A 228,019-nucleotide genomic window follows, 5' to 3' on the forward strand; every position below is an offset into this window, starting at 1 on the left:
TCGCGAAACCCTCATGACATCCCGGCCCTCCCGTCGACAAATACCTCGACATCGGTCGCGGTGATCGGGGACGCTTCGCGCGATGAGCAAAATCGACGACACACCGCCTGCGTGGGACGAGCGCACCCAGCTCACCACGTTTCTCGACTACACACGCGCCACCGCCCGCGCCAAGTGCGACGGCGTCTCCGCGGAGAACGCCGGCAAGGCGCTCCTGCCGGGCTCACCCCTGATGACGATGAGCGGAGTGCTCAACCACCTCCGCTGGGTCGAGTACTACTGGTTCCAGGTGGTCTTCCTCGGCGAGGAGGACCAGGGCCCCTGGACCGACGAGGACCCCGACCGCGAGATGCGCATCGCCGTCGACTTCCCGCTCCCGCAGTTGCTCGACGAATACGCCGAACAGAGCGCCCGCTACCGCGAACTGGTCGCCGGGACCAGCCTGGACCAACAGGCCCAGCGAGCCATCCGCAGCGGCCTCCACGTCGACCTGCGCTGGATCCTGCTCCACCTCACCGAGGAGACGGCCCGCCACAACGGCCACCTGGACCTCCTGCGCGAAATGCTCGACGGCACGACCGGCGACTAGATCCGGCGAAGAGCACGGGCGGAGACTACGGCGACCACCTCAAGAGGCTGCCGCAGTCACTCCCCTGCCGTCACGACACACGACAGAGGCCCCCAGGATTTCTCCTGGGGGCCTCTGGCCTGCTGTGCACTCGGCAGGATTCGAACCTGCAACCTTCTGATCCGTAGCTCTAGCCGGATCGGTCAGCGGTGGTCATACCAGCCGCTACGAGGCCGTGGGGAAGTGGTGGCGGACGGGGGCGGTTGCCGTGGTTGCGGTACGCCTCTGCTGTACATCAGCTCCAGCCTAAGAAGGACCCTTCGGATCACGTCACCATCGTCAGCGCTCGGCCTCCCCCGTCAAGCCCCGGCTGCGCGCGGCTCCGTCGGGCGCGCTCCCGGCTCCGCTGCGGGCGCCGCTCCTGCCTTCAGCCCGCTTCCCCTGCACTGCGCCGACGCGCGTCCACGAACGGGAAGAGGCGAATCCGTCGTGTACTGAGCACACCGAGGTCGTGGTGGAGGAAGCTCGACCGAGGGCTACCGGAAGGCAAGTCATGTTTCCTGACTATTCGCTCACGTCGACGGCAAATCAGACGCTACGCTCACTGGCAAACACCGCAATGATGATCAGCGCTCGCGCTGGCTAGGGGGATGACGTGCACACGCTCACGGGAAAGCGAGTGACCAAGTTTGCGCGGGACTTTGGCTTCGAGGGCGGCGAGGCGAAGCAATTCGAGCTGTACGTCGCAGCCAACTATCTCTTCCCCTACGTGCGGGACGATGTCGAGCAGATTGAGCGCACCGTTCTCGGCGGTGGGACTGACGAGGGCATCGACATCGCTGTCGTCGTAGTCAACGGGCAGATCGTCTTCGAACCCTCAGAAATTGACGATCTTATATCAGACCAGACGTCTAATTCAGCGAGGGTACTCTTCATCCAGGCTAAGACAAGCGAGTCCTACGACTCTAAGCTCATCGCAAAGTTCCTCCACGGCGTCGAAGCCGTGACGAAGTACGCGATTAAGGCGAAGAGCGTCAAGCTTCCTCCGGCCTTGGTCGACCTGGCTTCTTTGATCGATCGGATCGCAGAGAGCGGCGACAAGTTTCAAGACACGCGAATCCCATGCGAACTCTTCTACGTCACCACCAGCGGAAATGACGGGAAGAGCGCACAGCAGGAGCTTCAGGTCACAGAAGCGATCGAACGTATTCAATCTCTCGGCATTTATTCAGAATCTTTGCACCTCAACACTCATGGTCACGATGCACTAGCCGCAAAGCTGAAAGAGCGTCACGGGCCACAGAACATTCGGTTCAACTTTGAGAAGCGGCAGACCATTCCTGCAACTGAGCGTGTAAGTGAGGCTTACATCGGGCTCATGTCCGGCACGGAGCTGATGAAGCTGCTCACGGATGAAACTGGTTCCGTACGACCAGGGATCTTCGACGACAACGTACGTCTCGATCTCGGTAGCCACAACCCAGTTAATACCCGGATCACGAGAACCCTTCGGAGCGACGACCGCGAGCATTTTCCCTTCCTCAACAACGGACTCACGATTATTGCGACATCTCTCCGAGGGTCGGGTGACAGGTTCTTCATCTCTGGGTATCAGATCGTAAATGGCGGCCAGACGAGTCACCAGCTCGTTAGGTGGGCGGCAAGTGAAGCGGTTAAGACCACGCCGACCCTACTCTCTGACCTTTGGATCCCAGTGAAGATCGTCAGTTCAGACGACGTTGGGGTGCGAACGAGCGTGGCGATCGCTACTAACCTGCAAACTCCCATCGGCTCAACTGACATTCAGGCGAGTTCCCAGATGGCGAAAGATGTGGAAGAGTATTTCGACCAGTCGGGCGTAAACGGCCTGCGTTATCTGCGGCAAAACCAGCATGCGTCCCTTGATTTCCCTCGGACTCGCGTTGTCACGACTCCCGAACTCAACCGAGCGGTCGCTGCTACACTTTTCGGCGATTCTTTCCGAGCGATCGGCGCTCCGAAGGAGCTAGAGGCTGAGGGCTCGTTCGTTTGGGGTGAATACTCTGTTGAGGCTTACTACTACGCGGCCTGGATCTTGTATCGGGTAGACAGATTCTTCGCCCGAACACCCGACTCGACCACTCTCAAAGCCGCGAAGTATCATATTGCAATGATGGTGTCCGCTCTGATCACGCCGGAACTTGTTCCTATCTTCGAAACTCCTGAGACAGACACAGCAAGACGGCTGCTGAGGGGTGCTAAGAGGCTGAAGTTTAAGATTTCGGACTCGGAGAAGATTGAAGTAGCGATCACTGCCGCATTCGAGCTTGCCGCCGACGAGTTTCAGTTTGTCTTGGACGAGGGCAGGAGTTTGCGCAAGGATGATGTGCGCAACCGTCGCAACCAGGAGGCTCTGCTGCAAAAGGCCAAGGAGTCGAGTGCCGGGGTCTGATGCTCTGCGCGATACGGGCAGTATCGCGATGCACGACCACGACCAACCGTGGACGCCAGCGGACCATAAGCGCGGGCGCAGCAGCCCAGGGACAGCGCGCTTGTCGAGTTGCTTTGGGGCGAAGAGGTCGCCATGGCCATACACGGGTCGGGCGAGGTGTATGAGGGCTTGCGCAGGCCATAGGCGCAATTCAGTGTGGTTTCGTTAGGCAGGTGGCACGGTCTCGAAAACCGTCGTCGCAGCGATGTGACCGTGGGTTCAAATCCCACACCCACCGCCAGGTGAACGGCCCCTGACCAGGTGAATCGGTCGGGGGCCGCTCGCTTGCCCGGCCCCCTTGGCTTCCCGGTGTTCCTCATGGTTTCCCGCTCGATCGGGCACGGCTGGGGCACAGCCTCAGCAGATGGTATCGGTGGTCCTCGATACGCTCACCGAGACCCTTCGAACGGGGGAGTTGAGATGGCGAGCTGGTTGGCAACGTTGGTAGCGGCTCTTATCGGTGGCATGAGCGGCGGCTTCCTGGCGCCTTGGGCTAAGGCCCGGTTTGATCGGCGCCACGAGCGGCACCAGGCGTTCGATCGGGCCATCGCTGCGGTCAAAGCTGTCTTGTACGCATACGCGGCCCCCACGCACGTTGATCGCAGCCAGATCGGTGACAGCACCTATGCGCAGGAGTTCGCTGATCAGCTCCTGACGCGACGCATGGAACGATTCTTCGAGGCAACTTACGGGATGCGCCAGGCGATCGCCGAGCTTGAGCCTCACTACAAGGTGGCTTGGAATCCTGACCAGTTCCAGCTCACGGAGGAAGAGCTAAAAAGCCTGACTGAACAGCTCAAGAGGGCAAGGTAGCTGGACGTCATCCCACATCCACCCACCACTACTCACCCCAGCTCCCATCCCGTCCCCCTTCGACCCACACACCGTGGAGCGGTCGTGGTTCAGGGCGTCAAGGTGGAGCGCGCCACTGTACGAACGACCTTGACGCCCTGGGCCGCGACTGCTCGGCTCTGCCTGGGTCGAAGGTGGTCGGGATGGGAGCCCCACGACGCTCGCCACGCTCCGGCCGGCACTCGCGAACGGCGCCCCGTCCATCCCGGAGTCTGAGCGCCCCCGCCGGAGGCATCCTCTTGAAGCCGCGGGCTCTGGTCTCGACTCATGCCCCCGGGCCTATCCAGTTGTGGGCGCGCGTCGGCGGCGGCAGCGCCGAGCGGGCCGAAGGCAGGAGCGCGGGCGCAGCCAGAGCCGGGAAGCGCGCCCGGCGGAGCGGAGCGCAGCCGGGTGCCTTGATGAGGTTTCGCCCGGTGAGCTCTTTGAGCGCCCCGCTCAATGGTGCGTGCCGCCTCTGCCAACACCAGCCGGTGCGCTAAAGATCGGCCAGAGGTGGGGACTGCACTCCCCAGACGTACACCTCCTGCCCTTTCCGCACCGCGTACATCTCCCGTATGCGTCAATGTGACGCGAACTCGCCTGATTCACGGTCCCCCGCCCCCATCTCTGCGATGCTGAAGTCCGATCGAGAGGGGCCGCAGCGATGCAGTGGAAGATCCACGGGGAACGTCCGATCTACGAGAACAGCTGGGTGAACCTGTGGCTCACCGACGTCGAGACGCCGGACGGGCACCGCTGGGAGCACCACGTCGTCAAGCTCCGGCACTTGGCCGTGGCCGCCGTTGTCAACGAGCGGCGCGAGGTGTTGATGATGTGGCGGCACCGCTTCATCACGAACGCATGGGCGTGGGAGCTGCCCATGGGGTTGGTCGAGGAGGGCGAGACGCCTGCCGAAGCGGCGGTACGGGAAGTGTTGGAGGAGACCGGCTGGCGGCCCGGTCCGATCAAGCCGCTCATCTACGCCGAGCCGGCCAACGGCATCACCGACTCCCAGCACCACATCTTCCGGGCTGACGAAGCGACGTACGAGGGTCCGCCGACCGAGAAGAACGAGTCGGACCGGATCGAGTGGATCCCGCTTGCCGACGTGCGGGGCATGATCGACCGGCGCGAGATCGTCAGCAGCGGCTCCCTCGTCGGGCTGCTCTACGTGCTCATGGACGAGGCGATCCGCTGATCTGGCGGGGCAGCGCTTGACGGAGTCGTGACTCAAACGCCACCGCGGCCGGTTCACGTCGGAACGGCTCCAACTGCTCGTGAAACTCGCGTAGATGGCCGGCGACTCGTTGCGAGCTGACTGCAGCCGCCGGGGCCAGAGCCTCCATGGCCGTGTGGCATGCCTCGTCGAGCTTGCCACGCTGGAGCTGGGTACGGGCGAGCCAGAAGGCGTGAAAGGCGCGACCTCGGTGATTGGTCTGGTGTTCTCGGCGGAGGGCGTCCGCGATAAGAGGTTCGGCAAGAGCGGCTTCGCCCAGCCGGGCGTGCGCGATGCCGGTATCCACGATCAGCTTCGGCTCATCGAAGTAGGCGACCCAGGCCGGGTCCGGATCACCGGTACCGATCCGGCCGAACTCGGCGTGGGCATCCGAAATCGCGTTCTGAGTCGCGCCACGGTTGCCCAGGGTCGCGTGAGCGAAAGCTTCGCGCATCGCGAGCATGGCCAGCACGCGCGGTGTCGTCCCCGCAGCCTCTCGGGCCTGATCCTGAGCTGCCGTGACGAGCGCGAGGGCGTCGCCAGGCTTGTCCTGGTAGGTGGCCTGGAGGCTCATGCAGGCAAGGACGTTGGCCATGAACTGGTGGTCGTCGATGGCCTTGGCCAGACCGAGGGATTCGGTGAAATAGGCGCGTGCCTGGTTGTACTGGCGGGCGTCGAAGTAGGTCCATCCGGTGAGCCGGGCCAGCTCGGCCGCGATGCTGTGCAGGCCGTCCCGTAGGGGAGCCGGACGCTGCTCCTTGAGAAGGTCGACGACGTAGCGGAGCTGGCCGACGACCGCAGGCCGTAAGGTCTCGCCGCCGTGCTCGTCGTCCCGGCGCCAGTAGTCCGCGATCGACGAGTGCAGAGCGTCCAGCGTCGACGCGCTGAGGTCCCGATCTGCCGCCATGGCGAGGATGCTGTCGACGTCCGCCCCCGGCAGCCCGGCGACCAGCGGTTCGGCGGTTGAGGCCGGCACCTCGGCCGGTTCGCGGGGCGTCACCGTCAGGCTGGGCGGCGTCTCCCAGGAACGTCGGGCAAGTCCGAGCATGTGACCAGGGATGCGTAGCCCGTCCGAGATCCGTTCGATCACATCCATGTGCAACAACTGCCGCCGTCCGGCGATCACCTCGCCCACCCGGCTCGGGGTCAGGTCGCAGCGGCGCGCGATCATCGACGGATAGATGCCTGCTCGTGCCTTGACCAGCCGAAAGATGCGGCCGAAGTCCCTGGCCTGGCATGCCTCGATCATCACTGGGTCCGTGAGCAGGCCGACCGGGAGTTCCTTCGAGCGAGATGGCTCGGGCATCGGGCACGCTCCGGCATGAGGACTACGGATCGCTGCACTTGGTCAACCGAGGGTGATGTTACCCATGTTGGGTAATCCGCTTGGCCTTTCTGGCCGGGCCCGCGCATCGCGATGCTCCTGGCCATGACGAACGGACATGATGACGTACGGATGACGTTGCGAGTCTCCCGCGACTCCGGCCAGACGTGGGGGCCTCTCACGGAGGTACGCGTGGGAGAGGACCGGGTGGTTCCGGAGAATCCGGGCCGCTACCCGCCGTGCGTCTGCCCCCGGTGCTCGCAGCTGGAACGGAATGCCGTCGCGTCGTTCCGGATGGTGTCGTGATGCGGTGCGTGCACTGGTGCCGGGTGCCGGTCGACCTGGCACGGGAGGCACGGGAGAAGTCGGCCGCCACGTACATCGACAGGGCGGCACAGTGCCAGCTGTCCGCGCACGATGAGGGTGAGCACTTCGGTCTCCTCACCGACGCCTGCGCGTACGGGACCGCACTCTGGCTTCGCTGGCACGAGCTGACCGAGACGGAACTTGTCGTACTGCCGGACTGCCCGGTGGCCGCCCCGGGGCCCGACGGGGACGGCTGCTGTCTGTTCACCGACCACGCCCAGCAGCACACCTGGGAAGACGCCCGGGAGGCGGTCTCGTGCACCAACTGATCGCGAGCCCGCACAAGACCCGGCACCCTCGCTCGCCTCGCAACGAACAGTGCGGGGACTGCGGCGGCAGCGGCGGCAACCCGTCCGGAAAGACCTGCGGTACCTGTAGCGGCCTGGGCGAGATCCACTGCCGCGCCGGCCACCAGGAGTCCCGTGTGCTGTACCGCTCCGTGATCCGGAAGGAGGGCCGCTGATGGCCCACGCTCTGATCGCCTCCCCGTTCCTCGACGGACACCTTCTCCTCAAGCAGGGAGCGAGGGCCGGCGCCCGCATCTCCGCCGACCACTTCGAGGGCTTGCGCCTGGCCGCCACCGACGGTGAGTCGCTTCCCGCCTGGGCGGTGCAGACCGCCGCCGACGTATGGGGCCTGGACCTGGGTGGCCAGACCGCGCAGGGCACCGTGCTCGTGCGCGAGCCATCCCCGTACGGCTACTGCCGGGCGTCCTGGGAGATCAACCTCGGCTGCAACTTCGGCTGCAAGCACTGCTACCTCGGCGAGCGCCCCTTCTCCGGGCTCGGCTGGGAGAACAAGGTGCGCCTGCTGGACATCATGCGCGAGGCCGGTGTCCTCTGGCTCCAGATCACCGGCGGCGAGCCAACCATGGACCCCCACTTCCAGGACGCCTACCGGTACGCCTGGCAGGCCGGGATGATGCTCACCATCTCCACCAACGGCTCGCTGCTCTGGCGGCCGGACCTCCTCCAGCTCTTCCGTGACTGCCCGCCCTACCGGCTGGTGGTCAGCATGTACGGGGCGAGCGAGGAGTCCTTCGACACGCTCACCCAGCGCCGTGGGGCATGGAAGGCGTTCCGGCGCGGCATGGACGCCGCACGTGAGGCTGGCCTGCCGCTGCGCATCAACGTCGTGGTGACCGAGGACAACGCCTCCGAGGCCGAAGCGATGGCCGCCCTCGCCGACGAGTGGAACGTCGAGAACCACGCGTACACGAACATGACGCCCACGATCTACGGCGGTGGTGAGCCGCTGCTCGCCCAGTCCGCCGCTCACCTGCGGCAGCGCAAGCCGTTCGCCGGCTGCAACGCGGGACACACCTTCTTCCACGCCGACCCGCACGCCAAGGTGTCGATCTGCAAGGTCGGCCGCGACGACCAGATCGACCTGATGGCCGAGGGCATCGACGGCCTCACCCGACTCGGCGCCATCGCCGACCGCCTCATGCTTCGCACCGGTGGGTGCGAGGGCTGCGCCCTGTCCGGCACCTGCCGGGTCTGCCGCCCCCTGGCCAAGCACTACCAGGAGGCCAAGGCGCCGCTGCACAGCTACTGCCAGCACGGAGACAACCAGCACGGAGACAAGGAGACCGCCTCATGACCCCGCCCGTACCGGTGACCATCCTCCCCGGCCCGCCCGCCTCAGCCCGCCGCGCCGCGCCACCCGTCGCGACCGCGTCGATCACCACCGTCCAGGACCTCGACGTGATCGTGGAGAGCGCGGAATGCTCCTGCGACGCCGGGGACGACAACCCCCACTGACCGACACGATCCGGTCAACTCCGTTCAGGCCCCGGCGTACTCGCGGCGGGGCCTGAGCCCTGCCCGTCCCAGCGCTAGGGTGCCGCTCATGTTCTTCCGCTGGGACTGGCTCCGGCCCCAACTGTCCGCACCGATCGTGCCGACCCTCGGTCCCGTCCATCCCGACACCCTGACCGTCGGCATCTTCGAGGACATCCTGAGAGCAGCCGAAACCGGGGACTTCCTGCGCTACGACAAGGACCGGCGCTGGGGCGGCGAGAAGGACGAGAGAGTCCTCCGCGAGGACGTCGTCCACCAGCGCGAGCACACCCTCATCCCCACCCTGACCCGGCGCGGACGCGGCACTGTGAAGGTCTTCGCCTACGGGCTCCGCGACACCGTCGTGGACCAGGCCGGCGAGCTGGCTGCCAAGGTCGCCGCCCGGCACGGCGTGGTCGACGCCAGGGTCGTTCGTCCTCTCGGTCCCGAGACCGCACAGCCTCGCGGCACCCGCATCCAGCTGAAGGACTTCTCCGCCGGATCCTGCCCCGCTCCCGACGGTCCGGTCGGCCCTGTCACCGACTGGCCGACCGGGGTACAGGAGACGTTCGCGCCCTTCGCCAAGGCCATGGCTGCGGAGGGCCTGGCCTTCCTCCACTCCCGAATGCAGGCCGGCCGCTGCGGTCCCGTTCTCGCCGCCACGGTCGCCGACCGCGTCGTGGGCGTGATCGGCCCCATGGAAGTCCGCCCCGACGCGATCAGGCGTCCTCAGCTCATGCCCCAGTACTTCGCCGTCCTGCCCCATGCCCGCGGCCAAGGCCTGGGCAGGCTCCTGTGGAGGGCCGCGATGCACTGGGGTCAACGCCACGGTGCCGCCTACCAACTGCTCCAGACCGAGGTCGGCGGCCCCTCCGACAAGCTGTGCCTGTCCGAGGGGCTGATCTCCCTCGGCTTCAGCCGTACGACTCACGTGTAGCCGCTGACGCTGTTGCTGTATTCCGCAGCAGTACGCCTCAACGCGAGAGGCCCCCGGATGTTCTCCGGGGGCCTCTGGCCTGCTGTGCACTCGGCAGGATTCGAACCTGCAACCTTCTGATCCGTAGTCAGATGCTCTATCCGTTAAGCTACGAGTGCTTGGCGTTCCGGGCTTTTTCTCCCCGGTCGGCGTTGCGAGAACAACATTACATGACCTGCGCCGTGACGCGAAATCCATTAGCCGCACCGCTGCTGAGCTGCGAAAACAGCCTCATGAGGCACCTCCCAGCCACCCCCTGGAACCGGCCCCTGCGCGCCCTTCCCCGCCCGGAACGCCCGAAGCCCCGTGCCAGGGGCACGGGGCTTCGGGACGGAGCGGAGGCGGAGGGATTTGAACCCTCGATGGGCTTTAAGACCCAAACCGCATTAGCAGTGCGGCGCCATAGACCGGACTAGGCGACGCCTCCACACACTTCGCGCGAACGCGAGTGGTGCGTGCAGATGATGACACAGACGAGCGTCCCGTCACCAATCGCTGCCAACGTTACTAGGCCCCCGGGGGCCTAGGCAAAGCAGTTCGGCGTGGTGGCGCAACGTCCGGGCGTGGCGCGCGTTAGAGAGGGGTGGGGACCGCGGTCTCCGTCAGTCGTCGTCGCCAGTCAGCCGTCCGTCAGCCGTCGTGCCGGGGCGGGCCAGTGTTCGTCCGTGGCCGCCCGTGGCCGATCGTGCTGCAGAGATCCTGGAGCTTCCGCATGCTGCGCCGTCTCGCCCTCACCGCCGTCGTCTCGCTCGCCGCGCTCGCCACCGCCGTGCCGGCCTCGACCGCCTCCGGACCCGTGTCCTCGGGGCCCGTGCCCGCCGCCCAGCCCACCTCCGGGCCGTTCGCCGCCGCCCGGCCCTCCCTCGGCCCGCTGCCCCTGCCCCTCCCGCTGCCCGGATTCCTCGACGGCGGGGACGGTACGGGGACGGGTGAGGCCGACGCCGTGCCGACCCGGCTCACCGTGAGCGTGGAGAACACCGGGGTCGCCGGGGCCGACGGCACGTTCGAGCTCGAGTGCGGGCCCACCGGGGGCAGCCACCCGCAGGGGCAGGCCGCCTGTGACCGGCTGGCAGAGGCCGGAGCCACCCGGGCCGGGCGGCAGGAGCTGTTCCGGCCGACCCCCGAGGGCACGATGTGCACGATGATCCACGGCGGCGACGCCACCGCTCGCATCGTGGGCACCTGGGAGGGCCGGGCCGTGGACACCACCGCGAGCCGCCGCGACGGATGCGAGATCGCGCGCTGGAACAGCCTCGTGCCGGTGCTCCCGGATGTCCGATAGCCCCATCGGCAGCGGCGTAAAGACGTTCGCCTCCGGCGGGACTCCCAGCGCGCCGAGGGACCTCGGGAGGCCCTGAGGGCACGGGCCGCACCCTGCGTCCGCGCACGTCACAGGGTGCGCGGACGCTCACGTCATAGGCCCGCGGCGTACACCGCGCGCACAGAACCTTGGTGAGAGCTCCCCCTCATCCGCCGCCCCCGGGGCCTCCCCTGCCCTTAGACTCCTCCAGTGACAGTCTGCGGCCCGAGGGGCAAGATGGGGCCCGCTGTCGGCAAGGTGCGGTAATCAGGGAGGAAGCGTCGTCGTGAGCAGCAGGCCATCCCGAGGCACTGCTCGCCTCGCAGCCATACTCGATGCCCTTCCTGACGGGCTTCTGCTCGTCAATTGCAACGGCACGGTCGTCAACGCCAACGCGATCGCCCTGGAGATGTTCGAGACCCCGGGCACCGCGCTCGTCGGTCGCGGGCTGCTCGATCTGCTGCCGGAGTTCGACTCCAAGCTGATCCCGGGATCGATGCGCCGGCCCGAGGCTGCGGACGAGCAGGGCAGGACCAAGCCGACGCGGATGATCGCGCGGCGCACCGACCGCAACGAGTACCCGGTCGAGGTCACCAGCGCGAGCCTCGACAGCGGGCAGGCCGCGTACAACGACATCCACTCCAGTTACACCGGCGACGAGCTCCTCATGATCGTCGTACGGGATCTCTCCGGCACCGTCGACACCGAGGCCGAGCTGGCCCGTTCGCAGCGCCAGACCGAGATGATCCTGCGGGCCGCATCCGAAGGCGTCGTCGGCACGGACACCGACGGGCGCGTCGTCCTCGTCAACCCCGCCGCCGCACAGATCCTCGGCTTCCGGGCCAGCGACCTCGGCGGCCAGGAGCTGCACCCGCTGATCCTGCACTCGCGGGCGGAGGGCGAGCCGTTCCCGTACGAGGACTCCCCGCTCGCCGACACCCTCAAGTCGGGGCGCAAGCACCGGGTGCGCGGGCAGGTGCTGTGGTCCAAGAGCGGCGCGCAGGTGCCGGTGGACCTGACGACCGCACCGGTACGGGACGGGGACCAGCTCGTCGGCGCGGTGATGACGTTCACCGACCGCCGCCCGTACGAGGAGCTGTCCGCCCAGCACACGAGCGTCGTCGCCGAACTGACCACGAGCCACTCCGCCGAGGTCACCGCGCTCAAGGAAGCGCACGCCGCCGAACTGGCCGCGCTGAAGGAGGCGCAGGCCGCCGAGCTCGCCGACCGGACCGAGCGGTACGCCGCCGAGGTCGAGGGGCAGGCCGAGCTGCTCGCTTCCCTGGGCGCCCAGCACTCCCAGCTCACCGCCGTCCTCGGCGGTTCGCTGCGCGGGCCCCTGGAGCAGCTGCGCGGCGAGCTGTCCACGCTCGCCGCCGACCCGGCCGGGCAGCTGTGGCCGGAGGCCAACCAGATCCTGCACCATCTCGCCGCCGGGTACGCCCGGATGACCACGCTCGTCGACAACGTGCTGGGCTACCAGCGCCTCGACGCGGGGGTGGAGGGGCTGCAGAAGGCCCCGGCACTGGTGGACGGCATCGTGACGAGCGGGATCGACGGGGCGGTCGAGCTGATCGGCCCCGGGCGCGCCCAGTTCGCGGTGCACGCCCCGCCGATCGAGGCCGAGGTCGACGCGCGCCGTCTGGCGACCGCCCTCGCCCATCTCGTCGCGGACGTCGCCGGCGTCGACTCGACCGGCAAGACCCGGGCCGTTCCCGGGGGCGGCTATGTCGACTCCACCGTCGTCGTGGCCGCCGCCCAGCGCGGTGACGTCGTACGGATCGAGGTGCGCGGCCCGTTCGCCGGGGGCGACCCCGTGCACGAGCCGATCGTGCGCGGCATCGTCCAGGCTCACGGCGGGGTCCTCCAGACGCACGAGATGCCGGGGATGAGCGGCAGCGCGTACGTGCTCGACGTGCCCATCGGCGCGGCTGCGGGCACGATCACGCCCCCGGAGGCGGGCGGCGACGCCCTGCTGCCCGAGCCTGCTCCCTCCGCGTCCTCGTCGCCCGAGGGCCTCGGAGCGCCGGGCGTCACCAGCGGTGGGCGGCGACGGGCGCGCAGGTCCTCCACCGACGCGTTCCTGGACAGCCCCGGGGCGGCGTCGGAGAGCGCGGTCGACCGTCCGGCCGGGGCCCCGGCTCCCGACGACCGTCCGGCGGGCGAGCCGACCGGGCGGCGGCGGGCTCGCCGTGGAGCGGCCGCGCCCGAGGAGCAGCAGGCCGCCGAGCTGGTCCCCGCCCAGCAGGGCGAGGGTTCCGGGCGTCGGCGCGGCCGTCCCAGTCCCACCGAGGCGGCCCAGGACGCGGTTCCGAGAGACACCGGGAACAGCGTGCGGCAGCAGCAGCAGCCGCAACCACAGCGACAGGCTCTGGCCCTGACCTCCGCGCCTTCCGCGCCGTCCGAGGGGTCGGTCGTCACCGCGGCCGAGAATGCCCAGGGCGCCGGCGGTCGTCCGCAGCTCGGGCAGACCGTGCCGCCCCAGGGCGTCCCGGTGGACCCGCAGCAGACCGTTCCGCCGACCGGGCGGCGGGCCCGGCGGGAGGGCGGGAACCCCGCCATCGCCGCCCTCCCCGCCCTCCCGTCCGGCAACGGCGGCGATGGCGGGACCTCGGACCAGGACCCGTCCCAGCAGCCCGGGGGGCGGCGGGCCCGGCGTGCGCTGGCCGCCGCCCAGGAGCGCACCGCCGCCGAGGCCGGGCCGCGGACCGCCTTCGCCCTGCCGCCGGCCGACGCCGACCGGGCGCCGGTCGCCCCCGACGCCCCGGCGGGCCCCGGCGACGGGTCGAGCGCGCACCACGCGCGTACCGCACCGGAGGCCGGTCACACGCCTCCGCAGGCGCACCCCGTCGCCCCGGCGCAGGACGGCCCGCAGCGGGACGGGACCTCCGGGCAGGGAATCCCCGGGGGAACGTCCGGACAGGGCCTCCCCATCGGGCCCGAAGCACCGCACGCGCCCGGCCCGTACGACAACGGCGGCCTCCCGCAGGCCCCGGATCCGGCGAACGCCTCCTGGGGCGACGCCGGGCAGACCGCCCACACCACCGGCGTCGCGGCCGTCGCCGAACCGGCGGCGCACCCGGCCGACGGTGAAGCGGGCAGCCCGGCCCCCGACGCACGGCGGCAGCCGCTGCCCGCCGAGGAGCCGATGGCGGACGGCAATCCCGACTCGACGCAGGGGAGGGCCTTCAGCGTGCGGACGCTGGGCCAGGGCGTGCCCTTCGCCCAGCACCTCGCGCATCAGCAGAACCAGCCGCATCAGAGCCTCGGCGGGGCCGGCCGGCGTCGCAAGCTCGCCGCCCCGCCGGAGGGCGACCGCGCCCCGGCCCGGACCGCCGGCGGCCCGCAGGCCACGCCCCAGCAGGACCGGCCGGCCCGGCCCGCACAGGGGACGAGCCCCGTGCCGGCGCCGACTCCCGCTTCCGCTTCCGCGCCCGGAGCACCGCACCACCAGACCCCGTCGCAGCCCCTGTCGCACGGTCCGGCGCAGGACCTCGGCCAGCCTGGTCAGCCGAGCCAACCGGGCCAGCCGGGTCAGAGCGGCCCCGGCCCCGGTGCCGCCTACGGCGAGGGGCAACTGCTCGCGCCGCCCGTCGCGGAGGGGCGCGCTTATGCCATAGGCGCGCCCGACGAGGGGGCCGAGGGTCCCGAGCCGCTGGACGGCCCCGGCGGCGCGGTCGAGGTCGCCAACCGGCCGCACCCGCACCCGGTCGACGACGAGCTGCCGCCCGAGCCGCTGGACAACCCGCGCCGGCTGCTGGTCTGGCCCGCTCCCGACATGCCGACCCAGCAGGCGCTCAGCGACCGCGGCTACCGTCCGGTGATCGTGAACTCCCGCGAGGAGGTCGACGCCCAGATCGCCGCGTTCCCCGCCGCGCTCTTCGTCGATCCGCTGACCGGGCCCATCACCCGTACCGCGTTGCAGTCGCTGCGCCAGGCGGCCGTGGCGGCCGAGGTCCCGGTGCTGGTCACCGCCGGTCTGGGGCAGGCGACCCGGGAAGCGGCGTACGGGGCGGACCCGGCCGTCCTGCTCAAGGCGCTGGCCCCGCGCGACAGCGAACAGCATCCCTCGCGGGTACTCCTCATCGAGGAGCACGAGGAGATCGCGGTGGCGCTGACGCAGACCCTGGAGCGGCGCGGGATGCAGGTGGCGCGCGCCGCGACGGACAGCGAGGCCGTCGACCTGGCGGGCCGGATGCGGCCGAACCTGGTGGTGATGGACCTGATGCAGGTACGCCGCCGGCGCGCCGGGATCATCGACTGGCTGCGGGCGAACGGGCAGCTGAACCGCACTCCGCTGGTCGTCTACACCTCGGCCGGGCTGGACCAGGCGGAACTGCCGCGCCTTGGATCGGGTGAAACCGTTCTCTTCCTGGCGGAACGGTCGACCAGCGACGAGGTCCAGTCGCGGATCGTCGACCTGCTGGCGAAGATCGGCACCAACTGACCTCACACAGCAGGGCGGGGGCGGTACGGGATTCCCGTACCGCCCCCGCCCTGTTTCACGTGAAACCAGAGAAGGAACCAGAGGAAGAAGCGGAGGAAGAGGCGGAGGAAGAGGCGGAGGAGGCCCCGGAGGAGGAACCGGGGAAGAAACCGGGCCTCAGAGCTGGGTGACGTCCAGCTCGCCTTCCGCGTACTGCTTCCGGATCACCTTCTTGTCGAACTTGCCGACGCTCGTCTTCGGCACCGCGGGGATCACCGACCAGCGCTCCGGCAGCTGCCACTTGGCGATGCCCGACTCGGCGAGGAACGCCTTCAGCGCCTCGTAGTCGGTCCCGGTGACGCCCTCCTTGAGGACCACCGTCGCCAGCGGCCGCTCGCCCCACTTCTCGTCCGGTACGGCGACGACGGCCGCCTCCGCGACATCCGGGTGGGCCATGAGCGCGTTCTCCAGCTCGACGCTGGAGATCCACTCGCCGCCCGACTTGATGACGTCCTTGGCCCGGTCGGTGAGGGTGAGATAGCCGTCGGTGCTGATCACGCCGACGTCGCCGGTCTTCAACCAGCCGTCCGCGCTGAACTTGTCCTCGGGCCGCAGGTGCTCGCCGTCGGCCCCGCCGTAGTAGGCGGCGGCGATCCAGGCGCCCCGGACCTCCAGCTCACCGGCCGACTCGCCGTCCCACGGAAGGTGCTCGCCGGCGGGGCCGACCAGCCGCGCCTCGACCCCGGCCGGGAAGCGGCCCTGGGTGATGCGGTAGGGCCACTGCTCCTCGGCGCTCAGGCCGGCCGGCGGGTGGGCCATGGTGCCCAGCGGTGAGGTCTCCGTCATGCCCCAGGCGTGGCAGAGCCGGACGCCGAGCTTGTCGTACGCCTCCATCAGGGAGGGCGGACAGGCCGCGCCGCCGATGGTCACGTTCGCCATGGAGGTGAGGTCGCGCGGGTTGGCGGTGACCTCGGCGAGGAGGCCCTGCCAGATGGTGGGGACCGCGGCCGCGTGGGTCGGGCGCTCGCGTTCGATCATCTCGGCGAGCGGCGCGGGCTGCAGGAAGCGGTCCGGCATGAGCATGTTGACGCCGCTCATGAACGTGGCGTGCGGCAGGCCCCAGGCGTTCACATGGAACTGGGGCACGACGACGAGCGTGGTGTCCTTGTCGGTCAGCCCCATCGACTCGGACATGTTGACCTGCATGGAGTGCAGGTAGATCGAGCGGTGGGAGTAGACGACGCCCTTGGGGTCCCCGGTGGTGCCGGAGGTGTAACACATGGCGGCGGCCTGGCGTTCGTCCAGCTCCGGCCAGTCGAAGGTGGTGGGGCGGCCCGCGATCAGCTCCTCGTACTCGTGCACGCGCGGCGTGACCCCGGCGAGCGCCGAGCGGTCGCCGGGACCGGAGACGACCACGTGCTCGATGCCCGGCAGGTGGGGCAGGAGCGGCACGAGGAGCGGCAGCAGCGTGCCGTCCGCGATCACCACCTTGTCGTCCGCGTGGTTGACGATCCAGGCGAGCTGTTCGGGCGGCAGCCGGAGGTTGAGGGTGTGGAGCACCGCCCCCATGGAGGGAATGGCGAGGTAGGCCTCCACATGCGCCGCGTTGTTCCACATGAGCGTCGCGACCCGCTGGTCGCCGACGACGCCCAGCTCGTCGCGGAGCGCATGGGCCAGCCGGGTCGCGCGTTCGCCGATCTCGGCGAAGGTGCGTCGGTGCGGCTCGGGTTCGCCGGTCCAGGTCGTGACCTGCGACTTCCCATGGATCGTCATCCCGTGGTGCAGGATGCGGGTAACAGTCAGCGGTACGTCCTGCATGGTGCTCAGCACGGGCGTCCTCCCGGGGTGGCTACGCGGCAGTAAAGGTCCGCTGATTCTGCGCACATACCACGCGGTATGTCACTACTCGCGGGAAAAAATTCCGCTCCGGGGCCCCTGTGCCGGAGCGTGCCCAGTGATCCCGGTCAGCGGACCGGCGTCAGTTCCGGGTCCTCACGGAGCTTGCCGAGGGCGCGGGAGACGGCGCTCTTGACCGTACCGATGGACACTCCGAGCACCTCCGCCGTCTGGGCCTCGCTCAGGTCCTCGTAGTAGCGCAGCACGACCATGGCGCGCTGGCGGTCCGGAAGCTTGAGCACCGCGCGCCACATCGCGTCGTGCAGCGACTGCTGCTCGGCCGGGTCGGGCGCCGGGACGGTCTCGCGCTCGGGCAGCTCCTCGCAGGCGAACTCGTCGACCTTGCGCTTGCGCCACTGCGAGGTACGGGTGTTCAGCAGGGCCCGGCGGACGTAGCCGTCCAGCGCCCGGTGGTCCTCGATCCGCTCCCACGCCACGTACGTCTTGGCGAGCGCGGTCTGCAGCAGGTCCTCCGCGTCGCACGGGTTCGCGGTGAGCGAGCGCGCGGTACGCAGCAGGACCGGTCCACGGGCCCGAACGTACGAGGAGAACGACGCGTAGGGCGTGTGGGGGTGGCCGGCGGCGGTGGCAGAGGCCGCCCTGGAGGCGCCTGTGCAGACTGGCGTGGTCATGTACTCAACGCTAGGAGCGGGGGCCGCCGAGGGGATCGGCCCCAGGTCCCGAAGCGCCGTCCGCCTCAGGTTGTAGGGGGCCCGCACCGTGCACCTCCTGAAGGTGGACGGTCCTCCGCGCGGCCGTCAGGGTCCGCCCCCGGGTACCCCCGGGGCCCGGCCGTCGCCGCTCAGCCGTCCGCACCGAGGACCAGGCCCGACGTCGGGACGCCTGTACCGGCCGTGACCAGGGACCTTGCCGCTCCCGCCACCTGGTTCACCGAGGTGCCCCGGATCTGCCGGACGGCCTCCGCGATGCCGTTCATCCCATGGAGGTACGCCTCCCCCAGCTGACCCCCATGCGTGTTCAGGGGCAGCGCGTCCGCCGCGACGAACGCCCCGGCCTCACCAGGACCGCAGAAACCGAACTCCTCCAGCTGCATCAGGACGAAGGGGGTGAAGTGGTCGTACAGGATGCCCACGTCGATATCGGCCGGGGACAGTCCGGAGCTGCGCCAGAGCTGCCGGGCGACCACGGCCGTCTCCGGCAGGCCCGTCAGCCCGTCCCGGTAGAAGCTCGTCATCTGCTCCTGCGACCGGCCCGCGCCCTGGGCCGCCGCGACGACGACCGCGGGCGGCCGGGGCAGGTCGCGGGCGCGCTCCACACTGGTGACGACGAGGGCCTGACCGCCGTCCGTCTCCTGGCAGCAGTCCAGCAGCCGCAGCGGCTCCACGATCCAGCGGGAGGCGGCGTGGTCGGCGAGTGTGATCGGCTTCCCGTGGAAGTACGCCGCCGGGTTCCGCGCCGCGTGCCGCCGGTCGACGACCGCCACCTGCCCGAAGACCTCCGGGTCGAGGCCGTACGCGTGCAGATAGCGCTGGGCCGCCATCGCCACCCAGGAGGCCGGGGTGAGCAGCCCGAACGGCAGGTTCCAGCCGAGCGCAGCGCCCTCGGCGGTGGGCTCGCGCTGCTGGACACCGGAGCCGAAGCGGCGGCCGGAGCGCTCGTTGAAGGCCCGGTAGCAGACGACGACGTCCGCGATCCCGCTCGCCACCGCGAGAGCGGCCTGCTGCACAGTGGCGCAGGCCGCGCCGCCGCCGTAGTGGATCCGGGAGAAGAACGACAGCTCGCCGATCCCTGCCGCCTGGGCCACGGTGATCTCGGGGCTGGTGTCCATGGTGAAGGTGACGAGACCGTCCACGTCAGCGGGCGTGAGGCCCGCGTCGTCGAGCGCGGCGCGGACGGCCTCGACGGCCAGCTTCAGCTCGCTGCGGCCGGAGTTCTTGGAGAACTCGGTGGCCCCGATGCCGACGATCGCCGCTTTCCCGCCGAGCGAGTCGGCTCTGCGGATGCTCATGTTCCGGCCCCTTGCGTGTCCGTGGCCGTGCCTGTGCCTGTGCCGATGTCCGTCTCCGTGTCCGTCTCCGTGTCCGTGTCCGTGTCCGTCTCCGTCTCCGTGTCCGGAAGGGCCACGGTGACCGTGCCGGTGACGTGCCGCCCGATGCCGTTGTCGCCGGTGACCGAGACCTCCGCGAGAACGGGCGCCTCGCCGGTGAGCCCCATGACACGGCCGGTCAACCGCATGACGTCACCGGGGTAGTTGGGAGCGCCGAGGCGGATCGCGACCTTGCGGAGGACCGCGGTGGGGCCGAAGTGGTCGGTGATGTAGCGGCCGACGAGCCCGTTGGTGGTGAGGATGTTCATGAAGATGTCGGGGGAGCCCTTCTCCCGGGCCAGGTCCGCGTCGTGGTGCACGTCCTGGTAGTCGCGCGACGCGATGGCCCCGGCGACGATGAGGGTCCGGGTCAGTGGGATCTCCAGCGGCGGCAGCTCGTCGCCGACGCGGTGGGTCCTGCCGTGCTCGCCGCTCATGCCTTCCCCTCCCCCGGGCCGTCCGCGAGCAACAGCCCCAGCTCCTCCAGGACTTCGCTGCCGCAGCCGAGATACGCGTCGAGCTGACGGCCCCAGAGGAAGTGCCGGTGGACCGGGTGGTCGAGGTCGGCGCCGGTGCCGCCGTGCAGATGCTGGCCCGCGTGGACGACCCGCTTGCCCGCCTCCGAGGCCCACCAGGCGGCGGTCAGCGCCGCCGCCCCGTGGTCCCGCCCGTCGTCCCGCCGCCAGGCCGCTTCGTACGCGGTGACCCGGATCGCCTCGGTGTCCATGTGGGCGTCGGCGGCGCGGAGGAGGACGCCCTGGTTGGTGGAGAGCGGACGCCCGAACTGCTCACGGGTGACGGTGTGGTGGACGGCCCGCGCGAGCGAGCCGGCGCACACCCCGGCCTGGAGCCCCGCGAACGCGGTACGGGCCGTGGCGAGGACGGCCGCGTACGCCCCCGGCCCGTCACCGAGACGCTCCCCGCGTACGCCGTCCAGGACGAGCCGCCCCGCCGACCAGGGCGCGGTCGTCTCCACCGGCACCACGTCGACGCCGGGCGCGCCCGCCTCGACGATCCACAGGCCGCGCCCGGCGTCCGCCACCAGCACCTGGGTGGCGTCGCGCAGCCAGGGCGCCCAGGGCACGGCCCCGTACAGCGCACCGCCCGAAGCGTGTACGCCACCCCGCGCGGGGAACGCGCCCGTCGCCACCGCCGTACCGTCGCGCAGACCGGGCAGCAGGCGTTGGCGCTGCTCCGCCGTGCCGTGGTCGGCGACCGCGAGCAGCCCGTACACACAGGTCGCCGCGAACGGGACCTGGGCGGTGGTGCGGCCCTGTTCCTCCAGGAGCAGGACCAGGCCGAGCAGCCCGACCTCCTCGACCGCGCCGGGCAGCCCCGCCGCGCACAGCTCCTTCCACAGCTCCGCGTCCGTACCCGTACCGGCCGCCGCCAGCCGCTCGTGCGTGGACAGGTCGCCGAAGATCCGCGCGGCCAGACCCTGCGCCGCGGACTGCTCCTCGCTCGGGGTGAAGTCCATCTCAACCGCCCTCCTCGACCGTCCCGGCCCACCCGTTCCCGTCCGCCCGGAAGACCGGTAGTTCCAGGTCGGGGTCCGTACGCAGGAACTCCAGCCGTACGGGCATGCCGACGCGGACCTTGTCGTGCGGCACACCGATCACATTGCTGACGATGCGGACGCCCTCGGCCAGTTCGACCAGCGCGACGGCGTACGGTCCGCCGTCGCCGGAGGCGCTGAAGGCGGGGAACGGCGGGTGGTGCATCACGACATGACTGAAGACCGTGCCCACCCCGCCCGCCTCGACCGTGTCCCATTCCGCGCAACCGCAGGCGTTGCAGCCGGGCAGCCAGGGCAGGCGCAGGGCCGAACAGTCCGTGCAGCGCTGGATCAGGAGCCGGTGCTCGGCGACGCCGGCCCAGAAACCGGCGTTGTCCCGGTTGATCACGGGCCGGGGGCGGCGGGGCGGTTCCTGCGCCGCTGCCCGTCTCCGCGGCGCGGGGCGGTACTTGAGGATCCGGAAGCGGTGCGTCCCGGCCGGTTCGCCGCCGGCGCGGACGTCCGTGCGGGTCGTGACGAAGTAGCCGGTGCCGAGTTTGGTCGTCTTGCGCGGAGAGACTGACTCGATGACCGTGTCGAAGGTGATCCGGTCGCCGGGGCGCAGTGGCCGCAGATACTCCTGCTCGCAGTCGGTCGCGACGACGGAGGTGTACCCGGCGCCGTCGAGCAGGGCGAACATCGCGTCGTACGCCGCGGAGCGACCCGTGGCGACGGTGGTGTCGGTGCGGTCCGTGCTGGCCCCGGCGTCGGTGCGGTCCCTGCCGGTCGTACGGCCCGTGGCGTCCGTGGTGCCCGGCGCGTCCGTGGTCGCCGGCGCATCCGTGTGGCCGGACAGTCCGCCCATCGTCCACGCCTGGAGCATCGTCGGCGGAGCGACGGCGTCCGGGCCCCGGTAGGCGGCCGAGGTGTCGCCCATCGCCTCGCACCAGTGCCGGATCATCGGCGCGTTGACCGGATCCTTGCCCCTGCCGGCGGTGGCGGCGTACCGGCCCTCGTACGCGGTGAGCTGCGCGTACAACTGATCCGGGCCGCCGCCTTCCTGCCCACCATGTCCCTGCCCTTCGCGTTCCTGTCCGGTCATCGCTTGCTCCGGGTCATCCCGAGCCGCGCCGTCGCGACGATCTCGCGCTGCACCTCGCCGACGCCGCCCCCGAAGGTGTTGATCTGGGCCGCCCGGTTCATCCGCTCCAGCTCGCCGCCGGGCCCGAAGCAGCCGGGAGAACCGGCGCGGAGCAGAGCGGTGTCGCCGATGGCCTCCTGGCACATCCGGTAGACCTCGACGGCGCTCTCGGTGCCCGCGAACTTCACACCGCTGGCCTCTCCGGGGGCCGGTGCGCCGGCCCCGACGGCATCGATCAGCCGCCAGTTCAGCAGGCGCGTCGCCGCGAGCCGGGCGTACGCCTCCGCGAGCCGGGCGCGCACCCATGGCTCGTCGATCCGGCGGCGCCCGGTGAGGGGGTCGGGGGTGCGGGCATGGGCGAGGGCCTCCTCGTAGAAGTCCTCGGCCTGCATGCCGATCGCGGCCAGGGCGACGCGTTCGTGGTTGAGCTGGCTGGTGATCAGCTTCCAGCCCTGGTTCTCCGCGCCGACGAGGTTCGTGGCGGGGACGCGTACGCCGTCGTAGTAGGTGGCGGTCGTGGTCAGCCCGCCCACCGTGTCGATCGGCGTCCAGGAGAATCCGGGGGAGTCCGTGGGCACCAGGATGATCGAGATGCCGCGATGCTTGGGGGCCTCGGGATCCGTACGGCAGGCGAGCCAGATCCAGTCCGCCTGCTGGGCGTTGCTGGTGAAGATCTTCTGGCCGTCGATGACCCAGTCGTCGCCGTCCCGCACGGCGCGGGTCCGCAGCGCCGCCAGGTCCGTACCGGCTTCGGGCTCGCTGTAGCCGATCGCGAAGACGAGGTCGCCGCGGAGGATGCGGGGCAGGAAGTACGCCTTCTGCTCCTCGGTCCCGTACGCCATCAGGGTCGGGCCAACGGTGTTGAGCGTGACCATGGAGACCGGAGCGCCCGCCCGGTAGGCCTCGTCGAAGAAGACGAACTGCTCGTCGGGGCCCCGGCCCCGGCCGCCGTACTCCTCGGGCCAGCCGAGACCGAGCAGACCGTCGGCGCCGATCCGGCGGAGCAGCCGCCGCTGCTCGCCCGCGTCCTGCCCGGCGTCCCCGCCGCTGCGGCCGTCCGCCGCATCGGGCGTCAGCGCACGGAAGTACGAACGGAGTTCGGCACGGAGCCGCTGCTGGCGTTCCGTCGGAGCGAGATGCACGGGAGGGGCCTCCAGAGCTGTGGACGCGGAACGCCGAAGCGCTCCCGGCCGGCCTTCCGTCGACCGACGACCCACGCTCCAACATTTCTGACTGTCCGTCAGATACAGGGCTCCTGTCAAGACGACGACAGCCCGCACGAGGACACCGAAGTGCCGTCGCGCGGGCTGCCGTTCAGTACGTCGGGACCCACCCCCGGGAGGTCCCGACGACCGCGTCACCTGGGGGTGATCACCAGAAGAAGGGCGTGAAGTTCACCGCGACGCTGTGGTCCGACTGGTCGATCGGCACGAAGGCCGAGTTGCTCACCTGGGCGGACGTGTTCTGGTTCGACGCGCCGGTACCGACGGCCTGCTGCTGGGTCGTGGACGAATTGCCGGAGTTGTTGCCGCCGACACCGCTGCCGCCGACCGTCGCCACAGCCGCGTTCGATCCGTCGTTCGCGAAGGAGCCGTTGTCCGCCATGGCCACCCCTCCGCAGAGCGCGATGGTCAGGGGCAGCGCGGCGACAGCGGCGAGGGCGCGAGCGGTACGGATACTTGCCATGTCATTTCCTCCAGGAAACGGAATTGCGGCTTCATATTCGGCTGGTTCCGGGGGAGTTGGCCGACCGCCCCGGTGCTGTTCACAACGTCGCGAGACCAGAATTGCCCAGCACATCCCCGGCGAACCCCTCATCACCTCCCGATTCCCTCTCACGTATGACGAAGAGCGGATAAACCTCCCATGCCAGAGGAAAGCCCAGATCTGCGGGACCAACCCGACAATCCGTTGGCACGCCCGGGAAGAAGCGTTCCGCCACGCACCCCCTCCCGGACGCCCCACCCCCGCCCTCCACCTCTCCCTCTTCCTTTATTCGAACGAGTGTACGAACATAGCTGTATGGCCACCATCGACCGGCAGACCCCCACCCTGGCCCTCGCCCATGCCCTCGCCGCCGCCGGACGCGGGCTCCCCGTCTTCCCTCTCTCCGCCACCAAGCTCCCCGCGCTGCGCTCGCCGCACCGTGGCGAGCAGCCACCGACGCACTGCCGGGGAGCGTGCGGGCTGCCGGGCCACGGGGTGCACGACGCCACCACCGACCCCGCGGCCGTCCGGGCCCTCTTCGCCGCCGCACCCCGGGCCACCGGCTACGGCATCGCCTGCGGACGCGCCCCGCACCGCCTCATCGGCATCGACCTGGACGTCGACCCCGCGTACGGCAGCGATGCGGCGGGCGCGCTCCGGCAGCTGGCCCTCCAGCACCTGTTCACCATCCCGCCGACGGTCACGGTGCTCACCCCGAGCGGCGGCCGCCACCTCTGGCTGACCGGCCCCGCCGATGCGACGGTCCCCAACTCCGCCGGCCGCCTCGCCCCGGGCATCGACATCCGCGGCAGCGGCGGCTATCTGGTCGGCCCCGGCTCGGTCACCGCCCACGGCCGCTACCGCCTGGCCCCCGGCACCGCCCATCTCACCCCGGCCCCCTGCCCCCGCGCCCTGCTCCGCCTGCTGTCACCGCAACCCGGCCGGGGCATCGGGGCACCGTTCACCGCCTCCGGCACGGGCACGGGCACGGGCACGGGCACGACCAACGGACCCGGCACGGCTTCCGCCTCCGGTACGGGTTCCGGCTCCGCCCCCTCCCCCGGCACGGGAACCGCCTCCTCCTCCCCCTCCTCCGTCACGGGCTCCGGCGCACCGGCCCGTCGCGGGGAGGGCCTGATCCAGTTCGTCCTGGCCGCGCACGAGGGCCAGCGCAACACCCGCCTGTTCTGGGCGGCCTGCCGCGCGTACGAACACGGCTTCGGCGACGCCCTGGCGGACGCGCTCACCGCCGCCGCCGTCCGCACCGGACTGCCCGAACACGAAGCCCGCGCCGCCATCGCCTCGGCGGCCCGGCTGACCTCGGGGCGGGGCGAGGAGACGGGCGGCGCGGCCTGACGGAGCTCTCGCCGCGAGAGGGCCCAGCGGTTCCCGCCCACTGCCGACTCCAGGCAGGAAGCAGCGCTCGTCCAGGGCGTTCCCCTGACAGGGTCGGCCTCACGATCAGCGGCGGCACGTTCCTGACCCTGTTCGGCACGATGGCTGCCGGGAACGCGACGACATCGGCGGTGCGTTGCACCTCCCGGCCCCGGCATGATCATGAGCGGGTCCCGAACGGTACGCGGGCGACGCCGGCTACCGGGGCCCTACCTGACGGACCCCGAGGGCGGCCGCCCCGCCTCCACGTCCACACGGGCCAGCTCGGCGTCGTAGAGAACGGCATCGAAGTGGAACTCCGGCGGAGCGGTCTCCCCGTACGGAGCCTGCCAGTCGGCCCACCGCACGATGCCCCCAAGACGCTGAACGACCACGGACAGGAACCCGCAACAGTCCCCCGCACACTCCGGCTCGCCCAGGTCGACCCGCCGCGGCTCCCCCGTGGCCCGCAGCGGACCGAGGCCCCCGGCCGGCAGCGCATCGGCGGTGAACAGCCCCCGTCCCTCCACGCCGGCCGCCGCCTCCACCACGTCCTCGCCATTGACCCGGAACCGCAGATGGGCCCCGAACCGGGGCCCCGACGGCTGCACGCTGATCTCCAGACGATCGACCATGCCGGCCACGATACGGCGGACTGCCGAGGGACGACCTCCCCCTCGGCGCGTGACCGCCGGCGCCATGACCCGACGGTCCGCGCACCCGAAAAAGGGGTGCGGCCGACGCGCGGCCTGCGGCGATACTCCGGCATGAGCAGAATCGCGCAGGTCATCGTCCTGGCGACGTACGCGGACGAGGTCATGGAACCCCTGACCCGCCCCGACGAGTCGCGCAGCTGGCAGGGTCACTTCGAACCCCTCAACCTGTTCGTCGGCGGATGGGTCATCGAGTTCAACCGGGTGGCACCGCGCTCCGGACTCCTCGGACACCTCGCATCGCTGCCCTGGCCGAACCCGGAACAGGTACAGGTCCTGATCCATGACGAGGAGGACGACTGCTTCGGGCTGTGGATGATCCACGACGGCCGCCTGACCGAGGTGCCCCTCCCGCACACCCAGCGCTTCCACTCACCGGCTCCCCCCACCGAGGAGTTCGCACCGAACCCGGGCTACCTCTGGCGAACGGACACGGGCAGCAGTGTGCCCGCGGGCCTCTCCCCGGAGCGCCAGGATCCGCGCCCGGCCTGGTAACCCCGGGGCCCGCGACCACCGACGGATGGAGCCCACGCGAACGGCCCCCGACCGATTCACCTGGTCAGGGGCCGTTCATCTGCGGTGGGTGTGGGATTTGAACCCACGGTGACATCGCTGCCACGACGGTTTTCAAGACCGTTCAGCAGGAGCCGCCACCATGATGTTGACCTGCAACGACTCTTGAGGCACCACTCAGCACGTCTGCTCTGGCCCGCATATGGCCCATGCCGTACCCCCTACTGCCTCTACACCACACTCTCCAGCCGTGCGCTCAGAAGTTGCCCAGCGGTTCAATGGCCAGCAGGGAGGAATCACGAGTAGCAGCGGCCTGTGGCAGTGGCCAGCGCACACGCTTGACACCAGCACAACAGGCGCTCACCAACAGTTTTGGCATCTGGTACGCCACCCAAGGAGAATGTTCTATCCGATTCTGTTGGCAGACTTACATCCTCATCACCACGGAGATACCATAGCCCTCCAGAGATAGGAGCAATTAATGTCAGCCCCAAGTTCCAGTTCATTCACGCACGGGTACGAAGAATTCTGGAGAAAGCCGCAAAAGTTCGTAGATTCGGCTATCAAAACCAGCACGATCGTGCTAGACACCAATGCAATCCTAAATCTTTATCGAATGAAAAAGTCAGCACGTAATGAATACCTTCAAGTATTGCAGAAGATCGAAGCCAGAGTCTGGATCCCGAGGCAAGTGGCCGACGAGTTCCACAAGAACAGGCTTTCTACGGTAGATTCGCACGTAAACTCACTTAAGGGGAAGTCCGAAACAGTTTCCGAATCTGCCGAATCCTTTAGATCGGCATTGCGCGACTTTTTTAAATTGCACTCGCTGGCAGACGGCAGATCGTCGGACTATCTGAAGCCGCTGAACGACTCTATCTCCGATATCGTAGGTTCCGTCAAAAGAGAAGTGGAAGAGTACGACCTGAAGGCGTCGGACCTACTTTCTGGCGATCCGGTCCTGGCGCGCCTTTCTTCTCTATTCGACGGAAAGGTTGGATTGGGCATCCCCGCAGAAGATCTCAAGGGCGCAGCAGCGGAGGCGCTGCGACGAGCGGAGGAGGAAATTCCCCCGGGATACAAGGACGCACAGAGCAAGGGCGAAAAGGGGGTAGGAGATTACTTCATTTGGCGGGAAGTTATTGATCACGCAAAAACAACCAAACGAGACATTCTTTTCGTTTCTACGGACATGAAAGACGATTGGGTTCGCAAGCAGTGCGGATTCTCCATTGGCCCCCGTCCCGAGCTTGTGCAAGAGATGCGCAATTTGGCCGGGGTCGCATACCATCACCTCCCCCTGGCAGTATTCCTCTCTCGGGCTGCCGATGTGCTCGAAGTGCAGGTAAGCCAGGACACAATTAACCAAGTAAAAGATAGATCAATCTCGACCGAGAAAAAAGACTTGAAAAAAGAGATCCGGAGATGGCAGGAAGTTTTTGATTCCAGCGAGAAGAAAATGATGGAGTTCCATTATGCAACCATCTCCCTTCGCGAAAAGATTTCTATGGCCGAGCGCGAGGCAGCCACAGCACGGCACAGAGTGAACCATATGCGGACTTCCCATCCGGACTCGAAAAATTTCATTGCCGAACTGGCAGCCGCAGAGGACAACCTGCGGCGAACCGTATCCGAATTTGAAGCAGCAAGGGATTCCCTAACCGCTGCCGAGCGAGAGAATGTCTTGATTGGGGAGCGCTTGAGAATGACACAGGAAAGGCTGGAATTCGGGTAAGCGCGAAGCTGAGATGCCACCCCATATCGACTCAAGTGAAGGTGCCTTTTGCTCTAAATTCGGTCGATTCGAGTCATACTCGCCTTCAAGCCCATCGGCATAGCCGTGTCCCGGCAGGTACGGGCGTACGTCGGAAGGAGCAGATGGCAGGCTTGAGGCACCTACGAAGAGAAGAGGGAAGACGCGTGTCGCAGCAGGCCAGCCCTCGCGGGACCTTCCTGAAGATCGCTCAAGTCGTGAAGGCTCGGATCGATGCCGACCCGACGATGACCGAGCTGCCAACGGCTGCGGACCTGATGGGCGAGTTCGGCGTTTCCCGAGGCGTAGCTCTTCGGGTCTTCGACGTCCTCCACGAGCAGGGCGTTGCTGAACGCGTCGCTGGCAGTCGCTTGCGAGTGGTGCGGCGCGGGGAAGCCGTCGACCGTCGGCCGTTGGCTGATCAGCTCATCGACGTGATCACGAATGACCAGCTCCCTGTGGGGGCACCCTTCCCAAGTGCGACCAACCTGTGTGCACGGTTCGGCGTCTCCCGACCCACCCTGGCCAAGGCGCTCAACAAGTTGGAAGCTTCTGGGCTTCTGTCGGCAGGCAAGCAGGGCAAGCCTCGCACCGTGCTGTCCCTGCCGAAGCGAGAGGAGAGTGCCAGCCCGTGAGCACCAAGGCAATGACCGACTGGGCATACCCCCTTGCCGCGTCGCTGCTCTCCGAGTCCTTGCCGCGTCGATGGGCGCACTCGCAGGGTGTGGCAGAGAGGGCCCGTGTGCTTGGTCCGATTCTCGGTTCAGACGCCGATCTCCTGGAAGCTGCAGCCGTGTTGCACGACATCGGTTATGCGCCCAGCCTCGCCAAGACCGGCTTTCACCCGCTCGACGGGGCCCGGTATCTACGGGATGTAGCTCGCGCTGACGAAAGGCTGGTGCGCCTAGTGGCTCATCACTCCTGCGCGTGGATGGAGGCGGAAGCCCGAGGTGTCCGGGACGAGTTGGAGGAGGAGTTCCCCCGGGAGGCGCCCCACCTGAGCGATGCTCTCTGCTTCTGCGACATGAACACCACGCCGGACGGCACCCCGACGAATCCGGTGGACCGGATCAACGAGATTGCTGGTCGCTACGGTCCGGAGAGCTTGATCGGGACGTTCATCCGGCGCGCCGAACCGGAGATCCTCGGCTGCACGGTGCGCGTCCTTGAGCGACTCGCCACCGCCAAGCGTCAGCCTACGTAGGGCGCAGCCCGCTCCCGATCCAAGGCATGCTCGATCCTGAGCCGCATGGTGGGGTGAATATCGAACTCCCGCAGGTCCGATGGGCTGACCCATCGGACCTGCGTCGTCTCGTCGCTCGTACGAACGTCGCCACCGACCGGGCGGGCGCGAAAGCAGATGCTGAACTGCTGACGTGCCTCACCGTCGTCGTACAGCATCACGTGCCCGGGGTCGGTGTAGATCCCAGACATGTCGACGACTTCGGCTTTGATGCCGGTCTCTTCCCGCACCTCGCGCACCACGGTGTCGCTGATGGACTCACCCACGTCGTGCCCTCCGCCGGGCAGCGCCCAACGGCCGTTATCCGAACGCTGGATCAGCAGTACGTCGCCTGCGTCGTTCTGGACGAAGGCGACGACGGACGGCACGACCGAGTTGGCCGGCGGGGCGTCGGGGTCGTGAAGGTAGTCGATGCGTCCCATGTTCAAGCTCCCGTGATGTCGTGGTCCGAGACCGGGCGGGCACTGCCCCATGCCTGTTCGATGCTATTCGCGTAGGTGTCGAAGAGTCCGCCGCCGGGCAGCCGCCTCAGGTGCAGGACGGGCGCCATGTAGGCCCCGATTCCGTAGACGTGGGTGTTCACCAACATCTCGTCATCAGATCGGAAGAGGGAGTTGTAGAGCGTCCCGTCATGTAGGCGGAAGCCGATGTCCGGATGGCTGGCGAAGAGCGGACGGTAGTTCACCAGGGCGTTGCGGATCTTGCCGTCCATGATGCGGTGCCCTTCGTCTATTCCGCGCTGTCGCACCGCCTCACAGTCCGGATCCCCCAGCAGGATCCGCACCTGCGTGGCTCCTTCCGCCTTCCTCTTCAAGAGGTCATGAAACAAAGGGTCTTCCGAAAGCCAGAGCCCGGAGTACACGAGGACATCGACCCGGGACTCGGCTCGCTCGTAGATCTCGCGCCACAAGGTGTTCGGCACCTGGTGGCGGTGCGGGTAGATGGTGACGATCTCAGCCTTGCTCAGATCGGTTGAAGTAGCGACAGCGCGCGAGTCATCCCACAGTGTCGTCACATCGACGTTGAGCTTCGCGGCCGTGGCGTACTGATGCCGCCTGTACGGGATCTTTCCCTGCGTAATCCAGCGTTCGACCGTCTTCGGGTTGACCTCGATCGAGTCGGCAAGTTCCTGGATGGTCATGCCCTGTGCCAGCAGGGCCGACCGTAAACGCTCGTTGGACATCTCAACCCCCGTGGGACGTCTTGGGACCTCTCGAAGGTAGCCAGATGAACTTCAGCTGTCCACGGGAGGGGTAAACAACGCCCCTGGCCTGGGCAGATGCTGATGGTGCGCCAGGAGGTCGAGGCGCGAATCAAGAAGTCACCACCGCTTCGCTTGACAGAACCTCCATGCAGAACCTGTAATACAGGTACCGCATCAGCCGTCAGGCGGAAGCGCAGAAGGGGCCCTTCTTTGGGCTGCTTCGACCTGCACGAGTGCAGAGGGCGGGGACGCTGCAATCCCGCTAAAGGCCAGGTAGGACGCAATGGGCTTCGGCCCGACTGGCGAGGTGGCCCGGCGACCGCGAGCAACGGCCGGAGAGTGGGGACGTGGTCCCCCTTGCAGTGCGTATCCCCTGTTCAGCGGCGTGAAGGAGTCATCAAGTGAGGCAGTTACATACCCGGGCGCTCCCGTGACAGACCGGTAGGGCAGCGCCGCTTCACCTCTCGCTCGTCAGAGCTTCCGGGCTCTGTGGGCGGCCGGTCATCTTCCACCGATTCGCGGCGGCTATCGCCGCGCCGGTTGCCTCCTCTGCCCGTCCGGCCCGCCTTCGTGGCGGCGACCGTACGGGCGGGGTTGAGGGGAGCCGGAGAGTCTGGCCCCGAGAGGGGGAGTTCGATGGAGATCGCTGTCGCCGCTATCGCGGTCGTCGGCACCGTGCTGGGCGCCGGCGTCGTCGGCATCCAGCAGTTTCTGGTGGTCCGGGCGCAGCGTCGGCAGGCGCTGCGGGATAGGGCCATGGCCGCCTTGGCGCAGTTGAGTATCGCGCTGGCGGATCACCGCAGGGCGACGTGGGTCCGTGAGGATCTGCGCCTGTCCAATGCGGCTGCGGAGAAGGTGGCGGAGGCTCGTGAGGCGAGCCACGTGACCCGCTCCGCCCTCACCGCTCCGCAGGTCGCCCTGACCATGCTGCTTCCCGCGCTGCGTCTCGACATCGAGGCGGCTGTTCGTGCCGTCTACGCGATGCGGGGTGCGCGGTCCGCCGAGGCGCTGGCCTCGTACCGCGAGACGGCCGTATCCGCAGCCGACGCCCTGACCGCCATGGCGGCCAGCGTCCTGTCCCGCCCCTGAACCACCCACCCCGTGAACGGCCGCACCCCCGGAGAGGCAACTCCGGGGGTGCTTCGGGCCGCCCAACCGTCTAAGGAGTGCACGACCCATGAAGAACATCGTTGCTGGTCGCGAGCCCGTTACCGCGACCGAGTTCGTCGAGCTGGCTCTGGGGATCGACCTGGAGCTGTTCACCGGTCCGGCCGTCGAGTCGCCGCTGGAGCGGGCGGCGCGCCTGGACGTGGCGTCCGAGGTCCTGGCGGACCTGGAGGACACGGACCCGGAGGCCGCCGCTTACGCCCGGTCCCTGATGCGGACCCTGCCCCTCAAGCCCCTGACCGCGGCCGGCCGTCCGCGCCGTGCGGTTCGCCCGGTCGTGTCGGTGACGGGTTCGGGGGTGGCCGCGTGAGCGAGCACACCGCGCAGATGTCCGTCCGTGACGGCAGGTGGACCCTGTACGTCGCACTGATGGGTGTTCCGGTCTCGCAGTGGCCGGAGCACGACTTCGGCACCGGGGTGGTGCCGACTCCGGCGGAGCGTTCACGTGCGCTCACCGGGCTCGGGTTCGTGTTCACGGACGAGGCCGCGTGGGTGTGGGAGGAGTACCCGGAGAGGCCGGACGACGACACGTCGCCGGTCCTGCTGCTGGCTTCGGTCCGGGTGCGTTCACGGGACGGGGGCCTGTCGTGAACAGTGTTCAGATCCGTTCAGCGGAACGCGCCCTGTCGGTCGGGACGTGGCTGATCGTCGGTGGGGCGATGCTGTTCTCCATCCTCACGGTCACCCCGCTGATGGAGCGCCACAGCCCCAAGGGGTGGGAGTGGACGGCCCCGATCCTGCCGCTCGTGGTGGACGCGGCCGTGGTGATCGTGGTCCGTCTCGACTCGGTTCTGGCCGCGTTGGGCGGGGACGGTGGCCGGTGGCCCATTGCGCTGCGGTGGATGACCGGCGGCATGACCCTGGCCCTGAACATCGCTGACAGCGCGCTGAAGAAGGACCTGGTGGGTGTGGCGGTCCACTCTGTGGCACCGCTGCTGCTGATCGTCACGGCAGAGACCGGTCTCGCCTACCGGCGGGCCATCACCGCCGCCCGTACCGCCCGCGAAACCCAGCAGATCGCTGCGCGTGCGGAGCGGGAGCGGGCCGCCGAGGAACGCCGGGAAGCCGCTGAGCGTCGGCGCCGTGAGGAGCGCGAGCACGCGGCCTTGTTGGCGCGTGAACAGCGTGAACACGAAGCAGTGCTGGACCGGGAGCAGACCGCCCGGGAAGAGGCCGCACGGCGGGAGGAGCGCGAGCGGGCCGAGGCGAAGGAGCGGGCCGAGCGTGAAGCCCGTGAGCGCCGTGAGGCCGAGCGTGAACAGCGTGAGCAGGAGCGTGAACGCACTGAGCGCGAGGCGGCCCAGCGCCGGGAGCTGGAGGCCCGGGAGCGGGAGGCCCGTGAACGCCGTGAACACGAGCGTGAACAGCAGCGGGCCGAGCGTGCACGCCAAGCTCTGCTGTCCGGCGGTCCTGCCGAGGAGCGGCAGGAGGAGCCGTTGGCGCGGGCCACGGTCCGGGCCGCGTTCGACGCCGGTCTGCCGATCCGGCAGGCGGCCGAGCTGTGTGGCTGGTCGGTCGGGTGGGTGACCGCCCGCTACCAGGAACACCGCGACACCACCGCCGCCGACGCCGGCGCTTCTGCTCCGGACCTTGAGGAGGTCACCGCATGATCACCCTGATCCGCACCCGCACCCTGAACACCCTGCGCACCGACCTCGCCACGGCCGAGACGGAAGCCCAGGCGGCCCGCGTTGAGGCGAACGCGTGCCTGGAGCAGAGCGGCGACCTGCTCGACCACCTGACCCATGCCGACGACGTCGCGGAGGAACTGCGGGCCGAGCTGGACCAGTCCCGGCTGAATGCGGCGCGGCTCGAAGGCGAGCTGGAGGCCCTGCGGGCCCAGGTGCTGCTGGACACCGAGGACCGCCAGGCCCTACGGACCCTGCTGCGGGCGACCCGCAAGCAGAACCAGCGGGCCGACCGGGTCTACGTCCTCTTCCGCTTCGGTGAGCTCCACAGCGTCCACGCCACGTCCACCGCCGCTGAGCTCGCCGCCGAGGCCGAGGGCGCCGCACGCGTCGGATGGACTCCGCACACCACCTGCTGCGACGGCACCACCGCCCCGGCCTCCGAGGTCCGGTGGCGTATCCAGCCCGTTCTCCTCGGGGCAACCCGGTGAGCGCCCTGCCCACCTACCGGTGGCGCCTCGCACCGGACGGTTTGGCTACCCGCCGTCAGCTGCGCGCGCTGGGGTTGCGGCCGGGTGGTCAGGACGTCGTCGCGGAGGTCCACCGGCCTCGCCGCCGGCGGGCCCCGCTGGTGGCCTACCTCTACCGCATCGACCGCGCCCACCCGGTCCGGCCCATGACCCCGGCCCGCCGCGCGGCGCTCGCCGCGGCGATGCGGGCCCGCCGCACCTGCCCCAACTGCCTTGTGGACGTGGGGTATTGCATCCCGCGGTCGCTCGGCATGTGCGTGACCTGCCATGACACCCCCGAGGGTGCCCGGCCTGCTTTCCAGGGCCCGGCCGGGCACCCGCCTTCCACTCCTGAAGGAGCGTGACCAGTGTCCACCACCGAGACGAGTACGAAAGCACCGCCCGACACCCCGCCCGTGCCCGAGGTGCTGACGTCGGTCGACGGGCCGAATGGACAGCCGGTGCCGATCGAGATCACTCTCAACCAGCAGCCCGCCGACAGCACCGGGCCTGTGCCTGCTCAGGAGAGTGCGGGGCGGTTGCGGGCGTGGCCGGTGGCCCTGTTCGGCACCGAGGCTGCCACCACCGGGGCATCCGCCGCCTACGCGGCGGCCGGCACGGCGGGTGTGCTGGCGGCTGCGGGGGTTGCTGCCGGGGGCGGTCTGATCGCCGCCGGTGTGGCCGCCTACCGCTCCCGCACCACCAAGCCGAAGGGTCCCGGCGGGCGGGTACTGCGCCCCTCCGGCCCCCGCACCACCCCCAACGCCTCCTCGGGCCGGGGCCGTTCGGGTGGCCGTGGCAGCGGAGCCGGGCTGGGAGCGGGTGGCGGTCGTGGTCTCCGTACGGGTGGCCGGGGGCGTTCCTCCGGGCTCGGTGCGGTCAGCTCCCGAGCCTCCTCCCCCCGCAGCGGCTCCCGCCCGTCCTCCACCTCTTCTGCCTCGCCCACCAGGACAAGCCCCGTCCTGAACAGGATGAACAAGCGCACGGGCGGTAGCGGGGCCGGTGTGGGCGGGTTCGCCGGCCGTTCGCCATCCGGCCCCGGTGCGGGGTCGGGGTCGGGAGGGAAGGGCGGTCTGCTGCGGCGGCTTTCCCCGCACCGCAACGGCGCTGGTGGGGCCGGTTCCGGGTCGCTCTCCAAGGAGCGGGGATCGGGTGCTGGCCGTGGTGGCGGGCCAGGGCGGTCGACGGTCGGTGCGTGGACGCGTCGTGCCGCCCGGTCCGGGATGCGAACCCTCGCCAAGACCTTGGGTGCGGGCCGTGCGACTCGTGATTCCGCCGCTGGTCGTGCCCTGTCGGACCGTATCCGTACCGGGCGGCGGAGCCTGATGAAGAAGGGAAAGGCCGGGGTGCGGTACGTGCTGCGCAGTGCGGCGGCGAAGGTCGCGGCCGGTGCGGTCGGCACCCTGGCCCTGGTCCCGGGGTTGTTGCTGCGGACCGGGGCCGCCGCGATGGGCGGTCTCCTGCGGCTGCTGCGCCTGGCCCCGCGCACCGGGGCCAAGTGGGGCGTCCACTTCACCCGCTGGTCCATCCACCTGGCCAAGACGGTGCACACCCGGCTGATGGCCAAGGCGAAGAAGCAGCTGGTGGCCGAGACCCGGCCCGACGTCATGACCGACTTCGACGAGCCCGGCCACACCCGCCCCCTCACCACCGTCGACCCGTTCGGTACCGACTACTTCGGAGGAAACCTCGTGTCCGTGTTCCAGACCGAGACCGAGGCCGTGCGCGAGGCATACTCGGCCTACGACCCGCCGATGATGCTCGCCGTGGCCGCCGAGTACTGGGGCTTGCCCGAGGGCGTCACCTCGGTGGCCGAGGCGGTACGGCAGCTCGCGGTCAACACCGCCGACAAGTACCCCGCCGACGCGAAGATGGCCGACCAGGTCGCCGCGGTCTACGCCCTGCTCCACCAGGCCGCCCAGAAGGCCGCCGAGGTCGGCCCCCTCTTCGCGAAGGTCCACGAGAACGACCTCCGCCGCTTCGAGGAGCCCCGCCCGGGTGAGCACATGTGGAACATCCTGGAGCGCCGCCAGGACGGCGGGTTCGACCAACGTGAGCCCTCCCGGTTCGTCGCGGTCGCCCAGGACGTCGCGCACGTCTACTCCCGCTACGAGCCCGGCCACATGAACCAGGTCGCCGCCGAGTACGAGGGCATCCCGGCCGGCATCGAGAACATCGCCGCCGCGATCAACCTGCTCCAGGTCCGCTCCAACGACCGCTACCCCGTCGACAAGGCCGTTGTCGACGCGATCACAGACGTCCACCAGCTCCTCATGCAGGCCGCGTCTGCCGCGCAGGAGCTGATGCCGTCCTTCCGTCGTCTCCACGCCCCCGACATCGCCCGCCACGAAGCCCCCCGCAACGGCGAAGAGTCCGAAGCCATGTGGGACGTCTGACCACCTGAACCACCACCTCACCCCGCTCAATCGTCTGTGGGCCGTGCACCGGCTGGTGTACGGCCCACAGGCACATCCCCTGTCCTGATCCGTGTTCGTCGAAGGAGCCTTGATGGCTGCCAAGCCCGCCGCTGCTCCGGTCCTGGACTGGAGCTGGAACCACACCCCCGCCACGTCCGCCGCCCTGGTCGCCGGAGGCGCCTACGCGCTGGCCGCGACCGGGTCCGTCACCGGCCTTCCTCCCTCCCACGCCCTCATGGTCGCCGGGGCCGGGGCCGCCGCCCAGAGCCTGGCCGACCTGGTCCAGCACCGGCCCGCCGGCCACATCGTCGCCCGCTGCGCTGCCTGGCTCACCGCCGGAGGCTGGACCGCCTCCGCGCTGGCCGACCACACCCCTCTCACCTGGGGCATGACCGGCTGGTGGGCCGCCGGAACCGTGGCCGGCATGACCCTGGCCCGGGGCCTGGTCCGCGCCGAGGAAACCGCCCGCACCGAACGCCACGAACGTAAGCTCCAGAAGTGGGCCAACAAGCAGGCCGGTGAATGGCACGAGCGCCTGCACCGCCTCTTCCGCCTGGAAGGCCACCAGGTCGACGGCGTCCGCCCCTGGAAAGGCGACGTCGGCTACACCGTCCTGGTCACCATGCCCTCCAACACCCCCGAACTCCCCGCCGACGCCGTGCGCAAGCTCGCCGTCGACCTCCGCCTCCCCAAGGGCGGCGGCATCCAGATCCTCGACGGCGAAACCTACGGGCAGACCCTGATCCGGGTCACCGCCGTCGACGTCCTCGCCCAGCAGATCGACCTCCCCGACACCCCGCCGGACACCACCGTCACCAGCATCTACGACGGCATCCCGCTCGGTCTCAAGCCCGACGCCGAAGAGGCCCGCATCGCGGTCGTCGACGACTGCGTCCTGGTCGTCGGCCAGGTCGGGTCCGGCAAGACGAACCTGCTCAACGCAGCGAACGCCGGGCTCCTGCGCACCGACAACACCGTCGTCATGCACATCGACGTCACCGGCGCCGGCATCAGCCTGCCCTGGCTCCACACATGGGCCGCCGAGGGAACCGCAGGGGTGCCGGTGATCGACTGGACCGCCGACACCGTCGAAGAAGCCCACATCCTCTGCGACACCGTCATCGCCGGAATCGCCGCCCGCAAGACCGGCCACCAGGACAAGCTCACCGAGGACGACAAGCTCACCGTCACCCACGACCTGCCCGAAGTCGTGGTCGCCGTCGACGAGATCGCCGAACTCACCCCGGCACTGCTCCGCAAGCTCGACACCATCGTCAACACCGGCCGCGCCGTCCGCGTACGCGTGCTGATCTGCGGACTCAGGGCCACCCAGGACGTCATCACCGCCGCGATGAAGAAGCAGTCCCGGGGCCGGGTCGGGATGCGCGTCTCCGACCCCGAGGAGCTGTCCCACCTGTTCCCGACCGGCGGGGCACGTATCAACCCCAAGTCGGCCCCGTACAAGGGCTGCGGGTTCTACTCCTCACCGGACGCCGACGACGTCGTGTCCGACCCGGCCGCGTTCAAGGCGTACCGGATCACCCCGAAGCAGATCCGGGTGCTGTCCGTCACCTACGCGGAGCGCCGGCCGAAGCTCGAAGACGTCTTCCTCGACACCGAGCCGGGCGAGTACTACGCCAGCCGGTGGGGCCGCATCCTCCCCCGCCTCTACAAGGCCGGACAGCTCGCCCCCACCACCGCCCCCTTCACCAGCGGCGACACCCTCTACCCGCCGATCAACCAGCTCACCGGCATCCCCATCACCACCGCCACCGACCCCGAGGACGAGAACGCGCCCGCGCCCCGCACCGTCGCCGCGGCCTCCCCGGCACCGGCCCGGAGCGGACCGCAAGTAAGCGGCGATCTGCTGTCGATCATCCTCAACACGGCTCGCACCACCCCCGCCCAGGCCCCGGCCACCACCAGCGGCGGGGACGATGCCACGGTCATCCGGGCCGACTTCGGCCGCGTCATCCAGCAGGCCGGAACCCCCGAGGACCGGCCCAGCCCCGTCCCCCAGCTCCTGGCCGAGGCACACCAGCACGTCGTCGCCGCCGGCGGGCGGATGTGGAGCAGCGACCTCGCCGCCGCCCACGGCCTGGACCCCCGCGCCTTCGGCACCGAGCTGAACCGTCTGCTGCGCGACGTCGGTGTCGAACGCCCCGGAGTCGGCACGGTCCGTATCGGAGACGAGTCCAAGAGCGGCTACCTCGCCGAAACCCTGGCCGAAGCCATCCAGTGCTACCGCAACACACAGTGACCCGGCCCGGCACCTGACCCACACAGCCACCCCACACAGACCCACACACCCCGACCCACACAGCCCGTGTGCGTCACACAGACGCGTGTAGGTCCCTGACCTGCCCGTGTGGGGCATGTGCGTCACACACAACCCCCTCCCGGAAGAACCCCGGAACCCCCTCCCGGGAGGGGGTTCCGGGCCCTCCTGGCGGTGTGTGTGGCCCCACACCCCACACATCACTCCCGGTAACCGAAACTCACGTGAGGTCGTCGCCCCATGGCTCTGACCGTCTCCGCCGTCGTCCTGTTCCTGATCATCGTCCTGATCATGCTGCGCACCGGCTACCTCCGCTTCGGCGCCGCCATCGCCGCCGCCTTGCTCGGCTTCTTCACCGCCTCCACCGGCATCGCCCCCGCCATCAACCAGACGCTCAACAGCATCGTCACCGCCCTCGCCCAGCTCACCGCCTGACCAACCGAGGAGCCCCGCGTGAATACCGACACCACCTTCGCCCCCGCCAACTGGACCCCCGCCGCCCCGGCCGACTCCGGGCACGCGCCCATCGACCCGGCCGAAGCACGCGAACTGCTCTCCGACGAGCTGTACATGGCCCGCGTCTGGTCCCTCATCCGCCGCGAAGAGGAAACCCGCACCGGACAGACGACCCCGGCCCACGACCAGGCCACACCCCCGGTGCCCGCCGCCCTGACCAACCCCGCCCGCCCGCAGGCCCCCGCCCACACCGGGGTGCCCGGGTGGGTGTGGCAGTACAGCGCGCTCGCCCTGTCCACCGGAGGCTTCGTCGCCCTCGCCGGATACGGGATCGGGGCCGCCGCCCCGGGCCTCGCTCACATTGACGACATCCTCGCCGCGCTCGGTCAGGCCGTCATGTCCATCGCCGTCCTCGCCGTCCTCGCGGCCCTCTTCCTCACCAGCCGCCGTACCCGCTCGACCGGCCGCACCGGCACCACGGTCAACATCCGCAAGGCCGTCATCAAGCGCAGCCACTTCCACGGCTGAACCCCACCAAACGCCGAGGGCGGCCCCCTCACGCCAATGACCGGGGCCGCCCTCGTTCCACCCAACTCAACAGTGGAGGCCACCAGCATGACCCACCCCGTCCCCATCCGACGAGAGGGCGCACACCTCTCAGCCGCCCTGGCCGCCGCCGAGTACGACTGGCACGTCTTCCCGCTCCGCCCCGCGGACAAGCGCCCCGCCCTCCACGGTGAGGCCGCGTGCCCGCTGACCGGGGACTGCGCGGGCGGTCACCGCAAGTGGGAGGACCGGGCCACCATCGACCCCGACCGCATCCGCCGCGCTTGGGCCGACCGCCCCTTCAACATCGGCATCGCAACCGGACCCTCCGGGCTGCTGGTCGTGGACCTGGACGTGCCCAAGAGGAACAGCAGCACGGACACGCCTTCCGGCGTGACGACCTTCAAAGCGCTCTGCGAGCGCGCCGGGCAGCCCGTCCCCACCACCTACCGCACCCGGACCGCGTCCGGCGGACACCACCTGTACTTCACCACCCCGTCCGGGGCCCGGTTGGGCAACACCGCGGGCACCCTGGCACCCCTGGTGGACACCCGGGCATGGGGCGGATACGTCGTCGCTGCCGGTAGCACGACGCCGGGCGGCCGGTACGAGGTCACCGACCTGGCTCCCGTCGCACCGCTGCCCGGCTGGCTGCTCACCCTGCTCCAGCCCGCACTCCGTCAGCCGGTCGGGCCGTTGACCGTGCCGGTTGTCAGTGGCAGCCGCGCCGGGCGAGCCGCTCTGGAGCGGGAGTGCCGGAAGGTCGTCGCGGCGCCGGGGAAGCAGGGCAACAACACGCTAAACCGCAGCGCTTTCAAGGTGGGGCGCTTCGTCGCGTGGGGCGACCTGGCCCGGCACGAGGTTGAGGAGGCCTTCCAAGGGGCGGGAGAGGCGCGGGGGCTCACCGCTGCCGAGTGCCGCGCCACGATCCGCAGCGCCCTGGACAGCTCCATCCGCACCGCCCGGCCCCGGGAGACGGCATGAGCACACCGCCCCGTCCCCGCTTGGAAGGCCGTCCCGCACCGCCCACCGGCCCCGGCCTCGCCGAACCGGCCCCGGCCGCATCCGGCAGTAGCACGCCGAAGGTCGTCGGCCGGCAGGCCGTCCCTCCATCCCTTCGTCCGGACCCGCGCATGGTCACCGTGACCGGCATCGTCCCCGGACTTCACATCCGCGGCCTCGACCGGAACGAGATCCCCGTCGCCGACTGGCTGTGCACCTGCGGCCACCACGAACGCGCCCGAGGCCGCAAGGCCGTCACCGAACTCACCACCCGCGCCCGCGTGGGGCACTGCCCCCACGCCACCAAGCAGCACCGGAGGACCGCCGCATGACCGCAGAGAAGACCACCGGCCCCATCGACGGCGCGGCCCTGCTCAATGAAGTTGAAGCCTTCCACCGTCGGTTCAACGCCTTCCCGACTGAAGCGGCTTACGTGGCCGTCGCGTTGTGGGACGCGCACACGCACCTGCTCGACTGCTTCGACTCCACCCCGCGACTCGCCTTCCTCTCCCCGGAACCGGGCAGCGGAAAGACCCGCGCCCTCGAAGTCATCAGCACCCTGGTCCCCCACCCCATGCACGCCGTGAATGCCTCACCTGCTGCGCTGTTCAGGGCGGTGGCCGATGAGGCCGGACGGCCCACGATCCTCTTCGACGAGATCGACACCGTCTTTGGCCCCAAAGCCAAGGACAACGAGGACTTGCGCGGGCTGCTGAACGCCGGACACCGCAAGAGCGGCGTCTCCTACCGGTGCGTCGGAGACGGAGGCACACAGACAGTTGTGGCCTTCCCGTCTTACTGTGCCGTTGCCCTGGGCGGTCTCGGTTCCATGCCCGACACGATTTTGGCGCGCTCCGTCATCATCCGGATGCGCCGCCGGGCCCGTAACGAGCACGTAGAACCGTTCCGGGCCCGTATCCACGAACCGCAGGGCCACGCCCTGCGCGACCAGCTCACCACCTGGGCCGAGCAGGTCCGGCCACGCATCGACGGCGCTTTCCCCGACATGCCCGAGGGCATCACCGACCGACCTGCCGACGTATGGGAACCGCTGCTCGCTGTGGCCGATGCCGCCGGCGGAACCTGGCCCGACCGGGCCCGCCAAGCCTGCGTCGATCTCGTCACTGCGGTGAACGAGGACGACCGCGCCTCACTCGGAGTCAAGCTCCTCACCGACCTGCGCGACCACGTCTTCCCCGGCGAGGACAGCGTCTCCACCATCGAGATCCTGCACCTGCTCAACGCCATGGAGGAATCACCCTGGGGCGACCTCGACGGTCGCCCGCTCAACGCCCGCGCTCTTTCCAAGACCCTCAAGGAATACGTCACCGCCAAGGGCAAGCCCATTTCCCCCCGGGCCCTGCGCATCGGCGGACAGATCGTCAAGGGCTACCACCGCGACGACCTGACGGACGCCTGGAACCGCTACTGCCCGCCGCCTCCCGAATCCTCGGTTACATCGGTTACACCTCTCGCATTGGACGTCTGACCTGCGAAGCACCTGTAACCGATGTGGGCGGTGTAACCGGAACACCTCCGGTTACACCGCCCACCCGGCCGCCACCTGTAACCGCAAGCTATCGGTTACGCCCCACCCATCGGTTACAAGAAACAGGACCCTGACCTGCGGCGTAACCGATGTAACCGATGTAACCGCACCTGTGAGACCGAACCGAGCCAAGGAGTCGGACCATGGCACGCCCGCAGATGCTCAAGCTCCCCGAAGTCCTCGACGAACTCAACATGAGCCGCGCCGCTTTCTACCGCCTGCGCGCCCGGGGTCTCGCCCCGAAGCTCATCAAGCTCCCCAACCACCAGGTGCGCGTACGCCGCGCCGACCTTGACGCCTGGCTCACCAGGTACGAGGAAGCCGCCTGAGTCCGCACCGACCAGACCTGAGAGGGCCCGCCACGGCGGGCCCTCTCAGCATGGAGAGACATGCTCACCTTCGACGTCGTCTTCTGGTCCATCCGGCAGCGCAAAGGCCGGCCGAAGCCCTGGGAACTCCGCTGGCGCGTTGGAGCCGAGGGACACTCCAAGAGCTTCACCCTCAAACCGCAAGCAGACGGCCGCCGCTCCCAGCTCATGGCCGCGCTGAAAGCGGGGCAGCAGTTCGACGAGGAGACCGGACTCCCCGAGAAGGAGCTTGCCGCTCTCGCGATGCCGACGTGGTACGAGCACGCGAAGGCGTACGCCCTGATGAAGTGGCCCGGGGCGGCAGCAAAACATCGAGCGAGCATCGCGGAATCCCTCGCTGTCGTGACGCCCGTCTTCACGGCCAGAGGCGGCACCGGTCCTGATGCTCGCGTACTCCGTGCGGCCCTGTATCAGTGGGCGTTCCGAGCCGTGGACGGACCGAAGGGCCAGCCCGTCGCGCGAGCCGACGCCCAAGAGCCTCCAGACACCGTCCGGAAGGCGTTGGAGTGGGTTGCGCAGCACTCGATGCGGGTGGATGAAGCAGCGAAACCGGAGCATGTCCGCGCGGCGCTGACGGCCCTATCCCGGCTCCTGAACGGGAAGCCTGCGGCCGAGAACACCGCGAACCGGAAGCGCATGGTGCTGAGCAACGCCTTCCGCTACGCCGTTGAGGAGCGCGCTCTCCTCTCCCGTCATCCGTTCCTGTCGGTGGACTGGGCGGCTCCGAAGACCTCCGATGAAGTCGATTTCCGTTGGGTGCCCGGCCCGCGGCTCACTCGGGAGCTACTGGCCGCCGTGGCAAAGCAGGGAGACCGCGGCGGACATCTGGAGGCGTTCTACGGAGCCGTCTACTACTTGGCGACACGTCCCGGTGAGGCCGTGGCGCTGCGCGAGTCGGATTTCGTCCTGCCCCCGAAGAGCGAGCCGGAGGCATGGGGGGAAGTACTGGTGTCGGAGAGTCATCCCGAGGTCGGGAGCGGCTGGACCGACAGCGGGAAGTCCCACGACGAGCGCGGCCTGAAGCACCGGGCGCGGAAGGCCATCCGAGCCGTCCCCGTCCCGCCGGTCTACGTCCGCATGGTCCGATCCCACATCGAGCGCTTCGGTGTGGGATCGGACGGGAGGCTCTTCCGGGCAGCGCGCACCGGTCGCCTCACGTCGAATGAGTACTCCGAGGTCTGGAGCGAGGCTCGCAAAGCCGTGCTCAGCGAGCAGGAGCTACGCACTCCGCTGGCGGATGTCCCGTACGCGCTGCGGCACGCCGCGATCTCGCTGTGGATCAAGTCCGGCATGGACCCGGTGGAAGCCGCCTACCGCGCCGGCCACAGCCTCGCGGTGCTCTACCGGTTCTACGCCAAGCTCCTCAAGGGAGGGTCAGCGGCGGCCAACCGGCTCGTTGAGCTGGGACTTAGTGCCGAAGATTAGGGCCGATCCTGGCCCGCGCGTGGCCCACGCGCCTTGGTCGGCACCGGGAAACATGGGCACGGAGTGAGACAAGGTGAGCGCAGAGGGCGGGCCCCCGTTCCGGAGACCCGCCCTCTGACCTGCTACTTCTCTCACCTGGCGGTGGGTGTGGGATTTGAACCCACGGTGACATCGCTGCCACGACGGTTTTCAAGACCGTTCCCTTAGGCCGCTCGGGCAACCCACCCCGCGTCGGCGGCCCGGTCGCTGTGCAAGCCGATGGGCCGTCAGGCCCGCGTGGGGCCCGGTTCGACGCGTGGGACAGCCTAGCCGGTCAGCTGTCGCCCTCGCGCTGGCCCAGGGTGACTTCGGCCGTGGCCGTCTTCCCGTCGCGCTCGTACGTCAGGGTCACCTTCTCGCCCGGCTTGCGGGTCCAGATCTCGCCGATCAGGGTCGGGCCGCTGTCGACCACGGTGTTGTTGAACTTCGTGATCACGTCGCCCGCTTTGAGGCCCGCCTTGGCCGCCGGGCCGTTCGGGGTGACGGCGGGGGTGCCGCCCGCGCCCTCGGAGGAGATCGCCGCGCCGCCCGTCTTCTCCTCCATCGTCACCGTCGCGCCGATGACCGGGTAGACCGGCTTGCCGGTCTTGATCAGCTGCACGGCGACGTTCTTGGCCTGGTTGATCGGGATCGCGAAGCCGAGGCCGATGGAGCCGGCCTGGGACTGGCCGAGGCCGCCGCCGGTCGACTGGATCGCGGAGTTGATGCCGATGACCGCGCCCGTCGCGTCCAGCAGCGGGCCGCCGGAGTTGCCCGGGTTGATCGAGGCGTCGGTCTGCAGGGCGCTCATGTACGAGTTCTTGTTACTGGAGCCGTCCCCGGACGCCACCGGGCGGTTCTTCGCGCTGATGATGCCCGTGGTGACCGTGTTGGAGAGACCGAAGGGCGCGCCGATCGCGATCGTCGAGTCGCCGACCGCGACGCCCTCCGAGTTACCCAGCGGCAGCGGGGCGAGGCCCGCGGGCGGGTTCTTCAGCTTCAGGACGGCCACGTCGTAGCCCTGGGCCCGGCCGACCACCTCGGCGGCGTACTTCTTGCCGTCGGAGAAGGTCGCCGACAGTTCGCCGGACTCCGCGGCGGAGGCCACCACGTGGTTGTTGGTGAGGATGTGGCCTTCCTTGTCGTACACGAAGCCGGTGCCCGTGCCGCCCTCGCCGTCGCCGCCCTGCGCGTCGATGGTGACCACGCTGGGGAGCGCCTTCGCCGCGACCCCGGCCACCGTGCCCGCCGGGCGCTTCAGGTCCCTCGGGGTGTCCGACGCCGAGATGGTGGTCGAGTCGCCGGAGCTCCCGTTGTCGTTGCGGTCGGCCGCCCAGTATCCGAGGGCTCCGCCGATGCCGCCCGCGACGAGGGCCGCGACGGCCACCGCCGCCACCAGAGCGCTGCCGCGGCCCTTGCCGCTCCTGCCGCTCGGGGGCTCGGAGCCGGGCGGGACCGGAGCGCCCCAGACCGGGCCGTGGCCGCTGCCGTTGCCGATACCGCCGGACGTGTGACCGGCGTCCCCGCCGGCGTACGACGGGACGGCGGGCGGGGGCGGCGGCCAGGAGGCGGCCGCCGCGGGGGGCTCGGGCGCCGCGCCGTACGGGAAGTGCTGGGGCTGCTGCGGCGGCGTCGGGTGGGAACCCTGGGCGTACGCGGGCGCGGCCGGAGCCTGCGCGCCGGGCGAGCCCTGGTGCGTGGGGTCGTGGCGGGGCGCATCGGCGTGCGCCGGGGCTGCCGGCGCCGGGGTCCCCGCGCCGGGGGCGTGCGGGGAGGTCTCCGCTGCGCCGGTGTCGTACGCGGGAAGGCGCGCGGTGTCATGGGTGGGGTCGTGCGCGGGGTGGTGCGCCGTCTCGTGCGCGGCGTCCTGGGCCGGGGCCGCCGGTGGCGGAGACGTGGCTCCGTCGGTCACCGGTGAAGCCGCCGGCGGAACAGGCGCGGCTCCGTCGGTCGCCGGTTCAGGAGTTTCGGCCGGCACGGGAGGTGCGGACGGAACGGACGGCACGGCCGGTACCGCGTTGCCCTCGTTGCCCTCGTTCTCGGTGCTCACAGCTCTTTACTCCTCGGTTCCACTCGGCATCCAGTCGGCGTTCGGCAAGAAATCCGCTGTGCACGTGTCTGCGGTCAGCTTTTCCCACAACACGTCGGGCCACTGTAAGCAGGACCTGTGCATCCGCACACCAATCTTTACATCCGACAAAACAGACCTCCAGGGTGACATGTGCTCAGCCATCCCCGTGGCGGTGACACCATGGCGCGGGTGACCCACGCACGGCAGCGCAGCGCGCACACCTCCATCCAGGTCATCGCCCACCGCGGGGCCTCCGACGACGCCCCCGAGCACACCCTGGCCGCCTACCGCAAGGCGATCGAGGACGGTGCCGACGCGCTGGAATGCGATGTCCGGCTCACCGCCGACGGCCATCTCGTCTGCGTCCACGACCGGCGGGTGAACCGTACGTCCAACGGGCGCGGCGCCGTGTCGGCACTGGAGCTCGCCGATCTCGCCGCCCTCGACTTCGGCTCCTGGAAGGACCACGAGGAGTCGCCCGACTGGGATCCGGTGCCGGGCGAGCTCACCTCCGTACTCACCCTGGAACGGCTCCTGGAGCTCTTCACCGAGGTGCGGGCCGCCGGGCGGCCGCTGCAGTTGGCCATCGAGACGAAGCACCCCACCCGCTGGGCCGGGCAGGTCGAGGAGCGGCTCCTGCACCTACTGAAGCGCTTCGGGCTGGCCGATCCGCCCGCCGAAGGCCCCTCGCCCATCCGCGTCATGAGCTTCTCCGCCCGCTCCCTCCACCGCGTCCAGGCGGCCGCGCCCACGCTGCCCACGGTCTACCTGATGCAGTTCGTCTCGCCCCGGATGCGCGACGGGCGACTGCCCGCCGGGGCCCGGATCGCCGGACCCGGCATGCGGATCGTGCGCAGCCACCCCGGATACATCGAACGGCTGCACCGTGCGGGACACCGGGTGCACGTGTGGACCGTGAACGAACCGGCCGATGTCGAGATGTGCGCCGAGCTGGGCGTCGAGGCGATCATCACCAACCGCCCGAAGCAGGTCCTGTCCCAACTGGGTCGGATTTAGTGCACATTTAGGCTGAATCGGTACGTAGGGGGTGCGCCAGGGCTCCGACCTCCACCGTTACAGGGTGTGCTCCGGCGCATTCGGTGCGCGTTCGATCGTTACGAGTGCGTCACCGGCAGCGCATGGGACGGTTTCCGGTCCAGCTCAGTGGGGCATCCAACCCGTGGCGTGGGGCAAAGGAGGTCTCGGGGGTGGCGTTGGTGGTGGCACAAGAAGTGCCCGCGTCGTCGAGCATGGCCATTCCTCATGGCCCTGCCGGCGTGGGGCAGGCACGACACCGGATGCGTGAGCAGTTGCGCGGCAACGGGGTGTCGGACGCGGTCGTCGACGACGCCGTTCTGATCCTTTCCGAACTTCTCAGCAACGCCTGCCGGCACGGCAGGCCCCTGGGACGGCACACCGACGTCGGCGACGGAGACATCCGCGCCGCCTGGCGGGTGGACACCGGCGGCGCCCTCACCGTGGAGGTCACGGACGGCGGCGGCCCGACCCGCCCGGTTCCGGCCACCCCTTCGGTGACGGCACGCGGCGGCCGGGGCCTCAACATCATCAGCGCCCTGGCCCAGGAATGGGGCGTACGGGACGACTCGTCCGGCGAGGTCACCGTCTGGGCCCTGGTCTCCTCCAAGAAGCCGCCCGGCATCGGCGGCAACGGCTCGGGCGCGAACGGCTCCGCCTCGAACGGCTCCGGCTCGAACGGCAACGCCACGAACGGCAACGGCTCCGGCGCGAACGGCGTCGGCGGGCTCACCGGGTTCGAGGGACTGGACCTCTCCGAGGCCTTCGACGACGCGGGCTGAGCACACGAACGACGTGGGCCGAGGCGACGAACGACGCTAGCCGAAGCGACGAACGACGTGCGCCGAGCGCACGGCCGGCCCCGGCTGAGTGCGGGCGTGGGCCGAGCGGAGTTCCCCGGGCGGCTAGGCTCGCGCCGAGTCCGCACTGTCGCAATCGGGAGAATGCCCACCATGGCCAAGAAGCGCCCTCAGACCAAGGCCGGGAAGCAGCAGCTCAAGGACGGTGAGATCCCGGTCGTCGGGGCCCGTGAGCCCTGCCCGTGCGGATCGGGCCGTCGTTACAAGGCGTGTCACGGACGCGCCGCCGCCCACGCCGTGACCGAGCTCGTGCACCGCCCCTTCGAGGGACTCGCGGGCGAGTGCGACTGGGTCGCGCTGCGCGAACTGGTGCCCGCCGCCACGGTCGAGCTGACCCTCAAGGACGGGCTGCCCGAGGGAGTTCCGTCGGTGACGCTCGCGACGGTCCTGCCGATGGCCTGGCCGGCGCTGCGCCGCGACGACGGTTCCGTCCTGCTCGCCCTGCAGAACGACACCTCCTCCGGCGACCTCAGCCGCGACCTCGCCGACACCCTCCAGCGCGCCCTGGAGGCCGAGCCCGGCTCTCCGGTCACCGCCCGCCGCGTGCCGGCCGACGGTCCGCGCCTCCAGGACCTCCTCGCCCCGGACGCCTCCTTCGAGCCGAACGTCCACTCCGGGTTCGAGTTCTGGGTGCCGGACGCGGAGAACGCCACGCCCGAGGTGTCCGCCTCCCTGGAGCGCGCGAACGCCGCCGCGATCCCGACGACGCTGCTGTCCGGCGTCGACGCCGCGTACTGGTGCGAGACCCCGGAGAAGAACCACCTGCGCTGGGTCATGCCGCACCCCGAGGAGCAGCTCCTGGACGCGCTCGCCCGGCTGCACGCCGCGGGCACCTCCTCGCTCGGCGACGACACCCGGCTGGTCGGCTCGTTCCGGGCGCACGGCCTCGTGGTCCCCGTCTGGGACCTGCCGAGCTCGATGGGCGCCGAGGCGTGCGAGAAGCCCGCCGTCGCGTTCGCCGAGCGGCTGGCCACGGCGCTCGCCTCCGACGCCCCGCTCACCGCCGAGGAACGCCGCGCCCGGGGCGGTCTCACCAACCGTCAGGTGACCCTCAGCTGACGGTGACGACAGGGCGCCACCGACGGTGACCCGCGTCACAACTCGCCGTACTCGTAAGTAAATCGCTGTCCCTACAGGCGAGATCGAATTTGCGAACGGCAGATCTCTTGTTACCGTTCTAGAAGCCCGGTCGCTGGTGCATCCCCCGTCGCCAGCGACCGGGCGTCCTCGTTTCCGGCTGCGGCCCGCCCTGTGACACCCCGGGCGCGGAGGCCGCACCCGCCCCGAAACCCCGCCCGCCGCGCCGGATTCCGTGCGTCACGCCGGGCGGTCGCGCTCAGTCCGTGGCGCCCGGCGCCCGTTCGGATCCGGCTCGGAGCAGCAGCGGCGCCTCCTCCACCGGACCGGCGCCCACGAACTCCACCACCGCGGTGTAGGACCGGGGCGCACCCGAGGAGCGCAGGCGCGGCGTCTCGCAGGTGCCCGGCTCGTCGTGCGCGGCCGGTGCGCAGTGCAGCACCACGGTCCGGCCGCCCGGACCCATCAGCGTGAGCACGGAACGGAGTTCCTCACCGGTCACGTTCCGGTAGTAGGTGCGCGCCCAGGTCTCGCCGTCCTGGGCCATCACGCAGGTCTGCGCCTCGATGCCCTCCGGTGCGACCAGCTCGGGGCCGCACCGTGCCACCGCGTCCGTACGCCGTCCGCCCTCGCCGTCCCCGCGATCCCCCGCAGCGGAAGCGGCAGAACCGGAAGAGGACGAACCGGAAGCGGGCGAACGATCAAAGTCGGGCGGGGATCCTGCTTCTGCGTTCATTTTCGATGGCGATTTCGACCTTGTCGAAGAACGCTCTGCGGCCTCATCTCCGGATGCGCCATCAGAAATCTTTCGCTGCATGCTTTCTGGCGATGCGACAGAATATTTCGCGTCGGCCGGATCACCCGATACGGCATCCGGAGTACCGGCGGGATCTGCGGAAGCAATCAGCGGAATCAGGCACGCGAGGACGACGGCAGTCGTGAGACCGATCATGCGGAGATTCATGGTGGCCCCACCTGACCTGGCGACTGCGTGGAATTTCTGACGACGGGGCGACGATATCGGCGGAATGCGCGCCGCCGGGTCGCCCGGCACCCGTTTACCGCGGATCCGGCCCGGCTCACACCCGTTCGAGTGAGCCGGACGCCCGGCTTCGCCGTCGCCCTCCCGAGGCGTCAGTAGGCGAGCCGGCTCCCGCCGCCCGGGGCGCCGGTGCTCGCCTCGACCAAGGCGTCCAGGACCGCCCCGACGTCCGGGAGCCAGGGGGCGGCGGCCACGGGGGCCGCGACCACGGGGCCCGAGTCCTTCGTCCGCCCGCGGGACACCGGCGCGGCGGCGTCCCCGAGCGGCGCGGGGGGCCGCTCCCAGCGGACCTGGCCCGTGCCGGTCCGGGACGGCGGCAGGACGAGGTAGCCGCCCTCGCCGTGGAACCGGAGCGAGCTGGGCACCCAGTCCTTCGCGTACAGCAGTTCGCCGAGCCGTTCCAGGGTGTACGGGGCCACCAGCAGCGACCACCGGGTGGGCGTCGCCACGACGGGGCCGAGCCGCATGCCCAGTTCGTCGAGGACGCTCAGCGCTCGGGCGCCGGCCACGGCGGGCAGGCTCACCGCGCAGGGCGCGCGGTCGCCGGTCGCCAGCATCACGGGGGCGGTGGGGCGGTTGGTCCACCACCAGCGCACCATGCGCTCGTCCGTGGTGGCCGCCAGCAGGCCGGGATCGAAGGGATGTGCGCCCGGTACGGCGCAGTCGGGTTCGGGGCAGGCGCAGCCGAGGCCGCCGCCCTCACCGCCGGGGGCGGCCGGCGCCGTCCCCACTCCGGGGAGCACCGGCCATTGCCATACGGTGGCGCAGGTCAGGGCCGCGTCGAGCCGGGCGGTCCCCTCCTTCCGCCGGAGCCGGAGCCTGCGTCGCCTTCCGAGGATCTCGCGCATGAGCGCTCGTTCCTTTCCGTTGAACGCCGAGTCCACATGACAGCACGCGTGCGTGACACCACGTGCGTATCTCTTCGCTGTGCGTACGTGCTCATCAGTTCTGCGGTACGGGCGTGCCGTCGATACCGAGCGTGAGCCGAGCCGAGCCGAGTGGAACCGGTCCGAATAGAACCGATCTGGGGTGGAACAGAGCCGAATCGAGCAGAGTCGAGCGGGGTCGAACCGAACGGGGCCGAACTGACCGAGCGGAGTCGAACTGACCGAGCGGGTCGTGCTGCCCTGGCGGAGTCGTGCGGGTCGAACCGAGCGGGTCGAGCCGGGCCGGCGATCGCCGGGCGAGGGTGGCCTGCGCCTCGCCTGCCGTCCCTGGTGCGAACCCCGCCGTCCGGGGCGGGTGCGTCACCGTCACAGGTAGGGACGCCCGAACCCGCTGCCGGGTTCCTGGGTGATGACCACCGCACCCGCGCATCACCGTTTACGTACCCAGCATGCCCGGAATGACGCTCCTCCGGCGACCTGACCCCGGAGGTACCCCTGTTGAGCAGCCCCAGTCGATCGCAAATAGCGTCCATAGGGTGCATTTTTTGGCCAAGTTAACCCACACTGGGAGGGCGCGAATCGCCCGGACCCCGCAGGGACAATGCTGGACATCGGGTTACTTGTGCGTGTACATGTGGATGCATTGATAGTGGCGCAGAATCACATGGGGGTTTGCGATGCTATTCGACGAATCGCACCGGTCGGAAAGCTGGCTGCCATGAGCGCCCCACACCTGCCGAAAGTGGCTGGAATCGATCCAGAGGTTCCGGTTTCAACGCACACTCCGGCCCCCCTGACGGAGGTCCCCGGGCCGCCCGGAGCCTTCATCCAGGACCGGCTGGCGGGCTGGGTCTCGGACCTCACGACCCTGCACGAGCTCACCGAGCGGCTGGCCGGGACGAACACCCTGGACGCCGCCCTGAACGAACTCCTGCACGCCGGAGCCGCCCTCGTCGGGGCCCGCCGCGGACTTCTCGTTCTGGAACCGGCGAACGGCGAGGGGCCCTGCGCCACCCTCGGCCTCGGGCTCACCCACGCCGAGCTCGGGCACCTGGAGACCGTGCCGCGCGCGGCCACCGCCCTGGGCCGCGTCCTCGACGGGCTCCCGGACACCGCCGACGGGGTCGCCAGCCCCGACCTGCTCGGCGAGAAGAACCTGGACCCCCGGCACCGCGAGGTCGCCACCCGGCTCGGCTACGCCGCGAGCTACGCGCTCCCGCTCTCCTCCGAGGCGGCCGGCCGCCTCGGCGCGGCCGTCTGGTTCTACGACGAACCCGCCGAGCCCGCGCAGAAGCAACGTCACCTCGCCGGCCTCTACGCGCGCTACGCCACCGAACACCTGGCCCGCCTGATCGAGCTGGAGCGCGCCCGCGCGGACGTCGCCGCCGTCGCCGAGGAACTGCTGCCCAGCCGGCTGCCCCGGATCCCCGGCGTCCAGATCGCCGCCCGGCACCGCACCGGCCCCCGGGGCGGCGGCGACTGGTACGACGCGCTGCCGCTGCCCGACCGCACGCTCGGCCTCGCCGTCGGCTCCGTGGGCGGGTCCGGACCGAGCGCGATGGCCGCCATGGGCCGGCTGCGCGCCAGCCTGCGGGCGTACGCCGTGATGGAGGGCGAGGACCCCGTCGCCGTCCTCTCCGACCTGGAGCTGCTGCTGCGGCTCACCGAACCCGCGCGGACCGCGACCGCCCTGTTCGCCTACTGCGAGCCCGCCGCCCGCAAGGTGGTGCTGGCCGGGGCCGGGCACACCCCGCCGCTGGTGCTCGGCGAGAGGCGCTGCGAGTTCGTCGAGACCACGCTCTCCGCCCCGCTGGGGATGCTCGCCTGCTGGGAGGCGCCGAGCGTGGAGTTCAGCCCCGCGCCCGGCGAGACGGTGCTGCTCTACACGGACGGGCTGCTGCGCCGCACCGGGGACGCGATGGACCGCGCCTTCGCCCGGCTGCACTCCGCCGCCGCCTCCGTGCCGAAGGCGGGCCGGCACGATCCGGCCGCCGTCGCCGACCACGTCCTGCGCACGATGCTCCCCGACGGCCTCGACCGGAGCGACTCCACCGAGGACGTCGTGATCCTCGCCGCCCACTTCGACTGAGGTCGCGGGCTCTCTCCGGTAATAGGCCCTTCGACCCTGGGCCCCCTTCCGTACGCCCGTACGATGGGTGACGGTCCAGTGTCGTATCAAGGAGAGACAAATCGTGTCTGAGGAGCTCATCCCGGAGAACCCGGAGCAGGAGACCGAAGAGAACGAAGCAGCGGAACCGGTCAAGCAGCGGAAGAACGGCCTCTACCCGGCCGTCTCCGACGAGCTCGCCGAGAACATGAAGTCGGGCTGGGCCGACACGGAACTGCACGACCTTCAGCCGATCGCCCAGGCCGAGCACACCGCCGCCCGACGCGCCGCGCTCTCCACCCGCTTCCCCGGCGAGCGCCTGGTCATCCCCGCGGGCAACCTGAAGACCCGCTCCAATGACACCGAATACGCCTTCCGCGCCTCCACGGAGTACGCGTACCTCACCGGCGACCAGACCCAGGACGGCGTGCTCGTCCTGGAGCCGGTCGACGAGGGCGGCCACGAAGCGACGATCTACCTGCTGCCCCGCTCCGACCGGGAGAACGGCGAGTTCTGGCTCGACGGCCAGGGCGAGCTGTGGGTCGGCCGCCGGCACTCCCTCACCGAGGCCGAGCAGCTGCTGGGCATCCCCGCGAAGGACGTCCGCGAGCTGGCCGCCGCGCTGACCGAGGCCACCGGCCCGGTCCGCGGCGTGCGCGGGCACGACGCGTCCGTCGAGGCCGCCCTCACCGACAAGGTCACGGCGGAGCGCGACGAGGAGCTGCGCGTCTACCTCTCCGAGGCCCGTCTGGTGAAGGACGCCTTCGAGATCGCCGAGCTGCAGAAGGCGTGCGACGCCACCGCGCGCGGCTTCGAGGACGTCGTACGGAGCCTGGACAAGGCCGAGGCGACCAGCGAGCGCTTCATCGAGGGCACGTTCTTCCTGCGCGCCCGCATCGAGGGCAACGACATCGGCTACGGCTCGATCTGCGCCGCGGGCCCGCACGCCACCACCCTGCACTGGGTCCGCAACGACGGCGCCGTCCGCGCGGGCGAGCTGCTGCTCCTGGACGCGGGGGTCGAGACCAACGACCTCTACACCGCCGACGTGACGCGCACCCTGCCGATCAACGGCACGTTCACCCCGCTCCAGCGCAAGATCTACGACGCGGTGTACGAGGCCCAGGAGGCGGGCATCGCCGCCGTGAAGCCCGGCGCCGACTACCGCGACTTCCACGACGCGTCGCAGCGCGTGCTCGCCGAGAAGCTCGTCGAGTGGGGCCTGCTCGGCGACCTGTCCGTGGACAAGGTCCTGGAGCTGGGCCTCCAGCGTCGCTGGACCCTGCACGGCACGGGTCACATGCTCGGCATGGACGTCCACGACTGCGCCGCCGCGCGCACCGAGGCGTACGTCAACGGCACCCTGGAGCCGGGCGTCTGCCTGACGGTCGAGCCGGGGCTCTACTTCCAGGCCGACGACCTGACCGTGCCCGAGGAGTACCGGGGCATCGGCGTCCGGATCGAGGACGACATCCTCGTCACCGAGGACGGCAACCGGAACCTCTCCGACACGCTGCCGCGCCGCTCGGACGAGGTCGAGGCGTGGATGGCCCGGCTGAAGGGCTGATCCCTCCCGTACGACGGAACACCGCGCGGGGCGCGCCGCTCACTACACGGTGAGCAGCGCGCCCTCGCGCCATTTCAGGACCTTGTCGAAGCTCACCACCGCGCCGTGGCCCGGCCGGTTGCCGAACTGGACGTGGTCGGAGAGCTGCTCGATGAGGTCGAGGCCCCGGCCGCTCTCGGCTTCGGCGGCGCGTGGCGCGGGGTCGGGGTGGACGGGTTGCTGTTCTGTTTGCGCGGCTGGGCGAAGCGCGCGGCGGGCGGGAAAGCCCGGCCCCGAGTCACTGACCTCGATACGGCATTTCTCGCCGTCCAGATAAGCCGTGACCCGGTACTGCCCGGAGTCCGCGGCAGGGCGTCCGTACCCGGAATCCTCCGGCTCCCCGAGCCCCGTCCGATCGCCGCCGTGTTCGACGGCGTTCGCACAAGCCTCGCTGAGCGCGACCGACAGGTCGAAGGAGATGTCCGGATCCACCCCTGCGGTTTCCATGGTGCCGAGCAGAAAACGACGGGCGAGCGGAACGCTCGCAGCTTCGCGCCGCAAATGGAGAGACCACCAGATGCTCATCTTTCAGCCTCCTGGCTGCGGCTCGACGTATCGATACGTATTGCCGCCCTCGGCACTTCGTAAGCACGGATCGGGTGAGAGAGCCCTCATTCGGCGGATGTGGATATTCGGCCGCCCGGTGTATGGACCCGCCCGGCGGCAGGTCACCGGGGGTCTTCTCCGGTGACCTGGGGCGGGCGCCCCCGCTCCGTACATCCCCCACGAACAGGCGCAACAAGCGCGGTTGGGGACGGAGCCTGATCTTCCGGACCTGCCGTACGGCGCAGGGGGGTGCAGTGCGATGATGTCTCGGCCATGTCCACGCCTCTTGCACGCGCCGGAGCCGGTCTGCGGTTCATGAGGGCCGCGGTGTTCACCGCGGCCTGCGTCGTGCTGTCCGCGGCCGGGCACGTCTTCGCCGCGGGCGCGGCCGTCCCCGGGTGGACGCTGCTCGCCGGATTCCTCGGCGTCCTGGCGGTCGCCACGGTCCTCGCCGGGCGCGAGCGTTCGCTTCCGTCGATCGTGGGCGCGCTGGGCGGCGGACAGATCCTCCTGCACGTCCTCTTCTCGTACGGCGGTCACGGCAGCGCCCCGGCCGGCGCGTCCGGGGGCGGCGACAACCCGCTCATCCGGTTCGCCGCCGGGCTCGTGTGCGGCGCGGGACCGGCGCAGCTGAACGCGGCCGACGCCCACCGCATCGTCTCGTCCGCGGGCATCGACCCGTCCTCGCTCACACAGGGCCACGGTCATCTCGCGGCGGGCGCGGGGGCCGGGGCGGCCCAGGCGGCCGCGCCGGCGGTTCCGGACGGCGCGTCCGGCATCGCGGCGGTCTGCGCCACGGTGTCCGCGCTGCTGCCGAGCCTGCCGATGTTCCTGGCCCACGTCCTCGTCGCGCTCGCCACCGGCTGGCTGCTGCGGCGCGGCGAGATCGCCCTCTTCCGGCTGGCCCGGCTCTCCGCCCACAGCGCCCAGGCGCTGGCGGCCGGGGCCCGGCTGCGGTCCCTGCGGGCCGCACTCGCCCTCGTCCGCGCCCTGCGGGCCGGGCGGCGCGAGCAGCTCACGGCCCGGCCGCGCGTTCCGCGCGAGCACGACGACGTCCCGGTCCCGGCCGCCGGGGATCCTCTGCAGCACCTGGTGATCAGGCGCGGGCCTCCGGCCCCGTACGCCCTCGCAGCCTGACACGACGCCTCCACCGCCCCCGCACGGGCCGTCCGCGCACCTCCGTGTGCGCGACCTCCCGCGGAACGGGACCCCGAGGTGTCGTGATGCCGTCGCGCATTCGCGCGCCGGACCACCGTGTTCCGCTTCCCTGTGGAGATTCCTGCCATGAAGCTTTCCCGTATCGCCCTCGCCGGTGGCGTCGCCGCGTCCACCGTCCTGCTGATCGCCGGCCCGGCCGCCGCCCACGTCAGCGTCCAGCCGGTCGGCGAGGCCGCCAAGGGCGGATACGCCACGCTCAACTTCAAGGTCCCCAACGAGCGCGACCAGGCCTCGACGGTGAAGCTCGAAGTGAACTTCCCGGCCGACCACCCGCTGTCGTCCGTCACCCCGCAGGCCGTCCCCGGCTGGAAGATCACGATCGACAAGAGCAAGCTCGACAAGCCTCTCGAGGTGCACGGCAAGAAGATCACCGAGGCCGTCTCCAAGGTGACCTGGACCGCGGACGACAGCGAGATCGCCCCCGGCTACTTCCAGCAGTTCCCGGTCTCCGTCGGCGCGCTTCCCGAGGACGCCGACCAGCTCGTCTTCAAGGCGATCCAGACGTACGACAACAAGGAAGTCGTCCGCTGGATCGAGGAGCCCACGGCGGGCGGCGACGAGCCCGACAGCCCGGCCCCGGTCCTGAAGCTGACCGCCGCCGCCGAGGACCACCACGGCGGCGCGGCCGCCGACGCCAAGGAGGCCGACGACCACAAGGCCGCCGACACGTCGTCCAAGGAGACCGGCACCGCCGCGTCCTCCTCCTCCAGCGACACCACCGCCCGCACCCTGGGCATCATCGGCATCGTCATCGGCATCGGCGGCATCGCCTACGGCGTGCTCGCCGGCCGTCGCCGCTCGGCCTGACCGGCCGCTTCCCTCACCCGCACCACGTTCAGGACACCTCTTTCATGCGCAACAGAAAAGCAGTGACGGCCGTGGCGTTCGCCGCCGCGGCCGCACTGGCCCTCTCCGCCTGCGGCACCGGTGACGACAAGGCGGGCTCCTCGTCCATCGCCGACGTCAGCGCCGCGCCGAAGGACAAGGCCGCGACCGTCCTCGACCAGCCGTTCACCAAGCCGAATCTCGTCCTCACCGACACCCACGGCAAGGAGTACGACCTCCGCGAGGCGACCAAGGGCAAGCCGACGCTCATCTACTTCGGCTACACCAACTGCCCCGACGTCTGCCCGCTGACCATGAGCAACATCTCCCTCGCCAAGCGGGAGCTGCCCAAGGCCGACCAGGACAAGCTCCAGGTCGTCTTCGTCACCACCGACCCCGAGCGCGACACCCCCGCCTCGCTCGGCAAGTGGCTCTCCGCCCAGGACCCCACCTTCACCGGACTCACCGGCGACTTCCCGACCATCCAGGCCGGGGCCCGGCAGATCGGCATCGGCATCGACGCGCCGAAGAAGGAGAAGGACGGCACCGTCGTCTCGATGCACGGCGCCCAGGTCATCGCCTTCTCCCCGAAGACGGACGAGGGGTATGTGCTCTACGGCGAGGACACCAGCGCCGAGGAGTACGCGAAGGACCTCCCCGAGCTCATCGAGGGAGCGACTCCGTGAACCGCCGACCGGCTCTCGCCGGCGTCCTCGCCCTGACCGTGGGGCTGACGCTGGCCGGGTGCTCCTCCGAGAGCGAGCCGGAACTGAAGGTCGTCGACGCGTATCTGCCGCAGCCCGTCAGCGACATGGCCGCGGGCTTCCTCGTCGTACAGAACAGCGGCGGGACCGGGGACCGGCTCACCTCGGTGACCAGTCCGCTCTCCGACGACGTCACGATCCATGAGACGAAGAACCAGAAGATGCGCGAGGTCTCCTCCTTCGAGGTGCCCGCGAACGGCGAGCTCGATCTCGAACGCGGTGGCAACCACATCATGTTCATGAAGCTCAAGCAGAAGCCCAAGCAGGGCGAGAAGGTCTCCATCGAGCTGCACTTCGAGAAGGCCGACCCCATCACGGTCGACCTGCCGGTGAAGGAAACCACCCACAACCCGAAGAAGCAGTGAGGGACTGAACCCACATGTCTGCCACCGCCCCGTACGCCGGACCGCCCCCGATACGCCGGCCCCTGGCCGCCGCCGCGCTCCTCGCCGCCCTCGTCAGCCTGGTGTTCGGGCTGCTGCTGGCCGGCGCGGGCCCGGCGTCGGCGCACGCCGCCCTGACCGGGAGCGACCCGCAGGACGGGGCGGTGGTGGACACCGCGCCCAAGGAGGTCAGCCTCAGCTTCTCCGAGGCCATCGCCGTGGGCGACGACTCCATCCGGGTCCTCGACCCCAGCGGCAAGCGCGCCGACACCGGCGCCGAGCCGCGCGATCTGTCCGAGGGCGGCACCGTCCGGTACGGCGTCTCCCTCCACACCGGGCTGCCGGACGGCACCTACACGGTGGCCTGGCAGGCCGTCTCGGCCGACAGCCATCCGATCTCCGGCGCCTTCACCTTCTCCATCGGCGCCCCGTCCGAGACCACGGTGTCCGTGCCCTCCCAGGAGGCGGGCGGCGGGCCGGTCGGCGTCGTCTACGACATCGCGCGGTACGCCGCGTACGGCGGGTTCGTCCTGCTCGTCGGTGGCAGCGCGTTCGTCCTGGTCTGCTGGCAGCGCGGCGCGACCGCCCTGCCGATGCAGCGGCTCGTGGTCCGGGGCTGGCTCACGCTGACCGCGGCGACCCTGGTCATGCTGCTGCTGCGCAACCCGTACACCGGCAGCGGGAAGTTCGCCGACGCTTTCGACCTCGCCGGACTGCAGTCCGTCCTGGACACCAAGCCCGGCGCCGCCCTCGTCTCCCGGCTGCTGCTGCTCGGGGCCGCCGCCCTGTTCATCGCCGTGCTGTTCGGCACCTACGCCCGGCGCGAGGACGAACGGGAGAAGAAGGACATCACCTTCGGCCTCTCCGCCGGCGGCGGGGTCGTCGCGGCGGGCATCGCCGCCACCTGGGCGATGTCCGAGCACGCCTCGACCGGCATCCAGGCGTCCATCGCCATGCCGGTGGACGTGGCGCACCTGCTGGCCGTCGCCGCCTGGCTCGGCGGACTCGCCTCGCTCCTGGTCGCGCTGTACCGGACCCCGGACATCGGGAGCGCCGCGGTACGGCGCTTCTCCGCGGTCGCCTTCGGCAGCGTCGTGGTCCTGACCGCGACCGGCATCTACCAGTCCTGGCGGCAGGTCGGCTCCTGGTCGGCGCTGACCGGGACGCGCTACGGGCAGCTGCTGATCCTCAAGGTGGCGCTGATCGGCGTCCTGCTCGCGGTCGCCTGGTTCTCCCGGCGCTGGACGGGACGGCTGACGGACACGGCGGTCGCCGCCGAGGAGAAGGGTGCCGAGGAGGACGAGGACGCGACCGGGCCCGAGGAGGCTCCGGCCGACGTGGACCCCGAGCGCGCCGCCCAACTGGCCCGTCAGCGGGCCGTCCTGACCTCGACGAAGAAGAAGCGGATACGGGACGCCGACCCGGAGCGCTCGGGACTGCGCCGCTCGGTCCTGGCCGAGGCGGCCGTCGCCGTCGTCCTGCTGGCCGTCACGACCCTGCTGACCTCCACCGAACCGGGCCGTACGGAGGAGGAGGCCGCGACAGGCGCCAGCGCGGCGGCCACTCCCGCAGCCGGGGGCCCGGTCAACCTGAGCATGCCGTTCGACACCGGCGGCCAGAACGGCAAGGGCACCGTCCGCATCGACATCGATCCCGGCGGCACCGGCTCCAACGAGCTGCATGTGTGGATCGACGGCAGCGACGGCAAGCCGATGGACGTCCCCGAGCTGAAGCTGGCCCTCACCTTGGAGTCGAAGGACATCGGCCCGCTGCCGGTCGTCCCGGACCGGCTGGCCGAGGGGCACTGGTCGGCGAGCGGTGTACAGATTCCGATGGCCGGGGACTGGAAGGTCGACGTGACGGTACGGACGTCGGACATCGACCAGGTCACCATCGACAAGAACGCGAAGATCGGCTGAGCACAGTGAGCAAGACCAAGAAGCAGGCCCCGGACGCGACCGCCACGACCGGCTCCCCCGGTAGCGGCAGCGACGGCGCCGGGGGCGGCGTATCGCGGCGTCGGCTGCTGGGCACCGCGGGCGCGGCGGGCGCCACGGGGCTGGTGCTGGGGGCCGGGGGCGGGGCCGCCGGATACGCCGCCACCCGCCCCGCCGAACCGGCCGCGCTGACGACCGTCGGATCGACCGAGGCGATGTTTCACGGGAAACATCAACCGGGGATCACCACTCCGCTTCAGGCCCGGGGTCATCTCGTCGCCTTCGACCTGGTGGCGGGCGCGGGGCGCAAGGAGGCGGCGGCGCTGCTGCGGCGCTGGTCGGCGGTGGCGAAGGAGCTGATGGCGGGCCGCCCGGCGGCGGGCGGGCCGGACGGTCCCGGGCACGACACCGGTATCGCCCTGGACGCGGGGCCGTCGTCCCTCACCGTCACCTTCGGCTTCGGCCGTACGTTCTTCGCGCGCACCGGTCTGACCGCCCGCCTGCCCGCCGCGCTCGACCCGCTGCCCGCGTTCTCCTCCGACCATCTGGACGCCGAGCGGTCCGACGGCGATCTCTGGGCGCAGATCGGCGCGGACGACGCGCTGGTCGCCTTCCACGCGCTGCGGGCCCTTCAGAAGGAGGCCGCGGGCGCGGCACGGGTGCGGTGGCAGATGAACGGTTTCAACCGCACCCCCGGCGCCACCGCCCGGCCGATGACCGCCCGCAATCTGATGGGCCAGATCGACGGGACCGGCAACCCGAAGCCGGCCGACGAGGACTTCGACCGTCGCGTCTTCGTCCCGGCGTCCCCCAAGGACCCGCAGGAGTGGATGGAGGGCGGTTCGTACGCCGTCGTCCGCCGGATCAGGATGCTTCTGGACGACTGGGAGAAGCTCCCGGTGGAGCGCCAGGAGCGGGTCATCGGACGGCGCAAGGCGGACGGGGCGCCGCTGAGCGGGGGGACCGAGACCACGGAGATGGACCTCGACAAGGCGGGTCCGGACGGCAGGCTCGTGATCCCTGACAACGCGCACGCCCGGATCTCCTCGCCCGAGAAGAACGGCGGGGCCGCCATGCTGCGCCGCCCGTTCTCGTACCACGACGGCATCGCGGAGGACGGTGCTCCGGACGCCGGGCTCCTCTTCGTCTGCTGGCAGGCGGACCCGTTCCGGGGCTTCGTGCCGGTGCAGCGCAAGCTCGACCGGGGCGACGCGCTGTCGCCGTTCCTCCGGCACGAGGCGAGCGGGGTGTTCGCGGTCCCGGGCGGGGCGGCGGAGGGGGAGTACGTGGGACAGCGGCTCCTGGAGGCGTAGGGAGCCGCCCGCCCCGGCCGGGAGCGCCCCGGGGACTGGCCCGCCTGCCCGCGGGCTCCCGATCGCATTCTGAGACAGCGAGGCGGGCTTCCCGGGGCGCATTAGGGTGACCGTATGTCAGCCACGCGCTACGCCTATCTCGGCCCCGAAGGCACCTTCACCGAGGTCGCCCTCCGTACGCTCCCGGAAGCCGCCACCCGGGAACTCGTCCCGATGGTGTCCGTACCGGCCGCTCTGGACGCCGTGCGCAACGGCGAGGCGGCGGCAGCGCTCGTACCGATCGAGAACTCCGTCGAGGGCGGTATCACCGCGACGCTCGACGAGCTGGCCGTCGGGGAACCGCTGATGATCTACCGCGAGGTGCTGCTCTCCATCACCTTCGCGCTGCTGGTGCGGCCCGGGACCAAACTGTCGGACATCAAGACGGTCACCGCGCATCCGGCCGCCCAGCCACAGGTGCGCAACTGGATGGCGACCCACCTCCCGGGCGCCCTCTGGGAGTCGGCGGCGTCCAACGCGGACGGGGCCCGGCTGGTCCAGGAGGGCCGGTACGACGCCGCGTTCGCCGGGGAGTTCGCCGCCGCCACCTACGGCCTGGAGCCGCTGGTGACGGAGATCCACGACGCGGAGAACGCCCAGACCCGCTTCGTCCTGGTGGGGCGTCCCGCCCGGCCCTCCGCTCCGACCGGCGCGGACAAGACCTCCGTGGTGATCCGGCTGGGGGACGACCACCCCGGCGCCCTGCTGGAGCTGCTCCAGGAGTTCGCGGTGCGCGGCGTCAACCTGATGCTGATCCAGTCCCGCCCGACCGGCGAGGGCATCGGCAACTACTGCTTCGCCGTGGACGCGGAGGGACATATCGCGGACCGGCGGGTCGGGGAGGCCCTGATGGGGCTGAAGCGGATCAGCCCGAATGTGCGGTTCCTCGGCTCGTACCCGCGGGCGGGCGTCTCCCCGGAGGATGTCAGGCCGCTGCGGGCGGGCACGTCGGACTCGGCGTTCACGGAGGCCTCCGACTGGCTGGCGCGCAGCCAGGACGGCCGGATCTGAGAGAAGAGCGGGAGAGAGCCCGGCGCGAGCGCTGCCGGGAGCCTCCTCGCACCTCCTCGTGCGTTCCGCAGCGGTGCGATCTACAGATAGTCACGCCCTCCGGAGAGTTATCCACAGGGGGGCTCTCGACCTGGGGACAAGTCGACACCGCAATGCGACATCGTCGACAAATCAATCCAGTCGCCCCAGAGCCGTCCACAGAACCGCGAGGCGACACGAGTCGCCATGTGTCAGCTCAATTCCCTTGATCAACTCTTTGGGGCGACGCATTCCCACCCGAATGAGCACGCGGGACGGGTTTGGGTGCAGATCCCACGGGCCTTCGCCCGACCTCCGGAACAATGCCATCCGGCATCCACAGAACTTCCACACAGCCTGTGGATAACTATTCCGACATCGAACCCCCTGTGGACAACGGCGGCCGACACGCTCCCAACTCCCGCCCCGCCCAAGGTCGGTACGTCAAGGTGAACCGCACCCTCTGCCCTGTTCAGGGGAGTTAACCGCCGTTATTGACGCCCTTCCCGCCTCCTCGACGCCGACGTCATCCGTGATTCCTCTCCAGAAATATCAATTCCGGCAATTCGGTCATAGTGACACGCTTGGCGATATCGGTTCGAGTGCGAGAACCGCGCACCGGTAGCCTGGAGGGGTGATTGACCTTCGCCTGCTCCGTGAGGACCCCGACCGTGTTCGCGCCTCCCAGCGCGCCCGTGGAGAGGACGTCGCCCTCGTCGACGCCCTGCTCTCCGCCGACGAGCTGCGCAGGTCGTCCGGCGTCCGCTTCGACGAACTCCGCGCCGAGCAGAGGTCGCTCGGCAAGCTGATCCCCAAGGCCACCCCCGAGGAGCGCGCCGAGCTCCTCAAGAAGGCCGAACAGCTCAAGGCCAACGTCAAGGCGGCCGACGCCGCCCAGGACGAGGCCGACGCGGACGCCAAGCGGCTGCTGCTCCAGCTCGGCAACATCGTCCACGAGGACGTGCCGGTCGGCGGCGAGGAGGACTTCGTCGTCCTGGAGACGCACGGCACCGTCCGGGACTTCGGCGCCGAGGGCTTCGAGCCCAAGGACCACCTGGAGCTCGGCGAGGCGCTCGGCGCCATCGACATGGAGCGCGGGGCCAAGGTCTCCGGCTCGCGGTTCTACTACCTCACGGGCGTCGGCGCGCTCCTGGAGCTCGCCCTCGTCAACGCGGCGATCGCGCAGGCCACCGAGGCCGGCTTCGTGCCGATGCTGACCCCGGCGCTGGTCCGCCCGCGCGCCATGGAGGGCACCGGATTCCTCGGCCAGGCCTCGGAGAACGTGTACCACCTGGAGAAGGACGACTACTACCTGGTCGGCACCTCCGAGGTACCCCTCGCCGCGTACCACATGGACGAGATCATCGACGCCGACAAGCTGCCCCTGCGGTACGCCGGGTTCTCCCCGTGCTTCCGCCGCGAGGCCGGCACGTACGGCAAGGACACCCGCGGCATCTTCCGGGTCCACCAGTTCGACAAGGTCGAGATGTTCTCCTACGTCGACCCGGCGGACGCCGAGGCCGAGCACCGCAGGCTCCTGGACTGGGAGAAGCAGTGGCTCACCGGCCTCGAGCTGCCCTTCCAGGTGATCGACGTCGCCACCGGCGACCTCGGCGCATCGGCCTCGCGGAAGTTCGACTGCGAGGCGTGGATCCCGACCCAGGGCAAGTACCGCGAGCTGACCTCCGCGTCGAACTGCAACGGCTTCCAGGCCCGCCGCCTGTCCGTCCGGATGCGCGAGGGCAAGAAGGTCCAGCCGCTGGCCACGCTGAACGGCACCCTCTGCGCCGTACCGCGCACCATCGTGGCGATCCTGGAGAACCACCAGCTCCCCGACGGTTCGGTCCGGGTGCCCGAGGTGCTCCGTCCGTACCTGGGCGGACGCGAGGTCCTGGAACCGGTCGCCAAGTGACCTTCCCCTACAAGCTCGTCGCCACCGATCTCGACGGCACACTGCTGCGTGACGACGGCACGGTCTCCGAGCGCACCCGCGAGGCCCTGGCCGCGGTCACCGAGGCCGGCGCCGCGCACATCATCGTCACCGGACGCGCCGTCCCCTGGACCCGGCACATCCTGGACGACCTCGGTTACGAGGGGCTCGCGGTCTGCGGTCAGGGCGCGCAGGTCTACCACGCGGGCGAGCACAAGCTGCTGACCTCGCTGACCCTGGACCGGCAGCTCGCCGGTCTCGCGCTGTCCAAGATCGAGGCGGAGGTCGGCCCGCTGCACCTGGCGGCCAGCCGTGACGGCCTGGACGGCGAGGTGCTGGTGGGCCCCGGCTACCGGGTGCAGGAAGGGCCGCTGCCGTACGTCTTCGTGGACGACGCCGCCGAGATGTGGACCGCCCCGCTCAACAAGGTCTACCTCCAGCATCCGGAGCTGGACGACGACGCACTGGCCTTCGCCGCGCGGGCGGCCGTCGGCAGCCTGGTCGACGTGGTCATGGCCGGGGCCGGCGTGGTCGAGATCCTGCCGCTGGGCCTGAGCAAGGCCACCGGCCTCTCGCTGGCCGCCCGCCGGCTCGGCGTGAAGGCGGCCGACACGATCGCCTTCGGCGACATGCCGAACGACATCCCGATGTTCGGCTGGGCGCAGCACGGCGTGGCCATGGCCAACGCCCACGACGACCTGAAGGCCGTGGCCCACGAGGTCACCGCCTCCAACGAGAAGGACGGCATCGCGGTGGTGCTCGAGGAGCTCCTCCGCTCGGCGCCCGTGCGGTAGAGGCCGCCCACCACCGAAGAGCGCGACAGCGGCCCGGCACCGTCTCCCACGGTGCCGGGCCGCCGGTGTCAGCGCTGCACGCTACGGCGGCGCAGTTCCTTCAGCTGTCGAGCGAAGGAGTCCAGCCGCCCGTCCAGGCGCACGACGTCCTGCTGCACATCCGTCAGCCGCAGACTCATCGCCCCGATCACCTGGTGGGTCACCTCCACCTTCCGGTCCAGACTGTCGAGCCGCTCCGACATCCGCACCAGCACCGGCCCCAGCTCCTGGAGCGCGCTGCCGACGCCGGTGAGGCAGCTCTCGATCCGTGTGACGCGCTGGTCGAGGGAGGCGTACCGGGTGCGCAGGTCCTCCTCGGCGTCCAGGAGATACGTACGCACGCATCGGGCGATGTCGCTGTCGCGAAGAAGCAGGGCGACGTTGAGGACGGTTCGGCGGGTGTAGAGGGTCAGCTGCGTGGCAGCCTGTGGATAACTTTCGCCCTGCTCCACCTCCCATAGGGACAACATGTCCCTCTGGAAGATCCGCAGCTCAGAGCCGCGCAGAAGAGTGAGACCGTTCTCCTCGACCTCCGCCCGGTGCCGCTGGATCACCTTCTTCACGGTCTCTGTGGATACTTCGAAGTAACGAGCCACGTCCTCTGTGCGAACGTGAATTCCGTCCGGGAGCATGACCAGGCTCTTCACCTTGTCGAGGACGTCGACGCGCCCGATCTGCTCCCCGCGCAGCGCGCGCGATTCGAGCAGGGCGACTTCCGTGGGCATGGGTGTGCCTTTCGTACGAGGGAATGACGAGGACGGCCCATACCCCGGGCTTCAGGGGTGGAGGACGCTCACGGTTGCCACTCACTCGATGACCGGTCCGGTGGGCTGAGCCTCACCCGGTGCCGGCACTCCCCGATTTCACGATCGCTACGACGCCACGGATTCCAGTTGCCTCCACGCGCCCTGCTCAACGACCCGATAAACGTACGGTCACGCGCACACCTGTCCGCCTGTCCGGTCATACGACGACCCCCGCCCTTCCGGAAGGGCGGGGGTCGTCGAGGCGCACGGGGCTCAGGCCGGAAGCCTCACTCCTCGCCCGCCAGCTTCAGCGTGCGCAGCTTCTGGCCCGCGTACCAGGTGGCGGCGACCGTGACCGCGACCAGCAGGACCGTGGCGAGCGGCAGGCCGACGTCCGAGGTCACCGCGCCGTCGCCCGCGACCTTCTGGGCGACCGCCAGGGACCACTGCTGGACGCTGAGCGTCCGGGCGCCGGGCACCAGGCTGCCGAAGAGGGCCTCCCAGACCAGCGCGTACACCAGGCCCAGGACCACCGCGTGTCGGCTGACCGTGCCGAGCAGCAGGAACAGGGCGCTGTACGCGATCGAGGCGACCAGCGCCGCGATGGTGAAGGCGACGGCGACCTGCTGCCCGTTGCCGTTGAGGATCAGGCCCGCGAGGAGCGTCGGCAGGGCGGAGAACACCATGGTCACCGCGATGGCCACGATCAGCTTGGTGAAGATGATCGTGGGCCGCTTCACCGGCTTGGCGAGCAGGTAGACGATCGAGCCGTCGTCGATCTCGGGGCCGATCGCCCCGGTGCCCGCGATCACGCCGATCAGCGGCACCATCGTGGCGATGGCGAAGCCGCCGAGGACGTCCGAGGCGATCTGGTCGTCGGCTCCGGCGAACATGCGCACGGCAGCGGCGATGATCAGCAGCAGTGCGGGCAGGACGAACAGGATGGCGGCCCGGCGCCGGCCGAGCAGGGCCCGGTAGGTGAGCCGGGCGACTGTGGGGTCGTACATGAGGTGCACAGCTCCTTTCAGGCCACTACTCAGGCCGCTACGAGGTAGGAAAAGACCGATTCGAGGGACTCGTCGGACGGTGAGACGGTCAGCAGCCGGATGCCCTGCTCACGGGCCACCTTCGGCAGCAGTTCGGTGAACCGCCCGAAGTCGACGGCCTGGATGCGCAGCGCCTTCTCGGTCAGGTCGACCTCGATGCCCGCCGTGGACGGGTCGGCGATGAGCGCGGCCGCGAGGGCCCGGTCGTCGCTGGAGCGCACCAGGTAGCGGTGCGGCCGGTCCGTCATCAGCCGGCGGATCTTCCGGAAGTCGCCGGACGCGGCATGACGGCCCGCCACGATCACCTCGATGTGCGAGGCCAGCTGCTCGACCTCTTCGAGGATGTGGGAGGAGAACAGGACCGTGCGCCCCTCGGCGCCCATGCGTCGCAGCAGTTCCATCAGCTGCATCCGCTGGCGCGGGTCCATCCCGTTGAACGGCTCGTCCAGGAGCAGCACCGAGGGCTCGTGGACCAGCGCGGACGCCATCTTCACGCGCTGGCGCATGCCCTTGCTGTACGTGGAGATCTTGCGGTCCTGCGCGTACTCCATCTGTACCGTGGCGAGCGCCTTCTGCGCCTCGGCCCCGCCCAAACCCTGGAGTTCGGCGTTGGCGACGACGAATTCCTTGCCGGTGAGGAAGTCGTACATCCCTTCCCGCTCCGGGACGATGCCGATCTTCTTGTAGACGGCCTCGTTGCGCCAGATCGGCCGCCCGTCGAGCGTGACCTTCCCCGTCGAAGGGGCGAGGAAGCCTCCCATCATGTTGATGAGGGTGGACTTTCCGGCGCCGTTCGGACCCAGCAGTCCGGTGACGCCGGGCCCCACGGTCATGGAGACGTCGTTGACGGCGACCACGTTGCCGAACCAGCGCGAGGTGTGGTCGATCTCGATGGTGGTCACAGCCCGACCCTCCGGTAGCGGCGCATCAGGACGGCGTACGAGCCGGCGACGAGCGCGAGAACAACGATCAGGTAGACCACGCCGGCGCCGGCTCCCGGGCCTTCCCCGGAGGGGAAGGCGGAGGTCGCGCCGAGGAACGCGGTCTGGACGCCGTCGATCAGCGTGATCGGCGAGAAGAGGCCGAGCCACTGCACGGCCCCCTCCGACCCGGTCTCCCAGGCGATGGCCTGGACCGTGGAGACGGCTCCGTAGGTGATGGTCAGCAGGGCGATCACCGCGGCGACGCCGAAGCCGCGCCGCGGGGTCAGGGCGGCCATCACGAGCCCGAGCCCGGCGAACAGCACGGACAACAGCGCCACCGACACCAGCCCCTGGCCGAACCACTTGGTCTGATCGGCGAAGTCGAACTTCGCCAGCAGAGAGCCCACATAGAGGATGAGCAGGGGCGCACCGGTGAGGATGAAGAGCGCGGCGGCCGTGGCGGCGAACTTCGCCATCACGTAGTCGGCGCGTTCGATGGGCCGCGAGAAGTAGAGGGGGACGCTCTTGAAGCGAAGGTCCCTGGAGACCGCCTGAGGTGCCTGGGCGGCGATGAAGAGGCCGATGACGGCCTGGAGGTAGATCGCGTACGAGGTGTACTCGACCACCAGTTTGCTGGCGTCCGGCGCGGCCATGGAGACCGCCACCAGGATCGCCGCGACCAGCGCCATCACGCCGAACAGCAGCATGGGAAGCACCTTGGACTTGGCGGAACGGCCCAGCCCGAAGGAGCCCCGCAGGGTCTGCGAGAACAGGGAGCGGCGGGCGTAGGCCCGGCCGAGCCGCGGTCCGTCGTAGGAGCGGTAACCGATGTTGTGGATCCGGGAGGCGTCGCGCCCGGCCGCGGTCCCGGTCTCAGTGCTCATCGCGACCGCTCCCCTTCTGCTGCAGGGCCCCGGCGGTGGCGGCCACGGCCGGGGCGGCGGTGTTCCGCGCCCCGCCCTGTTCGGTACGGAAGACCTCGGCGATGTGGTGGCGGCGCTGTTCCATGCGGACCAGGCCGAGCCCGAGCCCGGCGACGCTGTCGCGGACCAGGTCGTACGTCTCCTCGCCCGCCGCCTCGATCAGCAGGATGTGGCCCGCGCCCGGCAGCCCCTCGGTGTCGATCCCGTCGAGGCCGACGAGCGTGACCCCGGCGTCGGTGAGGACCTTGCGCAGCGCGCCCGTGCCGTCGGGGTGGGTGTCGCTGTCGGTCACCTCGACCGCGAGGGTCGCGGTGGTCTGGGTGAAGTCGCTGGTGGAGCTGGAGCGCAGGAGCGTTCCGCCGTCGATGACGACGACGTGGTCGCAGGTGCGTTCCAGCTCGCCCAGGAGGTGCGAGGTCACCAGCACGGAGATGCCGAAGTCGGTGTGGATGCGGCGAATCAGGCCGAGCATCTCGTCCCGGCCGACGGGGTCGAGGCCGTTGGTCGGCTCGTCGAGCAGGACCAGCTGCGGGTCGTGGACCAGCGCCTGGGCCAGCTTCACCCGCTGCTTCATGCCGGTCGAGTAGCCGCCGATGGGGCGGTAGCGCTCTTCGTACAGGCCGACGTGGCGCAGGGTGTCCGCCGTGCGCTCGCGGGCGGCCGTGGGCGGCAGCCCCGACATGCGGGCCATGTGCACGACGAACTCGGTCGCCGAGACGTCGGGCGGCAGGCAGTCGTGCTCGGGCATGTATCCCACCCGTTCCCGGATGGCGGCGCCGCTGGTCGCGACGTCGAGCCCGAGCACTGCGGCCCGGCCTTCGGTGGCGGGGGAGAGACCCAGCAGGATCTTGATCAGTGTGGACTTGCCGGCTCCGTTGGAACCCACCAGACCGGTCACACCCGGTCCGATGTCCAACGTGAGCCGGTCAAGCGCGGTCACCCGGGGGAACCGCATGCTCAGGGCTTCGGTAGCGATTACGGCTGTCACGGAAATGACGTTAGTGGCGCTGCCCACAGGGGTCGTCAGCCCTGACGGTTGGATCCGCGTCAGCCTCCAGACGTACGCGCCCGTAGGGGGACCCCGGGAAGGACGAGGCCGGAACTCCGGGACGGGCAGCGCGGCCGGGTGCCTCCGGGGAGCGAGTTCCGGGGGTTGTCCACAGGTCGGCGCCCGCCGTTGTCCACAGGCCGTGCAGACCTCTTGACGCAGCCGCCGGACATTGTCACATTCATCAGTGTCACGTTACGGGCACGTACCGCACACGGCAGGGAACGGACGGTGGCATGACCGGCATGGCCTCGGCAGTGCAGGACGAAATCACCCCGGAGCTGCGGGGGTTCAGAGAAGTTCAGCGCCTCGCCTATGCCTGCGCGGAGGCGGTCGCCGGCCAGCTGCGGTCGGGGGTGACCGAGCGCGAGGCGGCCCGGATGCAGCGCGTCTGGCTGCGCGAGCGGGGCGTGCGCGACTGGTTCCACCTCCCGTTCGCCTGGTTCGGGGACCGCACGGCGTTCGCCGGGTTCAAGGTGCCGTTGCAGTTCTTCCCCACCGACCGGAAGCTGGAGCCGGGCATGCCGTTCATCCTCGACATGGCCCCGGTGTACAAGGGATTCACCGCCGATGTCGGGTATGCGGGGTGCCTCGGCCTCAATCCGCTGCACGACAGGCTGTTGGCCGATCTGGAGGCCCACCGCGAGCTGATCCTGCGGGAGGTGCGCGAGCGCCGTTCGCTGCGCGAGATCTATGAGGACGTCGAACGCCTCATGACCACCCAGGGATACGCGAACAGACACCGGGCCTATCCCTTCGGCGTGATCGCCCACAAGGTCGACCGCGTCGCCGAACGGCGTTGGTCCCCGCAGGTGTTCGGCTTCGGCACCCAGTCCCTCAAGGGGCTGGTCAGCGACGCCCTGCACGGCCACCGGGACGGCTGGTCGCCGCTGTGGAGCCCCTACCGCTTCTCCGACCACCCGCCGCAACCGGGCCTGTGGGCGGTCGAACCCCACCTCGGATTCCGGGGTACGGGCGCGAAGTTCGAGGAGATCCTGGTCGTCACCGACTCCAAGGACCCCGAGCAGAGCGCTTTCTGGCTGGACGACGATCTGCCGCATGTGCGGCGCTGGGCCGAGGAGAAGGTGGCGGCGTGAATCTGTCCCATGCGCGTGAACGACGCGTCCGTACGGGAGGCGTCGAGCTGTGCGTCGCCGAGCTGGGCGACGCGGGCCGGCCGACCGTGGTGCTGGTCCACGGCTATCCGGACAGCAAGGAGGTCTGGTCGGACGTCGCCGTGCGGCTGGCCGAGCAGTGGCACGTGGTGCTGTACGACGTGCGGGGGCACGGCAGGTCCACCGCCCCGAAACCGCTGCGCGGCGGCTTCACCCTGGAGAAGCTAACCGACGACTTCCTGGCCGTGATCGACACGGTCAGCCCGGACCGGCCGGTGCATGTGGTCGGCCACGACTGGGGGTCCGTCCAGGCCTGGGAGTTCGTCACGGTCGGCCGGACCGAGGGCAGGATCGCCTCCTTCACCTCGATGTCCGGCCCGTCCCTGGACCACTTCGGGCACTGGATCAAGCGCCGGATGACCCGCCCCACCCCGCGCCGGGTCGGCCAGCTGCTCGGTCAGGGCGCGAAATCCTGGTACGTGTACATGCTCCACACGCCGGTCCTGCCCGAGCTCGCCTGGCGCGGGCCGCTCGGCAAGCGCTGGCCGCGGATCCTGGAGCGGCTGGAGAAGGTGCCCGCGGGCGACTACCCCACCGCCTCCCTGCCCGACGACGCGGCGCACGGGGCCTGGCTCTACCGCGACAACGTCCGCGCCCGGCTGAGCAGGCCCCGCGCCGACGCCTACGCCCACGCACCGGTCCAGCTGATCACGCCGACCGGGGACTCCTTCCTCTCCAAGCGGCTCTACGACGGGCTGGAGGACTGGGTCCCCACGCTGGTACGCCGCTCGATCCCGGCCAAGCACTGGGTGCCCCGTACCCGGCCGGACCAGTTGGCCTCCTGGATCGAGGAGTTCGTCACGGCGAACGAGTCCGCCGGGCGGGACGGCGCGCCCGTGCAGCAGGCGGCGAAGGGGCCCTACGCACAGCGGTTCGGCGGTCAGCTGGTCCTGGTGACGGGCGCGGCCTCCGGGATCGGACGGGCCACGGCGTTCGCCTTCGCCGAGGCGGGCGCCCGGGTCGTGGCCGTGGACCGCGATGCGGAGGGGGCGGTCCGGACCGCGGAGATGGCACGGCTGATCGGGGCGCCGGCGGCCTGGGGCGAGGCGGTCGACGTCAGCGACGAGGCCGCGATGGAGAAGCTCGCCGCCCGGGTCGCCGCGGAGTACGGCATCGTCGACGTCCTGGTCAACAACGCCGGGATCGGGCTCTCCGGCTCCTTCCTGGAGACCACGAGCGAGGAGTGGAAGAAGGTCCTCGACGTCAATCTGTGGGGAGTCATCCACGGCTGCCGGGTCTTCGGCAAGCAGATGGCCGACCGCGGCCAGGGCGGCCACATCGTCAACACGGCCTCGGCCGCCGCCTTCCAGCCCTCCCGGGCGCTGCCCGCGTACAGCACGTCGAAGGCGGCCGTGCTGATGCTCAGCGAGTGCCTGCGGGCCGAGCTGGCGGAGAAGTCGATCGGGGTGAGCGCGATATGCCCCGGCATCGTCAACACCAACATCACCGCCACCACGCGATTCGCGGGGGCCGACGCGGCGGAGGAGGAGCGGCTGCAGAAGCGGACGAGCCGGCTCTACGGGCGGCGCAACTACCCCCCGGAGAAGGTCGCCGACGCGATCCTGCGGGCGGTGGTGCGCAATCAGGCCGTGGTGCCGGTGACCCCGGAGGCGCGCGGCGCCCGGCTGCTGTCCCGGCTGAGCCCCGGAGCCCTGCGCTCCGTCGCCCGGCTGAAGCCTCCGCTGTGACCGGCGCGGGAGCCGGGGCCGCCGAGTACCGGATCGAGGACCTGGCCCACGCCAGCGGGGCCACCGTGCGCACGATCCGCGCCTATCAGGACCGGGGGCTGCTGCCGACGCCCGAGCGGCGCGGCCGGGCCAATGTGTACGGGGAGACCCATCTGGCCCGGTTGCGGCAGATCGCGGAGCTGCTCGACCGGGGCTACACCCTGGCCAGCATCAAGGAGTTGCTGGAGGCCTGGGACGCGGGACGGGGGCTCGGCGGGGTGCTCGGCCTCGTCGCGGAGGTGCACGGCCCGTGGACGGACGAGGAGGCCGACCGGATCAGCCGCCGGGCGCTGGAGGCGAAGTTCGGCGGCCGGCAGGACGACGAGGCCATCGCCGAGGCGATAGCGCTCGGCGTGCTGGAGCGGGTTCCCGGGCGGGACGACGAGTTTCTCGTGCCCAGCCCGCAAGAGCTGGCGGTGGCGGTCGAGTTGCACGCCGCCGGCGTCCCACTGCCGGCGATCTCCGGCCACCTGCGGGAACTTCGCGGCCAGATGGAACACATAGCCTCCCGTTTCCTGGAGTTCACCACGGAGCACGTCTTCGCCCGCTATCTCGGCCACAGTCCGCCGACCGACACCGACGCGGCCGAGGCGGCCTCCCTGGTGCGCCGTCTGCGGCCGCTCGCCCAGCAGACGGTGGACGCCGAACTGGCCCGCGCCATGAGGACGTTCGCCACCCGGCACCTGCATCACCATCTCGGCGCGGAGGACGCCCCGATCGAGGAGGGCGCGACCCGGCCCGTCCTGCTTCCGTCCAGGACAGCGCGGGCAGTTCAGGATCTGGTCGGCGCGGAGCAGGTGGCCGCATTCGTCGCGGCGGCCACCGAACGGGAGCTCCAGACACGCACGTTGGACCATCTCGCTTCAATACACCTCAAAGAGGGCGAAATAGCCGAAAGCCTATGAATGTCAAGCTCGTTGTCCACAGAATCGCTAAATAGCCTGTGGATAACCCGAGTTGACTGTGGATCAAACCTGATGGAGAAGAAGAAGCGGGGAAGCGCGAAAGAACGAAGAGCCGATAGGACGAAGGGCCGACCGAACGGAAAGCCCACAAGCCGGGAAGGCCGAAGAAGCGACGAGACGAAGCGACGAGACGAAATACGGATGCAGCGACCGGCTCGCCACGGGCACTCTGACGCCATGGACGAACGTCGCACCGTCAAGGTGTCCAAGTACCTCTCGAAGCATCTGCGGCATCAGCCGGAACGCATCGGCCTCACCCTCGACGACAACGGCTGGGTGGCGGTCGACGAGCTGCTGCGCGCCGCGGCCGGGCACGGCTTCGCCCTCTCCCGCGCCGAGCTCGACCACGCCGTCGCCGCCAACGACAAGCGCCGCTTCACCGTCGAGGGCGACCGCATCCGCGCCAATCAGGGTCACACCGTCGCCGTCGACCTGGACCTGCCGCCGGCCGAACCGCCCGCGTACCTCTACCACGGCACGGTCGCCCGGGTGATGGACGCGATCCGGGCCGAGGGCCTGCGCCCCATGGCCCGCCACCACGTCCACCTGTCGCCCGACCGGGAGACGGCCACCCGGGTCGGCGCCCGCCGCGGCCGCCCCCTCGTCCTGACCGTGGACGCGGGCGCGATGCACCGCGCCGGCCATGTCTTCCGGGTCAGCGCCAACGGCGTCTGGCTCGCCGACGCCGTACCCCCGGAGTTCCTGCGGCTGCGCGACTGAGGGAGCTCCCCCGCTCTCCGGGCCCGCCGTTACGCCAGTTGCGCGGGCGCCTCGGTCGCGATGCGCTCGAAGACCTTCGGGTCGGTGGCGAAGTCCGAGTCCGGGATCGGGGCGTGGACGACGATCTCGGTGAAGCCCAGCTCCGCGTGGAGCCCCGCGAAGTCGACGAAGGCGTCCACGGACTCCAGCGGGCCGTTGCGGTCCGGCGTGAAGCCGGTCAGCAGGATCCGGTCCAGCTCGGAGACGTCCCGGCCGATCTCCGCGCACGCCGCCGCGAGCTTCTCGCCCTGCGCCCGCAGCGCGGCCCGTGACTCCTGCGGAGTGCCGTTCTCGTACAGCTTGGGATCGCCGGTGGTGACCCATGCCTGCCCATGGCGGGCGGCGAGCTTCAGACCGCGCGGCCCGGTCGCGGCGACCGCGAAGGGCAGCCGGGGGCGCTGGACGCAGCCGGGGATGTTGCGGGCCTCCTCCGCGGCGTAGTGCGTCCCGCGCTCGGTCACCGCGTCCTTCGTGAGCAGCCGGTCCAGGAGCGGGACGAACTCGGCGAACCGGTCGGCGCGTTCGCGCGGGGTCCACGGCTCCTGGCCCAGGGCGGTGGCGTCGAAGCCGTTGCCGCCGGCGCCGACACCGAGGGTGATCCGGCCGCCCGAGATGTCGTCCAGGGAGATCAGCTCCTTGGCCAGTGTCACCGGGTGGCGGAAGTTCGGCGAGGTCACCAGGGTGCCCAGCCGCAGCCGTTCGGTGACCGTCGCCGCCGCGGTGAGCGTGGGCAGCGCCCCGAACCACGGGCCGTCCCGGAAGGTCCGCCAGGACAGGTGATCGTAGGTGTAGGCCGTGTGGAAGCCCAGCTCCTCCGCGCGCTGCCAGCGGTCGCGACCGCCCTCGTGCCAGCGATGGACGGGAAGGATCACGGTGCTCAGGCGCAGGCTCATGCCCACGAGCCTACGACCGTACGCGCGTCCGGCGGGCATCCGATGACCGTTGACATATGCCGGAGGAATTTTCCGCAGATCAGCGGCTTCCGTACTCACATGTGCGCCCCTCTGCACGCCCGTGCACCTTCGTGGGCGAGAATGACCGGGTGACCTCAGTGACCGATGCGCCTCTCCCCGCCGTGACCCGGCTGATCGCCACCGACCTCGACGGCACGTTGCTGCGCGACGACAAGACGCTGTCCGCGCGGACGGTCGCGGCCCTCGCCGCGGCCGAGGAGGCCGGGATCGAGGTCTTCTTCGTGACCGGCAGGCCGGCCCGCTGGATGGGCGTCGTACGGGACCACGTCCACAGCCACGGCACGGCGATCTGCGCCAACGGCGCGGTGGTCACCGATCTGCGGACGGACGGCTCCCTGCTGTCCGTGCGGCCGCTGGAGCGCGACGCCGCCCTGCACGTCGTGCGCACCCTGCGCGCGGCGGCCCCCGGCACCTCCTTCGCCGTCGAGACGACCACCGGCATCAACTACGAACCGGCCTACCCGCCCTTCCACCTGGACCCGGGCGCCACGGTGGCCGTCGCCGAGAAGCTGCTGCACGAGGACGCCCCGGGCGCCGGCGCGCCCGTGCTCAAGCTGCTGGCCCACCACACCGAGCTGGCGCCCGACGCCTTCCTGGCCCTGGCCCGTACGGCGGCCGGGGACCGGGCCGCCTTCACCCGGTCCAGCCCCTCCGCCCTTCTGGAGGTCAGCGGGCTCGGCGTCTCCAAGGCCACCACGCTCGCCGCCTGTTGCGCCGAGCGCGGCATCACGCCCGCCGAGGTGGTCGCCTTCGGCGACATGCCCAATGACATCGAGATGCTCAGCTGGGCGGGCGCCTCCTTCGCGATGGGCAACGCCCACCCGGACGCGCTGGCCGCCGCCTCGGGCCGGACGGCCACCAACGAGGAGGACGGGGTCGCGATCGTCATCGAGCGGATCCTCGCCGCCCGTGCGGAGACCCGCTGAACGACTCTGCCGAAACCTTTCGGCACCTGCCGCAGCGCGTCTGCCACGCCCTCACAGGGGCGCCTCCCACACCACCGTCGTACCGCCGCCGTCCGCCCCGATCCCCTGCGCGATCCGGCTCGACCCGCCCAGGGACTCGGCGCGGCGGGCCAGATTGCGCAGACCGCTGCGGCGGCCGCCCTCCGGGATCCCCACCCCGTCGTCGGCGACCGAGAGACGCACCGCTCCCCGCCCGTCCTCCAGGGTCACCGTCGCGTCGACGACCACGTCGATCAATGACGCCCCCGCGTGCCGGAACGCGTTGGAGAGGGCCTCGCGCAGCGCGGCGACCAGGTTCTTCCCGGTCAGCTCGCCGACAAGCGAGTCCACCGGCCCCAGGAAGCGGTGCGCGGGCTTGAAGCCGAGCGGGACGGCCGCCATGTTGATCTCCCGCAGCACGCGGGTGCGCAGCCCCGAGGGGGCTTCGGCCGGTTCCTGCTGCAGCGCGAAGATGGCCGTACGGATCTCCTGGATCGTCACGTCCAGCTCGTCGACCGCCCGGCCGACCCCGGTCCGCACCTCGGGCACCACCGACCTGCGCTGAGCACCCTCCAGCATCATCCCGGTGGCGAACAGCCGCTGGATGACCAGGTCGTGGAGGTCGCGGGCGATCCGGTCACGGTCCTCGTACACCGCGAGGCGCTCCCGGTCCCGCTGCGCCTCGGCCATCATCAGCGCGAGGGCCGCCTGGGAGGCGAACTGGGTGGCGAGCGTCCGCTCGGTCTCCGTGAACGGGCGCGCCCCCCGGGACCGGGGGGTGGCCAGCGCGCCGAGCACCCGGCCGCCGCTGTGGAGCGGCAACATCATGCTGGGGCCGAACCGGTCGGCCAGCCTGGTCACCATCCGGCTGTCGGTGGCCGAGTCGTCGATGAACACCGCCTCGCCCGCGAGCAGTTTCGCGACCACCGTGCTCCGGGGCGAGATGATCACGCCGAGCGAGGACGAGGGGTCGTCGGACGATACGGCCACGATCTCCAGACCGCCCTCCTCGGCCGGCAGCAGCACGATCCCGGCGGCGGAGTCGGCGAGCCGGCGGGCCTGTTCGGCGACCACGGACAGCGCGTCGTCGGCGTCCCCGCCCGACAGGAGCGCCGTGGTGACCGCCACCGAACCGTCGATCCAGTGCTCCCGCTGCCGCGCCGCCTCGTACAGCCGGGCGTTGCCGATGGCGATCCCGGCCTCCGTGGCGAGCACCCGGACCATGTGGAGGTCGTAGTCGCTGAACTCCAGGCCGTGTCGCTTCTCGGTCAGGTAGAGGTTGCCGAAGATCTCCCCCTGGACCCGGATGGGCACCCCCAGGAAGGTCCGCATCCGGGGGTGTCCCGGCGGGAATCCCGCAGCGCGCGGGTCGGTGGCCAGATCGGCCAGGCGGACCGGGGCGGGCTCGTGGATCAGCGCGCCGAGCAACCCCCGGTGGCCGTCGGGCCGCCGCCCGATCTCCTCGGCCACCTCCCGCGGAACGCCGTACGTGACGAAGTCCGTGAGGCCCTCGCCCCGCTCGTCGACGACGCCGATGGCGGCGTACCGGGCGTGGGCGAGCTCGGCGGCCGTCTCGCAGATCCGGTCCAGGGTGGAGTGCAGCTCCAGCCCCGCGCCGACGGAGCGCATCGCTTCCAGGAGTTGCGGCACCCGGGCGGTGAGCTCGGTGGACAGACCCTGGAGGCTGCGGGTGGCCCGGGTGGCGGCGTCGAGGGATTCCTGCGGGTCGGGCTCTGCCATGACCCGAGCCTAGTTAGTGCCGATTGGGGGCGAAAGTCGAGAATGCGTGTGATGGGCCGGATACCACCGGCCGTACGCGTCCCCCGTCCTCACACCCCCGCCCCCACCGTCTCCCTCTCGCGCTCCAGCATGCGGCGCAGCGGCCCGTCCTCGGCGGCGAGTTCGGCGTACGGTCCGCGCTGCACGACCCGGCCCGCGTCCAGCACCAGTACCTCGTCGACCGCCTCCAGGCCGGTCAGCCGGTGGGTGATCAGCACCGTGGCGCGGCCCCGGGTCGCGTCCAGCAGATCGGCGGTGAGGGCGTCGGCGGTCGGCAGGTCGAGGTGCTCGGCCGGCTCGTCCAGGACGAGTACGGGGAAGCCGGCGAGCAGCGCGCGGGCCAGGGCGAGACGCTGGCGCTGGCCGCCGGAGAGCCGCGCGCCGTGCTCGCCCACCGGGGTGTCGAGCCCCTGCGGCAGGGCCAGCACCCAGTCCAGCAGCCGGGCCCGGGAGAGCGCGTCGCGCAGTTCGGCGTCGGTCGCCCCGGGGCGGGGCAGGCGCAGGTTCTCCCGGATCGAGCTGTCGAAGACGTGCGCGTCCTGGGCGCACAGCCCGACCGAGCGCCGGACCGTGTCCGACTCCAGTGCGGACGCCTCGACCCCGCCGAGCCGGTACGTCCCCGACGAGGCGTCCAGGAAGCGCAGCAGGACCTGGGCGAGCGTCGTCTTGCCCGAACCGGAGGGGCCCACGACCGCGATGCGCCGTCCGGGCGTCAGCGTCAGGTCGAGCGAGGCCAGCGCGTCCTGCCTGGCCCCCGGGTAGCGGGCGCTCAGCCCCCGCACCTCCAGCGGGAAGGGCGAGGCGGGCTCCTCGGCGGGGATCTCGGGCTCCCGTACGGGCACGGGTGCGTCCAGCACCTCGAACACCCGCTCCGCGCTCCGGGCCACCCGCCGGCGGTACTGCACCGCGAGCGGCAGCCCGGCGACGGCCTCGAAGGCGGCGAGCGGGGTCAGCACCACCACGGCGAGCGCGACCCCGGACAGCCGGCCGTCCTGCACGGCGGGGACGCCGACGAGCGCGGCGGCCACCACGGTGAGCCCGCAGACCAGGGCGGACAGGCCACCGCCGAGCGCCGTCGCGGCGGCCGCCCGGGAGGCGATCCGGGTCAGCAGCGTGTCGGCCGCGCGCAGGTGCGCCAGCCGGGCGGGCAGCGCGCCCGCGACGGTCAGTTCGGCGGTGGAGCCGAGCAGGTCGGTGACCCGGATGGCCAGAGCGGCGCGGGCGGGCGCGAGCTGACGCTCCGTACGGCGGGCGCAGGCGCCGCTGACGAGCGGGACGCCGACCCCGGCGACCAGCAGCCCGACCGCCAGGATCACGCCCGCTTCCGGGAGCAGCCAGCCGGTGAACCCGGCGGCCGCGGTCCCCACCACGACGGCGGTCCCGGCGGGCAGCAGCCAGCGCAGCCAGTAGTCCTGGAGCGCGTCCACGTCGGCGACGAGGCGGGACAGCAGGTCGCCGCGGCGTGCGGTGCGCAGACCGGCGGGAGCGATGCGTTCGAGGCCCCGGTAGACGGCGACGCGCAGTCCGGCGAGGAGCTTCAGCACGGCGTCGTGCGAGACGAGCCGCTCGGCGTAGCGGAACACCGCCCGGCCGATGCCGAAGGCGCGGGTCGCAGTGACCGCCATCATCAAGTACATGACCGGCGGCTCTTCGGAGGCGCGGGAGATCAGCCAGCCGGAGACAGCCATGAGCCCCACGGCCGAGCCGACCGCCAGGCTGCCCAGCAGCAGGGCCAGGGCCAGTTGTCCGCGCTGCGCCCCGGCGGCCGCGCGGACGCGGGCGAGCACCCGTCCGGAGGGCGCGCCGGTCTCGCCCGGCCCTCGGTCGGCCGCGCGCGGCTCCTCGGCCCGGCGGGCGTCCAGGAGTTCGCCCCCGGCGAGCGGCTGCGGGACGGCCGGGCCGGTGGCGACGGCACCCGTCTCCCGGCTCGCCCCCTCGGCCCGTGCAGGAACGTCGGTACGCGGCTCCAGCGTCACCACACGGTCGGCGACCGCCAGGAGCGCCGGGCGGTGGACGACCAGCAGCACAGTCCGCCCGGCGGCCAGCCTCCGTACGGCGTCGACGATGCCCGCCTCGCTCGCGCCGTCCAGGCTCGCGGTCGGCTCGTCCAGCAGCAGGATCGGCCGGTCGGCGAGGAACGCTCGGGCGAGGGCGAGGCGCTGGCGCTGGCCCGCGGAGAGTCCGGCGCCGTCCTCGCCCAGCGCCGTCCGCACCCCGTCGGGCAGCGCCGCGACGAAGTCGTACGCGCCCGCGTCCCGCAGCGCCGCGAGCACCGCCTTCTCGTCGGCGTCGGGCCGGGCCAGGCGGACGTTCTCGGCGATCGTGCCGGCGAAGAGGTGGGGGCGCTGGGGGACCCAGGCGATACGGCTCCGCCACCGTTCGAGGTCCAGGTCCGCGAGGTCCCTGCCCCCCACCCGGACGTGCCCCGCGTCGGGCACGGCGAAGCCGAGGACGACGTTGAGCAGGGTGGATTTGCCGACCCCGCTCGGGCCGACCAGAGCGACGGTCTCCCCCGGCTCGACCGTGAGCGAGGCGGCGTCCAACGAAGGTTCGGTGCGGCCGTCGTGGCGTACGGTCACGTCCGCCAGTTCCAGCCGCAGCGTGTCCGGGACGTCCTGCGTGCCCGAGGTCCGCAGCTCGGTCTCCAGGACCGCGAAGACCTCCTCGGCGGCCGACAGCCCCTCGGCCGCCGCGTGGTACTGCGCCCCGACCTGGCGGATCGGCAGATACGCCTCCGGGGCCAGGATCAGGACCACCAGACCGGTGTAGAGGTCGAGTTCGCCGTGGACGAGCCGCATGCCGACGGTGACGGCGACGAGGGCCACCGACAGGGTCGCCAGCAGTTCCAGTGCGAAGGAGGACAGGAAGGCGATCCGCAGCGTGCGCAGGGTGGCCCGGCGGTAGTCGGAGGTGATCGTGCGGATCGCCTCCGCCTGCGCCTTGGCCCGGCCAAAGACCTTCAGGGTCGGCAGCCCGGCGACGACGTCCAGGAAATGCCCGGAGAGCCGGGACAGCAGCTGCCACTGACGGTCCATCCGGGACTGTGTGGCCCAGCCGATCAGGATCATGAAGAGCGGGATGAGCGGCAGCGTGACGACGATGATCGCCGCCGATACCCAGTCCTCGGTGACGATCCGGGCGAGCACCGCCACCGGCACGACGACCGCGAGACCGAGCTGCGGGAGATAGCGGGCGAAGTAGTCGTCGAGCGCGTCGATCCCCCGGGTCGCCAGCGCGACGAGCGAACCGGTGCGCTGCCCGCTCAGCCAGTCGGGTCCCAGCCGCGCGGCCCGCTCCAGGAGCCGGCCGCGCAGTTCGGACTTGACGGCCGCGCTGGCGCGATGGGCCGCCCGTTCGGTGAGCCAGGCGACCAGGGCCCGCCCGGCGGCGACCGCGGCGAGCAGCAGAAGAGGGGTGCGCAGTGCGGTGACCGTGAGCCCGCCCTCGAAGCCGCCCACCACGATCTCGGCGATGAGCATCGCCTGGGCGATCACCAGCAGGGCGCCGACCAGGCCGAGAGCCACCACGGCCGCCAGGAAGAGGCGGGTGGCCCGTGCGTAGTGGAGCAGACGCGGATCGATCGGTTTCACGTGAAACATCCCCCCGGCGGGGTCGGTGAGCTCTGCGGGATCGGCGGCCGCCCCGGCCCGCGGGAGACGCGGGGCCGGAGCGGTCCACCGGACTCAGTGCGCGTCGGCGATGTGCTGGGTACCGATGCGCTTGCGGAAGACCCAGTAGGTCCAGCTCTGGTAGAGCAGCACGACGGGCGTGGCGATGCCCGCGCACCAGGTCATGATCTTGAGCGTGTACGGGCTGGACGAGGCGTTGGTGACCGTGAGGTTCCAGGCGTCGTTCAGCGAGGACGGCATCACGTTCGGGAAGAGCGTCAGGAAGAGCATCGCGACCGCCGCCGCGATCGTCACGCCCGAGAACGCGAACGACCAGCCCTCGCGCCCCTTGGCGATGGCCCCGATCGCACCCAGGAGCGCGATCACCGCCACGATCAGGGCCACCAGGCTCCAGCCGTCCCCGTTGTCGGCCTGGGTCCAGAGCAGGAAGCCCAGCGCGAGCACCGCGGTGACCGGCCCCAGCTTCAGGGCCAGGGCGCGGGCCCGGACCCGGATGTCGCCCGCCGTCTTGAGACCGGCGAACACCGCCCCGTGGAAGGTGAAGAGGGTGAGGGTGACGAGACCGCCGAGGATCGCGTACGGGTTGAGGAGGTCGAGGAAGTTGCCGACGTACTCCATGTCGGCGTCGATCTTCACGCCCCGCACGATGTTCCCGAACGCCACGCCCCACAGCACCGCGGGGAGCAGGGAGGTCCAGAAGATCGCGGTCTCCCAGTTCGTCTGCCACCGCTCCCCGGTCCGCTTGGCGCGGTACTCGAAGGCGACACCGCGCACGATCAGGCAGAACAGGATGATCAGCAGCGGCAGGTAGAAGCCGGAGAAGAGGGTGGCGTACCACTCGGGGAAGGCGGCGAAGGTCGCGCCGCCCGCGCTGAGCAGCCAGACCTCGTTGCCGTCCCAGACGGGCCCGATCGTGTTGATCAGGACCCGGCGCTCCTTGCGGTCGCGGGCCAGCAGTTTGGTGAGGACCCCGATGCCGAAGTCGAATCCCTCCAGGAAGAAGTAGCCGGTCCAGAGGACGGCGATGAGCACGAACCAGACGTCGTGGAGTTCCATCTCTCAGCTCCTGTGCTCAGTACGAGAAGGCCATCGGCCGGTCGGCGTCGTCTTCGTCGTGGCCGCCGATCCTGGTGGGCGGGTTGAGGTCGTCCTCGGTGAGTTCCGGGGGCCCGGCCTTGATGTACTTCACGAGCAGCTTCACCTCGATCACGGCGAGCACCGCGTAGAGCAGGGTGAAGACGATCATCGAGGTGAGGACCTCGCCCTGGGAGACGCCGGGGGAGACCCCGGCACGGGTCTCGAGCACCCCGTAGACCACCCACGGCTGGCGGCCCATCTCGGTGAAGATCCAGCCCCAGGAGTTGGCGATCAGCGGGAAGAGCAGCGTCCAGAGCGCAACGACCCAGTAGAGCTTGGTGAGCCTCGGGCTGAGCGCCTTGTTCCGGAACAGGACCAGATGCGGCACCTCGTCCTCACCGGTCCGCATCGCCGGTGGCAGCAGGAACTTCTTCCGGGTCAGCCAGAGCCCCAGGAGGCCGAGGCCGAAGGAGGCCATGCCGAAGCCGATCATCCACCGGAAGCTCCAGAACGCGACCGGGATGTTGGGACGGTAGTCGCCGGGCCCGTACTTCTCCTGCGACTCCTTGTTGACGTCGTTGATGCCGGGGACGTACGAGTCGACGTCGTTGTTGGCGAGGAAGGACAGTATTCCGGGGAGCGAGATCTCCACGGAGTTGTGGCCCTCGCTGACGTCCCCGTACGCGAAGATCGAGAACGGCGCCCGCTCCTGACCGTCCCACAGCGCCTCGGCGGCGGCCATCTTCATCGGCTGCTGCCGGAACATGACCTTGGCCAGGCTGTCGCCGCTGACCGCGGTGAGCAGTCCGGCGACCACGACGGTGATCAGCCCCAGCCGCAGCGAGGTCCGCATCACCGGGATGTGCTTCTTGCGCGCCAGGTGGAACGCGGCGATGCCGACCATGAACGCCCCGCCGACCAGGAACGCCGCCGTGATGGTGTGGAAGAACTGAGTGACCGCGGTGTCCTGGGTGAGCACCCGCCAGAAGTCGGTGAGCTCGGCGCGCCCGCGCTCCTCGTTGATCCGGTAGCCGACCGGGTGCTGCATCCAGGAGTTGGCCGCCAGGATGAAGTAGGCGGAGAGGATGGTGCCGATCGAGACCATCCACATGCAGGCGAGGTGGATCTTCTTCGGCAGCTTGTCCCAGCCGAAGATCCACAGACCGATGAAGGTGGACTCGAAGAAGAAGGCGATCAGCGCCTCGAAGGCGAGCGGAGCACCGAAGACGTCGCCGACGAAGCGCGAGTAGTCGGACCAGTTCATGCCGAACTGGAACTCCTGGACGATGCCCGTGACGACGCCCATGGCGATGTTGATCAGGAACAGCTTGCCCCAGAACTTGGTCGCCCTGAGGTACTTCTCGTTCTCCGTCCGCACCCAGGCGGTCTGCAGGCCGGCGGTGAGCGCGGCGAGCGAGATCGTCAGCGGGACGAAGAGGAAGTGGTAGACGGTGGTAATGCCGAACTGCCATCGCGCCAGGGTCTCCGGCGCCAGAGCTAGGTCCACGTCGTCAGTCTCCTTACATCGCCGTGGTCACACCGGCACTATGCCCCTTTGGTCCTACTGATCACGGGGATGATCCCACCGATCACAGGAGGAAACGGGGCACGCTTGTGAACGCGTTCACATTCACAAGCAATTATGGCGCACACACTTTCAGGGCCTTCGTCGGGGGTACCCCTTTTCGCCGCCCGCCCACGCAAAGGGCCCCGGACCTCGCTGATCGAGGTCCGGGGCCACCCCGGCCGTACCGGCGCCACCGCGCGCGAGGAGTCCCTCGCGCGCCCGGCGACTACAGCTCCGCGCGGAACGCCTCCGCCGCCTTGAGGAACAGGTCATTGCCCTCGTTCTCGCCGATCGAGACCCGCACGCCCTCACCCGCGAACGGCCGCACGACCACCCCGGCCCGCTCACAGGCCCCCGCGAAGTCGAGGGTCCGCTCGCCGAGCCGCAGCCAGACGAAGTTCGCGTGCGACTCCGGCACCGTCCAGCCCTGGCGCACCAGCTCCGCGCTCACCCGGGTGCGCTCGGCGACCAGCGAGCCGACCCGGCCCAGCAGCTCGTCCTCGGCGCGCAGCGAGGCCACCGCCGCGTCCTGAGCGAGCTGGCTGACACCGAAGGGCACGGCGGTCTTGCGTAGCGCGGCGGCCACCGGCTCGTGGGCCACCGCGAAACCGACCCGCAGCCCGGCCAGGCCGTACGCCTTGGAGAAGGTCCGCAGCACCGCCACATTGGGCCGGTCCCGGTAGATCTCGATGCCGTCCGGCACCTCGGCGTCGCGGATGAACTCCTTGTACGCCTCGTCGAGCACCACCAGCACATCGCTCGGCACCCGGTCGAGGAACCGTTCCAGCTCGGCCCGGCGCACCACCGTGCCGGTGGGGTTGTTGGGGTTGCAGACGAAGATCAGCCGGGTCCGGTCGGTGATCGCGTCCGCCATCGCGTCGAGGTCGTGCACATCGCCCTCGGTCAGCGGGACCTTGACCGAGGTCGCGCCGCTGACCTGGGTGATGATCGGGTACGCCTCGAAGGAGCGCCAGGCGTAGATGACCTCGTCGCCGGGTCCGGAGGTGGCCTGGAGCAGCTGCTGGGCCACGCCCACCGACCCGGTTCCGGTGGCGAGATGCGCGAGGGGCACACCGAAACGGTCGGCCAGCTCGTTCATCAGACCGGTGCACGCCATGTCCGGGTAGCGGTTGAAGTTGCCCGCGGCGGCGACCGCCGACTCCAGCACTCCGGGCAACGGCGGATAGGGATTCTCGTTGGAGGACAGCTTGTACGCGACCGGTCCACCGGCCGCCGCCGGCTTCCCCGGCACATAGGCGGGAACGCCGTCCAGCTCGGCGCGCAGCTTGGGGCTCTTCTCGCTCACCGCAGGTCCTCCTCGACCGTCCGTCCACAGCAATACTGCTCACCTTATGAGGATTGGGCCTCCCTGCGAATGGCCCGAGCGGGAAATCGACCACAGTGCCCGGGAATGGACCCCCGCACGGGGCCGGTCCGAGGGCTCTGCCCGGGGGAGCACGTGCCGTTCCGGCGCGCGCCGGTGGCTCACGCCGTGGCGCGCGTCCCCCGAAGTGGTGAGTTGAGACCTCTTCGAGACATCGCACATACAGCAGGCTGCCACCCGCCAGCACCTGAACCACGTCTGCAATGGCGCCCAACTACCTTTCATTGAAAGGACTTTGATAGGCAATGACCTTGCAGAAACGTGCCTGTCAACGTGCGCAGATGCGACCGGACCGACCCCCCCTCGGAGCCCTACTATCGGCTCGCCATGACAGCAGCAGGGAAGCACCAGGTGAGCCGGACGGAGACACCCCGGCGCAGCGGCCGGCCAGGACGGGCGGGGATCCGTGATGTGGCCGCCGCGGCCGGAGTCTCGATCACGACCGTCTCCGACGCGCTCAACGGCAAGGGCAGGCTCCCGGACGCCACCCGCCGCCATGTCCGCGAAGTCGCCGAGCGCCTGGGCTACCGCCCGTCCGCCGCGGCCCGAACCCTCCGTACGGGCAAATCGGGCCTGATCGGCCTGACCGTGACCACGTACGGGAATGAACCTTTCACCTTCACCGAATTCGCGTACTTCGCGGAGATGGCGAGAGCCGCGACCTCCGCGGCGCTCGCCCGCGGCTACGCCCTCGTCATCCTCCCCGCCACCTCCCGGCACGACGTCTGGTCGAACGTCGCGCTCGACGGGACCGTCGTCATCGACCCTTCCGACCAGGACCCGGTCGTCACCGAACTCGTCCGCCAGGGACTGCCCGTAGTCTCGGACGGCCGCCCGGCCGGGACGCTCCCCGTCACCGCCTGGGTCGACAACGACCACCGGGCCGCCGTGCTCGACCTCCTCGACCATCTCGCCGCCGCCGGAGCCCGCCGTATCGGCCTGCTGACCGGCAACACCACCGACACGTACACCCGGCTGTCCACCACCGCCTACCTCCACTGGTGCGAGCGGGTCGGCCAGGATCCCGTCTACGAGTCCTACCCGGCCCACGACCCCTGCGCGGGGGCGGTCGCCGCCGATCGGTTGCTCGCCCGCCCGGACCGCCCCGACGCGGTCTACGGGCTCTTCGACCCCAATGGGACCGATCTCCTCGCGGCCGCCCGCCGCTACGGGCTGCGGGTCCCCGAGGACCTGCTGCTGGTCTGCTGCAGCGAGTCCACCGTGTACGCGGCCACCGAGCCGCCCATCACGACGCTCTCGCTGAAGCCCCGCCGCATCGGCACGGCCGTCGTCCAGCTCCTCATCGACGCCATCGAAGGGGTCGAACACGACGGCCCCGTGGAGCAGGTCATACCGACGGAGCTCATCGTCCGGACCTCCTCGCAACGCCGTCCACCGCGCACCACGGTCAGCGCGCCGCGCTCCCCCAGCGGGGATTGATCGACTCTTTTCGGACCAATCGACCGGTGAACCGTGCGTGCGCCCGGATTCACCACCCCTGGTGCGTCACACAGATCGATCCGCATTCCTATGATGGGCGCACGACACCGCGGACCACCTCTACCAGGCAGGGCCCGTCAGGTGTACGGCGGCGCGACGGTGGTGGAGGGGTCGATGACTCAGGGGGCCGGTCAGGAACCCGTGGTGCGGACGGCGACGTTGCGTGACTTCCGGGTTCCGCCGTATGCGCAAACACCCGTGCCACCGCAGGCGCGGGTGGCACCTCCTTCCTCGGTGCCGCCACGTGCGCCGGCGCCGAGCACACCCACGCCGCCCCGGCTGCCGCATCCCGGCAACGCCGTCGTGGGCGGCGCGGAGCCGGCGGGCTACACACCGACCGAGCGGGACCTCCCGGTCATCCGCCGCGGCGACACGGTCCAGGTGCAGGCCGTCTCCGAGCCGCACCCCGAGCCCGAGGACGGCCGCGGCCCGCTCTTCGTCGTCGGCGACGTCCACGGCTATCTGGACGAGCTGCTGGCCGCCCTCGGCGAGCAGGGCCTGATCGACGCCGACGGCAACTGGGCCGCGGGCAACGCCCGGCTGTGGTTCCTCGGCGACTTCACCGACCGCGGCCCGGACGGCATCGGGGTCATCGACCTCGTCATGCGGCTCTCCGCCGAGGCGGCGGCGGCCGGCGGCTACTGCAAGGCCCTGATGGGCAACCACGAACTGCTGCTGCTCGGCGCCAAGCGGTTCGCCGACACCCCCGTCAACTCCGGGGCCGGCACCGCCACCTTCCAGGCCGCCTGGCTGCTCAACGGCGGCCAGAAGACCGACATGGAGCGCCTCCAGGACGTCCACCTCCAGTGGATGTCCCGGCTCGACGCGGTCGTCGAGGAGGACGGGCATCTGCTGATGCACTCCGACACGACGGCCTACCTCGACTACGGGTCCACCATCGAGGACGTCAACGACACGATCACAGCCATTCTCACGCGTAACGACGCGGACGAGTGCTGGGACCTCTTCCGCAAGCTCACCAAGCGGTTCGCCTTCCGGGACGAGGGCGGCGCCGACGCGGTGCGCGAGCTGATGACGACGTACGGCGGACAGCGCGTCGTCCATGGTCACAGCCCTATTCCGTACCTGCTGGGCGAGGTCGGCACGGAGGACGGCGAGGACAGCTCGGGGCCCGTGGTCAACGGCCCGCACGTGTACGCGGACGGCCTCGCCATCGCCATGGACGGCGGAGTGACCATGGCCGGAAAGCTGCTGGTCGTCCAACTGCCTCTGCATGACTGACCGTCGGCGGGGAAGGCGCTTCAGGTTCCGCCTGCGCCGACCCCGCTGATCACCGGGCCCGTCACCGGGCCCAATTCCGGAAACACCCTGTCACCCCGTGCCGTGAGCGCTCTACCATCGGCGTATCAGTGGCAGGCTCTCCTCCGTTTCCGCCCGATCGCCCGGTCCACGCGGGCAGCCGGGCACCGACGGAGCATCGGGGGATGCAGATGACAAGCGCTCCGCACCTGCTGGCCGAGGACGGACCCGAGTACGAGCGGATCCTGAGCGACGCACTGCGCCACGCTCACGAACGCCCGGACCTGGAGGGCGTCGGGGACCGGCTCAACACCGAACAGCTGCGCACCATGGCGCTCAGCGCCACGGCGCTGATCACGGCGGCCGCGGCCACCGAGTACGAGCACTACGTCAAGGCCCGGGGCGAGCTGCGCCGGGCGCCGACCGCCGAAGGAACCGACGAAGCCCCGGCCCTGGACGGGCCGCAGAGCACGGCGGCCGGATCGGGCGCCGGCATAGGCGCGGTCGTCACGGTCCTGACCCCGCTGCTGGCCGGCACCGCGGCCGTCATCTTCCTGCTCGTCGGCTACCTGCTCAAGGCGGTCAGCCCGTCGGTGGCCTTCGGCGACTCCATGGTGACGGCCGGGTGGTTCTTCGCGGCGGTCGCCGCCGCGGCGATCCTGGTCGCGGCCGTGGGGCTGCTCGTCACCGCGCTCCGCAACAGCGCGACGTCGCTGGCCGCCGAGCACGAGGAACAGGAACTTCCGGAAGAGGTCGCACGGGCCAGGGAGGCCTGGCGTCACGCCCTGCTGGAGCGCGGCATCCTCCCGTTCCTGCGGGACGCCCTGGCCGACCCCACCGCCGGGCCCGCCGCGCGGACCCCGCACCGTTCGCCCAACCGGATCCCCAAGGTCGGGTACAGCAGGCCGGACTTCTCCGGTCCGGACGACGGCCCGGCGGCCGGCCCCCGGCCGACCTTCACCAGCCCCGACTTCACGAGCCCGGACTTCGGCGGCCCCGAGCACCATCCGGACTGAGGTCCGGCGGGGTCCCGGCGTCCTCCCCTTCCGGGCTTCCCCTTCCGGCCGCGTCCGCCTCCGGACACACCGCGGGCCGGGGCGGCAAGTGCCGCGCCCGGCCCGGGGGACGCTCCGGTCGGACCGGAGCGGTGGATCAGATGGCGTGCGGAGCCAGCTTCGGGTTGACGCCGTGCTCGTTCGTCTCCGGCTTGCCCTCCGAGGCGAGGAAGACGATCAGGATGATCGTGCCGACCAGCGGGACGAGCGCGATGAAGAACCACCAGCCCGAGCGGCCGGTGTCGTGCAGACGGCGGACGACGACCGCCAGCGACGGGACGATCACCGCGGCGAGGTAGAGGTAGTACGGGATCTGCGTGTCGATCGCCGTGCCGACGACCGACAGCACCACGCCGATGATGAAGTTGAAGAGCACGAACATCCAGTACTCCTTGCGGCGCGCGCGTCCGCTGAAGCCTGCGTAGTTCTTGAGTACGTCCAGGTACCAGTTCACTGTGATTCCCTCCCCGGCCCCCGTTTCGAGGGGGGCACCAAATTCAGCCAAGCAAGCCGGAAAGTAAGCCACAGATAAGGAAAGGGTCAAGCGCTGGTGAGCTGAGGACCAAACGTACATACAGCTGCCACACGACTGTGTCCATACTGTCGCTTAATAAGGCGGTCAATCACGCCAAAGTGCAGCTAAACGGCCCGAGTTACTCATAAGGAACAGAACACCCCTGGCCGCCGGGGACGGCCGGCGGCCAGGGGTCGGGGCGGACGGTCAGTCGGCGATGGGCAGGTAGACCCGGTTGCCGGCGGCCGCGAACTCCTTCGACTTGGCGGCCATGCCCTCCTCGATCTCCTCCTGAGAACCGCCGTGCTGACGCCGGATGTCCTGGGAGATCTTCATCGAGCAGAACTTCGGCCCGCACATCGAGCAGAAGTGGGCCGTCTTCGCCGGTTCGGCGGGCAGCGTCTCGTCGTGGAACTCCCGCGCCGTGTCCGGATCGAGGGCCAGATTGAACTGGTCCTCCCAGCGGAACTCGAACCGCGCGTCGGAGAGGGCGTCGTCCCACTCCTGCGCGCCCGGGTGCCCCTTGGCGAGGTCGGCCGCGTGGGCGGCGATCTTGTAGGTGATGACACCCGTCTTCACGTCGTCCCGGTTGGGCAGCCCCAGGTGCTCCTTGGGCGTGACGTAGCAGAGCATCGCCGTACCCCACCAAGCGATCATCGCAGCGCCGATACCGGAGGTGATGTGGTCATAGGCGGGCGCGACGTCCGTGGTCAGCGGGCCGAGCGTGTAGAACGGCGCCTCCTCGCAGATCTCCTGCTGGAGGTCGATGTTCTCCTTGATCTTGTGCATCGGGACATGCCCGGGGCCCTCGATCATGGTCTGGACGCCGAACCGCTTGGCGATCGAGTTCAACTCGCCCAGCGTGCGCAGCTCGGCGAACTGCGCCTCGTCGTTGGCGTCCGCGATCGAACCGGGACGCAACCCGTCACCCAGGGAGTAGGTGACGTCGTACGCCGCGAGGATCTCGCAGAGCTCCTCGAAGTGCTCGTAGAGGAACGACTCCTTGTGGTGCGCGAGACACCAGGCCGCCATGATCGAGCCGCCGCGCGAGACGATTCCGGTCTTGCGACGGGCCGTCAGCGGGACGTACGGCAGGCGCACTCCGGCGTGCACCGTCATGTAGTCCACGCCCTGCTCGGCCTGCTCGATGACGGTGTCCTTGTAGATCTCCCAGGTCAGCTCCTCGGCCCGGCCGTCGACCTTCTCCAGGGCCTGGTAGAGCGGAACGGTGCCGATCGGCACGGGGGAGTTGCGCAGCACCCATTCGCGGGTGGCGTGGATGTTGCGGCCGGTGGACAGGTCCATGACCGTGTCCGCGCCCCACTTGGTCGCCCAGGTCATCTTGTCCACCTCCTCCTCGATGGAGGAGGTGACGGCCGAGTTGCCGATGTTGGCGTTGACCTTCACCAGGAACCGCTTACCGATGATCATCGGCTCGATCTCGGGGTGGTTGACGTTGGCCGGCAGCACGGCCCGGCCCTCCGCGATCTCCTCGCGGACGACCTCGGCCTCGACGTTCTCCCGGATCGCCACGTACTCCATCTCCGGGGTGATCTCCCCCCGTCGGGCGTACGCGAGCTGGGTGACGGGACGGCCGTCGCGGCTGCGGCGCGGCTGGCGCGGGCGGCCGGGGAACACGGCGTCGAGGTTGCGCAGTCCGCCGCGCGGCGAGGTGTGCTTGAGCCCGTCGTCCTCGGGGCGGGCCGGACGGCCCGCGTACTCCTCGGTGTCGCCGCGGGCGATGATCCAGTTCTCCCGCAGGGGCGCGAGGCCGCGGCGGACATCGGTGTCGATGGAGGGATCGGTGTACGGCCCCGACGTGTCGTACAGCGTCACGTCCTTGCCGTTGGTGAGGTGCACCTGTCGGACCGGCACCCGGAGGTCCGGGCGCGAGCCCTGGACGTACCCCTTGTGCCAGCCGATGGACTTCCCGGCCTCGTCGTTCCGGATCCCGTCGTCCGGCGTCGTGCCGTTCGGCGTTCCGTCGTTCTGTTTCGAGGCAGGCGTGCGTGCGTCCGCTGTGGTCATGAGACCTACTCCCTACGCCGGCATTACCCGGTAACAGGTTCGGCGGTCGGCGCAGCGTTTCCCGTACGGATGTACGGCGATCAGCGCCCTCTCAGCCCGGTGCTCCGAGCTCCCGCGTGTGCAAAGGTGCCTCCACGCTAGCGTCCTTTCCGGCGAGCTGACCAGAGGGCCCTCCCATTCTTGCGATGATCGCCCCGTGACCTCCCCCCAGAGCGACCCCGCTCCCCAGCCGCCCCAGGGCCACACTCACGGCCACACCCACAGCCACGGACCGGCCGCCCCGGTCTCCCGGCACCTGCGCAAGGTCATCGCCGCCGTGCTGATTCCGTTCGCGACGGCGGTCGTCGTCGGTCTGATCGCGTTCTGGCCCGGCGGCGCGCCCGACCACGAGCGCACCGGCGTCGGATTCGACCGGCAGACCCAGGACGGCAAGGTCGTCCAGGTCGTCAACGTCGACTGCGCGGACGTCAACGCCGCGCAGGTGCCCCCGACCGGCGACACCTCCACGCCCTCGGGCCGGGAGGCCGTCAACGAGCAGGAGGGGGAGTGCGCGAAGGCCACCATCGAGGTGACCAGCGGCGACGACAAGGGCCGCAGGTTCGTCGAGGTGGTCCAGCCGGACGCGCCCCGACAGCTGAGCGAGGGTCAGGGCGTGGTCGTGGCGTACGCCCCCGACGCGCCCCGCGACCTCCAGTACTCCGTGACGGACGTGGACCGGAAGCTTCCGATGGCGCTGCTGGCGGGGATCTTCGCGCTGGCGGTGGTCCTGGTGGGCCGGCTCCGCGGGCTGATGGCGCTGGTGGCGCTGGTCGTGTCGTTCGCCGTTCTGACCCTGTTCATCCTGCCCGCGATCCTGCAGGGCTCGAATCCGCTGGTCGTGGCGGTGATCGGGGCCAGCGCGATCATGCTGGCGGCCCTCTACCTGTGCCACGGGGTGACGGCCCGGACATCGGTCGCGGTCGTCGGCACGCTGATCTCACTGCTGCTGATCGGGCTGCTGGGCTCCCTGTTCATCGGCTGGGCGAGCCTGAGCGGCAACACCGACGACAACACCGGCCTCATCCACGGCCTCTACCCGGACATCGATATGAGCGGTCTGCTGCTGGCCGGCATCATCATCGGTTCGCTCGGCGTGCTCGACGATGTGACGGTCACCCAGACCTCCGCGGTCTGGGAACTGCACCAGGCGGACCCGGAGATGGGTTGGAAGGGGCTGTACCGGGCAGGGATCCGGATCGGAAGGGACCACATCGCCTCGGTGGTCAACACCCTGGTGCTGGCGTACGCGGGCGCGGCGCTGCCGCTGCTGCTGCTCTTCTCCATCGCCCAGAGCAGTGTGGGGACGGTGGCCAACAGCGAGCTGGTCGCCGAGGAGATCGTCCGCACGCTGGTCGGGTCGATCGGCCTGGTCGCCTCGGTGCCGGTGACCACGGCACTCGCCGCGCTGGTCGTCTCCGCGGACCGCCCGGGGCCCGGTGGCGCATCGGCGGCTACGGCCGCACCCGCGCGGACCGGCCGGGGCCGCCGCCGCAAGACGGGCTGACGGGCCGCCACGAGCACCCCGGTCAGCCGGCGTTCTGCTCCTCGGCGAGGATGCGGCCGAGCGCATCCTCCAGGTTCCCGTCGAAGTCACCCAGCGTGTGCTCCTGACCGAGCGGCACGAGCTTGTCCGTCCGGTCGAGGAACGCCACCAGCGGCGCCGTCCCTGCCCGGAACAGCGCACGGTCCGCGCCGACCTGGAGCCGGATGTGCACATCGCCGAGGCCCTCGGGCTCGGTCGGCCCGATGTGCACGTCTCCGTCGCCGCTCGGGCTGTTGAGCCCGTCCAGCAGCAGTTCGCGACCGAACGCCCAGGTCACAGGGGCATCGCCGGGCAGGTGGAACGTCATCCGGATGGCGTACGGATCGCCGACCTCGTACCGGAGCTCCACCGGAATACGGAACGAGAGCTCCTCGGAGACGAGGAAGCTCATCATGACCTCTGCTTGAACCGACTCGCGCATCGTTCAACCCCGCAGTAGATGAAACTGGCCAGGAATGATCCCCCATGGCCCTATTGACGCCATCGTGGTGCACGCGATAGCAGATCACAAGGAGTGATTTTTCAGATACTGATAGAGAACACGAACGAACGCAAGAGGCTGGCGACTTCGCCACGTAGCTGTTCGACTGCGGGCAGCAACCGTTCTTCGCGGTCCAGGGGTACGGAAATGGCCATCGCCGCAATGGTGGCACCGGCCGTGACGGGGATCGCGGCGCACACGGTGCCCAGTGCGTACTCCTGGCGTTCGATGACCGGTTCACCTCGTCGGAGGGTTCGCAGCCGCTCCAGGAGTGTGGCGCGATCTCGCACTGAGTAACGGGTGAGCGGGCGCACGGGGTGCCGGTCGAGGTGGTCCTCGCGGGCCCTCTCGTCGAGTTGGGCGAGCAGACACTGGCCGATCGCATGCGCGTGACCGGTCTCCCGGAACGAGGCCCACTCCTCCACGGCCGGAGTGTCGGGGGCGTCCGCGACCGCGATGAGCTCGATCTCGCCGTCGCAGTAGACGGCGCAGTACACCGGGGCGCCGATGGCGTCCCGCCAGTGGCCGAGGGAGTCGGCGACGGTGGCGGGGCGCGGTGGCCTCCTGAGCGCCGACGCGGCGGTCAGGTTCTCGGCGGCCGCGCCGAAGAGGAAGACGCCGTTCTCGCGGCGGAGATAGCCCTCATGGGTGAGAGTGCGCAGCAAGTGGTACGCGGTCGGCAGCGGAAGCCCCGCCTCACGTGCCAGTTGCTTGGCGGGCGCCCCGTTCCGATGGGCGCCCACAGCCTCCAGCAGCCTCAACGCCCGCTGAACCGAACCGATCAACGTCGGGACAGCGGTACTCGATGCCGTGGTCAAAGGTCACCCCCACGCATGGTGACGGGCCATCAGCCCTCCCGTGGGGGCCGCCCCCACGGGCCTGCCGCGATCCCGAGGACCGGGGGGACCGGAGATCCGGTGACCCGTGACCGGCGAGGACCGGTCCGGGCGCCGGCGATCGGAGGCCAACGACCGGACTGTCGTACCCAGGATCGGTCGAGCGACCGATGTGGTGACGGAAGGTCACATTCCGGATGGCGGCAGTGGTATGCCACTGTATCGGCCGTCTGCGGCAGACGGGTGGTTTCCTCCGGGACTTAGCTCTGCTGGGCTAATCCTCCCGGGCCGGAGCTGACTGGACCACATCCCGCGGGTCACAGCCGACCGGGGTGAACGGGACGGGCCGGCCCCCGCGCCGGCCCGCGATCCCTGTACTACCAGTCACCGCGCGAGGACGACGACGACATGAACTTGCGGACGACGAAGATCAGCCCGCCGACCACGACGACGAAGACCAGCGCCTTGAAGAGCAGGCTGATCACGAATCCGACCACGCTGGCGATCAGACCGCCGAACACGAAGATCGCAATGACGGGCACCGCGATCCACTTCACCCACCAGGGCATTCCCGCGAATATCTCCCGCACGGCCATCGCCTCTACCTCGTCTCTCTGAGTCCTTGCCTCGATGCTAGAGGCGCGAAGGCCCCTCGTGGGGGCCGGGCAGCCCTTGAAGACCCCTGATCGAGCCCCTAGGGATCCCCGGGACGGACGCCCCGGAGGGAATCCGGGGCGGGCGCTCAGCCCTCGGGCGGCGAGAAGACGACCATCACCCGCAGGTCCTCGGTGATGTGGTGGAACTTGTGGGCCACGCCCGCCGGGACGTAGACGACGCTTCCCCTGCCGACCTGCGTCGTCTCCATCCCCACCGTGATCGCCGCACGCCCGCTGACGACGAAGTAGACCTCGTCCTGCTGGTGCGGCTGCTGTGGATCGAGTTCGCCCGCGTCCAGGGCGTACAGGCCGACCGACATATTGCGCTCCCGTACGAACTGCAGATAGGCGCCGTCGTTGGCGGCCCGCTCCGCCTCCAGCTCGTCCAGTCTGAATGCCTTCATGGCCCGTCACGCCCCTCGTACCCACGCTGTCGGCTGTGTCTGCGCTGCCGGTGTCCACCACCGATCATGTCTGCCACGATCAGACACATGAAGAATTTCGTAGTCAAGACGATCGCCAACGCGGGTGCGCTGGCCGTTGCCATCTGGCTGATCGGCAATATCACGCTGGAGGGCGGCAGCACCGGCCGCAAGGTCCTCACCCTGATCCTGGTCGCGCTGATCTTCGGCCTGGTGAACTTCCTGGTGAAGCCGGTGGTCCAGCTGCTGACGTTCCCCTTGTTCATCCTGACCCTGGGCTTGATCACCCTGGTGGTCAACGCCCTGATGCTGTTGCTGACCTCCTGGCTGGCCAACGTGTTCGACCTCAGCTTCCACGTGGAGGGTTTCTGGGCGGCGGTGCTCGGCGGCCTGATCATCTCGGTCGTGTCCTGGGCGCTCAATGTCGTTCTGCCCGACGAGGACTGACACGGATCTGGGAGAAGACCGCTCCGAGGCCTCTGAAAGAGTGCAGGTGACACCGGTCCACCGCCGGCGCGGGCAGTGAAGGAGCAGCATGAGCACCATGGGCGACGGAACGCGTGCGGTACGCGCCGGGCTTCCGGAACCGGAGCAGTTCGAACCCACCCTGCCCGGCCCGGTCTTCGCCGCGCACTTCCATCTCTCCGGCGAACCGGTGGGCCCCTACACCTACGGCCGGGAGACCAACCCGACCTGGACCCACCTGGAGCGGGCCATCGGCGAGCTGGAGGCTCCCGGTGAGGAGGTGGGCACGACGGTGTTCGCCTCGGGCATGGCGGCGATCACCGCGGTGCTGCTCTCCCAGGTCCGCTCGGGCGACGCCGTCGTCCTGCCGGACGACGGCTACCAGGCTCTCCCCCTCGTACGGGAACAACTGGCGGCGTACGGGGTGGAGGTCCGGACCGCGCCGACCGGCGGCGACGCCCAGCTGGCCCTGCTGGCCGGGGCGAAGCTGCTGTGGATCGAGAGCCCGTCCAACCCGGGCCTGGACGTCTGCGACATCCGGCGGCTGGTGGCGGCCGCGCACGCGGCGGGCGCCCTGGTAGCCGTCGACAACACCCTGGCCACCCCGATCGGCCAGCGCCCGCTGGAGCTGGGCGCCGATTTCTCGGTCGCCAGCGACACCAAGGGCATGACCGGGCACGGCGACATCCTGCTCGGCCATGTGACCTGCCGCGATCCCCTGCTGACGGCGGACGTACGGCGCTGGCGCAAGGTCGTCGGGGCGATTCCGGGGCCGATGGAGGCCTGGCTCGCGCACCGCTCGCTGGCCACCCTCCACCTGCGCATCGACCGGCAGTGCACCACCGCCCTCGCCCTCGCCGAGACGCTGGCAGGGCGTGCGGACGTCACCGGGCTGCGGTATCCGGGGCTGACCACCGACCCGTCGTACACCGTGGCGGCGCGCCAGATGCGGCGCTTCGGGTCCGTGGTGTCCTTCGAGCTGGCCGACCGGGAAACCGCGGAGCGCTTCCTGTCCGCGCTGCGCCTGGTCGACGACGCGACGAGCTTCGGGGGCGTCCGGTCCACCGCGGAGCGCCGGGGACGCTGGGGCGGCGACGCCGTGGCCGAGGGCTTCGTGCGCTTCTCGGTCGGTGCGGAGGACCCCGAGGACCTGCTCGCCGACGTCGAACAGGCACTGGACGCGGCGGTCGGGTAGGCCCGAGGAGTTTCAGACGGTCCTGTACGGGCCACTCTCTTGCCATGACCGAACGTCCTGTGGTCAAGCGCACCGCACGCGCCATCCTGCTCGACGGCAACGATCTCATCCTGATCAAGCGCACGAAGCCGGGAGTCGATCCGTACTGGCTCACGCCCGGCGGCGGGGTCGAGCCGGAGGACGCCACCGTCGTCGAAGCACTGCACCGCGAGGTCGACGAGGAGCTCGGCGCCAAGATCGTCGATGTGGTCCCGTGCTTCGTCGACACCGTGGAGCACATCGCGGACGGCGGCGTGACCGGAGTGAAGGTCCAGCACTTCTTCGTCTGCCGACTGGCGTCGATGGACGTCTCCCTGCGGCACGGCCCGGAGATCGACGAGCCCTGCGGGGAGTACGAGATCGTCCGCGTGCCGTTCAGCCGGGTCGGGATCGCGGCCGTGCACCTCGTTCCGCTGTCCCTGCGGCACTACCTGGACGGCAACATCGAAGGCGTACGGGCGATGCACGCCCCCGACCTGGGCTGACGTATCCCTCGTCGGGCCCCCGCCGCGGGCCCGGCCGGGGCGCGTACTCCCCGGCCGGTACCGGTGGATACTCCCGCTGCGGGACGACCCCGGGCCTCCGGCTCGGCATCGTGTTTCACGTGAAACCACTCAAGCGCTCCGTACGCCGGGGACTCCTCGTCGCCCATGTCGCCGTCTCCGTCAGCTGGCTCGGTCTGACCGTCGGCCTGCTGACGCTCGGCATCACCGCGTTCGCCACCGGAGATCCCGCCACCGCAGGGGCCGCCACCCGGGCCATGAAGATCTTCGGGGACTGGCTGGTGGTCCCGGTGGCGCTGCTCGCCCTGGTGAGCGGCCTGGTGCTGGCGCTGGGCACTCCGTGGGGGCTGGCCCGGCACCGCTGGGTGTGGACCAAGTTCTGGCTGACGCTGATCACAACGGGCCTGTCGATCTTCTCCCTGCGCCCCGGCATCGACGCGGCGGTCGCCGACGGAGCCGTGGACATCAACCTCGTGATCGCGCCGTCGGTGGCCACGGCCACCTACCTCTTCATCACCGCGATCTCGGTGCTCAAGCCCTGGGGGCTCACCCGGCGCGGCAGGCGGCTGCGGATCTCGGCCAGTTCCGCGAAATCGGTGGACGCGCGATCACCCCGTCAGACAGCCTGACCCCATGCACAGCCCCTCACCCCGCTCTCTCGTAGACCTGCCGATCCGGCGCCTGAATCGGGGAGACCTGGTCCCCTGCGCCGATCTCTCCGAGGACCGCGGCTGGCCACGCGACGAACACCGGTGGGGGCTGCTCCTCTCGGCCGGCACGGGGTACGGGATCGACGCCCCGGACGGCAAGGGCCTGGCGGGGACCTGTCTGACCATGCCGTACGGATCCGGCCTCACCGCCGTCGGCATGCTGCTCGTCGCCGAACGCTACGCACGCCGGGGGCTCGCCCACCGGCTCATGGGCCAGGTGATGGAGGCGGTGGGGGACACCCCGCTCGCCCTGTACGCCACCGAGCAGGGACGGCCGCTCTACGAAGGCCTCGGATTCTCCGCCGTGGGCCGGGCCGAACGCATCGGCGGCCGCTTCGGGACGGTCGGTCCCGGCGACTCCTCCTCGTCCATGGCCTCCCCCTCCCGCTCGTCCGTGACCACCCGGCCGGCCGCGGCGGACGATCTGCAGGCGATGGTCCGGCTCGACCTCCCCGCGTTCGGCGCCGACCGGACGCACCTGCTCGCCCGGCTGCCCGCCTTCTCCGACCGGCTCCAGGTCGCCGAGGAGCACGGCGAGCTGGTCGGCTACGCGGCGCTCTGGCCGAGCGGACCCGCCGAGGTGGTCGGCCCGCTGATCGCACGGGACACGGCCACCGCGCAGGCCCTGGTCGCGGCCCTGGCCGCCACGACGGACCGGCCGCTGCGGGCCGATGTCGACGCCCGGCACAAGGAATTCCTCGGCTGGCTGGCGGAGCACGGGCTGGAGCCTCTCACCTGGACCACCGTGATGACCTACGGCATCCCGGACCTGCCGGGCGACGCCGCCCGCAGGTTCGCCCCGCTCACCCTCGCGACGGGCTGACACGCATCGGCCGCACCGCCACGAGGGCGGTGCGGCCGATGCGCTGTGCGGGGGAGCGGGGGGCTCAGCGCCGGGCCGCCGCCACGCCGGTCGGCTCCGGGCTGCTCCCGGCGACGATCCGCCCCGTGCCGGTCTCCCGGCGCTCCAGCAGGCTGGAGAACACCGCCAGGACCAGGGCCGACGCTGCGAGCGCGGCGCCGACCCAGTTGGGGGCGGTGTAGCCGAGACCGGCCGCGATGACGAGGCCGCCGAGCCAGGCGGAGAGGGCGTTGCCGAGGTTGAAGGCCCCGATGTTGACCGCGGAGGCCAGCGTCGGCGCACCCGACGCCTGGTCGAGGACCCGCTTCTGCAGCGGCGGCACCGTCGCGAAGCCCAGGGCGCCGATCAGGACGATGCTGACGGCTGCGGCGACCTTGTTGTGGGCGGTCACGGTGAACAGGCCGAGGACCACGGCGAGTGCGCCGAGCGAGACGTACAGCAGGGGCATCAGGTGGCGGTCGGCGAACTTGCCGCCGATCAGGTTGCCGCCCACCATGCCGAGGCCGAAGAGGACCAGCAGCCAGGTGACGGACGAGGCGGAGTAGCCGGCGACCTCGGTCATCATCGGGGTGATGTAGGTGATCGCGGCGAAGACCCCGCCGAAGCCCAGGACGGTCATGGCCATCGCCAGCAGCACCTGGACGTTGCGGAACGCGGCCAGCTCGTGGCGGATCCGCACGCCTTCCGCCTTCGGCTGGTCCGGGACGAGCTTCGCGACGCCGAGGAGTCCGACAACGCCGAGAGCGGCGACGACGAAGAACGTGGTCCGCCAGCCCGCGGTCTGTCCGATGAAGGTGCCGAGCGGAACGCCGACGACGTTGGCCACGGTGAGCCCGGTGAACATCATCGCGATGGCCCCGGCCTTCTTCTGCGGGGCGACCAGATCGGCCGCGACCACCGCCCCGATGCCGAAGAAGGCGCCGTGCGCGAGGGAGGCGATCACCCGTCCGGCGAGCATGACGCCGAAGGCGGGGGCGAGCGCGGACACCAGGTTGCCGACGATGAACAGCCCCATCAGGAGCATCAGCATGCGCTTACGGGTGACTCGGGTGCCCAGCAGCGTCATCAGCGGGGCGCCGAGGACGACGCCGAGCGCGTAGCCGGTCACCAGGAAGCCTGCGGTGGGGATCGAGACCTGGAAGTCACCGGCGACCTCGGGGAGCAACCCCATGATCACGAACTCGGTCGTCCCGATCCCGAAAGCCCCGATGGCGAGGGCGAGGAGCGCGAGCGGCATGGGTTTCACCTTCCCTGAAGATTGCGTCTGCGCCTTACGAGCGTCCACAATAATTGCAGACGCTGGTTAATTGCAAGCGCGGGCTATTGCAGACGTCCTCTATTCTGGAGTCACGCAGCTCCCGCCAGGAGGAGAGAGACATGACAGCGACCGACCCCGCCCTGACCGCCATCGCCCAGAGCTGGTGCGCCCTCTCCCTGCTCCACGGGAAGATCGAGGCCCGTATCGAGCGGGCCCTCCAGGCCGGCCACGGGCTCAGCGCACGCGAGTACTCCCTGCTCGACGTCTTGAGCCGGCAGCACAGCGGCGTCGGCGGGCATCTCCAGATGAAGCAGGTCGCCGACGCCGTCGTCCTGAGCCAGAGCGCCACCACCCGGCTGGTCACCCGGCTCGAGGACCGGGGGCTGCTGACCCGCTACCTGTGCGACACGGACCGCCGGGGCATCTACACCGATGTGACCGAGGCCGGGCTGACGCTGCTGGAGGCCGCCCGGCCGACGAACGACATCGCCCTGCGGGCGGCCCTGGACGAGGCGGCGGAGAACCCGGAGCTCGCCCCCCTGGTCAGGGCAGTCGAAGAGCTGAAGGTCCCGGTCTGACCGGTCGGACCTCTCCGGGCGTGGCCGGCGGATCAGAACCCATCACGATCCGCCGGACACGCCCTAGGATGCCGATCATGAGTGATCTCGACATACGACCCGCCGGCCCGGACGACCTGCCCTCGGTGGTCGCGATGCTCGCCGACGATCCTCTGGGCGCACAGCGCGAGTCCCCGGACGACCTCACCCCGTACCGGGAGGCGTTCCAGCGGCTGGCCGACGACCCGAACCAGCACGTGGTGGTCGCCGTTCGCGAGGACCGAGTCGTCGGCACCCTTCAGCTGACCATCGTCCCGGGGCTGTCCCGCCGAGGCGCGACCCGCTCGATCATCGAGGGCGTCCGCATCCACGGCGACGAACGCGGCAGTGGCCTCGGCACCCAGCTCATCCAGTGGGCGGTGGACGAATCCCGCCGCCAGAACTGCCAGTTGGTCCAGCTGACCTCGGACGTCACCCGCGAGGACGCACACCGCTTCTACGAGCGGCTCGGCTTCACGGCCAGCCATGTGGGCTTCAAGCTGGCGCTCTGACAGAGCCGGGAGTGGGTGGGTGTTTCACGTGAAACACCCACCCACTCCCGACCCGGAGACACTCACTCCCGGCCCGGAAACTCAGCCGCCGAGCCCGCGCCAGCCCTCGGCGTCGACACCGCCGGGCACGGCCGCCCCGGCCTCGTAGGGCTCCCGGGTGAAGGCGAACGAGCCGAGGTCGAGGTGGTCCACCGAGCCGTCTTCCTTACGGACGACACGGAGGGTCTCCCCCGCGTAGTAGTCACTCTGGCCCGTCCAGGTGCCGTCCGGTTGGAACGTGAACGCGGCGCCGCGCCCCTTGCCGCCCAGCGGCGTGAGCTGCAGGCCCCGGTCCCCCGTGAGCCGCAGCGTGAACGTCTGGGTGCCCCAGTGCCAGATCCCGGTCAGCGCGAGCAGCTCGTCGTCCACCTCGGGCAGCGGACGCCAGGGATCCGGGATCCGCGGCTCGGCTTCGACAACGATCCCCAGCAGTTCGGCTGCCACCATCGCAGCGGGCAGTCCGGACGTGACATTGGCGAGGACAACCGCCGCCACGTCCTCCTCCTCACTGATCCAGAGGCCGGCGACGAATCCGGGAAGCGATCCCGAGTGCCCGAAGAGCACGCGTCCTTCGCCCCCGACGATCTGGAGTCCGAGACCGTAGCCGCTGGCGCCCGTCTCGGTCGGTGCGGCGGGCGTCCGCATCTCCCGTACGGAGGGCGACGACAGGACCCGGTCGTCGCCCTCGGTCAGGAAGGCGGCGAACCGCAGCAGGTCCTCCGCGGTGGACCAGAGCTGACCGGCGGGCGCCATGAGCCCGAGATCCTCGGCGGGTTCGCTCAGCATGACGTCGGCCCAGGGGTGGACGGCCCAACCGCCCGCGTGCGGTGCCACCGGCCCGGACGTCGTACGGCGCATGCCCAGCGGCTCCAGGATCTCGCGGCGCAACGCCTCGTCCCAGGAGACGCCGCGTACCGCTTCGACCAGCGAACCGAGCAGGGTGTAACCCGGGTTGGAGTAGTGATGGCGATGACCTGCCGGATGCGTCCGCGGGCGGTCGCCCAGCACATCGGCGAGCTCCGGCCGCAGGCTGCCGGGCGTCCGCTCCCACCAGGGGGCCGGCGCTTCCGCGCCCAGCCCCGCACTGTGGCCCAGCAACTGGAAGATGGTCACCCCGCCCGCGCCCGTGCCGGGGAGGTGCTTCTCCAAGGGATCGTCCAGGTCGATCAGACCCTCGTCCCGCAGCCGCAGAACCAGAACCGCCGTGAACGTCTTGGTGATCGAGCCGATCCGGTACTGCGTATCAGCGTCGGGAGCATGGCCCTCGACGCATGTACGCGCCCCGCTCCAGGCCGTACGCCCCTGTCGCCGCACCGCGGCGACGAGGGACGGCGCACGGCCGTCCCGCTGCGCGACGGCGATCCGGTGCAGCAGGGCGCGCCGGGTACTCGGAAGCAGGTCTTCGTCGAGAGAGGTCATGGTCCAACCCCTACCCGACGGGGCCCTTCCTGACGAACCCTTTTCCGCCGGGCACGGCCCGCGGAGGGGCGCGCCGCACCGGAAGGCTCAGCGCTTGCGGTGATACGTCCGGACCAGCGCGCCGTTCTCGAAGGTGCGCACTCCCTCGAGGGTGAACTCGGTGGCCGCGAACCCGGATCCGAACATCGGCATGCCGTTCCCGTACACGATGGGGTAGGTCTTGATCACGAGCTCGTCGATCTCGTCGAACACCTCCCCCGCCAGCCGGGATCCGCCGCAGAGCCAGATGTCCAGCTCGCTGTCCTCGGCCTTGAGCTCCCTGATCCGGTCGACCGGGTCCTCCGCGATCAGTTCGACGTTCGGGTGTGGTGACTCCTTGAGCGTCCGGGAGGCCACGAACTCCCTCATCTGGCCGTACGGGCTGGTGATGTCCATGTCCAGAGCCAGCTGGTAGCTCCGCCGCCCCTGGACCACGGTGTCGAACCGCTGGTTCTCCGCGTCGTGGAACCCGAGTATCTGACGGCCCTCGGACGAGATGGTCTCCGGGTACTCCGACTTCAGGAAACCGAGGAACTCCTCGCTGACGAAGGCCATCATCGCCGAGGCGTCGCCACTGGGGTCCCCGATGAAGCCGTCGATCGAACAGGCGATGAAGTAGGTGAGCTTGCGCATGAGTTCCCCGTTCCGTCGGTGGGCACGGGCCGGACGGCCCTGAGGGAGCGGCAGCCGCGACAGCATGGCGACCGCTCCAACCACGTCATTTATAGTGCTTCACATGTAGTGGTCGTGCAAGCCTCTTTCCGAGGCCGACCCGGACAGGGAGAGAGCTCATGGCGAAGAACCCCGAACGCAGGGTGACGCTCACGGACGCCGCGATCGACGTCCTCGCGCACGACGGCGCACGCGGGCTCACCTTCCGCGCCGTGGACGCCCGCGCGGGCGTACCGGTGGGCACCGCGTCGAACTACTTCAGCAGTCGCGACGACCTCCTGATGCAGACCGGCGCCCGCATCAACAGCCGGATGACACCGGATCCGAACCAGGTCGAACAGGCCATGCTCCCCGCCCCCTCCCGGGAGCTGGTCACCGAACTGATGCACTGGCTGATCCGACGGATGGCCGACGACCGGACCGGCTATCTGGCCATGCTGGAACTCCGCCTGGAGGCGACCCGGCGACCCGAGCTGCGCACCCAGCTGACCCGGACCGTGCGCGCCGGTTTCGAGGAGAGCCTCTCCTTCCACCGCGACCGGGCCCTGCCCGGCGATCAGGACGCCTTTCTGGTCCTCTATCTGGCCATGACCGGGGTACTTCTGGAGCACTTCACGCTCCCGGACATGCTCGGCGACACCGGTCTCGACCGCCTGGTCGACACCGTCGTGAGCCGGATCATCCCCGACGGGCCGTGACGCCGTCCCGGCTCGGGCGGACCCCTAGACCTCGAACCCGCAAGCAGAAAAGCCCCATGACGCGAGGTCAGGAGGCCCCGGCGTGGTGGTCCAGCAGGCGGGTGAGCAGCCGGACGAGCTGTTCGCGTTCGGGAGGGCTCAGCGGTGCGAGGAGTTCGCCGTCGAGACCGTCCAGGACCCCGTCGAGGACGCTCAGCCGCCGGCTGCCTCGAGTGGAGATCGTGATGACGTTGCGGCGCCGGTCCTCGGGATCCGGCACCCGGTCGACGAGGCCGCGCTCGGCCAGCTCATTGAGCACGCCGACCATGTCGCTCCGGTAGATGCCGGAACGCCTGCTCAGCTCGGCCTGACTGCCGGGCCCGTACTCCTGCAGTGAGGCGAGCACGGCGTAGTGCCACTTGCGCGCGTCGACCCGCACCAGCCCGTCGGTGATCAGCCGGTCCGACCGCAGGGTCAGCTGCGACAGCAGTCGGCTCGCCCGCCGGCGCAGCCTTTCGGGCGTCCTGGGCGCGCCGCCGTCGGGGATGTCCGACGTCCTGTCTCCGCCCATGACGTCCGCCCTCTCGTTGCGTCGGTCCGGCGAACGCTGTACGTTCGCTCGCGCCGATAACGTTAGTGCAATAAACGTTAGCCCGGCGAACTCCAGGAGAGGAAGATCCGCCATTCCTACCAAAACGGTGCAGATCCCTACCGCGGACGGCCAGGCCGACGCCTTCGCCGCCTACCCCGAGAACGGGGGCCGGCATCCCGGGGTGCTGATGTACGCGGACGCCTTCGGCCTCCGGCCCGTACTGCGGGAGATGGCCAGCGAACTGGCCGGGCACGGGTACTACGTGCTCGTCCCCAACTTCTTCTACCGGCACGGCCCGGCACCGCTCCTCGACCTTCCCGAGCACATCACGGAAGCGGACCGGCCCGCGCTCGTCGCCCGGCTGATGCCCCTGATCGAGGCGCACACCGCCGAACGCGTACGGCGCGACGCCGACTCCTACCTCAGCTTCCTCACGGCCCAGCCCGAGGTCGCCGCCGGACCGGTCGGGGTGACCGGCTACTGCATCGGCGGCCTCCTGGCGACGCGCACCGCCGTGGCCCACCCCGGCCAGGTGGCCGCCGTCGCCGCGTTCCATGCCCCCGTCGCCGCCGACGGGCCCGACAGCCTGCGCCGTCTCACCGCCGAGGTCCACTTCGGCCACGCGGAGACGGACATCACGCCCGAGGAACTCGGCGAGCTCAACGGGTCCCTGGACGCCGCGGAGATCCGCTACACCTCCGAGATCTACCCCGGCACCGTCCACGGCTTCACCATGGCCGACACCGACACCTTCGCCCCGGCCGCGCTGCGGCACCACTGGGACCGTCTGCTCCCGCTCCTCGCCCGGCTCCGCTGAGCGAACAGGCGGGTTGCTTCGCCCGTCCCGGCGCCCATCCCGAGGGCAGTGCGCACCGGATGGCCCGCGTATGTCCCGACCGGCATCGTCCCGCTCAGCGCGAGTAGTCCGCGAGGGACAGCAGCAGATGGGCGGATTCCGGGCGCACGTGGTCGGAGTGGGCGCCCGCCGGGTTGAGGCGGCGTCCACGGACGTACACGTCGGAGGCGTCGATGTTGACGAAGCGGTGGTCAAGTGCGGACAGCGGATACCGCTCGTCGAGTGGCAGCAGGCTCGTGGTGAACATGGGTGCGGGCGCCGGACCGATCCCGGAGTGGCCGATGCCGGGCTGCTGTTCCGCCCGCAGGTGCCAAAACCCCGTCGCCCGGTCGTGGCGGGAATAGGTGGCGACGATGGGGCCTCGCAGCGGAGCACCCTCGTGCCCCTCGTTCGGCAGGATGTGCGGAAAGAGCGAGAGGAACGCGTCGCGTCGTGCAGCCATCTGGAACAACAGCATGCTGTCCGCGGTGAAGGGGCGCGAGGGTGACGGGCCCACCGTGCTCCAGCCGAGCGTGTCGTCGAAGTGGGCCTCCGCCGCCCACTGCACCGCCTCGCACAAGAACCGGCAGCCGAAGGAGTGCCCGACGAGGTGCAGGTACTGTCCATCGCGGTTGGCCAGCAACGGGGCTGCCCCGGGGTCGGCGCGCTCGGTGTCCAGATATCCGAGGAGTCGGCCGAGGATGTGCGCGGCATGACCACCCGTGTCACGTGCGCCCATGGCGTGTGCCCGGTCCCGGATCCTGCGGTAGCCGGCGGGAGTGACCAGGCTGGACGACGGCCAGCGCACCACGACACACCACGGGTCGAAGCCTCCGGCCACCAGCGCCGGATACCGGGCCGGGACCGTCGCCACGTTGCGGTGCGCCAGGGTCATCAGTCGTTCGCCGGTGCGGTGGGCGGAGTCGGGGGACGTCTGCCAGCCGTGGACGTAGACGAAGATGTCCGTCGCCCAGGCCGGCGGACTGAGGCGTTCCGCGAAGTAGTCGCGCAGCCGGTGATCGGGCACCGGCTCACCGGAGTCGGCGTCGCGTAGCCAACCGGTCTCGTCCAGGTCGACGGTCTCCACCGGGGCGTGGTTCATTCCTCGCCTCCGCTCATCCGGTCCAAACGGGCGTCCATGCCGCCGTGCAACCCATAGGCGAAGCCCAGGGGGTTGCGGTATCGGGAGGCGAAGTGCCGGGCCAGCTCGTGCACGATCCGGCCGGCGGTCGTCTCGCCGCGCAGATACCGCATGACGAACTCGAGCGCGTACTCGGCGGCGAATGCCTGCGGCATCGCGATCTGTGGCCCGAGCACGCCTTGTGCGCCGTGCTCGATGAGCATGCGCCCGAGAAAGGAACGGTCCGTGCTCGCCCCGGTGATTCCGGCATGGCAGGCGTTGAGCAGGACGAGCGGCCGGAATCGGCTGTGCCGGTGGCGTGCTCGCAGCTCGCGTACGGTGTGCCCGTCGAAAGGGATGCCGTCGGTGAGTCGGACGACCAGGACTTGGGGTTCGGGCTCGTTGCCGATGAACTCACCGTGGCACCAGAAGTAGGTCAACTGCTCGTCCAGGTCGGCATCCGCGAAGTCGCGGACCAGTTCCTCGTAGGTGGTGCGCACGGTGCACGCCGTGCCCTCCGCCAGTGCCTTCGCGACCTCGTCCGCTCGGGTCGTGCGGCCCACGCGGACGTCGTGGTTCAGGCTGACGGCCGGCTGCCGCAGAGCTGTGAAGGTCGGTCCGATCCACGCGTATGCGTCACCGGTGTGCTCGATCAGATGCCGGTGGCCGAGGAAACGGGCGAACAGGGCGTCCAGAGTCGCGGCCGGCGCGGTGGGTTCCTCGGCCGTGCAGAGCATCGGCCAGGGCAGATGAAGATCGGAATCGAATCGTACCCGCAGCCCCTCCTGGGACAGGGCCGACCGAAGATAGGCGCGGAACGTCTCGATCCGTACGTCGTCTCCGCGCAGCAGCGTGTCGAACAGCAGGGATTCTCCACTGCGCGCCAGATTGGCCACGACCCAGCGCAGTTCGTCCTCCGGCTCGGCGCTGAGGTCGGCGGCCGTCGCGTAGGGGCGCCGCCGGTCCCGCAAGGCCCTGCCCTGGGCGTCGACCGGCTGGAGATCGACGAACTGCTCCTTCCAGCGGGCGCAGAGCCTGGCCGCCGCGCCGTGGACCTCATCGGGCCGGGCGCTGAGGTCGACTTTGTGCTCGGTTCCCTTCAGCGCCGGAACCGAGGTGCCCGACATACGGGCCCGGATCCGGCCGCCGCCGAGGACGTCGAAGCTGACGCGGAGATCGGGCGGCTGCGTCTCCAGGTCCGGCAGGAAGCGGAAGCCGTCGCTGGGGTCCTGGACGACGCGGGTGGTCAATGCGCGGGGCACGGGGGTCAGGACCTCTCCCTGAGCGGCTGCACTCGTCGTTCCTCAGCCCCGGTGGGTTCGGCGGCCGCGATGTCCAGGTCCGTCTCCACCTGTTGCAGGACCACGCCGGTGTGGTGGTGCAGAACGGTGAAGCGGATCCGGTGCGTGCCGGGTTCCGCGGCCGTGAGGCGGAACTGCGGGGATTCGGCGCTCCCGGGGCCGTACAGCGAGGTGGCCGGCGTAACCTCCGCACTGCTCAACGGCACGGCCACGATGTCCAGTGGGGGCCGAGCCTCCGAGCGAGCCCAAGGATGCGCCGGCTCGGCCACCAACTCGACGGACAGGCGTACGGGGGTTCCGGCCCGGGGATCGTCGTCCAGGAGTGTCAGGTGGGCACGGCAGCGCGGCAGTGCCGAGCGCGCGGGAAGTTCTACGTCGTCCTTGCCGAGGTTGTCCTCCGGGACCGCAGCGGGCTCGGCGCTGCCGCCCGTCGGCCGTACGGGGCCTGCCGGCGGTATCCCCGCATGCACCTGGAAGGCGGCCCGGCGAACGGCTTTGGCGAGGGCCGGGTCCGGAAGCGCGGCAGCGAGGGCGACCAGGACCTGCACGGTGCGGGGGTGGCCCACGGCCCTGACCTCGTCGAGCAGGGCCGGGACGGTGCCCTGGACGGCCGAGTCGAGGTGGCTGACCAGCAGTCCCGTCTCGCCGTGGTCGGCGACGGCGGCGGCGGTGTCGACCCAGAGCCAGGTGGCCTCCTCGCGGCTGAGGACGTCCTGGGCGTCGTCCGGGTCGTTGCCCTCGTACTCGGCGAGCCAGAGCAGCGCGTAGGGCCGCAGCGAGGGTTCGGTGAGCACGGCGCGGACCTCGGGTTCGGCCGGTGCGCCGACGACCCGGAGCGCCTCGAACGCCAGTCCGCGCAGCAGGGCGTCCTCGCCCCGGGCGACGGCCAGGAGTTCGGCGACGGCGCTGCCGACAGTGCGGGCGGCGAGCCAGGCGCGGTATTCGTCACGGGCCGGGCCGGGGGTGAGGCGGGCACAGCCCAGCAGCATGTCGGCGGCGGACTGCTCGATGTTCCCGGCGGGGCTCTGGGCCGCGACGCAGATCTGCTCGAGTTTGACCCAGACCGCCCAGTTCCCGAGCGGGGTCAGGGTGGCCTGCCCTTTCCCGAGGGTCAGCGCCCCCACGGCGGCCAGCCCCTCCAGGGCCCAGTCCAGCAGCAGGGCGTTGAGGTCGGCGCTGCGGGCGGGAACGGGAGCGGGGGCGGCTCTGCCGGGTCCCAGGGGCACTTCGCAGCGCTCCTCCTGGAGCTCGGCGACCCGCTGGCCAAGGAGATCCAGCAGGGCAGGGACCGTGACAGGGCCCGCGGACAGCTGGAGGAGAGAGAGCACCTGAGGCACGGCCTGGACAGCTTCGGCGACGGCGCCCGCCTCGATGCCCTCGGGCGCGGCATGGACGAGCGACCAGGCGTCAAAGAGCGCCACCCAGCCACGAAGCACCGCGGAATCGTCACGGTCCCAGGCCCGCAGCCGCCAGCCGGGGCGTGCGCTCCCGCCATGCAGTTCCACGAGTCCGGCGAGCCGGGCCCGGTCCCAGCCGGAGCGCACCTGGGCCGGGGACAACTCCAGCGCCGCCGCGGCCCGTTCCAGAGCCTGGGCGGCCAGGGGTGGCGTGCCGGGGCTCGCGCCTTCGGCCGCCCAGCGGGCGATCCGTACGGCGTCGTCGAGAGCGGTCCTGGCCTGACGGGCCAGCTCCGCGGGGGGCGGGGTGCCCTCCGGCGGACGGGGCGCCGGACGCAGTCGTCGGGTGGCCACGGCCCGCTGCGCCGTGGTCAGAGCCCGTCGGCGGACAAGCCGCAGCCTGGAGTCGCGCGGGGTACGGGACGTCACAGGGAGCAGTCTTCCCCGTGACAGCCCATGAACCCAGGACGAGGGGGATGAAAGCAGCTGCAGCCACGTTCAAACACGGCGTCATCTCCGTATACCCAGACCGCAGTTCACTGTGTGGTGGTAGCTCCCGCCGGACGGAATTTTACACCTGCTACGGCCGGCGTCAGGTCTGCGCCATGTCCACGAAACGGGAGTAGTGCCCCTGGAAGGCCACCGTGATGGTGGCCGTCGGGCCGTTACGGTGCTTGCCGACGATGATGTCGGCCTCGCCCGCGCGCGGTGACTCCTTCTCGTACGCGTCCTCGCGGTGGAGCAGGATGACCATGTCGGCGTCCTGCTCGATGGAGCCGGACTCACGCAGGTCGGACACCATCGGCTTCTTGTCCGTGCGCTGCTCGGGACCACGGTTCAGCTGGGAGAGCGCGATCACCGGCACCTCCAGCTCCTTGGCCAGCAGCTTCAGGTTTCGCGACATGTCCGAGACCTCCTGCTGGCGGCTCTCGGAGCGCTTCGACCCACCGGCCTGCATCAGCTGCAGATAGTCGATGATCACGAGCTTGATGTCGTTGCGCTGCTTGAGCCGGCGGCACTTCGCGCGGATCTCCATCATCGACAGGTTGGGGGAGTCGTCGATGTAGAGCGGCGCGGCCGAGACCTCGGGCATCCGGCGCGCGAGCCGCGTCCAGTCCTCGTCCGTCATCGTGCCGGACCGCATGTGGTGCAGGGCCACCCGCGCCTCGGCCGACAACAGGCGCATCGCGATCTCGTTGCGCCCCATCTCGAGGGAGAAGATCACGCTGGGCAGGTTGTTCTTGATCGACGCGGCACGGGCGAAGTCCAGCGCCAGCGTGGACTTGCCCATGGCGGGACGGGCCGCGATGACGATCATCTGGCCGGGGTGCATGCCGTTCGTCAGGGCGTCGAGGTCCGTGAAGCCCGTCGGCACGCCGGTCATCTCGCCGCTGCGCGAACCGATGGCCTCGATCTCGTCGAGCGCGCCCTCCATGATGTCGCCGAGAGGGAGGTAGTCCTCGCTGGTGCGCTGCTCGGTGACCGCGTAGATCTCGGCCTGGGCGGAGTTGACGATCTCGTCGACGTCCCCGTCGGCCGCGTATCCCATCTGCGTGATCTTCGTGCCCGCCTCGACCAGCCGCCGGAGCACCGCCCGCTCGTGGACGATCTCCGCGTAGTAGGAGGCGTTCGCCGCGGTGGGGACGGACTGCACCAGGGTGTGCAGATACGGCGCTCCGCCGACCTTGGTGATCTCGCCGCGCTTGACCAGCTCGGCGGCGACCGTGATCGGGTCGGCCGGCTCGCCCTTGGCGTAGAGGTCGAGAATCGCCGTGTAGACGGTCTCGTGGGCGGGGCGGTAGAAGTCATGCCCCTTGATGATCTCCACGACGTCGGCGATGGCGTCCTTGGACAGCAGCATGCCGCCCAGCACCGACTGTTCGGCGTCGAGATCCTGGGGCGGCACCCGCTCGAACCCGGGGGAGCCGCCCTCCCATGCCTCGTCCGAGCCGCGGTCGTGGCGGTCCTCGCGCCCCTTGCGGTCCCCGCGGCGCTGTCGGGAGACGGGCAGACGGTCCCCGGGACCGGTCTCGGTCCAGGGGTCGTCCAAAGGCTCGGGAATGCTCACCGGGCCGCCTCCTCCCGTCCGCATCGCGGACCTAGCCGTGCCACTCTTTCTTACGGCACGGCACCGACAAACAGGTCGCCCGACTCCACTTCCGGCGCGTCTGGTTCGGTGGATTCCGGTGCCGGAACGGAGTGCGGGCGCCGCACCACGGTAGGCCCCTCCGCACCGTCAGCCAATCTGGTTATCCACAGGGCATGTGGACGACGGACCAGATGCTGTGGAGAACCCCGCCGAACCTGTGCACGGACCGGGGGACAGCACTGTGGACAAACTCATAGCGATATCGGCGCGACTACCCTGACCTGCGCATTCTCCATCCACCGACTGTGGGGGAGAAAAACTTTCGCCCTCATTTCAAGATCACCGCAAACGGCGCGGGAGGGAACGCCCCCAGCGGACACCAGTAAGGGCCAATGGGCCATTGCATCTCTTACCTGTGGAAGATTAGATTGACCCCATGACCCAGGCCTCCGCGACCCCGAAGAACAGCCGCCGACGGCACGACCGCGAGATCGTCGCCCTGGCCGTCCCGGCGTTCGGCGCACTCGTCGCCGAGCCCCTGTTCGTGATGGTCGACAGCGCCGTCGTCGGCCACCTCGGCACCCCGCAACTGGCCGGCCTCGGCATCGCCGCAGCCCTCCTGATGACGGCCGTGAGCATCTTCGTCTTCCTCGCCTACGCAACCACCGCGGCCGTCGCCCGCCGTGTGGGGGCCGGCGATCTGCCCGCCGCCATCCGTCAGGGCATGGACGGCATCTGGCTCGCCCTCCTGCTCGGAGCCGCCGTCGTCGCCCTCGCGGTCCCGACGGCCCCCTGGCTCGTCGACATCTTCGGCGCGTCCGACACCGCGGCACCGTACGCCATCACGTACCTGAGGATCTCCATCCTCGGCATCCCGGCCATGCTCGTCGTGCTTGCCGCCACCGGTGTGCTGCGCGGCCTCCAGGACACCCGCACCCCGCTGTACGTCGCCATCGGCGGTTTCACGGCGAACGCCGTCCTCAACGTGACCCTCGTCTACGGCGCAGGGCTCGGCATCGCCGGATCCGCGTGGGGAACGGTCATCGCCCAGGTCGGCATGGCCGCCGTCTATCTCGTCGTGGTGATCCGCGGAGCCCGTCAGCACGGCGCCTCGCTGCGCCCCGACGCGGCGGGCATCAAGGCCAGCGCACGGGCCGGCGTTCCCCTGCTGGTCCGGACCCTGTCGCTGCGTGCCGTCCTGATGATCGCCACCGCCGTCGCCGCCCGGCTCGGGGACAGTGACATCGCCGCGCACCAGATCGTCCTCTCCCTCTGGAGCCTCACCGCCTTCGCCCTCGACGCCATCGCCATCGCGGGGCAGGCGATCATCGGCCGCTATCTGGGGGCGAACGACGAGAAGGGTGCGCGCGAGGCCTGCCGTCGGATGGTCGAGTGGGGCATCGGTTGCGGCATCCTGCTCGGCGTCCTGATCGTGCTCGCCCGGCCTCTGTTCATCCCGCTCTTCACGAGCGACCCCTCGGTCAAGGACACCCTGCTCCCCGCGCTCCTGGTCGTGGCGGTCTCCCAGCCGATCGCCGGCGTGGTCTTCGTCCTGGACGGCGTTCTGATGGGAGCCGGCGACGGACGCTATCTCGCCTGGGCGATGCTCGTGACGCTCGCCGTCTTCGCCCCCCTAGCGCTCCTGGTGCCCTCCCTCGGCGGCGGGCTCACCGCACTCTGGTGGGCGATGACGCTGATGATGACCGTCCGCCTCGTCACTCTCTGGCTGCGTACCCGATCGGGCCGGTGGATTGTCACCGGGGCTACGCGGTGATCCCGACGTTCCACGGCCTGTTTCACGTGAAACAGGCCGACTGTCTCACGTGAACCACCGGTGGTGTTTCACGTGAAACACCACGGATCCCGGAGCAGGGCGACGTCCGCACCAGAGCGTCAGGACACAGTGAAGGGCCGCACCCGGTGGGTGCGGCCCTTCACTGACTCAGTCGAACTCTGCCTCAGGCAGAAATGACCTCGACGCCGAGCTTCGCTGCGACCTCAGGGTGCAGACGGACGGACACCTGGTGTCCGCCGAGCGTCTTGATCGGCGAGCCGAGCTCGACGCGACGCTTGTCGACGTCGGGACCACCGGCAGCCTTGATCGCCGAAGCGATGTCGGCCGGGGTCACGGAGCCGAAGAGACGGCCGGCGTCGCCGGAGCGAACAGCCAGACGGACCTTCACGCCCTCGAGCTTGGCCTTGATCTCGTTGGCCTGCTCGATCGTCGCGATCTCGTGGATCTTGCGGGCGCGGCGGATCTGCGCCACGTCCTTCTCGCCGCCCTTGGTCCAGCGAATGGCAAAGCCACGCGGAACCAGGTAGTTACGGGCGTACCCGTCCTTGACGTCGACGACGTCGCCGGCGGCACCGAGGCCAGAGACCTCGTGGGTGAGGATGATCTTCATGCTCTTGTCACCCTTCCCTTATCGCGCGGTGGACGTGTAGGGCAGCAGCGCCATCTCACGGCTGTTCTTGACTGCCGTGGCGACGTCACGCTGGTGCTGCGTGCAGTTGCCGGTGACGCGGCGGGCACGGATCTTGCCGCGGTCGGAAATGAACTTCCGCAGCATGTTCGTGTCCTTGTAGTCCACGTACTGGGTCTTGTCCTTGCAGAACGCGCAGACCTTCTTCTTAGGCTTGCGCACAGGCGGCTTCGCCATGGTGTTTCTCCTGTGTGATCAAGAAGTGGGGGTACGAGCAGCCCTAGAAGGGAGGCTCGTCCGAGTAGCCGCCGCCAGAGGAGCCGCTGGAACCGCCGGAACCGGTCGAACCGCCGGAGCTTCCGCCCCAGCCGCCTCCACCGCCCTGCTGTCCCCCGCCGCCCTGGCCGCCTGCCGGCGCGCCGGTCGCCCACGGGTCGTCGGCGGGTGCACCGCCGCCGCCCTGCTGGCCACCGCCACCGGGACCGCCGCCCCAGTTGCCGCCGCCCTGCTGGCCGCCGCCGTACCCACCCTGGCCGCCCTGGCCACCGCGACCGGTGGTCTTGGTGACCTTGGCCGTGGCGTTCTTGAGGCTGGGGCCGACTTCCTCGACGTCCAGCTCGTAGACCGTGCGCTTGACGCCCTCACGGTCCTCGTAGGACCGCTGCTTCAGCCGGCCCTGCACGACAACGCGCATGCCTCGCTGGAGCGACTCCGCGACGTTCTCCGCCGCCTGACGCCAGACCGAGCAGGTGAGGAACAGGCCTTCGCCGTCCTTCCACTCATTGGTCTGCCGGTCGAAGATGCGGGGAGTGGACGCGACACGGAACTTCGCGACCGCCGCACCGGACGGGGTGAAGCGCAGCTCGGGGTCGTCGACGAGATTGCCGACGACCGTGATGACGGTCTCGCCTGCCATGGGTGAACCTCTCGGCGGGGATTGCTTCTGGCTGCTTGCTGCTACTCGAACCCGAAAACCGCTGAGCTAGATGCTCAGTGGATCTCGGGGCGGAGGACCTTGGTCCGGAGGACCGACTCGTTCAGGTTCATCTGGCGGTCGAGCTCCTTGACGACCGCAGGCTCGGCCTGCAGGTCGATGACCGAGTAGATGCCCTCGGGCTTCTTCTTGATCTCATAGGCGAGCCGACGACGGCCCCAGGTGTCGACCTTCTCCACCTTTCCGTCGCCCTCACGGACGACGGAGAGGAAGTTCTCGATCAGCGGGGAGACTGCTCGCTCCTCGAGATCGGGGTCGAGGATGACCATCACCTCGTAGTGACGCATGTGGAACCCACCTCCTTTGGACTCAGCGGCCACGGTCGTTCCGTGGCAGGAGGGTCGTGATGCGTAGTGCAACGGCGTTCCCGAGGAGAACACCCGGCACTGACAATCCGCTCCCGAACGATCCCGTGGAGGGGGTTCGGGGAGAGGCTCGCCGTGCTGGCCTGGGCAGACACCGGTGCAGACCGTACAGACTACCCGTAGACCGGCTTCCGGTTGAAATCAGGAGCTCAGAGGGCACAATCGATACAGATGGCGGTGTGAGAGGCGCTACACCCGCGGCTGCGATGCGAGGGGCGCCGGACACGCCGCCCACCCGTCCGGCCAGGAGGTACTCCATGGCACAGACCATCCGCCCCGCCACCGGTTCGCTCTTCGCGACGGACGGCAGGCCGCACCCCGTCCAGGACGTCCTGATGGTGGTGACCGGGGTGCTCGGCGTCCTCGCGTTCGTCACGGCGATGTTCCACCATCTGCACCTGATCAGCTCCTGGGCCGGGCTGGTCGGGATTCTGACCGGTGTCTACGGCCAGTACATCTCGAAGACCACATGGGAGAGGTTCGGCCTGGTCATGGGGATCGGAGCCTCGGCGGTCGGCTTCTACCTCGGCATGGCCCACGGCGGCCTCTTCGGCGGCGTGATCACCTGACCGGGGCCTCGGCCGGAGCACCGCCCAGTGCGGGCGCCCAGGCGCCCGTGCCGGTCCGCCGTGCGTTCCCGCCCCCCGGGGCCAGGCCGGGTGCCCCTCGGTCACAGTAGGCTTCGGCGCGAGAGCCGGAGCCCCTGACCGATGGGGACACACCTGCCGAGGAGCGCCCCGCATGAGCCTGACCCTGAGGACCATCAGCCGAGAGCAGCATCTGGCCTACATCCAGAGCCTGCCCTCGGCCAGTCACTGCCAGGTCCCGGCGTGGGCTGATGTGAAGACCGAATGGCGCTCGGAGAACCTGGGCTGGTTCGACAAGAACGGCGAGATCGTCGGCGCCGGCCTGGTCCTGTACCGCCAGCTGCCCAAGATCAAGCGCTACCTGGCGTACCTCCCCGAGGGCCCGGTCATCAACTGGCACGCACCGAACCTGGACGACTGGCTCCAACCGATGCTCGCGCACCTCAAGCAGCAGGGCGCCTTCTCCGTAAAGATGGGCCCGCCGGTGGTCATCCGCCGCTGGGACTCGGCCGCCATCAAGTCCGGCATCCAGGACCCGGACGTGAAGCGCCTGCGCGACGTCGAGGCCACACACATCGAGCCGCGCGCCTTCGAGGTCGCGGACCGGCTGCGGAAGATGGGCTGGCAGCAGGCCGAGGACGGCGGCGCCGGATTCGGTGACGTCCAGCCCCGCTACGTCTTCCAGGTGCCGCTGGCCAACCGCTCCCTTGAGGACGTCCTCAAGGGCTTCAACCAGCTGTGGCGCCGCAACATCAAGAAGGCCGACAAGGCCGGTGTCGAGGTCGTCCAGGGCGGCTACGAGGACCTGGCCGAGTGGCAGCGGCTCTACGAGATCACCGCCGTGCGCGACCACTTCCGGCCGCGCCCGCTCTCGTACTTCCAGCGCATGTGGACCGTCCTCAACTCCGAGGACCCCAACCGGATGCGGCTCTACTTCGCCCGGCACAACGGCGTGAACCTCTCCGCGGCCACGATGCTCGTCGTCGGCGGACACGTCTGGTACTCCTACGGCGCCTCCGACAACATCGGGCGCGAGGTCCGGCCGTCCAACGCGATGCAGTGGCGCATGCTGCGCGACAGCTACGCCATGGGCGCGACCGTCTACGACCTCCGCGGGATCAGCGACTCGCTGGACGAGACCGATCACCTCTTCGGTCTGATCCAGTTCAAGGTCGGCACCGGGGGCGAGGCCGTCGAGTACGTCGGCGAGTGGGACTTCCCGCTCAACAAGCTGCTCCACAAGGCGCTCGACATCTATATGTCGCGCCGCTGACCCGCTCCACCGCACATCTCGCACACCCCGTTCGTTCCTGATTCACCGCAGCCACCAGAAAGGTTCCGGGCCGGCCATGGCGCTCTCCCTCTACGTCGACACCGCGCGCTGGCGGGCGCACCAGAAGTCCGTGATCGACCAGTTCCCCGGTCTCGTACCCGTCTGCAAGGGCAACGGCTACGGCTTCGGCCACGAGCGCCTCGCCGACGAGACGATCCGCTTCGGATCCGACACCCTCGCCGTCGGGACGACCTACGAGGCGGCCCGGATCAAGGACTGGTTCAGCGGCGACCTGCTGGTCCTGACCCCGTTCCGGCGGGGTGAGGAGCCCGTACCACTGCCGGACCGCGTCATCCGGTCCGTCTCCTCCGTCGACGGGGTGCACGCCCTGGTGGGCGCCCGCGTCGTCATCGAGTGCATGAGCTCGATGAAGCGCCACGGCGTCAGGGAGGAGGAGCTCGGGCAACTGCACGCGGCGATCGAGGACGTACGGCTCGAAGGCTTCGCCCTGCACCTGCCGCTGGACCGCACCGACGGCTCCGATGCCGTCGAGGAGGTCATCGGTTGGATGGACCGGCTGCGCGCGGCCCGGCTGCCGCTGCACACCATGTTCGTCAGCCATCTGCGCGCGGAGGAGCTGGCCCGGCTGCAGCAGCAGTTCCCGCAGACCCGCTTCCGCGCCCGTATCGGCACCCGGCTCTGGCTCGGCGACCACGAGGCCACCGAGTACCGGGGGGCCGTCCTGGACGTCACACCGGTCGTCAAGGGCGACCGGTTCGGCTACCGCCAGCAGAAGGCCGCGTCGGACGGCTGGCTGGTCGTCGTCGCCGGCGGTACGTCCCACGGGGTCGGCCTGGAGGCGCCGAAAGCGCTGCACGGCGTGATGCCGCGGGCCAAGGGCGTCGCCCGCGCGGGCCTGGCCACGGTCAACCGCAACCTGTCGCCGTTCGTCTGGGCGGGCAAGCAGCGCTGGTTCGCCGAGCCGCCGCACATGCAGGTGTCGATCCTCTTCGTGCCCTCGGACGCCCAGGAGCCGCGCGTCGGTGACGAGCTGGTCGCCCATCTGCGCCACACGACCACACAGTTCGACCGGCTCGTCGACCGCTGAGCCGCCGGGCGCGGCCCTGAACGGCCGCGCCGGAGACCCGGGTCAGCTGTCCCGGGTGGCCGCCGCGCCCCACTCCACCTGGGGTCCGGCGACCGTCGGAGCCGTGTGCCCGGCCCGCCGGGCCTCGGGCGCCAGCACGAACGCGTCCGGAGCCCCGTCGAGCACCCCGCCCGACGGGTCGTCCGACCCGTCCCCGCGCACCGGATCCCTCTCCGGCAGCAGGATGTCCCGGACGATCAGGACGCACAGGTACAGCGTGCCCAGCAGGTGCAGGGCGATGGCGACCTGGTAGCCCTCCTGCGGCAGCCCCTGGTGCTTGTCCCCACCGCTGGTGTAGGCGAGGTAGAACCAGATCCCGAGGAAGTACATGACCTCGCAGGCCTGCCAGATGAGGAAGTCGCGCCAGCGCGGCCGGGCCAGGACGGCCAGCGGGATGAGCCAGAGCACGTACTGCGGCGAGTAGACCTTGTTCGTCAGGATGAACGCGGCCACCACCAGGAACGCCAGCTGGGCGAAGCGCGGCCTGCGGGCCGCGGACAGCGCCAGGCCGGCGATGCCCGCGCAGAACACCACCATCAGGACGACCGAGGCGGTGTTGACCGTCTCCACGTCGATGGGCCTGCCGGTCCGCTGGGTGATGATCAGCCAGAACGAGCCGAAGTCGATGGGCCTCTCCTGGCTGAAGGTGTAGAACTTCCGCCATCCCTCGGGGGCGAGGAGCATCACCGGCAGGTTCACCACCAGCCAGGCCGCCCCCGCGCCGAAGAGGGCCCTACCGAACTCACGCAGCCTGCCCGCCCGCCAGCAGAGCACCAGGAGCGGACCGAGCAGCAGGACGGGATAGAGCTTCGCGGCCGTGGCCAGGCCGATGAGGATGCCGAACGCGAGCACCCGGCCCCGGGACCACATGAGCATCGCCGCGGCCGTCAGGGCGACGGCCAGGAGGTCCCAGTTGATCGTCGCGGTGAGGACGAACGCGGGCGCCAGCGCGACCAGGAGACCGTCCCAGGGGCGGCGGCGGTGCGTGCGGACGGTGCACACCGCGACGACCACCGCGCAGATCATCAGCATGCCCGCGTTGACCATCCAGTACATCTGCTCGCGCTGCTGGATGGGGTCGCTGTCCGGCGTCAGCGTCAGCCAGGCCGCCACCTGCATGAACACCCCGGTCAGCACGGGGTACTCCAGGTACTGCATATCGCCGCTGAGCCGGTCGAAGTACGGCACCATGCCGTCGGCGAAGCCGCGCCCCAGAAAGAGATGCGGAATGTCGGAGTAGCAGGCGTGCGTGTACTGCGAGGTGGCCCCGCGGAACCAGGCCCATTCGTAGCAGGGGATCTTCTGCACCATGCCGAGGGCGAACATCCCGATCATCACCAGCGCGACGACGCGCACGGGCGTGAGCGGACCGTCGCCGAGCCGCGCCCAGCGTCCGATCCGGCCACCGAACAGCTCACTGCCGGCCGCCGCGACCTCGTCCTGATCGGTGGGCCGCACGACGGGCCGTTCCTGGTGCACGCTCGTGTCTTCTGCGCTGGAGCTTGGCATGCCGCACATCCTGCCGTACGGGGCTGTGCCCGGGGCAAGGACCGCCCGGGGGACACGGGAGGAGTGCCGGGACGCCTCGGCCCGCCGCCCCGGACGCGGCGAGGGCCGCCGTACCGGGATGGGTACGGCGGCCCTCGCCACTGCGCTGAGCCGGCCCCTGCGGGTCCCGGCCTGCTTTCCGGCTATCCGGAATTGCCCCAGATCGATCCTGTTCCACCTGGGTTGCCGTTGGCTCCCTGGGCCCCGCCGTTGTCACTGCCGTCGGTCGTCCCGGTGGTGTCGCCCCCACCGTCGGCTCCGCCGTTGTCGGCCCCGCCGTCGGCTCCGCCGTTCTGGCCTCCACCGTCGGCTCCGGCGTTCGCCCCGCCGTCGGCCTCCTGGCAGTTCGGGTCGAAGATGCCGCAGGTACCGCTCGGCGTCGGACTCGGCGACGGAGTGGTCTGCGACGGGGACGGGGTCGGAGACGTCTCCTCGGAGGGCGTCGCCGAAGGCGTGGGGCTGGGTGTGGGGCTGGGGCTGACCGCGCCACCACCCCACACGACATCGCCCAGGTCCCGCGGCTCCGGGAAGGCGATGGCCTTCTTGCCCTTCATCGCCCCGGTCATGTAGTCGTGCCAGATGGAGGCCGGGAACGAGTTTCCGTGGATCTTCTCCTCGCCACCGGTGCCGAACATCTTCTCGAACTCGCGCTTGGTGTTCGTCTCGTCGTCGTCGAGCCGGAACATGCTGATGGCGGTCGAGACCTGAGGGGTGTACCCGACGAACCAGGCGGACCGGTTGCCGTCCGTCGTACCGGTCTTGCCCGCGGCCTCACGGCCCTCCAGCCGGGCGGGCTTGCCCGTCCCGTTCTCCACGACGTTCTTCAGCACGTCCGTGACGTTGTCGGCGATGACCGGGCTGAAGGCGCGCTTGGGCTTCTTCTTGTGCTGGAAGACGACCACGCCCTCCTGCTTCACCTCGGTCACCGAGTACGTGTCGTTCTGCTGGCCGCTCGTGGCGAAGGTGGCGTAGGAGCCCGCCATGCGGATGGCGCTGGGCGAAGAGGTGCCGATGGAGAACGAGGGAACGGTCGCGTCCGCCATGAAATCGTCGTTCTTCAGACCGGAGGCGACGGCGACGTCCCTGACCTTGTCCGTCCCCACGTCCATGCCGAGCTGCACGAACGGCGAGTTGGCCGACTGCTCCATGGCCTTCCGCAGCTCGATCTCGCCGTAGTCGTAGTTGCCGTCGTTGGTCTGACGCCACTCCTCGTCGTTCTCGTTCAGCCAGATCTTGCCCGTGTAGTCCCTGATCCGCAGGCCGTCGTCACCGTTGTAGATGCTCTCCGGCGAGACCTGCGTGCGCTCGGAGTTGCTCTGCTCCTTGCCGAGGGACGGGTCGCGCACGCCGTACTGCATGGCCGCGGCCAGCACGAACGGCTTGAACGTCGAACCGACCTGGGCGCCGGTGGCGTCGGCGTTGTTCGTGAAGTGCGTGGTGGCGTTCTGGCCGCCGTACGTGGCGATGATGGCGCCGGTCTTCGCATCCACGGACGCCCCGCCGAACTCGACGTGCGTGTCCGTCTTGGGACGATCCTTGGGCCGGATCTTGGCCTTGTAGACCTTGTCCACCGCTGCTTGGAGCTCCTCCACCCTCTTCTTCTGGAAAGTGGTGTGGATCTCGAAACCGCCCAGTTCGAGCTGCTTGGCGTCGATGTTGCGGTCGTTGTTGGCCAGGAAGTACTTCTTGGCGAGCTCCACGAGATAGCCGGTCTGGCCGCCCAGCTTGGCGTCCTTCATCGGCGGCCGCGGCATGGGGAACTTCTTGTACTTGGCGCGCTCCTGCGCCGTCATCCGCTTGTCCTTGACCTGCTCGTCAAGGATCCACTCCCAACGCGCCTTGGCCCGCGCGGTGTTCTTCTCTTTGGTCGCGTTGGCCTTGTCGATGTCGGGAGCGCCGGCGGGGTCGTAGTAGCTCGCGCCCTTGAGCAGGGTGGCCAGGAAGGCGCACTCGCTCGCGTCCAGTTTGCTGGCGTCCTTGTTGTAGTAGGTGCGAGCCGCAGCCTGCAGCCCCGAGGCCCCACGTCCGTAGTACGAGACGTTGAGGTAGCCCGCCATCACGTCTTCCTTCTCCTCCTCACCGGCGACCTTGAGCGTGATGAAGAGTTCCTGGAACTTCCGCTTGATCGTCTGGTCCTGGGTGAGCATGGAGTTCTTCACGTACTGCTGGGTGATGGTCGAGCCGCCCTGGGTCTCACCGCCCGTGGCCATGTTGAACAGCGCACGGCCGATGCCCATCGGGTCGATGCCGCTGTCCGACTCGAAGCTCTTGTTCTCCGCCGAGATCACGGCGTTGCGCATCTCCACCGGGATCTGCTCGTACTTCAGGATCTGGCGGTTCACCGCACCACCGGTCGCGACCATCTGGCTGCCGTCGGCCCAGTAGTAGACGTTGTTCTGGGCCTCGGCCGTCTCATTGACCTTGGGCGTGCTCACCAAGGCGTAGGAGATGCCCCCCACGCCCATCAGCAGCCCGAGGAACCCCAGACAGAGCCCCGACACCAGCTTCCACGAGGGCAGCCAGCGGCGGACCCCGTATCTGCCGTAGCGCGGATAGTCGATAAAGCGCTTCTTGCCGGGGCCGCCGCGGCCGTTCCCACGGCCTCCCGGCCCCTCGGAACCGCCGCCACCGCGCCGTCGGCCGCCACCACCACCGCCGCCGCCCGCGCCGTGGTCCCCGGCGTCGGCGCCACGGCGCCGGCCTCCACGCTGGGCCGCACGGCGGGCCTCGGCGCGACTGCCGTACTGACGCTCCTCGCCGTACGACTCGGACGACGATTCGGAAGGTGATGCCGAAGTGGCTCTGCGTGACGGGACTGCTCGGCGTCCGGTCGACTGCTGGGCGGCTCGTCTGGCCGCGGCACGCCCGCCACCTTGTGGCTGAGGCGTTTTGCGACGGTGCTCGCTCATGGAACGACTACTCCTCGGGCAGGCGAGAGCGCCTGGAAGCGGCAGTTGAGATCCGGTCCCCCCGAATTACGGACAAGCCACTGCGGAAGGCTCATCCGCAGTACATCCGGCAGTCCGCGATGACTGACGCACGAACGCGCCTCGCGGTTCCCGGTGGTCTGCATGCCGCACAGACTACGCACGGTCAAAACCCTCCTAGGGCCGAACTTCACCCCAAACGACGCAAGTCGAACCCTGGGAATTGCTGATGTGACGCCGTTCACGAAGGTCACCCTTGTCGAACAGGACGGACCGATCTATCGTGCTGATGTATCGAGTCGATACATCAGCTCGGCATAAGTACGCCGGAGGATCCGGTGGACCGTGCCGACGGAAGCAGCGGGAGAAGGAGGAGGCAGCAGTGAGCCGACGCTCCGGCATCCTCGAGTTCGCCGTTCTCGGCCTGCTCCGCGAATCGCCGATGCACGGCTATGAGCTGCGCAAACGCCTCAACACTTCGCTGGGGATCTTCCGTGCGTTCAGCTACGGAACGCTCTACCCCTGCCTCAAGACGCTGGTCGCCAGCGGCTGGTTGATCGAGGAGCCCGCCGGTGTCCCGGCGGACACCGCTCCGGTCACCGGACGCGCGGCCACCTCTTCCTCCTCACTGACGGGACGCCGGGCAAAGATCGTCTACCGGCTGACCGCAGAAGGTAAGGAGCACTTCGAGGAGCTGCTGTCGCACACCGGTCCGGACGCCTGGGAGGACGAGCACTTCGCAGCACGCTTCGCCTTCTTCGGCCAGACCGAACGCGATGTGCGGATGCGTGTGCTCGAAGGCCGGCGCAGCCGGCTGGAGGAGCGCCTGGAGAAGATGAGCGCCTCTCTCGCCCGCACCCGTGAACGACTCGACGACTACACACTTGAGCTGCAGCGGCACGGCATGGAATCCGTGGAGCGCGAAGTGCGCTGGCTGAACGAGCTCATCGAGAGCGAGCGGTCGGGACGGGATCAGCGACGATCCTCGCCCGAGGGCTCTGCTCAGCAGGACACACCTGGAGAGACGGGCGGCCTGCCCCGGCACCGGGACAACACCCCGCCGGATCCGTCCGACGACACCGCCAAGTGAAGTCATCGCACTCCGCGACGACTTCATCGGAAACACCGATTACACAGGGAGCAACCGGAATGGGTTCGGTTCGCGTAGCCATCGTAGGCGTGGGCAACTGCGCCGCCTCGCTGGTGCAGGGCGTCGAGTACTACAAGGACGCCGATCCGGCCGGCAAGGTGCCCGGCCTGATGCACGTCCAGTTCGGCGAGTACCACGTCAGCGACGTCGAGTTCGTCGCCGCCTTCGACGTCGACGCGAAGAAGGTCGGCCTCGACCTCGCGGACGCCATCGGCGCCAGCGAGAACAACACCATCAAGATCGCGGACGTGCCGAACACGGGCGTGACCGTCCAGCGCGGCCACACCCACGACGGTCTCGGCAAGTACTACCGCGAGACGATCGAGGAGTCCGCGGACGCCCCCGTCGACATCGTCCAGACCCTCAAGGACAAGCAGGTCGACGTTCTCGTCTGCTACCTGCCCGTCGGCTCCGAGGTCGCTGCGAAGTTCTACGCGCAGTGCGCCATCGACGCCAAGGTCGCGTTCGTCAACGCTCTCCCGGTCTTCATCGCCGGCACCAAGGAGTGGGCGGACAAGTTCACCGAGGCCGGTGTCCCGATCGTCGGCGACGACATCAAGTCCCAGGTGGGCGCCACCATCACGCACCGCGTGATGGCGAAGCTCTTCGAGGACCGCGGTGTCGTTCTCGACCGCACGATGCAGCTGAACGTCGGCGGCAACATGGACTTCAAGAACATGCTCGAGCGCGAGCGCCTGGAGTCCAAGAAGATCTCCAAGACGCAGGCCGTCACCTCGCAGATCCGCGACCGTGAGCTCGGCGCGGACAACGTCCACATCGGCCCCTCGGACTACGTGGCCTGGCTGGACGACCGCAAGTGGGCGTACGTGCGCCTCGAGGGCCGTGCGTTCGGCGACGTCCCGCTGAACCTGGAGTACAAGCTCGAGGTGTGGGACTCCCCGAACTCGGCCGGTGTCATCATCGACGCCGTCCGTGCGGCGAAGATCGCCAAGGACCGCGGCATCGGTGGCCCGATCCTCTCGGCTTCGAGCTACTTCATGAAGAGCCCGCCGGTGCAGTACTTCGACGACGAGGCGCGCGAGAACGTCGAGAAGTTCATCAACGGCGACACCGAGAGCTGAACCGGCCTTCTCGGCTGACAGCCTCACCTGAGCTCTGAGCCAAGACGCTCACCGCTTCCTGCCGCATGTCGGGGGTCCCCGGGCAATCCGCCCGTGGACCCCCGACCTGTGTGACGCTTGCTCACATGTCTGTCGCGCGTGATCTGCGCACCCTGCTGGGTCTACGGAACTTCCGCCGCCTGCTCACCGTGCGGCTCCTGTCCCAGTCCGCCGACGGCGTCTATCAGGTCGCCCTCGCCGCATACGTCGTCTTCTCCCCGGAGAAGCAGACGTCGGCGGCCGCCATCGCCTCCGCGATGGCCGTGCTCCTCCTCCCCTACTCCCTCATCGGGCCCTTCGCGGGCGTGTTGCTGGACCGCTGGCCCCGACGCCAGGTCTTCCTCTACGGAAACCTCCTGCGGGCCGCCCTGGCCTGCTGCACGGCTCTGCTGATCCTCGCCTCGGTCCCCGACTGGCTCTTCTACGCCTCGGCCCTCTGCGTCACCGCCGTCAACCGATTCGTGCTGGCCGGCCTGTCCGCCGCTCTGCCCCGGGTGGTCGACGCCGATCGCCTCGTCGTCGCCAACGCCCTCTCCCCGACCGCCGGCACCCTGGCGGCGACCGCGGGAGGCGGTCTCGCCTTCGCCGTCCGGCTGGTGGCCGACGAGTCCGACGCGGCGGTCGTGCTGCTGGGGTCGATGCTCTACCTGCTGTCCGCGCTGGCGTCCCTGAGCCTGCCCCGCACTCTGTTGGGACCGGACACCGATGGGAGCCCCCTGCGCCTGCGGGCCGCTCTGGCCGTCACCGCACGCGGGCTCGTCGCCGGGCTGCGTCATCTGGCACAGCGGAGGCACGCGGCCAGGGCACTGGCCGCCATGACCGTGATCCGCTTCTGTTACGGGGCACTCACCGTGATGGTGCTCATGCTGTGCCGCTACGCCTGGTCGGACACCGAGTCCGACGGGCTGGCCCTGCTCGGTCTGGCGGTCGCGGTGTCCGGTGCGGGATTCTTCGTCGCCGCCCTCCTCACCCCGTGGGCGGTGGGGCAGCTCGGCCGGTATGGATGGATCGTGGGCTGCGCCGGGGTGGCGGCGGTCCTGGTGCCCGCCCTGGGACTCTCCTTCACGCTCGTCCCGATGCTGATCGCCGCGTTCGTGCTCGGCGTCGTGACACAGGGGGCGAAGATCGCGACCGACACGGTCGTGCAGACCTCGGTCGACGACTCCTTCCGCGGCCGGGTCTTCTCGCTCTACGACGTGCTCTTCAACGTCGCGTTCGTGAGCGCCGCAGGGGTGGCGGCCCTGATGCTCCCGCCGGACGGCAGATCGGTCACGGTCGTGGCAGTCGTGTCCGCGCTGTACGCGGCGGTCGCGGTGACGATGTTCCGCTGGCGGCGCGCCGGCTCCCAGCAGTAGCGGGTCACGGATCTACCGAGGGGCGTTGTTTCACGTGAAACAACGCCCCTCGGCACATCGGGCGGGCGATGTTTCACGTGAAACGTCGCCCGCCGGGCTCAGCCCTGCTGCGCCCACCACGTCTTGAGCGCCGCCACCGCGGCGTCCCGCTCCATGGGCCCGTGTTCCAGGCGCTGCTCCAGCAGGAACCCGTACGCCTTGCCGATCACCGGCCCCGGGCCGACCTCGAGGACCCGCATGATCTCATTGCCGTCGAGATCGGGGCGGATCGAGTCGAGCTCTTCCTGCTCCTGCAGCAGGGCGATGCGCTCCTCCAGCCCGTCGTAGGTGCGAGAAAGCGCGTTCGCCTTGCGCTTGTTCCGCGTGGTGCAGTCCGACCGGGTCAGCTTGTGGAGGCGCTCCAGCAGCGGCCCGGCGTCGCGCACGTACCGGCGCACCGCGGAGTCGGTCCATTCGCCGTCGCCGTACCCGTGGAAGCGCAGATGCAGCTCCACCAGTTTCGACACGTCCTTGACCAGCTCGTTGGAGTACTTGAGCTCCGTCATGCGCTTCTTCGTCATCTTCGCGCCCACCACCTCGTGGTGATGGAAGGAGACCCTGCCGTCCTTCTCGAAGCGTCGGGTTCTCGGCTTGCCGATGTCATGGAGCAGCGCGGCCAGACGCAGTACGAGGTCGGGACCGTTCTCCTCCAGACCGATCGCCTGCTCCAGGACGGTCAGCGAGTGCTCGTAGACGTCCTTGTGACGGTGATGCTCGTCACTCTCCAGGCGCAGCGCGGGCAGCTCGGGCAGCACGTGATCGGCGAGCCCCGTGTCGACCAGAAGTCCCAGACCCTTGCGCGGATGCTGGGACAGCAGCAGCTTGTTGAGTTCGTCGCGAACCCGCTCGGCGGAGACGATGTCGATCCGCGCGGCCATCTCCGTCATGGCGGTGACCACGTCGGGGGCGACCTCGAAGTCGAGCTGCGCGGCGAAACGGGCCGCACGCAGCATGCGCAGCGGGTCGTCGGAGAAGGACGCCTCAGGCGTGCCCGGGGTGCGCAGCACCCGCTCGGCGAGATCCTTCAGGCCTCCGTAGGGATCGACGAACTCCTTCTGCGGCAGGGCCACGGCCATCGCGTTGACCGTGAAGTCGCGTCGCACGAGGTCGTCCTCGATGGAGTCGCCGTAGGAGACCTCCGGCTTGCGCGAGGTCCGGTCGTACGCCTCCGACCGGTAGGTCGTGACCTCGATCTGATAGCCGTCCTTCTGGGAGCCGACGGTGCCGAAGGCGATCCCGACCTCCCACACCGAGTCCGCCCACGGGCGGATGATCTTCAGCACGTCCTCGGGCCGGGCATCGGTGGTGAAGTCCAGGTCGTTCCCGAGCCTGCCCAGCAGTGCGTCCCGGACCGATCCGCCGACCAGCGCGAGACCGAATCCGGCCTCCTGGAATCGACGGGCGAGGTCGTCGGCGACGGGGGACACCCGCAGCAGCTCACTCACCGCGCGGTGCTGCACCTGGCTCAGTGCACTGGCGTTCTCTTCGTTGGCGTTCGGCACAACAGAAAAGGGTACGTGCACGGACCGGCCGCGGCGTCATCGTTTACAGGGACCCTGCGCCATCCCCGCGATCATGTGCGATGGACCCCAGCACTTCGGCCCGCCGCACCTCGTTACCATGCGTGGACGCAGGACCGACAACGATCGACAGCATCTGACGACGACGAGGGACGGGTAGACGCGTGGCCGAGGCGGCAGACTTCCAGGGGACGTATCCCTCTCCTGCCCGCCGGTGGCTGCGGCGCACAGCCTCAGCGGTGCTCGGAGCGCCGCTGCTGGCCGGTCTCCTGGCCGTTCCGACCGCCGGTGCCGCCCCGGCCGCCGAGCCCTCCAAAGCCCCCACGGGCTCCCGTACGGTCGATGTGTCCCTGAACACGCTCTCCCCGACCGTTCCCGCGGAGGACGACACCCTGGTCGTCTCCGGAACGCTCACCAACAAGGGCAAGGAGACGATCAGCAGCGCCGAGGTCGATCTGCGGGTCGGCCCCCGGCTCTCCGGCCGGGGCGAAGTCGACGATGCCGCCAAGCGCTCCGGATACGTCCCGGGCGCCGACCCGGTCACCGTCGGGGACAAGTACACGGTGAAGTTCCCCAAGCTCAGCAGAGGGATCAGCCAGGACTTCACGCTCACCGTGCCCGTCGACAAGCTGGGCCTGAACGACCCGGGCGTCTACCAGCTCGGCGTCTCGGTCTCCGGCCGGACGACGACCGCCCCTTACGAGCAGGTGCTGGGCATCGAGCGCTCGTTCCTGCCCTGGCAGCCCGAAGCGAGCGACAGCAGGACGAAGCTGACCTTCCTCTGGCCGCTGATCGCGTCTCCCCACGTCACGGCGGAGACCCGCTCGGACGAACAGCAGACACCCGTGTTCACCGACGACGATCTGGCCAAGGAGCTGGCCCCCGGCGGCCGTCTGGAGCAGCTGGTGTCCCTGGGCAGTCGGCTCCCCGTCACCTGGGTCGTCGACCCGGACCTCCTGGCGAGCGTCGCGGCGATGGCCGGGAGGTACGAGGTCAAGTCGGGTGACACGACCGTCCCCGGCAAGAACCAGGCCGTCGCCAAGCAGTGGCTCACCGCTCTGGAGAAGGTGGTGGAGGACGGCAAGGTGATCGCGCTGCCGTTCGCCGACCCCGACCTGGCCTCCATCGCGCACCGTGGCAAGACCGTCTCCGGAACGCTCAGCCATCTGCAGAACGCCTCCACGGTGGCCGCCACCACGGTGGAGACGATCCTCCACGTGAAACCGTCCACCGACTTCGCCTGGCCCGTGAACGGCGCGGTGGACCCCTCCATCGTCGACGTGGCGACCTCGGCGGGCGCCCACAACGTCATCGCCCGCAGCGACAGCTTCCGGGAGACGACGGAGCTTCCCTACACGCCGACCGCGGCGCGGCCGATCGGTGGGGGAACCACCGCGGTCGTCGCGGACGCGCGGCTCTCGACCCTGTTCAACGGCGACATGTCGAGGGCGGGCGCCTCCACCCTCGCGGTCCAGAAGTTCCTCGCCCAGACCCTCGCGCTGACCGAACAGGCGCCGGACAACGAGCGGAGCATCGTCGTGGCTCCGCCGCGGATGCCCACCGCCGCCCAGGCACAGACGATGGCCCGCGCCCTGGAAGGCCTGGCGGACAACCGCTGGACGCAGCCCCTCGACCTCGTCGCCGCCGCCGAGGTGAAGCCGGACCCGGGGGCCACCTCCAGGGTCCCCCGGGCCTCCGCCTACCCGAAGAAGCTCCGCGCCCAGGAACTGCCCACACAGGCCTTCCAGGACATCCGGACCACCCAGGGCTCGCTCGACAGCTTCGAGACGATCCTGACGCAGCCCGAGCGGGTGGTGACGCCCTTCGGCAACGCCGTCAACCGCTCGATGTCGACGTCCTGGCGCGGAAAGTCCCTGGAGGCGCAGCAGTACCGGGACGCGGTCCGCGACTACCTGCGGAGCCTCACCACCGAGGTGCAGCTCATCGAGAAGTCCGACGTCACCCTCTCCGGGCGCAGCGCGACGATCCCGGTCACCGTGCAGAACAAGCTGGTGCAGGGCGTCGACCGGCTGGTTCTCCGGCTGACCTCGGACAACATCCGGCTCAAGTTCAACGACGACGGCACCAGGGCCGAACTGCCGGTCAGCATCGCGGGCGGGCACAGCCAGTCGGTGAAGTTCGACACGGCGACCAGCGCCAACGGGCGGGCCCAGGTGACCGCCCGGCTGTTCACCGAGGACGGCACCCCGTACGGCGACGAGATGACCTTCACCGTGAAGGTCTCCGAGGTGACGCCCACCGTGCTGCTCGTGATCGCCGGCGGACTGCTGCTGCTGGTCCTGGCAGGCGTCAGGATGTACACCCACCGCAAGCGCGCCGCGGCAAGCGACACGGCGGACGGCAACGGCAACGGACCCGAGCAGCCGAGTGACCCGACTCCGGACACCGGTCCGGAAAGCGGGGCCCCGTCGGGAACGGGTGAGAAAGTGGACCGTTGAGCGATGTCTGTCGTGGCCGGTCGGCCGGGGACGATGAGGTAGGGGTTTCGATGAACGCGCCGTACGACGGTGACCGTGGGCAGGGCGCGGGCGGAGCAGCGTCTCCGGGCGGGCCTCCGGTTCCTCCGGGCGCGGGCCAGGACGGCTCCGTGCCGCCGGACCCGTACCTCCAGCACGCCTACGAGGACGACCCCTACCGGGCGCAGGACCTGGCCGCCCAGGACCCGGTGGACGAGGCGCTCTACGACCGCGCCGCGCACCCGCCACCGCCGCCCGGCACCTACCAGGAGCCCCAGCCGCTCTACCAGCAGCCGCCCGCCGCTCCGTACGCCCCGGACCCGCGCATCTGGGCCCAGACCCCGCCCCCCGAGCCGGCGGGGCCCTCCCGGCACCTGCCGTACGGGGACCGCCCGGCGACCACCCAGTTCGTCGGCGTCGACGACCTCGTCACCCGGGCGTCGGACGACCGGCAGGAGCCGGACGCCTTCGCCCACCTCTTCCGGGACCAGGAAGGATCGGGGAAGCCTCCGGTACCGCCACAGCCCGAACCGGCTCCCGCGCCGGCGACCGCCAAGGGCGGCGGCAAGGTCTCCGGACTCCTCAAGTCCAGCGCGGTCATGGCGGCCGGCACGCTCGTCTCCCGGCTCACCGGCTTCGTCCGGTCCCTGGTGATCACCGCCGCACTCGGCGCCGCACTGCTCGGCGACAGCTTCACCATCGCGTACACCCTGCCGACGATGATCTACATCCTCACCGTCGGCGGCGGCCTGAACTCGGTCTTCGTCCCTCAGCTCGTGCGCGCCATGAAGGACGACGAAGACGGCGGCGAGGCCTTCGCCAACCGGCTCCTGACCCTGGTGATGGTCGCGCTCGGCCTGATCGTCGCCGCCGCGGTCCTGGTCGCACCGGTGCTGATCCAGCTGATGTCCAGCACGATCGCCGACGACGTGGCCGCCAACAGCGTGGCCGTCACCTTCGCCCGGTACTGCCTGCCCACCATCTTCTTCATGGGTGTGCACGTGGTGATGGGTCAGATCCTCAACGCCCGCGGCAAGTTCGGCGCGATGATGTGGACCCCGGTCCTCAACAACATCGTCATGATCATCACGTTCGGGCTGTTCATCTGGGTCTACGGAACCTCCGCCGAATCGCGGATGGGCGTCGACACCATCCCGCCGGAGGGCATCCGGCTGCTCGGCATCGGCACCCTGCTCGGCCTCGTCGTCCAGTCCCTGGCGATGATTCCCTACCTGCGCGAGACGGGCTTCCGCTTCCGCCCCCGGTTCGACTGGAAGGGCCACGGGCTCGGCAAGACCGTCAAGCTCGCCAAGTGGACCGTGCTGTTCGTCCTGGCCAACCAGGCGGGCGTCCTGGTCGTCACCCAGCTCGCCACCTCGGCGGGCAAGCTCGCCGGCAAGGACGGCACCGGGTTCCTGGCCTACTCCAACGCCCAGCTGATCTGGGGCATGCCGCAGGCCATCATCACCGTCTCGGTCATGGCCGCGCTGCTGCCCCGCATCTCCCGGGCCGCCCACGACAACGACCCCGGTGCGGTCCGCGACGACATCTCGCAGGGGCTGCGCAACTCGGCCGTCGCGATCGTGCCCGTGGCCTTCACCTTCCTCGCGCTGGGCCTGCCGATGTGCACCCTGCTGTACGCCTCCAGCGGCGCCGAGGCCGCCCGCTCCATGGGCTTCATCCTCATGGCCTTCGCGCTGGGCCTGATTCCGTACTCCGTGCAGTACGTGGTGCTCCGCGGGTTCTACGCCTACGAGGACACCCGCACCCCCTTCTACAACACCGTCATCGTGGCCGCCGTGAATGCCGCGGCCTCCGCGCTCTGTTACGTCATCCTGCCCGCCCGCTGGGCGGTCGTCGGCATGGCCTTCGCCTACGGACTCGCCTACGCGGTCGGAGTCGGCGTCGCCTGGCGCCGGCTGCGCAACCGGCTGGGCGGCGACCTGGACGGCGCGCACATCGTGCGGACCTACGCCCGCCTCTGCATGGCCGCGGTGCCCGCCGCCCTGGTCGGCGGCGCCGTCGGCTTCGGGATCCTGGAGTTTGTCGGCAGCGGCGCTCTCGGCTCACTGGCCGCGCTGACCTGCGGTGGTGTGCTCCTCCTGGGCATCTTCTTCGTCGCGGCGAAGAAGATGCGCATCGAAGAGGTCAACGGCCTGGTCGGCATGGTCCGTGGACGGCTCGGACGCTGAATGAGCGCCCGACCGCACAACCATCGCCGCACTCCGCGTGTCGTGCATAGCGCCATAGTGTGGGCACAATTGGCGTGACTGTGCAGAGCTGGCTGGCATCGCGCAACGGATGGGGAGGCAGGAACGACGGTGGCGGAACGTAGCACGGCTGCCGTCGACGTGGCCGACAACGGCGGCGACGAGCCGCTGACCGCCAAGGCGGACGAGGCCACGACCGACGGGACGGCGCAAGCCGAGGACAGCAAGGGCGCGAGCCCCAAGGACACCGAGAGCGCGGACGGTGGTCGGGGGCGCTCCGAGGCTGTTCCGGCCTCACCCGATCTGCACAGCGGTCACAAACTCGCCGGGCGCTACCGCCTGGAGGAGTGCGTCACCCGTTTGGACGGCTTCAGCAGTTGGCGCGCGGTCGACGAGAAGCTCCGCCGGGCGGTGGGCGTCCACCTGCTGCCCGCGAACCATCCGCGGGCCCGCTCGGTACTGGCCGCCGCCCGCTCCTCGGCCCTGCTCGGCGACCCTCGCTTCGTCCAGGTCCTGGACGCCGTCGAGGAGAACGACCTCGTCTACGTGGTCCACGAATGGCTGCCGGACGCCACCGAGCTCACCGCTCTGCTGGCCACCGGGCCGATGGAGGCCCACGACGCCTACCAGCTCGTCAGCCAGGTCTCCCAGGCGATGGCCGCCGCCCACCGCGAAGGTCTGGCCCACTTGCGGCTCACCCCCGGCGCGGTCCTGCGCAGCTCCACCGGGCAGTACCGCATCCGGGGCCTCGCCGTGAACGCCGCCCTGCGCGGTATCACCGCCGAGCGTCCCCTCCGTACGGACACCGAGGCCATCGGCGCCCTCCTGTACGCCGCACTGACCCACCGCTGGCCGTACGGGGACGACGCCCACGGGCTCGCCGGCCTGCCCAAGGGGCTGGGGCTCATCGCCCCGGACCAGGTCCGCGCCGGCGTCCACCGCGGCCTCTCCGAGCTCGCCATGCGGGCGCTCGCCAACGACGGGGCCACCGCCTCCCGGCAGGAACCGCCCTGCACCACCCCGGACGAGCTGGCGAGGGCCGTCGCGGCCATGCCGCGCATCCTCCCGCCGGAGCCCACGTACACGGCGCCGCCGGCGTACCAGCGCACGACCTATCAGCAGGGCACGTACGGGCGCCCGTCCTCCCACCCGTCCGCCGTCACCCAGCCCGTGATGCCGGCCCCTCCGGCCCCCTTGCAGAGCCGTGCGGGCCGCATGCTCAAGTGGACCGTCTCGGCGCTCCTCATCGCCGCACTGGGACTCGGCAGCTGGCAGCTCGCGGAGGCGTTGCTCGACCGGACCAAGGGCTCCGACGACAGCGGCATCACCGAGCCGAACGAGGACGACAAGAACAAGGACGACAAGCCCGCGCCCTCCGCCGAACCTCTGGACATCGCGGGGGCCACGGAGTTCATGCCCGACGGATCCGGGATAAAGCAGCGGGACGTGGCGAACTCCATCGACGGCAGCCCGGCGACGTCCTGGGTCACCCCGCGGTACGAGAGCTTCGCCAACTTCGGCAACCTCCCCCAGCGCAAGCAGGGCAGCGGAATCATCGTCGACCTGGGCAAGGTGCGGGACGTCTCCGGCATCGACGTGTCCATGTACCGGAGCGGGCAGACGACGACCGTGCTCGCCGCGGATCCGGACGCCTCGTCCCCGTCCACGACCGCCGACTTCGGCCAGTCGATCGTCAAGCGCACGGTCGCGGGATCGACGCTCGAGGAGAAGCTCGACAAGCCCGTCCGCACCCGCTACGTCCTGATCCACATCACGGAACTCCCGTCGGACGGAACGGGCGGCTACCGGGGCGGCATCACCGACATCTCCGTCCTCGGCTGATCCACGGGCCCGATACTGTGGGGCGGACCATCCGCCCCACCGAGCGCCTGCGACGACAAGGGTTGCGGCCGTCACACCCATGACGGCAGGCTTCTCCCCGTCGCACCGCTTCGACGGGCGCGGCTCACATGTGACATCGGATCCGGTTCGGAGGGGGAGCAGGGTGGATTCCGTTCCACCAGAGGCACCGAGCGACTCGGACCTGCTCGCCCAGCATGTAGCGGGCGACCCCGACGCCTTCGGTGAACTCGTACGCCGCCACCGCGACCGGCTCTGGGCCGTGGCGCTGCGCACCCTGAGGGACAGGGAGGAAGCGGCCGACGCCGTCCAGGACGCCCTGGTCTCCGCCTTCCGCGCCGCCCACACCTTCCGCGGTCAGTCCGCCGTCACCACCTGGCTGCACCGGATCACCGTCAACGCCTGCCTCGACCGGATCCGCAAGGCCGCCTCCCGCAAGACATCCCCGGTGGACGACGCCGAACGGCTCGATCAGCTCCTGGAGCCGCACGAATCGGCCGAGGCCCCCGCTGTGCGGCAGGATCTCCACCGCCAGCTCCAGGAAGCCCTGGCCACACTGCCCGCCGAGCAGCGGGCAGCCCTGGTCCTCGTCGACATGCAGGGGTATCCCGTCGCGGAGGCGGCCAGCATCCTGGAGGTGCCGACCGGCACCGTGAAGAGCCGATGCGCCCGGGGCCGGGCGAGACTGGCCCCCCTGGTCCGCCATCTGCGCGCGGAAACCGGGGGCCGGACCCCCGATGGGGACAACGACGCCTCCGGAAGGAACCGGACGCCCGGACCATCCGTCCCACCTGCGTCAGGACACAGAGACGCAGGAGCAAGCGATCCTGCCGCGACGAAGGGAGGAGGTGGGCGCCCGTGACATCCACGGCCGACACGGCTCAGCACCCGGAGGTCTCCGAGATCTCCGATCTCACCGAGGGACTGCTCTCCCCTCCCCGTACGGCGGAAGTCCGACGGCACATCGCGGGGTGCGAGCTCTGCTCGGAGGTACAGGACTCCCTGGAAGAGATCCGCGGGCTGCTCGGAACGATGCCCGACCCCGAGCCGATGCCTGCGGACATCGCCGCCCGCATCGACGCGGCTCTCGCGGCGGAGGCCCGCCCCACGACCCCCGCCGGGGACGAGCGGGTCGTTGTTTCACGTGAAACAACGACCGACGACGGTACGACGCGTCACAACGCGACGACCGGGCCCGCTTCCATGAGCACCGGCGCCACCTCTCCGGCCCGCCCCGCGGGCCGGGGATCCGCCGCCACCGGACCGGGCCGCCGTCCCGCCCGCCGCCGCCGGCGCGCCGTGGTCCTCGGCACGGCGTTCGGCGCCGCGGTCATCGGGATGAGCGTCTTCTTCCTTCAGTCCATGGCCCCGTCCGGCGACGCCTCCAAGCCAGCGTCCGACAGCGGAGTCAGCGCCGCGGACAGCGGCGCCCACGCCTACGCCGACGGCACGCTCGAAGGCCAGGTGCAGGACCTCCTCGGCGAGAAGGCGGGCCAGGAAAGCCCCGGTGCCAAAAAGGTGCCGCCGGACGCGGACACCAAGTCGACGGGCGAGGCCGTCAATCCGGAGGCCGAGGGGTCCCAGACCCCCTTCAAGGCCCCGGTCGTCGTCGTGCCCCCCTGCGTCCAGATGGCCACCGGCCGCACCACACCGGCCCTCGCCATCGACGAGGGGACCTACCGGGGGACGGACACCTACCTCGTCGTCCTTCCGCACCGGAACGACCCCTCACGCGTACAGGCCTACCTCGTGGCCGCCTCCTGCGTGGACGCCGCCCCGGAGTCCACCGGCCAGCTGCTGCTCACCCGCGCCTACAGCCGCCCCTGAAACCGTCCGCGCCCGCCGCGGCACGTTCGGGAATGCATCACCCGTAGGATCCGTTGGGTGGGGTGAGAGTCGTTGAACCGACCCCGTCAGCGGTTAGGCAGTCTGCAGAAACGAGGAAGAAACCCGTGAGCGACGTCCGTAATGTGATCATCATCGGCTCCGGACCGGCCGGGTACACCGCCGCGCTGTACACCGCCCGCGCCTCGCTGAACCCGTTGGTCTTCGAGGGCGCCGTCACGGCCGGCGGTGCGCTGATGAACACCACCGACGTGGAGAACTTCCCCGGCTTCCAGGACGGCATCATGGGCCCCGAGCTCATGGACAACATGCGGGCCCAGGCCGAGCGCTTCGGCGCCGAGCTGATCCCCGACGACGTGGTCTCGGTCGACCTCACCGGTGAGATCAAGACGGTCACCGACACCGCGGGCACCGTCCACCGCGCCAAGGCCGTCATCGTCACGACCGGCTCCCAGCACCGCAAGCTCGGACTGCCCAACGAGGACGCCCTCTCCGGACGCGGCGTCTCCTGGTGCGCCACCTGCGACGGCTTCTTCTTCAAGGACCATGACATCGCCGTGATCGGCGGCGGCGACACCGCGATGGAAGAGGCGACCTTCCTCTCCCGCTTCGCCAAGTCCGTCACCATCGTCCACCGCCGTGACACCCTGCGTGCCTCCAAGGCCATGCAGGACCGGGCCTTCGCCGACCCGAAGATCAAGTTCGCCTGGGACAGCGAGGTCGCCGAGGTCAAGGGCGACCAGAAGCTCTCCGGTCTGACCCTGCGCAACACCAAGACCGGCGAGACGTCCGAGCTCCCCGTGACCGGACTGTTCATCGCCGTCGGACACGACCCGCGCACCGAGCTCTTCAAGGGCCAGCTGGAGCTCGACGACGAGGGCTATCTGAAGGTCGAGGCCCCCTCCACCCGCACCAACCTGACGGGTGTCTTCGGCGCCGGAGACGTGGTCGACCACACCTACCGTCAGGCCATCACCGCAGCGGGCACCGGCTGCTCCGCCGCCCTGGACGCCGAGCGCTTCCTCTCGGCCCTGGCCGACTCGGAGCCCGCCGAGCCGGAGAAGACCCCGGTCGTCTGAACGTCCGCACCGCACCCCACACCCCGAGAGACTAAGGAGGCCGCCGTGGCCGGCGACCTGAAGCACGTTACGGATGACACCTTCGACGAGGTCGTCCTCAAGAGCGACAAGCCTGTTCTGGTGGACTTCTGGGCTGCCTGGTGCGGCCCGTGCCGCCAGATCGCCCCCTCGCTCGAGGCGATCGCAGCAGAGCACGGCGACCAGATCGAGATCGTCAAGCTCAACATCGACGAGAACCCGGCCACCGCGGCCAAGTACGGCGTGATGTCCATCCCGACCCTGAACGTCTACCAGGGCGGCGAGGTCGCCAAGACCATCGTCGGCGCCAAGCCGAAGGCCGCGATCCTTCGCGACCTCGAAGGCTTCATCAGCGCCTAGCCGAGCAGCAGCACCTCGGCTCGATGTTTCACGTGAAACGGGCCCACCCTCGAAGGGCGGGCCCGTTTCGCATGGCGGCCGACGGCGGGACGGCAATCACAGCGGACGCAGCACCGGCTCCTTCTGTACCGCCCCCAGAAGCCGATCGAGCGCCATCTCCACGTCTTCCTTCCAGGAGAGCGTCGTCCGCAGATCCAGCCGCAGCCGCGGGTACACGGGATGCGGCCGCACGGTCTTGAAGCCGACGGCCAGGAGATGATCGGCGGGGAGTACGCACGTGGCCTGCTTGGACCGCGTGTCTCCGAATGCTTCGATCGCCTTGAAGCCCCGGCGCAGGACGTCCTTGGCCACCGTCTGCACCATGACGCGGCCCAGCCCCTGGCCCTGGTATTCGGGAATGATCGCCCCAGTGATGAGCTGGACGGCATCGGGGGAGACCGGACTCGTCGGGAAAGCCGTCGAGCGGGGGACGTACGCCGGCGGGGCGTAGAGCACAAAGCCGACCGGCACGTCGTCCACATAGACCACCCGGCCGCAGGAGCCCCACTCCAGGAGGACCGCGGAGATCCAGGCTTCCTTCTCCAACTGCGGCTTGCCCGCTTTTACCGCGGCTTCCCCACTGACCGGGTCAAGCTCCCAGAAGACGCACGAGCGGCAACGCTCGGGGAGATCCGGAAGGTTGTCCAGGGTGAGTGGTACGAGCCGACGCCCCATGACGGCGATTCCTCATTTCCTTCGCCCGCCACATCACGTGCGGCTGCCAGCGCGCTCCGTTCATGGAACAGACTGCCGACGAATCCCCCGACGGCGCCCAGGCCCAGCCCGACCGTGACGAGCCGACTGCGGCTCACTCTTCGCAAGGCCTCCGCCCTCCTCTGAGGTCGATCACCATGGATGCGCCATCCCAGAACGCATCGTATCCACCCAGAGGTGATGCGGATACCGAGAGAAGGCAAAGGGCGGGCCGTGTTCCGGTATCCACCGGCGCACGGCCCGCCCTTCCAAGGTCCCGGTGCTCAGCCCTCGTCGTCGTCCTCGGACGTCTCGGCGAGCCGACTCTCCAGCACACGGCCCTCGCCCGGGGCGAGGCTGCCGAGAATCCGGTCCAGATCCTCCATCGAGGCGAACTCGACGACGATCTTGCCCTTCTTCTGCCCCAGGTCGACCTTCACCCGGGTCTCGAAGCGGTCGGACAGACGGGTCGCCAGGTCGGTCAGAGCGGGGGACAGCCGGCCGCCGGCCCTCGGTCCCTTGGACTTCGGCGAGGCCGTGGGGCGCGAGCCCATCAGCGTCACGATCTCCTCGACCGCGCGCACCGAAAGCCCCTCGGCCACGATGCGGTGTGCCAGCCGGTCCTGCTCCTCGGAGTCGTCCACGGACAGCAGGGCACGGGCATGACCGGCCGAGATGACGCCTGCGGCGACCCGGCGCTGCACCGGCGGCGAAAGCCGCAGGAGCCTCAGCGTGTTCGTCACCTGCGGACGGGAGCGGCCGATCCGGTCGGCCAGCTGGTCATGGGTGCAGTTGAAGTCCTTGAGCAGCTGGTCGTACGCAGCGGCCTCTTCCAGCGGGTTCAGCTGAGCCCGGTGGAGGTTCTCCAGCAGCGCGTCCAGCAGCAGCTTGTCGTCGTCCGTGGCGCGGACGATGGTGGGAATCCGCTCCAGGCCCGCTTCACGACAGGCCCGCCACCGACGCTCACCCATGATGAGCTCGTAGCGGTCCGGGCCCACCTTCCGGACGACGACCGGCTGGAGGAGGCCGACCTCCTTGATGGAGACGACCAGCTCGGCCAGCGCGTCCTCGTCGAAGACCTCACGGGGCTGGCGGCGGTTGGGGGTGATCGTCCCGATCGGCAGCTCGGCGAAGTACGCGCCGGACGTCGCGACATCCGGCTCGGACCGGTCCTCCGGGGCGGACGCGGGCTCCGGCACCACGGGGACGGACGGCAGTGCGGTCACCTTCGCCGCGGCCACCCCGCGCTCCGCTGTCAGGACCGGACCCGTGCCGGACGATGCCGCGCCGCCTCCGGGCGCCGACACCTGCTTCTCCTGGGGAGCGGCGGGGATCAGCGCACCGAGTCCACGCCCCAGCCCTCTACGACGCTCACTCACTGAATGCCCTCCGAGACGTTCTGCTGGCTGTTCTGACTGCTGGTGTGGGCGTGCTGGGCCTCGTAGTGCACCCCGACGCCCCGCAGAGCGATCTCCCGGGCGGCTTCGAGGTACGAGAGCGAACCGCTGGATCCCGGGTCGTAGGTCAGCACGGTCTGCCCGTAGCTCGGCGCCTCCGAGATGCGCACCGACCGCGGGATGCTCGTCCGCAGCACCTCCTTGCCGAAGTGGGTACGGACCTCCTCGGCGACCTGGGAGGCGAGCCTCGTCCGACCGTCGTACATGGTCAACAGGATCGTCGAGACGTGCAGATCCGGGTTCAGGTGGCCCCGGACCAGGTCGACGTTCCGCAGAAGCTGCCCCAGGCCTTCCAACGCGTAGTACTCGCACTGGATAGGGATCAGTACCTCGGCCCCGGCCACCAGCGCGTTCACCGTCAGCAGGCCCAGCGAGGGCGGGCAGTCGATGAGGATGTAGTCCAGCGGCTGCTCGTACGCCTGGATGGCCCGCTGGAGTCGGCTCTCCCGTGCCACGAGCGAGACCAGCTCGATCTCCGCACCGGCGAGATCGATGGTGGCGGGGGCGCAGAAGAGACCTTCGACGTCCGGTACGGGCTGGACCACCTCGGAGAGCGGACGGCTCTCCACCAGGACGTCGTAGATCGAGGGAACATCGGCATGGTGATCGATCCCCAGAGCCGTGGAAGCGTTGCCCTGCGGGTCGAGGTCGACCACCAGAACGCGCGCGCCGTGCAGGGCCAGGGAGGCGGCAAGGTTGACCGTCGTGGTCGTCTTGCCGACCCCACCCTTCTGGTTGGCCACCACCATGACGCGGGTGCGGTCAGGACGGGGCAGCCCTTCGCCGGCGCGGCCGAGGGCCTCGACCGCCAGCTGAGCAGCACGACCAATGGGTGTGTCGTCCATCGGCGGCGGTGTTTCACGTGAAACACCCTCACCCACGGACTCGGTTCGGGGACCGGGGACCGGGTCGGTCATCGGTCCCGCGATGTTGGCGTCGGACCGCAAGGATTCACTCTCCTCGACTTCAGGCTCGCAATGAACAGAGCCTGCCATGCTTTCGGGGTCGTGAACCAGCGAGGCCCGCTGTTCTGTGGATGAATCCGTGCGTGTGGACAACTCGGCAACCCGTCCGGGCTTGCGGTCGCGCGGCGTGGCAGCCGCACGACCGCGGCCGATGATTCCCTGCAGCAGAGAGCGACGTTTCACGTGAAACACGATGCCCCCGCGAGGCAACTACCAGGCCACGACACTCCGCACGGGGTATGTATCGCTACTTTCCGGCTGAATCGCTGCTAAGTGGCACAGGAAGCAATAGATGACGCATTTCAGTCGACCTCTCGGGCTGCCGGACGGACGGCGATGTCGCCGAGCAGTGCCCCGTCAGCGACGCCTGCGCGTGCGGCCCGTCCGGGCGGCCTTGACTCTCTTTGCGGCGAACCTCACACCGCCGGGGCTCTCGCCCACCACGACACGGACCACCGTGGACAGTGGATCCACCACGCCTTCGCCGACCTGAAGCACCTCGGTCTCCAGTACGCCGAGCTTGCTCAGCGCGGCCCTGGCACCGTTGATCTCCTCCTCGGCGGTGTCCCCCTTGAGCGCGAGCATCTCCCCGTACGGCTTCAGCAGGGGCACACCCCAGCCCGCCAGCCGGTCCAGCGGAGCCACCGCACGGGCGGTCACCACATGAACGGGCTGAAGCGTCCCGAGAACCTCCTCGGCCCGGCCGCGCACGACCGTCACATGGTCCAGGCCGAGCAGCTCCACGACCTCCTGGAGGAAGTTCGTCCGCCGGAGCAGCGGCTCCAGCAGAGTGATCTTGAGATCGGGACGCACCAGCGCCAGCGGGATGCCGGGCAGACCCGCGCCCGAACCCACGTCGCAGACGGTGACGCCCTCGGGCACGACCTCGGAGAGCACCGCGCAGTTCAGCAGGTGCCGCTCCCACAGCCTGGGGACCTCACGCGGCCCGATCAGGCCTCGCTTGACCCCCGCATCCGCAAGAAGCTCCGCGTACCGGACAGCCTCCGGGAAGAGCTCTCCGAATACCGCCTGCGCCTCTTCAGGTGCCTGGGGGAGCTCTGCTGCCTCCGTCACGGGGACCGTCCTTCCATACCGCACTAGCGCACTGTGGGTGGCTGACTATCAGGCTGACAAAGATCGGCCCCGCCTGCGAACAGACGGGGCCGACAGTACAAGGATCCGGTCAGGCCGGGAGAACGACGACGAAGCGCTGCGGTTCCTCGCCCTCCGACTCGCTCCGGAGACCGGCCGCGGCGATCGCGTCGTGCACGACCTTGCGCTCGAACGGCGTCATCGGATCCAGCTTCACCGGCTCGCCCGAGCTCTTGACCGCGTCCGCGGCCTTGGCACCCAGCTCCGCGAGGATCTCGCGCTTCTTGGCCCGGAAGCCGCCGATGTCCAGCATCAGACGGCTGCGGTCGCCGGTCTCCCGGTGGACGGCCAGCCGCGTCAGCTCCTGGAGCGCCTCCAGGACCTCACCGTCGCGGCCCACGAGCTTCTGCAGTTCGCGTGCCGATTCGCTGATGATCGACACCGCGGCCCGGTCCGCCTCGACGTCCATGTCGATGTCGCCGTCGAGGTCGGCGATGTCGAGCAGTCCCTCGAGGTAGTCGGCCGCGATCTCGCCCTCCTGCTCCAGGCGGGTCAGAGTGTCGCTGCCGGCCTCAGCGGCGGCCGTGGAAGTGGTGCCTTCCGTCACGGATGGACTCCTTCTTACTTCTTGGACGGGTGCTTGGGCCGCTGCGGGCCCTTGCGCTGTCCGGACTTGGCTTGGCGTGAGGAGCCGGAGGCGGGCTTGCCCGCCGACTTCGGCTGGTCGTCCTGCGGTGCGTCCTTCTTCTCGAGCGAGGTCTTGGAGTCGGCAGCCGACTCCGTGTCCTTGACTCCACCGGCCGTGGCGGTGGCCGTCTGGCGCTTCGCCTTGGTCTGACGCTTGGGCTGCTGGCGCTTGTGCGCCTGGCTGCCCTCGGCGTCGACGGCGGCGGTCTCGCTCTTCTCCACGGTGCCGTCCTCCTGGGCCGCGAGACCCAGCTTGCCGAGACCGGTGATGAACTTGCGCTCGATGTCGTTGCGGTCGGGACCCTTGGCGACGATCGCCTTGACGGTGTTGCGCCGGGTGCGGCCGCGCACCTGCTCGTGGGAGGTCACGCTCTTGAGGACCCGCTGGAGGTAGGCGTCCTGCGCCTTGCTGCCCGGCGTCGGGTTCTGGTTGATCACGTACATCTGCTGACCCATGGTCCAGACGTTCGTGGTCAGCCAGTAGACGAGGACACCGACGGGGAAGTTGATGCCCATCACGGCGAAGATGACCGGGAAGATGTACATCAGCATCTTCTGCTGCTGCATGTACGGGGTCTTCACCGTCAGGTCGACGTTCTTCGTCATCAGCTGGCGCTGGGTGAAGAACTGCGAGGCCGACATCAGCACGATCATGATCGCGGTGACGATCCGGACGTCCATCAGAGAGGCGTCGAGCGAGGTGACCTTCTCGACGCTGTCAGTGAACTTCGCGGCCAGCGGGGCGCCGAAGATGTGTGCCTGACGCGCGCTGTCCAGCAGGTCCTGGTTGATCGCCCCGATCTTCTTGCCCGAGGCGATGGACGACAGCACGTGATACAGGGCGAAGAAGAACGGGGACTGCGCCAGGATGGGAAGACACGAGGAGAGCGGGTTGGTGCCCGTCTCCTTGTACAGCTTCATCATCTCTTCGGACTGACGCTGCTTGTCGTTCTTGTAGCGCTCCTGGATCGCCTTCATCTTCGGCTGGAGCACCTGCATGTTGCGGGTCGACTTGATCTGCTTCACGAAGAGCGGGATCAGGCAGATCCGGATCAGCACCACCAGGGACACGATCGACAGGCCCCAGGCCCATCCGGAGTCGTCGCCGAAGAGCGCCCCGTAGACCTTGTGGAACTGAACGATGACCCATGAGACGGGTGTGGTGATAAAGCTGAACAGACTGGCAATCGTGTCCACTAATCAGGCTCCTTGAGCATTGGGCGAGGTCTCTGCGGCCGGGCTCGGAGGTTCGGAGACCGACCCCCCGGACGGCACATCAGCGGCGGACTCCCCGCCCTTTTCGCCGCGCAGGGCGTTGCGCAGCAACTCGTGCCACCGCGGACGCTTGCGTGGCGGAACATGATCCACACCACCGGGTGACCACGGATTGCACCGCAGGATGCGCCAGGCTGTCAGCGCTGTTCCCTTGATGGCACCGTGCCTGTCGATCGACGTATATCCATAGTGGGAACACGACGGGTAGTAACGGCAGACAGGCCCGAGGAGTGGACTGATCGTCCACTGGTACAGCTTGATGAGAGCCAGCAGCGGGTACTTCATCGCGCGCCCCCTCCCAGCAGCCGCTGAAGAGCGGCGTCCAGGTCTCGGGCCAGCTGTGCATGATCGGCGTCGCCCGCACCGGGCAGCGCCCGTACGACAACAAGGCTACCGGGGGGCAGCTGAGCCAGCCGGTCGCGGACCAGGTGGCGAAGCCTCCGCTTCACCGCGGTACGGACGACGGCGCCCCCCACGGCCTTGCTGACAACGAAACCCGCACGCGGCGGGGGAACAGTCTCCCCCGTCACGTGCGGGTCCGTATCACCGCTGCGTAGATGGACGACGAGCAGCGGACGTCCGGCTCGACGTCCTCGTCGTACCGCGGTCGCGAAGTCCTCGCGCCGCCTCAGCCGATTCTCGGTAGGCAGCACGTCATGGACCTGTAAGCGATCAGGCGGACAGGCTGCTGCGGCCCTTGCCACGGCGGTTCGCGAGAATCGCACGGCCGGCACGGGTACGCATGCGCAGCCGGAAGCCATGGGTCTTGGCGCGACGACGGTTGTTCGGCTGGAAGGTGCGCTTGCTCACTCGGGGGCTCCAGAAATGATTCGTGTGTTGGCGGGACATCGCCTGGCTGTCACCGTGCGCCCACGAGGAACTCGCGTAAACGCCTTAGTGCACCGCTTCACAATCACAGATCGTGATCTTTGCCCATCGGAGGCAGGCGGCAGCAGCCATCGACAACTCGACCTGGTCACGGTACGCGCGGCTACGCCATCCGGTCAAACCGGGTTGGCTCGACCCCTCATTGTGCACAGCCTGTGGACAACAACTTGAACCGCGCGGGTCGGCCTGACTACCGTGGCTGGACTCCGGTTCTTTTCCTTCCCGACTGCCGGGCCTCACCCGACCCGACCCATCCCGTCCCGAGAACCACACATTCGTGGGACCTGCGAGAGAGCGTGCCTTGTGGCTGACGTACCTGCCGATCTTGCCGCAGTGTGGCCGCGAGTGCTGGAACAACTCCTCGGGGAAGGCCAGCAGGGCATCGAGCCGAAGGACAAGCAGTGGATCGAACGCTGCCAGCCGCTGGCACTCGTCGCCGACACCGCACTGCTGGCCGTTCCCAATGAATGGGGCAAGCGCGTCCTGGAGGGCCGGCTCGCGCCGCTCATCAGCGAGACGCTGACCCGGGAGTGCGGCCGCCCCATCCGGATCGCGATCACCGTCGACGACTCAGCGGGCGAACCGCCCGCTCCGCCGGCGCCCCCCATGCACCAGTCGCACCAGAGCCAGCAGGGCCACCGCTACCCGGCGCAGCCGCGCGAGGACGCGGCGCGGGGCGAGTCCTACGACGGATACGGTCACCGGCCCTCCGACGACGGCATGCCGACGGCCCGCCCGGCCTACCCCGACTACCAGCAGCAGCGCCCGGAGCCCGGCGCCTGGCCGCGTACCCAGGAGGACCTCTCCTGGCAGCAGCCGCGGCACGGCGGGTACCAGGACCGCGAGCAGCCCTCCGGCGAGCCCTACCGCGAGTCCGATGCGTACCGGGAGAACGAGCAGTACCGCGAGCAGCCCTCCGAGCAGTGGCGCGAGCCGTACGGCTCCGGGCGCCCCCAGCAGCCGCAGCGCGACTACCGGTCGCAGCCGCCCGAGCACCAGGGGTACGAGCAGCAGCGCCCCGACCGGCAGGACCAGCAGCCGCAGCACCGCCACGGCCCCGGCCGGACCGGCGGCTCGGTCCCCGGCCCGATGGGAGCCCAGCCGGCCCCCGCGCCGGGCCCCGGCGAACCGCACGCCCGGCTGAACCCGAAGTACCTCTTCGACACCTTCGTCATCGGGGCGTCCAACCGGTTCGCGCACGCCGCGGCCGTCGCCGTCGCCGAGGCGCCCGCGAAGGCGTACAACCCCCTCTTCATCTACGGGGAGTCGGGGCTCGGCAAGACCCACCTGCTGCACGCCATCGGCCACTACGCCCGCAGCCTCTACCCGGGGACCCGCGTGCGGTACGTGAGCTCGGAGGAGTTCACCAACGAGTTCATCAACTCGATCCGCGACGGCAAGGGCGACACCTTCCGCAAGCGCTACCGCGACGTGGACATCCTGCTGGTCGACGACATCCAGTTCCTGGCGAGCAAGGAGTCGACGCAGGAGGAGTTCTTCCACACCTTCAATACGCTGCACAACGCGAACAAGCAGATCGTGCTCTCCTCGGACCGGCCGCCCAAGCAGCTGGTGACGCTGGAGGACCGGCTGCGCAACCGCTTCGAGTGGGGCCTGACCACCGACGTCCAGCCGCCCGAGCTGGAGACCCGGATCGCGATCCTCAGGAAGAAGGCGGTGCAGGAGCAGCTCAACGCCCCGCCCGAGGTCCTGGAGTTCATCGCCTCGCGGATCTCGCGCAACATCCGTGAGCTGGAGGGCGCCCTGATCCGGGTGACCGCCTTCGCCTCCCTGAACCGGCAGCCGGTGGATCTCGGTCTGACCGAGATCGTCCTGAAGGACCTGATCCCGGGCGGCGAGGAGTCGGCCCCGGAGATCACCGCGCCGGCCATCATGGCGGCGACCGCGGACTACTTCGGCCTCACCGTGGACGACCTCTGCGGATCCTCGCGCAGCCGGGTCCTGGTGACGGCGCGCCAGATCGCCATGTATCTGTGCCGGGAGCTGACCGACCTCTCGCTGCCGAAGATCGGTGCGCAGTTCGGCGGCCGCGACCATACGACGGTGATGCACGCGGACCGGAAGATCCGGGCGCTGATGGCGGAGCGCCGCTCCATCTACAACCAGGTCACCGAGCTGACCAACCGCATCAAGAACGGCTGACGCCGGCTTCCCCGGCTTCTCCGGGCGCGCTCCTCAAAGGCGCCTGTCGCTGACCTCCACGGTCCGCGGCAGGCGCTTTTTCGCGTTCCCGGGGCCCGCAGCCGGCTCCCCGGGGCCCGCCACCGGCCTCCCAGCGCCCGCGCCGAACGCCTCCCCGAAGCCCCGCTGTTCGAATCCGGGCTGCTCAGAGGCCCTTCTCCACAGATGTGCCGGGAATTTTCCGTCCACAGCCTGGGGACCGGGAAGTTGTCCATATTGCGTCCACAGGCCGGGCTGCCGATACTCCATCAGGCCAGGTCACGTGGCTGGGGATTTGTGGTCAACCGTGATCCACAGCCTGTGGACAGAATTCTCGTCCACAGGGGGTCGCCGATGTTGTCCACCGGCGACCCACAGGCCGAGCCGTGTTGTCCCCAGCTTCTCCACACCCCTGTCCACTGTTCGGCAACGCAACACACGCTCTCACCGTCCGGAGTGAAAGGCGTCACACCAAGGTGGTCGGTTGGGCTGTGGGGAACGTGGGTAAAGCTGGGGACAGGCCTGGGGAGAAGTGGCCCCCTCCTGTGCATCGGGTGTGCAGAACTTTCGCCCGTCCACAGAAAGCCCCGGTTGTCCACGGGCGCCACCCACAGGACCGGTGGACAAAAAACAGTCGTTGACCTGCGAAAACGACGTTATCCACGGTATCCACAAGGCCTACTACTACTACCACCCAGAGTTAGCCAGGAATCAGCTTCGAAGTGGGGCCTGTGTACAACTCGACCTTCGACCGCCGCGAAGCTCTTGGCCCGACTTGACCCCGAGCAGCAACGACTGTCGGCGCGGTACGTCAGACTGGACCCCGGAGCCTCCCCAGCCCTCGGCAGGGAGCTCCGGTCCAGACGACGAAGGCCAGCAGGGCGAGCGAGCAACAGCAGGAGGCGGTTCCGGTGAAGATCCGGGTGGAGCGCGATGTACTCGCGGAGGCGGTGGCCTGGGTGGCCCGCAGCCTCCCGGCCCGTCCGCCGGCGCCCGTTCTCGCGGGCCTTCTGCTGAAGGCCGAGGACGGGGCTCTCAGCTTCTCCAGCTTCGACTACGAGGTCTCCGCCAGGGTCTCCGTCGACGCGGAGATCGACGAGGACGGCACGGTGCTCGTCTCGGGCCGGCTGCTCGCCGACATCTGCCGCGCCCTGCCCAACCGCCCGGTGGAGATCTCCACCGACGGTGTGCGGGCCACGGTCGTCTGCGGCTCCTCGCGCTTCACCCTCCACACACTGCCGGTGGAGGAGTACCCCGCGCTGCCGCAGATGCCGACCGCCACGGGCACCGTCCCCGGTGAGGTCTTCGCCTCGGCCGCCGCCCAGGTCGCCATCGCCGCGGGCCGCGACGACACGCTGCCCGTGCTCACCGGCGTACGGATCGAGATCGAGGGCGACACGGTCACCCTCGCCTCCACCGACCGCTACCGCTTCGCCGTCCGTGAGTTCCTGTGGAAGCCCGAGAGCGCCGACATCTCGGCGGTCGCCTTGGTGCCCGCCAAGACGCTCCTGGACACCGCGAAGGCACTCACCAGCGGCGACACGGTCACCCTGGCGCTCTCCGGCTCCGGTGCGGGCGAGGGCCTGATCGGTTTCGAGGGCGCCGGCCGTCGCACGACCACCCGGCTGCTCGAGGGCGACCTGCCGAAGTACCGCACGCTCTTCCCGACCGAGTTCAACTCCGTCGCGGTGATCGAGACGGCCCCCTTCGTCGAGGCCGTCAAGCGCGTGGCCCTGGTCGCCGAGCGCAACACCCCCGTACGGCTCAGCTTCGAGCAGGGCGTGCTCATCCTGGAAGCCGGTTCCAGCGACGACGCACAGGCTGTGGAGCGCGTCGACGCGGTGCTGGAGGGCGACGACATCTCGATCGCCTTCAACCCGACGTTCCTGCTGGACGGTCTGAGCGCCATCGACTCCCCCGTCGCGCAGCTCTCGTTCACCACGTCCACCAAGCCCGCCCTGCTCAGCGGCCGCCCGGCCGTCGACGCCGAGGCGGACGACGCGTACAAGTACCTGATCATGCCGGTGCGCCTCTCCGGCTGACAGCGGCTTCCCCCGGCCGACCGGGGGGCCGTCCTGCGGCAGTTCTCGGCGGGCCCGCTCGGCGCGGAGCGGGCCCGCCGTGCTGTCCCCGGCCGGGCGTAGGCTCGGTCCCGGGCACACAGCCCCGACGCTTATCGCCACGACGCTTAAGGAATCTCTGATGGAGCTCGGTCTCGTCGGCCTCGGCAAGATGGGCGGCAACATGCGCGAGCGCATCCGCCGCGCAGGCCACACCGTCATCGGTTACGACCGCAACCCGGATGTCGCCGATGTCCACAGTCTCGAAGAGCTTGTGGGCAAGCTGAAGGGCCCGCGGGTCGTGTGGGTCATGGTTCCGGCCGGTGCCGCGACCCAGTCCACGATCGACGAGCTGGCCGCGCTGCTCTCGCCCGGCGACGTCGTCGTCGACGGTGGGAACTCGCGCTGGACCGACGACGAGAAGCACGCCGTCGAGCTGGGCATCAAGGACATCGGATTCGTCGACTGCGGTGTCTCCGGTGGCGTCTGGGGTCTGGAGAACGGCTACGCCCTGATGTACGGCGGCACCGAGGAGAACGTGGCGAAGGTCCAGCCGATCTTCGACGCGCTGAAGCCCGAGGGCGACTTCGGTTCGGTGCACGCGGGCAAGGTCGGGGCCGGCCACTTCGCGAAGATGGTCCACAACGGCATCGAGTACGCCATGATGCAGGCCTACGCCGAGGGCTGGGAGCTGCTGGAGAAGGTCGACTCCGTCACCGACGTGCGCGAGGTCTTCCGCTCCTGGCAGGAGGGCACGGTCATCCGTTCCTGGCTGCTCGACCTCGCGGTGAACGCGCTGGACGACGACGAGCACCTGGACAAGCTCCGTGGCTTCGCCGCCGACTCGGGCGAGGGCCGCTGGACGGTGGAGGCCGCGATCGACAACGCGGTGCCGCTGCCCGCGATCACGGCGTCGCTGTTCGCGCGGTTCGCCTCGCGGCAGGACGACTCGCCGCAGATGAAGATGATCGCCGCGCTGCGCAACCAGTTCGGCGGGCACGCGGTCGAGAACAAGAAGTAACCCCGCCGCCGGCACCCTGCGGCGCCGGCGACACAGCACGACACAGCGGAACGGAAAGGCCCGGGAGGTCGGCGCACATGCATGTCACCCATCTCTCGCTGGCCGACTTCCGCTCGTACGCCCGGGTCGAGGTTCCTCTCGACCCGGGCGTCACCGCGTTCGTGGGGCCCAACGGACAGGGCAAGACCAACCTCGTCGAGGCCGTCGGCTATCTCGCCACCCTCGGCAGCCACCGGGTCTCCTCGGACGCCCCGCTGGTGCGGATGGGCGCGGAGCGGGCGGTGATCCGCGCGGCGGTGACGCAGGGCGAGCGTTCGCAGCTGATCGAGCTTGAGCTGACCCCCGGCCGCGCCAATCGGGCCCGTATCAACAGGTCTTCGCAGGTCAGACCGCGTGATGTGCTCGGCATCGTGCGGACCGTGCTGTTCGCCCCGGAGGATCTGGCCCTGGTCAAGGGCGACCCCGGCGAGCGACGGCGGTTCCTGGACGAGCTGATCACGGCGCGTTCGCCCCGGATGGCCGGGGTCCGCTCGGACTACGAGCGGGTGCTCAAGCAGCGCAACACCCTGCTGAAGTCGGCTGCGATGGCCCGGCGGCACGGCGGCCGCTCGATGGACCTGTCCACCCTCGACGTCTGGGACCAGCACCTGGGGCGGGTGGGCGCGGAGCTGCTCGCGCAGCGTCTCGATCTGATCGCCACGCTCCAGCCGCTGGCCGACAAGGCGTACGGGGACGTCGCGCCGGGCGGCGGTCCGGTGGCGCTGGAGTACCGCAGTTCGGTCGGCGAGGACGTGGGTCCCGGGCGTACCCGCGACGAGCTGTACGAGCAGGTGATCGCGGCGCTCGTGGGGGTCCGCAAGCAGGAGATCGAGCGGGGCGTGACGCTGGTGGGCCCGCACCGCGACGACCTGGTGCTCAGTCTGCGGTCGATGCCGGCGAAGGGGTACGCGAGTCACGGCGAGTCCTGGAGTTTCGCGCTGGCGCTGCGGCTGGCCAGTTACGAGCTGTTGCGCTCCGAGGGCAACGAGCCGGTGCTGGTCCTGGACGACGTCTTCGCCGAGCTGGACGCCCGCCGCCGGGAGCGGCTGGCGGAGCTGGTGGCGCCGGGCGAGCAGGTGCTCGTGACGGCCGCGGTGGCGGAGGACGTTCCGGGCGTGCTGGCGGGGACGCGGTACGCGGTGACCGCGGGCGAGGTGAAGCGCGTATGACCGGCCGGGGCGATAGCACGGCGGGCCGCCGGGGATCGGCCTCCCGCGGGGGCCGTACGGGAGCCTCCCGCGCGGACAGCGCGGGTGCGGCCCGCGCGAAGGGCGTGGGCGCGGACCGGTCCGAGGGGCCCGGTGGCGCGGGAGAGGCCCTGCCGGATCCGGCCGTTTCCGGGGAGTCCGCCGGGGCGTCGAAGCCGCCCGAGGTGACCGGGGTCGATCTCGCCCGGGTCGCCTTGCGGGCGGCGAAGGAGCAGGCCAGGGCGCGGGGCGCGGCGGCCCAGCAGAAGAAGCAGGCCCGGCGGGGCGGTGGGCTGCGCTCGGGGGCCCGGTCGGACGGCCGGGATCCGCAGGCGCTGGGTTCCGCGATCAACCGGCTGATCACCGAGCGGGGCTGGGAGACGCCCGCCGCGGTCGGCGGGGTGATGGGGCGGTGGCCGCAGATCGTCGGCGACGACCTGGCGAACCACTGCGTACCGCTGCGGTACGACGACGACCCGGAGGCCCGGGTGCTGACCGTGAGCTGTGACTCGACGGCGTGGGCGACGCAGCTGCGGCTGCTGGCGCCGCAGCTGGTGGCCCGGCTGAACGCGGATCTGGGCCAGGGCACCGTACGGATGATCAAGGTGGTCGGGCCGGGCGGCCCGGAGCGCCGGTTCGGTCCGCTGCGGGCGCCGGGCAGCAAGGGGCCGGGGGACACCTACGGGTGAGGTCGGGCCCGCCGGTGGGAAGGTCCGGCCCGACGGGGCCCCGCGGTCGGGTTTCCCGCTTCTCCGCCACTTCCTCGCTGCTTCGGTGAGGATCACGGCTCGGCGACCCTGAGCTGCGGTTTCGGCCTAAAATTGTCGTGTCCCGGGCGAGCGTGACGCCGGTTTCGTCATGGTTCGCTCGCGAGGAAACCGGGCGGTACGGCCGGACTGTTCCTCACCGTAGCGGGAGGTTGACTGGCCGAAGCGCTCAATGCCCGTCAGGGCCTCTTGGGGACCCTTCCTGAATATGGGGAGTCGTCAGGCGCTCATTCAGGGCGGCACATGCGGACTCAGGTACCGGCAAACCCCCATTCATGTCGGCGCTACCGGTAGACTGGTGAGTAATCCCGCCGCTGAGGCGGGAGTCGTCGATACAAGCCGAACGACGCAGCCGCTCCCGCCTGTCCGGAGAACGGCCTGTGCTGTGCCAGAAAGGGCGCTTCGTGGCCGATTCCGGCAACCCCAACGAGAACATTCCGTCCACAGCCGGTGAGGGCGGCGAGGTCACCGCCTCGTACGACGCCAGCGCGATCACCGTGCTGGAAGGGCTGGACGCGGTCCGCAAGCGACCTGGCATGTACATCGGCTCGACCGGTGAGCGCGGCCTGCACCACCTCGTGCAGGAAGTCGTCGACAACTCGGTCGACGAGGCGATGGCCGGCCACGCGGACACCATCGACGTCACGATCCTCGCCGACGGCGGGGTGCGCGTGATCGACAACGGCCGGGGCATCCCGGTCGGCATCGTGCCGTCCGAAGGAAAGCCGGCCGTCGAGGTCGTGCTGACCGTCCTGCACGCGGGCGGCAAGTTCGGCGGCGGCGGTTACGCCGTCTCCGGCGGTCTACACGGCGTCGGCGTCTCCGTCGTCAACGCTTTGTCCACCCGGGTCTGCGTCGAGGTCAAGACGGACGGCTACCGCTGGACCCAGGACTACAAGCTCGGCGTCCCGACCGCCGATCTGGCCCAGCACGAGGCCACCGAGGAGACCGGTACGTCGGTCACCTTCTGGGCCGACGGGGACATCTTCGAGACCACCGAGTACAGCTTCGAGACCCTCTCGCGCCGCTTCCAGGAGATGGCGTTCCTCAACAAGGGCCTCACCCTCCAGCTCACCGACGAGCGGGAGTCGGCGAAGGCGACGGCGGGCGCGGACAGCGCGGACGCGGTCGAGCCCGCGGAGGAGGAAGCCGCTCGCTCGGTCACGTACCACTACGAAAACGGCATCGTCGATTTCGTGAAGTACCTCAACTCCCGCAAGGGCGACGTCATTCACCAGTCGGTGATCGACATCGAGGCCGAGGACAAGGACCGTCTCCTCTCGGCCGAGATCGCCATGCAGTGGAACACGCAGTACACCGAAGGCGTCTACTCCTTCGCCAACGCGATCCACACGCACGAGGGCGGCACGCACGAGGAGGGCTTCCGTGCGGCGCTGACCTCGCTGGTCAACCGGTACGCGCGCGACAAGAAGCTGCTCCGCGAGAAGGACGACAACCTCACCGGTGAGGACGTCCGCGAGGGTCTCACCGCGATCATCTCGGTGAAGCTGGGCGAGCCGCAGTTCGAGGGCCAGACGAAGACCAAGCTGGGCAACACGGAGGCCAAGACCTTCGTGCAGAAGGTCGTCCACGAGCAGCTGACGGACTGGTTCGACCGGAATCCCAACGAGGCCGCCGACATCATCCGCAAGGGCATCGCCGCCTCGACCGCCCGGGTGGCGGCCCGCAAGGCGCGCGACCTGACGCGGCGCAAAGGGCTCCTGGAGAGCGCCTCGCTGCCGGGCAAGCTCAGCGACTGCCAGTCGAACGACCCGACCAAGTGCGAGATCTTCATCGTCGAGGGTGACTCCGCCGGCGGTTCGGCGAAGTCCGGCCGCAACCCGATGTACCAGGCGATCCTGCCCATCCGCGGCAAGATCCTGAACGTCGAGAAGGCCCGGATCGACAAGATCCTCCAGAACACCGAGGTCCAGGCGCTGATCTCGGCGTTCGGCACCGGGGTCCACGAGGACTTCGACATCGAGAAGCTCCGCTATCACAAGATCATTCTGATGGCGGACGCCGACGTCGACGGCCAGCACATCAACACGCTCCTGCTGACCTTCCTCTTCCGCTTCATGCGGCCGTTGGTGGAGGCCGGGCACGTCTACCTCTCGCGCCCGCCGCTCTACAAGATCAAGTGGGGCCGGGACGACTTCGAGTACGCGTACTCGGACCGGGAGCGCGACGCCCTGGTGGCGCTCGGCAAGCAGAACGGCAAGCGGATCAAGGAAGACTCGATCCAGCGCTTCAAGGGCCTCGGCGAGATGAACGCCGAAGAGCTGCGCGTCACGACCATGGACGTCGACCACCGGGTCCTCGGCCAGGTCACTCTGGACGACGCGGCGCAGGCCGACGACCTGTTCTCGGTGCTCATGGGTGAGGACGTCGAGGCACGGCGCTCGTTCATCCAGCGCAATGCCAAGGACGTCCGCTTCCTCGACATCTGAGTCGGCCGTACCAGCGACGCCGCAGCTCGAAAGGACTTTGACCAGCAATGGCCGACGAGAACACCCCTGTGACACCTGAACCCGTGACGCCCGAGGAAGACACCGTCCCCGGTGTCGGCATGCGTGTCGAGCCCGTCGGGCTCGAGACGGAGATGCAGCGCTCCTACCTCGACTACGCGATGTCCGTCATCGTCTCGCGTGCGCTGCCCGACGTACGGGACGGCCTCAAGCCCGTCCACCGCCGGGTGCTGTACGCGATGTACGACGGCGGCTACCGCCCCGAGAAGGGCTTCTACAAGTGCGCCCGCGTCGTCGGCGACGTCATGGGCACGTACCACCCGCACGGCGACTCCTCCATCTACGACGCCCTGGTGCGCCTCGCGCAGCACTGGTCGATGCGCATGCCGCTGGTGGACTCCAACGGCAACTTCGGTTCTCCGGGCAACGACCCGGCCGCCGCCATGCGGTACACCGAGTGCAAGATGATGCCGCTGTCCATGGAGATGGTCCGGGACATCGACGAGGAGACCGTCGACTTCCAGGACAACTACGACGGCCGCAACCAGGAGCCGACGGTCCTGCCGGCGCGCTTCCCGAACCTGCTGGTCAACGGCTCCGCGGGCATCGCGGTCGGCATGGCGACCAACATCCCGCCGCACAACCTCCGCGAGGTCGCCTCCGGCGCCCAGTGGTATCTGGAGCACCCCGAGGCCTCGCACGAGGAACTGCTGGACGCGCTGATCGAGCGCATCAAGGGCCCCGACTTCCCCACCGGCGCGCTGGTCGTGGGCCGCAAGGGCATCGAGGAGGCGTACCGCACCGGCCGTGGCTCCATCACGATGCGCGCGGTCGTCGCGGTCGAGGAGATCCAGGGCCGCCAGTGCCTGGTCGTCACGGAGCTTCCGTACCAGACCAACCCCGACAACCTCGCGCAGAAGATCGCCGACCTGGTCAAGGACGGCAGGGTCGGCGGGATCGCGGACGTCCGCGACGAGACCTCCTCGCGTACGGGGCAGCGCCTGGTCGTCGTCCTCAAGCGGGACGCGGTCGCCAAGGTCGTCCTGAACAACCTGTACAAGCACACCGACCTCCAGACGAACTTCGGCGCGAACATGCTGGCGCTCGTCGACGGGGTGCCGCGCACGCTGTCGATCGACGCGTTCATCCGGCACTGGGTGACGCACCAGATCGAGGTCATCGTCCGGCGGACGAAGTTCCGGCTGCGCAAGGCCGAGGAGCGGGCGCACATCCTGCGCGGCCTCCTCAAGGCCCTGAACGCCATCGACGAGGTCATCGCCCTCATCCGGCGCAGCAACACGGTGGACATCGCGCGCGAGGGCCTGATGGGCCTGCTGGAGATCGACGAGCTCCAGGCGAACGCGATCCTGGAGATGCAGCTGCGCCGGCTGGCCGCGCTGGAGCACCAGAAGATCACCGCCGAGCACGACGAGCTCCAGGCGAAGATCAACGAGTACAACGCGATCCTGGCCTCGCCCGCCAAGCAGCGCACCATCGTCAGCGAGGAGCTGGCGGCGATCGTCGACAAGTTCGGCGACGACCGGCGCTCCCAGCTGGTGCCCTTCGACGGTGACATGTCCATCGAGGACCTGATCGCCGAGGAGGACATCGTCGTCACGATCTCCCGCAGCGGTTATGTGAAGCGCACGAAGACGGACGACTACCGCTCGCAGAAGCGCGGCGGCAAGGGCGTGCGCGGGACGAAGCTCCGGGAAGACGACATCGTCGACCACTTCTTCGTCTCGACGACCCACCACTGGCTGCTGTTCTTCACGAACAAGGGCCGGGTCTACCGGGCCAAGGCCTACGAGCTCCCGGACGCCGGCCGGGACGCGCGCGGCCAGCACGTTGCCAACCTGCTGGCCTTCCAGCCGGACGAGAAGATCGCCCAGATCCTGGCGATCCGCGACTACGAGGCCGTGCCGTACCTGATCCTGGCGACGAAGGGCGGTCTGGTGAAGAAGACCGCGCTCAAGGACTACGACTCGCCGCGCTCGGGCGGGGTCATCGCGATCAACCTGCGCGAGATGCCGGACGGCGGCGACGACGAGCTGATCGGCGCCGAGCTGGTGTCGGCCGAGGACGATCTGCTGCTCATCAGCAAGAAGGCCCAGTCGATCCGGTTCACCGCGACGGACGACGCGCTGCGCCCGATGGGCCGTGCCACCTCGGGCGTCAAGGGGATGAGTTTCCGCGAGGGCGACGAACTGCTCTCGATGAATGTCGTCCGGCCCGGTACGTTCGTGTTCACTGCCACCGACGGCGGGTACGCGAAGCGGACTCCCGTCGACGAGTACCGCGTCCAGGGCCGTGGCGGCCTCGGTATCAAGGCCGCCAAGATCGTGGAGGACCGTGGATCGCTCGTCGGTGCGCTGGTGGTCGAGGAGACCGACGAGATTCTCGCCATCACGCTCGGCGGTGGTGTGATTCGCACGCGAGTCAATGAAGTCAGGGAGACGGGCCGTGACACCATGGGCGTCCAACTGATCAATCTGGGCAAGCGCGACGCCGTCGTCGGCATCGCGCGCAATGCCGAGGCCGGCCGTGAGGCGGAAGAGGTCGATGGGGCCGATGATGCTGATGGCGAGATGGCCGAGGTCCACGCCGAGGGCGTGACAGAGGGCACTGTCGAGGGCACGGAGCCTTCGACCGGGGAGCACGAGGAGTAGAGCGTGAGTGGAGCCACGGGCGCCGGTTCGGCCGCTTCCGGAGCCGGCGCGAACGGTGCCCGTGGCCCTGCCACGGACTCCCAAGGGGGCACTGTGACGGACACACGAGGGCCTCAGCCCCAGTACGAGGGTTACGCGACCGGGCCGCTGCCCGGCGAGCGTGAGCCCGCACCGGGGCCTTCTGGGCCGTACCACCCGCCCCAGGCGTACCAGGCGCCCGGTGGCGGCACCCAGGGCGGCCAGCAGCGCCCCGGACAGCCGGTCGGCGGCACCCTGGGCGGTGCGCAGGGCGCGGCCGGCGCCCAGGCGACGCGCAAACCGCGCACGGGGGCGCGGACCACTCCGCGGACCCGCAAGGCCCGTCTGCGGGTGGCCAAGGCCGATCCGTGGTCGGTGATGAAGGTCAGCTTCCTGCTGTCCATCGCGCTGGGCATCTGCACGGTGGTGGCGTCGGCGGTGCTGTGGATGGTCATGGACGCGATGGGCGTCTTCGAGACCGTCGGCGGCACGATCAGCGAGGCCACCGGCTCGAACGAGAGCAACGGCTTCGATCTGCAGTCGTTCCTGTCGCTACCGCGCGTGCTCATCTTCACCTCGGTCATCGCCGTGATCGATGTGGTGCTGGCCACCGCGCTGGCGACGCTGGGCGCCTTCATCTACAACCTCTCGGCGGGCTTCGTGGGCGGCGTGGAGCTCACGCTGGCCGAGGACGAGTAGCGCGCCGAGTATCGATTTTGGGACTGGCCCCGACGTGCGCTAATCTTCAGAAGTCAGCGCGACAGCGCGGCGGGGCTATAGCTCAGTTGGTTAGAGCGCATCCCTGATAAGGATGAGGCCACAGGTTCAAATCCTGTTAGCCCCACAGTGCGTAGCAAGTGTTGAGAGGGCCTTCCCCCAGGTGGGGAGGGTCCTCTCGGCGTTTCTGCGGTAGGTCGTGGTCTTGGGACGCGTTGGGTTGGATCGGTGCGGGCGGGACCAGGCGGACGTGATCGTCTCCCCGCTTTCTCCCAGGCTCTCCCCCGGACGGTCCGTCCATGCGGACGGCAGCGCCTCACCTGTGGCTCAGGGGCGCGACGTTGACGGTTGCCCCTCTTGGCTCAAGGTGGCAGTTGGGGCCTGTGCGGGCCTGTACGGGCCCTCTACGAGGCGTCTGGAGCCGGGGCGCGTCCTGCCGCGAGCAGTGCCGGATCGACCTCGGAGTGCGAACGCGTTGATCTCGCGGAAGGAGAGTGTCGACGTAGGTCTCATACGCGCTCAGCTTGGCACTGTCGCAGCGGGTCAAGAGCTCGGCCTTGGTGCGGTTCTGCTCCATTGCGTAAGTCGTCCAGTGCACCCAGGAGGACTGCCGCGACCGTTACCGGTCAGACGGGCCGCTGGTCGCCCGCGACGATGGCGATCACCCACTGTGCCGCCCCGCCGGTGACCTTGACTGTGAGGCGCTGGGGCACGGTCTCCGTGTGGATGACGCCTACGGTCGGCACGTCGTCGCAGGCGATCGGATGAGGTTCCCCGTCCGGGTTGTCCCGGTCCGTGACGGTGACCGAGCCCTTCCCCGTGCAGTCCGCGTAGATGGTGTAGGTCTCCTCGGCGGGCGTGAACTCGGGAAGGTTCTTGTTTCCGGCGCCGGAGGTCTCCGGTACCAGTGCCTGCGCCTTCTCCGGGTATTCCAACCCAGGTGCGGACGCGCCGCCCGCGGAGGGCGATGAGGTCGGGGACGCGGGGGATCCACTTGCCGTGAGGGTGGTCTTCGAGCCGGCGCCCTCAGGGGTGCCGGTGTTGGCGGAACCGCTGCAGCCACCGACCAGAAGGACGGCGGCCAGCGGGGCGGCTGCGGTGAGAATGCGTCGGCGCAAGGTGTACTCCTCGGAGTGCGACGGACTGCCCGGCCCTGTACGTCAGGACCGGGCAGCGGACGGGCTGAGGGGCGGCCCCCCTGCTCTCTGGACCTAGTTGATGACCCAGCCCTCGCGGTAGGGCGCCCAGGCCGTCATGTACTGCTTGTTGCTCTTCTGGCAGGCGCTGCCGCGATGGTACTTGTAGCCGTAAATGTTCTCCTTGCTGATACCGTAATCTCCCTTTACGGTGGACTTCGCTTTCACCTTGCCATAGGCCTCAATGCCGATTTCCGAGGTCCAGCTCTTCTTGGCGTTGGCCTGAACCTCGGCCTTGATCGACCCCAGAATCTTGACGCCGATATCGGCGCTGATGGTCACCGAAGCGCCTACCTCGGTCGTTCCTGACTTCTTGGAAGTGAACTTGAAGTCGACGGCGTAGCTCTTCTTGTTCTCGACGAACGTCCGGTATTTGACGGACATCGTGTTCTTCTTGTTCTTGGTTATCTTGAAGAACCAGCCGGGCTTGCACTCCAGTCCGTCCGGCGTGTCCGGCTCGTCGTCCGGGAACTTGATCTCCGGCGGCTCACCCGGAATCGGCAGGTCCTCGTCGTACTCGCCCTCAACGGGCTCGCCTTCGATGGGTCCGTCATCAGCCGGTGCAGCGCTGCCCGGAGCGATGGCGCTCACGGGCGCGGCGACGGCGGTGGCGGCAAGTGCAGGTGTGCCGAGCCCGGTGACGACTGCCAGCGCGACTGCGGTGCTGAGTGCTCCCCTTTTAACCTTGATGCTCTTCCCCCTAGTTATCGCTCCCCTGTCGGGAGCGGACAGAATGAGAACTTAAGGTCTTGCGTCCGCCGCCGGAAGGGAATTTCCTTGATCTGAGCAAGATTTGAGGTTCATGGTGAGTCAAGTGGAAGTAGTTGATTCGAGAGCGGATGGAATGGTTCCGCATATTTCCTTTCACCATTGAGTGTTCTTGGAGTGGCTGCGGTGAGGTGGTGGTGAGAGTGCAACGCGCGAGGAATCCAGGCCGTTAGGGAGATGCTCGAAGTCTCAACTCATCGGTGTAGGTGCCTCGTTGGTTCTTCATCCTGCCGCACTTGACCTGGCTCATGGGTTGGTCGAGTGGGTCGCCTGCGAGGGTGGCCGCCGCTAAAGCTCCTGCCGGACCAGCGCGTGCTCGTCGGTCTCGTGTACCTGCGCAAACGCGACACTCTCGCGCAAATGGCTGCCGGCTTCGGTGTCTCGATCGGCACCGCCCACACCTGAATCGCCGCGGTGATCGACCTCCTGGCCGCTTGGGTGCCCGGCCCGCTGAAGGTCCTGCGTGAGCATGAACCGGAGTATGTACTGCTCGACGGGACGCTCGCCGAGTGCGACCGCGTGGGCGACGGCCGGGCTGATTACTCGCAACCATCGCCTTGGGCGCCGGGGGGTTGTCCAAGCAGGGCCGGAAGCCGTGGGTGCCCCCTGAGTCGTCGGTGGATTCGGAGCCGGCGAACGCGCGCTCGAAGGTCGCGGCTACATAAATAAGTCCAAGAGATTGTCCAGTGACCGGACCTGCCGACTCATGGCGAAGAGTCCGGTTGCGGAGATCAAGGCCATCAGCAGGTTCTGCCCCTGCTCGCCCCAGTCATGGACCATCAGCACGAGATGGATCAGGTTGAGGAGGAGCCCGCCTACGAGGGCGATCGGGGTCAGGGAACCGATGATCAGGCCCAAACCGATTGCCAGCTCGGCGTAGGCGACGAGGTAGGCCACCGAACGAGGGCGTGGCTTCACACGACGTCGAAGCCCCGGCGGACGACTGGCCACCGGTGCTCCGCAGCGACGCCCGAGGCCCACGAGATGCCGCAGCCGGCGAACCAGTCCTTCTTGTCCTTGTGGCGTCAGCTCTCCAACCACCACAGGCCGAGGACGATGCGGAGGACGGCAGACCACTCGGCGCCGCCGAGCCAGATCGTTTCCCTTGTCCCTTGTCTCCTCGCTCTCGCACCGGCTGCAAGGCGCGACTCGCGGATATGGACATCAACCATGTGGAGGCCTCGCTCTGCTTCCCGACCTTTCCGCGATTCTGTGGGCAGACGTTCGCGGAGGCCAAGGACAAGGAGGTTGGGCGGGCGTGCAACGACTGGATGGAGAAGGGTCCCGGGCGCAGCGGAAGGATCTGGGCTTACGGGGGCGGCTCCGGGCGCAGCGGAAAGGCCCGGCGTACGCGAAGGGTCCCGGGCGCACGAAAAGGGCCCCCGTCCGGTGTGAACCGGACCAGGGGCCCCGGAGTGCGGTGGCGCCGGGCTCAGGGGGGCGGGGCCGGGGAGTCGCCTTCCGGGGCTGTGTGGTGGGAGCCGGCGGGGCCGGTCGTGCGGGCGGTCTCCGCCGGGTCGAGCGACAGGTGGCGGGTGGCCGGGGAGGAGCCGTGGGCCTCGGCGCGGATGCGCTGCTTCATCGTGGGCGGAAGGGCCCGGTCACGCGGAAGGGTCCATCGGACCGAGGGGGCGATCGGGGTTGCCGCGGTGGCGCCCGTGTGCTCCTGGGTCGTGGCGCTCGGCTGCGCGGCGGCGTTCGTGGCGTTCGCGGTGCTCGCCGTGGCGGTGGCGAGGCCCAGCGACGCCAGGAGGGCGAAGAAGGCGGTGATGAAGGCGGTCCAGAGGTTCTTGGGCTGGAAGGTGCTCATGGCCCCTCGCTTTCGGACGGTCCGGTTGCTGACTTCTCCGATCATGTGGATCCGGGCCGCGTTTTCGGGGAGCGACGCCCGCACTGCGCCGATCTTCGGATTAACACCACTCGTATGGTGCAACCGGGGTGGACAGTCCCTTCCGGGCGGTCGGAACGGGGTGCCGGGAGGTCGTTCGGGACGCCGATACGGGGCTGCTTTTGGGTCCCGGGCAGGTCACCGATCGGTATCGGCCGGTGTGTATAGTCGGCGTCAGAAGGCCCCTACGCCAAGGAAAGACGAGGTCGCGCGGTGAAGAAGCTTCTCCTGGTCGCACTGGCCGCCATCGGCGGGCTCCTCGTGTACCGCCAGATCCAGGCGGATCGCGCCGAGCAGGATCTGTGGACGGAGGCGACCGACTCCGTGCCCGCAGGTTCGGGTGTGTGAGACGGCACAGTCTGTTACGGGCCCCGGTCGCTGAGCGGCCGGGGCTTCGTGCTGTTCGGGGCCCGTTCGCCGGCGTGCGGGCCCTTTGTGCTGCCCGCGCCTCTTGAGTTCACTTGAGCAAATGAATAAATTACTCAAGTGAACCTCCGTCTTGGCGTCGGCGAGGGCGGGAACGCGGACAAGAGGGGTAATCCGGCCGTGGCCGGAGACAACAGCGGTGCGGGCGGGGCAGGATGGACCGGCATCGCGGCCGGGCGGTCGACGGACGCCGGCGCGTGAGGACGACGAGGGGAAGCGCGTGAAGAGGCAGCGCAACAGGGGCCGGGTGGTGGCCGCGGCACTCGCGGCGATGTGCGCGGTGGCGGTGCTGCCGGGGCAGGCGCACGCGGCCGGGCCCGGGACGTACGCGTTCGACGCCGGGGCGAAGAAGGTGCAGGGGGCGATGGCGAACGTCGAGGCCTCCGAGCTGGACGAGGGCGTCCCCTACCGCAGCACGATCAGGCCCGGCGAGAAGCTCTACTACCGGGTCGTGCTGGACGACGTCTCCGCCGCCTACGTCTCGGCCGTCGCGGTGCCGGGCGACAGCGGCGAGGTCGCCTACGGCGACGGCATCACCGTCAGCCTCCGGGAAGCCGACGACACCCGGTGCAGCTCGGAGCAGGCGGTCTTCGGCTCGGGCGAGTACGCCCGTCCGATCGCCGCGTACGCCTCCCGGACCGTCAAGGAGGGCGGCACCACCTGCCAGGAGAGCGGCCCCTACGACGTCCTCGTCGAGCGCGAGACCAAATCGGCGGCCGACACCGAGACCTGGGACCTGGAGTTGCGCTTCCTCCAGGAGCCGCAGCTGAAGAGCGGGCCGTCCATGCCGACCGACGCGCCCGAAAGCTGGCCGTCGGCCTCGGCGAAGCCGCTGACCGGGAAGCAGCAGAAGCGGTCCGGCGGGGCCGGGTACTCCGAGGCCACCAGCCTGGAGGGCGGCCGCTGGCAGGACACCGTCGCTCCCGGCCAGACCCGCTTCTACCGGGTGCCGGTGGGCTGGGGCCAGCAGATCCACGCCACCGCCGGGCTCTCCAACAGCACGTCAGGCGCTACGGACTTCGTGGGCAACGCGCTCAACCTGTCGCTGGACAACCCGGCCCAGGGGCATGTCTCCGAAGCCACGCTCTCGTACTCCGGAGGGCCCGCGTCCGCCTCGCTGCGGCCGCTGCCGCCGGTCGCCTACCGCAACCGGTTCGCCTCCTCGACCCAGGTCAGCGCCATGCGCTTCGCGGGCTGGTACTACCTGTCGGTGACCCTGAGCCCGAAGCTGAAGGAGTTCTACGGCGCCGAGCCGATCCCCTTCGAGCTGGCGGTCCAGGTGAAGAACACGGCCGGTGAGTCCCCGTACGAGGGTGACGCCGGGGTCTTCGGCGTCACCGACCAGGACCGGGAAGTGGCCCGGAAGGGGCAGAACGCCGGGCAGGCCGCGAAGAGCGGCCCCATGAAGGTGGTCGCCACGGCCGGGATCGGCACGGGTTCCGTGCTGGTGCTCGGGCTGGGCGTCTGGACGCTGCTGGCCCGCCGCCGCGCCGCCGGAGCCCCGGCCGCCGAATTCCCGCCCGCCGGAGGCCATCAGCCGCCGCAGGGCTGGTAGTCCGGCCCGGCGGCGTCCCCGCGCCGACCCGCCGCCCCGCCGACCCGCCCGCCTCGGCGGCCGCCGTCGGCGCGGGGACGTCAGACCTGGGTCAGGGCCCAGATCCCGACCGCGAAGCAGATCAGCGCCACCACCAGCACCGGGACCGCCACCTTCGGGGGCGGTCCCGGACGCGTTCGCCGTACGGGGACGTGGGACGCGGCGTGCTGCACCGGGCCGCCGGGCGCCGGCGCGTGCTGCTGGGAGGTGTAGGCGCGGGTGGCGGCGGGATCGTGCGGCACGCCGGAGGTCGGCGCCCGGGAGGGGTCCGGCGCGCCGGCCGCGTACGGGAGCGGCGGGTCCACCGGGGTCGGCGGCTGCTGGAACCCCGGCTGCGGGTAGGGCTGTTGCTGTGGCGGCGAGGCCATGGGCGGGGGCGCGAGATGGAAGCTGCCCGTCTGCGACATCGCGACGGGGGGCGGCGTGGGGGCCTGCTGACCGGACGGCTGCGCGGCTCCCGGGACCGGTACGGCTCCGGGGCCGGGTGCGGGCTCCCCGGGCGGCTGAGGGGCGGTGACGGGCCCGTCGGGGCCGAATCCCGCCGGCAGTGGCCCGATCTGATCGAACACTTCCACCGACTCGTCGTCCGGGCCGGGTTCGGGCAGCATCTCGACCGCCGCGGTCAGGGCCTTGCGCGCGCCCGTCGCGGTCCGGAACCTGGCGTGCGGGTCGGGCTGGAGCAGACCGGCGAGAACCTGCCACAACGGCTCGGGAATGCCGTTGGGGGCGCTCGGGGTACCGTGCGCGGCGAAGTGCTCCACCAGCGCCTGGGAGTCGGGCTTCCGGCCCTGGAGGAGGTAGAGCGCGACCAGGCCGACCGCGAAGAGGTCCGCGGGGAAGTCGGGCTCGGCGCCCATCATCTGCTCGGGGGCGAAGTAACCGGGCGTGCCGACCACGTAGTTGGTCTCGGTCAGCCGGGGCTCGCCCTTGCGCATCGAGATGCCGAAGTCGGAGAGGCGCAGATGCGGACGGCCCGTTCCGGTCGCCTCCATCAGGATGTTGGCGGGCTTGATGTCGCGGTGCACCACACCCTCGGCGTGCACGGTGGAGAGGCCGGAGAGCAGCTGGTCCAGCAGCAGGCAGACGAAGCGTGTGGGCAACGGACCGTAATCGCCTATGACATGGGCGAGTGAGCCACCGCTCACCAGGTCCATGGTGAACAGGACCTTGTCGTCGTCGGCGGCCCAACTGGCCGGGGCCAGCACGTGCGGGTGCTCGATGCGCAGGGCCTGCTCGCGGACGAAGCGCAGCAGCGTGTGCGCGTCGCTCTGCTGGAGCACCTTGGCCGCGACGTACCTGCGGCGGCGGTGGTCCCAGGCCCGCCAGACGGCGCCGACCCCACCGCGTCCGATCGGATCGATCAGTTCGTACCGACCAGCGAAGACCTCACCCATTGTGCTGCGCCCGCTCCCCGTTCCTGTGGTGCCGCGGCTTCTGCCGCGGCCCGTGTCCGGCCCCCGTGTCCTGCCGGTACCAGGGCGCTGCGCGGCGCGCCTGCCCTGGCTCCGTCGTCCGTCGTGTCCCGAGCCGTCAGCTCTGGTGCCCCTCGTAGTGCGCGACCGCGTCCGCGGTGCGTCCCGCTCCGTACACCTTGAGGAACTCTGCCAGCTCCGGGTGGGTCGGGGCGAGAGCGTCCGACGCATCGATGATGTCGCCGGCCGCCGCGACCGACCGCAACAGGGACTGGATCTCGCGCACCACACGGCGGACGGTGGGAGCGCCGCCGGTGGAGGTGGTCTGGCCGGTGGCGGTCAGGACCGACCCGCCCTGCGACTTCTTGATCTCCTCCATGCGGTCGGTGGCCTCGCCCGCGCTGACGCTGCCGTCGGCCACCTGGCTCGCCAGCTCCTGGAGGGCCTGGACGCGCTGGACCACCGCAGGGTTCCCGATCTTGGCCCGCTGGCCGCTCATCAGTTGGGAGAGCATCGGGGCGGAAAGCCCGAGAACAGCGGCCAGCCGGGCCTGGTTCAGGCCGAGATCATCGATCAGTCGACGGAAGAGCGCCCCCAACGGCTCCCCGTACCAACTGCGTTGAAGGTCTCTGGCTCTTGCCGTCGCCTCTTGTTGCGCTGCGTCCATGGCGTCTCCCCTTGGCTGCGGCTTCGCTGCTGCGAACCTTGCGAGCATCTTACGGAGAGTGGTCGTCCACGGGGAGCCCCTATCCCTTTTGCAGGATTGCGGGGGTCACCCGGTACTCTGGTCTGCGACGGTAGCCCTGGCGCGGATGTGCTGGGCGTTGCCCTCATTCGTTGTGGCCCGGGGCCTTAGCTCAGTTGGTAGAGCGCTGCCTTTGCAAGGCAGATGTCAGGAGTTCGAATCTCCTAGGCTCCACATAGTGAGAACCCTCTGACCTGAGGAAACATGGTCAGGGGGTTCTTCTGTTCTCCCGCGCGGCCGGCCTCGTCGGGTTTCCCCCGCCGGTACCGCGGATCGCGGTCGGGGCCATGGCCGGTCCGTACGCACCCACGCGCCGCCTCCGTATCGCCGCTGTCCGGGGCCTCGATCTCGTACGATCCGGAACTATCTCGTTTCCTCCGGGGCCGTGTGCCGGAGGCACCAGGCACACTTCATACGTAAACAGTCGAGCCACAAAAGGACTCAGGCATGATCACGTTGACGAAGGAAGACGGCCCGGCGGACCTCGGCGGGGTGACCCACCTGTCCATCGGGGCGTCCTGGGACCCGACCGTCGGAAGCAGCGGCGGCCTGATGGGGAAGATCCGGCAGAAGGCCGGCACGGACCTCGACCTGATCGCCATCGCGCTGCAGGGCGGGGACCCGGTGCGGCTGGCCGGGCTGGACTCCCTGGACCCGCTGGGCAACGGCTCGCTGGTGCACAGCGGGGACAACCAGACCGGGCACGGGGACGGCGACGACGAGACGGTGACCGTCGAGTTCGCCAAGATTCCTTCGAACATCACGTCGATCGTCTTCATCGCGGCCGCGTACAAGAAGCGCAGCGCGTTCAGCAACGCGCGCAACATCAGCTTCAAGGTGTACGACGCGACGGGCGGCAGCACGCAGCAGGTCGCCGACATCTGGCCGAGCATGCTGACCCAGGACAACGGCGTCGCCGTGGCCAAGGCGATCCGCGAGGGCGCGGGCTGGAAGCTCCAGGTGATCAACGAGACCGGGAAGATCAAGCAGGGCGACGAGCAGGCTCTGATGCGCTTCGCCGTGAGCCGGTAGGTCCGGTCGTTCCGGGCCGGCGGCCCGGGGTGGCAGCACGAAACGCGGCTGCGGTGACCGCCTGGGCGGTCACCGCAGCCGCGTTCGTGTTGTCAGGAAGTGCGCACGGGCCTCTGCCCGCCGGCCCGGGTCAGGGCCGGTCGTCGAGGCCGGGGGTGCCTCCCTCGTCCGACTCGGCCTGCTTGGCCTTGACCTCGGGGTCGAGGTCGGCCCGCTCGCTGCCGTCGACCGAGCTGAGCGGCGACCGCTCGTCGCCGACCTCGGTGGCGACGGGCGGCTCCACCAGCCAGTCCGGGTTGGCCTGCTTGTCCCACCAGCACCAGGCGGCATACGCGCCGCCCGCCAGGACGCCCAGCACCAGGACCCCCTTCGCGGCCCGGCCGGCCTTGGCCCGTCGCCGGTGCTTCCTGGCCAGCTTCTGGATCTCCTTGGCCGTCACCTGGGTGCGCAGCGCCGCCAGGGCGGCCGCGCTGCGGGCGGAAGCCTGCTCGGCGATGGGCTGGGCCACCGCCCGTGCGTGCTCGACGCGGGGTGCGGTGTAGTCGGCGGCGCTGCGTGCCGCCTTCCGGGTGGACGACGCCGCGCGCTGGGCGGCGTCGTCCACCCGGGGCGGCACATGCGTACGGGCCTGTTCGAGGCGAGGTGCGAGGTGGGACGCGTACTGGACACGGGCCTGCTGGGCCGCCTTCGTCACCTTGGGTGCGAGCCGTACGCGCGCCTCGTGCGCGTAGTGGGCCGCCTGCTCCTTGGCCGTGTCGGCGTAGGGCGCCACCACTTCCGCGGCGTGCTGCGCGCTGTCCTTCGCCGAGTCGGTTGCGGCGCGCACGCTGTCGATGCGGGTCACGGGATCCTCCTCCTTGGTGGCGGGTAGGTACTCCGCCTGTCCGCCCAGTTCGAAATCATGCCTGTTGCGGCCATGCCCGGCATGCGGGGCGGGCATCCGGGTCATGATCGTCATTTGCGGTCAAAACGGCACATGTGAAGTGTGCCGACGACAATGCCATGGTTCGGTGCCGAACGCGCCGTTTCGCCCTGCATCCGGCCGTACATTTCCCGGCTCCGTGGGAGGATCGGCGGACGTCAGCGAAGGATTTGACGGCAGGCGAAGGACGAAGGAAGGCAGATCGTGGCCGAGCAGCTTTACGCCACCTTGAAGACCAGTCAGGGCGACATCGAGATCCGGCTCCTGCCGAACCACGCCCCCAAGACGGTCAGGAACTTCGTCGAGCTGGCCACCGGGCAGCGTGAGTGGGTCAATCCGGAGACCGGCGAGAAATCCACGGACCGGCTGTACGACGGCACCGTCTTCCACCGCGTCATCAGCGGTTTCATGATCCAGGGCGGCGACCCGCTGGGCAACGGCACCGGCGGCCCCGGCTACAAGTTCGCCGACGAGTTCCACCCGGAGCTGGGCTTCACCCAGCCGTATCTGCTGGCCATGGCGAACGCGGGCCCGGGGACGAACGGCTCGCAGTTCTTCCTGACCGTGTCCCCCACCGCCTGGCTGACCGGCAAGCACACCATCTTCGGCGAGGTGGCCGACGAGGCGGGCCGCAAGGTCGTCGACGCCATCGCGGCCGCCCCGACCAACCCGCGCACCGACCGTCCGGTGCAGGACGTGGTGATCGAGTCCGTGGTCGTCGAGACCCGCTGACGGCCCGTTCCCCGCCGGACCCCGCCGCAGACCTCCGCGGCAGACCTCGTCGGACGCCCCCTTCGCGGGAACCAACCGCCCTGCCCGTCCGTAGTGATACATAGCGGACCAGCGGGGCGGCCCTGTCCGCGCCGCCCGAGCGACGAGGACCGAGAGGCAGGCCAGGACCGATGGACCAGCAGCCGCCGGGGGACCGTGCCGCCGCGGGAAGCGGTGTGCCGACACCGACCTGCTACCGCCACCCCGACCGCGGGACCGGCATCAGCTGTACGCGTTGCGAGCGGCCCATCTGCCCCGAGTGCATGGTGAGCGCCTCGGTCGGCTTCCAGTGCCCCGACTGCGTACGGCAGGGCTCGGGCACCGGGCACCACCCGGCGGCCAGCCGGCCGCGGACGCTGGCGGGCGGCTCGGTGGCCGCCGATCCGCGCCTGGTCACCAAGATCCTGCTCGGCATCAATCTCGCCGTCTTCCTGCTGGTCGCCGTGCGCCCCGCCCTGGTGAACGATCTGACGCTGCTCGGGCGGGCCTGGGACCCGAGCCCGCCGCCGGGATCCATCGAAGGCGTGGCCGAAGGCCAGTGGTATCGCCTGCTGACCTCGATGTTCCTGCACCAGGAGGTCATGCACATCGGGTTCAACATGCTGGGGCTGTGGTGGCTCGGCGGGCCGCTGGAGGCCGCGCTCGGCCGCGCCCGCTATCTCGCGCTGTATCTGCTGTCCGGTTTCGCGGGCAGCGCCCTCACGTATCTGATCGCCGCGCCCAACCAGGGTTCGCTGGGTGCCTCCGGTGCGGTGTTCGGCCTGCTGGGCGCCACCGCCGTCCTGATGCGCCGGATGAACCACGACATGCGTCCGGTGTTCGTGCTGCTGGCGCTGAACCTGGTCTTCACCTTCACCTGGGGCGGCATCGCCTGGGAGGCGCACGTCGGCGGTCTGATCGCGGGCGTCATCATCGCGGTCGGCATGGTCCACGCCCCGCGTGAGCGCCGTACGGCGGTGCAGACCGGCACCTGTGCGCTCGTCCTGCTGGCGACCGTCGGGATCATCATCGCCCGGACGATGTCCCTCACCTGAGCGGCGCCCTGGGGCCGGAGCCCGAGCGGAACGAGGCCCTCCACCCCCAGGCGGACCGAAGTTGTCCACAGTGTGCGGAGAATCTTGTGCATGGCAAGAGGAACAGCTGTTCCCCTTGTCGCTGAGCTGGGTCTTTCCGCCTGAATAACGGGGTGCAGCCCCCCTCGGTGAGGGAGGCTGCAGTCACACCGGCGTCAACTTGAGTGGAGGTTATCCACAGATCGTCTGACCTTTTCCCCCGACTGTGGATAACTCTGTGGGTAACTCAGGGCAAGGCTTGCGCGGAGGAGGTCCGTCACTTCCACTGCGTCGACACGGCGAAGCCGCCGGCGATGAAGCCGAAGCCGACCACGATGTTCCAGTTGCCCAGGGCGTCGACCGGCAGATCACCTTCGGTCACGTAGAACACCACGATCCAGGCCAGCCCGATGAGGAACAGGGCCAGCATCACCGGCGCAACCCAACTGCGGTTGGTCAGCTTTATGTTCGTTGCCTGCTTCGCCGCGGGCGGCGTGAAGTCGGCCTTCTTGCGGATACGTGACTTCGGCACGAGGGACTCTCCTGTCGATGCGCTGCGTGACCGCGCAGGGATCTGTGGCGGGCGCCGGGGGCGGGGTGCCAGGGGGAATACTGCCTCCCCCGAGCGTCCGTTAGCGTAGTGCTTCTCTGGCGCCTGATGAGATAAGGGTACGTTGAGCAATTCTGCCGACTCCCCGGAAGGCCCGGTCCGACGCACCTCCGTGTGGGCGGTCCGGGGCCTGACCGCTGCGGTCTTCGCCCTGGCCGGACTCATCTTCGTCACCAGCGCCAACACCGCCAAGGGCACCAATCTGCGCAGTGACTCCTCCCTCCTCAAGCTCTCCGACCTGATCAGGGAGCGCAGCGAGAAGAACGGCGAGCTGAACGACGCGGTCGCCGGCGCCCGCGCGGACATCGACGCGCTCGCCCAGCGCGACGACGGCTCCACCAGGGCCGAGGACGCCCGGCTGAAGGCCCTGGAGAAGGCGGCCGGCACCACGAAGATCACCGGCGACTCCGTCAGCGTGACCCTCGACGACGCGCCCCCCGACGCCACCGCCAACCCCGGCTACCCCGAGCCCCAGCCCAACGACCTGGTCATCCACCAGCAGGACCTGCAGGCCGTGGTGAACGCGCTGTGGCAGGGCGGGGCACGCGGAATCCAGGTGATGGACCAGCGGCTGATCTCCACCAGCGCCGTCCGCTGCGTGGGCAACACCCTGATCCTCCAGGGCCGCGTCTACTCCCCGCCGTACAAGGTCACCGCGGTCGGCGACCCGGGCAAGCTCAAGCGGGCCCTCAACGGCTCCACCGCGATCCAGAACTACCTGCTGTACGTGAAGGCGTACGGCCTGGGCTGGAAAGTCGACGAGAACGAGGCGGTGACTCTTCCGGGGTACTCGGGCACAGTGGATCTCCACTACGCACAGCCTGTGCAGTGAGTCCTGGCTGAGCCCCAGCCGAGCCCGGGGAGGCCCGTCCCGTGTCGGTGCGCATCGTCGTCAGAACCTTCAGTGAGCTCTGCATCACCGTGGGCGCGCTGATCATTCTCTTCGTGGCGTACGTCCTTCTGTGGACGGGTGTGAAGGCCGCCGACGCGGCGGAGAGCGAGATCGACACCCTGCACAGCCAGTGGGCCCGGGGCCCCGTGACGCCGGCCCCGCCGCCCGCCTCCGCCGAGCCCTCCACCCCGGCCCCGCCGGTTCCCTACCGTGACGGGAAGCCCTTCGCGATGATGCATATCCCCCGCTTCGGCACCGGCTGGGAGTGGCCCGTCCTGGAGAACACCGAGGTCACAACCTTGCAGAGGGGGCTCGGGCACTACAGCGGTACCGCTCGCCCCGGCGACCGGGGCAACTTCGCGGTCGCCGGGCACCGGCGGACGTACGGCGACCCCTTCAAGGACTTCCCGAAGCTGCGCGCCGGGGACGCGGTGGTCGTCAACGACGGCACGACCTGGTTCACGTACCGCATCGCGAAGCAGCCGTACCGGACCGTGCCCACCGACACCGCCGTCGTCGACCCGGTGCCCCGCGGCTCCGGGTTCGAGGGCGCCGGACGCTATCTGACGCTCACCACGTGCGAGCCGGAATGGGGCAGCAGCCACCGGCTGATCGTCTGGGCGCATCTGGACGCGACGCGGCCGGTGAGCGACGGCAGGCCGCCGGAGCTTTCCGGCTGACCCGCGCTTTTCCCCAGCTGACCCACGCCCCGGCCGCGGCCCTCTAGTCTGGTGCGGTACCGAACGGAGGGGTCAGCATGTACGGCTGGATCTGGCGGCATCTGCCGGGCAACGCATGGGTGCGGGGCGTCATCTCGCTCGTGCTGGTTCTGGCGGTCGTCTACGCACTGTTCCAGTACGTCTTCCCCTGGGCCGAGCCGCTGCTTCCGTTCGGTGACGTGACCGTCGACGGCGCGAGCGCCGGTGGAGCAGGAGCCGACCAGTGAGCGCACGCATCCTCGTCGTGGACAACTACGACAGCTTCGTCTTCAACCTCGTCCAGTACCTCTACCAGCTCGGTGCCGAGTGCGAGGTGCTGCGCAACGACGAGGTGACCACCGCCCACGCCCAGGACGGCTTCGACGGCGTCCTGCTCTCGCCGGGCCCCGGCACGCCCGAGCAGGCCGGTGTCTGCGTCGAGATGGTGCGCCACTGCGCGGACACCGGCGTTCCGGTCTTCGGCGTCTGCCTGGGGATGCAGTCGATGGCGGTGGCGTACGGCGGTGTCGTCGACCGGGCCCCCGAGCTGCTGCACGGCAAGACCTCCCCCGTGATCCACGAGGGCAAGGGCGTCTTCACCGGGCTGCCGTCCCCCTTCACCGCGACGCGCTACCACTCGCTCGCCGCCGAACCCGGCGCGCTGCCTCCGGAGCTGGAGGTCACCGCCCGCACGGCGGACGGCATCATCATGGGGGTCCGCCACCGCGACCGGGCGGTGGAGGGCGTGCAGTTCCACCCCGAGTCGGTGCTCACCGAGCACGGCCACCTGATGCTCGCCAACTGGCTGGAGCAGTGCGGGGACGAGGGGGCCGTCGCGCGGTCGGCGGGGCTCGCGCCGGTGGTGGGCAAGGCCGCCGCGTGACCGCAGGCCGTCCCGGGCCGGACGCCGGACCGGAGGGCCCTCACGCGCGAGGGCCGTACGGGCCCGACGACGCGTTCGTGGCGGCGGTGGACGGCCTCGCGGATCCGCTCAACGACCCGCTGCCCGGCGTGGACCCGCTCAACGGTCCGCTGCCCGGCGTGGACCCGCTCACCGACCCGTTGCCCGGTGGGCACGGCTCGCCGTGGTTCCGGGCGGACAACATCCCGGGCGACCCGGGCACGGCGGCGGCACCGGCGTACGAAGCCGGGTATGCACCCCACCAAGGGTCTCAGCAGCCCCAGGGAGCCCCCAGCGAGTGGTACGACCCCGCTGGGTACCAACGGGACTGGTACGCGCCTCAGGAGCCGTCTGCGCGAATAGCGGCGGCCGAGCAGCGGGCCCCGGTCCCCGACCCTTCCGCCGAGCCGCGCACCGAGGTCATCGGCGCAGTCGCCGGGGGGCCCGCCGAGCCGCGCACCGAAGTCATCCCCCGCATCCCGGCCGAGCCCGCCGGGGCGTACGGGACCGCCACGCCGTTCGAGCCGGCCCAGGAGCAGGGGGCCGGCGCGGAAACCCCCGCCGACGACGTGGGAGGCGACGGCCCGCCTCCCTCCGGCGGGCGGGCCGAGCGGCGACGGGCGGCCAAGGGGCGCGGCCGTCGGCGTCCGGGAGCGGTCGCGGAGCAGGCCGCCCCGGCCGCCGCCCCGATGTCCCGGGTGGAGGCCCGGCGCGCGGCGCGGGCGGCGAAGGACAGTCCGGCGGTCGTCGCCAGCCGGGTGGTCGGCGAGGTGTTCATCTCGCTGGGCGTGCTGATGCTGCTGTTCGTCACCTACCAGCTCTGGTGGACCAACATCCGGGCCGAGCAGATCGCCGGCAAGGAGACGAACCGGATCCAGGACGAATGGGCCAACGGCGACCGGAAGCCCGGGGTGTTCGCACCCGGCCAGGGCTTCGCGATCATGCACATTCCCAAGCTGGACGTCGTCGCGCCGATCGCCGAGGGCATCGACAAGGAGAAGGTCCTCGACCGGGGGATGATCGGCCACTACGGCGAGGGCAAGCTCAAGACCGCGATGCCCTCCGACGAACAGGGCAACTTCGCGGTGGCCGGTCACCGCAACACCCACGGCGAACCGTTCCGCTACATCAACAAGCTCGTCCCCGGTGACCCGATCGTGGTCGAGACGCAGGACGCCTACTACACGTACGAGATGGCCAGCATCCTCCCGCAGACCTCGCCGTCCAACATCTCGGTGATCGAGCCGGTCCCGGCCGGTTCGGGGTTCGAGGGGCCGGGCAAATACCTCACGCTGACGACCTGCACCCCGGAATTCACGAGTACCTACCGGCTGATCGTCTGGGGCAAGATGGTCGACGAACGGCCGCGCAGCGAGGGAAAGCCCGACGCGCTCGTCGGCTGAACATCCTCACGACAGGGACGGTGCGGTGGCAGCGAGGACCGAGCACGACGAGCGGACCGACACATCCCCGCCCCCGGCGCGCCGGCGCGTCCGCCACCCCGTCGCGACGGCCGTCAGCGTCTTCGGTGAACTGCTGATCACCGCGGGCCTGGTGCTCGCGCTGTTCGTCGCGTACTCCCTGTGGTGGACCAACGTGCTCGCCGACCGCGAGGCCGACAGACAGGGCGACACGGTCCGCAGCAGGTGGGCGGACGGGCCGGGCGCCCTGGACACCAAGGACGGCATCGGCTTCCTGCACGTGCCCGCCATGAAGAACGGCGAGGTGCTGGTCAAGAAGGGCACCGATCCCAAGACCCTCAACAACGGCATCGCGGGCTACTACACGGACCCCGTCGAGTCGGGCCTCCCCTGGGACGACGAGGGCAACTTCACGCTGGCCGCCCACCGCGACGGGCACGGCGCCAAGTTCCACAACATCCACAAGCTCAAGAACGGCGATCCGGTCGTCTTCGAGACCAAGGACACCTGGTACGTCTACAAGGTCTACAAGACGCTCCCCGAGACGTCGAAGTTCAACGTCGACGTGATCCAGCCGGTCCCGGAGGAGTCGGGCGTCGGGGAGCCGGGCCGCTACATCACGTTGACGACCTGCACCCCGGTCTACACCTCGAAGTACCGGTACATCGTCTGGGGCGAGCTGGAGCGTACGGAGAAGGTCGACAAGGACCGCACGCGGCCGGTGGAGCTGCGCTGAGCCGTCCGCGCCGAGCACGCGTACGCGTAGCGCGCACACGCCCACGGGAAGGGCCCCGGTCACCATCGTGGTGACCGGGGCCCTTCGCCGTACGCGGTGGGGTGCGCGGTGGCGGTCAGTCGCCCGCGCCTCCGAAGAGGCCGCCTCCGCCGTTCCCGTTGTCTCCGCCGCCGCCCTCGATGGTCACGACGGTGACGGTGCTGCCCTTGTCCGCCGGGGTGTTCGGCGCCGGGCTGCTCGTGATCACCCGGGCGTTCGGCTTGTCGACCGAACCGGGGGAGAGTGCGACCACGAAGCCGAGCCCTTCGAGCTGGCCCTTCACGTCCTGGTACGACTTGCCGCCGAGGTCACCGGGGATCTGGACCTTCTCCGGCTGCGCCGGCCCCTTGGAGACCTTCAGGACGATCTGCACGTCCTTGGCCTGCTTGCTCGGGCCCGCGGGGGTCTGCTCGACCACTTCACCGGCCGGCTTCTCCGAGTCCACGTCGGCCCGTGAGACGTTGGTGAACCCGAGCTGGTTGAGCTGGGTCACCGCTGCGTCGTACTGACGGGTGAGCACGTTGGGCATCGGGTCGGTCGTCTGCATGGCCACCGTGATGGTGATCTCGGCCCCGTCCTCGGCCTTCTCGCCGCCCTTGGGGTCCTGCTTGATCACGGTCCCCTCGGTCTCCTCGGACTCCGCCGTGGTGACGTTGACCGTGAAGCCCTTCTTCTCCAGCTCCTCGCGGGCTCCGTCCTCGGACTTCTCCAGGACGTTGGGGACCTCGATCTTCGGCGCTCCGGCGGAGACGACGACCGTGACGGTGCCGTCCTTGTCCATCAGCGCGTCGGCCGTCGGATCCTGCGAGCAGATCTCGCCCTTCTCCTGCTCCTCGCACGGTTCCTCGGTGCCGACCTTCACGGTGACGCCGGCGTTTTCCGCGAGTCTCTTCGCGCCGTCGAGCGTGGAGCCCACCAGGTTCGGGGCCTTGATCTGGCCGTCGTCGCTGTTCGGGGTGAAGATCACCCGGCCGATCAGGATCGCGCCGACGAGCACCAGAATGCCCGCGACGACCAGCAGGATCGTCGAGGTGTTGCTCTTCTTCTGCTGGCGCCGACGGCCCGCGCGGTCGTCGTAGCCGTAGCCGTCGTCCGGATTGACCGGCGGCAGCATCGAGGTCTGCGCGTTGTTCGGGTCGGTCGGGCGCAGGGCCGCGGTGGGCTGGTCGCTGTTGTAGCCGTCGTAGCCCCCGTACCCCGCGGCGCCCATCGCCGCCGTGGCCGCGACCGGCTGGCCGTCGAGGCAGGCCTCGATGTCGGCCCGCATCTCGTCGGCGGACTGGTAGCGGTAGTCCGGGTCCTTGGTCAGCGCCTTGAGGACGATCGCGTCCATCTCGGGCGTGATCTCGGGGTCGAAGTTGCTCGGCGGCTGCGGCTCCTCCCGGACGTGCTGGTAGGCCACCGCGACGGGCGAGTCCCCGACGAACGGGGGCCGCACGGCGAGCAGCTCGTACAGCAGGCAGCCGGTGGAGTACAGGTCGGAGCGCGCGTCGACCTGCTCGCCCTTGGCCTGCTCCGGGGAGAGGTACTGGGCGGTGCCGATGACCGCGGCGGTCTGCGTCATCGTCATCCCGGAGTCGCCCATGGCGCGGGCGATGCCGAAGTCCATGACCTTGACCTGACCGGTGCGCGTCAGCATGACGTTCGCCGGTTTGATGTCACGGTGGACGATCTGGGCGCGGTGCGAGTACTCCAGGGCCTGGAGGATGCCGACCGTCATCTCCAGCGTGCGCTCGGGGAGCAGTCTGCGACCGGAGTGCAGCAGTTCCCTCAGCGTCGACCCGTCGACGTACTCCATCACGATGTACGGGATGGAGACCCCGTCGACGTAGTCCTCGCCGGTGTCGTACACGGCGACGATCGCGGGGTGGTTGAGCGAGGCGGCCGACTGGGCCTCACGGCGGAACCGGGCCTGGAAGGACGGGTCGCGGGCCAGATCGGCCCGGAGCGTCTTCACAGCTACGGTGCGGCCGAGCCGGGTGTCGTGGGCGAGGTAGACCTCAGCCATGCCACCACGGCCGAGCACCGAGCCCAGCTCGTACCGGCCGCCGAGGCGACGCGGCTCTTCCATAACTGTTCCAGCCCTCTCCGTCAGTCCCGACCGCACCCGTGTGTGGTCCGCGGCGGTGCGCTGTTCGCGCATACGCTACCGGGCACGGGTGACGTGATCAGCCCGCACCCGTCAGCCGATATCCGACCGGTATCCGATGTCCGGTATGACGGGCGGCAGCCGTGACAGGTCTCACTTCTTGGCGTCGATGACCGCCTTCATCACGTCGCGCGCGATGGGGGCGGCCAGCCCGCCACCGGAGATGTCGTCCCGGTTGGCGTTGCCGTCCTCGACCACGACGGCGACGGCGACCGGGGAACCGTTGTCGGTCTTCGCGTACGAGATGAACCATGCGTACGGCTTCTCGCTGTTGTTCAGACCGTGCTGTGCGGTACCGGTCTTGCCGCCCACTGTGACGCCGGGGATCTGCGCGTTGGTTCCCGTTCCGTCCTTGACGACGGTCTCCATCATCTGCTGGACCTTCTGGGCGTTCTCACCGGAGAGCGCGCGGCTGAGCTCTTCGGGCTCGTGGGTGTAGACCGGGTCCAGGTTGGGCGCCTGGCGTTCGGCGACCATGTACGGCTGCATCAGCCTGCCGTCGTTGGCGATCGCGGAGGCCACCATGGCCATCTGGAGCGGGGTGGTGCGGTTGGACGCCTGACCGATGCCGGCCATCGCGTTCTGCGGCCTGTTGTCCTCGGGGTAGATGCTCGCGTCGGCGCGGACGGGCGTGAAGACTTCCTTGTTGAAGCCGAACTTGTCCGTCTGCTCGATCATCTTCTTGTTGCCGAGGTCGTCGCTCATCTTCCCGAAGACGGTGTTGCACGACACGCGCAGGGCGTCGCGCAACGAGGCGTTCTCGCAGGGGATGTTGCCCTCGTTCTGGAGCTGCGTGGTGGACTGCGGCAGCGTCCAGGGCAGCGGCGACTCCGTCTTGGCGTCGATGTCGTCGTAGAGCCCGTTCTCGAGGGCTGCGGAGGCGGTGACGACCTTGAAGGTGGAGCCCGGGGGATAGGTCTCGCGCAGGGCCCGGTTGAGCATCGGCTTGTCCTTGTCCTTCAGGAGCTTCTGCCGGTTGTCCGAATCCTTGAGGGAGTTCCCGGCGAAGGACGAGGGGTCGTAGGACGGGGTGCTGGCGAGGGCGAGGATGGCGCCGGTCTTCGGGTCGAGGGCGACGGCCGCGCCCTTCTTGTCGCCGAGCCCCTTGAAGGCGGCCTTCTGGGCGTCCCCGTTCAGCGTGGTGACGATGTTGCCGCCCCGCTTCTTCTCGCCCGTGAACATCGACAGCGTCCGGTCGAAGAACAGCTGGTCGCTGTTGCCGGTGAGGATGCCGTCCTCGAGGTTCTCCAGCTGCGAGGAGTCGAAGGCCTGCGACGAATAGCCGGTCACGGGGGCCCACAGGGGCCCGTTCTTCCAGACCCGCTTGTACGTGAAGTCGCTGTCCTCGGTCTCGGCGGACCCGGTGATGGCCTTGCCGTCGACGATGATGTCGCCGCGCTCGTGGGCGTACCGCTCGATCTCGACGCGGCGGTTGTACTTGTGGCTGTTCAGCTCGTCGGCGCGGGCGTACTGGAGCCAGTTGTCCCGGATGAGCAGGGCGAGCATCAGGATGCCGCAGAAGATCGCGACGCGGCGCAAGGGCTTGTTCACGGGCGGACCACCTGCGTCATTTCGGCGTCGGTCGAGGGCGCGGGCGCCGGTGCCGGACGGCGGGCCGTGTCGCTGATGCGGATCAGGATGCCGATCAGGGCCCAGTTGGCGATGACCGACGATCCGCCTGCCGCGAGGAACGGCATCGTCATACCGGTGAGCGGGATGAGTCCCATGACACCGCCGGCGACGACGAAGACCTGGATGGCGAAGGCCCCGGAGAGCCCGATGGCCAGCAGCTTGCCGAACGGGTCGCGGGCGGCCAGCGCGGTGCGCACACCGCGCTCGACGATCAGCCCGTACAGCAGGAGGAACGCCATCACGCCGGCGAGCCCGAGCTCCTCGCCCACGGTGGCGAGGATGAAGTCGGTGTTGGCCGCGAAGAGGATGAGGTCGGAGTTGCCCTGGCCGAGTCCGGTCCCGAGCGTGCCGCCGGAGCCGAAGGCCATCAGCACCTGGGCCATCTGCTCACTGGCGGCATGAGTGCCCCAGCCGGCGAAGGGGTCGAGCCAGGCGGTGACCCGGTCCTGCACGTGCGGCTCGAAGGAGGCCACACCCACCGCGCCGACGGCCGACATGGTGAGGCCGAAGACGATCCAGCTGGTGCGCTCGGTCGCCACGTAGAGCATGACGACGAACATGCCGAAGAAGAGGAGCGAGGTGCCGAGGTCGGTCTCGAAGACGAGGATCAGGATCGACATCGCCCAGATGGCGAGGATCGGACCGAGGTCCCGCCCGCGAGGCAGGTACATGCCCATGAACCGGCGGCTGGCGAGGGCCAGGGCGTCGCGCTTCACCATCAGATAGCCGGAGAAGAAGATCGCGATGACGATCTTCGCGAACTCGCCGGGCTGGATGGAGCCGATGCCGGGGATGGTGATCCAGATCTTCGCGCCGAACTGGGCCGGGAAGAACATCGGCAGGATCAGCAGGATCAGCGCCAACACCATGGAGATGTAGGTGTAGCGCTGGAGGATGCGGTGGTCCTTCAGCAGGAGCAGCACACCGATGAACAGCGCCACGCCCATCGCCGAGAAGATCAGCTGCTTGGAGGCGGCGGGCGCGAAGCTGGGGAGCCGCGCCAGCCGCTCCGACTGGTCCAGGCGCCAGATCAGCGCCAGCCCCAGGCCGTTCAGCAGGGTGGCCAGCGGCAGCAGCAACGGATCGGCGTACTTGGCGAACCTGCGCACCACAAGATGGGCCACGCCGCCGAGCAGGGCGAGCCCCGCCCCGTAGCCGAGCATGCCCGCGGGCAGTTCGCCGTTGAGGGCGAGGCCCACGTTGGCGTAGGCGAACACCGAGATGGCGACGGCGAAGACGACGAGCGCCAGCTCGGTGTTGCGGCGGCTCGGTGCGTCGATCGCGCCGATGGTGGTCGTGTTGGTGACAACGCTCATGGTGCTGAAGGCCCCCTACGGCTTACTGCTTACCGCACTGCGGGACCAGCTTCTTCTCTTCCTCCGAGAGGCTGGGGCCGGGAGTGGGAGCGGTGGTCGGCTTGGTCCCCTTGGCGGAGGACGTGGCGGAAGTCCTGGTGGCGGGGGCTCCGGCGGTGCCGCCGGCCTCGCCCTCGCCCGTACGGGCCCGGTTCTCGGCGTCGGCCGCGCGGCGCTGCGCGTCCTTCTTGCAGGCGGAGGCCTGGGCGGCGAGCTCGGCGACCTTCTTGCGGGCGTCGGTGATGTTGCCCTCGGCGATGGTCGACTCGACCTGCTTGCGCTGGTACGGCGGCAGGTACTTGAGCTCGATCTCGGGGTGGTTCTTCTCGACCTTCGAGAGCGAGACCCAGGCGAGGTCCTGGCTGATGCCCTGGAACAACGCGACGTTCTCGTCCTGCGCGCCGACGTAGTACTGCGTCTGCGTCCAGCGGTAGCCGCCGTACAGACCGCCGCCGATCACGGCCAGCGCCAGCACGATGTAGAGAGAGCGCTTCAGCCACTTACGGCCGCCGGGCTTGGCGAAGTCGTCGTCCGTGTAGGCGTCGTAGGAGCCGTCCGGCATGCCCCCGTAGCCGACGTCGCCGCTGCCGGGCGGGCCGAAGCCGCCAGCGGGCGGGGGCACGGGCCGGCCGAGGCCGGCGGCGCGTCCGGCGGGCGTCTGCATGGCTCCGCCGTCGCCCAGCTGGGCCTGGTTCTCCGCGACCGCGCCGACGACGACCGGGGTGTCGTTGAGCTGCCCGGCCAGGCTGTCGTTGCCGTCGACGTCCAGGACGTCGGCGACGATGCAGGTGATGTTGTCGGGGCCGCCGCCGCGCAGAGCGAGCTGGATCAGCTCCTGGATGGTCTCCTGCGGGCCCTGGTAGCTGGCGAGGGTCTCTTCCATCGTCTGGTGCGAGACAACGCCGGAGAGGCCGTCCGAGCAGATCAAGTAGCGGTCGCCGGCGCGGACTTCGCGGATGGAGAGGTCCGGTTCGACATGGTCGCCGCTGCCCAGCGCCCGCATCAGCAGGGAGCGCTGCGGGTGGGTGGTGGCTTCTTCCTCGGTGATCCGGCCCTCGTCGACGAGGCGCTGCACCCAGGTGTGGTCCTGGGTGATCTGCGTCAGGACGCCGTCGCGCAGCAGGTACGCGCGGGAGTCGCCGACGTGCACCAGGCCGAGGCGCTGACCGGTCCAGAGCAGGGCGGTGAGCGTGGTGCCCATGCCCTCCAGCTGGGGGTCCTCCTCGACCATGACGCGCAACTGGTCGTTGGCCTGCTGGACGGCCGTGCCGAGCGAGGTCAGGAGGTCGGATCCCGGCACGTCGTCGTCGAGCGGGACGAGCGTGGAGATCACCTCGGAGCTGGCGACCTCACCGGCCGCCTGGCCGCCCATGCCGTCGGCGATGGCGAGGAGCCGGGGACCGGCATAGCCGGAGTCCTCGTTGCCCTCCCGGATCATGCCCTTGTGCGACCCGGCGGCGAAGCGCAGCGACAGACTCATGCGCACCTCGTCCGTCGGCTCGGGGTACAGCCTGTCTCGAGCCACACTGCCCACCCTCCGGTCGGGAACCGGGCAGCGTCCGCCGTCGGGACCGCCGCGGCTCGCTCGCTCCGCTCGCTCATTGTCGTACTACTTCCGCAGCTCGATGACGGTCTTGCCGATACGGATCGGCGCGCCCAGCGGAACTGGTGTCGGGGTGGTGAGCCGGGTCCGTTCCAGATACGTGCCGTTGGTGGACCCGAGATCCTCGACGATCCACTGGCCGTCACGGTCCGGGTAGATCCTGGCATGCCTGCTGGACGCGTAGTCGTCATCCAGCACGATCGTTGAATCGTGGGCGCGGCCCAGGGTGATGGTCTGGCCCTGGAGCGCGACCGTGGTGCCCGTGAGCGTGCCTTCGGACACGACCAGCTTTGTGGGTGCCCCGCGGCGCTGCCGGCCGGGCTGCTGGCGCTGCTGGGGCGGCGCCGCTTGTTGTTGTTGGCGGCCCTGCTGGGGACGCGCGTCGGCGGCAGTGCGGCGTGAGCCGCGCTGCGTGACGCGCGTTCCGAACAGGTCGCTGCGGATGACCTGAACGGCCACGATGACGAACAGCCACAGAACAGCCAGGAAACCTAGCCGCATGACCGTCAGGGTCAGCTCTGACATTGCCCCCGCTTCACCCTTCGGCTTGCCGGTAAACGATGGTGGTGCTGCCCACGACGATCCGCGAGCCGTCGCGGAGCGTAGCGCGGGTGGTGTGCTGCCCGTCTACCACGATGCCGTTGGTAGACCCGAGATCCTGGATCGTCGAGGGCGTTCCGGTCCGGATCTCACAGTGCCGGCGCGATACGCCGGGGTCGTCGATCCGCACATCGGCGTCGGTGGATCGTCCCATCACCAACGTCGGGCGGGAGATCTGATGGCGGGTGCCGTTGATCTCGATCCAGCGCCGCGTCCGGGCGTCCGGCAGGGGGCCGGGCGTGGCCGGCGGACGCCGGTCGTTCGTGGGACCCGGGGGCCGTCCGGCGCCGGGCGGCGGGGCCGCCGGCATCGGCGGAGCGGCGCTCGGGGGGTAGCCGTAGCCGCCGGGAGCCTGCGGGGCGGCGGGCCGCCCGGTCGCGGGCTGCTGGGGCGGGGCCGACTGGTCCTGCTGTGACGAACTCGACGCCAGCGTGCGGCTGCGGACCCGGTAGAGCCCGGTGTCGAGGTCGTCGGCCTTCTCCAGATGGACCTTGATCGGACCCATGAAGGTGTAGCGCTGCTGCTTGGCGTAGTCGCGCACCAGGCCCGAGAGCTCGTCGCCCAGCTGACCGGAGTACGGGCTGAGCCGCTCGTAGTCGGGTGTGCTGAGCTCGACGATGAAGTCGTTGGGGACGACGGTCCGCTCGCGGTTCCAGATCGTTGCGTTGTTGTCGCACTCCCGCTGGAGGGCGCCGGCGATCTCGACGGGCTGCACCTCGGACTTGAAGACCTTGGCGAAGGTGCCGTTGACCAGCCCCTCGAGGCGCTGCTCGAAACGCTTCATGACCCCCATGGGGCACCTCCTCCGGTGTCATCGTCCCTGTACTGCTTACTGATCGTATCCACGCGTCGGGAAATCGGCTGGTTCCCCATGTCTGGCCTGTGGATGAGTGTCACCCCTCACACGGATCGTAGAGGTGGCCTCCTCACAGTGTCCCGCACCCGGGACCCACTCTGGAGGAGTGGGGGGCGATGGGTCGGGGTTCCCGCTTCCCCTCCCGGAGTCGGCGAAACAACGGATGTGAATCCACCCTGTCCACCGTGCTAATCTTCCGAATGTCGCCAGGCGCTCGCACCACACAGCGAGAGTCTGAAAACACCACTCATGCGCGAGTGGCGGAACGGCAGACGCGCTGGCTTCAGGTGCCAGTGTCCTTAGGGACGTGGGGGTTCAAATCCCCCCTCGCGCACAACGACAGTCGCTTGCGACTGTTGTAGTTGATTCGAGAGAACCCCCGCTTCGGAGAGATCCGGAGCGGGGGTTCTTCCGTTGTTCCGTGTTTTCGGCGGACGGGCGGGGTACGGACAGGCGGGTAAGTGCGGGGCGGCAGCGGTCGTCCGCAGGTGGTGATCCACCGGGTGCGGGCACGGTTTCCGGACAGACCGATAGCCGGTGCAACGGCGTACTTGCATACGCTGGCCGCAGAGGTTGGATCGACGGCGGCTCGGCGGTGAAGGGCTGAGCGCACAGAACGTCCCGGAGGCAGGAAATGGCGAAGCAGGCTCGCGCGGTTCAGACGTGGCGGTCGATCGTGGATGCCGCGGCGAGTGTCTTCGACGACTACGGCTACGAGCGTGCCGCCATCTCGGAGATTCTCCGTCGCGCCAAGGTCACCAAGGGGGCCTTGTACTTCCACTTCGCCTCCAAGGAGGCCATCGCCCAGGCGATCATGGACGAGCAGACCGCCACGGTCGAGTTCGAGCAGGAGGGCTCGCCGCTCCAGTCCCTGGTGGACGGCGGCCAGCAGTTCGCCTTCGCCCTGCGTCACAACGCGATGGCCCGTGCCGGTACCAGGCTCTCCATCGAGGGGGTCTTCCTCGGCGGACCGCATCCGTGGGGCGACTGGATCGACGCGACGGCCCGGATGCTGGAGCTGGGCAAGGAGCGCGGCGAGGTGTTCCCGCAGATCGACCCGATGGTGTCGGCCAAAATCATCGTCGCCTCGTTCACCGGCATTCAGCTGGTCTCGGAGGCCGACTCCGGTCGCGCCGATCTGCGGGAGCAGGTGGCGGAGATGTGGCGTCACATCCTCCCGTCGATCGCTCACCCCGGTGTCATCGCGCACATCAAGCCGGAGGGCCGGGTGGATCTGGCGGCCCAGGCGCGTGAGAAGGCGGAGCGGGAGGAGCAGGAGGCCAGGATCGCCGCGGAGGCCAAGGGCGCCGGCTCCGATTCCGCGACGGACTCGGGCTCCCGGTCGGGTGACGCGGGTCTGCGGGGCGGGCCGTCCGACCGGGGTACGCGGGAGGGGCGGACCGCCGAGGAGGGCGACGAGGAGCCCGCAGGTGCGCGGGTGGCGGCCGGAGGGGTCGTCTGATCCGCTCGCAGGGCGTGCTGTTCCTGAGGGTGTGCTGTTCTCGGAACGTGCTGTGTTTCACGTGAAACGACCGATTGATCGTGATCATCATGCGGCAGGGCCGCGGAGCTCGTGGAAGCTCCGCGGCCTGCCGCATTTCCGGGTTCTTCCGGTCCTCGCGGGTTCTCCCGGTTCTTGCGGTCGTGGGTGTCTCAGACGGCGAGGCGGGTGGCGAGGGCCTTCGCCTTCTCCCGGGCCTCGTCGAGCGCCTTGGCGCGGGAGGCCTCGGCGAGCGGGATCAGTTCGGCCATCGAGGGCTGCGAGTGGGCGAGGGTCAGCTCCGGAACGATGAAGTCCACCTCGATCGAGAGCATGCCGGAGAACACCTTCTCCAGGTAATTCTGGACAAATTCGAAGCTCTCGCGCGGGGTGCCCGCAGCGTACGAGCCGCCGCGGCTGGCGACGACGGTCACCGGGGTTCCGGCGACGGGGAAGTCCGGGCCCGCGTTGTGCCCGACGATGATCACCTGGTCCAGCCAGGCCTTGAGGGTGGACGGGATCGTGAAGTTGTACATCGGTGCGCCGATCAGGACGGCGTCCGCCGAGGCCAGTTCGTCGGCCAGTTCCCGGCGCAGCGGGTCGTCGGCGCCCGCGGCGGTGGCCCCGGCGTCCAGGTGGGGCAGCGGATCGGCGGCGAGGTCACGATGGATGACGGTGCCGTCCGGGTGCTGCTCGCGCCAGGCCTCGACGAACGCCGCGGTGACGTCGCGGGAGGCGGAGCCCTGGGGGAAGACGGCGGAGTCGAGGTGCAGAAGCGTGGCCATGGGGATCTCCACAGAGAGAGGAAAGGGACGAGGGCGGGTCGACGAGACCTCGCGGTCGTCCGTGTCGGATCCGTTCCGTACGTAACTACTAATAGCATAGCTACTTATTTTTAGTAAGCTACCCACGGTGGCGCAGTACGCTAGGGGTATGGCGGATCACAGCGAACAGACCTGTCGGCGGGTCGATGTGGGGATCAGTCGCGTCTTCGAGTTGTTCGGCAAGCGCTGGACCGGCCCGATCGTCTCGGTGCTGCTGCAGCGCCCGGTGCACTTCGCGGAGCTGCGCCGGGCGATTCCCGGGATCAGCGAGCGCATGCTCTCGGACCGGCTGACCGAACTCGGCGCGGCCGGCCTGGTGATCCGCGAGGTCGACGAGGGGCCGCCGCTGCGCGTCGCGTACCGGCTCACCGAGGCCGGCGCCGCGATGGAGCCCGCGCTCAAGGAACTGGGGCAGTGGGCGGACACCTATCTGACGCCGGAGGCCGGAACCGGCTGCTGACGGCGTCCCACCGGACCGGCGCTCCCCGTCTGTCCACCGGGGACTGGGGGCGGCTGTCCACAGGCCCCGGCCCGGACCGCGAATCGGCGGTACCGTCGTGCTCGGCCGCTGGTGGACAGGGCCGCTGGCCGGTCGGACAGCCGGGCAGCCGGAAGCGGTACGAGGGTGGGGGAGGCGACGCTCCATGGGCGGAACCGGGACGGCGATGCCGGAGCAGCGTGTCGCGAAGTCGGATCAGCGTATTCCGGTCGTGCCCGGGTTCGCCCGGCACGGGGCCACGCGTTCCCCGAAGGCGGCGGGCAAGGCGCTCCGCGACCGCGTGCCGCGGTCCTCGCACGACTCGCTGGTCCTGCCGTCGGGACGGCCGGACGCGGTGCGGGCGGTCGAGGAGTCGAACCGGGGCCGGGTGCCCGGACTGACGCCGATCCGGGTGGGCCGGATGGCGGCCACTCCGTTCGCCTTCCTGCGGGGTGCGGCCGGACTGATGGCCCACGACCTGATGGGCAGCCCGGTCACCGGAGTGGGCGCCCAGCTCTGCGGCGATGCGCACGCGGCCAACTTCGGCCTCTACGGCGATGCCCGGGGCAGCCTGGTCATCGATCTGAACGACTTCGACGAGACCGTCTTCGGGCCGTGGGAGTGGGACCTCAAGCGGCTGGCGACCTCCCTGGTGCTCGCGGGCCGGGCCGCCGGGGCCGACGAGGACACCTGCCGCCGGGGCGCGTACGACGCCGTCGGCGCCTACCGGCGCACGATGCGGCTGCTGGCCCGGCTGCCCGCCCTCGACGCCTGGAACGCCATCGCCGACGAGGAGCTCGTCTCGCACACCGACGCGCGTGACCTGGTCGGGACCCTGGAGCGGGTCTCGGAGAAGGCCCGCAACAACACCAGCGCCCGCTTCGCCGCCCGGTCCACCGAGGAGTGCGCCGACGGCGGCCGGCGCTTCGTCGACGCCCGGCCCGTGCTGCGCCGGGTGCCGGACGCCGAGGCCGCGGTCGTGGCCGCCGGACTGAGCGGCTATCTCTCCACCGTCTCCGAGGACCGGGTGCCGCTGCTGGCCCGGTACGCGATCCATGACGTGGCGTTCCGGGTGGTCGGCACCGGCAGCGTGGGGACCCGGTCGTACGTGGTGCTGCTGCTGGACCACCGAGGTGAGCCGCTCGTCCTCCAGGTGAAGGAGGCGCGCCCCTCGGTGCTCGCGCCCTATCTGCCCGCGGTCGGCTTCGACGTGCCGGAGGTGGCGCACGAGGGCCGCCGGGTGGTGCTCGGGCAGAAGCGGATGCAGGTCGTCAGCGACATCCTGCTCGGCTGGGCGGACGTCGACGGCCGGCAGTTCCAGGTCCGGCAGTTCCGGAATCGCAAGGGCAGCGTGGACCCCGCAGCGCTCGCGGCCGACCAGGTGGACGACTACGGGCGGATGACCGGCGCGCTGCTCGCGCGGGCGCACGCGCACAGCGCCGACCCCCGGCTGCTGGCGGGCTACTGCGGCAAGAACGACGAGCTCGACACGGCCGTGGCCGCCTTCGCGGTGACGTACGCCGACCGCACGGAGGCGGATCACGCCGAGCTGGTGCGGGCGATCAAGGCGGGCAGGCTGGCCGCCGAGTTCGGTATATGACCGGTCCGTGAGGCGGTGGGCCCGGGGCCGGGGCCCACCGCGTGTGCGGCGCCGCCCGGCTGTGGCCATACGCTGGACGGGTGACCCACGAAGCCGCCGGGGTGCCGACCACCCGGAACGACGAAGACCGGCAGGACAACGACCGGCAGGACGCGCCGCAGCCCGCGCCCGAAGGGCAGGACGTCCCCGGGGCGTCGGACGCCTCCGGCGCCGCGGACGCCGCTGCCGGGGAGTCCGCCGGGCCCGAGGACGCCGCGCCGCGCCCCGAGGCGCGGCTGGCCAGGGCGGTGCAGGTCGCCGAGCAGGCGTTGATCGAGTTCGAGATCGCGGTGGAGACCTTCCGGGTGGAGGTCGAGAACTTCTCCCGGCTGCATCACCAGAGGCTCGGCCCGATGTACACCCGCCTCGACGAGCTGGACGCGCTGATCGCGGAGGCGTACGCCGCCCGGACCGGGGATCCGGAGGACGAGCGCAAGGCGCGGGAGGCGCGGGCGGTCGTCATGCCGATGCCCGGGGTCGACGAGCTGTTCCACGACTGGATGGACACCGACGGGCTGTCCCCCGAGGCCGCGGCCATGCTCACCGAGCAGCCGGTCCGGCCGCCGAAGCGGGTCAGGCCGAGCGAGGAGGCCCGCAAGCTCTACCGGGAGCTGGCCCGCAAGGCGCACCCGGACCTCGCCCAGGACGAGCCGGAGCGGCAGCGCCGGGACGAGTTCATCGCCCGGGTGAACGCCGCCTACGGGCGCGGCGACGTCGAGCTGCTCAAGGAGCTCGTGGCGGAGTGGGCGGCCGGTCCGGTGCGGCAGCCGCCGCCGCTGAGCGAGAGCGAGGAGCTCTACGCCCGGCTGGAGTGGCTCAGCCGGCGCAAGGAGCTGCTGACGGTGCTCGCCAAGGAGCTGGAGGAGGGCGCGATCGGCTCGATGCTGCGGATGGCCCCGGACGACCCGGATCAGCTGCTGGAGGACATCGCGGAGCAGCTGCTGGGCGAGGTGTCGCGGCGTGAGGCCGAGCTCGCGGAGATGGTGCAGTAGCGTTCCGTTTGACCCTGCCGTGTATGTACGAGAGAAGGCATGACCCATGAATTTCGCCCCGCTGCCCTCGGTGGACGCCGCGGCGGTGCCGTCGGACGGCTTCGTCCTGGACGTCCGTGAGAACGACGAGTGGGCGGCCGGTCACGTCGAGGGTGCCCTGCACATCCCGATGAGCGACTTCGTGGGCCGGTTCGGCGAACTGACCGCGACCGCCGACGACGGCCGGCGCGTGCATGTGATGTGCCGGGTCGGCGGCCGGTCGGCCCAGGTCACCCAGTACCTGGTCCAGCAGGGCGTCGACGCGGTGAACATCGACGGCGGCATGCAGGCCTGGGACGGCGCGGGCCGCCCGATGGTCACGGACAGCGGCACGCCGGCCTTCGTCCTCTGAGCCCTGCCGGGGCCGGTCCCCGGCGTCAGCCGAGCGGGTGCGCGGCCAGCAGGTCCCCGAGGGCCTCTTCATGGGCTGAGGCCGGGCCGAGGGAGAGTTCGATCTGCTTGGCCCAGGCGTGGAAGCGGTGCAGCGGGTAGTCGGTGTCCGCGCCGAAGCCGCCGTGCAGGTGCTGCGCGGTCTGCACGACGCGGCGGACCCCGTCGGAGGCCCAGATCTTCGCCACGGCCACATCGCCCGCGACGGGCAGCGGGCCCCCGGCGTCGGTGGAGATCCGCCAGGCGGCCTGCCAGAGCGTCGCCTCCATCGCCCGCAGATCGATGTACCGGTCGGCGGCCTGGACCGCCACCGCCTGGAACGTGGCCACCGGGAACCCGAACTGCTCCCGCTTGCCGGTGTATTCGGCGGTCATCGCGAGCACTTGCTCGCCCAGTCCCAGCGCGAGCGCGCAGGTTCCCGTGGTGAGCAGGGACCGCAGCCATTCCCAGCAGCCCGCGGTGTCGATCAGCTCGCGGGCCGCCACGCGCACGGCGTCGAGCCGGACCTCGGCCAGGCGTTCACCGTTGGTGGAGACCTGGTCCGCCAGGGTGACGCCGTCGCGGGTGCGGGGCACGAGGGCCAGGACCGGGCGGCCCTCGGCGGTGTGCGCGGGGACGGCGATCCAGTCGGCCACCTGGGCCCAGGGAACCGCGGACTGCACCCCGTCCAGCACCCAGCCGGAGTCCGCTGCCGATGTCCCGTTCTCCCCGGCCTCGCTGTACGGCCGTGCGGTGACGGCGAGTTCGGCCGGATCGTGGCCGCTGCGCCCGTTGGCGCCGACGGTCAGGATCAGTTCGCCCCGGCCGGCCCGGGGCAGCAGCTCGGCCGCGAGGCTGTTCTCGCCGTACCGCTGGAGGGCCGTCGCGACCGCGCAGGTCTCCAGCAGGGGAACCCGCGCCAGGACTCTGGCCGACTCCCGCAGGACGAGGCAGAGCGCGATCGGGTCGAGCCCCGAGCCGCCGTGGTCCGGCGACAGGGTGAGCCCGAGCAGGTCCGCGCGCGCCAGCTCGTCCCACAGCTGCCGGTCGATGTCCTGCGCCACGGCGCCCGGGGTCAGCGCGGGGCTGGGCGCGCGGTCGGGCGCGACACCCGAGAAGACGGCCCTGGCCGCCTCGACGGCCGCCTGCTGTTCCTCGGTGAAGGTGAAGTCCACTGTCCCGGCCTCCCGCTAACCGTTGACGACCTGACGGGTCGTCAAGATAGAACAGGTTCTATGGGAAGGGAACAGCGCGGCGGCGCGCGGGTGCCTCAGCGGTCGAAGTCGAGCTCCACCTCCGGGGTGAGCGGATGCGACTGGCAGGCCAGCACGAACCCCGCCCCGGTCTCCTCCGGTTCCAGCGCGAAGTTGCGGTCCATCCGGATCTCGCCCGACACGAGGAACGCCCGGCAGGTCCCGCAGACCCCGCCCTTACAGGCGTAGGGGGCGTCCGAACGGCTCCGCAGGACCGTCTCCAGCAGGGATTCGGAGTCCTGCACGGGCCAGCTGCCCGAGCGGCCGTGGAGGGTGGCCGTCAGCAGGGAGTCGGACGGGGCGGCGACCTTGACCACCGTCGCGTCGGCGGGGCCCTCGTCGACGTGGAAGATCTCCTGGTGGACCCGGGACCGGTCGACGCCGAGGGCTTTGAGGGCCTTCTCCGCGCCCCGTACGAGGCCGAGCGGCCCGCACAGGAACCAGCCGTCCACCTCCGGCACCGGCAGTACGGCGGGCAGAAGGGCGGTGAGCCGTTCGGCGTCCAGCCGCCCGGAGGGGAGCCCGGCCGACTGTTCCTCCCGGGAGAGCGCGGTGACCAGCTGGAAGCGGTCCGGATAACGGTCCTTGAGGTCGGCCACCTCGTCGAGGAACATTGTCGAGGCCGCCGTGCGGTCGCTGCGGATCAGGCAGAACCGAGCCGTCGGCTCCCGTGAGAGCAGGGTGGCCGCCATCGACAGCACCGGGGTGATGCCGCTGCCGCCGACGACCGCCGCGAACAGCCCCGGGCGCGGCTTCAGGACGAAGCGGCCCATCGGGGGCATCGCCTCCACCCGGTCGCCGACGGCCAGTTCCTTCAGGGCGTACGTGGAGAACGCCCCGCCCTCGACCATGCGGATGCCCACCCGCAGCACCGGTTCGCCGGGCTGCTCGGTGGCCGGTGCGCAGATCGAGTACGACCGGCGGATCTCCTGGCCGTCCACGGTGTAGCGCACGTTCAGATGCTGGCCTGGGGTGTGGCGGAAGGTCTCGCGCAGCTCGGCCGGGACGGCCAGGGTCACAGCCACCGCATCGTCCGTGATCCGTTCGATCGCGCTGACCCGGAGCGGATGGAACATCTACAACTCCTTGAAGTGGTCGAACGGTTCACGACAGGCGACGCAGCGGCGCAGGGCCTTGCACGCCGTGGAGGAGAACCGGCTGAGCAACTCCGTGTCCGTGGAGCCGCAGTGCGGGCAGCGGACCGAGAGGGTCAGCGGCACCGGGCCGCCGTCGGCGCTGTGGGCGCGCGGCGGCGCTATGCCGAACTCGGCGAGCTTGCGCCGCCCTTCGGCGCTGATGTCGTCCGTCGACCAGGCCGGCGCCAGGACCGTGACCACGGAGACGTCCGGGACGCCGTGGTCGTGCAGCACCCGCTCGATGTCGGCGGACATGGCCTCGATCGCCGGGCAGCCGGTGTAGGTCGGGGTGAGCTGCACGGTCACCCGGCCCGGACCGTCCAACCGAACGTCCCGCAGGACGCCGAGCTCCGCCAGGGTCAGCACCGGGAGCTCGGGGTCGGGCACGGATCCGGCGAGGCCGCGCAGCTCCGCCTCCAGCCGGGTGTCGGTCACCATGACGCCCCCGGGTGGCTGCGGTGCAGGTGCTGCATCTCGGCGATCATGCGGCCGAACGGCTCGGTGTGCAGGCCCTGCCGGCCCGCGCCCGCCGCCCAGCCCCCGGACCGCGGGCCCGCCGGGAGGGCCAGGCCGGCCCGCTCGACGACATCGGTGACGGCGGCGAGCCAACCGCTCTGGAGCGTCTGCCAGTCGACACCGGAGTCCGGGGCGTCGAGCCCTTCGACCGGCTGGAACATCTCGCCGGTGAACCGCCACAGCGCGTCCAGGCCGCTCTGCATCCGGCGGTGGCTCTCGTCCGTGCCGTCGCCGAGCCTCAGGACCCACTGCTCGGCGTGGTCGCGGTGGTAGGCCACCTCCTTCACGGCCTTGCCCGCGAGGCCGGTGAACTCACCGTCCCCGGCCGCCAGCCGCTCGTACAGCAGGTGCTGGTACACCGAGAAGTAGAGCTGCCGGGCGATGGTGTGGGCGAAGTCCCCGTTCGGCTGCTCGACCAGCTGGAGGTTGCGGAAGGACCGCTCCTCGCGGAGGTAGGCGAGCTCGTCCTCGTCGCCGACGAGCGAGAGCAGCACCCGCGCCTGTCCCAGCAGGTCCAGGGCGATGTTGGCGAGCGCCACCTCCTCCTCCAGGACGGGGGCGTGGCCGGCCCACTCCCCCAGCCGGTGCGAGAGCACCAGCGCGTCGTCGCCGAGGGCGAGTGCGGCGCTCACAGGTGCTTCACCCCGTCCGGGATCTCGTAGAACGTCGGGTGGCGGTAGGGCTTGTCGCCGGCCGGCTCGAAGAAGGAGTCCTTCTCGTCGGGGGACGAGGCGGTGATCTCGGTGGACGGGACCACCCAGATCGAGACGCCCTCCGAGCGGCGGGTGTAGAGGTCGCGGGCGTTGCGCAGGGCCATCTCGGCGTCCGGCGCGTGCAGGCTGCCCGCATGGGTGTGGGACAGTCCGCGCCGCGAGCGCACGAACACCTCCCACAGAGGCCAGTCGGTCGAGCTGCTCATGCCGTTTCCTCCCCATGCTGCGCGGACGCGCTGTTCTGTGCCGATGCCGATGCCGATGCGTGGGCCGGTGGCTGTGCCGGGGCCCCTGCCGGTGAGGCGGGTGTCACGGCCGGGGCGTGCTTGGCCGCGTACGCGGCCGCCGCGTCCCGGACCCAGGCGCCTTCCTCGTGGGCCCTGCGACGCTGGGTGATCCGCTCGTCGTTGCAGGGGCCGTTGCCCTTGAGGACCGCCTGGAACTCCGCCCAGTCGATCGCGCCGAAGTCGTGCCGGCCGAGCTCCTCGTTCCACCGGATGTCGGGGTCCGGGAGCTCCAGGCCCAGCGCCTCGGCCTGGGGCACGCAGATGTCCACGAAGCGCCGACGCAGCTCGTCGTTGGAGTGCCGCTTGATCTTCCAGGCCATGGACTGCTCGGAGTGCGACGACGCGTCGTCGGGCGGGCCGAACATCATCAAGGAGGGCCACCACCAGCGGTTCACCGCGTCCTGGGCCATGGCGTGCTGGGCCTCGGTGCCGCGGCTGAGGGCGAGCAGCAGCTCGTACCCCTGGCGCTGGTGGAAGGACTCCTCCTTGCAGATGCGGACCATCGCGCGGGCGTAGGGGCCGTAGGAGCAGCGGCAGAGCGGCACCTGGTTGGTGATCGCGGCCCCGTCCACCAGCCAGCCGATCGCGCCGACGTCGGCCCAGGTCAGCGTGGGGTAGTTGAAGATCGACGAATAGCGCTGGCGGCCGGCGTGAAGCTTGTCGAGCAGCTCCTCGCGGCTGGTGCCCAGGGTCTCGGCGGCGCTGTAGAGATACAGGCCGTGGCCTGCCTCGTCCTGCACCTTGGCCATGAGGATCGCCTTGCGGCGCAGCGAGGGCGCCCGGGTGATCCAGTTGGCCTCGGGCTGCATGCCGATGATCTCCGAGTGCGCGTGCTGGGCCATCTGGCGGACCAGCGTCGCCCGGTAGGCGTCGGGCATCCAGTCGCGCGGCTCGATCCGCTCGTCCGCCGCCACGGTCGCGTCGAAGGCCGCGAGGCGCTCCGCGCCCGCCGCGTCCACCGCATCCGCCGTGCCGAGCGTCTTCTGCGTCGTCTGGTCCGCAGTCACTGCCGCCATCCCGGGCTCCCTACCGACCGATCGTTCGGTTCCTTGACTTCAATGGTGAGTCGGAGGCCCGTAGGGTGTCAACCCTGTGGATAACTGAGTGGTGATCGACGGTGATCGGGGCGGGATGGATTCGGACCACGACAGGGGCTCTGCGGGCGGGGGAAAGGACGCCTGGCCGCAGGCGTTGAACCGGCCGGCGGAAGCGCAGGACACCCCCGAAGCCATATCGCCGACGCCCTCGGCGCCGGTGGCCGAGCCCCCCGCCACCGGCCGGGGCATAGCCGGGCTCTCCTTTCCCTACCAGGTGGTCGCGGCCCTGGCGCTGTCCCTGATCGGGGTCCTCGCCTGCACGCAGGTGGCCATGGCGTTCCTGCACGTCGCCCCGTCGAACACGCTGACCAAAGAACACGGCAAGACGATCGACCGCTGGATCTACCCGGAGTTCGAGCAGAACTGGAAGCTCTTCGCGCCCAACCCGCTCCAGCAGAACGTCGCCGTGCATGTGCGGGCCGAAGTGGTGGGGGCCGACGGCCGCCGCACCACGCGCTGGATGAACCTCACCCATGAGGACAGCGAGGGGATACGCGGCAGTTTCTTCCCCAGCCATGTGGACCAGAACGAGCTCCGCCGGGGCTGGGACTTCTACGTCAACTCCCACGACAGCGAGAACCGCCCCAACGGCCTGCGCGGGGATCTCTCCGAGCGCTACATCCGGCGCATCACGATGCTGCGGCTGAGCGAGCGCGACTACGGCGGCACCATCGAACGCATTCAGCTCCGCTCGGCCACCAGCTCCATCGCCCCGCCCCCGTGGAGCAACGAGAAGATCAGTACCCGGCCCGTCCACCGCGTACTCCCCTGGTGGACCGTGGCCCCGGACGATCTCCCCGCCCGCGAGGCGGAACGGCGCCGGAGCGCGGCGCAGGGCGTGGAGGAGAACCGGTGAGCATCCCCCCGCCCGCGACCCCGCGGGACGCGGCCCGGCAGTCCACGGGCCCCCGCCCGGCCGCGCCCCGCTTCGGCGGCTCCGGCGACGGCCTGGCCCGTGCCCTCCAGCGCGTCACCGCCTCGGCCCTCGGCCCCTACCAGAGCGCCGTCGTCCGGATCGGTTTCGCCGCCACCTACCTCTTCTTCCTGCTGCGCGAGCTGCCGAACCGCCATGAGCTGTACGGCCCCGACAGCCCGTGGCACTGGGACCTGGCCCGCCAGCTCACGAACGGCAACGAGGCCTTCTCCGTCCTGATGTGGACCGACAGCACGGTCTGGTTCGAGGCCGTGTACGTCCTCACGCTGCTGTCCGCCGCGGCGCTGATGCTCGGCTGGCGGACCCGGACCATGTCCGTCCTCTTCATGGTCGGCGTGCTCTCCGTGCAGAACCGCAGCATCTTCATGGGCGACGGCGGCGACAACGTCGTCCACCTCATGGCGATCTACCTGGTGCTCACGCGCTGCGCCCAGGTCTGGTCGCTGGACGCCCGCCGTGCGGCGCGCCAGGCGCGGCGTGCCGCCGCGGGCCTGCCGCCCCTGCGGGACATCGTGGGCCCGGTGCTCTGGGTGCTCCTCGGCCCCGTCCTCGTGGCGGCCACCTCGCTGGGCGGTCTCGGCGGCACCTGGTGGCTCCCCGCCCTGCTGTGGACGATCTGGCTCTCCGCCGCCGCCTGGTGGGCCGTGAACCGCTACCTGCCGCACGGCGAGCCACGCACCCTGCTCGATGTGCTGGCCAACCTCGCGCACAACGCCACGCTCGCCGTGATCATGGCCGAGGTCTGCCTGATCTACGCGACCGCCGGCTGGTACAAGATCCAGGGGTCGCGCTGGCAGGACGGCACCGCGCTCTACTACCCGCTCAATCTCGACTACTTCACCCCGTGGCCCGCCCTCTCCGACATCCTGGGCGCCAGCGGGCTGATGGTGATGGTGCTGACGTACGGCACGGTCATCGTCCAGGTCGCCTTCCCGTTCACGCTGTTCAACCGGCGGGTCAAGAACGTCCTGCTGGTCGCGATGATCTGCGAGCACGCGGGGATCGCCCTGCTGCTGGGTCTGCCGTTCTTCTCCATGGCGATGATCGCGGCCGACGCGGTGTTCCTGCCGACGGCCTTCCTCGTGTGGCTGGGCGGCCGCGCCACGATCGGCAGGCGGCAGCTGGTCTCCCGACTGCCCGGCCGCTCCCGTACGCCGGGGAAGCCCGGGGCGCCCGGCGGCGTACCCGGATCGGCGGACCCCCCGGAGACCGGATCGGCGGACGGCGGTACGGAGGAGCCCCGGCTCCAGGGCGGCGGCGGGGGCCATACGCTCGTCGGGTGAGCAGTGAGACCGGCAGAACCCAAGAACCCCCGGCAGCGGTGGACCCGACCAGGCCCGGGGGCGTCCAGCCCGACGCCGCCCCGACGGAGCCCGTTCCGGCGGAGCCCCTTTCGGCGGAGCCCCTCCAGTACGACGACGGGTACGGCCAGCCGATCGGGGTCGGGCCGCATCCGCTGCCCTGGCCCGAGGGCGAGCGCTACGACCCCGAACTGCTGGCCCAGGGCGACCGGCGCAACGTCGGCGACGCGTACCGCTACTGGACGCGGGAGGCGATCGTCGCCGATCTCGACCTGCGGCGGCACGACTTCCACGTGGCCGTGGAGAACTGGGGCCACGACTTCAACATCGGCTCGGTGGTGCGGACCGCCAACGCCTTCCTGGCCAAGGAGATCCACATCGTGGGCCGGCGGCGCTGGAACCGGCGCGGCGCCATGGTCACCGACCGCTACCAGCATGTGCGCCATCACCCCGACACGGCGGACCTCACCGCGTGGGCGGCCGCCGAGGGGCTGCCGATCATCGGGATCGACAACCTCCCCGGCGCAGTGCCGCTGGAGCGCACCGAACTGCCGCGCCGGTGCGTCCTGCTGTTCGGGCAGGAGGGACCGGGCCTGACCGAGGAAGCGCGCGAGCACGCCACGATGGTGTGCTCGATCGCGCAGTTCGGCTCGACCCGGTCGATCAACGCCGGCGCCGCCGCGGCCATCGCGATGCACGCGTGGGTGCAGCGCCACGCCGATGTCCCGGACCCGCGAGAGACCCGCTAGTCAGGCCTGGCGGCGCACCTCCACCACGCGGAAGCGGTTGGCGACGAAGGCTCCGTCGCACAGCGCCGCGTTCGCGGCGGGGTTGCCGCCGGAGCCGTGGAAGTCGGAGAAGGCCGCGGTCTGGTTGACGTAGACCCCTCCGGTCAGGTTCAGCGAGAGCTGGGCCGACTCGTCCAGGCAGACCTCCTCGATCGCACGCTCCACCTCGGGGGACGTGGTGTACGCGCCGACCGTCATCGCCCCCTTGTCGCGGATCGTGCGGCGGAGCAGCTCCAGGGCGGCGGACGTCGACTCGACGGCGACGGCGAAGGACACCGGCCCGAAGCACTCCGAGAGGTAGGCCGCGCCGTCGTCGGTCTTGGTGCCGTCGAGCTTCACGACGACCGGCGTACGGACGACCGCGTCGGGGAATTCGGCGTTCGCGACCGTCCGCGAGTCCAGCGCCACCTCGCCGAGCTCCCCGGCCGCCTCCACCCGGGCCCTGACGTCCGGGTTGACCAGCGCGCCGAGCAGGGCGGCCGCGCGGGCGTCGTCGCCGAGCAGCCCGGTGACGGCGGCCGCGATGTCGGCGACCACGTCGTCGTAGGACTTGGCGCCGTCGTCGGTGGCGATGCCGTCCCGGGGGATCAGCAGGTTCTGCGGGGTGGTGCACATCTGGCCGCTGTACAGCGAGAGCGAGAACGCCAGGTTGGAGAGCATGCCCCGGTAGTCGTCGGTGGAGTCGAGGACGATGGTGTTGACGCCGGCCTTCTCCGTGTAGACCTGGGCCTGGCGGGCGTTGTCCTCCAGCCAGTCGCCGAAGGCGGTGGAGCCGGTGTAGTCGATGATCCGGATCTCGGGGCGGACCGCCAGGGTCTTGGCGATGCCCTCGCCGGGCCGCTCGGCGGCCAGCGCGACCAGATTCGGGTCGAAGCCCGCCTCGCTCAGCACCTCACGGGCGATGGACACCGTGAGAGCCAGCGGGAGCACCGCGCGCGGGTGCGGCTTCACCAGCACCGGGTTGCCCGTGGCGAGGGAGGCGAAGAGGCCGGGATAGCCGTTCCACGTGGGGAAGGTGTTGCAGCCGATGAGCAGCGCGACGCCGCGGCCGGACGTGATGAACGACTTGTGCAGCTTCAGCGGATCGCGCTTGCCCTGCGGCTTGGACCAGTCGGCCGTCTCCGGGGTGCGGACCTGCTCCCGGTAGGCGTACGCCACGGCTTCCAGGCCGCGGTCCTGGGCGTGCGGGCCGCCCGCCTGGAACGCCATCATGAAGGCCTGGCCGCTCGTGTGCATCACCGCGTGGGCCAGCTCGTGGGTGCGGGCGCTGATCCGCGAAAGGATCTCCAGACAGACCAGGGCCCGGATCTCCGGACCGGCCGCCCGCCAGGCGCCCGTGCCGGCCTTCATCGCCGGAAGCAGGACGTCCAGGTCGGCGTGCGGATACTCGACGCCGAGCTCCGGCCCGTACGGCGAGACCTCGCCGCCGGTCCAGCCGTCGGTGCCCGGCTGCCCCAGGTCGAGCCGGGCGCCCAGCAGTGCGTCGAACGCGGCCTTGCCCTCGGCGGCTCCGAGACTGCCCGGGGCGCCGCCCTCGCCGTAGGCCTTCGGGTGCTCGGGGTGCGGCGACCAGTACGCGCGGGTACTGATCACGTCGAGGGCCTGGTCGAGCGTGGGCCGGTGGGTCTCGGACAGCTGCTGGGGGGTGAGCGCGGCGGCCATGGCGGACCAACTCCTCATCGAGCCGGGCGGGGACGTACGGACGGAGTTAGAGTAACCGAACGATCGGTCGGGACAAGGGGCCCCCGGGAAACCTGTGGACAACTTCGATGGTCCCCGCCTGTGCGGGGCTGATCCCTCATGGGGGAGGATCGCGGACATGACCACGGCCAAGCGGGACACGTACACACCGGAGACTCTGCTGACCGTCGCCGTTCGTGTCTTCAACGAGCGTGGCTACGACGGCACGTCCATGGAGCACCTCTCGCGGGCGGCGGGCATCTCGAAATCCTCCATCTACCACCATGTGGCGGGCAAGGAGGAGCTGCTGCGCCGGGCCGTGAGCCGGGCGCTGGACGGTCTCTTCGCCATCCTCGACGAGCCGGGGGCGCTGCGCGGGCGCGCGGTCGAGCGGGTCGAGTACGTCACGCGCCGGACCGTCGACGTGCTGATGGCCGAGGTCCCCTACGTCACCCTGCTGCTGCGCGTGCGCGGCAACACGAAGACGGAGCGCTGGGCGCTGGAGCGGCGCCGCGAGTTCGACCAGCGGGTGTCGGAGCTGCTGCAGGCCGCGGTGGCCGAGGGTGACCTCCGGGCGGACGTGGACATACGGCTGGCGACCCGGCTGCTGTTCGGCATGGTGAACTCGCTGGTCGAGTGGTATCGGCCGCAGTCCGGCGGCTTCCCGGGGGAGGAGCAGCTCGCGGACACGGTGGTCCAGCTGGCCTTCGAGGGGATGCGGGCGAACGGCCGCTGAGCCCGCCGCTGCCGGTCGTCCTCCCGCCTCCCGCCGACGCGGTCAGGCGAGCTCGGCCGGCCGGTCCGGGCGCGGGCCGAGGTCCGTCTCCTCGAACACCAGCAGCGTGCGCGTCGAGAGCACCTCGGGGATGGACTGGATCCGGGTGAGGACCAGCTCGCGCAGCGCCCGGTTGTCCGGCGTGTGCACCAGGAGCAGCACGTCGAAGTCTCCGCTGACCAGGGCGAGGTGCGTGGCCCCGGGCAGCGCCTGGAGCTGCTCGCGCACGGTGCGCCAGGAGTTCTGCACGATCTTGAGCGTGATGTACGCGGACGCCCCCTGGCCCGCCCGCTCGTGGTCGACCCGCGCGCCGAAGCCGCGGATCACGCCGTCCTCGACGAGCCGGTTGATACGGGCGTAGGCGTTGGCGCGCGAGACGTGGACCCGTTCGGCCACGGACCGTATCGAGGCGCGGCCGTCCGTCTGGAGGATGCGCAGGATGTCGCGGTCGATGGCGTCCAGCGGTCGGGCGGGCGGAACCGGGGGTTCCGTCGCCGGGCCCGCGGGGGCGGCCGGCGGCGTGGCCGGGGGCGCGGCCTGGCCCGGCTCCCTGCCCTTGTCGGCCATTTGTTCAGCTGCCATCTGCCCGCGCCTCCCTGTTGTGGACGACCTGCCCCTATCCCAGGCTGTGGAGAACCGTTTGTCCACAGGCTGGCGGCGCCTGTAGCCAAAATGCGCTCGCGACCGAACAATCGGTAGGTGAGGCGCACCACATCCGTGCCTCGCCCGCCCCTCGACATCTCGCTTCATATCGACACCCCCGATCGACACCCCTCGATCTCCCTCGATGCCAGGAGGTGCTTCTCATGACGGTCCAAGAGCTGCCCGGCGCGGCCGCCTACCGGCCCACGCCGCCCCCGGCCTGGAAGCCGATCACCGACCCCGCCCCGCTGCTCCCGGACCCGGAGCCCTACCGGGTGCTCGGTACGGACGCGGTCGCCGACGTCGATCCCGAGCTGTTGCTCCGGCTCCACGCCGAGCTGGTCCGCGGGCGCCGTTACAACGCCCAGGCCACCGCGCTGACGAAGCAGGGCCGGCTGGCGGTCTACCCGTCGAGCACCGGCCAGGAGGCGTGCGAGATCGCCGCCGCCCTGGTCCTGGAGGAGCGCGACTGGCTCTTTCCCAGCTACCGCGACACGCTGGCGGCCGTCGCGCGCGGTCTGGACCCGGTCGAGGCGCTCACCCTGCTGCGCGGGGACCGGCACACCGGTTACGACCCGCGCGAGCACCGCATCGCCCCGCTGTGCACCCCGCTGGCCACCCAGCTCCCGCACGCCGTGGGGCTGGCACACGCCGCCCGGCTCAAGGGCGACGACGTGGTGGCGCTCGCGATGGTCGGCGACGGCGGCACCAGCGAGGGCGACTTCCACGAGGCGCTGAACTTCGCGGCCGTCTGGAAGGCCCCGGTCGTCTTCTTCGTCCAGAACAACGGCTTCGCGATCTCCGTGCCGCTGGCCAAGCAGACCGCCGCCCCCTCCCTCGCCCACAAGGCCGTCGGATACGGGATGCCGGGCCGCCTCGTCGACGGCAACGACGCCGCCGCGGTGCACCAGGTGCTCAGCGAGGCCGTGGCACGGGCCCGGCGCGGCGAGGGCCCGACCCTGGTCGAGGCCGTCACCTATCGCATGGAAGCCCACACCAACGCCGACGACGCCACCCGCTATCGGATCGACAGCGAGGTCGAGGCCTGGAAGGCGCACGACCCGGTGCGCCTGCTGGAGCGCGAGCTGACGGGCCGCGGACTGCTGGACGACGCGGGCATCGAGCAGGCGAAGGAGGCCGCCGAACGGATGGCCGCCGCGCTGCGCGACCGGATGAACGCCGATCCTGAGCTGGCGCCGATGGACCTGTTCACCCATGTCTACGCCGAGCAGACCGGCCAGCTCCGGGAGCAGGCCGCCGCGCTGCGCGCCGAGCTGGACGCCGAGCAGGACCACGACGAGCACGGCGCGGAGGCGGGACGATGAGCACCGCGGCAGTGACGGCCGGCGGACGTACGGCGAAGGCGAAACCGGCCACGATGGCTCAGGCCCTCGGGCGGGCGCTGCGCGACTCGATGGCCGAGGACCCCACGGTCCATGTGCTCGGCGAGGACGTGGGCACGCTCGGCGGGGTCTTCCGGATCACCGACGGGCTGGCGAAGGAGTTCGGCGACGACCGCTGCACCGACACCCCGCTGGCCGAGGCGGGCATCCTCGGCGCGGCCGTCGGCATGGCGATGTACGGGCTGCGGCCCGTGGTGGAGATGCAGTTCGACGCGTTCGCCTACCCGGCGTTCGAGCAGCTGATCAGCCATGTCGCCAAGATGCGCAACCGCACCGGTGGCGCGATGCCGCTCCCCATCACCGTCCGGGTGCCGTACGGCGGTGGGATCGGCGGGGTCGAGCACCACAGCGACTCCTCCGAGGCGTACTACATGGCCACACCCGGCCTGCACGTCGTCACGCCGGCCACGGTCGACGACGCGTACGGGCTGCTGCGGGCGTCGATCGCCTCGGACGACCCGGTGGTCTTCCTGGAGCCGAAGCGGCTCTACTGGTCCAAGGCCGACTGGTCCCCCGAGGCCCCCGCCGCGGTGGAGCCGATCGGCAGGGCCGTGGTGCGCCGTTCCGGGCGCAGCGCCACCCTGATCACGTACGGTCCCTCCCTGCCGGTCTGCATGGAGGCCGCGGAAGCGGCCCTCGCCGAGGGCTGGGACCTCGAAGTGGTCGACCTGCGCTCGCTGGTGCCGTTCGACGACGAGACGGTGGCCGCGTCGGTGCGGCGCACCGGGCGCGCGGTCGTCGTCCATGAGTCCCCCGGATTCGGCGGGCCCGGCGGGGAGATCGCGGCCCGGATCACGGAGCGGTGCTTCCACCACCTGGAGGCCCCGGTGCTGCGGGTGGCCGGGTTCGACATCCCCTATCCGCCGCCCATGCTGGAGCGGCATCATCTGCCGGGAGTGGACCGGGTGCTCGACGCGGTGGCCCGGTTGCAGTGGGAGGCGGACAGCTGATGGCGCAGGTGCTCGAGTTCAAGCTGCCGGACCTCGGTGAGGGACTGACCGAGGCGGAGATCGTCCGCTGGCTGGTGGAGGTCGGCGACGTCGTCGCCATCGACCAGCCCGTCGTCGAGGTCGAGACGGCCAAGGCCATGGTGGAGGTGCCCTGCCCCTACGGGGGTGTGGTGACCGCACGGTTCGGCGAGGAGGGGGCGGAACTCCCCGTCGGCGCACCGCTGCTGACGGTCGCGGTCGGGGCCCCGGACGGGCTGGATCTCTCCGGTCCGTCCCCGTCGTCCTCCGGTTCCTCCGTCCCGGCCGGCTCTGACACGGAGTCCTCGGGCGGGTCGGGGAACGTCCTCGTGGGGTACGGGACCGGCGCACCGGCGGCACGCCGTCGGCGCATTCGTCCCGACCGGCTCGACCGGGCGGTGGCCGACGCCGTCGTGACCGCCCCGGCGAAGGCGTCCGTCACGGCTCCCGCCCCGGCGAAGGCGTCCGTTACGGCCCCCGCCCCGGCGACGGTTCTCGTGACGGAACGGCAGGGCCCCGTGGCGGTGGTCTCTCCGCTGGTACGCCGACTGGCCAGGCAGCACGACATCGATCTCCGGCGGCTGGCGGGTTCGGGTCCCGACGGGCTCATCCTGCGCGCCGACGTCGACCGGGTGATCCGGGAGGCGGAGGAGACCGTGGCGGCGCGGGCATCTGCGGCCCAGGCGCCTGCGGCGGTCGCGGCCCCGGTCGGCGCTCCCCCGGCACTCGCGGGGGCGGGGCCGAGTGGCCCGGCCGCTCCGGCCGCCGAACGGATTCCGCTGCGCGGGGTGCGCGGAGCGGTCGCCGACAAGCTGTCGCGCAGCCGGACCGAGATCCCGGACGCCACCTGCTGGGTCGACGCCGACGCCACCGAGCTGATGGCGGTCAGGGCCGCGATGAACGCCGCCACGGGCCCGTCCGCCGGACCGAAGGTGTCGGTGCTGGCTCTGCTGGCGAGGATCTGCACGGCGGCGCTGGCCCGGTTCCCCGAGCTCAACTCCACCGTGGACACCCAGGCCCGGGAGATCGTCCGGCTGCCCGGCGTGCACCTCGGGTTCGCGGCCCAGACCGAGCGGGGCCTCGTCGTTCCCGTCGTCCGGGACGCGCACACCCGTAACGCCGAGTCGATCGGGGCGGAGGTCGCCCGGCTGACCGAGCTGGCGCGGACCGGGAAGCTGAGCCCCGCCCAGCTGACCGGGGGCACGTTCACACTGAACAACTACGGGGTGTTCGGGGTCGACGGCTCGACGCCGATCATCAACCACCCGGAAGCGGCGATGCTCGGCGTCGGCCGGATCATGCCCAAGCCCTGGGTGCACCGGGGCGAGCTGGCCGTACGTCAGGTCGTCCAGCTGTCCCTGACCTTCGACCACCGGGTCTGCGACGGCGGAACGGCGGGCGGCTTCCTCCGGTATGTGGCGGACTGCGTGGAGCAGCCGGCGGTGCTGCTGCGCACCCTGTAGCCGCGCATCCGGCTGCTCTCCGGACGCGCCCCTCCGGGCCAGGGTCCTGCGGCCACCCCGGCGGGGGCGTCGCTCCGGTGCGCCGCCCATACTCGACGGATGACCGCCTATGACGTGATCGTCCTTGCCGGCGGGGCCGCGAAGCGGCTCGGCGGCGCCGACAAGCCAGGAGTCCGGGTGGGCGGCCGGGCGCTGCTCGACCGGGTCCTCGCGGCCTGCCCCGACGCTGCCCGCACCGTGGTGGTGGGCGGTCGTCGTGCCACCGCCAGGCCGGTCACCTGGACCCGGGAAACACCCCAGGGCGGCGGCCCGTTGGCGGCCCTGGGCGCGGGGCTGCGGCTGACGACGGCGGAGCGCGTTCTCGTCCTCTCCGCCGACCTTCCGTTCCTCGGCCCGGGGACGGTCGACGCGCTGCTCGCCGCCGCCGGGCAGCCCGGCCGGGAGGGGGCCCTGTGCGTCGATCCCGACGGGCGTGACCAGCCGCTCGTCGCCGCCTACCGTGCCGAGCCGCTCCGCCGCGAGCTGGCCCTGATCGCCACCGAGTACGGGAGCCTCGCCGGGCTGCCGCTCCGGCTTCTGACGGCGGAGTTGGAGCTGGCAAGGGTCGACGCGGGTCCTGACGCCGCGTTCGACTGCGACACTTGGGACGACATCGCCGCCGCCCGAGCCCGGATCAGGGAGCATGGGGCCGTGCTGGACGAATGGATCACCTCGGTCAAGAACGAACTGGGAATCGAACTCGACGTCGACACCGATGTCCTGCTCGACCTCGCCCGTGACGCCGCGCATGGAGTCGCCCGGCCCGCTGCTCCGCTCACGACCTTCCTGGTCGGATACGCGGCAGCCAGGGCGAGCGCCGGCGCGGGGCCCGACGAGGCCGCCGCAGCGGTCGCGGAGGCCGCTCGCAGGGCCACCGCCCTCGCTCTGCGCTGGGAGGCGGAGACGAGCGCGGCGCCCGGGGCGGGGAGCGACGCGGCGGGCGGTCCGGCGGGCGAGGCGAAGCCCGACGCGGGCCGCGAGGGGACCGGGACACCATGACCGGCCCCGACCCCGTCGGCCCCGGGAGCGACCTCGCGCGCGAGGAGGAGGAGCGGGCCGTCGAGCAGGCGCTCGCCCTGGTCGGCGGGTCGAGGCTCGGCCCGAGCCGGAGCCCGAGCCGCAGCGCGGACGCCCCCGGCGGCACCCCCGGCGGCGACCTGGACAGCAGCCCCAACAGCCCCAACATTGCTACTGACAGCGCTTCTGGCAGCGCGCCCGGCAGTGACCCGGACAGTCGGCGCCCGCGTCCGGGGTCCCGTCCGGCCGACGGCACCTCCACCTCCCGGGCCTCCGACTCCCGGGCCTCCGCAGGAGATCAGCGCCCCCTGCCCGGCCGGGCCTCCTCGGGGGACCCCACGGGAGTCCCGCCGGAACCCCCCTCGTCCGACGGTGCACCCGTCCCCTCGCCGGAGGCCTGGCCTCCCGGGCTCGGGGACCGGCCTCCCGCTCGGGAGGCCCGGACCGACAGGCGCGTACGGCCTTCCGCCCCGCCCCTCTCCTGGGACCGGGCGCGCGTCGTCGCCGCGCGGGCGGGCCGGTCCGGGCCGACCGCCGTGGTCCGGCTGCCGCTCGACCGCGCGCTGGGGCACGTGCTGGCCGAGGCGCTCGGCGCGCTCACCGATCTGCCGTCCTTCGACACCTCGGCCATGGACGGCTGGGCGGTCGCCGGGCCGGGGCCCTGGGCGTTCGAGGCCGGGGCGGGGCTTCTCGCCGGACGCGGCCCGGCCACCGCGCTGCCCGACGGCACCGCCGTACGCATCGCCACCGGCGCCCGCGTACCGCCCGACACCACGGCGGTCATCCGCAGCGAGCACGCGCACCCCGACGAGGCCAAGGGGCTGCTGCACGCCCGGCGGCCCGTGGTCACCGGACAGGACATCAGGCCCCGGGGCCAGGAGTGCCGCTCGGGCGAGCAGCTCGTCCCGGCCGGGACCGTCGTGACCCCGGCCGTGCTCGGTCTGGCCGCGGCCGCCGGGTACGACGCGCTGCCCGCCGTGCCCCGGCCGCGCGTCGACATCCTCGTCCTCGGCGACGAGCTGCTCGCCGCCGGTCTGCCGCACGACGGGTTGATCCGTGACGCCCTCGGTCCCATGCTCGGCCCCTGGCTGCGGGCCCTGGGCGCCGAGGTCTCCGGGCCCCGCCGCCTCGGCGACGACGCCGGGGCGCTGCGCGATGCCCTGGCCTCCTCCGATGCCGACCTGATCGTCACCACCGGAGGCACCGCATCCGGTCCGGTCGACCATGTGCACCCGGTCCTCGACGCCCTCGGGGCCGAACTGCTGGTGGACGGGGTCGCCGTCCGCCCGGGTCACCCCATGCTGCTGGCGCGGCTGCCGGCTTCCGGACGGCAGGACGGTCCGTATCTGGTCGGGCTGCCCGGCAATCCGCTCGCGGCCGTATCGGGGCTCCTGACCCTCGCCGAGCCGTTGCTCGCGGGGATCGCGGGCCGCCCGGCCCAGGACGCGTACCGGGCCCTCGTCCATGCCGAGGTGCACGGGCATCCGCACGACACCCGCCTCGTCCCCGTGGTCCACCGCGCGGGCCGACCCGGCGGCCGGGACCATGTCGCTCCCCTCCGCTTCAACGGCCCCGCGATGCTGCGGGGGATTGCCGCGGCGGACGGGTTGGCCGTCGTGCCGCCGGGCGGGGTACGGTCCGGCACCGAGGTGGAGATTCTGGATCTGCCATGGGCCCCGGCGACGCCGTGGACAGAAGGGTGTTTCACGTGAAACTTCCCGGCCACGATGCGATGGCCAGGCGAGCCGACGAACTGGTCGTGCCGACCCGGGTGATGCTCCCCCGCCGGGTCGTCGACGGCCCGGCCCGCCAGGTCGGCAAGCGTCTGCTGATGGCGCTGCTCGTCCTGACCGCGACCGTGCTGATCGTCTGGCTCGACCGCAGCGGCTACAACGACACCGCCGACGGCAAGGTCGACCTGCTCGACGCGGTCTACTACGCGACGGTCACCCTCTCCACCACCGGATACGGCGACATCACGCCGTTCAGCGACGGAGCCAGGCTGATCAACGTGGTGCTCGTGACACCGCTGCGCGTGCTCTTCCTGATCATCCTGGTCGGTACCACTCTGGAAGTCCTCACGGAACGGACCCGGGAGGACTTCCGGCTGAAGCGTTGGAGATCCAACTTGCGTGACCACACCGTCGTCGTCGGCTTCGGCACGAAGGGCCGCTCGGCGATCCTGACCCTCTGCACCACCGGCCTGCGGAAGGACCAGATCGTCGTCGTCGATCCGGCCTCCAAGGTGATCGAGGCCGCCAACGCCGAGGGCTTCACCGGCGTGCTCGGCGACGCCACCCGCAGCGATGTCCTGCTGCGCGCCGAGCTCCAGAAGGCGCGTCAGATCATCATCGCCACTCAGCGCGACGACACCGCCGTCCTGGTGGCCCTGACCGCACGTCAGCTGAACCGCGGGGCGAAGATCGTGGCGGCGGTGCGCGAGGAGGAGAACGCGCCCCTCCTGCGACAGTCCGGCGCGGACGCCGTCATCACCAGCGCCAGTGCCGCCGGACGGCTGCTCGGCCTCTCCGTCCTCAGCCCCAGCGCGGGCACCGTGATGGAGGACCTGATCCAGCAGGGCAGCGGCCTCGACCTGGTGGAACGGCCGGTCATAAAGGCCGAGGTGGGCAAGAACGTCCGGGAGACGGACGACCTCGTCGTCAGCGTTCTGCGCGGGCACCGGCTGCTCGGTTACGACGACCCGGCGGCCAGTCCGCTGCAGTTGACGGACCGGCTCATCACCATCGTGCGGAAGAGCCCCTCCTCCGCCTCGGTGCCGCACAACTCGATGCCGCCGCGCCCCTGAACGTACGCCGCGCCGGAGTAGCCTCGCGGCCATGCATGCGATCACGATTCCCGAACCCGGTGGCCCCGAGGCGCTCGTGTGGGCCGAGGTGCCCGATCCCGTACCCGGCGACGGCGAAGTCCTCGTCGAGGTCGTCTCCAGCGCCGTGAACCGCGCCGACATGCTCCAGCGGCAGGGCTTCTACAACCCGCCGCCCGGCGCGTCCCCCTACCCCGGCCTGGAGTGCGCCGGCCGCATCCTCGCGCTCGGTCCCGGGGTGACCGGATGGGCGGTCGGTGACCCGGTGTGCGCGCTGCTGGCGGGCGGCGGCTACGCGGAGAAGGTCGCCGTGCCGGCGGGCCAGCTTCTGCCCGTACCGGAGGGCGTCGACCTGGTGGAGGCCGCGGCGCTGCCCGAGGTCACCGCGACGGTGTGGTCCAACGTCTTCATGGTGTCCCACCTCCGCCCCGGCGAGACCTTCCTGGTCCACGGCGGCTCCAGCGGCATCGGCACGATGGCGATCCAGCTTGCCAAGGCGGTCGGGGCCCGGGTCGCGGTCACGGCGGGCAGCCCGGAGAAGCTCGCCCGGTGCGCCGAGCTGGGGGCGGACATCCTCATCAACTACCGGGAGCAGGACTTCGTCGAGGAGGTGCGGGAGAACACCGCCGGGGCGGGGGCCGACGTCATCCTGGACCTCATCGGCGCCAAGTACCTGGACCGGAACGTGCAGGCGCTCGCCGTCAACGGCCGCCTCGCGATCATCGGACTCCAGGGCGGCGCCAAGGGCGAGCTGAATCTCGGCGCCCTGCTCACCAAGCGGGCCGCCGTCACCGCGACCTCCCTGCGGGGCCGCCCGCTCCACGAGAAGGCCTCCATCGTCGCCGCCGTACGCGAGCACGTGTGGCCGTTGATCGGCGGCGGGGTGGTCCGGCCCGTGGTGGACCGGGCGCTGCCGATGGCGGACGCCGCCGAGGCGCACCGGGTGCTGGAGTCCAGCGCGCACATCGGCAAGGTCCTGCTGGTCGCGCCGGGGGCCGGCGCCTGATCCGCGGAAGGCCGGGCGGACGACGAGGGGCCCGGCGGCACACCACGGTGTGCCGCCGGGCCCCTCGCGGTCGGTCCTCGGTCTCCGGGGGCGGATACGGGTTACAGATAGGGGCCCGAACGGATCGGGCCGTGCGGGTCCGCGCCGCCTTCCTCGTCCTCGTGACCCGTGCCGGGCGGCAGGGCGCGGCGCATCTGCTCCAGCTGCGCGCGGGCCGCCATCTGCTGGGCGAACAGCGCCGTCTGGATGCCGTGGAAGAGCCCCTCCAGCCAGCCCACGAGCTGGGCCTGGGCGATCCGCAGCTCGGCCTCGGAGGGCACCGACTCCTCGGTGAACGGCAGCGAGAGCCGCTCCAGCTCCTCGACCAGCTCGGGCGCCAGGCCGTCCTCCAGCTCCTTCACGGAGCTTGCGTGGATCTCCTTGAGCCTGACCCGGCTCGCCTCGTCGAGAGGAGCCGCCCTGACCTCCTCCAGCAGCTGCTTGATCATGCTGCCGATGCGCATGACCTTCGCGGGCTGTTCCACCATTTCCGTCACCGGGACCTCGCGCGACTCGTCGTCACTGGCACCGCCGCCGATAGCCATTCCGTCCTGGCCCACGACAAGGACCTGCGGGTGCTCCTGCGACCGGTCATTCCTCGGCATTTCCATGCCGCCATTGTCTCGCACACGTGCCGTACACCACGTTGGTGCCCCCGAGAACGGATGATCCACCGTCCTCGGGGGCACCGGAAGCCTTCCGGGAGCGCCGGAAGGGGCGTTCACCCCGCGCGCCGGGCCAGCGTCAGCCGGGAGCTGGTGAGGCCGGCGGCGAGCAGTCCGGCGAGCACCGGGACGACCAGGGCCAGCAGGCCGATGGTCTCCCACGGCATCACGATCGGCGTGTAGGCCGACTCCATCGGATCCGCCCGCATGTCCGCCAGCGCCTCACGCAGGTCGGTCAGGCGCAGGGCGACCGCGGGCACGAGCCCCGCCGCCGTCCCCAGGAGCACCCCGGTCAGGGCGACGACCAGGCACTGGAAGCCGGACAGTGAGCGCCGTACGCCCGGGGGCGCGCCCACCGCGCTGAGCGTGGTGAGGTCGGCCTCCGCGTCGGCCTTGGAGAGCCCGGTCGTGATCGCCGCCGCGCCCAGGGTCACCACTCCGGCGAAGAGGGCGAGGATCAGCAGGATCGTGTCGTCCTCCGTCCGGTACATCTCGTTCGCGGTCATGAAGTATCCGCGGTCCCCGGCCCGCTGGAGCGCCGAGTAGGCCGCCTGCGTCTCGGCGTCCGTGGGGTCGCGGTTGAGCGGGTAGAAACTGCCGTGGTCCTTGACGTGCAGGCCGAGCCGCTCCGCGGTCTTCTTCGGCATGACCATCCGGATGCCGGGCGTCGCCGCGTAGCGGTCCGGTGCGACGTACACCTTCAGCCGGTCCGTGGTGGTGCGGGCCTTGCCGGGGTGCAGGGCCCGGTTCTTCTTGTCGCGGTCGTCGTAGGTGTGGGTGGCCCTGAGGGCGACCTCGCCGTTCTTCGCGTACGCCGAGTTCAGCAGGACCGGGGTGCCGTCGGCCAGGGCCTTCGCCGCCGCCGGGTCGTCGAGCTTCACGTACGAGTCGAGCACGTCCGCGCCCCCGATGACGATCTTGTCCTCGTTGGTGCCGAACGCGGTCATGGTGTAGTTCTCGTCCATGCAGGCCGGGGAGTTCATCAGCCGCTTGTGCTCGTCGGCCGAGATCCGCAGAGCGAGCTCCTTGGCGCCCTTGCCCTTCAGCGGGCAGGAGTGGCCCTTGCCGGTGGGCTTGACGAGTTCGAGCGTGCCGCAGCCGGCACCGTCCTCGTAGTAGACCCAGCAGTCGCTGCCGGCCCAGACCCGCCCGATGTCGGCGCGCCCGCCGCTGACCGGGAAGCTCTGTTCGACGGCGGCCCGGGAGCGCGCCAGATCGGCGCCGCCTTCGACGCCGGAGTCCATCAGCGCGACGGTGCCCGGGGTCATGTTGGGCACGTGGTCGTACGCCTGCTCGGCGGCGTTGCTGCTGGTGTACGTGGCGATGGCGACGCTGCCCGCGACGGCCGCCATCACGGCGGCGACGGCGGGTGCGGTACGGCCCCGGTTGCGGGCCGCGTCGCGCAGGGCGATCCGGGGCGTCAGCGGGAGCCTCCGGCCGAGCCGGCCGAGGAAGCCGACGATCACCGGGATGCAGCCGAGGACGCCGAGCTCGGCGAGGACCGATCCGCCGGCGACGAGATTGGTGCTGCCGCTGATCCCGCCGTAGACGGCGACGGCGACGCCGACGGCCAGCGCGATGACGCCGACGACGGGCAGCACGCGGGAGCCGCGGCGGGTGCCGCGCCGGCCGGTGAGCGACTCCAGGACCGACTGGCGGCCCGCGACGATCGCCGGGGCGAGCGCGGCGAGGACGCCGGTGACCAGGCCGAGCACGGCGATGCCGAGGATCTCCCAGGGCCGCACGGTCAGTTCGCCGAAGCGGCTGCCCGTGTAGTCCTCGATCATCGGACGGAACAGGGCGGTCAGGCCGAACCCGGCTCCGACACCGGCGACCGCGCCGACCCCGCCGAGCACCGCGCCGCCCGCGAGCACCACCGCCCGGACCTGGCTCCGGCTGCCGCCGCACGAGCCGACCAGGCCCAGCTGCCGGCGCGAACGGCGGGCGCCCACGGCGAACGCCGGACCGGCCAGCAGCACGATCTCCAGGACGGCCATGGCGGCGACGGTGAGGGCGGCCGCGGTCAGGGCGGTGTCCGTGTCGTACGCGTTGTTCGTCCCGGCCATCGGGACCGCGGAGTCCGGCGGCGGGTCCAGGGCGACCTGGCGGGACTTGACCACCACGCCCTTCTCATTGGCGGCGAGGACGTCCTGCCAGGTCACGCCCGCTCCCGGCGGGCCCTTGACCAGCCACCTCGGGTCGCTCGCCTGGGGCGGCAGGATGCTCTTGTCGCGGTCGGCGGTCTTCTGCCAGGGGGCGATGACCGAGCCGGGGACCGCGTACAGGGCGTCCGCCCGCAGGTCGGCGGGCAGTTCGACCGCACCGGTGAGGGTGTAGGACTGCTCGGGGCCGCGCACGGTGACGCGGTCGCCGATCGACAGCCCGGACGACTCGATGAAGTCCTCGGTCGCCGCGATCTCGTCCGTGGCCCGGGGGTACGCGCCGTCGGTCAGCTCGATCCGGCCGCGCAGCATCGGGTCGGCGATGCGCAGTTCGGTGACCTCGGTGTCGGTGATGCCGTGCCGGGTGGTCACCGACACGGGCACGCTCCGCTCGGTGAGATGGCGCGAGCCCTCGGGGAAGGTCGCGGTCACGTCGACCGGCCTCTCCTGCTCCTCGGGGGTCGGGTCCGGGGCGCCCTCGGGCGGGTTCCAGTTGACGCCGTCGGGCATCTGTTGGAGCTTCATCGGGCCCAGGCTGGTGGCCGCGAACCGGGCGTCGGCCGAGCCCAGCTCGGCCGTCAGCTCCTCGGCCTTGGTGGGCAGGGCGCTGCGGTAGGTGAGGTCGGCGGCGGTCACCCCGAGGACCGGCAGGGCGATCATCGCGACGACCAGGGCGCTGCGGCCCTTGGCCCGCGCGGCGTCGCGCCGGGCTATGCGGAAGGCGGCCCGCCAGCCGGAGAAGAGGCTCACGCGGTGGCCTCGGCGGTTCCGGCGGAGAGCAGCGAGTCGGCTCCGGTGGTCAGCGTCTGGTCGACGATCGAGCCGTCCCGGAGGAAGACGACCCGGTCGGCCCAGGCCGCGTACCGGGGCTCGTGGGTGACCATGACACCGGCCGCGCCCTGGTCGCAGCGGGTGCGCAGCAGGGCGAGCACGGACTCGCCGGTCTCGGAGTCGAGCGCCCCGGTCGGCTCGTCGGCGAGCACGAGGCGCCGGTCGCCGACGAGGGCTCGGGCGATGGCGACCCGCTGCTGCTGGCCGCCGGACATCTCGTCGGGGAAGCGGTCGGCGATCTGCTCCAGCTTCATCTCGGCCAGCGCGGCGAGGGCCTCCTTGCGGGCCTTGCGCACGGAGACGCCGTCGAGCTCGCGGGGCAGCGCGATGTTCTCGGCGGCGGTCAGGGCGGGGATGAGGTTGTAGTCCTGGAAGACATAGCCGACGCTGCGGCGGCGCAGGGCGGCCATTCCCTTGGGGCCGAGAGCGGCGATGTCCTGGCCCTCGATGACCACCTGGCCGCTGGTGGCGGTGTCGAGCCCGCCGGCCAGGGTCAGCAGGGTGGACTTGCCGGAGCCGGAGGGGCCCATCACGGCGACCAGTTCGCCGGGGTGCACGGAGAGGTGGATCCCGCGCAGGGCGTGCACCTCGGCGATGCCGGAGCCATGGGTACGGGTCAGCGCCCGCAGTTCGAGTACGGGGTCGCCGCCGGGCGTCCCGGAGGACGGAGGGGCCGGCGGTGTGGCGGACGAAGGCATGGCGGGTGGTTCCCCCTAGGAACGGGCTGGGTCGGAAGTGGGCGCCGGGACCGGCATCGCCCGGGGCTGTGCGGGCGGCGTCAGCGCGAGGAACGTGTCCGGCCGGCCGGTGAGCGGGCCGGACCGCGGCCGGCCGCGGGGCCGGGCTCGGCGGCGGCCTCGGTGGCGGCGGCCTCGGCGAGCCGGACGAGCCGGGACTCGCAGTGGTCGAGCCAGCGGGCCTCGGCCTCCGCCTGGAAGATCAGCTGCTCGACGACGAGGAGCCAGGCGACCTCGTCCCGGTTGGCCGGGACGTCGGCCAAGGCCTGGGCCTTGAGCCGGGTGTAGTCCTGCATCGCCTGGAGCGTGTGGTGGCGCTGGGACTGGATGACGTCGCGGATGTCGACGCCCGGCGCCCCGACGGCCATGGCGAGCTTGATGGCCAGTTCGTCGCGGGGCGGACTGGTGCGGTCCACGGGCGTCCCGAACCAGCTGCGCAGCTCCGCGCGGCCGTCGTCGGTGATCGTGTAGAGGTCGTGCCCGGCGTCGTCCGAGCCGTCCTGGACGATCATGCCGTCGCGTTCCAGGCGGCTGAGCGTCGTGTAGACCTGCCCGACGTTCAGGGGCCAGGTGGAGCCGGTGCGCGACTCGAACTCGGTGCGGAGCCGGGACCCGTAACGGGGGCCCCGTTCGAGCAGGGCCAGTAGGCCGTGGCGAATGGACATACTGAGTATGTATACCGAGTATGTTCGTCCTGGCAAGTCTCGAGGGCGGGGGACCGGTGGGTTGCGACGCTCAGTTCGCCCGGCGCATACGGAACGCGAGGAAGCCGAGTCCCAGCCCGACCAGGGCGATGCCCGTACCGAGCGAGACCTGCTGCACCCGCCGGACGGCCGCGGCGTCCAGCGCCTGCCCGGCCCGCCGCCCCGGATCGGTGAACGCGCTGGGCGGCGGGGTGGAAACGGGCAGGTCGACGGCGTCCACGACGCTCTCCTGGGGCTCGTCCGTCTCGACGGGCGTCTCGGCCCGTGCCAGCTCCAGCGGCGACAGCGAACGCCCGGGACGCGCCTTGCCGGCCCCGGCCTCGCGCCCGGCCAGCGGGGCGGTCGACCCGGACACGTCGGGGGAAGCGGAGGGGGACGGGGAGAGCGATGGCGAGGGTCCGGCCCCGGGCCCCGCGGGGGCTGCCGCGCCGTGCCCGGTCGCTGCCGGGGGCGGGACCGGGCCGGCCCCCGACGTTCCCGGCAGCGGGACGCCGGACGGCGGAGACAGGGCGGAAGGGAGCGCCGAAGGGGACGTGGAGCCCGAGGGGGCGGTGGAGGGGGAGGCCGGAGGGGACGGGGCGGTGGACGCGGTGGCGGGGCTCGACGTCCCGGGGGCCGTGGCGGTCATGGACGGAGCGTCGGGCGCCGATGCGCCGTGGGCGGAGCCGCCCGACGGCCCCAGCGCCGCTCCGGCCGCTGCCAGCAGACAGACCGCACACCTCGACGGCCATGCGGCCGGAAGTCCTGGAGCCATGAGATCAGCGTCACACGGGCCCCTGTATCCGGCATCCCGGACGCGGTATCCGGAAATCAGAGGCTTCTTACCGGTCCACGGCGAAGAGACGTGGACCGGTAACGATCACCATCGGACACCGTCCGGCCGGGCGGTGTCCCGCGGACCGACGGCTCAGGCGGGCTTGCCGGTGGAGATCTTCAGCTCGAAGTGGGCGCCGCGCTCGTCGACCGCCGCACCGGAGGAGGGGAACTGGCCGACGACCTGGCCGTCGGCGTACGTGTTGCCCGGCTCCGCGATCTCCTTGATCGTCCAGCCCGCTGCGGCCGCGCAGGCCTTGGCCGACTGGACGTCCTTGTAGATGAAGCTCGGAGCACGGACCTTCTTCGGGTCGTTGGAGTCCTCGGAGGCGTTCGAGCAGTCCGTGGCCTTCATCGTCCGGTTGCGCTCCGGCGGGCGGTATCCCTCCACCGACTCGCCGGTGCCCGGGTCGTCGCCGCCCTTGCCCGCTTCGTCGTCCTTGCCCTGGAGGGTGAGCGCGGTGATCAGACCGCCGATGGCCAGCAGCGCGACGACGATCGAGCCGACGATGACCGGCATGTTCCGCTTCGAGCCGCCGTGGCCGGTGGTGCCGACGGCCGTCGAGTGCTGCGGGCTGATCGAGTACGGCGGCGGGGTCTGGTGGGCCAGCGGTCCCGGGGCCTGGTAGCCCTGGGAGGCCTGCGGGTAGCCGTAGCTCGGCGTGGGCGCCGGGGTCGGCTGGCTGTTGTACGGGCCGGGCTGGTGCGGATGCGGCTGGTACGGCGTCTGGACGCTGTGGGGCGCCGGGGTGCCCTGGTCGACCGGCGGGAACACCGCGGAACCGACACCGGAGCCGCTGCTGGCGGGCCCGCCGCCGGCCACGATCATCGGGGCGCCGGTCTGACCGCCGGAGGCGTTCAGCACCCGGGAGACCTCGTCGCGCATCGCGGCGGCGCTGGGGAAGCGCTCGTTCGGGTTCTTCTTGAGCGCACGGGCGACGAGCGCGTCCATCGCCGGGGTGACCGACCGGTTGATGCTGGAGGGCGCGACCGGCTCCTCCTGCACATGCGCGTACGCGATGGCCAGCGGCGAGTCCGCGTCGAACGGGATCCGGCCGGTGAGCAGCTGGAAGAGCATGATGCCGACCGAGTACAGGTCGGACCGGGCGTCGACGCCGCGGCCCAGGGCCTGCTCGGGGGAGAGGTACTGCGGGGTGCCGACGACCATGCCGGTCTGCGTCATCGAGGTGACACCGGACTGCATGGCACGGGCGATGCCGAAGTCCATCACCTTGACGATGCCGCGCTTGGTCATCATCACGTTGCCCGGCTTGATGTCCCGGTGGACCAGGCCCATCTCGTGGCTGGTCTCCAGTGCGGCGAGCACGTCCGCCGTCACCTTGAGGGCCTTGTCGGCCGGCATCGCGCCGTGACTGTGGATGTCCGCGGCCAGCACCGAGCCGAGCGGCTGGCCCTCGACGTACTCCATGACGATGTACGGCATCAGCGCACCGCCGAGCTCGTCCTCGCCGGTGTCGAAGACGGAGACGATGTTGGTGTGCTGGAGCTTGGCGACGGCCTGCGCCTCACGCCGGAAGCGCTCGCGGAAGGACTGCTCGCGGCCCAGCTCGGTGTGCAGGGTCTTGATCGCGACCTGGCGGTCCAGGGCGGAGTCGTAGGCCAGGTATACGGACGCCATCCCGCCTTCGCCGAGCAGGTCGCGCAGCTGATAGCGACCGCCTGCGACTGCTCCGCCCGCGTAGCGGCCCTGTGCGCCGTCCTGGCTCATGACTTGCATCCCCCTCGGCGGCGCGCGGTGGCACGCGATGTTTCTGTCTGACGCGGTTGCGTGCGACGCGGTTCCGTACAACGCGATTACGCGCCAAGTCTGCCGTAGGGGTCCGACACGTCAAGCCGGGTGCCCGTTCCGTGACCCTACGCACAAGAAGCGTCTCGGAAGCGTTACAGGAAACGCATCAAATTCAGGTGTAGGGCGCGCCGGGCGGTCCGATGATCCCGCCGCGGCCGAACCGGGGTGTCCGGCGGAGGCTGTAGCGTGACGTGGCAATGCAGCAAGGCACCGTGAGAACCCGCGGACGCGCGGACAGATACGACGGCGAGGACTGATGGCACCCGATTCCGAAGCAAACGGCGGCGGATTTTCGGATGGCTCCGACGCCTGGGGTGTCGGCGGCGTCGTCGGTGACGGACGTTACCGGATGACCTACCGGCTCGGCCGGGGTGGCATGGCGGAGGTCTACGCGGCGGAGGACGTCCGGCTCGGACGGACCGTCGCGGTGAAGCTGCTCCGCTCCGACCTGGCCGAGGACCCGGTCTCCAAGGCCCGCTTCACCCGCGAGGCACAGTCCGTCGCGGGCCTCAACCACCACGCGATCGTCGCCGTGTACGACTCCGGCGAGGACGTCGTGGGCGGCCAGACCGTCCCGTACATCGTGATGGAACTGGTCGAGGGCCGCACCATCCGCGATCTGCTCCTGACCGCCGAGGCCCCGCCGCCCGAGCAGGCGCTGATCATCGTCTCGGGCGTGCTGGAGGCCCTCGCCTACTCGCACCAGCACGGCATCGTGCACCGCGACATCAAGCCCGCGAACGTGATCATCACGGACTCCGGCGCGGTCAAGGTGATGGACTTCGGCATCGCCCGCGCGCTGCACGGCGCGCAGTCGACGATGACCCAGACCGGCATGGTCATGGGCACTCCGCAGTACCTCTCCCCCGAGCAGGCGCTCGGCAAGGCCGTCGACCACCGGTCCGATCTGTACGCCACCGGCTGCCTGCTCTACGAACTGCTCGCGCTGCGGCCCCCGTTCACCGGTGAGACCCCGCTCTCGGTGGTCTACCAGCACGTCCAGGACATCCCGGTGCCGCCGTCCGAGGTCTCGGACGTGGTGCCGCCGGAGCTGGACGGGATGGCGATGCGCGCGCTGGCGAAGGACCCGGACGACCGGTTCCAGAGCGCCGAGGAGATGCGCGGGCTCGTCCAGTACAGCCTCCAGATGCTCCAGGTGCAGGGCGGCCACACCGGCACGTGGAACACCGGCCCGGTCGCCCTGCACGAGGGGGGCCAGACCCCGCCGCACGGAATGAGCGGTTCCACCCGCGCGATGGGTTACCCGGCGCACGGGGACACCTCGCAGGGACCGATCCTGCCGCCGTACAACCCGGACGACGGTGGCTACGACGGCGGCGGCCAGCGGCGCTCCGGCGGGCGCGGCAAGATGTGGCTCTTCGTCCTGCTCGCGCTGGTCGCGATCGGTGCGGGCGTCGCCTTCGCGCTCAACGCGGCGCAGGACGGCGGCGAGAAGAAGGACCCGGTCACCCCGTCCACCTCGGTCAGCCAGTCCGAGGAGGAACCCTCGGAGGAGCCGTCCGAGGAGGAGAGCGACGAGCCGGAGGAGCCGGACACCACGGGCGGCGGCCAGACCCAGCCGAACCCGCCGCCGTGGACGCCGGACCCGACCCCGAGCGAGCCCTCCTTCACCCCGTCCCCGACCCCGTCCGAACCGGACCCCGGTACGTCGGACGGCAACACCAACGAGGGCGGCAGCGGCGAGCCCACCGGCGACCCCACCGACCCGGCCACCGACCCCGGCACCCCGGGCGGGGCAGGCGGTGACGACGGCGGGGCCGGCGGCGACGACGGCGGCACGGGCACCACGCCCGGCGCCTCCTCGGTGGGCAACACCACGCAGTAGCGGGCCGCCCAGCACCCCCTGAGCCCGGCGTGCGCCCTCGTGGCGCGCGCCGGGCTCGTGCGTGTCGCATCACCCTTCACTCCGTGAAGGCCGTGCACACCGCCTCGTACTCCCGCGTCCACCAGACCGCCAGGGCCGACACCGCGGGGAACTGCGGGTCGGCCCTGCGGTCGTCGAGGCGGTAGCGCCAGCGGAGTATCCAGAAGTCGTTGAGCCGCTCCCACCACACCCGGTGCACCGCGGCCGCCAGCTCCGCGGCCCCCGCCCCGGCCGCCCGCCGGTACGCGCGGGCGTACGCCCGTACCTTCGCGAGGTCCAGCTCACCGGCCGGCCCGACGAAGAAGATCGCCGCCGCCCGCACCGCCTCCTCGGCGCGCGGCTGCACGTCCAGCCGGTCCCAGTCCACGATCGCGACGGGGTCGGAGCCCCGGTAGAGCAGATTCAGCGGGTGGAAGTCGCCGTGCACCCATCCCGTGGCGGGCCCGTCCGGCGTGGGCGGGCGGCGATGGGCGTGCTGTTCGAGGAGGGCGCGGCGCTCCACGAGCCGGTGCACGGCGAGTTCGTCGAAGGCGTCGCGGGGGGCGTCCCGGCCGCCCTGCCCGCGGGCGGCGGCCAGCAGGTCGTCGATCAGCGCGAAGGTGTCGGCCGCGTCCGGGCTGCGGTGCCCCGGGCGGGCGGGCCGGCTCACCGGATGCGGCCCGTCGCGCGGCGCCATCACCTGCTCCAGGCCGGTGTGCACGGTTCCGAGGAGCGTTCCGAGCCGGCGCGACTGGGCGAGGGTCAGCTGGGCGCCGACCCGGTGGAGGCCGTCGACCCAGGGGTGCAGGGCGTAGCACCGTTCGTCGATCATGGTGACGGTGTCGCCCCGGGTGTCCGTCAGGGGCGGGACGACGGGCACGCCGAGCGACTGCAGGCGCTGGGTGGCGCGGTGCTGGCGCACGATCGCGGCGCGTTCGCCGCTGGTGTCGTCGAGGTGCTTCTTGTCGAGATGGTGCTTGAGGAAGTAGGAGCCGCTCGTGGTGGAGACGCGGTATCCGTGGTTCAGCAGGCCCTTGGTGATCGGCTCGCAGGCGAGCGGCTCGCCCACGCCCGGGTAACGGCAGAGCACCTCGCCGACCGGGGGAGCAGGTGGACGAGTGACATATGAGCGCGGCACTTACCAGATGTTAGATCACTCTGCGTGGTCGCTCGGCGGACTTGCGGTCACGCCCGCGGGTGCGCTAAAGGGAACCCGCAAGGGATGACGGGACACCGCTCGGGGCGCCCGACGCCTCAGAAGTCCAGCGTGTGTTCGGTGACGAAGTGCGGGTCGACCCGGAGATAGGCCGGCGCGAAGGGCTCCCCGTTGACGGTGACGGGGGCCGCTCCGAACAGTTCCTCCTGCTCGGGGCAGGGGTGCACGATCTCGGCGGGACCGGTGAACTGCACCGACCACAGGTTGCCGCCGTCGCCGGAGGCCGCGTCGTTGTAGTTGTCCGCCCCGTACGCGACGACGCTTCCGTCGCACGCCTCGTGATGGCCGAAGCCGCTGTGCATCCGCAGCAGGATGCGGCCGTCGCTCACGATGTGCCGGGCCACCGCCAGGAACGGCAGGGCCCGCATGCTGGTCGCGAGGCGGCCGTACGGAACCCGGCCGAGCAGCTCGATCGGCTCGGCCCGCTCGACCGTGCCGGTCGCCACCCGTCGCATCGTCCCGGTCGCGGGGAGTTCGTCGAAGGACATGGATTCCACTGTCCCCCGGCCGTAGGGGCCGCGTAAGAGTCGCCTGCCCCGGTTGGCGCGGGACCAAAGTCCCGGCGATGGGCAGCCTCAGCGGCGCTCGGCCTGGAGCCGCGCGACGTACGCGGCCGCCTGCGAACGGCGCTCCATGCCCAGCTTGGACAGCAGACTGGAGACGTAGTTCTTGATGGTCTTCTCGGCGAGGTGCAGTCGCTCCCCGATGACCCGGTTGGTCAGGCCCTCGCCGATCAGGTCCAGGATCTTGCGTTCCTGTTCGGTGAGGTTGGACAGCTTGTCGTCACCCTTGCCCTTGCCGCCGTCGCGCAGCCGCTCCAGCACCCGGGCGGTCGCCACCGGGTCCAGCAGGGATTTCCCGGCGGCCACGTCCCGTACCGCATTCAGCAGTTCGTTGCCGCGGATCGCCTTCAGCACATATCCCGAGGCGCCCGCCATGATCGCGTCGAAAAGCGCCTCGTCATCGGCGTACGAGGTGAGCATCAGGCATTTGATGTTCTCGTCCTGGGAACGGACCTCCCGGCACACCTCCACGCCGCTGCCGTCCGGCAGTCGTACGTCGAGCACCGCCACGTCGGGGCGCGTCGCCGGGATCCGCACCATGGCGTCCGCGGCCGTACCGGCCTCGCCGACCACCTCGATGTCCTCCTCGACGGAGAGGAGCTCATGGACGCCACGCCGGACGACCTCGTGATCGTCGAGCAGAAATACCGTGATTTTTCCATCTTCGCGCACGACCGCAGTCTCACACACTCGCCCCTCCTCCGCTCTTCCCTGGCGCTGATCCGCGGGATAACGTGCCGTTGTTCCGGCGGCCTGCAAGGCTGTTTCCAGTGCTGTGACCAGCAGAGCTTCGCGATTTTTTCGATTTACTTGGAAATCCAAGCAAAATCGCAGGTCAGATAGGGTTTCGCAGTTATGCGATGCACTGGGTAACGTGCCTATGACAGGGCGCTCGCCGGGGCACCTGTCACGCCTGATCCCGGCCGACCGGCACCCACCCCGTGCGCGGTTGTCGGATTCAGGCGAGCCGCACTGGTTCCCGGCAGACCCCGGGGGCCGGACCGACGGAGGAGCACGCACGTGACCGTGGAGAGCACTGCCGCCGCGCGTAAACCGCGACGCGCCAGTAAGCGGACCAGCGCCGCCAAGAAGCCGCAGAGTTCCGAACCCCAGCTCGTACAGCTGCTGACGCCCGAGGGCGAGCGCGTCGAGCACCCGGACTACAGCATCGACCTGAGCGCCGACGAGTTGCGCGGCCTGTACCGGGACATGGTGCTCACCCGCCGCTTCGACGCCGAGGCGACCGCCCTGCAGCGTCAGGGCGAGCTGGGCCTGTGGGCTTCGCTGCTTGGCCAGGAGGCCGCCCAGATCGGCAGTGGCCGGGCCCTGCGCGACGACGACTACGTCTTCCCGACCTACCGGGAGCACGGGGTCGCCTGGTGCCGCGGCGTCGACCCGACCAACCTGCTCGGCATGTTCCGCGGCGTGAACCACGGTGGCTGGGACCCCAACAGCAACAACTTCCACCTGTACACGATCGTCATCGGCTCGCAGACCCTGCACGCCACCGGCTACGCCATGGGCGTCGCCAAGGACGGCGCGGACTCCGCCGTGATCGCGTACTTCGGTGACGGGGCCTCCAGCCAGGGCGACGTCGCCGAGTCGTTCACCTTCTCCGCGGTCTACAACGCCCCGGTCGTCTTCTTCTGCCAGAACAACCAGTGGGCCATCTCCGAGCCCACCGAGCGCCAGACCCGCGTGCCGCTCTACCAGCGCGCCCAGGGCTACGGTTTCCCCGGCGTCCGGGTCGACGGCAACGACGTCCTCGCCTGTCTGGCCGTCACCCGCTCCGCGCTGGAGCGGGCCCGCCGCGGCGAGGGCCCGACCCTCGTGGAGGCCTTCACCTACCGCATGGGCGCCCACACCACCTCCGACGACCCGACGAAGTACCGGGCCGACGAGGAGCGGGCCGCCTGGGAGGCCAAGGACCCGATCCTGCGGCTGCGCGCGTACCTGGAGAAGGAGAAGCTCGCGGACGCCGCCTTCTTCACCGCGCTGGACGAGGAGAGCGAGACCCTCGGCAAGCGGGTGCGGGAAGCGGTACGCGCGATGCCCGACCCGGACCCGATGGCCCTGTTCGAGCACGGCTACGCCGACGGCAGCTCCCTCGTGGACGAGGAGCGGGCCCAGTTCGCCGCCTACCAGGCATCGTTCGCCGATTCCGCCGAGGAGGGCAAGTAGCCATGGCCGTGGAAAAGATGTCCATCGCGAAAGCGCTCAACGAGTCGCTCCGCCTCGCCCTCGACCACGACCCCAAGGTCCTCATCATGGGTGAGGACGTCGGCAAGCTCGGCGGCGTCTTCCGCATCACCGACGGACTCCAGAAGGACTTCGGCGAGGACCGGGTGATCGACACCCCGCTCGCCGAGTCCGGCATCGTCGGCACCGCGATCGGCCTGGCCCTGCGCGGCTACCGCCCGATCGTCGAGATCCAGTTCGACGGCTTCGTCTTCCCCGCGTACGACCAGATCGTCACGCAGCTCGCCAAGATGCACGCCCGCGCGCTCGGCAAGATCAAGCTGCCGGTCGTCGTGCGCATCCCGTACGGCGGCGGCATCGGCGCGGTCGAGCACCACAGCGAGTCCCCCGAGGCGCTCTTCGCGCACGTCGCGGGCCTGAAGGTGGTCTCGCCCTCCAACGCGAGCGACGCCTACTGGATGATGCAGCAGGCCGTCCAGAGCGACGATCCGATCATCTTCTTCGAGCCCAAGCGGCGTTACTGGGACAAGGGCGAGGTCGACACCGAGTCCATCCCCGGCCCGCTGCACAGGGCCGTGACCGTCCGCGAGGGCAGCGACCTCACGCTCGTCGCGTACGGGCCGATGGTGAAGGTCTGCCTGGAAGCGGCCGCCGCCGCCCAGGAGGAGGGCAAGTCGATCGAGGTCCTGGACCTGCGCTCGATGTCCCCGATCGACTTCGACGCCATCCAGACGTCGGCCGAGAAGACCGGCCGGGTCGTGGTCGTCCACGAGGCGCCCGTCTTCTACGGCTCCGGCGCGGAGATCGCCGCCCGGATCACCGAGCGCTGCTTCTACCACCTCGAAGCACCGGTGCTCAGGGTCGGCGGTTACCACGTGCCCTACCCGCCGGCCCGGCTGGAGGACGAGTATCTGCCCGGCCTGGACCGGGTGCTCGACGCCGTCGACCGCTCGCTGGCGTTCTGAGGAGAGGGTTCGTGACGACGATGACCGAAACGTCTGCTCGCTTCCGTGAGTTCAAGATGCCCGACGTGGGCGAAGGACTGACCGAGGCCGAGATCCTCAAGTGGTTCGTCCAGCCCGGCGACACCGTCACCGACGGACAGGTCGTGTGCGAGGTCGAGACCGCGAAGGCGGCCGTCGAGCTGCCGATCCCGTTCGACGGCGTGGTGCACGAGCTGCGCTTCGCCGAGGGCACGACCGTCGACGTCGGCCAGGTGATCATCACGGTCGACGTGGCCCCGGGCAGCGGCGACGCCCCGGCCCCGGCCGCCGCTCCGGTGCGGGAGACGGCGGAGGAGCCCGAGGCGGAGGCCGAGCCGAAGGGCCGCACCCCGGTCCTGGTGGGTTACGGGGTCGCCGAGGCCTCCACCAAGCGCCGCCCGCGCAAGGGCGGGGCCGCCGCTCCGGAGGCGGCCGCCGTCGCGGCGGCGGTGCAGGCCGAGCTGAACGGGCACGCGGCGCCCGCTGCTGTCCCCGCGCCCGCGGCGCCCGACCGGGCCGGCGCTCCGGCCGGTGGCCGGCCGCTCGCCAAGCCGCCGGTCCGCAAGCTGGCCAAGGACCTGGGCATCGACCTGGCGACGGTCACCCCGACCGGCAAGGACGGGATCATCACCCGCGAGGACGTCCACACGGCGGCGGCTCCGGCCGCGGCTCCCGTGACGGTCCCGGCTCCGGCGGCGCCCGCTCCGGCGGTCGCCGAGACCCCGGCAGCCCCCGTCCCCGCCTCCGCCCGGGAGACCCGTATCCCGGTCAAGGGCGTACGCAAGGCCATCGCGCAGGCGATGGTGGGCAGCGCGTTCACCGCGCCGCACGTCACCGAGTTCGTCACGGTCGACGTGACGCGCACGATGAAGCTCGTGGCCGAGCTCAAGGAGGACAAGGAGATGGCGGGGGTGCGGGTCAACCCGCTCCTGATCATCGCCAAGGCCCTCCTCGTCGCGATCAAGCGGAACCCCGAGGTCAACGCCGCCTGGGACGAGGCCAACCAGGAGATCGTGCAGAAGCACTACGTGAACCTGGGCATCGCGGCGGCCACCCCGCGCGGCCTGATCGTGCCGAACATCAAGGACGCGCACGACAAGACGCTGCCGCAGCTCGCGGCGGCCCTGGGCGAGCTGGTCACCACGGCCCGGGACGGCAAGACCTCCCCGGCCGCGATGGCCGGCGGCACGGTCACCATCACCAACGTCGGCGTCTTCGGCGTCGACACCGGTACGCCGATCCTCAACCCGGGCGAGTCCGCGATCCTGGCGGTCGGCGCGATCAAGCTCCAGCCGTGGGTCCACAAGGGCAAGGTGAAGCCGCGTCAGGTCACCACGCTGGCCCTGTCGTTCGACCACCGCCTGGTCGACGGCGAGCTGGGCTCCAAGGTGCTGGCCGATGTGGCGGCGATCCTGGAGCAGCCGAAGCGGCTGATCACCTGGGCCTGACGGGCAGACGGACAAAGGGTGCGGCCACCGACGGTGGCCGCACCCTTCTGTTGTGTCCGGCGTTTGTGTCCGGTGCCGGATCAGTCGCGCTGTGCGCCCTGGGGCAGCGTGCGCAGCTTCATGGCCGACGCGGTGGCGGAACCGAAGCCGTAGTCCAGCAGCTTGGCCGCGTCGTTGTAGCGGTCGGTGCCGTTCAGGATGACGCCGACGTATGTCTTGTCGCCCCGGGTGGCGGCGAAGATGAGGCAGGGGCCTGCCGCGGTGCCGGTGCCGGTCTTGATGCCGACGGCGCCGCTGTAGGAGCCGAGCAGCTGGTTGGTGTTGTACCAGGTGTACGTGCGCACCGCGCCGGTGCTGGTCGGTATGGGGGCCACGTACTTGGTGGTGCTCATGATGCCGCGCAGTGTCGAGCCCCGCATCGCGTAGCTGGCGAGCTGCGCGAGATCGCGCGGGGTCGAGTAGTTGTTCCCGGCCGCCGAAATGCCGTCGAACGAGTCGAACTTGGTGTTGGTCATCCCGAGCGACGCGGCCTTCGCGTTCATCTGGCCGATGAACTGCTTGGTCCGGGCGGCCCGGGTGGTGCCGACGCCGAAGGTGTCGGCGAGCGCGTAGGCCGCATCACAGCCGGACGGAAGCATCAGGGCGTGGACCAGCTGACGGACCGTGGCCTTGTCGCCGGTCCTCAGGTCCGCCGTGCTGGCGCCCTGGGCCGTGACGTAGTCGCGGTAGGCCTGCGAGATGGTCACCTTGCGGGACATGTCGACGCCGGGGGTGTTGAGGACCACGGCGGCGGTCATGACCTTGGTGGTGCTGGCCATCTGCCGCTTGATGTCGGCGGCCTTGCCGTACTTCTTGGCACCGGTCGCCCTGTCCTGCAGGAACGCGCCCTTGGCGCTGAGCGTCGGCAGGGCGGCAGCGGCGTGGGCAGGCGATGCGAGGGGCGTGACCGCAAGCATCACGCCACCGGATACGACGGCTGCGACGACAGAGTTGCGCAGGCGCTTGCTGCGGGCCTTGTGATCGGCCTGGGGGCGGGACTTGTGGCTCGATATCAATGAACGCTCCGAGTTCGCGAATGCATTGAGGGACCGGGATATGGAGAGGCCCCGATACGAGACTCATGAGCGGCCCGCAAGGATGTACGCGGACATGGCAAAGATCTGTCGGTGGGCCCGTGACGCGTGGGCCCGCGCGACGACCGCGCGGGCCCAGCGGCCTTTCGCCCGGCCGGGGACAGGGGCCCTACTTCTTGAAGCCGTAGTCCATCAGCTTCTTCGCGTCGGCGGTGCGGTTCGCCTCGGAGGACGAGGTGAGCACGGTGCCGATCACGGTCTTGCCCTTGCGGGTCGCGGCGAAGACCAGGCAGTACTTGGCGGTCGGGCCGGAGCCGGTCTTCACGCCGATGTCGCCGCTGTAGCTGCTGAGCATCTTGTTGGTGTTGCTCCACGACATGTAGCGGTAGCCACCGCTCTTCGTGGTCACCTTCTGCTTCGTCGCCTTGGTCTTGACGATCGAGCGGAACGTGGAGTTCTTCATCGCCTTGCTGGCGATCTTCGTCAGGTCACGCGGGGTCGAGTAGTTGTTGCCACCCCCTATGCCGTCGAACGAGTCGAAACGCGTGTTCTTCAGCTTGAGGCTCTTCGCCGTGGCGTTCATCTTGCCGATGAACGACTTCACGCGGGCCGCGCGGGTCTTGCCGGAGCCGAACTTGTCGGCCAGGGCGTACGCGGCGTCGCATCCGGAGGGGAGCATCAGGCCGTAGAGGAGCTGGCCCACGGTGGGCTTGTCGCCGACGATGAGCCGGGCGGACGAGGCGTTCTTCTTGACGATGTAGTCGCTGTACGCCTTCTGGACCGTGACCTTGGACTTCAGGTTCACGTTCTTCTGCGACAGGACCACCAGCGCCGTCATGATCTTGGTGGTGGAGCCCGTGGACCGGCGGGTGTCCGCGGACTTGGTGAAGAGGGTCTTGCC

206 protein-coding genes, 6 tRNA genes, 4 pseudogenes and 1 riboswitch (2 of these 217 cut by a window edge) are annotated in these 228,019 nt (G+C 70.3%); of the genes and pseudogenes, 122 read left to right on the forward strand and 94 right to left on the reverse strand.

Translation table 11 applies throughout. From position 1 onward, the window contains the following. The 5 genes from ACH4UK_RS17620 to ACH4UK_RS17640 all read left to right on the forward strand — a co-directional run. Nucleotides 1–17, forward strand: partial view of a hypothetical protein gene (locus ACH4UK_RS17620; protein WP_398357242.1) — the 3' portion only. Its footprint begins 229 nt before the window's first position; 17 of the gene's 246 nt are visible here — the last part of the coding sequence; its start codon lies off the left edge, out of view; its stop codon occupies nt 15–17. 65 nt (nt 18–82) lie between these two features. Beyond that, the gene (locus ACH4UK_RS17625; protein WP_398357243.1) at nt 83–589 is read left to right on the forward strand and encodes a DinB family protein; all 507 of its coding nucleotides are present in this window, start codon (nt 83–85) and stop codon (nt 587–589) included. A gap of 634 nt (nt 590–1,223) precedes the next feature. Further along, complete coding sequence (locus ACH4UK_RS17630) at nt 1,224–2,999, forward strand: AIPR family protein (protein WP_398357245.1); 1,776 nt, start codon at nt 1,224–1,226, stop codon at nt 2,997–2,999. A 459-nt stretch (nt 3,000–3,458) separates the two neighbouring features. Next, a complete protein-coding gene (locus tag ACH4UK_RS17635; protein WP_398357246.1) occupies nt 3,459–3,851 on the forward strand; it encodes a hypothetical protein in 393 nt (130 codons plus the stop codon). A 682-nt stretch (nt 3,852–4,533) separates the two neighbouring features. Then, the gene (locus ACH4UK_RS17640; RefSeq protein ID WP_398357248.1) at nt 4,534–5,067 is read left to right on the forward strand and encodes an NUDIX hydrolase; all 534 of its coding nucleotides are present in this window, start codon (nt 4,534–4,536) and stop codon (nt 5,065–5,067) included. Here ACH4UK_RS17640 and ACH4UK_RS17645 read toward each other — a convergent pair. Continuing rightward, the gene (locus ACH4UK_RS17645) at nt 5,045–6,391 is read right to left on the reverse strand and encodes a hypothetical protein (protein ID WP_398357250.1); all 1,347 of its coding nucleotides are present in this window, start codon (nt 6,389–6,391) and stop codon (nt 5,045–5,047) included. The two genes, ACH4UK_RS17640 and ACH4UK_RS17645, sit on opposite strands and share 23 nt — an antisense overlap. Before the next feature lie 323 nt (nt 6,392–6,714). Here ACH4UK_RS17645 and ACH4UK_RS17650 point away from each other — a divergent pair, with 323 nt between their 5' ends. From ACH4UK_RS17650 to ACH4UK_RS17665, 4 genes are all read left to right on the forward strand, one after another. After that, on the forward strand, nt 6,715–7,044 hold the full coding sequence (locus ACH4UK_RS17650) for a hypothetical protein (RefSeq protein WP_398357251.1): 330 nt from the start codon (nt 6,715–6,717) through the stop codon (nt 7,042–7,044). Between the two features lie 193 nt (nt 7,045–7,237). Next, nucleotides 7,238–8,377, forward strand: a complete 1,140-nt coding sequence (locus tag ACH4UK_RS17655; RefSeq protein ID WP_398357253.1) for a radical SAM protein — start codon at nt 7,238–7,240, stop codon at nt 8,375–8,377. Next, the gene (locus ACH4UK_RS17660; RefSeq protein ID WP_381738995.1) at nt 8,374–8,538 is read left to right on the forward strand and encodes a hypothetical protein; all 165 of its coding nucleotides are present in this window, start codon (nt 8,374–8,376) and stop codon (nt 8,536–8,538) included. The genes ACH4UK_RS17655 and ACH4UK_RS17660 overlap by 4 nt, the downstream gene beginning before the upstream one ends. Before the next feature lie 88 nt (nt 8,539–8,626). Continuing rightward, a complete protein-coding gene (locus ACH4UK_RS17665; protein WP_398357254.1) occupies nt 8,627–9,493 on the forward strand; it encodes a GNAT family N-acetyltransferase in 867 nt (288 codons plus the stop codon). Nucleotides 9,494–9,578: 85 nt separating this feature from the next. Here the strand turns inward: ACH4UK_RS17665 and ACH4UK_RS17670 are convergent. Both ACH4UK_RS17670 and ACH4UK_RS17675 read right to left on the reverse strand, forming a co-directional pair. Beyond that, nucleotides 9,579–9,651: transfer RNA gene (locus tag ACH4UK_RS17670), tRNA-Arg, on the reverse strand. 217 nt (nt 9,652–9,868) lie between these two features. Further along, a tRNA-Ser gene (locus ACH4UK_RS17675) sits at nt 9,869–9,959 on the reverse strand. 285 nt (nt 9,960–10,244) lie between these two features. Between ACH4UK_RS17675 and ACH4UK_RS17680 the strand changes: the two genes are divergently transcribed. Together ACH4UK_RS17680 and ACH4UK_RS17685 are read left to right on the forward strand one after the other, a co-directional pair. Further along, on the forward strand, nt 10,245–10,814 hold the full coding sequence (locus ACH4UK_RS17680; protein ID WP_398357256.1) for an SSI family serine proteinase inhibitor: 570 nt from the start codon (nt 10,245–10,247) through the stop codon (nt 10,812–10,814). A 304-nt stretch (nt 10,815–11,118) separates the two neighbouring features. Continuing rightward, nucleotides 11,119–15,279, forward strand: coding sequence for a PAS domain-containing protein (locus ACH4UK_RS17685; protein WP_398357258.1), 4,161 nt, complete (start codon nt 11,119–11,121; stop codon nt 15,277–15,279). Between the two features lie 156 nt (nt 15,280–15,435). On the opposite strand, the gene ACH4UK_RS17690 is transcribed toward ACH4UK_RS17685, so the two are convergent. The 8 genes from ACH4UK_RS17690 to ACH4UK_RS17725 all read right to left on the reverse strand — a co-directional run bounded on the left by ACH4UK_RS17690 (nt 15,436) and on the right by ACH4UK_RS17725 (nt 23,523). Further along, nucleotides 15,436–17,088 (reverse strand): long-chain fatty acid--CoA ligase, encoded by a 1,653-nt coding sequence (locus ACH4UK_RS17690; RefSeq protein WP_398357260.1) that lies wholly within the window; start codon nt 17,086–17,088, stop codon nt 15,436–15,438. 134 nt (nt 17,089–17,222) lie between these two features. Then, nucleotides 17,223–17,786, reverse strand: coding sequence for a SigE family RNA polymerase sigma factor (locus ACH4UK_RS17695; RefSeq protein ID WP_398357262.1), 564 nt, complete (start codon nt 17,784–17,786; stop codon nt 17,223–17,225). A gap of 170 nt (nt 17,787–17,956) precedes the next feature. Then, nucleotides 17,957–19,123 carry a lipid-transfer protein gene (locus ACH4UK_RS17700; protein WP_398357264.1) on the reverse strand — a complete coding sequence of 389 codons (1,167 nt, stop codon included), beginning with the start codon at nt 19,121–19,123 and terminating at the stop codon, nt 17,957–17,959. Continuing rightward, a complete protein-coding gene (locus ACH4UK_RS17705; protein ID WP_398357266.1) occupies nt 19,120–19,638 on the reverse strand; it encodes a MaoC family dehydratase in 519 nt (172 codons plus the stop codon). The genes ACH4UK_RS17700 and ACH4UK_RS17705 overlap by 4 nt, the downstream gene beginning before the upstream one ends. Further along, entirely contained in the window at nt 19,635–20,678 is a 1,044-nt protein-coding gene (locus ACH4UK_RS17710) for an acyl-CoA dehydrogenase family protein (protein WP_398357268.1), read from the reverse strand. Before ACH4UK_RS17710 ends, ACH4UK_RS17705 begins: the two co-directional genes overlap by 4 nt. Nucleotide 20,679: 1 nt before the next feature. Next, nucleotides 20,680–21,798, reverse strand: coding sequence for a bifunctional MaoC family dehydratase N-terminal/OB-fold nucleic acid binding domain-containing protein (locus ACH4UK_RS17715; RefSeq protein WP_398357270.1), 1,119 nt, complete (start codon nt 21,796–21,798; stop codon nt 20,680–20,682). Continuing rightward, nucleotides 21,795–22,979 carry an acyl-CoA dehydrogenase family protein gene (locus tag ACH4UK_RS17720; RefSeq protein WP_398357272.1) on the reverse strand — a complete coding sequence of 395 codons (1,185 nt, stop codon included), beginning with the start codon at nt 22,977–22,979 and terminating at the stop codon, nt 21,795–21,797. The genes ACH4UK_RS17715 and ACH4UK_RS17720 overlap by 4 nt, the downstream gene beginning before the upstream one ends. 229 nt (nt 22,980–23,208) lie before the next feature. Then, nucleotides 23,209–23,523, reverse strand: a complete 315-nt coding sequence (locus tag ACH4UK_RS17725) for a hypothetical protein (RefSeq protein ID WP_398357273.1) — start codon at nt 23,521–23,523, stop codon at nt 23,209–23,211. A gap of 336 nt (nt 23,524–23,859) precedes the next feature. Here ACH4UK_RS17725 and ACH4UK_RS17730 point away from each other — a divergent pair, with 336 nt between their 5' ends. Beyond that, nucleotides 23,860–24,900, forward strand: coding sequence for a bifunctional DNA primase/polymerase (locus tag ACH4UK_RS17730; RefSeq protein ID WP_398357275.1), 1,041 nt, complete (start codon nt 23,860–23,862; stop codon nt 24,898–24,900). Between the two features lie 248 nt (nt 24,901–25,148). Here ACH4UK_RS17730 and ACH4UK_RS17735 read toward each other — a convergent pair whose 3' ends face one another. Beyond that, nucleotides 25,149–25,553 (reverse strand): hypothetical protein, encoded by a 405-nt coding sequence (locus ACH4UK_RS17735; RefSeq protein ID WP_398357277.1) that lies wholly within the window; start codon nt 25,551–25,553, stop codon nt 25,149–25,151. A gap of 132 nt (nt 25,554–25,685) precedes the next feature. On the opposite strand from ACH4UK_RS17735, the gene ACH4UK_RS17740 reads away from it, so the two are divergent. From ACH4UK_RS17740 to ACH4UK_RS17755, 4 genes are all read left to right on the forward strand, one after another. Then, nucleotides 25,686–26,126 carry a hypothetical protein gene (locus ACH4UK_RS17740; RefSeq protein ID WP_398357279.1) on the forward strand — a complete coding sequence of 147 codons (441 nt, stop codon included), beginning with the start codon at nt 25,686–25,688 and terminating at the stop codon, nt 26,124–26,126. Between the two features lie 598 nt (nt 26,127–26,724). Continuing rightward, a complete protein-coding gene (locus tag ACH4UK_RS17745; protein ID WP_218525585.1) occupies nt 26,725–27,879 on the forward strand; it encodes a PIN domain-containing protein in 1,155 nt (384 codons plus the stop codon). Nucleotides 27,880–28,064: 185 nt separating this feature from the next. Then, on the forward strand, nt 28,065–28,532 hold the full coding sequence (locus ACH4UK_RS17750) for a GntR family transcriptional regulator (RefSeq protein WP_218525586.1): 468 nt from the start codon (nt 28,065–28,067) through the stop codon (nt 28,530–28,532). 11 nt (nt 28,533–28,543) lie between these two features. After that, complete coding sequence (locus ACH4UK_RS17755; protein WP_218526524.1) at nt 28,544–29,101, forward strand: HD domain-containing protein; 558 nt, start codon at nt 28,544–28,546, stop codon at nt 29,099–29,101. On the opposite strand, the gene ACH4UK_RS17760 is transcribed toward ACH4UK_RS17755, so the two are convergent. Both ACH4UK_RS17760 and ACH4UK_RS17765 read right to left on the reverse strand, forming a co-directional pair. Beyond that, nucleotides 29,089–29,562, reverse strand: a complete 474-nt coding sequence (locus ACH4UK_RS17760; protein WP_398357281.1) for an NUDIX domain-containing protein — start codon at nt 29,560–29,562, stop codon at nt 29,089–29,091. The genes ACH4UK_RS17755 and ACH4UK_RS17760 overlap by 13 nt on opposite strands. A 2-nt stretch (nt 29,563–29,564) precedes the next feature. Beyond that, nucleotides 29,565–30,323, reverse strand: a complete 759-nt coding sequence (locus tag ACH4UK_RS17765; RefSeq protein ID WP_218525588.1) for a helix-turn-helix domain-containing protein — start codon at nt 30,321–30,323, stop codon at nt 29,565–29,567. A gap of 657 nt (nt 30,324–30,980) precedes the next feature. On the opposite strand from ACH4UK_RS17765, the gene ACH4UK_RS17770 reads away from it, so the two are divergent. The 15 genes from ACH4UK_RS17770 (at nt 30,981) to ACH4UK_RS17840 (ending at nt 43,689) form a co-directional block, all read left to right on the forward strand. Continuing rightward, nucleotides 30,981–31,433, forward strand: coding sequence for a protein kilB (locus ACH4UK_RS17770; protein WP_218525589.1), 453 nt, complete (start codon nt 30,981–30,983; stop codon nt 31,431–31,433). An 88-nt stretch (nt 31,434–31,521) separates the two neighbouring features. After that, nucleotides 31,522–31,821 carry a hypothetical protein gene (locus ACH4UK_RS17775; RefSeq protein ID WP_398357284.1) on the forward strand — a complete coding sequence of 100 codons (300 nt, stop codon included), beginning with the start codon at nt 31,522–31,524 and terminating at the stop codon, nt 31,819–31,821. Then, on the forward strand, nt 31,818–32,102 hold the full coding sequence (locus ACH4UK_RS17780) for a DUF6303 family protein (RefSeq protein WP_398357286.1): 285 nt from the start codon (nt 31,818–31,820) through the stop codon (nt 32,100–32,102). Before ACH4UK_RS17775 ends, ACH4UK_RS17780 begins: the two co-directional genes overlap by 4 nt. Continuing rightward, complete coding sequence (locus tag ACH4UK_RS17785) at nt 32,099–33,121, forward strand: DUF2637 domain-containing protein (RefSeq protein ID WP_218525592.1); 1,023 nt, start codon at nt 32,099–32,101, stop codon at nt 33,119–33,121. The genes ACH4UK_RS17780 and ACH4UK_RS17785 overlap by 4 nt, the downstream gene beginning before the upstream one ends. Continuing rightward, the gene (locus ACH4UK_RS17790; protein WP_218525593.1) at nt 33,118–33,630 is read left to right on the forward strand and encodes a hypothetical protein; all 513 of its coding nucleotides are present in this window, start codon (nt 33,118–33,120) and stop codon (nt 33,628–33,630) included. The genes ACH4UK_RS17785 and ACH4UK_RS17790 overlap by 4 nt, the downstream gene beginning before the upstream one ends. After that, nucleotides 33,627–34,013 carry an RRQRL motif-containing zinc-binding protein gene (locus ACH4UK_RS17795; RefSeq protein WP_308342340.1) on the forward strand — a complete coding sequence of 129 codons (387 nt, stop codon included), beginning with the start codon at nt 33,627–33,629 and terminating at the stop codon, nt 34,011–34,013. The genes ACH4UK_RS17790 and ACH4UK_RS17795 overlap by 4 nt, the downstream gene beginning before the upstream one ends. Nucleotides 34,014–34,016: 3 nt before the next feature. Further along, complete coding sequence (locus ACH4UK_RS17800) at nt 34,017–36,044, forward strand: hypothetical protein (RefSeq protein ID WP_398357288.1); 2,028 nt, start codon at nt 34,017–34,019, stop codon at nt 36,042–36,044. 112 nt (nt 36,045–36,156) lie between these two features. Beyond that, entirely contained in the window at nt 36,157–38,325 is a 2,169-nt protein-coding gene (locus tag ACH4UK_RS17805) for an ATP-binding protein (protein WP_218525595.1), read from the forward strand. A 258-nt stretch (nt 38,326–38,583) separates the two neighbouring features. Beyond that, nucleotides 38,584–38,778, forward strand: a complete 195-nt coding sequence (locus tag ACH4UK_RS17810; protein WP_218525596.1) for a hypothetical protein — start codon at nt 38,584–38,586, stop codon at nt 38,776–38,778. Between the two features lie 18 nt (nt 38,779–38,796). Next, on the forward strand, nt 38,797–39,327 hold the full coding sequence (locus ACH4UK_RS17815) for a hypothetical protein (RefSeq protein WP_218525597.1): 531 nt from the start codon (nt 38,797–38,799) through the stop codon (nt 39,325–39,327). Nucleotides 39,328–39,414: 87 nt separating this feature from the next. Continuing rightward, complete coding sequence (locus tag ACH4UK_RS17820; protein ID WP_398357290.1) at nt 39,415–40,329, forward strand: bifunctional DNA primase/polymerase; 915 nt, start codon at nt 39,415–39,417, stop codon at nt 40,327–40,329. Beyond that, nucleotides 40,326–40,679 carry a hypothetical protein gene (locus ACH4UK_RS17825; protein ID WP_398357292.1) on the forward strand — a complete coding sequence of 118 codons (354 nt, stop codon included), beginning with the start codon at nt 40,326–40,328 and terminating at the stop codon, nt 40,677–40,679. Before ACH4UK_RS17820 ends, ACH4UK_RS17825 begins: the two co-directional genes overlap by 4 nt. Next, on the forward strand, nt 40,676–41,836 hold the full coding sequence (locus tag ACH4UK_RS17830; RefSeq protein WP_398357294.1) for a DUF3631 domain-containing protein: 1,161 nt from the start codon (nt 40,676–40,678) through the stop codon (nt 41,834–41,836). Before ACH4UK_RS17825 ends, ACH4UK_RS17830 begins: the two co-directional genes overlap by 4 nt. Nucleotides 41,837–42,039: 203 nt before the next feature. Next, a complete protein-coding gene (locus ACH4UK_RS17835) occupies nt 42,040–42,225 on the forward strand; it encodes a helix-turn-helix transcriptional regulator (protein WP_398357296.1) in 186 nt (61 codons plus the stop codon). A 60-nt stretch (nt 42,226–42,285) separates the two neighbouring features. Next, a complete protein-coding gene (locus ACH4UK_RS17840; protein WP_398357298.1) occupies nt 42,286–43,689 on the forward strand; it encodes a tyrosine-type recombinase/integrase in 1,404 nt (467 codons plus the stop codon). A gap of 136 nt (nt 43,690–43,825) precedes the next feature. Here the strand turns inward: ACH4UK_RS17840 and ACH4UK_RS17845 are convergent. Together ACH4UK_RS17845 and ACH4UK_RS17850 are read right to left on the reverse strand one after the other, a co-directional pair. After that, a tRNA-Ser gene (locus ACH4UK_RS17845) sits at nt 43,826–43,915 on the reverse strand. Nucleotides 43,916–44,002: 87 nt separating this feature from the next. Next, nucleotides 44,003–45,757, reverse strand: coding sequence for a S1C family serine protease (locus ACH4UK_RS17850; RefSeq protein WP_398357300.1), 1,755 nt, complete (start codon nt 45,755–45,757; stop codon nt 44,003–44,005). Nucleotides 45,758–45,958: 201 nt separating this feature from the next. Here ACH4UK_RS17850 and ACH4UK_RS17855 point away from each other — a divergent pair, with 201 nt between their 5' ends. The 3 genes from ACH4UK_RS17855 (at nt 45,959) to ACH4UK_RS17865 (ending at nt 48,732) form a co-directional block, all read left to right on the forward strand. Continuing rightward, entirely contained in the window at nt 45,959–46,795 is an 837-nt protein-coding gene (locus ACH4UK_RS17855; RefSeq protein WP_398357301.1) for a glycerophosphodiester phosphodiesterase, read from the forward strand. A 104-nt stretch (nt 46,796–46,899) separates the two neighbouring features. Further along, entirely contained in the window at nt 46,900–47,595 is a 696-nt protein-coding gene (locus ACH4UK_RS17860) for an ATP-binding protein (RefSeq protein ID WP_398357303.1), read from the forward strand. Between the two features lie 171 nt (nt 47,596–47,766). Continuing rightward, nucleotides 47,767–48,732, forward strand: coding sequence for a DUF5926 family protein (locus ACH4UK_RS17865; protein ID WP_398357305.1), 966 nt, complete (start codon nt 47,767–47,769; stop codon nt 48,730–48,732). Between the two features lie 277 nt (nt 48,733–49,009). On the opposite strand, the gene ACH4UK_RS17870 is transcribed toward ACH4UK_RS17865, so the two are convergent. Beyond that, a complete protein-coding gene (locus ACH4UK_RS17870) occupies nt 49,010–49,357 on the reverse strand; it encodes a hypothetical protein (RefSeq protein WP_398357307.1) in 348 nt (115 codons plus the stop codon). 527 nt (nt 49,358–49,884) lie between these two features. Next, nucleotides 49,885–50,640: a bifunctional DNA primase/polymerase gene (locus ACH4UK_RS17875; protein WP_398357308.1), complete on the reverse strand. Its 756-nt coding sequence runs from the start codon at nt 50,638–50,640 to the stop codon at nt 49,885–49,887. Nucleotides 50,641–51,280: 640 nt separating this feature from the next. Between ACH4UK_RS17875 and ACH4UK_RS17880 the strand changes: the two genes are divergently transcribed. Both ACH4UK_RS17880 and ACH4UK_RS17885 read left to right on the forward strand, forming a co-directional pair. Beyond that, nucleotides 51,281–52,768: a PP2C family protein-serine/threonine phosphatase gene (locus ACH4UK_RS17880; RefSeq protein ID WP_398357310.1), complete on the forward strand. Its 1,488-nt coding sequence runs from the start codon at nt 51,281–51,283 to the stop codon at nt 52,766–52,768. Between the two features lie 103 nt (nt 52,769–52,871). Beyond that, nucleotides 52,872–54,353 carry an aminopeptidase P family protein gene (locus ACH4UK_RS17885; RefSeq protein WP_398357312.1) on the forward strand — a complete coding sequence of 494 codons (1,482 nt, stop codon included), beginning with the start codon at nt 52,872–52,874 and terminating at the stop codon, nt 54,351–54,353. Nucleotides 54,354–54,395: 42 nt separating this feature from the next. Here the strand turns inward: ACH4UK_RS17885 and ACH4UK_RS17890 are convergent, their stop codons facing one another. Continuing rightward, nucleotides 54,396–54,917 carry an ATP-binding protein gene (locus tag ACH4UK_RS17890; RefSeq protein ID WP_398357314.1) on the reverse strand — a complete coding sequence of 174 codons (522 nt, stop codon included), beginning with the start codon at nt 54,915–54,917 and terminating at the stop codon, nt 54,396–54,398. 294 nt (nt 54,918–55,211) lie between these two features. On the opposite strand from ACH4UK_RS17890, the gene ACH4UK_RS17895 reads away from it, so the two are divergent. From ACH4UK_RS17895 to ACH4UK_RS17935, 9 genes are all read left to right on the forward strand, one after another. Further along, entirely contained in the window at nt 55,212–56,075 is an 864-nt protein-coding gene (locus ACH4UK_RS17895; RefSeq protein WP_398357315.1) for a hypothetical protein, read from the forward strand. A 147-nt stretch (nt 56,076–56,222) separates the two neighbouring features. Continuing rightward, nucleotides 56,223–56,963 carry a YcnI family protein gene (locus tag ACH4UK_RS17900; RefSeq protein WP_398357317.1) on the forward strand — a complete coding sequence of 247 codons (741 nt, stop codon included), beginning with the start codon at nt 56,223–56,225 and terminating at the stop codon, nt 56,961–56,963. A 44-nt stretch (nt 56,964–57,007) separates the two neighbouring features. Next, a complete protein-coding gene (locus ACH4UK_RS17905) occupies nt 57,008–57,667 on the forward strand; it encodes an SCO family protein (protein WP_398357319.1) in 660 nt (219 codons plus the stop codon). Beyond that, nucleotides 57,664–58,110, forward strand: coding sequence for a copper chaperone PCu(A)C (locus ACH4UK_RS17910; protein WP_398357321.1), 447 nt, complete (start codon nt 57,664–57,666; stop codon nt 58,108–58,110). Before ACH4UK_RS17905 ends, ACH4UK_RS17910 begins: the two co-directional genes overlap by 4 nt. A 14-nt stretch (nt 58,111–58,124) precedes the next feature. Then, nucleotides 58,125–60,047 carry a copper resistance CopC/CopD family protein gene (locus ACH4UK_RS17915; protein WP_398357323.1) on the forward strand — a complete coding sequence of 641 codons (1,923 nt, stop codon included), beginning with the start codon at nt 58,125–58,127 and terminating at the stop codon, nt 60,045–60,047. 5 nt (nt 60,048–60,052) lie between these two features. Next, nucleotides 60,053–61,378: an iron uptake transporter deferrochelatase/peroxidase subunit gene (gene efeB / locus ACH4UK_RS17920; protein ID WP_398357325.1), complete on the forward strand. Its 1,326-nt coding sequence runs from the start codon at nt 60,053–60,055 to the stop codon at nt 61,376–61,378. A gap of 114 nt (nt 61,379–61,492) precedes the next feature. Next, nucleotides 61,493–62,428 carry a prephenate dehydratase gene (gene pheA, locus ACH4UK_RS17925; protein WP_398357326.1) on the forward strand — a complete coding sequence of 312 codons (936 nt, stop codon included), beginning with the start codon at nt 61,493–61,495 and terminating at the stop codon, nt 62,426–62,428. Nucleotides 62,429–63,080: 652 nt separating this feature from the next. Continuing rightward, nucleotides 63,081–64,358 carry a serine--tRNA ligase gene (gene serS / locus ACH4UK_RS17930; RefSeq protein ID WP_398357328.1) on the forward strand — a complete coding sequence of 426 codons (1,278 nt, stop codon included), beginning with the start codon at nt 63,081–63,083 and terminating at the stop codon, nt 64,356–64,358. Then, a complete protein-coding gene (locus tag ACH4UK_RS17935) occupies nt 64,355–65,170 on the forward strand; it encodes an HAD family hydrolase (protein ID WP_398357330.1) in 816 nt (271 codons plus the stop codon). The genes serS and ACH4UK_RS17935 overlap by 4 nt, the downstream gene beginning before the upstream one ends. Before the next feature lie 68 nt (nt 65,171–65,238). On the opposite strand, the gene ACH4UK_RS17940 is transcribed toward ACH4UK_RS17935, so the two are convergent. The 5 genes from ACH4UK_RS17940 to ACH4UK_RS17960 all read right to left on the reverse strand — a co-directional run bounded on the left by ACH4UK_RS17940 (nt 65,239) and on the right by ACH4UK_RS17960 (nt 69,802). After that, nucleotides 65,239–65,934 carry a hypothetical protein gene (locus tag ACH4UK_RS17940; protein ID WP_398357332.1) on the reverse strand — a complete coding sequence of 232 codons (696 nt, stop codon included), beginning with the start codon at nt 65,932–65,934 and terminating at the stop codon, nt 65,239–65,241. Between the two features lie 308 nt (nt 65,935–66,242). Beyond that, on the reverse strand, nt 66,243–66,962 hold the full coding sequence (locus ACH4UK_RS17945; protein WP_398357334.1) for an ABC transporter permease: 720 nt from the start codon (nt 66,960–66,962) through the stop codon (nt 66,243–66,245). A gap of 29 nt (nt 66,963–66,991) precedes the next feature. After that, on the reverse strand, nt 66,992–67,903 hold the full coding sequence (locus ACH4UK_RS17950; protein ID WP_398357337.1) for an ABC transporter ATP-binding protein: 912 nt from the start codon (nt 67,901–67,903) through the stop codon (nt 66,992–66,994). Then, on the reverse strand, nt 67,900–68,808 hold the full coding sequence (locus tag ACH4UK_RS17955) for an ABC transporter permease (RefSeq protein ID WP_398357338.1): 909 nt from the start codon (nt 68,806–68,808) through the stop codon (nt 67,900–67,902). The genes ACH4UK_RS17950 and ACH4UK_RS17955 overlap by 4 nt, the downstream gene beginning before the upstream one ends. After that, nucleotides 68,798–69,802, reverse strand: coding sequence for an ABC transporter ATP-binding protein (locus tag ACH4UK_RS17960; RefSeq protein WP_398357761.1), 1,005 nt, complete (start codon nt 69,800–69,802; stop codon nt 68,798–68,800). The genes ACH4UK_RS17955 and ACH4UK_RS17960 overlap by 11 nt, the downstream gene beginning before the upstream one ends. A gap of 329 nt (nt 69,803–70,131) precedes the next feature. On the opposite strand from ACH4UK_RS17960, the gene ACH4UK_RS17965 reads away from it, so the two are divergent. The 4 genes from ACH4UK_RS17965 (at nt 70,132) to ACH4UK_RS17980 (ending at nt 74,482) form a co-directional block, all read left to right on the forward strand. Then, entirely contained in the window at nt 70,132–70,992 is an 861-nt protein-coding gene (locus tag ACH4UK_RS17965; RefSeq protein WP_398357340.1) for a M24 family metallopeptidase, read from the forward strand. Further along, complete coding sequence (locus tag ACH4UK_RS17970; protein ID WP_398357342.1) at nt 70,989–72,758, forward strand: SDR family oxidoreductase; 1,770 nt, start codon at nt 70,989–70,991, stop codon at nt 72,756–72,758. Before ACH4UK_RS17965 ends, ACH4UK_RS17970 begins: the two co-directional genes overlap by 4 nt. Continuing rightward, nucleotides 72,755–73,702, forward strand: coding sequence for a MerR family transcriptional regulator (locus ACH4UK_RS17975; protein ID WP_398357344.1), 948 nt, complete (start codon nt 72,755–72,757; stop codon nt 73,700–73,702). Before ACH4UK_RS17970 ends, ACH4UK_RS17975 begins: the two co-directional genes overlap by 4 nt. A 237-nt stretch (nt 73,703–73,939) precedes the next feature. Further along, nucleotides 73,940–74,482 carry an RNA 2'-phosphotransferase gene (locus ACH4UK_RS17980; protein ID WP_398357345.1) on the forward strand — a complete coding sequence of 181 codons (543 nt, stop codon included), beginning with the start codon at nt 73,940–73,942 and terminating at the stop codon, nt 74,480–74,482. Nucleotides 74,483–74,511: 29 nt separating this feature from the next. Here ACH4UK_RS17980 and ACH4UK_RS17985 read toward each other — a convergent pair whose 3' ends face one another. Next, on the reverse strand, nt 74,512–75,414 hold the full coding sequence (locus ACH4UK_RS17985; protein WP_398357347.1) for an LLM class flavin-dependent oxidoreductase: 903 nt from the start codon (nt 75,412–75,414) through the stop codon (nt 74,512–74,514). Between the two features lie 149 nt (nt 75,415–75,563). Here ACH4UK_RS17985 and ACH4UK_RS17990 point away from each other — a divergent pair, with 149 nt between their 5' ends. After that, nucleotides 75,564–76,421, forward strand: coding sequence for an HAD family hydrolase (locus tag ACH4UK_RS17990; RefSeq protein ID WP_398357349.1), 858 nt, complete (start codon nt 75,564–75,566; stop codon nt 76,419–76,421). A gap of 51 nt (nt 76,422–76,472) precedes the next feature. Here ACH4UK_RS17990 and ACH4UK_RS17995 read toward each other — a convergent pair whose 3' ends face one another. The 5 genes from ACH4UK_RS17995 to hisC all read right to left on the reverse strand — a co-directional run bounded on the left by ACH4UK_RS17995 (nt 76,473) and on the right by hisC (nt 85,797). Continuing rightward, nucleotides 76,473–78,179: a GAF domain-containing sensor histidine kinase gene (locus ACH4UK_RS17995; RefSeq protein ID WP_398357350.1), complete on the reverse strand. Its 1,707-nt coding sequence runs from the start codon at nt 78,177–78,179 to the stop codon at nt 76,473–76,475. A gap of 89 nt (nt 78,180–78,268) precedes the next feature. After that, complete coding sequence (cydD, locus tag ACH4UK_RS18000; RefSeq protein WP_398357352.1) at nt 78,269–81,808, reverse strand: thiol reductant ABC exporter subunit CydD; 3,540 nt, start codon at nt 81,806–81,808, stop codon at nt 78,269–78,271. Nucleotides 81,809–81,901: 93 nt separating this feature from the next. Beyond that, nucleotides 81,902–82,903: a cytochrome d ubiquinol oxidase subunit II gene (gene cydB / locus ACH4UK_RS18005; protein ID WP_398357354.1), complete on the reverse strand. Its 1,002-nt coding sequence runs from the start codon at nt 82,901–82,903 to the stop codon at nt 81,902–81,904. A 16-nt stretch (nt 82,904–82,919) separates the two neighbouring features. Further along, the gene (locus ACH4UK_RS18010; protein ID WP_398357356.1) at nt 82,920–84,431 is read right to left on the reverse strand and encodes a cytochrome ubiquinol oxidase subunit I; all 1,512 of its coding nucleotides are present in this window, start codon (nt 84,429–84,431) and stop codon (nt 82,920–82,922) included. Between the two features lie 286 nt (nt 84,432–84,717). Next, nucleotides 84,718–85,797 carry a histidinol-phosphate transaminase gene (gene hisC / locus ACH4UK_RS18015; RefSeq protein WP_398357357.1) on the reverse strand — a complete coding sequence of 360 codons (1,080 nt, stop codon included), beginning with the start codon at nt 85,795–85,797 and terminating at the stop codon, nt 84,718–84,720. Between the two features lie 405 nt (nt 85,798–86,202). Between hisC and ACH4UK_RS18020 the strand changes: the two genes are divergently transcribed. The 3 genes from ACH4UK_RS18020 to ACH4UK_RS18030 all read left to right on the forward strand — a co-directional run bounded on the left by ACH4UK_RS18020 (nt 86,203) and on the right by ACH4UK_RS18030 (nt 89,651). Then, nucleotides 86,203–87,315: a LacI family DNA-binding transcriptional regulator gene (locus ACH4UK_RS18020; RefSeq protein WP_006126041.1), complete on the forward strand. Its 1,113-nt coding sequence runs from the start codon at nt 86,203–86,205 to the stop codon at nt 87,313–87,315. A gap of 159 nt (nt 87,316–87,474) precedes the next feature. Next, nucleotides 87,475–88,617, forward strand: coding sequence for a metallophosphoesterase (locus ACH4UK_RS18025; RefSeq protein ID WP_398357763.1), 1,143 nt, complete (start codon nt 87,475–87,477; stop codon nt 88,615–88,617). A 203-nt stretch (nt 88,618–88,820) separates the two neighbouring features. Continuing rightward, nucleotides 88,821–89,651 carry a hypothetical protein gene (locus tag ACH4UK_RS18030; RefSeq protein WP_398357359.1) on the forward strand — a complete coding sequence of 277 codons (831 nt, stop codon included), beginning with the start codon at nt 88,821–88,823 and terminating at the stop codon, nt 89,649–89,651. Between the two features lie 136 nt (nt 89,652–89,787). Here the strand turns inward: ACH4UK_RS18030 and ACH4UK_RS18035 are convergent, their stop codons facing one another. Both ACH4UK_RS18035 and thiC read right to left on the reverse strand, forming a co-directional pair. Then, complete coding sequence (locus tag ACH4UK_RS18035; RefSeq protein ID WP_398357361.1) at nt 89,788–90,144, reverse strand: DUF805 domain-containing protein; 357 nt, start codon at nt 90,142–90,144, stop codon at nt 89,788–89,790. A 267-nt stretch (nt 90,145–90,411) separates the two neighbouring features. Then, nucleotides 90,412–92,232: a phosphomethylpyrimidine synthase ThiC gene (gene thiC / locus ACH4UK_RS18040; protein WP_398357363.1), complete on the reverse strand. Its 1,821-nt coding sequence runs from the start codon at nt 92,230–92,232 to the stop codon at nt 90,412–90,414. Further along, nucleotides 92,225–92,358: riboswitch (TPP riboswitch) on the reverse strand. It overlaps the preceding gene by 8 nt. Before the next feature lie 70 nt (nt 92,359–92,428). Here thiC and ACH4UK_RS18045 point away from each other — a divergent pair. Then, entirely contained in the window at nt 92,429–93,775 is a 1,347-nt protein-coding gene (locus ACH4UK_RS18045; RefSeq protein ID WP_398357365.1) for a YibE/F family protein, read from the forward strand. A gap of 22 nt (nt 93,776–93,797) precedes the next feature. On the opposite strand, the gene ACH4UK_RS18050 is transcribed toward ACH4UK_RS18045, so the two are convergent. The 4 genes from ACH4UK_RS18050 to ACH4UK_RS18065 form a co-directional block, all read right to left on the reverse strand. Then, entirely contained in the window at nt 93,798–94,235 is a 438-nt protein-coding gene (locus ACH4UK_RS18050) for an SsgA family sporulation/cell division regulator (RefSeq protein ID WP_024263706.1), read from the reverse strand. 101 nt (nt 94,236–94,336) lie between these two features. Further along, nucleotides 94,337–95,113 carry an IclR family transcriptional regulator gene (locus tag ACH4UK_RS18055; RefSeq protein WP_398357367.1) on the reverse strand — a complete coding sequence of 259 codons (777 nt, stop codon included), beginning with the start codon at nt 95,111–95,113 and terminating at the stop codon, nt 94,337–94,339. A 395-nt stretch (nt 95,114–95,508) separates the two neighbouring features. Further along, nucleotides 95,509–95,721 (reverse strand): DUF5326 family protein, encoded by a 213-nt coding sequence (locus tag ACH4UK_RS18060; RefSeq protein ID WP_265600552.1) that lies wholly within the window; start codon nt 95,719–95,721, stop codon nt 95,509–95,511. 152 nt (nt 95,722–95,873) lie between these two features. Beyond that, nucleotides 95,874–96,191: a cupin domain-containing protein gene (locus ACH4UK_RS18065; RefSeq protein WP_030077305.1), complete on the reverse strand. Its 318-nt coding sequence runs from the start codon at nt 96,189–96,191 to the stop codon at nt 95,874–95,876. Between the two features lie 87 nt (nt 96,192–96,278). Between ACH4UK_RS18065 and ACH4UK_RS18070 the strand changes: the two genes are divergently transcribed. The 5 genes from ACH4UK_RS18070 to ACH4UK_RS18090 all read left to right on the forward strand — a co-directional run bounded on the left by ACH4UK_RS18070 (nt 96,279) and on the right by ACH4UK_RS18090 (nt 99,944). Next, entirely contained in the window at nt 96,279–96,656 is a 378-nt protein-coding gene (locus ACH4UK_RS18070; RefSeq protein WP_398357369.1) for a phage holin family protein, read from the forward strand. An 88-nt stretch (nt 96,657–96,744) separates the two neighbouring features. Then, nucleotides 96,745–97,869 (forward strand): cystathionine gamma-lyase, encoded by a 1,125-nt coding sequence (locus ACH4UK_RS18075; RefSeq protein WP_398357371.1) that lies wholly within the window; start codon nt 96,745–96,747, stop codon nt 97,867–97,869. A 44-nt stretch (nt 97,870–97,913) separates the two neighbouring features. Continuing rightward, nucleotides 97,914–98,393, forward strand: coding sequence for an NUDIX domain-containing protein (locus tag ACH4UK_RS18080; protein ID WP_398357373.1), 480 nt, complete (start codon nt 97,914–97,916; stop codon nt 98,391–98,393). A gap of 119 nt (nt 98,394–98,512) precedes the next feature. Then, nucleotides 98,513–99,040: a DUF2269 domain-containing protein gene (locus tag ACH4UK_RS18085; protein ID WP_398357374.1), complete on the forward strand. Its 528-nt coding sequence runs from the start codon at nt 98,513–98,515 to the stop codon at nt 99,038–99,040. Nucleotides 99,041–99,044: 4 nt separating this feature from the next. Beyond that, nucleotides 99,045–99,944 carry a GNAT family N-acetyltransferase gene (locus ACH4UK_RS18090; protein WP_398357376.1) on the forward strand — a complete coding sequence of 300 codons (900 nt, stop codon included), beginning with the start codon at nt 99,045–99,047 and terminating at the stop codon, nt 99,942–99,944. Nucleotides 99,945–100,008: 64 nt separating this feature from the next. Here ACH4UK_RS18090 and ACH4UK_RS18095 read toward each other — a convergent pair whose 3' ends face one another. Further along, nucleotides 100,009–101,220, reverse strand: coding sequence for an MFS transporter (locus tag ACH4UK_RS18095; RefSeq protein WP_398357377.1), 1,212 nt, complete (start codon nt 101,218–101,220; stop codon nt 100,009–100,011). 140 nt (nt 101,221–101,360) lie between these two features. Between ACH4UK_RS18095 and ACH4UK_RS18100 the strand changes: the two genes are divergently transcribed. Together ACH4UK_RS18100 and ACH4UK_RS18105 are read left to right on the forward strand one after the other, a co-directional pair. Further along, a complete protein-coding gene (locus ACH4UK_RS18100) occupies nt 101,361–101,819 on the forward strand; it encodes a MarR family winged helix-turn-helix transcriptional regulator (RefSeq protein WP_398357379.1) in 459 nt (152 codons plus the stop codon). Between the two features lie 77 nt (nt 101,820–101,896). Further along, nucleotides 101,897–102,349, forward strand: coding sequence for a GNAT family N-acetyltransferase (locus tag ACH4UK_RS18105; RefSeq protein WP_398357381.1), 453 nt, complete (start codon nt 101,897–101,899; stop codon nt 102,347–102,349). Between the two features lie 81 nt (nt 102,350–102,430). On the opposite strand, the gene ACH4UK_RS18110 is transcribed toward ACH4UK_RS18105, so the two are convergent. Together ACH4UK_RS18110 and ACH4UK_RS18115 are read right to left on the reverse strand one after the other, a co-directional pair. After that, nucleotides 102,431–103,807 carry a serine hydrolase domain-containing protein gene (locus ACH4UK_RS18110; RefSeq protein ID WP_398357383.1) on the reverse strand — a complete coding sequence of 459 codons (1,377 nt, stop codon included), beginning with the start codon at nt 103,805–103,807 and terminating at the stop codon, nt 102,431–102,433. Nucleotides 103,808–103,894: 87 nt separating this feature from the next. Continuing rightward, nucleotides 103,895–104,479: a dihydrofolate reductase family protein gene (locus ACH4UK_RS18115; RefSeq protein WP_398357385.1), complete on the reverse strand. Its 585-nt coding sequence runs from the start codon at nt 104,477–104,479 to the stop codon at nt 103,895–103,897. A 158-nt stretch (nt 104,480–104,637) separates the two neighbouring features. Between ACH4UK_RS18115 and ACH4UK_RS18120 the strand changes: the two genes are divergently transcribed. Further along, entirely contained in the window at nt 104,638–105,216 is a 579-nt protein-coding gene (locus ACH4UK_RS18120) for a TetR/AcrR family transcriptional regulator (RefSeq protein WP_398357386.1), read from the forward strand. Between the two features lie 67 nt (nt 105,217–105,283). On the opposite strand, the gene ACH4UK_RS18125 is transcribed toward ACH4UK_RS18120, so the two are convergent. Continuing rightward, complete coding sequence (locus ACH4UK_RS18125; protein ID WP_398357387.1) at nt 105,284–105,766, reverse strand: MarR family winged helix-turn-helix transcriptional regulator; 483 nt, start codon at nt 105,764–105,766, stop codon at nt 105,284–105,286. 112 nt (nt 105,767–105,878) lie between these two features. Here ACH4UK_RS18125 and ACH4UK_RS18130 point away from each other — a divergent pair, with 112 nt between their 5' ends. Next, nucleotides 105,879–106,604: a dienelactone hydrolase family protein gene (locus ACH4UK_RS18130; protein ID WP_398357765.1), complete on the forward strand. Its 726-nt coding sequence runs from the start codon at nt 105,879–105,881 to the stop codon at nt 106,602–106,604. A gap of 94 nt (nt 106,605–106,698) precedes the next feature. Here the strand turns inward: ACH4UK_RS18130 and ACH4UK_RS18135 are convergent, their stop codons facing one another. From ACH4UK_RS18135 to dnaB, 4 genes and pseudogenes are all read right to left on the reverse strand, one after another. Then, nucleotides 106,699–107,724, reverse strand: a complete 1,026-nt coding sequence (locus tag ACH4UK_RS18135) for a hypothetical protein (RefSeq protein WP_398357389.1) — start codon at nt 107,722–107,724, stop codon at nt 106,699–106,701. Beyond that, nucleotides 107,721–109,004, reverse strand: coding sequence for a hypothetical protein (locus ACH4UK_RS18140; RefSeq protein WP_398357390.1), 1,284 nt, complete (start codon nt 109,002–109,004; stop codon nt 107,721–107,723). Before ACH4UK_RS18140 ends, ACH4UK_RS18135 begins: the two co-directional genes overlap by 4 nt. 497 nt (nt 109,005–109,501) lie before the next feature. Further along, nucleotides 109,502–110,794 (reverse strand): annotated as a pseudogene (locus ACH4UK_RS18145) (hypothetical protein); the annotation flags it as partial. A 238-nt stretch (nt 110,795–111,032) separates the two neighbouring features. Then, complete coding sequence (gene dnaB / locus ACH4UK_RS18150) at nt 111,033–112,508, reverse strand: replicative DNA helicase (RefSeq protein WP_026290418.1); 1,476 nt, start codon at nt 112,506–112,508, stop codon at nt 111,033–111,035. 457 nt (nt 112,509–112,965) lie between these two features. Here dnaB and ACH4UK_RS18155 point away from each other — a divergent pair, with 457 nt between their 5' ends. Beyond that, a complete protein-coding gene (locus ACH4UK_RS18155; RefSeq protein ID WP_398357392.1) occupies nt 112,966–114,303 on the forward strand; it encodes an MATE family efflux transporter in 1,338 nt (445 codons plus the stop codon). 184 nt (nt 114,304–114,487) lie between these two features. Here the strand turns inward: ACH4UK_RS18155 and rplI are convergent, their stop codons facing one another. The 4 genes from rplI to rpsF all read right to left on the reverse strand — a co-directional run bounded on the left by rplI (nt 114,488) and on the right by rpsF (nt 116,233). After that, nucleotides 114,488–114,934: a 50S ribosomal protein L9 gene (gene rplI, locus ACH4UK_RS18160; RefSeq protein WP_398357393.1), complete on the reverse strand. Its 447-nt coding sequence runs from the start codon at nt 114,932–114,934 to the stop codon at nt 114,488–114,490. 18 nt (nt 114,935–114,952) lie between these two features. Then, entirely contained in the window at nt 114,953–115,189 is a 237-nt protein-coding gene (gene rpsR / locus ACH4UK_RS18165; RefSeq protein WP_003967857.1) for a 30S ribosomal protein S18, read from the reverse strand. 43 nt (nt 115,190–115,232) lie between these two features. Further along, on the reverse strand, nt 115,233–115,868 hold the full coding sequence (locus tag ACH4UK_RS18170) for a single-stranded DNA-binding protein (protein WP_398357395.1): 636 nt from the start codon (nt 115,866–115,868) through the stop codon (nt 115,233–115,235). A 74-nt stretch (nt 115,869–115,942) separates the two neighbouring features. Further along, nucleotides 115,943–116,233: a 30S ribosomal protein S6 gene (gene rpsF / locus ACH4UK_RS18175; RefSeq protein ID WP_018957345.1), complete on the reverse strand. Its 291-nt coding sequence runs from the start codon at nt 116,231–116,233 to the stop codon at nt 115,943–115,945. Between the two features lie 335 nt (nt 116,234–116,568). Here rpsF and ACH4UK_RS18180 point away from each other — a divergent pair, with 335 nt between their 5' ends. The 3 genes from ACH4UK_RS18180 (at nt 116,569) to ACH4UK_RS18190 (ending at nt 119,279) form a co-directional block, all read left to right on the forward strand. Then, complete coding sequence (locus ACH4UK_RS18180) at nt 116,569–116,880, forward strand: hypothetical protein (RefSeq protein WP_398357397.1); 312 nt, start codon at nt 116,569–116,571, stop codon at nt 116,878–116,880. A gap of 172 nt (nt 116,881–117,052) precedes the next feature. Beyond that, on the forward strand, nt 117,053–118,171 hold the full coding sequence (locus ACH4UK_RS18185; protein ID WP_097955441.1) for a peptidoglycan bridge formation glycyltransferase FemA/FemB family protein: 1,119 nt from the start codon (nt 117,053–117,055) through the stop codon (nt 118,169–118,171). 76 nt (nt 118,172–118,247) lie between these two features. Beyond that, complete coding sequence (locus ACH4UK_RS18190) at nt 118,248–119,279, forward strand: alanine racemase (protein ID WP_398357398.1); 1,032 nt, start codon at nt 118,248–118,250, stop codon at nt 119,277–119,279. Nucleotides 119,280–119,321: 42 nt separating this feature from the next. Here ACH4UK_RS18190 and ACH4UK_RS18195 read toward each other — a convergent pair whose 3' ends face one another. Continuing rightward, nucleotides 119,322–120,836 carry a glycosyltransferase family 87 protein gene (locus ACH4UK_RS18195; protein WP_398357400.1) on the reverse strand — a complete coding sequence of 505 codons (1,515 nt, stop codon included), beginning with the start codon at nt 120,834–120,836 and terminating at the stop codon, nt 119,322–119,324. Nucleotides 120,837–121,009: 173 nt separating this feature from the next. Continuing rightward, nucleotides 121,010–123,775: a transglycosylase domain-containing protein gene (locus ACH4UK_RS18200; RefSeq protein ID WP_398357402.1), complete on the reverse strand. Its 2,766-nt coding sequence runs from the start codon at nt 123,773–123,775 to the stop codon at nt 121,010–121,012. A gap of 400 nt (nt 123,776–124,175) precedes the next feature. Between ACH4UK_RS18200 and ACH4UK_RS18205 the strand changes: the two genes are divergently transcribed. The 3 genes from ACH4UK_RS18205 to ACH4UK_RS18215 all read left to right on the forward strand — a co-directional run bounded on the left by ACH4UK_RS18205 (nt 124,176) and on the right by ACH4UK_RS18215 (nt 127,419). After that, nucleotides 124,176–124,883 (forward strand): PadR family transcriptional regulator, encoded by a 708-nt coding sequence (locus tag ACH4UK_RS18205; protein ID WP_398357404.1) that lies wholly within the window; start codon nt 124,176–124,178, stop codon nt 124,881–124,883. A gap of 59 nt (nt 124,884–124,942) precedes the next feature. Then, nucleotides 124,943–126,025 carry an inositol-3-phosphate synthase gene (locus ACH4UK_RS18210; RefSeq protein ID WP_398357405.1) on the forward strand — a complete coding sequence of 361 codons (1,083 nt, stop codon included), beginning with the start codon at nt 124,943–124,945 and terminating at the stop codon, nt 126,023–126,025. Between the two features lie 125 nt (nt 126,026–126,150). Then, nucleotides 126,151–127,419, forward strand: coding sequence for an MFS transporter (locus ACH4UK_RS18215; RefSeq protein WP_398357406.1), 1,269 nt, complete (start codon nt 126,151–126,153; stop codon nt 127,417–127,419). A gap of 98 nt (nt 127,420–127,517) precedes the next feature. Here ACH4UK_RS18215 and ACH4UK_RS18220 read toward each other — a convergent pair whose 3' ends face one another. After that, nucleotides 127,518–128,960: a CCA tRNA nucleotidyltransferase gene (locus ACH4UK_RS18220; RefSeq protein WP_398357408.1), complete on the reverse strand. Its 1,443-nt coding sequence runs from the start codon at nt 128,958–128,960 to the stop codon at nt 127,518–127,520. Between the two features lie 182 nt (nt 128,961–129,142). Here ACH4UK_RS18220 and ACH4UK_RS18225 point away from each other — a divergent pair, with 182 nt between their 5' ends. From ACH4UK_RS18225 to trxA, 7 genes are all read left to right on the forward strand, one after another. Beyond that, nucleotides 129,143–131,437, forward strand: coding sequence for a DUF6049 family protein (locus tag ACH4UK_RS18225; protein ID WP_398357410.1), 2,295 nt, complete (start codon nt 129,143–129,145; stop codon nt 131,435–131,437). Between the two features lie 50 nt (nt 131,438–131,487). Then, complete coding sequence (murJ, locus tag ACH4UK_RS18230) at nt 131,488–133,647, forward strand: murein biosynthesis integral membrane protein MurJ (protein WP_398357412.1); 2,160 nt, start codon at nt 131,488–131,490, stop codon at nt 133,645–133,647. Nucleotides 133,648–133,776: 129 nt separating this feature from the next. Beyond that, on the forward strand, nt 133,777–135,507 hold the full coding sequence (locus ACH4UK_RS18235) for a serine/threonine protein kinase (protein ID WP_398357414.1): 1,731 nt from the start codon (nt 133,777–133,779) through the stop codon (nt 135,505–135,507). A gap of 163 nt (nt 135,508–135,670) precedes the next feature. Beyond that, nucleotides 135,671–136,387, forward strand: a complete 717-nt coding sequence (gene sigM, locus ACH4UK_RS18240) for an RNA polymerase sigma factor SigM (RefSeq protein WP_398357416.1) — start codon at nt 135,671–135,673, stop codon at nt 136,385–136,387. Beyond that, nucleotides 136,384–137,352, forward strand: coding sequence for a hypothetical protein (locus ACH4UK_RS18245; RefSeq protein ID WP_398357417.1), 969 nt, complete (start codon nt 136,384–136,386; stop codon nt 137,350–137,352). Before sigM ends, ACH4UK_RS18245 begins: the two co-directional genes overlap by 4 nt. 125 nt (nt 137,353–137,477) lie before the next feature. Further along, the gene (gene trxB, locus ACH4UK_RS18250; RefSeq protein WP_398357419.1) at nt 137,478–138,449 is read left to right on the forward strand and encodes a thioredoxin-disulfide reductase; all 972 of its coding nucleotides are present in this window, start codon (nt 137,478–137,480) and stop codon (nt 138,447–138,449) included. Between the two features lie 45 nt (nt 138,450–138,494). After that, nucleotides 138,495–138,827 (forward strand): thioredoxin, encoded by a 333-nt coding sequence (gene trxA, locus ACH4UK_RS18255; RefSeq protein ID WP_018957328.1) that lies wholly within the window; start codon nt 138,495–138,497, stop codon nt 138,825–138,827. A 96-nt stretch (nt 138,828–138,923) separates the two neighbouring features. On the opposite strand, the gene ACH4UK_RS18260 is transcribed toward trxA, so the two are convergent. The 9 genes from ACH4UK_RS18260 to rpmH form a co-directional block, all read right to left on the reverse strand. Then, nucleotides 138,924–139,541, reverse strand: a complete 618-nt coding sequence (locus ACH4UK_RS18260) for a GNAT family N-acetyltransferase (RefSeq protein WP_398357421.1) — start codon at nt 139,539–139,541, stop codon at nt 138,924–138,926. Nucleotides 139,542–139,843: 302 nt separating this feature from the next. Next, on the reverse strand, nt 139,844–140,938 hold the full coding sequence (locus ACH4UK_RS18265; RefSeq protein ID WP_398357423.1) for a ParB/RepB/Spo0J family partition protein: 1,095 nt from the start codon (nt 140,936–140,938) through the stop codon (nt 139,844–139,846). Continuing rightward, on the reverse strand, nt 140,935–142,011 hold the full coding sequence (locus tag ACH4UK_RS18270; RefSeq protein WP_078585112.1) for a ParA family protein: 1,077 nt from the start codon (nt 142,009–142,011) through the stop codon (nt 140,935–140,937). Before ACH4UK_RS18270 ends, ACH4UK_RS18265 begins: the two co-directional genes overlap by 4 nt. A 327-nt stretch (nt 142,012–142,338) precedes the next feature. Beyond that, nucleotides 142,339–143,055: a 16S rRNA (guanine(527)-N(7))-methyltransferase RsmG gene (gene rsmG, locus ACH4UK_RS18275; RefSeq protein WP_398357425.1), complete on the reverse strand. Its 717-nt coding sequence runs from the start codon at nt 143,053–143,055 to the stop codon at nt 142,339–142,341. A gap of 109 nt (nt 143,056–143,164) precedes the next feature. Further along, a complete protein-coding gene (locus ACH4UK_RS18280; protein ID WP_398357427.1) occupies nt 143,165–143,680 on the reverse strand; it encodes a protein jag in 516 nt (171 codons plus the stop codon). A gap of 14 nt (nt 143,681–143,694) precedes the next feature. Continuing rightward, nucleotides 143,695–144,957 (reverse strand): membrane protein insertase YidC, encoded by a 1,263-nt coding sequence (gene yidC, locus ACH4UK_RS18285; RefSeq protein ID WP_398357429.1) that lies wholly within the window; start codon nt 144,955–144,957, stop codon nt 143,695–143,697. 3 nt (nt 144,958–144,960) lie between these two features. After that, nucleotides 144,961–145,320, reverse strand: a complete 360-nt coding sequence (gene yidD, locus ACH4UK_RS18290) for a membrane protein insertion efficiency factor YidD (protein ID WP_006125986.1) — start codon at nt 145,318–145,320, stop codon at nt 144,961–144,963. Further along, nucleotides 145,317–145,688: a ribonuclease P protein component gene (gene rnpA / locus ACH4UK_RS18295; protein ID WP_003967883.1), complete on the reverse strand. Its 372-nt coding sequence runs from the start codon at nt 145,686–145,688 to the stop codon at nt 145,317–145,319. The genes yidD and rnpA overlap by 4 nt, the downstream gene beginning before the upstream one ends. Nucleotides 145,689–145,707: 19 nt before the next feature. Continuing rightward, nucleotides 145,708–145,845, reverse strand: a complete 138-nt coding sequence (gene rpmH / locus ACH4UK_RS18300) for a 50S ribosomal protein L34 (protein ID WP_003967884.1) — start codon at nt 145,843–145,845, stop codon at nt 145,708–145,710. A gap of 381 nt (nt 145,846–146,226) precedes the next feature. Between rpmH and dnaA the strand changes: the two genes are divergently transcribed. The 9 genes from dnaA (at nt 146,227) to ACH4UK_RS18345 (ending at nt 159,177) form a co-directional block, all read left to right on the forward strand. Beyond that, nucleotides 146,227–148,086, forward strand: a complete 1,860-nt coding sequence (dnaA, locus tag ACH4UK_RS18305) for a chromosomal replication initiator protein DnaA (RefSeq protein ID WP_398357431.1) — start codon at nt 146,227–146,229, stop codon at nt 148,084–148,086. Nucleotides 148,087–149,015: 929 nt separating this feature from the next. After that, nucleotides 149,016–150,146 carry a DNA polymerase III subunit beta gene (dnaN, locus tag ACH4UK_RS18310; protein WP_398357432.1) on the forward strand — a complete coding sequence of 377 codons (1,131 nt, stop codon included), beginning with the start codon at nt 149,016–149,018 and terminating at the stop codon, nt 150,144–150,146. Nucleotides 150,147–150,306: 160 nt separating this feature from the next. Further along, nucleotides 150,307–151,185 (forward strand): phosphogluconate dehydrogenase (NAD(+)-dependent, decarboxylating), encoded by an 879-nt coding sequence (gene gnd / locus ACH4UK_RS18315; RefSeq protein ID WP_103509458.1) that lies wholly within the window; start codon nt 150,307–150,309, stop codon nt 151,183–151,185. Nucleotides 151,186–151,262: 77 nt separating this feature from the next. Beyond that, complete coding sequence (recF, locus tag ACH4UK_RS18320) at nt 151,263–152,393, forward strand: DNA replication/repair protein RecF (RefSeq protein ID WP_398357434.1); 1,131 nt, start codon at nt 151,263–151,265, stop codon at nt 152,391–152,393. A 203-nt stretch (nt 152,394–152,596) separates the two neighbouring features. Beyond that, nucleotides 152,597–153,100, forward strand: a complete 504-nt coding sequence (locus ACH4UK_RS18325; protein ID WP_398357767.1) for a DUF721 domain-containing protein — start codon at nt 152,597–152,599, stop codon at nt 153,098–153,100. Nucleotides 153,101–153,558: 458 nt separating this feature from the next. Next, nucleotides 153,559–155,628, forward strand: coding sequence for a DNA topoisomerase (ATP-hydrolyzing) subunit B (gene gyrB, locus ACH4UK_RS18330; RefSeq protein WP_398357436.1), 2,070 nt, complete (start codon nt 153,559–153,561; stop codon nt 155,626–155,628). A 47-nt stretch (nt 155,629–155,675) separates the two neighbouring features. Beyond that, the gene (gene gyrA, locus ACH4UK_RS18335) at nt 155,676–158,315 is read left to right on the forward strand and encodes a DNA gyrase subunit A (protein ID WP_398357438.1); all 2,640 of its coding nucleotides are present in this window, start codon (nt 155,676–155,678) and stop codon (nt 158,313–158,315) included. A 93-nt stretch (nt 158,316–158,408) separates the two neighbouring features. Further along, nucleotides 158,409–159,032: a DUF3566 domain-containing protein gene (locus ACH4UK_RS18340; protein ID WP_398357439.1), complete on the forward strand. Its 624-nt coding sequence runs from the start codon at nt 158,409–158,411 to the stop codon at nt 159,030–159,032. A 71-nt stretch (nt 159,033–159,103) separates the two neighbouring features. Further along, a tRNA-Ile gene (locus ACH4UK_RS18345) sits at nt 159,104–159,177 on the forward strand. Between the two features lie 499 nt (nt 159,178–159,676). Here ACH4UK_RS18345 and ACH4UK_RS18350 read toward each other — a convergent pair. Beyond that, nucleotides 159,677–160,168, reverse strand: coding sequence for a hypothetical protein (locus ACH4UK_RS18350; RefSeq protein WP_398357441.1), 492 nt, complete (start codon nt 160,166–160,168; stop codon nt 159,677–159,679). Nucleotides 160,169–160,261: 93 nt separating this feature from the next. Then, nucleotides 160,262–160,837, reverse strand: coding sequence for a hypothetical protein (locus ACH4UK_RS18355; protein ID WP_398357443.1), 576 nt, complete (start codon nt 160,835–160,837; stop codon nt 160,262–160,264). A gap of 391 nt (nt 160,838–161,228) precedes the next feature. Between ACH4UK_RS18355 and ACH4UK_RS18360 the strand changes: the two are divergent. Continuing rightward, nucleotides 161,229–161,560 (forward strand): annotated as a pseudogene (locus ACH4UK_RS18360) (transposase family protein); the annotation flags it as partial. 111 nt (nt 161,561–161,671) lie between these two features. Here ACH4UK_RS18360 and ACH4UK_RS18365 read toward each other — a convergent pair. After that, nucleotides 161,672–162,111: pseudogene (locus ACH4UK_RS18365) on the reverse strand (DoxX family protein). 30 nt (nt 162,112–162,141) lie between these two features. Here ACH4UK_RS18365 and ACH4UK_RS18370 point away from each other — a divergent pair. Next, nucleotides 162,142–162,312, forward strand: a pseudogene (locus ACH4UK_RS18370) (amidohydrolase); the annotation flags it as partial. A 134-nt stretch (nt 162,313–162,446) separates the two neighbouring features. Here ACH4UK_RS18370 and ACH4UK_RS18375 read toward each other — a convergent pair. Next, nucleotides 162,447–162,824, reverse strand: coding sequence for a DUF6344 domain-containing protein (locus ACH4UK_RS18375; protein WP_398357444.1), 378 nt, complete (start codon nt 162,822–162,824; stop codon nt 162,447–162,449). 291 nt (nt 162,825–163,115) lie between these two features. Between ACH4UK_RS18375 and ACH4UK_RS18380 the strand changes: the two genes are divergently transcribed. The 3 genes from ACH4UK_RS18380 (at nt 163,116) to ACH4UK_RS18390 (ending at nt 164,883) form a co-directional block, all read left to right on the forward strand. Beyond that, complete coding sequence (locus ACH4UK_RS18380; RefSeq protein WP_003958712.1) at nt 163,116–163,250, forward strand: DLW-39 family protein; 135 nt, start codon at nt 163,116–163,118, stop codon at nt 163,248–163,250. A 138-nt stretch (nt 163,251–163,388) separates the two neighbouring features. After that, nucleotides 163,389–163,529 (forward strand): hypothetical protein, encoded by a 141-nt coding sequence (locus ACH4UK_RS18385; RefSeq protein ID WP_398357446.1) that lies wholly within the window; start codon nt 163,389–163,391, stop codon nt 163,527–163,529. A gap of 19 nt (nt 163,530–163,548) precedes the next feature. Next, entirely contained in the window at nt 163,549–164,883 is a 1,335-nt protein-coding gene (locus ACH4UK_RS18390; protein ID WP_398357448.1) for a hypothetical protein, read from the forward strand. Between the two features lie 80 nt (nt 164,884–164,963). Here the strand turns inward: ACH4UK_RS18390 and ACH4UK_RS18395 are convergent, their stop codons facing one another. After that, nucleotides 164,964–166,316, reverse strand: a complete 1,353-nt coding sequence (locus ACH4UK_RS18395; RefSeq protein WP_398357449.1) for a serine/threonine protein kinase — start codon at nt 166,314–166,316, stop codon at nt 164,964–164,966. 136 nt (nt 166,317–166,452) lie between these two features. Then, nucleotides 166,453–167,001, reverse strand: coding sequence for a helix-turn-helix domain-containing protein (locus ACH4UK_RS18400; RefSeq protein WP_398357451.1), 549 nt, complete (start codon nt 166,999–167,001; stop codon nt 166,453–166,455). A 179-nt stretch (nt 167,002–167,180) separates the two neighbouring features. On the opposite strand from ACH4UK_RS18400, the gene ACH4UK_RS18405 reads away from it, so the two are divergent. Together ACH4UK_RS18405 and ACH4UK_RS18410 are read left to right on the forward strand one after the other, a co-directional pair. Next, a tRNA-Ala gene (locus tag ACH4UK_RS18405) sits at nt 167,181–167,253 on the forward strand. A gap of 273 nt (nt 167,254–167,526) precedes the next feature. Further along, the gene (locus ACH4UK_RS18410; RefSeq protein ID WP_274031289.1) at nt 167,527–168,111 is read left to right on the forward strand and encodes a TerD family protein; all 585 of its coding nucleotides are present in this window, start codon (nt 167,527–167,529) and stop codon (nt 168,109–168,111) included. Between the two features lie 130 nt (nt 168,112–168,241). Here ACH4UK_RS18410 and ACH4UK_RS18415 read toward each other — a convergent pair whose 3' ends face one another. Further along, on the reverse strand, nt 168,242–168,955 hold the full coding sequence (locus tag ACH4UK_RS18415) for a DUF5324 family protein (protein ID WP_398357453.1): 714 nt from the start codon (nt 168,953–168,955) through the stop codon (nt 168,242–168,244). Nucleotides 168,956–169,237: 282 nt separating this feature from the next. Here ACH4UK_RS18415 and ACH4UK_RS18420 point away from each other — a divergent pair, with 282 nt between their 5' ends. Both ACH4UK_RS18420 and ACH4UK_RS18425 read left to right on the forward strand, forming a co-directional pair. Next, entirely contained in the window at nt 169,238–169,765 is a 528-nt protein-coding gene (locus ACH4UK_RS18420; RefSeq protein ID WP_398357454.1) for a peptidylprolyl isomerase, read from the forward strand. A 170-nt stretch (nt 169,766–169,935) separates the two neighbouring features. Next, the gene (locus ACH4UK_RS18425) at nt 169,936–170,838 is read left to right on the forward strand and encodes a rhomboid family intramembrane serine protease (protein WP_398357456.1); all 903 of its coding nucleotides are present in this window, start codon (nt 169,936–169,938) and stop codon (nt 170,836–170,838) included. Between the two features lie 295 nt (nt 170,839–171,133). On the opposite strand, the gene crgA is transcribed toward ACH4UK_RS18425, so the two are convergent. After that, on the reverse strand, nt 171,134–171,388 hold the full coding sequence (gene crgA / locus ACH4UK_RS18430; RefSeq protein ID WP_398357457.1) for a cell division protein CrgA: 255 nt from the start codon (nt 171,386–171,388) through the stop codon (nt 171,134–171,136). A gap of 142 nt (nt 171,389–171,530) precedes the next feature. Here crgA and ACH4UK_RS18435 point away from each other — a divergent pair, with 142 nt between their 5' ends. The 6 genes from ACH4UK_RS18435 (at nt 171,531) to ACH4UK_RS18460 (ending at nt 176,114) form a co-directional block, all read left to right on the forward strand. Then, on the forward strand, nt 171,531–172,298 hold the full coding sequence (locus ACH4UK_RS18435) for a DUF881 domain-containing protein (protein WP_398357459.1): 768 nt from the start codon (nt 171,531–171,533) through the stop codon (nt 172,296–172,298). Nucleotides 172,299–172,339: 41 nt separating this feature from the next. After that, the gene (locus ACH4UK_RS18440) at nt 172,340–173,038 is read left to right on the forward strand and encodes a class E sortase (protein WP_398357461.1); all 699 of its coding nucleotides are present in this window, start codon (nt 172,340–172,342) and stop codon (nt 173,036–173,038) included. Between the two features lie 77 nt (nt 173,039–173,115). Further along, on the forward strand, nt 173,116–173,304 hold the full coding sequence (locus ACH4UK_RS18445) for a hypothetical protein (RefSeq protein WP_047177645.1): 189 nt from the start codon (nt 173,116–173,118) through the stop codon (nt 173,302–173,304). Further along, entirely contained in the window at nt 173,301–173,939 is a 639-nt protein-coding gene (locus ACH4UK_RS18450; protein WP_398357463.1) for an aminodeoxychorismate/anthranilate synthase component II, read from the forward strand. Before ACH4UK_RS18445 ends, ACH4UK_RS18450 begins: the two co-directional genes overlap by 4 nt. Further along, nucleotides 173,936–175,360, forward strand: a complete 1,425-nt coding sequence (locus ACH4UK_RS18455; RefSeq protein WP_398357465.1) for a class E sortase — start codon at nt 173,936–173,938, stop codon at nt 175,358–175,360. Before ACH4UK_RS18450 ends, ACH4UK_RS18455 begins: the two co-directional genes overlap by 4 nt. A gap of 25 nt (nt 175,361–175,385) precedes the next feature. Further along, nucleotides 175,386–176,114 (forward strand): class E sortase, encoded by a 729-nt coding sequence (locus ACH4UK_RS18460; RefSeq protein ID WP_398357467.1) that lies wholly within the window; start codon nt 175,386–175,388, stop codon nt 176,112–176,114. 115 nt (nt 176,115–176,229) lie between these two features. Here ACH4UK_RS18460 and pknB read toward each other — a convergent pair whose 3' ends face one another. From pknB to ACH4UK_RS18490, 6 genes are all read right to left on the reverse strand, one after another. Beyond that, complete coding sequence (gene pknB, locus ACH4UK_RS18465) at nt 176,230–178,224, reverse strand: Stk1 family PASTA domain-containing Ser/Thr kinase (protein WP_398357469.1); 1,995 nt, start codon at nt 178,222–178,224, stop codon at nt 176,230–176,232. Nucleotides 178,225–178,395: 171 nt separating this feature from the next. Further along, a complete protein-coding gene (locus ACH4UK_RS18470; protein ID WP_398357471.1) occupies nt 178,396–179,853 on the reverse strand; it encodes a peptidoglycan D,D-transpeptidase FtsI family protein in 1,458 nt (485 codons plus the stop codon). Next, nucleotides 179,850–181,250: an FtsW/RodA/SpoVE family cell cycle protein gene (locus ACH4UK_RS18475; protein ID WP_398357472.1), complete on the reverse strand. Its 1,401-nt coding sequence runs from the start codon at nt 181,248–181,250 to the stop codon at nt 179,850–179,852. The genes ACH4UK_RS18470 and ACH4UK_RS18475 overlap by 4 nt, the downstream gene beginning before the upstream one ends. A gap of 22 nt (nt 181,251–181,272) precedes the next feature. Then, nucleotides 181,273–182,769 (reverse strand): PP2C family protein-serine/threonine phosphatase, encoded by a 1,497-nt coding sequence (locus ACH4UK_RS18480; protein ID WP_398357769.1) that lies wholly within the window; start codon nt 182,767–182,769, stop codon nt 181,273–181,275. A 129-nt stretch (nt 182,770–182,898) separates the two neighbouring features. Further along, nucleotides 182,899–183,417: an FHA domain-containing protein gene (locus ACH4UK_RS18485; RefSeq protein WP_003967913.1), complete on the reverse strand. Its 519-nt coding sequence runs from the start codon at nt 183,415–183,417 to the stop codon at nt 182,899–182,901. Nucleotides 183,418–183,427: 10 nt separating this feature from the next. Beyond that, entirely contained in the window at nt 183,428–184,285 is an 858-nt protein-coding gene (locus ACH4UK_RS18490; protein ID WP_398357474.1) for an FhaA domain-containing protein, read from the reverse strand. A 314-nt stretch (nt 184,286–184,599) separates the two neighbouring features. Here ACH4UK_RS18490 and ACH4UK_RS18495 point away from each other — a divergent pair. After that, a tRNA-Leu gene (locus tag ACH4UK_RS18495) sits at nt 184,600–184,682 on the forward strand. A gap of 300 nt (nt 184,683–184,982) precedes the next feature. Beyond that, on the forward strand, nt 184,983–185,810 hold the full coding sequence (locus ACH4UK_RS18500; protein ID WP_398357476.1) for a ScbR family autoregulator-binding transcription factor: 828 nt from the start codon (nt 184,983–184,985) through the stop codon (nt 185,808–185,810). A gap of 191 nt (nt 185,811–186,001) precedes the next feature. Here ACH4UK_RS18500 and ACH4UK_RS18505 read toward each other — a convergent pair whose 3' ends face one another. Beyond that, on the reverse strand, nt 186,002–186,613 hold the full coding sequence (locus tag ACH4UK_RS18505) for an FMN-dependent NADH-azoreductase (protein WP_398357478.1): 612 nt from the start codon (nt 186,611–186,613) through the stop codon (nt 186,002–186,004). A gap of 148 nt (nt 186,614–186,761) precedes the next feature. Between ACH4UK_RS18505 and ACH4UK_RS18510 the strand changes: the two genes are divergently transcribed. The 4 genes from ACH4UK_RS18510 (at nt 186,762) to ACH4UK_RS18525 (ending at nt 190,152) form a co-directional block, all read left to right on the forward strand. Further along, nucleotides 186,762–187,112 carry a winged helix-turn-helix transcriptional regulator gene (locus ACH4UK_RS18510; protein WP_398357480.1) on the forward strand — a complete coding sequence of 117 codons (351 nt, stop codon included), beginning with the start codon at nt 186,762–186,764 and terminating at the stop codon, nt 187,110–187,112. 184 nt (nt 187,113–187,296) lie between these two features. Next, the gene (locus ACH4UK_RS18515) at nt 187,297–188,730 is read left to right on the forward strand and encodes a DUF2252 domain-containing protein (protein WP_398357481.1); all 1,434 of its coding nucleotides are present in this window, start codon (nt 187,297–187,299) and stop codon (nt 188,728–188,730) included. Between the two features lie 80 nt (nt 188,731–188,810). Next, a complete protein-coding gene (locus tag ACH4UK_RS18520) occupies nt 188,811–189,761 on the forward strand; it encodes a J domain-containing protein (RefSeq protein WP_398357483.1) in 951 nt (316 codons plus the stop codon). Nucleotides 189,762–189,807: 46 nt separating this feature from the next. After that, nucleotides 189,808–190,152, forward strand: coding sequence for a rhodanese-like domain-containing protein (locus ACH4UK_RS18525; protein WP_398357485.1), 345 nt, complete (start codon nt 189,808–189,810; stop codon nt 190,150–190,152). 25 nt (nt 190,153–190,177) lie between these two features. Here the strand turns inward: ACH4UK_RS18525 and ACH4UK_RS18530 are convergent, their stop codons facing one another. The 6 genes from ACH4UK_RS18530 to paaA all read right to left on the reverse strand — a co-directional run bounded on the left by ACH4UK_RS18530 (nt 190,178) and on the right by paaA (nt 195,090). Next, the gene (locus ACH4UK_RS18530) at nt 190,178–191,344 is read right to left on the reverse strand and encodes an acyl-CoA dehydrogenase family protein (RefSeq protein ID WP_398357487.1); all 1,167 of its coding nucleotides are present in this window, start codon (nt 191,342–191,344) and stop codon (nt 190,178–190,180) included. Between the two features lie 95 nt (nt 191,345–191,439). Continuing rightward, nucleotides 191,440–192,498 carry a 2Fe-2S iron-sulfur cluster-binding protein gene (locus tag ACH4UK_RS18535; RefSeq protein ID WP_398357488.1) on the reverse strand — a complete coding sequence of 353 codons (1,059 nt, stop codon included), beginning with the start codon at nt 192,496–192,498 and terminating at the stop codon, nt 191,440–191,442. Continuing rightward, nucleotides 192,499–192,996, reverse strand: coding sequence for a 1,2-phenylacetyl-CoA epoxidase subunit PaaD (paaD, locus tag ACH4UK_RS18540; protein WP_365551960.1), 498 nt, complete (start codon nt 192,994–192,996; stop codon nt 192,499–192,501). Continuing rightward, complete coding sequence (gene paaC, locus ACH4UK_RS18545; RefSeq protein WP_398357490.1) at nt 192,990–193,706, reverse strand: 1,2-phenylacetyl-CoA epoxidase subunit PaaC; 717 nt, start codon at nt 193,704–193,706, stop codon at nt 192,990–192,992. The genes paaD and paaC overlap by 7 nt, the downstream gene beginning before the upstream one ends. After that, a complete protein-coding gene (paaB, locus tag ACH4UK_RS18550) occupies nt 193,703–193,993 on the reverse strand; it encodes a 1,2-phenylacetyl-CoA epoxidase subunit PaaB (RefSeq protein ID WP_018513917.1) in 291 nt (96 codons plus the stop codon). The genes paaC and paaB overlap by 4 nt, the downstream gene beginning before the upstream one ends. Next, nucleotides 193,990–195,090, reverse strand: a complete 1,101-nt coding sequence (paaA, locus tag ACH4UK_RS18555; protein WP_398357492.1) for a 1,2-phenylacetyl-CoA epoxidase subunit PaaA — start codon at nt 195,088–195,090, stop codon at nt 193,990–193,992. The genes paaB and paaA overlap by 4 nt, the downstream gene beginning before the upstream one ends. A gap of 115 nt (nt 195,091–195,205) precedes the next feature. Here paaA and ACH4UK_RS18560 point away from each other — a divergent pair, with 115 nt between their 5' ends. The 3 genes from ACH4UK_RS18560 to ACH4UK_RS18570 are packed head-to-tail and all read left to right on the forward strand — an operon-like array spanning nt 195,206 to nt 198,155. Further along, nucleotides 195,206–196,027, forward strand: coding sequence for a DUF5819 family protein (locus tag ACH4UK_RS18560; RefSeq protein WP_398357493.1), 822 nt, complete (start codon nt 195,206–195,208; stop codon nt 196,025–196,027). Continuing rightward, a complete protein-coding gene (locus tag ACH4UK_RS18565; RefSeq protein WP_398357495.1) occupies nt 196,024–197,388 on the forward strand; it encodes an HTTM domain-containing protein in 1,365 nt (454 codons plus the stop codon). The genes ACH4UK_RS18560 and ACH4UK_RS18565 overlap by 4 nt, the downstream gene beginning before the upstream one ends. After that, nucleotides 197,385–198,155 carry a TrmH family RNA methyltransferase gene (locus tag ACH4UK_RS18570; RefSeq protein WP_398357496.1) on the forward strand — a complete coding sequence of 257 codons (771 nt, stop codon included), beginning with the start codon at nt 197,385–197,387 and terminating at the stop codon, nt 198,153–198,155. The genes ACH4UK_RS18565 and ACH4UK_RS18570 overlap by 4 nt, the downstream gene beginning before the upstream one ends. Here ACH4UK_RS18570 and paaN read toward each other — a convergent pair whose 3' ends face one another. Then, nucleotides 198,156–199,856: a phenylacetic acid degradation protein PaaN gene (gene paaN, locus ACH4UK_RS18575; RefSeq protein WP_398357498.1), complete on the reverse strand. Its 1,701-nt coding sequence runs from the start codon at nt 199,854–199,856 to the stop codon at nt 198,156–198,158. A 157-nt stretch (nt 199,857–200,013) separates the two neighbouring features. Here paaN and ACH4UK_RS18580 point away from each other — a divergent pair, with 157 nt between their 5' ends. Then, complete coding sequence (locus tag ACH4UK_RS18580; RefSeq protein ID WP_398357500.1) at nt 200,014–200,610, forward strand: TetR/AcrR family transcriptional regulator; 597 nt, start codon at nt 200,014–200,016, stop codon at nt 200,608–200,610. Nucleotides 200,611–200,652: 42 nt separating this feature from the next. Here the strand turns inward: ACH4UK_RS18580 and ACH4UK_RS18585 are convergent, their stop codons facing one another. Further along, entirely contained in the window at nt 200,653–201,231 is a 579-nt protein-coding gene (locus tag ACH4UK_RS18585) for an Lrp/AsnC family transcriptional regulator (protein WP_398357501.1), read from the reverse strand. 224 nt (nt 201,232–201,455) lie between these two features. On the opposite strand from ACH4UK_RS18585, the gene pdhA (ACH4UK_RS18590) reads away from it, so the two are divergent. The 7 genes from pdhA (ACH4UK_RS18590) to ACH4UK_RS18620 all read left to right on the forward strand — a co-directional run bounded on the left by pdhA (ACH4UK_RS18590) (nt 201,456) and on the right by ACH4UK_RS18620 (nt 210,011). After that, complete coding sequence (gene pdhA / locus ACH4UK_RS18590; RefSeq protein WP_398357503.1) at nt 201,456–202,616, forward strand: pyruvate dehydrogenase (acetyl-transferring) E1 component subunit alpha; 1,161 nt, start codon at nt 201,456–201,458, stop codon at nt 202,614–202,616. Then, on the forward strand, nt 202,613–203,644 hold the full coding sequence (locus ACH4UK_RS18595) for an alpha-ketoacid dehydrogenase subunit beta (protein WP_398357505.1): 1,032 nt from the start codon (nt 202,613–202,615) through the stop codon (nt 203,642–203,644). The genes pdhA (ACH4UK_RS18590) and ACH4UK_RS18595 overlap by 4 nt, the downstream gene beginning before the upstream one ends. After that, entirely contained in the window at nt 203,644–205,125 is a 1,482-nt protein-coding gene (locus ACH4UK_RS18600) for a dihydrolipoamide acetyltransferase family protein (RefSeq protein WP_398357506.1), read from the forward strand. The genes ACH4UK_RS18595 and ACH4UK_RS18600 overlap by 1 nt, the downstream gene beginning before the upstream one ends. A 99-nt stretch (nt 205,126–205,224) precedes the next feature. After that, entirely contained in the window at nt 205,225–206,163 is a 939-nt protein-coding gene (locus ACH4UK_RS18605) for an NTP transferase domain-containing protein (RefSeq protein ID WP_398357508.1), read from the forward strand. After that, on the forward strand, nt 206,160–207,893 hold the full coding sequence (locus ACH4UK_RS18610) for a molybdopterin-binding protein (protein WP_398357510.1): 1,734 nt from the start codon (nt 206,160–206,162) through the stop codon (nt 207,891–207,893). The genes ACH4UK_RS18605 and ACH4UK_RS18610 overlap by 4 nt, the downstream gene beginning before the upstream one ends. Further along, nucleotides 207,851–208,987, forward strand: a complete 1,137-nt coding sequence (locus tag ACH4UK_RS18615) for a potassium channel family protein (RefSeq protein ID WP_398357512.1) — start codon at nt 207,851–207,853, stop codon at nt 208,985–208,987. Before ACH4UK_RS18610 ends, ACH4UK_RS18615 begins: the two co-directional genes overlap by 43 nt. Nucleotides 208,988–209,018: 31 nt before the next feature. Further along, complete coding sequence (locus ACH4UK_RS18620; RefSeq protein ID WP_398357513.1) at nt 209,019–210,011, forward strand: NAD(P)H-quinone oxidoreductase; 993 nt, start codon at nt 209,019–209,021, stop codon at nt 210,009–210,011. Nucleotides 210,012–210,112: 101 nt separating this feature from the next. Here the strand turns inward: ACH4UK_RS18620 and ACH4UK_RS18625 are convergent, their stop codons facing one another. From ACH4UK_RS18625 to ACH4UK_RS18650, 6 genes are all read right to left on the reverse strand, one after another. Then, on the reverse strand, nt 210,113–210,661 hold the full coding sequence (locus tag ACH4UK_RS18625; protein ID WP_026290403.1) for a bacterial proteasome activator family protein: 549 nt from the start codon (nt 210,659–210,661) through the stop codon (nt 210,113–210,115). Nucleotides 210,662–210,771: 110 nt separating this feature from the next. Next, complete coding sequence (locus ACH4UK_RS18630; RefSeq protein ID WP_398357515.1) at nt 210,772–213,627, reverse strand: FtsX-like permease family protein; 2,856 nt, start codon at nt 213,625–213,627, stop codon at nt 210,772–210,774. Next, on the reverse strand, nt 213,624–214,406 hold the full coding sequence (locus tag ACH4UK_RS18635; RefSeq protein ID WP_398357517.1) for an ABC transporter ATP-binding protein: 783 nt from the start codon (nt 214,404–214,406) through the stop codon (nt 213,624–213,626). Before ACH4UK_RS18635 ends, ACH4UK_RS18630 begins: the two co-directional genes overlap by 4 nt. A gap of 80 nt (nt 214,407–214,486) precedes the next feature. Then, nucleotides 214,487–215,110: a PadR family transcriptional regulator gene (locus ACH4UK_RS18640; RefSeq protein ID WP_398357518.1), complete on the reverse strand. Its 624-nt coding sequence runs from the start codon at nt 215,108–215,110 to the stop codon at nt 214,487–214,489. 70 nt (nt 215,111–215,180) lie between these two features. Beyond that, complete coding sequence (locus ACH4UK_RS18645) at nt 215,181–215,504, reverse strand: hypothetical protein (protein WP_398357521.1); 324 nt, start codon at nt 215,502–215,504, stop codon at nt 215,181–215,183. Nucleotides 215,505–216,056: 552 nt separating this feature from the next. Continuing rightward, complete coding sequence (locus ACH4UK_RS18650; RefSeq protein WP_398357522.1) at nt 216,057–217,691, reverse strand: protein kinase; 1,635 nt, start codon at nt 217,689–217,691, stop codon at nt 216,057–216,059. A 337-nt stretch (nt 217,692–218,028) separates the two neighbouring features. Here ACH4UK_RS18650 and ACH4UK_RS18655 point away from each other — a divergent pair, with 337 nt between their 5' ends. Then, nucleotides 218,029–219,618 carry a protein kinase gene (locus ACH4UK_RS18655; protein WP_398357524.1) on the forward strand — a complete coding sequence of 530 codons (1,590 nt, stop codon included), beginning with the start codon at nt 218,029–218,031 and terminating at the stop codon, nt 219,616–219,618. A 76-nt stretch (nt 219,619–219,694) separates the two neighbouring features. On the opposite strand, the gene ACH4UK_RS18660 is transcribed toward ACH4UK_RS18655, so the two are convergent. The 3 genes from ACH4UK_RS18660 to ACH4UK_RS18670 all read right to left on the reverse strand — a co-directional run bounded on the left by ACH4UK_RS18660 (nt 219,695) and on the right by ACH4UK_RS18670 (nt 222,087). After that, complete coding sequence (locus ACH4UK_RS18660; RefSeq protein WP_398357771.1) at nt 219,695–220,726, reverse strand: phosphotransferase; 1,032 nt, start codon at nt 220,724–220,726, stop codon at nt 219,695–219,697. Nucleotides 220,727–220,890: 164 nt separating this feature from the next. After that, nucleotides 220,891–221,307 (reverse strand): pyridoxamine 5'-phosphate oxidase family protein, encoded by a 417-nt coding sequence (locus tag ACH4UK_RS18665; RefSeq protein WP_398357773.1) that lies wholly within the window; start codon nt 221,305–221,307, stop codon nt 220,891–220,893. Nucleotides 221,308–221,427: 120 nt separating this feature from the next. Then, on the reverse strand, nt 221,428–222,087 hold the full coding sequence (locus ACH4UK_RS18670; RefSeq protein ID WP_398357526.1) for a response regulator: 660 nt from the start codon (nt 222,085–222,087) through the stop codon (nt 221,428–221,430). A gap of 348 nt (nt 222,088–222,435) precedes the next feature. Here ACH4UK_RS18670 and pdhA (ACH4UK_RS18675) point away from each other — a divergent pair, with 348 nt between their 5' ends. From pdhA (ACH4UK_RS18675) to ACH4UK_RS18685, 3 genes are read left to right on the forward strand one after another with little or no spacing between them, the layout of a single operon-like run. Beyond that, nucleotides 222,436–223,596, forward strand: a complete 1,161-nt coding sequence (gene pdhA / locus ACH4UK_RS18675) for a pyruvate dehydrogenase (acetyl-transferring) E1 component subunit alpha (protein ID WP_398357527.1) — start codon at nt 222,436–222,438, stop codon at nt 223,594–223,596. 2 nt (nt 223,597–223,598) lie between these two features. Then, nucleotides 223,599–224,579 carry an alpha-ketoacid dehydrogenase subunit beta gene (locus ACH4UK_RS18680; RefSeq protein ID WP_398357529.1) on the forward strand — a complete coding sequence of 327 codons (981 nt, stop codon included), beginning with the start codon at nt 223,599–223,601 and terminating at the stop codon, nt 224,577–224,579. 11 nt (nt 224,580–224,590) lie between these two features. After that, complete coding sequence (locus ACH4UK_RS18685) at nt 224,591–226,045, forward strand: dihydrolipoamide acetyltransferase family protein (RefSeq protein WP_398357530.1); 1,455 nt, start codon at nt 224,591–224,593, stop codon at nt 226,043–226,045. A gap of 80 nt (nt 226,046–226,125) precedes the next feature. On the opposite strand, the gene ACH4UK_RS18690 is transcribed toward ACH4UK_RS18685, so the two are convergent. Next, nucleotides 226,126–227,001, reverse strand: a complete 876-nt coding sequence (locus ACH4UK_RS18690; RefSeq protein WP_398357532.1) for a D-alanyl-D-alanine carboxypeptidase family protein — start codon at nt 226,999–227,001, stop codon at nt 226,126–226,128. A gap of 286 nt (nt 227,002–227,287) precedes the next feature. After that, nucleotides 227,288–228,019: the 3' portion of a D-alanyl-D-alanine carboxypeptidase family protein gene (locus ACH4UK_RS18695; RefSeq protein ID WP_398357533.1), read on the reverse strand. Its footprint extends 168 nt past the window's final position; the window shows 732 of its 900 coding nt (coding positions 169–900); the start codon falls outside the window, past its right edge; it ends in the stop codon at nt 227,288–227,290.

The organism is Streptomyces sp. NPDC020884 (assembly GCF_044333935.1).
In the GTDB taxonomy this organism is placed as follows: Bacteria; Actinomycetota; Actinomycetes; order Streptomycetales; family Streptomycetaceae; genus Streptomyces.

What these genes read in the sequence shown, in the direction of transcription:
- ACH4UK_RS17625 (WP_398357243.1), top strand. Translation starts at nt 83, where the DNA reads ATGAGCAAAATCGACGACACACCGCCTGCGTGGGACGAGCGCACCCAG.
- ACH4UK_RS17635 (WP_398357246.1), top strand. Translation starts at nt 3,459, where the DNA reads ATGGCGAGCTGGTTGGCAACGTTGGTAGCGGCTCTTATCGGTGGCATG.
- ACH4UK_RS17640 (WP_398357248.1), top strand. Translation starts at nt 4,534, where the DNA reads ATGCAGTGGAAGATCCACGGGGAACGTCCGATCTACGAGAACAGCTGG.
- ACH4UK_RS17645 (WP_398357250.1), bottom strand. Translation starts at nt 6,391, where the DNA reads ATGCCCGAGCCATCTCGCTCGAAGGAACTCCCGGTCGGCCTGCTCACG.
- ACH4UK_RS17650 (WP_398357251.1), top strand. Translation starts at nt 6,715, where the DNA reads ATGCGGTGCGTGCACTGGTGCCGGGTGCCGGTCGACCTGGCACGGGAG.
- ACH4UK_RS17655 (WP_398357253.1), top strand. Translation starts at nt 7,238, where the DNA reads ATGGCCCACGCTCTGATCGCCTCCCCGTTCCTCGACGGACACCTTCTC.
- ACH4UK_RS17660 (WP_381738995.1), top strand. Translation starts at nt 8,374, where the DNA reads ATGACCCCGCCCGTACCGGTGACCATCCTCCCCGGCCCGCCCGCCTCA.
- ACH4UK_RS17665 (WP_398357254.1), top strand. Translation starts at nt 8,627, where the DNA reads ATGTTCTTCCGCTGGGACTGGCTCCGGCCCCAACTGTCCGCACCGATC.
- ACH4UK_RS17680 (WP_398357256.1), top strand. Translation starts at nt 10,245, where the DNA reads ATGCTGCGCCGTCTCGCCCTCACCGCCGTCGTCTCGCTCGCCGCGCTC.
- ACH4UK_RS17695 (WP_398357262.1), bottom strand. Translation starts at nt 17,786, where the DNA reads ATGACCACGCCAGTCTGCACAGGCGCCTCCAGGGCGGCCTCTGCCACC.
- ACH4UK_RS17700 (WP_398357264.1), bottom strand. Translation starts at nt 19,123, where the DNA reads ATGAGCATCCGCAGAGCCGACTCGCTCGGCGGGAAAGCGGCGATCGTC.
- ACH4UK_RS17705 (WP_398357266.1), bottom strand. Translation starts at nt 19,638, where the DNA reads ATGAGCGGCGAGCACGGCAGGACCCACCGCGTCGGCGACGAGCTGCCG.
- ACH4UK_RS17710 (WP_398357268.1), bottom strand. Translation starts at nt 20,678, where the DNA reads ATGGACTTCACCCCGAGCGAGGAGCAGTCCGCGGCGCAGGGTCTGGCC.
- ACH4UK_RS17715 (WP_398357270.1), bottom strand. Translation starts at nt 21,798, where the DNA reads ATGACCGGACAGGAACGCGAAGGGCAGGGACATGGTGGGCAGGAAGGC.
- ACH4UK_RS17725 (WP_398357273.1), bottom strand. Translation starts at nt 23,523, where the DNA reads ATGGCAAGTATCCGTACCGCTCGCGCCCTCGCCGCTGTCGCCGCGCTG.
- ACH4UK_RS17730 (WP_398357275.1), top strand. Translation starts at nt 23,860, where the DNA reads ATGGCCACCATCGACCGGCAGACCCCCACCCTGGCCCTCGCCCATGCC.
- ACH4UK_RS17735 (WP_398357277.1), bottom strand. Translation starts at nt 25,553, where the DNA reads ATGGTCGATCGTCTGGAGATCAGCGTGCAGCCGTCGGGGCCCCGGTTC.
- ACH4UK_RS17740 (WP_398357279.1), top strand. Translation starts at nt 25,686, where the DNA reads ATGAGCAGAATCGCGCAGGTCATCGTCCTGGCGACGTACGCGGACGAG.
- ACH4UK_RS17755 (WP_218526524.1), top strand. Translation starts at nt 28,544, where the DNA reads ATGACCGACTGGGCATACCCCCTTGCCGCGTCGCTGCTCTCCGAGTCC.
- ACH4UK_RS17760 (WP_398357281.1), bottom strand. Translation starts at nt 29,562, where the DNA reads ATGGGACGCATCGACTACCTTCACGACCCCGACGCCCCGCCGGCCAAC.
- ACH4UK_RS17765 (WP_218525588.1), bottom strand. Translation starts at nt 30,323, where the DNA reads ATGTCCAACGAGCGTTTACGGTCGGCCCTGCTGGCACAGGGCATGACC.
- ACH4UK_RS17770 (WP_218525589.1), top strand. Translation starts at nt 30,981, where the DNA reads ATGGAGATCGCTGTCGCCGCTATCGCGGTCGTCGGCACCGTGCTGGGC.
- ACH4UK_RS17775 (WP_398357284.1), top strand. Translation starts at nt 31,522, where the DNA reads ATGAAGAACATCGTTGCTGGTCGCGAGCCCGTTACCGCGACCGAGTTC.
- ACH4UK_RS17790 (WP_218525593.1), top strand. Translation starts at nt 33,118, where the DNA reads ATGATCACCCTGATCCGCACCCGCACCCTGAACACCCTGCGCACCGAC.
- ACH4UK_RS17805 (WP_218525595.1), top strand. Translation starts at nt 36,157, where the DNA reads ATGGCTGCCAAGCCCGCCGCTGCTCCGGTCCTGGACTGGAGCTGGAAC.
- ACH4UK_RS17810 (WP_218525596.1), top strand. Translation starts at nt 38,584, where the DNA reads ATGGCTCTGACCGTCTCCGCCGTCGTCCTGTTCCTGATCATCGTCCTG.
- ACH4UK_RS17820 (WP_398357290.1), top strand. Translation starts at nt 39,415, where the DNA reads ATGACCCACCCCGTCCCCATCCGACGAGAGGGCGCACACCTCTCAGCC.
- ACH4UK_RS17825 (WP_398357292.1), top strand. Translation starts at nt 40,326, where the DNA reads ATGAGCACACCGCCCCGTCCCCGCTTGGAAGGCCGTCCCGCACCGCCC.
- ACH4UK_RS17830 (WP_398357294.1), top strand. Translation starts at nt 40,676, where the DNA reads ATGACCGCAGAGAAGACCACCGGCCCCATCGACGGCGCGGCCCTGCTC.
- ACH4UK_RS17835 (WP_398357296.1), top strand. Translation starts at nt 42,040, where the DNA reads ATGGCACGCCCGCAGATGCTCAAGCTCCCCGAAGTCCTCGACGAACTC.
- ACH4UK_RS17840 (WP_398357298.1), top strand. Translation starts at nt 42,286, where the DNA reads ATGCTCACCTTCGACGTCGTCTTCTGGTCCATCCGGCAGCGCAAAGGC.
- ACH4UK_RS17855 (WP_398357301.1), top strand. Translation starts at nt 45,959, where the DNA reads ATGGCGCGGGTGACCCACGCACGGCAGCGCAGCGCGCACACCTCCATC.
- ACH4UK_RS17865 (WP_398357305.1), top strand. Translation starts at nt 47,767, where the DNA reads ATGGCCAAGAAGCGCCCTCAGACCAAGGCCGGGAAGCAGCAGCTCAAG.
- ACH4UK_RS17875 (WP_398357308.1), bottom strand. Translation starts at nt 50,640, where the DNA reads ATGCGCGAGATCCTCGGAAGGCGACGCAGGCTCCGGCTCCGGCGGAAG.
- ACH4UK_RS17880 (WP_398357310.1), top strand. Translation starts at nt 51,281, where the DNA reads ATGCTGGACATCGGGTTACTTGTGCGTGTACATGTGGATGCATTGATA.
- ACH4UK_RS17890 (WP_398357314.1), bottom strand. Translation starts at nt 54,917, where the DNA reads ATGAGCATCTGGTGGTCTCTCCATTTGCGGCGCGAAGCTGCGAGCGTT.
- ACH4UK_RS17895 (WP_398357315.1), top strand. Translation starts at nt 55,212, where the DNA reads ATGTCCACGCCTCTTGCACGCGCCGGAGCCGGTCTGCGGTTCATGAGG.
- ACH4UK_RS17900 (WP_398357317.1), top strand. Translation starts at nt 56,223, where the DNA reads ATGAAGCTTTCCCGTATCGCCCTCGCCGGTGGCGTCGCCGCGTCCACC.
- ACH4UK_RS17905 (WP_398357319.1), top strand. Translation starts at nt 57,008, where the DNA reads ATGCGCAACAGAAAAGCAGTGACGGCCGTGGCGTTCGCCGCCGCGGCC.
- ACH4UK_RS17915 (WP_398357323.1), top strand. Translation starts at nt 58,125, where the DNA reads ATGTCTGCCACCGCCCCGTACGCCGGACCGCCCCCGATACGCCGGCCC.
- pheA (WP_398357326.1), top strand. Translation starts at nt 61,493, where the DNA reads ATGTCAGCCACGCGCTACGCCTATCTCGGCCCCGAAGGCACCTTCACC.
- ACH4UK_RS17940 (WP_398357332.1), bottom strand. Translation starts at nt 65,934, where the DNA reads ATGCCCACGGAAGTCGCCCTGCTCGAATCGCGCGCGCTGCGCGGGGAG.
- ACH4UK_RS17945 (WP_398357334.1), bottom strand. Translation starts at nt 66,962, where the DNA reads ATGTACGACCCCACAGTCGCCCGGCTCACCTACCGGGCCCTGCTCGGC.
- ACH4UK_RS17955 (WP_398357338.1), bottom strand. Translation starts at nt 68,808, where the DNA reads ATGAGCACTGAGACCGGGACCGCGGCCGGGCGCGACGCCTCCCGGATC.
- ACH4UK_RS17960 (WP_398357761.1), bottom strand. Translation starts at nt 69,802, where the DNA reads ATGCGGTTCCCCCGGGTGACCGCGCTTGACCGGCTCACGTTGGACATC.
- ACH4UK_RS17965 (WP_398357340.1), top strand. Translation starts at nt 70,132, where the DNA reads ATGACCGGCATGGCCTCGGCAGTGCAGGACGAAATCACCCCGGAGCTG.
- ACH4UK_RS17980 (WP_398357345.1), top strand. Translation starts at nt 73,940, where the DNA reads ATGGACGAACGTCGCACCGTCAAGGTGTCCAAGTACCTCTCGAAGCAT.
- ACH4UK_RS17985 (WP_398357347.1), bottom strand. Translation starts at nt 75,414, where the DNA reads ATGAGCCTGCGCCTGAGCACCGTGATCCTTCCCGTCCATCGCTGGCAC.
- ACH4UK_RS17995 (WP_398357350.1), bottom strand. Translation starts at nt 78,179, where the DNA reads ATGGCAGAGCCCGACCCGCAGGAATCCCTCGACGCCGCCACCCGGGCC.
- cydB (WP_398357354.1), bottom strand. Translation starts at nt 82,903, where the DNA reads ATGGAACTCCACGACGTCTGGTTCGTGCTCATCGCCGTCCTCTGGACC.
- ACH4UK_RS18020 (WP_006126041.1), top strand. Translation starts at nt 86,203, where the DNA reads ATGACAGCAGCAGGGAAGCACCAGGTGAGCCGGACGGAGACACCCCGG.
- ACH4UK_RS18030 (WP_398357359.1), top strand. Translation starts at nt 88,821, where the DNA reads ATGCAGATGACAAGCGCTCCGCACCTGCTGGCCGAGGACGGACCCGAG.
- thiC (WP_398357363.1), bottom strand. Translation starts at nt 92,232, where the DNA reads ATGACCACAGCGGACGCACGCACGCCTGCCTCGAAACAGAACGACGGA.
- ACH4UK_RS18050 (WP_024263706.1), bottom strand. Translation starts at nt 94,235, where the DNA reads ATGCGCGAGTCGGTTCAAGCAGAGGTCATGATGAGCTTCCTCGTCTCC.
- ACH4UK_RS18065 (WP_030077305.1), bottom strand. Translation starts at nt 96,191, where the DNA reads ATGAAGGCATTCAGACTGGACGAGCTGGAGGCGGAGCGGGCCGCCAAC.
- ACH4UK_RS18070 (WP_398357369.1), top strand. Translation starts at nt 96,279, where the DNA reads ATGAAGAATTTCGTAGTCAAGACGATCGCCAACGCGGGTGCGCTGGCC.
- ACH4UK_RS18075 (WP_398357371.1), top strand. Translation starts at nt 96,745, where the DNA reads ATGAGCACCATGGGCGACGGAACGCGTGCGGTACGCGCCGGGCTTCCG.
- ACH4UK_RS18080 (WP_398357373.1), top strand. Translation starts at nt 97,914, where the DNA reads ATGACCGAACGTCCTGTGGTCAAGCGCACCGCACGCGCCATCCTGCTC.
- ACH4UK_RS18090 (WP_398357376.1), top strand. Translation starts at nt 99,045, where the DNA reads ATGCACAGCCCCTCACCCCGCTCTCTCGTAGACCTGCCGATCCGGCGC.
- ACH4UK_RS18095 (WP_398357377.1), bottom strand. Translation starts at nt 101,220, where the DNA reads ATGCCGCTCGCGCTCCTCGCCCTCGCCATCGGGGCTTTCGGGATCGGG.
- ACH4UK_RS18100 (WP_398357379.1), top strand. Translation starts at nt 101,361, where the DNA reads ATGACAGCGACCGACCCCGCCCTGACCGCCATCGCCCAGAGCTGGTGC.
- ACH4UK_RS18105 (WP_398357381.1), top strand. Translation starts at nt 101,897, where the DNA reads ATGAGTGATCTCGACATACGACCCGCCGGCCCGGACGACCTGCCCTCG.
- ACH4UK_RS18110 (WP_398357383.1), bottom strand. Translation starts at nt 103,807, where the DNA reads ATGACCTCTCTCGACGAAGACCTGCTTCCGAGTACCCGGCGCGCCCTG.
- ACH4UK_RS18115 (WP_398357385.1), bottom strand. Translation starts at nt 104,479, where the DNA reads ATGCGCAAGCTCACCTACTTCATCGCCTGTTCGATCGACGGCTTCATC.
- ACH4UK_RS18120 (WP_398357386.1), top strand. Translation starts at nt 104,638, where the DNA reads ATGGCGAAGAACCCCGAACGCAGGGTGACGCTCACGGACGCCGCGATC.
- ACH4UK_RS18125 (WP_398357387.1), bottom strand. Translation starts at nt 105,766, where the DNA reads ATGGGCGGAGACAGGACGTCGGACATCCCCGACGGCGGCGCGCCCAGG.
- ACH4UK_RS18135 (WP_398357389.1), bottom strand. Translation starts at nt 107,724, where the DNA reads ATGAACCACGCCCCGGTGGAGACCGTCGACCTGGACGAGACCGGTTGG.
- ACH4UK_RS18155 (WP_398357392.1), top strand. Translation starts at nt 112,966, where the DNA reads ATGACCCAGGCCTCCGCGACCCCGAAGAACAGCCGCCGACGGCACGAC.
- rplI (WP_398357393.1), bottom strand. Translation starts at nt 114,934, where the DNA reads ATGAAGATCATCCTCACCCACGAGGTCTCTGGCCTCGGTGCCGCCGGC.
- rpsR (WP_003967857.1), bottom strand. Translation starts at nt 115,189, where the DNA reads ATGGCGAAGCCGCCTGTGCGCAAGCCTAAGAAGAAGGTCTGCGCGTTC.
- ACH4UK_RS18170 (WP_398357395.1), bottom strand. Translation starts at nt 115,868, where the DNA reads ATGGCAGGCGAGACCGTCATCACGGTCGTCGGCAATCTCGTCGACGAC.
- rpsF (WP_018957345.1), bottom strand. Translation starts at nt 116,233, where the DNA reads ATGCGTCACTACGAGGTGATGGTCATCCTCGACCCCGATCTCGAGGAG.
- ACH4UK_RS18180 (WP_398357397.1), top strand. Translation starts at nt 116,569, where the DNA reads ATGGCACAGACCATCCGCCCCGCCACCGGTTCGCTCTTCGCGACGGAC.
- ACH4UK_RS18185 (WP_097955441.1), top strand. Translation starts at nt 117,053, where the DNA reads ATGAGCCTGACCCTGAGGACCATCAGCCGAGAGCAGCATCTGGCCTAC.
- ACH4UK_RS18190 (WP_398357398.1), top strand. Translation starts at nt 118,248, where the DNA reads ATGGCGCTCTCCCTCTACGTCGACACCGCGCGCTGGCGGGCGCACCAG.
- ACH4UK_RS18195 (WP_398357400.1), bottom strand. Translation starts at nt 120,836, where the DNA reads ATGTGCGGCATGCCAAGCTCCAGCGCAGAAGACACGAGCGTGCACCAG.
- ACH4UK_RS18200 (WP_398357402.1), bottom strand. Translation starts at nt 123,775, where the DNA reads ATGAGCGAGCACCGTCGCAAAACGCCTCAGCCACAAGGTGGCGGGCGT.
- ACH4UK_RS18210 (WP_398357405.1), top strand. Translation starts at nt 124,943, where the DNA reads ATGGGTTCGGTTCGCGTAGCCATCGTAGGCGTGGGCAACTGCGCCGCC.
- ACH4UK_RS18215 (WP_398357406.1), top strand. Translation starts at nt 126,151, where the DNA reads ATGTCTGTCGCGCGTGATCTGCGCACCCTGCTGGGTCTACGGAACTTC.
- murJ (WP_398357412.1), top strand. Translation starts at nt 131,488, where the DNA reads ATGAACGCGCCGTACGACGGTGACCGTGGGCAGGGCGCGGGCGGAGCA.
- ACH4UK_RS18260 (WP_398357421.1), bottom strand. Translation starts at nt 139,541, where the DNA reads ATGGGGCGTCGGCTCGTACCACTCACCCTGGACAACCTTCCGGATCTC.
- ACH4UK_RS18270 (WP_078585112.1), bottom strand. Translation starts at nt 142,011, where the DNA reads ATGGCAGGCTCTGTTCATTGCGAGCCTGAAGTCGAGGAGAGTGAATCC.
- yidD (WP_006125986.1), bottom strand. Translation starts at nt 145,320, where the DNA reads ATGAAGTACCCGCTGCTGGCTCTCATCAAGCTGTACCAGTGGACGATC.
- gnd (WP_103509458.1), top strand. Translation starts at nt 150,307, where the DNA reads ATGGAGCTCGGTCTCGTCGGCCTCGGCAAGATGGGCGGCAACATGCGC.
- recF (WP_398357434.1), top strand. Translation starts at nt 151,263, where the DNA reads ATGCATGTCACCCATCTCTCGCTGGCCGACTTCCGCTCGTACGCCCGG.
- gyrA (WP_398357438.1), top strand. Translation starts at nt 155,676, where the DNA reads ATGGCCGACGAGAACACCCCTGTGACACCTGAACCCGTGACGCCCGAG.
- ACH4UK_RS18375 (WP_398357444.1), bottom strand. Translation starts at nt 162,824, where the DNA reads ATGAGCACCTTCCAGCCCAAGAACCTCTGGACCGCCTTCATCACCGCC.
- ACH4UK_RS18395 (WP_398357449.1), bottom strand. Translation starts at nt 166,316, where the DNA reads ATGGGTGAGGTCTTCGCTGGTCGGTACGAACTGATCGATCCGATCGGA.
- ACH4UK_RS18400 (WP_398357451.1), bottom strand. Translation starts at nt 167,001, where the DNA reads ATGGACGCAGCGCAACAAGAGGCGACGGCAAGAGCCAGAGACCTTCAA.
- ACH4UK_RS18410 (WP_274031289.1), top strand. Translation starts at nt 167,527, where the DNA reads ATGATCACGTTGACGAAGGAAGACGGCCCGGCGGACCTCGGCGGGGTG.
- ACH4UK_RS18425 (WP_398357456.1), top strand. Translation starts at nt 169,936, where the DNA reads ATGGACCAGCAGCCGCCGGGGGACCGTGCCGCCGCGGGAAGCGGTGTG.
- ACH4UK_RS18445 (WP_047177645.1), top strand. Translation starts at nt 173,116, where the DNA reads ATGTACGGCTGGATCTGGCGGCATCTGCCGGGCAACGCATGGGTGCGG.
- pknB (WP_398357469.1), bottom strand. Translation starts at nt 178,224, where the DNA reads ATGGAAGAGCCGCGTCGCCTCGGCGGCCGGTACGAGCTGGGCTCGGTG.
- ACH4UK_RS18475 (WP_398357472.1), bottom strand. Translation starts at nt 181,250, where the DNA reads ATGAGCGTTGTCACCAACACGACCACCATCGGCGCGATCGACGCACCG.
- ACH4UK_RS18480 (WP_398357769.1), bottom strand. Translation starts at nt 182,769, where the DNA reads ATGAGTCTGTCGCTGCGCTTCGCCGCCGGGTCGCACAAGGGCATGATC.
- ACH4UK_RS18485 (WP_003967913.1), bottom strand. Translation starts at nt 183,417, where the DNA reads ATGTCAGAGCTGACCCTGACGGTCATGCGGCTAGGTTTCCTGGCTGTT.
- ACH4UK_RS18490 (WP_398357474.1), bottom strand. Translation starts at nt 184,285, where the DNA reads ATGGGGGTCATGAAGCGTTTCGAGCAGCGCCTCGAGGGGCTGGTCAAC.
- ACH4UK_RS18500 (WP_398357476.1), top strand. Translation starts at nt 184,983, where the DNA reads ATGGCGAAGCAGGCTCGCGCGGTTCAGACGTGGCGGTCGATCGTGGAT.
- ACH4UK_RS18505 (WP_398357478.1), bottom strand. Translation starts at nt 186,613, where the DNA reads ATGGCCACGCTTCTGCACCTCGACTCCGCCGTCTTCCCCCAGGGCTCC.
- ACH4UK_RS18510 (WP_398357480.1), top strand. Translation starts at nt 186,762, where the DNA reads ATGGCGGATCACAGCGAACAGACCTGTCGGCGGGTCGATGTGGGGATC.
- ACH4UK_RS18515 (WP_398357481.1), top strand. Translation starts at nt 187,297, where the DNA reads ATGGGCGGAACCGGGACGGCGATGCCGGAGCAGCGTGTCGCGAAGTCG.
- ACH4UK_RS18525 (WP_398357485.1), top strand. Translation starts at nt 189,808, where the DNA reads ATGAATTTCGCCCCGCTGCCCTCGGTGGACGCCGCGGCGGTGCCGTCG.
- ACH4UK_RS18535 (WP_398357488.1), bottom strand. Translation starts at nt 192,498, where the DNA reads ATGTTCCATCCGCTCCGGGTCAGCGCGATCGAACGGATCACGGACGAT.
- paaD (WP_365551960.1), bottom strand. Translation starts at nt 192,996, where the DNA reads ATGGTGACCGACACCCGGCTGGAGGCGGAGCTGCGCGGCCTCGCCGGA.
- paaB (WP_018513917.1), bottom strand. Translation starts at nt 193,993, where the DNA reads ATGAGCAGCTCGACCGACTGGCCTCTGTGGGAGGTGTTCGTGCGCTCG.
- paaA (WP_398357492.1), bottom strand. Translation starts at nt 195,090, where the DNA reads ATGGCGGCAGTGACTGCGGACCAGACGACGCAGAAGACGCTCGGCACG.
- ACH4UK_RS18560 (WP_398357493.1), top strand. Translation starts at nt 195,206, where the DNA reads ATGGATTCGGACCACGACAGGGGCTCTGCGGGCGGGGGAAAGGACGCC.
- paaN (WP_398357498.1), bottom strand. Translation starts at nt 199,856, where the DNA reads ATGGCCGCCGCGCTCACCCCCCAGCAGCTGTCCGAGACCCACCGGCCC.
- ACH4UK_RS18580 (WP_398357500.1), top strand. Translation starts at nt 200,014, where the DNA reads ATGACCACGGCCAAGCGGGACACGTACACACCGGAGACTCTGCTGACC.
- ACH4UK_RS18585 (WP_398357501.1), bottom strand. Translation starts at nt 201,231, where the DNA reads ATGGCAGCTGAACAAATGGCCGACAAGGGCAGGGAGCCGGGCCAGGCC.
- pdhA (WP_398357503.1), top strand. Translation starts at nt 201,456, where the DNA reads ATGACGGTCCAAGAGCTGCCCGGCGCGGCCGCCTACCGGCCCACGCCG.
- ACH4UK_RS18595 (WP_398357505.1), top strand. Translation starts at nt 202,613, where the DNA reads ATGAGCACCGCGGCAGTGACGGCCGGCGGACGTACGGCGAAGGCGAAA.
- ACH4UK_RS18600 (WP_398357506.1), top strand. Translation starts at nt 203,644, where the DNA reads ATGGCGCAGGTGCTCGAGTTCAAGCTGCCGGACCTCGGTGAGGGACTG.
- ACH4UK_RS18605 (WP_398357508.1), top strand. Translation starts at nt 205,225, where the DNA reads ATGACCGCCTATGACGTGATCGTCCTTGCCGGCGGGGCCGCGAAGCGG.
- ACH4UK_RS18610 (WP_398357510.1), top strand. Translation starts at nt 206,160, where the DNA reads ATGACCGGCCCCGACCCCGTCGGCCCCGGGAGCGACCTCGCGCGCGAG.
- ACH4UK_RS18615 (WP_398357512.1), top strand. Translation starts at nt 207,851, where the DNA reads ATGGGCCCCGGCGACGCCGTGGACAGAAGGGTGTTTCACGTGAAACTT.
- ACH4UK_RS18620 (WP_398357513.1), top strand. Translation starts at nt 209,019, where the DNA reads ATGCATGCGATCACGATTCCCGAACCCGGTGGCCCCGAGGCGCTCGTG.
- ACH4UK_RS18625 (WP_026290403.1), bottom strand. Translation starts at nt 210,661, where the DNA reads ATGGAAATGCCGAGGAATGACCGGTCGCAGGAGCACCCGCAGGTCCTT.
- ACH4UK_RS18635 (WP_398357517.1), bottom strand. Translation starts at nt 214,406, where the DNA reads ATGCCTTCGTCCGCCACACCGCCGGCCCCTCCGTCCTCCGGGACGCCC.
- ACH4UK_RS18640 (WP_398357518.1), bottom strand. Translation starts at nt 215,110, where the DNA reads ATGTCCATTCGCCACGGCCTACTGGCCCTGCTCGAACGGGGCCCCCGT.
- ACH4UK_RS18650 (WP_398357522.1), bottom strand. Translation starts at nt 217,691, where the DNA reads ATGAGCCAGGACGGCGCACAGGGCCGCTACGCGGGCGGAGCAGTCGCA.
- ACH4UK_RS18655 (WP_398357524.1), top strand. Translation starts at nt 218,029, where the DNA reads ATGGCACCCGATTCCGAAGCAAACGGCGGCGGATTTTCGGATGGCTCC.
- ACH4UK_RS18665 (WP_398357773.1), bottom strand. Translation starts at nt 221,307, where the DNA reads ATGCGACGGGTGGCGACCGGCACGGTCGAGCGGGCCGAGCCGATCGAG.
- ACH4UK_RS18680 (WP_398357529.1), top strand. Translation starts at nt 223,599, where the DNA reads ATGGCCGTGGAAAAGATGTCCATCGCGAAAGCGCTCAACGAGTCGCTC.
- ACH4UK_RS18690 (WP_398357532.1), bottom strand. Translation starts at nt 227,001, where the DNA reads ATGCTTGCGGTCACGCCCCTCGCATCGCCTGCCCACGCCGCTGCCGCC.